Raw genomic sequence first — 175653 nt, 5'->3', positions numbered from 1 at the left:
CACCCCCCCCCACACCGCCCGCCGCCCAGCGGGCCGCCGTCCGTTGTGGGCTTCAGGTGATCAGGGATCAGCCTTCGGCGGGGACCTCGGTGTGGGTGCCGTGGTCGTCGCGACCCTCGGTGTCGACCTCGTCGGCCACGACCGGGGCGAGCGAGAGCTTGCCGCGGTCGTCCACCTTGGTGACCTCGACCAGGATCTTCTGGCCGACGCCCAGGACGTCCTCGACGTTCTCCACACGCTTGCCACCGGCGAGCTTGCGGACCTCGGAGACGTGCAGCAGACCGTCACGACCCGGCATCAGCGACACGAAGGCACCGAACGTCGCGATCTTGACGACCGTGCCGAGGAACTGGTCCCCGATCTCCGGGTTCGTCGGGTTCGCGATCGCGTTGACCTGCGCACGCGCGGCCTCGGCGGACGGACCGTCGACGGCACCGATGTAGACCGTGCCGTCGTCCTCGATCGAGATGTCGGCGCCCGTGGTGTCCTGGATGCCGTTGATCGTCTTGCCCTTCGGGCCGATCAGCTCGCCGATCTTGTCGACCGGGATGTTGACCGAGATCACGCGCGGGGCGGTGTCGGCCATCTCGTCGGGCCCGTCGATGGCCTCGTTGAGGACACCGAGGATGGCCGAACGGGCTTCTTTGGCCTGCTTCAGCGCGGCGTCGAGCACGGACGACGGGATGCCGTCGAGCTTGGTGTCGAGCTGGATCGCGGTGACGAACTCGGAGGTACCGGCGACCTTGAAGTCCATGTCACCGAGTGCGTCCTCGGCACCGAGGATGTCGGTCAGCGCCGCGTAGCGGGTCTGACCGTCGACGGTGTCGGAGACGAGGCCCATCGCGATGCCCGCGACCGGGGCCTTGAGGGGCACACCCGCGTTGAGGAGCGACAGGGTCGAGGCGCAGACGGAACCCATCGAGGTGGAACCGTTGGAGCTGAGCGCCTCGGAGACCTGACGGATGGCGTACGGGAACTCCTCGCGCGACGGCAGCACCGGCACGAGGGCGCGTTCGGCGAGGAAGCCGTGCCCGATCTCGCGACGCTTCGGCGAACCGACGCGACCGGTCTCACCGGTCGAGTACGGCGGGAAGTTGTAGTGGTGCAGGTAGCGCTTCTTCGTGATGGGCGACAGCGAGTCGATCTGCTGCTCCATCTTGAGCATGTTCAGCGTGGTGACGCCGAGGATCTGCGTCTCGCCGCGCTGGAACACCGCGGAACCGTGGACGCGCGGGATCACGGCGACCTCGGCGTCGAGCGGACGGATGTCGGCGAGGCCGCGACCGTCCATGCGGATCTGCTCGGTGAGGATGCGGCCGCGGACGACCTTCTTCGTGACCGACTTGTACGCGGCACCGACCTGGCTGTTGGCGACCTCGGGCAGCGTGCCCGCGGAGACCTGCTCGGCGATGGCGGCCTTGACGCGCGACTTGAGTGCGTCGTCGGCGTCCTGGCGCTCGGTCTTGGCGGCGATCTTGTAGACGTCACCGAGCTCGGAGAGCGCGAGGGACTCGACGGCCGCGTAGACCTCGTCGGCGTAGGGCGGGAAGACCGGGAAGTCCTGGATCTCCTTGGCCGACTGCGCGGCGAGCTTCGCCTGCGCCTCGACGAGGGCCTTGAGGAACGGCTTGGCCGCTTCGAGGCCCTGCGCGACGACGGACTCGTCGGGCTTGGTGGCGCCGCCCTGGATGAGGTCCCAGCTGTGCTCGGTGGCCTCGGCTTCGACCATCATGATCGCGACGTCTTCGTTGCCCGCTTCGTCGGTGACGACACGGCCCGCGACGGTGAGGTCGAAGACGGCCTCGGCCAGCTGCGACGCCTTCGGGAACGCGACCCACTGGTCGGTGCCGTTCGCGCCCGGGATGAGCGCGAGACGCACACCGGCGATCGGGCCGGAGAACGGCAGACCGGAGATCTGCGTGGACGCGGACGCGGCGTTGATGGCCAGCGCGTCGTAGAACTCGTCCGGGGCGATGCTCAGGACGGTGATGACGATCTGGACCTCGTTGCGGAGGCCGTCGACGAACGACGGGCGCAGCGGCCGGTCGATCAGGCGGCAGACGAGGATCGCCTCGGTGCTGGGGCGGCCTTCGCGGCGGAAGAACGAGCCGGGGATCTTGCCGGCGGCGTACGAGCGCTCTTCGACGTCGACCGTCAGCGGGAAGAAGTCGAAGCCCTCACGCGGGTGCTTGCCGGCGCTGGTGGCCGACAGCAGCATGGTCTCTTCGTCGAGGTACGCGGCGACGGCACCCTGTGCCTGCTGCGCGAGACGACCGGTCTCGAACCGGACCGTCCTGGTGCCGAAGCGACCGTTGTCGATGGTCGCTTCCGCGAACTTGATCTCGGGACCCTCCATAGAGGATGCCTCCTTGCGTTTTTCGTGCAGCAGACCAGGCCTCGGGCACACTCGTGCACGTGCGCTCCACGACGCGGAACGCATGTCTGGCCAGCAGTAGAAGCACACGGGACGACAACCGGCCCGGACGCCACCACCGATGACCAGCTTCGTGCCGGTCTGCGTGCGATGTCATGGTTCGTCTCGGGGAACGGTCCCCAGACCAGCCGACCTTAGCATTCCGTGGTGGACGAGCGGCGGTGCTCCAGGAGAACGGGCGTGTCCTCACCTAGCCTGCTGGCATGCCTCGGAATCCCACCCTCGTCCGTCGGCCGCAAGGGCGACACGTCCTCTTCGCCGTCACCGTGCTCGTCGGTGCCCTGGTCGTCCCGGTGGTCGGTGCTGCGCCGGCCTCCGCCACGGACTACCCGACGTGGCAGGACGTGCAGCGCGCGAAGGGGAACGAGCAGGCCAAGCAGACCGAGGTCACGAGGGTCCAGGCAGCCCTGAAGTCGGTGCAGGCCGATGCCGCCGCGAAGTCGCAGGTCGCCCTCGACCGCTCCGCGGAGGCGACGCAGGCCGAGGCGGACCTGGCCCAGGCCACCCAGACGGCCACGAGCCTCCAGGCCCACGCGGACCAGGCGGCGGAGACCGCGAAGCGTGCGCAGACCCGGGCCGGGCGGCTGGCCGCGGACCTGTACCGCGACGGCTCGACCGACCAGATGACGACGCGGATCGCGACCGCCGGCAACCCGGACGCGCTGCTGTACCAGCTCGGTGCGCTCGACCAGCTGTCCACGACGTGGGCCGGCGTGCTCGACGACGCCTCCGTGTCGGCGAAGACGGCGTCCTCGCTGCACGACCAGGCCGCCCGGGCCGAGGACGAGCGTGCCTCGCTCGCGGCCGCGGCCGAGGCGAAGGCGGCGACCGCGAAGGCCGCCCAGCAGCGTGCTGATTCCGCGGTCGCGTCGACCGAGTCGCACAGTGACGAGCTCTACCAGCAGCTCGCGACACTCCGGGACTCGACCGCCGAGACGCAGCGTCGCTACGAAGTCGGACAGGCGGTCGCCGCGCAGGCCGCGGCACAGGCGGCAGCGGCGCGGGCCGCCGCCCAGGCCGCGGCGGCAGCAGCGGCCGCACCCACCCCGTCGGGCGGGGCGTCATCGGGCAACGACTACCCCAGCACGGACGGCGTCGCGGTCGACCCGGCCGCCGCGCAGGCCTACGCCCGGAGCGTCCTCGGCAACTACGGCTGGGGCGGCGACCAGTTCGGCTGCCTGGTGTCCCTGTGGACGCAGGAGTCCGGCTGGCGCGCGAACGCCCTGAACGCGTCGAGTGGTGCCTACGGGATCCCGCAGGCACTGCCCGCGTCGAAGCTCGCCGCCGCCGGAGCGGACTGGCGGACGAACGCGCAGACCCAGGTGAACTGGGGTCTCGCCTACATCAAGAGCAGTTACGGGACGCCGTGCGGCGCTTGGAACCACGAGATGAGCGTCAACCCGCACTGGTACTGAGTGCCGGCAGGGGTGCGGCTAGCGCTGCGCCCCACCGAGGAGGGACGCGAAGTCCACGACCTCCGGCAGGGCGTCCGCCTGCTGCGGCTTCCGACGGGAGGCCCGCATCATCCACGCCAGGTCGGCTCCGGCCCGGCGGATGCGCGCGTCGAGCGTGCCCGCGTCGTCGCTCCCCCAGTCGTCGGTCGCGGCGAACACCCCGGTGGGGACGACCGCGGCGCGGAGGTAGGCGAAGACCGGACGGATGCCGTGCTCGAGGGCGAGCGAGTGGCGTGCGGTGCCACCGGTCGCCCCGAGCAGCACGGGCATGTCGGTGAGGACGTCCTTGTCGAGGACGTCGAGGAAGGACTTCGCCAGGCCGCTCATGCCGGCGGTGAAGACCGGGGTGACGAAGACGACGGCGTCCGCCTCGACGACCGTCGCCATCGCGGTGGTCAGGGCCGGGGCGGCGAAGCGCGTGAGCATGGCGTCGGTGATCTCGTGCGCCAGCGGGCGGAGGTCCACGTTCCGGAGTTCCACCCGGTCCCCGGCGACGGCGCTGTCGGCCGACAGGGCCTCGAGGGTCGAGGCGCCGAGGCGGTCGGCGAGCAGGCGGGTCGAGCTGGGCTCGGAGAGACCGGCGGAGACGACGGCGATGGTGGTCATGGAGACTCCCGACTTTCGATGCGTTTGCATGAACAGTATCAGGAACTCGGAACGACTCCCACGCATTCCCGCGACGGATGCACGCGGAACGGCAGAGGCCCGGGAACGACAGGAGCCCCGTCCCTCACCAGGAGGAACGGGGCTTCCGATCAGCAGGACTGCGCGGTGGCAGTGCTCCGGATCTGACTAGCGGCGCAGGCCGAGACGCTCGATGAGCGCGCGGTAGCGGGCGATGTCGACGTCGGAGAGGTACCCGAGGAGACGGCGGCGCTGACCGACCATGAGGAGCAGACCACGACGCGAGTGGTGGTCGTGCTTGTGCTCCTTGAGGTGCTCGTTCAGGTCGTTGATACGACGCGTCAGAACGGCGACCTGGACCTCGGGGGATCCGGTGTCGCCCGGGTGGGTCGCGTACTCTTCGATGATCTCCTGCTTGATCTTCGCGTCAAGTGCCATGGAGGATCCCCTTTCCTGCTCTGCGTGAGAGCTCTGTCCGTTGCGCGGTGCCCACACCTGATGTGTGAGCGCTCTTGATCCGCGGCCGTTCGACGGCAACCGAACGAGCATACCAGAGCAGGGACGCGCCGACGGGGCGCGGTCGCTCAGACCGTCCGTGCCCGCAGCGGCCGACGACGGCGTCGACGCTCGGGCAGCAGGCTCCGCACGAACCCGACGAGCGTCGCCCCGAGCAGGCCGCCCATGCCGTTCGACAGCACGTCGCGGGGGTCGGCCACCCGGGCCGGCAGGTACTCGGCCTGCGCGAACTCGATCCCGACCGACAGCCCGACCGCCACCAGGGCGCCGAGGATCCACCAGCGTCGGGGCAACCACAGCGCGGCGATCACCCCGACCGGGACGAACATCGCGACGTTCGCCAGGAACTCGGTGCGGTCGTACGTGAACCAGGCACCGTGCGGCAGGTGCTGCACCCAGGCGATGGCGTGCAGGACCAGCGCGTTCTCGGCCGACGTGAACACGTGCGGGGTCAGCGTCATCCGGTAGATCACCCAGGCGTAGCCGCCGGTCAGGGCCAGGAGGAGCAGTTTCCGCAACATCAGGTCAGTCTGGGGCACGCCTGCTGGGCAGCACCCTGGCATCGCATGACGATGGGATGGGAACATGACGGCAGCAGCGGACGCGGGTCGGGGGCGTCGCGCAACAGGGAGGAACGGCCGATGCCGAGACCGGAACGCGCCTCGTCCACGCGTCAGTGGGCGTGGATCGGGATCGTCGGCGCGCTCGTCGTGGCCGTCGTCGTGGCGGTGAGCGTGGTGCTGCCGCACGGCGCTGACCGCCCGGTCACCCACCGCAAGAGCGTCGCCCAAGCGTGGCCCGGCGGCCTCGCCCGCCAGCCGTCGACCGCGAACCAGGCACGCTGGCACGAGACGGCCGCGCGGGAGGCGGGCCGGGCCTCCACCGCGGACCGCCTCGCCGTGATCGCGGACCAGCCGGTCGCCACCTGGCTGACGAACCCGTCCGTGCCGGAGACGGTCGCGACCGTGCAGCGTGTCCTGGCGTCGGCGCGCGAGCAGCGCGCGACCCCGGTGTTCGTGCTCTACGCGATCCCCGACCGCGACTGCGGGCACTGGTCGCGCGGCGGCACCGCCGAGGACGCCTACCTGCCGTGGGTCCGCGCGATCGTCCGCGCCCTCGCCGGCTCGCACGCCGTCGTCCTGGTCGAGCCGGACTCGATCGCGCAGATCGCCGTGTGCGAGCGGCTGCGGGACACGCGCCTGCCGCTGCTCCGCAAAGCCGTGACGGCGCTCACCGGGCACGGGCTGACCGTGTACCTGGACGGCGGCAACGAGAACCGGGTGCCGGTCCGGACGATGGCCGACTGGCTGCGGCGCGCGGGCGTCGACCGGGTGCAGGGCTTCGCCACGAACGTGTCGAACTTCTACCGCGTCGACCAGGAGCGCGCCTACGCCGACGAACTCGCCGACGCGATCGGCGGCGACCCGCACTTCGTCATCGACGTCTCGCGGAACGGTCAGGGCTGGCGCGGGGACTGGTGCAACCCCGAGGGTGCCGGGCTCGGACAGCTCCCCCACGTCACCCTCGGCACGACCCGGCTCGACGCCTTGCTCTGGGTGAAGACGCCCGGCCTCAGCGACGGCAGCTGCAACGGCGGACCGGCCGCCGGGCAGTGGTGGGAGTCCTACGCGCTCGCCCTGGTCGAGAACCGCAAGCGCGACTGACGAGCGCCCCACGGCAGGGAGGCCCGACACCGGTCCGCCTGTCGGCCGCCGGCCGGACGGTCCGTGGGCGACGCTCGTGGCCGAGGTGCGGGACCAGGGCGAACCGGCCTGACGGGCGGGTGTCGGGCCTCCCGTCAGGCGACCGCGACGACCGTCAGGCGACCTCGATGACCGTCAGGCGACGGGTCGGGCGGGTCATCGCGACGTAGACCGCCGCAGCCGCGCGGGCCGCGTCGGACCCGACGCGATCCGGGTCGACGAGCAGCACGCCGTCGAACTCCAGGCCCTTCGCGTCGGCACCCGTCAGCACCGTGACCGAGCCCGGGCGCGGCGAACCGAGCCCGCGGACGTCGGCCTCGGTGCGGGCCAGGCGCTCGCGGACGGCCGTGACGTCGGCTTCCGGCACGATCACGCCGATCGTCCCCGCGCCGATCAGGTCCCGCTCGCTGTCGACCCGGCGGACGACGGTGTCAAACAGGTCCGCCCGGTCGACGCGCAGCCGCTCGACGGGGTCACCGTCACGGACCGCCTCGTTCGCGGTCACCGTGAGTCCGGCCGAGGCGGCGAACGCCCCGGCGGCCTCGACGATCGAGCGCGGCGTGCGGTAGTTGACGGTCAGCTCTTCCAGCCGGGAGTCCAGCGGCACCTGCGGCGCACGACCACGACGGCGTCGGGAGAGCGCCCCGCGGACGTCGTCCCAGGTGCGGGCGGCACCGGGCGAGGAGCCCTGCGCCATGTCGCCCACGATCGTGAAGGACCGCAGCGGGTTCCGGCGGGCGAGGATCCGCCACTGCATCGGCGAGAGCTCCTGCGCCTCGTCGACCACGATGTGCCCGTAGGTCCACTCGCGGTCCTCAGCGGCACGCTCGGCCGTGGAGCGGGGGTCGCCGCCCTCCGCGAAGGCACCGGCGACCTGTTCGGCGCTGACGATGCCCTCGACGCCCATGTTCTCGATGGCCTGGCGGGCGTTCTCGATGTCGCGGTTCCGGCTGGCCTTCGCCTGACGCTTCGCCGCACCTCCGGTCGGGTCGAACTCGCCGAGGAGCTCGGCCGCCTCGTCGAGGAGCGGCACGTCCTCCACCGTGAAGGCGGCACCGCGCTCGCGGCGGAGGAGTTCGCGGCGCTCGGGGCTCCAGTTCGGGGTCAGCGACGCCAGCCAGTTCGGGCGCGCGTAGAGGTCCTCGAGGAACTTCTCGGCCGGCAGCGGCAGCCACGCGGTGTTGAGCAGGACGCGGGCGTCGTACGAGCTGCGGATGTCCTCGCGCAGCACCTTCTCGTCCGCCTCGTCGACCGTGGTGCCACGCTGGCGCAGCTGGTCGGCGAGCAGACGGGTCATGGCGTCGAGCGCGTTCTTGTTGAACGACACCCGGGCGACGTTGTGCGGCTTGCCGCGGTCCTGGGCGCGACGCATCGCCTCGGCCACGAGCTGCGGCGGGACGACGAGCCGCTCGCCCTCGACGTCGAGCGTCACCGACTCGGTCGGGACGACCTGGCGTGAGCGGACCGCCCGGCGCAGGAGGTCGGCCATCTCGCCCGAGCCCTTGACCGCGGCGACGTCCCGGCGGTCGTGGACCGTGGTGTGCAGCCCCGGGTACAGCGAGCCGAGCGACGCCATCACGACGCCGGTCTCACCGAGGGACGGCAGCACCTGCTCGATGTAGGTCAGGAACGCCGGCGACGGGCCGACGACCAGGACGCCGGAGCCCCGGAGGCGCTCGCGGTACGAGTAGAGCAGGTACGCGGCGCGGTGCAGTGCGACGGCCGTCTTGCCGGTGCCCGGGCCGCCCTGCACGATGAGCACGCCCTCGAGCGGGGAGCGGATGATCCGGTCCTGCTCGCCCTGGATGGTGGCGACGATGTCCGTCATCCGGCCGGTGCGCTCGGCGGTGACCGCGGCGAGCAGGGCCCCTTCGCCCTGCAGGTGAGTGCGCTCGTCGTCGTAGAGCGTGGCGTCGAAGACCTCGTCCTCGACCCCCACGACCGTCCGGCCCTCGAGGGTCAGGTGTCGACGGGCACGCATGCCCATCGGGTGCGCCGCGGTCGCCTGGTAGAACGCGCTGGCACCGGGGACACGCCAGTCGAGCAGCAGCGGACGGTGGTCGGCGTCACGGAGGCCGACCCGACCGATGTACCGGAAGGCGTCCTCGTCGGCCGGCGGGTCCTGGACCTCGAGCCGGCCGAAGACCAGCCGGTCACCGACGCGTTCGAGCGTGGCGACGGTGTCCTCGTAGAGCCGCGCGAAGGCGTCGCGTTCACTGCGGCTCTGGTGGTTGCCGCCGACGGTCTGTCGACGGGTCTCGGCGAGTCGCTGGGCGGCCTCGGCCGTCAGTTCGTCGAGTCGGTGGAAGAGACCGTCGACGTAGCCGCGTTCACGGTCGATCTCGGTGGGTTCGGAAACACGCGCTTCGGACACTCGCAACCCTTCGGGACAGGGGGACCAATCGTATCCCCCTGCCCCGCTCGGGCTCGACGCGAACGCGCTCGGCTACATCTCTTCGTGCGTGTCCGGGTCGCCGTCCCAGAGCCGACCGCGCTCGAGCGCGGAGATGGCCTGGACCTCGTCGTCGCTCAGCGTGAAGCCGAACACGTCGAGGTTCTCGCGCTGGCGGTCCGCGTCGCCCGACTTCGGCACCGGGACGGCACCGAGCTGGACGTGCCAGCGGAGCACGACCTGGCCGGCCGACACCCCGTGCGCGGCGGCCGCGGCGGTGACGGGCTGCTCGGTGAGGAGCTCGGACTGCTTCGCGAGCGGGCTCCAGCTCTCGGTGACGATGCCGAGCCGCTGGTGCACGGCACGGAGCTCGGTCTGCGGGAAGTACGGGTGCAGTTCGACCTGGTTGACGGCCGGGGCGACCCCGGTGGCGTCGATGATCCGGTCGAGGTGCTCCGGCGTGAAGTTCGAGACACCGATCGAGCGGACCTTGCCGCTGTCGCGGAGGTCCACGAACGCCTTCCAGGTCTCGACGAACTTGCCGACCGACGGGTTCGGCCAGTGGATCAGGTACAGGTCCAGGTGGTCGAGCCCCAGGTTCGCCAGGGTCTCGTCCACCGAACGGTGCGCCTCGTCGTAGCCGTGGTGGCGTCCCGGCAGCTTCGACGTCACCACGAACTCGTCGCGCGGCACGTCGGCGCGGCGGACCGCTTCGCCGACCGCGTCCTCGTTGCCGTAGTTCAGTGCGGTGTCGAGCAGGCGGTACCCGCTCGTGATCGCCGCACCGACCGCCTGGATCCCCTCGTCCCCGTCGAGCGAGTACGTGCCGAGGCCGAGCGCCGGGATCCGGTGCCCGTCGTTCAGCTCGAGGGTCGGGACCGCCGGGACGCCCGCCATCAGCGGACGCCGAGCAGGTCGATGACGAAGATCAGGGTCTTGCCGGACAGGAAGTGTCCGCCGCCGGCCGGGCCGTAGGCGAGCTCCGGCGGGACGACGAGCTTGCGGCGCCCACCGACCTTCATGCCTGGGATGCCCTCCTGCCAGCCGCGGACGAGGGCCGCGAGGGGGAAGTCGATCGGTTCGCCACGGCCCCAGGAGCTGTCGAACTCCTCGCCGGACTCGTACTCGACGCCGGCGTAGTGGACCTTGACGGTCGAGCCGGACTCGGCGACGGCGCCGTCACCCTCGACGATGTCGGTGATGACGAGGTCGGTGGGGGCCGGGCCCTCGGGAGCGTCGAACTCGGGCTTGCTGTTCAGGTCAGTCATGTCCGTCAGTCAACCAGAGAACGAAACGGGGCCCCGCAGGCGGCCTCCAGGCCACAGAATGGTTCCACCGTGACACCAGATGCCCCCGCGAAGCCCCGCCGCTCCCTGTTCGCCGACCTGACCCCGCTCCGCCGGTCCCCGGCCTTCGCCCGACTCTGGATCGGCAGCTCGATCGCCGGCATCGGCACGATGATGACGAGCGTCACCGTCGGGCTCGAGGTGTACGAGATCACCCGCTCGACCTTCATGGTGTCCCTGGTCGGCGTGATCTCCCTGGTGCCGATGATCCTGGCCGGTCTGTACGGCGGGATGCTCGCCGACGCGTTCGACCGCCGCACCGTGGCCCTCGTGTCGGCAGTCCTGGCGTGGGTGTCGACCGCGATGATCGCCGCGCACGCCTGGCTCGGCCTCGACAGCGTCGCACTGCTCTACGTGCTGGTCACGGTGAACGCCGTCGCCGGCACCGTCATCGGGGCCTCCCGCGCCGCGATCGTGCCACGCCTGGTCGGCATCGAGCTGCTGCCCGCGGCGAGCGCCCTGAACAGCATCAGCGCCGGCTTCTCGGTGACGGTCGGCCCGGCGGTCGGTGGGGTGCTCGTCGCCGCGTTCGGCTTCGCGCCGACGTACACGGTCGACGTCGTCCTGTTCAGTGCGGCGTTCCTCGGGGTGATCACGCTGCCCCGGATGGCCCCGGAGCACGACGCCCTGCGCCCCGGACTGTCGTCGCTGATCGAGGGGGCGAGGTTCCTCCGGCGCTCCCGCAACATCACGATGACCTTCGTGCTCGACATCATCGCGATGACCTTCGGCCAGCCCCGCGTGCTGTTCCCGGCGATCGGCGCGCTGGTCGTCGGCGGTGGGTCGATCACCGTCGGGGCGCTCACCGCGGCGTACGCGATCGGTGCGCTGCTCTCCGGGATCTTCTCCGGGCCGCTCGGCCACGTGAGACGCCAGGGCGAGGCCGTCGGCTGGGCGATCACGGTCTACGGCGGGGCGATCGCGGCGTTCGGTGTCGTCGTCGCCTGCGCGCACCTCCTCGGCGGGCGGCCGTCCGAGACGTTCTCGACCGGGATCCTGCCGGCGCTGGCGCTCTGCGCGCTGTTCCTCGCGGTGGCCGGCGGTGCGGACAACGTGAGCAGCGTGTTCCGCGGGACGATCCTCCAGGCCGCCGCACCGGACGGCATGCGCGGTCGACTGCAGGGCATCTTCATCGTCGTCGTGACCGGCGGCCCGCGGGTCGGCGACCTGTACGCCGGGCTGGTCGTCGCGGCCGGGTTCGCGTACCCGCCGGTGATCGGCGGTGTCCTCATCATCGCGTTGGTCGCCCTGCTGCTCCGGCTGGTCCCCTCGTTCCGCCGGTACGACGCCCTGCACCCGAACGCGAACTGACGGAGCCGGTACGGTCGATCCCATGCCGGCGAGCCGCGAACGCGACCTGCGCCGCTCGGGTGCCCGGGCGGTGGTGCGTCGGACGTACCACTCGGTCATCCGGCACCGGGTCGTCGACTCGGCTGCGTCGCTGACGTTCTTCGCGCTGCTCACCGTGTTCCCGACGGCCCTGACCGTGGTGTCGCTGCTGGCCGTCGTCGACCAGGGCGGGGACAGCGTCGCGGACGTGATCGGGATCCTCGGCGTCATCGTGCGGCCCGAGACGGCCGAGCACCTCGAGACCCCGCTGCGGCAGCTGCTGACCCTCGACAACCCGTGGCTCGGCGCGACCGTCGGACTCGTCCTGACGCTGTGGTCGTTGTCCGGGTACGCGACCGCGTTCGGCCGGGCGATGAACACCGCCTACGAGGTCGAGGAGGGCCGGCGGATCTGGAAGTTCCGCAGCATGATGCTCCTCGTCACGCTGCTGATCATGGTCGGCGGCGCCGTCGCACTCGTCATCCTGCTCGGCACCCCGGTGATCTCCGCCGCGATCGTGCAGCAGGTCGGCTGGCCGTCCTGGATCGACGACGTCTGGAACGTCGCGAAGTGGCCGGTGCTCGCCGCGGACCTGGTGGTCATGGTCGCCGTGCTCTACACCGCCACCCCGAACGTCAGGACGCCGCAGCTGCGGTGGGTCTCCGCCGGCGCCGGCTTCGCGATCGGCACCTGGGCGATCGCCACGGTCGGCTTCGCGGTCTACGTCGAGACGATCGGCGGCGGCAACCGCGCCTACGGCTGGCTCGGCGGGGCGCTGCTGCTGCTCGTGTACCTGTACATCTCGAACTTCGTGCTCGTCGTCGGCGGGGAGCTCGACTCCGAGGTGATCCGGATGCGCCAGTTGCTCGCCGGCATCGAGGCCGACGAGACCATCCGGCTGCCGCTCCGCGACGTCACCCGGAACTTCACGCTGGCCCGCTGGCGGGACCAGGACATCGCGGCGGCGGCGCAGGTGCGGGCCGCGGCGGCGGAGCTCCCCGACGACGAGGCCTCACCTGAGGACGACGAGCTCCGGCGGGTGGCGGGGCAGGTGCGCGCGGGCGAGCGGCCGATGCCCTGAGCGGCACTGCGCTCGTTGCGTGAGCCGCGGACGGACGGGAGGCGCGTGGTGGGGCCGCCACGGGCCTCCCGTCCGTCAGGGGGTCAAGCTGGTTCGCCTGCGGGTCGGGTCAGGCCTGCGGCGGACGCGGGGCCGCGTCGCGGGCGTGCTGCTGGAGCATCGCCTCGGTGATCACCGGGATCGCCCCCGTGGCCATCTCGATGCCGGACAGGCGCGCCGGGCTGAGGACGCGGTGCACCTGGTGCTCGTCCATCAGGCCCGCCGCGATCACCAGCGTGGAGATCGGCGTCGACGTCGTCAACGCCGTGTGCGCGATCGACGCCGCCGCCGCGTAGCCGATGTACGGCGTCAGCGCGGTGACGACACCGACGTTCGTGTCGACCTGCGCGGCGAGCTTGGCCTCGTTCGCCTCGATGCCGACGACGCAGTGCTCGCGGAGGGTCGCGCAGCCGCGGGCCATCCACTGCAGCGACTGCAGGATCGAGTGCGCGATGATCGGCTCGAAGGCGTTGAGCTGCAGCTGCCCGCCCTCGGCCGCCATCGTCACCGTGGTGTCTGCGCCGGCGACGGCGAAGGCGATCTGGTTCACCACCTCCGGGATCACCGGGTTCACCTTGCCCGGCATGATCGAGGACCCGGCCTGCCGCGGCGGCAGCGTGATCTCACCGAGGCCCGCCTGCGGCCCCGACGCCAGCAGTCGCAGGTCGTTGCAGATCTTCGACAGCTTCATCGCACTGCGCTTCACCGTCCCGGACAGCGTCATGAACGAGCCGGCGTCACTCGTCGCCTCGATGAGGTCCGGCGCGGTGACGACGTCGACGCCGGACGCCTCGGCGAGTTGTCTGCGGACCTCGTCGCGGTAGAGCGGATCCGCGGTGATGCCGGTGCCGATCGCGGTCGCGCCGAGGTTCATCTCACCGAGCAGCGGCACCACGCGGCGGAGCTGGACGACGTCCTCCTGGATGGTGTGCGCGAAGCCCGTGAACTCCTGCCCGAGCGTCATCGGCACGGCGTCCTGCAGCTGCGTCCGACCCACCTTGAGGACGTCCGCGAAGGCGCGGCCCCGCTCGGCGAACGCGTCCGACAGCTGCTCCAACTGGTCGGCCAGACGGCGCACCCCGTAGATCATCGCGATCTTGATGCTCGTCGGGTACGTGTCGTTCGTCGACTGGCTGCGGTTCACGTGGTCGATGGGGTGCAGGTACGCGTAGTCGCCCCGCTCGCGGCCGAGGAGCTCAAGGGCCCGGTTCGCCAGGACCTCGTTCGTGTTCATGTTCGTGCTCGTGCCGGCGCCGCCCTGGACCACGTCGACGACGAACTGGTCGCGGAGGGCACCGTCACGCACCTCCTGCGCGGCACGGTCGATGGCGTCGGCGCGCTCGTCGTCGAGGACCCCGATCGCCCGGTTCGCCCGGGCTGCCGCCTGCTTCACGGTCACCAGGGCCGCGACGAGGTCCGGGTACACCGCGATCGGCACGGAGGCGATCGGGAAGTTCTCCATCGCCCGGAGGGTGTTGATGCCCCAGTACGAGTCGACGGGCACCTCCCTCGAGCCCAGGGAATCGGTCTCGGTGCGGGTGGCAGCGCTCGTCACGTGGTGTTCCTCTCCGTCGCGGGTCACGTGTCGAGGGTAGTCCGCGACCGTCCGGCCGGTGCGGGAGGTGCGGGTGCGGGTGGGCGCGGCGGGTGCGGCGGGCGCGGGTGGGTGCGGCGGGGGCGGGTGGGGCAGGGCACGTCGGCGGGGCGGGGCAGAGCGCGCCGGCGGGTGGGCGAGGCGGAGCGCGAGCGGGCGGGTGGGCGAGGCGGAGCGCGAGCGGGCGGAACACCAGGGGCACCTCGTCCTGCACCACGGGATTCCGCCCACTCACCACCCGCGGCACGGGAGGCACGGCACCCGGCCGGCACGGGCCTCCCGTCCGCCAGCCGCCGGCTTCTCTGGCGGCGAGCGGGCGGGAACGCTTGGTGCGCGTGCCGCCCGGCCTGGCGTTCCGCCCGTTCACGCCACAGGGCGGACGGGAGGCGCTGCACCAGCCCGCCCCGGCCCTCCCGGCCGCCAGCGGCCGGGTCCTCCCCGTCGGCGAGCGGGCACAAACGTGCCGCGCACGGCTGACGCGCCCTGGCATTCCGCCCGCTCACCTTCGGGGCGTCCGCGAGCGGGCGAGAACGGGTGGTGCGACGGCCGCGCACTCTGACGTTCCGCCCGCTCATGCCTACGGGCGGACGGGAGACACGGGGCCGGCCCGCCCCGCGCCTCCCCTGCCGCCGGCCGAAGGCGGGTCCGACGGCGAGCGGGCGAGAACGGGAGGTCCGCCCGCTGACCTGCCCAGGCATTCCGCCCGTTCGCCTCAGGGACGACCGCGAGCGGACGAGAACGCGCGGGTGGTCCGCGACCTCCCCCTGGCATTCCGCCCGCTCACGCACGAGGCGGACGGGAGGCACGGCACCAGCCAACCAAGCGCCTCCCGTCCGCCAAGCACGCCGATCCGACGGCGAGCGGGCGCAAACGCGCCGTGACCCGCTGACGCGCCCTGGCACTCCGCCCGTTCACCCCAGGGACGAGGGCGAGCGGGCGAGAACGCGCGGTCCGTCCGCCACGCACCCTGTCATTCCGCCCGCTCACGCCATCGAGGACGGACGGGAGGCGCGGGACCAGCCCGGCACGCGCCTCCCGGCCCGCAGACGGCGAGCGGGCGAGAACGCGTGGTGCGTCCGCCACGCACTGTGGCATTCCGCCCGCTCGCGGCGCCGAGGGCGGACGGGCGCACCCCACAACGCAGCAACGGCCGGCCCGGAGGCCGGCCGCTGCCGGAGGGGACGCGCCGCGCGTCAGTGGAAGGCGGGCACGATCAGGTAGATGCCGTACAGCACGGCCGCACCGCAGAGCACGAAGCAGACCACGGCGAGCGCCCGGAGCATCCGGACGGCGCCGGCTGCGGCGTTCGGGTCGGGGAAGCCGGCGGTGGCCGGGCCGATCGTGCCGTCGTCCTTCACGGTGTACTTGCCCGCACGGGTGTCGGCGGCGCTCCAGAACCGCAGCCCGACCGAGTACACGGAGACGACGAAGCAGGCCGAGACGACGGCGACGAGTGCCACGAGCAGGAACGCTCCCCAGTCGATGCCCATCAGCGACGGCCTCCCTTGCGTCCGGCCATGCGGCGGAGGGTCCGCTCACGGCTCAGTTCGGCGCGGCGGGCGGCGACGGCCTCGGCACGCTTCTTGCGCTGCAGGCCGCGCTGCTCCTTGCGGGTGAGCACGGCGTTCGCGGCGACGTCGATCTCGATGGCCGAGTCGTGCGGCTTGCGCAGCGACCAGAGGTACAGGCCGAGGACCACGATCCCACCGGCGACGGCGTCGATGACCAGGCCGATCACGCCGAAGCGGGCGATGCCGGAGGCGATCGCTCCGACCGCGGCGGCTGCCGGCAGGGTGATGAACCAGGCGATGACGATCTTGCCCGCGGTCGACCACTGGATCTTCGACCCGCGGCGGCCGAGGCCCGCGCCGATGATCGAGCCCGAAGACACCTGCGTGGTGGAGAGCGCGAAGCCGAGGTGGCTCGAGGCGAGGATCGTCGCGGCGGTCGAGGCCTCGGCCGCGAAGCCCTGCGTCGCCCGGATCTCGGTGATGCCGGAGCCGAGGGTGCGGATGATGCGCCAGCCACCGGTGTAGGTGCCGAGGGCGATCGCGAGCGCACACGCCACGACTACCCAGAACTGCACGCCCTGGTTCGCCGACTGGGCACCGGACGCGATGAGTGTGAGCGTGATGACGCCCATCGTCTTCTGCGCGTCGTTCGTGCCGTGCGCGAGCGACACCATCGACGAGGTGAAGATCTGGCCGACGCGGAAGCCGCCGCGCTCGTTCGGGAACACCGGGCGACGGGTGATCCGGTAGGCGATCCGCGTGGCGAGCAGCGACACCAGGGCCGCGATCACCGGCGACAGGAAGGCGGGGATGATCACCACCGTCAGCAGCGCCGCGTAGTTCACCGAGTCGAACCCGGCACCGACGATCGCGGCGCCGATGAGGCCACCGAAGAGCGCGTGCGAGGACGACGACGGCAGGCCGCGCAGCCACGTGATCATGTTCCAGACCACCGCGCCGATCAGCCCCGCGAAGATCATCTCCGGACTGATGGCGACGCCACCGGGTCCCTCGTTGATGAGCCCGTGCGAGATCGACGTCGCCACAGCTGTGCTGAGGAACGCCCCGACGAGGTTGAGCACCGCTGCGACGGAGACCGCCACCGTGGGCTTCATGGCGCCGGTCGCGATCGGGGTCGCCATTGCGTTGGCGGTGTCGTGAAAACCGTTTGTGAAGTCGAAGAAGAGGGCCAACGCAATGACCAGGACGACTATGAGCGTGATGTCCACCGCGGGCAAGTGTCCCAGGCGGAGGGGCATCGGGCAAGCCGAGCAGACACCTGTTGTTCATCTGCCCTTCACGTCTGCTCAGGTCCACACCCTCGGGATGGGAAGATGGCCCCGTGGACATCGCCGAGTTGCTCATCCTGCTGGTCGGATCGCTCGCCGTCACCGGGTTCGCCCGCGCATGGGGACTCCCCGCTCCGCTCCTCGTCACCGCGGTCGCCCTCGGCGTGTCGTTCATCCCCGGTCTGCCCCACATCGAGATCGACTCGGAGGTCATCCTCACGGTGGTCCTGCCGCCGCTGCTCTACTCGGCGGCGCTCGACGTGTCGTGGCAGAGCTTCCGCGGGTCGATCAAGCAGATCCGACGACTCGGCATCTTCCTCGTCATCATCACGGCACTCGCCGTTGGCCTGGCCGCCTACCTGATCATCCCCGACATGACGTGGCCGGCCGCGATCCTCCTGGGTGCGATCGTGGCGCCGCCGGACGCGGTGTCCGCGGCGGCGATCGGCCGCAAGCTCGGGCTGCCCCGCCGGGTGATGACGGTCCTGTCCGGCGAGAGCCTGATCAACGACGCCGCGTCCCTGACGCTGGTCCGGGTGTTCACGCTGATCATCGCCGGCGCATCGCTGACGATCTGGCAGGACCTCGGCATCTTCGGCCTGGCGATCGGCGTCGGCCTGGTCGTCGGCGGTGTCCTCGGCGTGGTCGTGCACTGGATCCGGATGCGGATCAACGACCCGGTGGTCGAGACGATCATGAGCATCCTGCTGCCGTTCGTGGCGTACATCCTGGCCGAGGAGCTCTCCGGCTCGGGCGTCATCGCGGTCGTCACGGCGGGGCTGTACATCGGCTACAACTCCCCCAAGGAGGGCTACGCGACCCGCCTGCAAGAGCGTCCGCTCTGGACGAGTGTCGACGTGATCCTCGAGGGCTTCGTCTTCGCGCTGATCGGGCTGCAGCTCAACACGGTCGTGCAGGACCTGGTCGAGAGCGAGCGGAGCCTCGGGCAGACGCTGACCGCCGCGGCCGTCGTCCTGGTGGTGGTGATCGTGGTCCGTCCGCTCTTCATCTTCGAGTCGTACGCACGCAACCGCCTGCACGGCCGGTTCATCCGTCCGTTGCGGATCCGCGCCTCCCGAGGGCACCGTTCCCTGCGCTGGATCCGTGGTACGGCCGAACCGAGGCTCAACTGGCGGGAACTGACGGTCATCTCGTGGACCGGCATGCGTGGTGTGGTGACGCTGGCCGCCGCGGTGTCGGTCGTCGCGAGCCCGACGAAGATCCCCGCCCAGGACACGATCTTCGTGATCGCGTTCATCGTCACGGTCGGCACCCTGCTGCTGCAGGGGCTGACGCTGCCGTTCGTGATCCGGGCGCTCAAGGTGCAGGACCCGGGCGAGGACGACAAGGACCGCCGCAGCGAGATGCTGCTCAACCAGCGCACCACCGTCGCCGCGATCGAACTGCTCGACAAGCGCCGTCCGGAGTGGGGCACGCGGTACGGCTCGGACGCCGTCGACTCGGTGGTCTCCCGCCTCAAGGCCCGGCTGGAGCGCCAGGCCGAGACGTTCCGGCAGGACGCCGAGGAAGAAGAGACGGACGACCGCAACACCGCGATGCGTCTCCGCGGTGCGCAGATCCAGGACATCCGCCGCGAGCTGCTCGACCGCCGGCGCGAGATCGTCCTCGAGGAGCGCGAGAAGGGCAACCTCGACGAAGAGGTCATGCGCCGCGTGCTCGTGACCCTCGATGCGGAAGAACTCGCGATGGACTCGGCGCAGGCCTCCCGCAGTCGTTCCTGACCGGTCCTCACTCCGGTACCCAGGCGTACCCTGGGATGCCAGACGACAGGACAGGAGCGCACCGCCGAGTGAGCACGCCGCGGAACGAAGCACGCAGGAACAACGACCTCCCGACGCGCAGCGCCGGCGACACGGCGCGGGTCGCGGACGACCGGTCACGCCCGGCACACCGACCCGGCCGGGAGGCACGCCCCACGCCGCCGCCGAAGCAACACATCGGCCGCTACCGCCGGTGGTACGCCACCCTGCACCCGTCGCTGCAGCTCATCGGGCTCCAGCTGTGGATGCCGCTGTTCTTCATCGTCGGTTTCTGCCTCTGCTACGTCTTCGCGTTCCACGCCCCGCACCCGCACGACGTGCCGATCGGCATCGTCGGCAGCGACCAGACCCTCGTCGGAGCCGTGCAGAAGGCGCTCCCGGGCGAGTACCTGTTCTCCTCCTACGACTCGCTCGCCAGCGCGAAGCGCGATGTCCTCGCCGGGACGATCGCCGTCGCGTACGACCCGTCAGCGAACGAGCTGTTCAAGGCCAGCGCGCACCAGTTCCAGGTCGCGAACCTGGTGCCCGCGACCCTGAGCGCCGTCCTGACCGGTGCCGGCCTGGCGGCTCCGCGGGTGACCGAGCTCGCGCCCCTGCCGGCGTACGACGAGTACGGCACGGTCGGGATGTACGTGATGCTCGCGTGGTGCATCGGCGGCTACATGGTCGCGATGTTCATCGGCATCATGGGCGGCCCGCTCCGCCACCGCACCCGGATGGCGGTCATCGTCACCGGCGGTCTGGTCATCTCGCTCATCACGAACACCCTCGCCGGCCCGGTCGTCGGTGCCATCCACGGCCACTTCGTCCCGCTCGTCCTCATCGCGTGGGGCTGGATCGTCGCGATCGGCCTGGCGGTCAACGGGCTCAGCTACTTCGTCGGCCGGTTCATCGCCGCTCCCGCCATGATCTGCTTCGTCTTCCTGTCGATGCCGTCCTCCGGTGGCGCCTACCCGAAGTGGTTCATGCCGGAGCCGTTCGCCTGGCTCAACAACGTCGTCGTCGGCTCGAGCATGGTCGACATGATCAAGCACCAGCTCTACGGAGTCGGCCCGGGCCCGGAGCGTGGGCTGATCACGATGGGCTGCTACGCCGCGGCCGGGCTCGTCCTGATGTTCCTCGGCAAGAAGTGGTGGGAGCGCCGTCGGATCCGCGCGATCGTCACCGGCCGGACCACGATGTTCCAGGACGCGAACACCGCGAACCGTGAGTTCCTCGGCCGCCAGCGTGACGCCGAACTCGAGCGGAACGGCCTCATCTCGACCGAGACCGGGACGCTGCAGGTCCTGCGCGACGACGACTGGGAGGACGAACGTGCCGCCGGGGACGTCTTCACCGGCGGCCGCGACGGACTCGAGAACGAGCCGCTGAACCCACGTCGGTGAGTGCCCGGCGGGGAGGGCCCGTCGATGAGCGCCGGGCCGACGGCTATCCTGGTCCGATCATGACCCGAACCGCCTGGCACCGCCTGCTCATGACGATCGTCGTCGTCTTCCTCGTCATCGCGGCGCTGTCCTACGTCACGAGCATCGTGCTCGCGCCGAGTGGTGGCCGCAGCGTCGCCGGGCTCTGGGACGGCTGGGCGATGTTCGCCCTCATCGCCGCGATCGCGTTCGGCGTCGTCGACTTCTTCGTCCGCCCGCTCGGTGGGCAGAGTGGGGACGCCGACGTCATGGCCGAGGCCGAAGCCGCCCGCACCGGCACCACCCCCACGCAGCGCGCACGCTGACGGGCGCTCTGCGGCCCGGCCGCGCCGGTGCAGCAGGTCCGGCAGGTCCGGCGCGTCTGCTCAGACCGGCTCGCCGATCCCCGTCCCGGTGAACCCGGCGACCGACGCGTTGTCCTCCGCGAACACCACCCGGGCGTCCACCTGGCCCCCGTCGAGGACCGCGGGCAACCAGTAGCGCGCGTCGTCCCACATCGCGTCGTAGGGGACGTCCCGGACCGGCACCCAGCGCGGCTCCAGCTCGTCGCCGCCCGACGGGTCGCCCTGCCAGCGGCGGCACACGAAGACGTCCGAGACCTGGGACCAGGACGGGCGGAACGGGAACCGGTAGTCCAACGTGCCACGGGCCTCCAGGTCGGCCGGGTCGACATGGAGGCCGACCTCCTCCGCCACCTCGCGCACGGCGGTCTCGACCGCCGTCTCGGTGCCCTCACGCTTGCCGCCGGGGCCGACCACACGACCGGTGCCGAGACCCCGTCGCTTCTCGCCGAGCAGCACCTCCGGCCCGTCCGGACCGTCCCGCAGGAGGTACACGACGACGACGGCCGGGTGCTGGGTCTTGCTCTCGTCGCGCTCCGTCATGTGGTCCAGTGTGGCCGATCCGATGACGTACGCTCGTTGCATGGCAGGCGTGCTGTGGGGGCGTCATGGCTGAGTCTCGCAGGACGGGGCGCAGCCTCGAGGTGCTGCGCGCGGAAGCCGCCGAGGAGATCTCGGTCATCGTCGAACACCGGTGTCGGCAGGGCGACGATCCCTGGGACTTCATGCACACGCTGCCGAGCGTCGACGAGCAGGTCGTCCTGATCCTCCGTGCTGAGGCGATGGAGGTCGACGTCCGCATCGGTCAGCGCAGCGCACAGTGGTCGTCGCACCCGGCATCGGGGCAGCGCACTGAGCACGGCGAGGAGTACCACCGCCTCCGGCGCATCGCGCTCCAGCACCCGGAACTCACCGAGGCCGTCTGGAAGCTGATGGACGCGCTGCCCGGTGCGCGCTGAGAACCGCGCTCGCTGACACCCGCGCTCGCTGACACCGGTGCTCGCTGACACCGGTCTGGGGTTGGATGGGGGCATGACCGACACCGTCCTCGCCGTCCTGAACCAGCCCTCCCGCGCCGCAGCGCCGCACGACCCGGAGGCCGACGCGTTCACCTGGGCGAAGCCGCTCGAGGAGCACATCCAGGTGATGGACCTCGGCCTCACCCGGGGCGACGGCGTGTTCGAGACGATCACGGTCATCGACGGCCGTCCGCAAGCCCTCGAGGCGCACCTCGCCCGCTTCGGCCGGTCCGCCGCGAAGCTCGACCTGCCCGAGCCGGACCTGGACGCCTGGCGTCAGGCGATCGAGGCCGCCTGCGCGCGGCTCGACCCGGTGCGCGAGGCCTCCGCCAAGACCGTCCTGACCCGCGGCGTCGAGGGCTTCGGCCGTCCGACCGGCTGGGTCTACGCCGCACCGTCCGCCGACCAGACCCGCGACCGCACCGAGGGCATCGGGGTCGTCACGCTGGACCGCGGCTACCGGCACGACGTCGAACGGACCTCGCCGTGGCTGCTGCAGGGAGCGAAGACGCTGTCCTACGCCATCAACATGGCGGCGCTCCGCGAGGCCGTCCGACGCGGTGCCGACGACGCGCTCTTCATCTCGACCGACGGCTACGTCCTCGAGGGCACCCGCGCCAACCTCATCATGTCCGTCGGCGGTCGCTTCGTCACCCCGCGCACCGACATCGGCATCCTCGACGGCACGACGCAGGCCGACGTCTTCCGCTTCGCCGAGCAGGAGGGCATCGAGACCGCCTACGAACTCGTCACCCTGGACGACCTGCGGGCCGCGGACGCGCTGTGGCTGGTGTCGAGCATCCGGCAGGCCGCGCCGATCCACACGGTGAACGGCGTGCCGCAGGAGATGGACCTCGGCATGACCGAGCGGATCAACGACTTCCTGCTGTCGCGCCAGGACTGAACAGGGCCTGGCCCGGCCCGCACCGGCCCGGCCCGCACCGGCCCGGCCCGCACCGGCCTGGCCTGGTCGAGCCCAGGGTCGGACGGGAGGCGCGGTGCGGGCCTGCGCCGCGCCTCCCGCCCGACGCCTGGTCACGTGTCGATCCGTGTCGTCACCAGCGCGGGGTCGTCACACCCTGTCCGTCGACGTACGCGTAGACCTGCTTGCCCTCGATCCACACCCGCTGCGCGCGGCTGGTGGCGTCGAGCGGGTCGCCGTCCCAGAGGACGAGGTCGGCGTCGAGTCCCTCGGCGATGCGGCCGACCCGGTCACCGAAGCCGAGGATGTCGGCCGGCGCGGAGGTGATCGCCTCGAGCGCGGTCTGTCGGGGCAGCCCGTCGCGGACCGCCATCGTCGCCTGGGTGACGAGCATGTTGATCGGGACGACGGGTGCGTCGGTGGTGATCGCGACCCGGACGCCGGCCGCAGCGATGGTCGTGAGGTTCGGGATGCCGCGATCGCGCAGCTCGACCTTGGAGCGACTGGTGAACAGCGGCCCGTAGATCACCGGGATGCCCTTCTCGGCGAGCAGGCCCGCGATCTTGTGTGCTTCGGTGCCGTGGTTGACGACCAGGCGGTAGCCGAACTCTTCTGCGAGACGGACCGCGGTGGCGATGTCGTCGTGCCGGTGGGTGTGCTGGTCCCAGGCGAGCTCGCCGTCGAGGACGCGGACCAGTGCTTCCTTCGTGAGGTCGCGGGTGAACGGTTCGTCCTTCGCGTGGGCGGCGTCGCGGGCCGCGCGGTAGTCCTGCGCGGCGACGAACGCTTCACGGATCACCTTGGCGACGCCGAGGCGGGTGGAGGGCGTCTGCCCCTTCTCGCCGTAGACGCGCTTCGGGTTCTCACCGAGGGCGCTCTTGATGCTCACGGCGTCCGAGATGAGCTGCTCGTCGATGGTCCGGCCGCCCCAGGTCTTGATCGCGACGGTCTGCCCGCCGATCGGGTTGCCGGAGCCGGGCTTCACGACGATGCTCGTGATGCCACCGGACAGGGCGTCACGGAAGCCCTCGTCGTCGATGTCGACCGCGTCGATGGCCCGGACGGCAGCCATGTTCGGGCCGGTCATCTCGTTCGTGTCGTTGCCCGCCGAACCGTTCGCCTCTTCGTGGATGCCGACGTGGCCGTGCGCCTCGACGAAGCCGGGCAGGAGCCAGGCGCCAGCGGCGTCGACCACGGGCAGGCCGTCGGGTGCCACGACGTCGGGTCCGACCGCCGTGATGCGGCCGTCCTGCACGACGACCGCGCCGCCGTCGAACGGTGCGCCGTCGACGGGGACGACGTGGGCACCGGTGATCACGAACGAGTTGTCAGTCATCCCACAACGCTACCGATGCCGTCGCCGCACGCCACGGGGTTCGTGTACGGAATACAGGTTCTTGGTGCTGCGCGCTCGGTGGTCGGTACTTTCTGTCGGACCCGACGAGCGGAGGCACGATGCACCTTGACGACACCCGGCCCGGCTGGCCTGCGCACCGGACGACGACCCGCCCGTGGCGGAGCAGCGGCCGGCCGCCACGAGCCGACCGGATGGTCCGCTCGGTCCGCTGCTCCCTGCCGCCGCGGATCGCGGACCGCACCTGGACCCCGTCCTCGGACACCGCCGGCCTGGTGTCGCGGGTCGCCGATCGGCTCGCCGACCTCGACCGGCGTCTGGGCGACCGCACCGCGACGTTCGACCTGCTGCTCGCCCGGACCGAGGCCGTCTCGTCCTCCCGGATCGAGGACGAGCACGCGACGCTCGACGACTACGCCCGCGCCCTCGTCGGCATCCGCGCGAACGGCAGCGCCACCGCGATGGTCGGCGCGACCGCGGCGCTGCGGGCGATGATCGACGACGCCGGGCAGGGCGGCATCACCGAACGCTCGGTGCTCGACGCGCACGCGGTGCTGATGCGGGACGACCCGGTCGACGGTCCGGAGGCCGGGCGCTGGCGGCAGGTGCAGAACTGGATCGGTGGCGGCGCGTCACCGCGGGACGCCGCCTACGTCCCGCCACCGGCCGACGACGTCCCCGACGCCATGGACGACCTGTTCGCGTTCCTGGATCGCGACGACCTCGACCCGGTCGTGCAGGCGGCGATCGCGCACGCCCAGTTCGAGTCGGTGCACCCGTTCACCGACGGCAACGGGCGGGTCGGCCGGGCGTTGGTCAACGCGGTGCTCCGCCGGCGCGGACTGACCTCCTCGCTCGTGGTCCCGGTCGCGGCGGCGCTCGTGGCGGACCGGGCCGGGTACTTCGCCGAACTCGTCCGCTACCGGGACGGGCACGTCGACGGCGTGGTGCGCCTGGTCGCCGCGGCGATCGGCACCGTGTGCGACGAGGTCGAGTACGCGGCCCTCCGGCTGGACGAGCTCGAGCGGGACCGTGCCGCAGTGCACCACTCGGGTCCCGGGTCCCGTGTGGCTCACGACTCGACGGTGCTGCGCGTCCTGCTCGCCGACCCGGTGCTGACCGAAGCGGCCATCACCGCCGCGCTGCCACCGGACCTGCCGTGGACGGACGCGGTCATCGACGAGCTGGTCGACGCGGGCGTCCTGCGCCCCGTGACCGAGCGGCGACGCGACCGGGCGTGGGTGGCGTCGGATGTGCTGGCGGAACTCGATGCGCTGGCGGAGCGCATCCGGGCGGCGGCGGTGCCGACACCGGGGCAGGCCGGACCGAGGCAGGCCGGACCGAGGCAGGTCGGACCGGCAGCCGCTGTCCCGGAGCCGGGTCGGGCCTCCATCCTGAGCGCATAGGGTGGGCCGGTGACCAGCGAGCACGACGTGACCACCCCGCCGACCGCCGCCAAGCGGCCTCGTACGCGGACCCACCACGGCATCGACTTCGTCGACGACTACGAGTGGCTGCGCGACAAGGAGTCCCCGGACACCATCGCGTACCTCGAAGCCGAGAACCGGTACACCGAGACGCAGACCGAGCACCTCGGCGCCCTCCGTGAGCGGCTCTTCGACGAGGTCAAGACCCGCGTGCAGGAGACCGACCTCTCGGTCCCCGTGCGCATGGGCCAGTGGTGGTACTTCACCCGGACCAGCGAGGGCAGCCAGTACGGCGTGCAGTGCCGCGCCCCGATCAGCGGGCCGGACGACTGGACCCCGCCGTCGCTCGAGGCGGACACTGCGGGATCGGCGAGCGCCGGCACCCTGCCCGGCGAAGAGGTCGTCCTGGACGGCAACGCCCTGGCCGAGGGGCACGACTTCTTCTCGCTCGGCACCTACGACATCAGCGACGACGGTCGTCGGCTGGTCTACGGCGTCGACGTCGAGGGCGACGAGCGCTACACCCTGGCCGTCCGTGACCTCGAGACCGGGCAGGACCTCGGCGACACGATCCCGAACACCGGGGCCGGCGCCACGTTCGACCCCTCGGGCCGCTACGTGTTCTACCCGACCGTCGACGACTCCTGGCGTCCGGACCGCATCTGGCGCCACACCGTCGGCACCTCGGCGGACGCCGACGTCGTGGTGTTCGAGGAGCCCGACGACCGCTACTGGGTCGGCGTGGGTGTGACCCGCTCGTCGCAGTACATCGTCATCGAGCTCGGGTCGAAGATCACCTCCGAGGCGCTCGTCCTCGACGCGTCCGACCCGACCGGTGAGTTCCGCGTCGTGTGGCCCCGTCGCGACGGCGTCGAGTACGAGATCGAACACGCCATCGTCGGCGGCAGCGACCGGCTGCTCGTCCTGCACAACGACGGCGCCGAGAACTTCGAGCTGGTGGACGTCCCCGCCGACGAGCCGACGTCCGAGTCCGACCGCCGTGTCGTCGTCGCGCACCACCCCGAACGACGCATCGAGTCGGTGGACGCCTTCGCCGGGCACCTGGCGCTCGAGTACCGGTCCGAGGCACTCCCCCGGATCGCGATCATCCCGATCGAGGGCGACGGCTACGGCGACGCCCACGAGGTCCCCTTCGACGAGGCACTGTTCTCGGCCGGCCTCGGCGGCAACCCCGAGTGGGACCAGCCGACGCTCCGGCTCGGCTACACGTCCTTCGTGACCCCGTCCGAGGTGAGCGACCTGGACCTGGCGACCGGTGCGGTCACGGTGCTCAAGCGGCAGCCGGTGCTGGGCGGCTACGACCCGGCCGACTACGTGCAGGAGCGCGACTGGGCGACGGCGTCCGACGGCACACGGATCCCGATCTCCCTCGTGTGGCGCCGTGACGCCGTCGACGCAGACGCCCCGGCCCCGCTGCACCTGTACGGGTACGGCTCGTACGAGCACTCGATCGACCCGGGCTTCAGCGTGATGCGTCTGTCGATGCTCGACCGCGGTGTCGTCTTCGCCGTCGCCCACGTCCGCGGTGGTGGCGAACTGGGCCGTCACTGGTACGAGGACGGCAAGACCCTGACGAAGAAGAACACCTTCACCGACTTCGTCGCGGTCGCCGAGCACCTCATCGACAGCGGTCGGACGACACCCGAGCGTCTCGTGGCCGAGGGTGGCAGCGCCGGCGGTCTGTTGATGGGCGCCGTCGCGAACCTGGCGCCCGAGCGATTCGCGGGCATCCTGGCCGCGGTGCCGTTCGTCGACGCGCTGACGAGCATCCTCGACCCGGACCTGCCGCTGACCGTCATCGAGTGGGACGAGTGGGGCGACCCGCTGCACGACCCCGAGGTCTACCGGTACATGAGCGAGTACACCCCGTACGAGAACGTCCGCGACGACGTGCAGTACCCGCGCATCCTCGCCGTGACCTCGATCAACGACACCCGCGTGCTGTACGTCGAGCCGGCGAAGTGGACCGCGAAGCTGCGGGAGGTCGGCGCCCCGGTGCTCCTGAAGACCGAGATGTCCGCCGGACACGGTGGCGTCAGCGGTCGGTACGACTCGTGGAAGGAGCGTGCGTCCGAGCTGGCGTGGCTGCTCGACGTGCTCGGCCTGGCCGACGTCTCCCCCGCGGCGGCGAGCGCGGACCCGATCGCGGCCGGCTGACAGGCAGCAGGCCTCACGACGACGGCGCGCACCCTGCTCGGGTGCGCGCCGTCGTCGTGTGCGGACGGACAGACCGTCACACGCGGTTGAGCGCGTGCACCGCCTCGTCGTAGGACTCCTCGGCCACGCGGACCCGGTCGCCGGCCAGGACGCCGTACCCGAACGTGCCCTCTCCGGCGCGCTCGGCGATGCCGGCCTGCACGCGGAGCTGCTCGAGCGCGTGCAGCGACCGGACCCGCTCGGTCAGCACGTCGGCCGCGGTGCCGATCCGCTTCCAGAGCGCGTGCGGGAACGCGTCGTCGCCGAGGACGTCCATCGCCATCCGGGCCCGGAGCGTGGCGTGCCAGGCGCGCTGGGTGGCCTCGCGGTCACCGGCCTCGTCGGCGGGGTCGTCTCCGACCGCTGCACGGACGAGGTCGCGGACGCGCGGCTTCTCGATCGCCGAGACGTCCTGGGCGACGCGCTTCGGGTCGCGGAGTGCCCACTCGGTCGGCTGAGGGCGTTCGACGGCGTCGTCGAGGGCGTCGAGCAGTTCGAGGAACGACTCCTCGTGCAGGGACAGCAGGACCTCGCGGGTGGCGTCATCGCGGCGCTGGCGCGTGGAGGCCAGGATCCGCTCGCGGGTGATCGAGTCGATGAGGGCTTCCTGCGCCGGGCTGGAGGCCCGCGGCAACCGGTCGACGAGGTACTCAGCCAGGGCGGCTCGTGCCGTGACGGCCGCGAGCGCATCGGCCGCAGCGGCGGCGCGGTCCATCTCGTCGCCGTCGGTGAACGCCGGCCGGTAGGAGCCGAGGACCGCGGCGATGCCGAGGGCGGTCTCAGCCACCTCGGACAGGTCGGTCGGAGCGCCGGACCGCAGTCCGGCCTCCAGGCGGAGCAGCGTGCCCCGCAGTTTCCGCAACCGCTTGGTGAGTGCGCGGGCCGCGGTGCCCTTGTGCGGCTTCTCCTCGGCCTGGAGGCGCGGTGCCGGTGCCCCCGCCAGCCCACGTGCCAGCTTGGACGCGACTGCGGCGGGGCCGGCGCCGACGGCGGCGAACCGACCGTCCAGGGCGGCGAAGAGCTCGTGCGCGATCTGCGGGTCGACGCCCTCGACGGCTTCGACCTCGACCTCCCGCCACGTGGTCGGGTGGGCCGGCGCGTCGTCGTCGAGGCGTTCGGCGACGACCTGGTCGTCGGCGAGTTCGCCGACCTGGTCACCGTCCTCGTCGAGCAGGCGGGTGACGGTGCGGGTGGTGGTGATCCGGACGACGGGGTGCAGTCCGCGGCCACGCCGTTCGGTGAAGAGTGCGGCGAGGACCTCGCTGGGCACGGTGTCCGGGTCCTCGGTGAGCGGGAAGTGCTCTTCGTGGCGGACGGTGTCGGACTCGGCGCGCTTGATGTGCCAGCCGGCGTCGTGTCCGCCGGTGCGCCGACGGACGGTGACGTGGGCGGCGACCAGGTCGTACCGCTGGGTGTCCCAGTAGGTGGCGTCGAGCTCGAACGGCTCCTGGGTGTCGGTCTGCATGATGCCGCCGGCGCCGACCAGGTCGGGCAGCGCCGCGTCGGCGGACAGGTCGTAGGTGCGCTCGATCTCGAGGTGCGTGTCGCTCACACGGTCTTGTCTACCAGGGTGGGGGCGTGGTCCTCGCCACGGGTGTGTCCGCGGAGGGCTGAGGTCGGCCAGGGCGGTCGGCGAGAGCCCGACCTCGGCGGCGTCGCGCAGGTCGGCGTGCCACTGTTCGCGGCGGACCGTCCGGTGTTCGGCAGGCGAGACGGCGACCGCGGTGTCGACGAGGACACGGCTGAGGGCGCTCACGAGGTCGCCGGCCGGGTGCTCGGACGGGTGGCGGGACGGGAGGCGCTGGCCTCGGCCGCGCGTCGGGCGGCGACCAGGTCGGTCGCGGCCTGCTGCCCGTCGGCGGTGAACTCGTAGAGGCGGCGACGCGGGCCGGGCCGATCGGCGTCGTCGTCCCAGTCCGAGGTGATCCACCCCTGCCGCTCGAGTCGTTCGAGGATCGGGTAGACGGTGCCGGACGGGCGACCGAGCTCCTTGATGAGCCGCAGTCCCCAGGCCGGCCCCTCGGCGGCGAGGAGGGCGGCGAGGACGTCGAGCGTGGGTGCGGTGACGCGGACCAACGGTTCCATGTCATGAACCTACCTATGTAGGACTAGCCGGTCAAGCGCCTCCCGGGATCCGGGGTTACCGTGAGCACATGAGCGAGACGATCACCCGTGACGCGTTCGTGCCCGAGGCCGGCGGCGTCACCATGTTCACGACCACCTGGTGCGGCTACTGCGCCCGGCTGAAGAACCAGATGACCAAGGCGGGCGTGCCCTTCCGCGAGGTCGACATCGAGACCACGCCCGGGACGGCCGAACTCGTCGCCGAGGTCAACGGCGGCAACCAGACCGTGCCGACGCTGGTCTTCCCGGACGGCAGCACGGCGACGAACCCGTCCCTGGCCGAGGTGCAGTCCCGCGTCTGATCCGCGGCAGCCCCGGCGTCAGCCGGACCCGCACGACAGGAACCCGCTCGAACCACGGTCTCCCGTGGTTCGAGCGGGTTCCTGTCGTGCGCAGCCGAACGGCGCCGGCCGGACGCCCGCGCCGAACGGCGCCAGCCCGCCGGCCGGCCGCTACCGCGACAGCGCGTCGAGCAGCAGCGCCGCCATCGCGTCGAGCTGGATGTCGCCGGAGTCGACGACCTCTTCATCCGAGCCGTCGAGCGCGCGCGCGGCCAGCCCGGCCTTCGAGTCGATGAGCTCCGCGATCTTGGTGTCGATCGTCTGCGCGGCGATGATCCGCCATGCGGTGACGGGCTCTTCCTGACCGATGCGGTGCACGCGGTCGATCGCCTGCGTCTGCTCGGCGCTCGTCCACGACAGTTCGGCGAGGACGACGTTGGAGGCGACCTGCAGGTTCAGGCCGACGCCGGCCGCGGTCAGCGAGCAGACGATGACGGCGACGTCCGGGTCGTTCACGAACGAGTCGATCTCGGCCGTGCGCTGCGCCAGGGTCTGGTCGCCACGGATCGTCGCGGTGCGCAGGTGCCGGCGGGCGAAGACCTCTTCCGCCTGGTCCATCACGTCGAGGTGCTTCGCGAAGAACACGACCTTGCCGACGTTCGAGGCGAGCTGCGCCGCGTAGTCCGCCGCGAGCTGCGCCTTGGCACGGCCGATGCGACGCACCATCGAGAACACGTTCTCGCCGGTGGACGAGGCGTCCTGGTCCTCGAGCTCCCAGCGGGCGACCTGGCGGACGAGCTTCTCGTCGATGCCCTCGACCGGCGCCTGGCCGGTGCGGGCGGCGAGCGCCTGGTGGTACCGCTTGACGAGCTTCGCGGTGAGCTCGCGCTCGGCGTCGCGGATGGAGCGGCCCTCGTCGCCGTCGAGCTCGACCGGGATGTCGGCGATCCGACGTGCCGGGATGTCCGCGGCCACGTCGACCTTGCGGCGTCGGACGATGCCGAGGTCGATCACGGCCTTCCGCGCCTCGCTGAAGAAGCCCTGGTCGGCCGGGGTCAGCCCGATCTCCTCGAGCTCGTTCATGAGCTGCGCGCGGGGCTTCTTGTCGTCGATCCAGCCGAGGAACTCCCAGATGGTGCGGAAGTCCTCGACCGAGTTGATGAGCGGCGTACCGGTCAGTGCCATGAGCAGCGGGTTCGCGGTGCGCTCGCGGATCTTCTCGGCGAGCTGCAGCACGAACTTCGACCGCTGCGAGTCCTTGTTCTTGATGAAGTGCGCCTCGTCGACGACCATGCCCTTGAACCCGAAGGACCCGAGCCAGCCGACGTGCCGGTCCAGGATCTCGTAGTTCACGATGATGATGTCGGCGAACCCGTCGAGGTCCTGGCCGTCGCCGTGGATGACCGTGGCGCGGTGGTTCGGGACCCAGCGCTCGGCCTCACGGGCCCAGTTCGTCTTGACGACGTTCGGCACGACGACGAGCAGCGGGAAGGCCTTGGCGGCGTCGGCGGCGATCAGCGACTGCGCGGTCTTGCCGAGGCCCGGCTCGTCGGCGAGCAGGAAGGTGCGGTGCCCCTGCGCCGCCGAGGTGACGAGTTCCGCCTGGTGCTTCATCAGCGAGGCACCGGCCGGGGTCTGCAGCGTCGTCGGCTCGGGCAGCGGCATCGAGGCCGCTCCCCCGCCGGCGCCGTACTCGAACGACTTGAAGAGCGGACCGAAGAGCTCCCAGTTCGCCAGGCGCCGCGGGTGCGCGACGGGCTGGTCGGCGAGCGCGAAGTCCGGCGGCAGGAACGGGTTGGCGAGCTGACGACGCACGACCGACTGCGGCACGACGGACCGCTCGGGGGCCTCGACCGCGGCGGTGGGCTCGGCCGCGATGACCAGGTCCTCCGGCTGCAGTTCGAGACCGGCGTCGATCATCATGTCGCGCTTCACGGTGCGGGTCGCCTCGGAGACCTGCGCCTCTTCGGTGAGGAGCTGGATGACGCTGGTGTCCCGCGCCGCGGTCTTCGCGAGGATCGTCGCGACACCGTCCAGGCGCTTCAGCTGCTCTGCACGCTGCGAGTCGGTGAGCGTGGCGTCCGCCTTGACGCGGGCACGCTCCTCGCGCATGAGCAGGGCGACCGCCTGGAACTTCGTGCGGTTCGTCGCCTTGAGGGGGCCGCGCTGTGCTGCGGCCTCGACCTCACGAACGGCGCGGGCGAGGACGGGGATGAGGCCGTCGTTGTCGAGCGGCCGGGTCCGGCGCGCAGCCGTCCGCGTGCCACCGGCAGCGCGACGGGTACCTGATCGAGCCAAGGCTCCTCCTGTTCCGCCCTCGTCGGGGCGAGCCACCCGGTACGGGCGGAAGTCGTGTGGTGCGGCTGCCGCGTGTCGTGGCCGTCGCACCGGTGTCCACCACGGGCCGCCGTGGCCCGCAGCACGCCGGATCGATCCGACAGGCCGCATCGCGGGCCCAGGTGCGGGCCGGTGGTCGATGTGACGGTCTGCGCGGGAGTCCGGCGGCGTCTCACGCACGCCCCCATCCCGGAGGAGGTCCCCCGGAGAACGTCCTGGAGGTCTGACCTGCCAGGCGACGCGGCTGCGGCCCGCACCGGCCAGCGACCAGTCGTCGCGGCAGGGATCGCCGCGACATGCGAGCACGCCGTGCGTGCGCGGTCAGTTTACTCCCCAGCCACCGACGGAGGCGACTCTCCACACCCCGCGCGTGGCGGGCCTCCCGGCCGGTTCACGACGCGACCGGGACGACGGCGGCGCGGACCGGGTCAGACGTGCGGTACGGACCGGGTCAGACGTGCGGTACGGACCAGGCCAGACGCGCGGTACGGACCGCGTCAGACGTGCGGTGCGGACCGCGGCCGGCCGGCAGCGGACGGGAGGCTCGGGGCCGGTTCCGCCAGGGCGGCTCGCGTTGCCGCGAGCAGCTGTTCCGCCGTCGCGATCCCGTTCGCCGACCCGGTGGTCGCCTGCCCACCCGCGTGCGCGAGGAGCTGCGCGCCGATCGCCGGACCGAGACGCTCGGCCTCCTGCGGGTTCCGGGCTGCCCAGTCGCGCGCGACCGCGTCCGCGAGGCGCTCGGCGGCGGCCCCGCGGTCGACGTCGCCACGGGAGCGGTGCCACAGCCCGGTCACGACGAGGTGCGCGACGACCGCACCGACGTCGCGGACCGGGTAGCCCCACCCGGCGGTGTCGATGTCGAGCAGACCCGAGATGCGCCACGGCTCGTCTTCGTCGACGAACACCTGCTCGAGGTGCAGGTCGCCGTGCACCACCTGCTTCTGTGCCGCGTTCCAGCCGATCGACCGACGTCCGATCGCGTCGTACAGGCGGTCGATCTCCTCGGCGTCGCCGGGCAGCGCGGTCGTCAGGGTCCGGCGGTGCCAGTCCGCGTGGTCCATCGCGTCGGCCCGAGCCTGCTGCGTCATCGGCACCGCGGCGATGCGACCGGTGAGTGCCGCCAGCGACGCCACGAAGCGCGGGTCGTCGGCGATCTCGGTGATCCGGCTGCCGGCCGGCACACCCCGGACGAGTTCGAGGACGAGCAGCCCGTCCCCACGACTCGACAGCACGCGGGGCACCGGCAGACCGGCCGCGGCGAACTGCTCGTGCGTCCGGACGATCGGGGCGACCCGGTGCGGGCGGACGATCTTGATGAAGAGGGTGCGCTCCGGCGCGTCGACACGGACCACGGCCCGCTTGCCGGGTCGGTACGCGGCCACCGTCAGGGTCGGGTCCGTCACCGGCATGCCGAGGGTGGTCAGCAGCTCCGCGACGGCGTCCCGGTACGTCACCTGCGGCAGGACCGGGAGGCCCGGGTCGTTCGGGTAGGCCCACACCGACACCGGCTCCCCCGACGCGGGATCGGTGACGATGGCGCTGTTCTGGTCGTGGGTGCCGCCCGTGTCGACGTACGTCAGGACCGTGGCGCGCTGGCCGTTCCGGTCGACGGTGTCCACCTCGTAGCCGTAGAGGTAGCCGTTGCCCGACGGTTCGACCGAGTGCGCGCGGGCAGCGACGACGCTCGTCCCCGACCCGGCGAAGGCCTCGGGGATGACGCGCTCATGGTTCGGCCACACGGCGACAGTCAACCGTGTGTGCGCGGATTCGTGGCGTAGTCGGTCGGCTCGGCGTGCGGGTCCTGGCTAGCGTGGAGGGGTGAACCCGGTCAGGCGCCTCCGCAGCTCCAGCCGCACCCCCTTCCTGCAGGTCGTGAAGACCGCGGTGGCGGTGGTCGCGGCGGTGCTGCTGTGCGAGCTGCTGATCCGGGGACCGTTCCCGACGTTCGCCGCGATCGCCGCCCTGCTCGTCGTGCAGCCGAGCATCAACCAGTCGTTCGTGAAGGGCCTGGAGCGCAGTGCCGGGGTCCTGCTCGGCGTGGTCCTGGCGACCGGGGTGCACCTGCTGCTCGGTGACGCGGTGTGGATCGTGCTGCTCGTCGTCGTCCTGGCGATCCTGCTCGCCTGGGCCCTGCGCCTCACGCCGACGTCGGCCACCCAGGTCGGCATCAGCGGGATGCTCGTGCTCACCGCCGGGGTCGTCACGCCGAACTACTCGGCCGACCGCATCCTCGAGACCGTGATCGGAGCGGTCGTCGCCCTCGTCGTGAACGCCGTCATCGTGCCGCCGGTGCTGCTCGAACCCGCACACCTGGCCGTCGCCCGCCTGGCCCGCGACACCGCGGCGGCGTTCGAGCGCATCGCCGTCGGACTCACCGAGGGGTGGGACCACGAGCAGTGGCACGCGGCGCTGCTGCAGGCCCGGGCGCTCCGGCAGCAGCACGCCCGGACGGAGGTAGCACTCACCTCCGCCCGGGACTCGCTCGCCATGAACCCCCGCGGCGGACGGCACCGGACGATCCTCGAGCGGGACGTCGCCGTCGCCGAACACCTGCGCGTCCTCGTCACCCGCGTCACCGGCATGACCCGCGCCGTCCGGGACAACACGGCGCCGGACCTCCGGGACGACCCGATGGTCGGCCGGATCGCCACCGAGGTCGCCCGGATAGGCTCGGACGTCCGCCGCCTCGGGGCCCAGGTCGAGTCCACACGGTTGACGCCGGGTGAGCTCGCCGAGGGTCCGGAGGAGACCGCGGTCGAGCACGCGCTGACGGCGCCGCTCGCGGTCGTCCGGCCGAACTCGCGGCACTGGGTGCTCATCGGGGCGCTGCTCGAGGACGTCCGACGCGTGCGCGAGGAACTGCTCGGCGAGGACGACTGAGCGGTCCGAGCCGCGGAACGGGCCAGCAGACCGGTTCGACGGTTCAGCGGACCGGTTCGTCCATGCCGCACGCTGCCTGGCGTGCCGTCTCGAGGACGTCCGCCCACACCCCGGCGGCCGGCCAGGACGGGTCGGAGCCGGCCACGTCGAGGTCGGCGAACCGGCGGATCTCGGCGACCACCGCCTCCCGGCCGGCGGCACGCGCAGCGCGCCCCGCTGCGTCCGGCACGGCGGTGTGCAGGTCGGCGACGACGCGGTCGCGATGTGGTCCGTCGAGCGAGCCGAGGCCGACGACGCCCTTCCAGGCGGAGTCGAGTTCGGCGCGCAAGCGGACGATCTCCGGATGGTCCGGGTCGTGCATGGTGCCCCCAAGTACAGGACGGTCTGTCGGGTACAGCGTCCGGGCCGGAGCATAGCAACGCGATGCGATCGGCCAGTACCGACGGGTCTCGACCTGTCCACAGGGCGCAGCCGGAGCCCGGATCTGCTGTGACGGTGTTCAGGCCTCGCGGGTACCGATCCGCCCGCCGGAGCCGGTTCGGTGCCACGATGGGTCGCAGGAGGTCCAGATGCGCTTGTTGGTGGTCGAGGACGATGACGAGATGCGCGCGCTCATGGAGCGCGGGCTCGCGGCAGAGGGGTACCGCGTCACCGCGGTCGAGAACGGCGTCGAGGCGCTGATCGCCCTCGGTGAGCAGGCGTACGACATCGCCGTGGTCGACGTGATGATGCCCGGCATGTCCGGGTTCGAACTCGCACGACGTGTCCGCGAGCGAGAGGACCCGGTCCGGATCCTGCTCGTCACCGCACGCGACGCCGTCGACGACCGGGTCTTCGGGCTCGACGCCGGCGCCGACGACTACCTCACCAAGCCGTTCGCCTTCGCCGAACTGACCGCCCGGCTCCGCGCCCTCGGTCGTCGCGAGCCGGTCGGTGCCCCCCGCACCATCGAGGTCGGCGACGTCTCCATCGACTCCGAAGCCCGCCGCGTGTCCATCAAGGGCCAGCGGGTCGCGATGAGCCCGACCGAGTTCGCGCTGCTCCGGCTGCTCGCCCGCTCGGTCGGCACCGTCGTGGACCGGCCGAAGATCCTCGAAGAGGTCTGGGACGGCTCGCAGCACGTCGACCCGAACGTTGTCGAGCAGTACATCTCGTACCTGCGCAAGAAGCTCGTCGCGCAGGAGGCCACCGTCGCCATCAGCACGGTCCGGGGTCGCGGCTACCGGCTCGACCTGATCGGCGCGTGACGACCGCGTGACGCGGTCGGACGCGGCAGCACCCGCGCGGCCGCCCCGGTGGACCGTGGGCGCGCTGTCGCTGCGCCTCCGCATCACCATCGGGTCGACGGTCATCGCCGCCGTCGTCATCGCGCTGCTCGTGCTCGTGATGCGGCTGCAGGTCGTCAGCGTCGTCGCGCGCGCCACCGAGACACTGCTCGACGCCGACACCGACCCGTACGTCGCAACGCTCGAGGTCGACAGCGACCCGAACCTCTCGCCGCCCGGCAACGCCCAGTTCGTCGCCGTGGTCTCGCCGACGGGTGACATCACCCTGTCGTCGATGCCCGGCCGTCTCGAACAGGCACTCGGCAGCCTGCGCACCACCCCCGCCGGCACCTCGGTCATCGACGTCGGCGATTCCGAGTACCGCGTCGTCATCGAACACCCCGTCAACCAGGCCGGCCGCTGGACCGTGGTCGCCGCCCGCAACTCCCAGGCCGAGGCCATCGTCGTCGACGACCTCACGACGACGCTGTCCGTCACCGGACTGGCGATCCTGGTGGCCTTCGGTGTCGCGTCCTGGGTGCTCGCGACCACCGCGCTGCGCCCCGTCACCCGGATGCGTCGCGAGGCCGAACGGCTCTCCGTCGCCCCGGAACGCGCCGAGCTGCCGGTCGGCCCCGCCCAGGACGAACTGGCGTCCCTCGCCACGACCCTGAACGCCTTCCTCGCCCGCACCCGCCAGGCCACCGAGCGGGAACGACAGATGGTGTCCGACGCCAGCCACGAGCTGCGCACCCCGCTCGCGATCCTCACCACCCAGCTCGACCTGGCCTCGCTCGACGGGGACGACGCCCAGGCCCTCGCCGCCCACATCGAGCGGGCGAAGAACAGCGTCGCCCGGCTCTCGAGGCTCGCCAACGACCTGCTCACCCTGTCCCGCATCGAGGAATCGGAACGCCGCTCGGCCGACGGCGCCACGGAGACGGCCACCGCGTGGTCGGACCTCGGCGACGAGGTGATGGCCGCCGTCGACCGCGTCCGGCTCATCGCGAGCGCCAAGGACGTCACCGTCGACTTCGAGCTCGACCCACCCGTCGCGGTCGGCGGTTCCGGGCCGGGCATCGGCGGCGGCACGGTGGAACCGCGGTACCGGCTCGACACCGGCGGGATGGCACAGCTCGTCACGAACACAGCCGGCAACGCCGTCGCCGCGCTCCCCCGCGGCGGCAGCGTCGTCGTCACCTGGCGGACCACCCCCGGCGAGGGCGTCCTGCAGATCACCGACGACGGCCCCGGTGTCCCCGAGTCGTTCGTCCCCGTCGCGTTCGACCGCTTCACCCGGCCGGACGAGGCCCGCACGTCCCGTCGCGACCCGGACGCAGCCCCCGGCATCCCGATGCCGGGGGGCTCCGGTCTGGGACTCGCGATCGTCCGGGCCGTCGCCGAACGGGCGGGAGGCTCGGCCACCCTCCGCAACGTCCCCGCCGGCGGCCTCGAGGTCACCATCCGTGTCCCGGAGGTGCGGACCGCACCGAGCCCGGCACGCTGACACGCGTCGGCGAACCGGGACGCTGGGCGGCTGGTCACTGGAAGGCTGGTCATTGGAAGTCCCTGGACCGGGTCCGGACCGCGAGGGGCAGGTGCTCGATCCGGTCCGCCACCAGGTTCACCACGCCGTCCGGTGAGCGTTCGAGGATCCCCCGCACGACGACCGCCGTCGACTCACGCGCCACTCGCCGGTACTTCCCCCAGACGCCGACGCTGCAGATGACGTTCACCAGTCCGGACTCGTCCTCGACGTTGAGGAAGGTGATCCCCGACGCCGTCGCTGGACGCTGCCGGTGTGTGACGATGCCGCCGACCTCGACCCGTCGGCCGGTCTCCGCCGTCCGGGTGTCCTCGACGCTGAGCACCCCGCGGTCCGACAGCCCCGGCCGGAGGTGTCCCATCGGGTGGTCGTCGGTCGACATGCCGGTCGACCACATGTCCGCGATGAGGACGTCCCCACTCGTCATCTGCCCGAACAACGGCGGCTGCACGACGACCTGGGTGTCCGGCAGCTGGTCGGCCCGCTCCGCCGCAGCCTGCGCCGCGGACCACATGCCGGCACGACGGTCGATGCCCAGGGACTCGAACGCGTCGGCGGCGGCGAGGGCCTCGAGCTGCGCCGTCGTCAGACCGACCCGACGTGCCAGGTCGGACATGTCGGTGAAGGGGCCGTTCGCCCGCCGTTCGGCCACGATGCGCTCGGCACTGCGTCGGCCGAGCGAGGCGACCTCGGCCAGCCCGAGCCGCACGGCGAACGCGCCGTCCCGACGGTGGGCGGCGGTGTCGTCCGCGGCGTCCCGGTCGAAGGGCAGCACCGGCGGCTGCTCCGACGCCAGGCACGCGTCCCCCAGCCCGCCAGCAGCATGACCGGCAGGGCCGCCGGGCCGGTCCTGGTCCTCGACGGGTTCGAGGCTGGCGTCGACCTCGGACCGCAGGATGTCCGGCCGCAGCACACTGACGCCGTGCCGCCGGGCATCGGCGACGAGGGTCTGGGGTGAGTAGAAGCCCATCGGCTGCGCCCGGAGCAGTGCCGCCAGGAAGGCTCCCGGGTAGTGCAGGCGCATCCACGCACTGGCGTAGACGATGAGCGCGAAGCTGATCGAGTGGCTCTCCGCGAAGCCGAAGTTCGCGAACGCCTGGATCTTGGCGTAGATGGTGTCGGCGTCCTCGCCGTGGATGCCGTTCTCCGCCATCCCCCGGTAGAGCTTGTCCCGCAGCCGGTCGATCTTCTCGAGGCCGCGCTTGGACCCCATCGCCCGGCGGAGCAGGTCGGCGTCGTCCCCGGAGCAGTTGCCGACCGCGATCGCCATCTGCATGAGCTGCTCCTGGAACAGCGGCACCCCGAGCGTCCGCTCCAGCACCGGTTCGAGTGCCGGGTGCAGGTACGTCACCGGTTCCTCGCCGGTCCGACGCCGGATGTACGGGTGGACCGCGCCGCCCTGGATCGGCCCGGGACGGACCAGGGCCACCTCGATGACCAGGTCGTAGAAGCGTCGGGGCAGCAGCCGTGGCAGCGTGCCCATCTGGGCGCGGGACTCCACCTGGAACACCCCGATGGTGTCCGCACGGCAGAGCTGGTCGTAGACGCCCTGCTCTTCCTTCGGGATGGAGTGCATGTCCCACCGCTCCCCGCAGTGGTCCGCCGCCAGGTCGAACGAGTACTGCAGTGCGGCGAGCATGCCGAGTCCGAGCATGTCGAACTTCACGAGCCCCATGTAGGCGCAGTCGTCCTTGTCCCACTGCAGCACGGTCCGGCCGTCCATCCGGGCGTGCTCGATCGGCACGACCTCGCCCACGGGCCGGTCGGTCAGGACCATGCCGCCCGAGTGGATGCCGAGGTGCCGCGGGAACCCGAGCACCTGTTGGGCCAGGTCGACCACGGGCTGCGGGATGTCGTGGTCCTGGCTCTCGGTGACCGAGCCCCACCGCTCGACCTGCTTCGACCAGGCGTCCTGCTGCCCGGGGCTGTGGCCGAGTGCCTTCGCCATGTCCCGCACGGCACCCTTCGGCCGGTAGGTGATGACGTTGGCCACCTGTGCGGCGTTGAACCGGCCGTACTTGTCGTAGACGTACTGGATCACCTCTTCACGCCGGTCGGAGTCGAAGTCCACGTCGATGTCGGGTTCCTCGTCGCGCATCGACGACAGGAACCGTTCGAACGGCAGGCCGTACCGGATCGAGTCGACGGCGGTGATCTCGAGCAGGAAGCAGACCGCCGAGTTCGCCGCCGACCCGCGCCCCTGGCAGAGGATCCCCCGGCTGCGGGCGAACTGCACCATGTCGCGGACGATGAGGAAGTACCCGGGGAAGCCCTTGTCCTCGATGACGGACAGTTCGCGTTCGATGCGCTCCCGTTTGTGCGCGTCGACCCCGTCGGCGTCACCCGGGTAGAACCGGCGGGCCCCACGCCAGGTGAGGTCGCGCAGCCAGCTCATCGGGGTGTGCCCGTCCGGCACGTCGAGGTCGGGCAGACCGGGCTTCGCCGTCCGCAGTGCGAACCCGAGCTCGTCGGCGAGTTCCACGCTCCGCTCGACCGCACCCGGCCACCGCGCGAACCGCCGCGCCATCTCGGCACCGGAGCGCAGGTGCGCGGTGTCGGCGGCGGGCAACCACCCGTCGATCTCGTCGAGACTGCGGCGAGCCCGGACCGCGGCGAGGGCGGTCGCGACCGGGAACCGGTCCGGGGTGGCGTAGTGGACGTTGCCGGTCGCCACGACGGGCAGCGCGTGCCGGTCGGCCAGGAGGGCGAGGACGTCGTTCCGGGCGCTGTCGAGCGGGTCGCCGTGGTCCGACAGCTCGACCACCACGTTGCCGGTGCCGAACCGGTCCAGCAGCGCGCGGAGGGCCTGCTCGGCCGCGCTCTCACCGCCGCGCTCGAGGGCCTGGCGGACGCTGCCCTTCCGACAGCCGGTGAGCACCCGCCACCGCCCGCCCGAGCGTTCCGCCAGGTCGTCGAGGTCGTACCGCGGCCGACCCTTCTCGGAGCCCGCGGCGAGGTGCGCCGCGGTCACCGCGCCGGCCATCCGGTGGTACCCGTCCTGCCCGTCGGCCAGCAGCAGCAGGTGCGAGCCCTCGGGGTCGGGGACGCCGTTCTGCGGCTCGGTGAGCCCGAGCGACAGTTCGGCGCCGTAGACGGTGGTGATGCTCGGGTACGTCTCGGCGACCTCGGCCATCCGGGCGGCCCCGTAGAAGCCGTCGTGGTCGGTGATCGCCAGTCCGTGCAGGCCCAGGCGTGCTGCCTCTTCCAGCAGGTGCTCCGGCGGGCTCGCGCCGTCCAGGAAGCTGAAGGTCGAGTGCGCGTGGAGTTCGGCGTACGGGACGGCCGGCGGTGCGTCCGGGGTCGCGAGGTCCGTCGGCCGGTACGGTGCGCGCTTCCGGGACCAGGCCGGGCTGTCACCGCCGTCGCCCTCGGGGGTCGTGCCGGGGCTGCGCTTGTCCGAGAGGGCGCGCTCGAACTGCGACCACGGGATCGGCGGGTTGTTGTACCCCATCAGGAACCGTCCTTCACGTCGCGATCGCCTCTGCCCACCAGCGGTGGTCGGCGAGGACCAGGTACCACGCCCGCCCGTCGTCGTCCACGAGCTGCAGCCGGTGCAGTCGTCGCCCGCCGGACTCCCACCAGCGCACGACGAGCGGCCAGGGACCGGCCCAGGCCGTGACGGCGGAGAACCGCCCCCCGCGGTCACCGTCGGAGCGGAACCGTTCGGGTTCGCCGGTCAGGGTGCCGCGGTCGTCGACGTCCACGGAGCCGCCGTCCGCCGCCACGACGTCCACCGGGCGGGGTCGTTCGAGGACCGTCGCCGGTGGCGGACCCGGCAGCTTGCCGGGCCACGGGCGGTCCCGCACCACGGCCAGCGCGCGCTCGCCACCGGCGGGGGCGTCGCCCCACGGCACGAGCACGATGCGTTCGGCCAGGGTGCGGCCACCGCCGATGCGGGGTGTGACGACCCCGTCGTGTCCGACCATGCCCTGCACGCGGGCCAGCCCGTGGTGGACCCGTTCGTCCGGCCCGGAGCCCCAGAGCCCGCGCTCGTGGTTCGCCAGGTCGTCCACCGCGACCGGTTCGAGCACGACCGTGGTCACCGGCGCCTCGAGCCCGGTGGGGTCGACCCCGCCCGCGAGCTGCCAGCGCACCCGGTCCACCACGTCGGCGGCGTCGAACCACCGCGGGTGCGCCCAGACCCGTTCGAGCAGGACGTCCCGCTCGTCGACGATGCCCACGCGGATGGTCGTCGCCACGAGCCCCGCCGCCCGGAGCTTCGCCGCGAACTCGTCGGCGGAACGGCGGAAGGCGAACGCGATCTGGTCGGCCCGGTCGAGGGGCGGCTCGAAGGACGCCTGGACCTCGAGGTCGGGCGGGACGTCCCGCGCGGAGACCTCGCGCGGATCACGGCCGCCGGCGAGCCGGTGCAGGAACGCCCCGGGCACGCCGAAGCGGTCGCGCACCTGTTCGTCGGTGAGGGCGGCGAAGTCGCCGAGCGTCGTCAGGCCGAGGCGCCCGAGCACCATCGCCAGGTCGGGGTCGCCGAGCACACCGAGCGGCAGCGGGGCGAGGAACGAACCCGATCCGCCGACCGGCACCATCCGGACGCGCTCCCCCGGGCGGGTCGGCCGTGCCCGGGCTGCCTGCTCCGCCGCGAACGGGGTGTCCGCCACACCGGCTCGCACACCGGGGGCCCCGTGGTCGGCGGCGATGCCGGCCAGGATGGTCGCCGCTGCCCGCTCACCACCGTGGTAGCGCGCCGGTCCGCGGGCACGGAGCGCGATCGTCCCGGGGCGCAGGACCTCGACCCCGGGTGCTGCGGCCTCGATCGCGCGGATGACCGGTTCGAAGGCCCGGTGGTCGAGGGCATCGTCGTAGGGCTGCGTGACGAGGTCGGTGCAGCGCGCCTGCGCTTCGCGGACCCGCAGACCACGCACCACCCCGACCTGGCGTGCCGAGGCGGAGCTCGCGAAGACCAGGCCCTTCGCGATCAGGGCGAACGGCTGCTCCGGCGGTGCACCGGCGGCCCGGGCAGCCGCGATGACTGGCCAGTCCGGGCACCAGAGCACGATCGTCCGGGTCGGCGGGGGTTCGGGGAGACCGGCACCGCGGCTGAGCGCATCGGCCCGGACGGCCCCCGAGCCGGGCAGCCCCACCCCGGGCAGCCCGGCTCGGGACCCTCCGGCACCCGGCAGCACGGCACCGCCACGCGGTCCGGCGGCCAACGCCCGGCGTCCGCGGGGGCTCACGAGGCCACCGCCACGGGACGCAGGACCCGTGCACCGGCCGAGGCCGCCACCGGGACCGCCGCGCGGACCGAACCGTCCGCCGCGGGCAGCAGCAGCTCCGTGCTCGTCGGCCGGACGGCTCCGGCACGACCGGATGCCGTGACGGTCACCCGCCGTTCGGTGAGGTAGCCGTGCCCCTGGCCGATGCCGCTCCAGTGCGACTCGGTGACGCGCAGCGTGACGTCCGCACCGGGCCAGGACCCGAGCGCGACGAGGGCGGCCCCGCGCTGTCGCAGTCGAGCGGAGAGCCGGGCGACGTCACCGGGCACCACCCGGCCGAGCGGCCGGGTGAGGACGATCTGGGCGACGTCGGCGAGGGCCGCGGTGACCGCCAGCCACTGGTCGCCCGGGTCCGGCACCAGGACGAGTCGGTCCAGGTCGATGCCGGCCGCCGCTGCGGCTTCGACACCGAAGGACGGCACCCCGACCACGGCGCACCAGGCCCCGGCCGCGGAGGCCGCCTGCAGCATGGTCTGGGCGAGCAGCACCGACTCCGGCACGGAGTACGTGCCCCCGGCACGGATGGCGCCGCCCGGCAGCAGCGGCGCGAGGGCGTCCGCCGTGGGCAGTCCCTCGGTGTCCACACGGGTCGCTTCCATGTCGGCGACCCGGGACCGCAGCGAGGTGATCCGGTCGAGCGCCGCCCGAGCTGCACTGACGTGGTCGGAAGCACGCACACCCGCAGCACCAGCACCAGCACCGTCTCGAGCAGCACCGTTCCGCCCGATGTGCTCCAGGTCCCCGCGTCCGCGGTCGCCTCGCTCATCGGGCGACCGGAGTGCCGCCGCCGTCTGCATGCCCTCATATTCGAACATGTGTTCGATCATGTCAACCAGCACCGACATCCGGTGGACAACCGGTCGAACACCCGTTCGACTGGTCAGGAGGGTCGGACTACCAGTGCGCCGCGGCCCCGACCCCGCCGAGCACCGACCGGGTCTTCGCCTCGACCTCGTCCGCTTCGTCCGCCGCGGTGGAGGACCACGTCACCGCACCACCGGCGCCGAGCGACCGACTCCGCACGCTGCCGTCGGGCCGGAGGACCGTCACCAGTGTCCGGATCGCCACCGACAGATCGACCGCCCCACTCGCCGAGAAGTACCCGACCACCCCCGAGTAGACCCCGCGTGGCGCGCCCTCCAGGCGGTCCGCGATCGCCGTCGCGCTGCGCTTCGGTGCGCCGGTCATCGACCCCGGCGGGAACGCGGCCCGCACCACCAGGGCGCGTCGGGCCCCCGCCGGCAGCACCCCGGCGACCGTCGACACCAGCTGGTGCACGCTGGCGTACGACTCGACCTCGCAGAGCCGCTCCACGTGCACCGTGCCCGGGCGCGCCGTCCGCAGCAGGTCGTTGCGCAGCAGGTCGACGATCATCACGTTCTCGGCGCGGTCCTTCGCGCTGCCGGCGAGCTCCGCGCGTGTCGCCGCGTCCGTCGCCGGGTCCGGGTGGCGGGGACGGGTGCCCTTGATCGGTTCGGCGAGCACGCCGCCGTCCGCGTCGATCCGCAGGAACCGTTCCGGTGAGCGGCTGGCGATCCGCAGGTCACCCCAGCGCAGGTACGCGCCGAACGGCACCGGGTCCCCGGCGCGCACGCGTCGGTACTCGGCCAGGTACCGGTCGTCGCCGTGGCTCGGCGGCGCAGACGGCCCGAGCGACCCAGACGACTCAGACGACCCCGACAGCAGAGCCGGCTCCGTGTCGGGCACCGCGAAGGCGGTCGTGAGGCACACCTGGAACGCGTTGCCCTCGCGGATCTCGTGTCGGCACGCGTCCACGGCGAGTTCGTAAGCGGCGCGGCGGACGCGCCCACGGGCCTCCCGGACGCGGCCGTCGGCCACCGGGACGACGCTGGCCGCTGGGACACGCCCGACCACGACCACGTCGTCGGTCGCGCCGCCGGCCGGGAGGCCCGGGGGCGCCGCCGGCACGTCGTCCCGCGTCGTCGACGCGCGCACCTCCGCGAGCCACGCGCGGTTCGCTCGCGAAGCCGTCGGCGCGTCGTCGTCCACCATCGCGACCGCCCAGGCGGGACCGTCCGCGTGGACGAGGACCGCCCGGTCGACGAACCGGAGGTCGGCGTCGGCGTGTCCGTCCGCGGTCCGGTCGGGTCCGTCGACCTCGCGGCCGAGTTCGTAACCGAGGAACCCCACCCAGCCGAGGGCGAACGCGCACCCCGGCACGGGCTCGTCGAGCGTCGGCATGGCGTGCAGCAGCTCGTCGAGGACGGCGAAGGCCGGGCGGTCCTCGGTCCGGCTCGGTCCGAACCACCGGACGGCCGGCTCGGACACCGTGACGTGGGCGATCCGGTCCTGGTGCCGGAGTCGCGCGGCGAAGGGGCCGTCCGACACCGCCAGGACCGACCAGGCCGCACGGCGTGACGCTGCCGGGGGTGCGCCGGCCGGCAGCGCCGAGTCGAGCCAGACGAGGTCCCCGGCGCTGCCCGCGGCCAGCTCCCCGAGGTCGGGGACGTCGGCGAGGCGCTGGACGACGATCCGCGGCGAGCCCACGGGACGGTCCGGCGTGGCGCTCAGACTGCCGAGATCGTCCATGTGGCGGCGTGTGCGGCGCCGGGCTCGAGCACGACGAGGCCGGCGTCGACGTCACCGGCGAAGGCGTCGGCGTTGAAGGCGTTCGGGGCACACGTCATCGGCTCGACGGCCAGTCCGGAGCGGTGGTACTCGGGGACGACGTGGTCGGCGGTGTGCACCTGGGCCCACCCGCAGTCGGTGCCGAAGGCCACCCGGACGCCGCGTCCGTCGGCCGCGGTCACGGTGATGGCGGCGGTGCCGTCGGCGTCGCGGTCGAAGCCGGTGAAGGCGTGGTCGATGAACCGGCTGCCGATGGCCGTCGGCTGGCGGAGGTCGAACTCGTCGTGCACGGGCACCAGCTCGGTCGGGATGAGCCGGTCCTCGGTGACCTCGAGCACCTCGGCTGCGGGGAGCGTCAGCGTCCAGTCGTCGACCGTGCCGGCGCCGGCGACCAGGTAGGGGTGCGGGCCGGTCCCCCACGGAGCACGGTCGTCCCCGGTGTTGGTGCCGGTGATGGTGGTGTGCAGGCCGTCGGCGTCCAGGCGGTACTCGACCCGGACCTCGACACGAGCGGGGTAACCCTCCTGCGGCTGCACGGTGGTCGCGAGGACGACCCGGTCGGCGTCATGTTCGAGCACGGCGAAGTCGGTCCAGGCCACGAGCCCGTGCAGGGCGTGCGACCGCTTCGGCTCGGTCAGCGCCAGCTCCTGCTCGACCCCGTCGAAGGTGTACCGGCCGTCGACGACGCGGTTCGGCCACGGTGCGAGGACGGCTCCGCGGAAGACCGGGCGGACCTCGTCGGCGTCGAACGTGGTGACGAGGTCTCGGCCGTCGTGCCGCAGTGCCCGCAGGGTGGCTCCGACGCTCGCGATGTCGGCGGTGTACCCGCCGGCGGCGATGGACGTCTGGGTTCCGGACCGGGGTGCAGCGCTGCTCATGCGCTCAGCGTATCGGCACCGCGGGGTCGCACCCCGAGCCGAGCACCGGCCGTGGAGCGACGGAAGCCCCGGCACTCGATGAGTGCCGGGGCTTCCTGGTCCTGGTGGATCTGAGGGGACTCGAACCCCTGACCCCCTGCATGCCATGCAGGTGCGCTACCAGCTGCGCCACAGACCCAGAACGGCTGACCAGAAGGCCAGTTCGTGTTCCTCCGGTTCCCCGGAGGCACCAGTACAGCGTACACCACGCGAACACCGGGTGACGAAATCGTCACCGCCACCCGGGCGCGTCGCGCTGGTGGCCGGTGTCAGGCCGACTGTTCGGCAGCCTGCGCCTGGTCGGCCGGCAGCTCGAGCGGGATGACCGGGCAGTCCGACCAGAGACGCTCGAGGGAGTAGTACTGACGCTCTTCCTCGTGGAAGACGTGCACGACGATGTCCCCGAAGTCGATGAGCGCCCAGCGGCCCTCGCTCCGGCCTTCACGACGCAGCGGCTTGGCGCCCGCCTGGAGCAGACGGTCTTCGATCTCGTCGGCGATGGCGAGCACGTTGCGCTCGTTCCGGCCGGTGGCGAGCAGGAAGACGTCGGTGAGCTGGAGCGGTCGGGTGACGTCGAGGGCGACGAGGTCCTCGGCCTGCTTGGAGTCCGCCGCTTGAGCGGCGATCTGCGTCAGTTCGAGTGCGCGAGCGGAGGCGGTCACGGATTCCTTCCGGTGGTCATCCCGACGCGGTCGCCTGGATGTTCATGATGGGTCACGATCATAGGCCAGACCGTGGCTGGTGTGGGGGCCAGACGGTCCGAGCTGGTCGTGGGTGTTCCGGGCTCGCTCAGGAGCCGAAGAAGTTCGTCGCGACGAGGGCGACGACGATGACACCGGCCGCGACCACGCCGACGGCACTCGCGGCGACGGCCAGCACGACCGGCGTCTTCGAGTCCTTCGGCTTGGCGGCTGCGAGCACGACCTGGCGCGTCGACGTGTGGCTCGACACGGCACGGCTCGCGCGGACCGGGCTGGCGTCCGTGTCGGGCTGCTCGTCGTGCTGCTCGAGGAGGCGGTCGACCTCGGCACCGTCGATCGGCCGGTGCGACCCGGTCGAGGACAGCGAGGAGGGCAGGTCGATCGACCCGGTGAGGATGACCTCGCCGGTGGCGTTCAACGCACCAGTGGGGTCGGCCAGCGCCGAGTTCGGCAGGATCAGCGCGTTCGTGTGCGACTCGGCGACGCGGCGGGTGCCGGTTTCCTCGTCGTGCACCTCGGCGTCGTTGGAGTCGTGCGCGAAGGTCGACCAGTGGCCGGCCGGCGGCTGGAAGGCCGTCGTCACGGGCTTCGGCTCGCGCGGGGCGTCGGCGGACGTCGGGCGTGGGGTCGACCCGGGCTGCGCAGCGGACGACGGTCGGGAGACGGGGGCGTCCGCCGGCACGACGACCGGCACCTCGTTCGTGTCGTCGTCGTCGAGGTCGAGCGGGAACACACCGGGGGCCGCTGCGGGCAGGTCGGTGGCGGGCGCGGCGACGTCGTCGGTCGCCGCCATGATCGCGTCGGGGTCGGCGTCGTGCGGCGCCCAGGTCGTCCGGTGCTGACGGGGCTCTTCGCCGTGCGCAGCGGCTTCCTCGAGGGGCTCGATGGCGTCCGGGGAGCCGTCGGCCTCGGTGGCCTGCTCGACGGCGGCGGGCTCGAGGTGCGAGATCTCGGGGTTCGGGTCCTGCCAGTTCGAGGACTCGTCGTCCTCGGCTGCCGGGGCGGCGTCGTCGTCGGACTCGACGTCCGCCGGCGCAGCATCCGAGGCAGTCGCAGCGACGGAGGGCTCGGCGTCGACCGGGTTCTCGTCGGCGTCGGCGTCCTCGTCGGATCCGACGAGCGAGCCGGAGTCGACGCGCGAGTCGGAGTCGACGCGCGAGTCGGCATCGGTGTCGGCGCCAGCCCGGTCCTCGTCGGCACGGCCCTCGTGGACCAGGTCGTCCGTCGGCCCGTCGACCGTCAGCGGCACGAGGGACGACTGCGCGCCGATGCCGGCGGCTGCCGCTTCGACCGGGGTCGACAGCGGCGGCACCCGCGCGTCGGGAGCGGGCCCGGCGGACGGGTCCGTCAGCGTGCCGAGGACGTCCTGCACGGTGCGGTCGGACGACTGCGGGGTCGGGTTCTGCAGCGGGACCGGACGGCCACCCTGCTGCTGTGCTTCACGCAGCAGCCGGAGCTGCCGACGGGACATCCCGCCCGTGCCGGGGACGATCTCGGTCGCGGAGGCCGGGGGAACGTCGGAGACGCCGGTCGCGGCGCCCGCGGATCGCGGTGCCGCCTGAGCGGCCGAGGCCGCACCGGGGGCGACGTGGGAGCCGGGGCGACGACGGGCCTCCGGCGTGGTGGAAGCGGCGGCGACGGTCGGCGGCGGCGTCGCGGGCTGGGCACCGCCAGAGGCGGCGCGCTCGCGCTCACGCATCTGACGCCGCGACAGCGGCGGCTGCGCGTCGGACGGACTCATGCAACGCTCCGATACAGATGGTGCTTCGAGATGTACTGGACGACACCGTCGGGCACGAGGTACCAGACGGGGGACCCGCTCCGTACCCGGTCACGGCAGTCGGTCGAGGAGATCGCCAGCGCGGGGACCTCGAGCACACTAACGTCCCGTTCTGGGAGTCCGGTGATGCTCAGCTGGTGGCCGGGCCGGGTCACGGCGACGAAGTGTGCGAGGTCCCAGAGGCCGTCGTGGTCCTTCCAGTCGACGATCTGCTGGACGGCGTCGGCTCCGGAGATGAAGACGAGCTGGGCGTCGGGCCGCTGCTCGTGGAGGTCCTGCAGGGTGTCCACCGTGTAGGTCGGTCCGGGCCGGTCGATGTCGACGCGGCTGACCGTGAACATCGGGTTCGCCGCGGTCGCGATCACGGTCATCAGGTACCGGTGTTCGGCATCCGTGACGCCGGACTTCATGTACGGCTGGCCGGTCGGGACGAAGACGACCTCGTCGAGGTCGAAGTGCTTGGCGACCTCGGACGCTGCCACGAGGTGACCGTGGTGGATCGGGTCGAACGTCCCGCCCATCACCCCGATGCGCGGCCGACCCGTGCTCTCGAGCATCGGGTGGCGGATCAGATCTTCGAGTGGCCGAACTCGTCCACACCGGTCTCGTGCTGCCGGGTGGCCTGGAACTTGTGCGAGTGGCGGTAGGCGACGTCGCGGAAGCTCCACGTGACGAAGCCGAGGAGGGTGAAGACGCAGGCCGCGACGATCGGGAAGACGATCGCGGGGACGCCGGCCGCGTGTTCTGCGGCCTCAGCAAGGAGTGACATCTGGCAGTGCTCCGATCGATCGAGGAAGACTCCGGACCATCCTAGCCGCGGATGTGTCCCTGCCCGCGCACGAGCCACTTGGTGCTCGTGAGTTCGGGCAGCCCCATCGGGCCCCGAGCGTGCAGCTTCTGCGTGGAGATGCCGACCTCGGCGCCGAACCCGAACTCCCCGCCGTCGGTGAACCGCGTCGACGCGTTCACCATCACCACGGCGGAGTCCACCCCGGCCAGGAAGTGCTCGGCCGTGTCGACGTCGTTCGTCACGATCGACTCGGTGTGGTGCGTCGACCACTGCGCGATGTGCGCCATCGCCACGTCGACGTCGGGGACGACGCGGATCGACAGGTCGAGGTCCATCGACTCGGTCGCCCAGTCGGCCTCGGTGGCCCGCAGCACCCCGGGCACGATCGTCCGGGTGGCGTCGTCGCCCCGCAGGGTCACCCCGGCGGCGCGGAGACGGTCGGCCAGCACCGGCAGGAGGCGCTCGGCCGCCCGCTCGTGCACCAGCAGCGTCTCGAGGGCGTTGCACACGCTCGGTCGCTGCACCTTGCTGTTGAGGACGATGTCGACGGACCGCTCGAGGGGTGCGGACTGGTCGAGGAAGACGTGCACGACGCCGGCACCGGTCTCGATGACGGGGACCTGCGACTCGGTGACGACGGTCCGGATGAGCGAGGCACTGCCCCGCGGGATGAGCACGTCGACCAGTCCGCGGGCACGCATGAGTTCGGTCGCCCCGGCGCGTCCGAGCGGGTCGATCGTCTGCACGAGCTCCCGCGGGAGCCCCACCGAGGCGATCGCGTCCTGGATCCGACGGACGAGCACGGCGTTGGTGCGCTGCGCTGCCGACCCGCCTCGGAGGACCACCGCGTTGCCGGACTTCAGCGCCAGGGCCGCGATGTCGACCGTGACGTTCGGGCGCGCCTCGTAGATGGCCCCGACGACGCCGAAGGGCACGCGGACCTGCGCGAGCTGCAGTCCGTTCGGCATCACCGAGCCACGGACGTGCTCCCCCACCGGGTCGGTCAGCCCCACCACGTGCTCGACCGCGTCCGCCAGTGCGTCCACCCGGTCGACGTCGAGCCGCAACCGGTCGATCAGACCCGAGCTGAGCCCGCTGTCCTCCCCCGCGACCAGGTCCTCGTGGTTCGCGGTGACGATCTCCGCCGTGCCGGCACGCAGTTCGAGCGCGATCGCCCGGAGGGCGGCGTCCTTGCCGGCCGTCGGCGTGGTCGCCAGCACCGTCGAGGCGGCCCGGGCGGCCGTCAGCGTGTCGACGAGGGGCGTGGCCGCGTGGGCCTGCGCGGGAGCGGTGAGCGACATGACCCGATCCTAGGTCAGCGGTCCGCGGTGACGAGTCGGACTGGAGGCGTGCCTCCCGTCCGCCCTGCAGCCAGCGTCAGGCGCGTGGTGCGGCCCGGAACCAGGTGCCGACGTGCTCGCCACCGAGCGCGCGCTCGACGAGCGCGGTGGCCGTGACGAGGACGGACGTGCCGGCCTCGGCCGCCAGGCGGGCCGCGGCGACCTTGGTGCCGGCTCCCCCGGTGCCCACCCCGGCTGCCCCGATCGACCCGAAGGTGACCCCGGCGAGCTCGTCGCCGAAGGGGACCTCGTCGATGCGGGTGGCGCCGGGCTGCTCCGGCGGCTTCGTGTACAGGGCCTCGACGTCGGAGAGCAGCACCAGTGCGTCTGCCTCGACCTGTCGGGCGACGAGCGCCGCGAGCCGGTCGTTGTCGCCGAACCGGATCTCGTGGGTGGCGACGGTGTCGTTCTCGTTCACGATCGGCAGCACCCGCAGTTCGAGCAGCCGGTTCATCGCCCGCCGGGCGTTCACCCGGTGCGTGGGGTTCTGCAGGTCGCCCGCGGTGAGCAGGACCTGCGCCGCGGTCACCCCGTGCCGGTCGAGTTCCTTCTGGTACCGGAAGACCAGCACCGCCTGCCCGGTCGCTGCTGCGGCCTGCTGCGTGGCGAGGTCCTCCGGACGCCCCTCGAGCCCCAGGAACGGGAACCCCGTGGCGATGGCGCCGGAGGAGACCAGGACGACCTCGGTGCCCCGGCGGTAGGCGCCGACCAGGGCGTCGACGAGCGGACCGATCTGCGAGGCGTTGTCACCGCTGACCGAGGACGAACCGACCTTCACGACGATCCGGCGGGCGCGCGGGATGTCCGCACGCTCCGCGACGATGCCCGGTCCGGGCACGGTGTCCGAGCTCGCCCCGGTGTTCGCTCCGGCCATGTGCTCAGTCGCGCTCGGACGTCGTCTGCTCGACCGACTCGGCCGCGGTGTCGTCGTCTGCCCACAGGCCGGCGATGCGCTCCTGCTCGAGCTCGGCACGGGCTGCGGCCTTGGCGTCCATCCGCTCGAAGTAGTCCGAACGACGCTCGTTGCGCGTGGGGCGGGCGTTGAGGTCGAGTCGGGAGTCCGTCCCGCGGGCGCTCGTGATGAGTTCCGCGGTGGAGGTCAGGGTCGGCTCCCAGTCGAAGATCATGCCGCCCTCGCCACCGATGACCACGGTGGACCCGGCGACGGCTCCGGCCTTGAACAGACCGTCCTCGACCCCGAGCTTGGCGAGCCGGTCGGCCAGGTAGCCGATCGCCTCTTCGTTGGTGAAGTCGGTCTGCTGCACCCAGCGCTCGGGCTTGCCGCCGCGGACGCGGTAGAAGCGGTGCTCCTCGCCGCCCTCGGCACGCACCGTGAAGGGCTTCTCGTCGACGGCCTTCGGACGGAGCACGATGCGCTCGACCGCGGGCTCGGCGGCGCGCTCGGTGCGGGCCTTCTCGACGACGTCGGCCAGGGCGAAGGTGAGCTCGCGCAGACCCTTGTGCGATGCGGTGGAGATCGGGAACACGCGGTAGCCGCGGGACTCGAACTCCGCCGTGACGAACGCGGCGAGCTCGGCGGCGTCCGGCACGTCGATCTTGTTGAGCGCGATGAGCTGCGGGCGCTCGAGCAGCGGGACCTGACCCTCGGGAACCGGGTACTGCTCGAGCTCGTGGAGGATCACGTCGAGGTCGCTGATCGGGTCGCGGCCGTTGTCGAGCGTGGCGCAGTCGATCACGTGCAGCAGGGCCTCGCAGCGCTCGACGTGGCGCAGGAACTCGAGGCCGAGGCCCTTGCCCTCGGACGCGCCCTCGATCAGACCCGGGACGTCGGCGACGGTGAAGCGCGTGCTGCCCGACTCGACGACACCGAGGTTCGGGGTCAGCGTGGTGAACGGGTAGTCGGCGATCTTCGGCTTGGCGGCCGAGATGGCGGCGATCAGCGAGGACTTGCCGGCACTCGGGTACCCGACCAGGGCGATGTCGGCGATGGTCTTCAGCTCGAGGCTGACGTCACCGCTCCAGCCGTGGGTGCCGAGCAGTGCGAAGCCCGGGGCCTTGCGCTTCGTGGTCGCGAGCGCGGCGTTGCCGAGACCGCCCTGGCCGCCGGGGCCGACGACGACGCGGATGCCGGGCTCGGTGAGGTCCGCGAGCACGTCGCCGTTCTCGTCGTACACGACCGTGCCGACGGGGACGGGCAGCTCGAGCGTGTCGCCACTGACCCCGCTGCGGTGGTCGCCCATGCCGGGCTGGCCGTTGCGGCTGGAGCGGTGCGGCGAGCGGTGGTAGCCGAGCAGCGTGGTGACCTGCGGGTCGGAGACGAGGACGATGTCGCCGCCGTCACCGCCGTTGCCGCCGTCGGGGCCCGCGAGGGGCTTGAACTTCTCGCGACGGACGGACACACAGCCGTTGCCGCCGTTGCCTGCTGAGAGGTGCAGCGTCACGCGGTCGACGAACGTCGCCATGGGTCACTCCTGTTGTTGTTCGGGGAAAAGCAAGGGAGGAGCAGGCACACGGCCTGCCCCTCCCGGTGAAGCTCGTCGTCAGCGACTACGCGTTGACGATGTTGATGACCTTGCGGCCACCCTTGGTGCCGAACTCGACCGCACCGGCCGAGAGGGCGAACAGCGTGTCGTCGCCACCGCGGCCGACGTTGGCGCCCGGGTGGAAGTGCGTGCCGCGCTGGCGGATGATGATCTCACCGGCGTTGACGACCTCGCCACCGAAGCGCTTCACGCCGAGGCGCTGAGCGTTCGAGTCGCGACCGTTGCGAGTGGAACTCGCACCCTTCTTGTGTGCCATGTCTGTCTCCCGCCTATGCGATCTTGGTGACCTTGACGCGCGTGAGGTCCGCGCGGAAGCCCTGGCGCTTCTTGTAACCGGTCTTGTTCTTGAACTTCTGGATGACGACCTTCGGGCCGCGGAGGTCGGCCAGGACCTCGGCGGTGACCGTCACGTTCGCGAGCTCGGCCGCGGCGGAGGTGATCTTGTCCCCGTCCACGAGGAGCACCGGCGCGAGGTCGATGTTGCCATTGTCGTCGGCCTTGATGCGGTCGATGGTGATGATCGAGCCGACCTCGACCTTCTCCTGACGGCCGCCGGCGCGCACTACTGCGTAAACCACGTGGAATCCTTACGTAACTCTGCTTGAGGGAAGTCTCGGGTGCCCACTTCTGCGCGAGCGTCCTGAGTGACCCCGGGACGATCGGCGACGCAGGCAGAACGGCCCGCTGACACCAGGGATCGAGAATACTCGATCCGACCAGGCGGGTCAAACGCCGACACGCGTACGATCGAGGGATGACCGTGCTGATCGATCCCCCGGCCTGGCCCGCGCACGACACGCTCTGGTCACACCTGGTCAGTGACTCATCCTACGACGAGCTGCACGCCTTCGCCGACCGGGCGGGCGTCCCACGGCGCGCGTTCGACCACGACCACTACGACGTGCCGCAGGACCGCTACGCCGAACTGGTGGCCTCCGGGGCCTCGGCCGTGACCGGGCGGGAACTGGTGCTGCGCCTGATCGCCAGCGGACTACGGGTCCCCCAGCGCGACAAGCGGAAGCCGTCCCGCACGGAGCACTGACCACCGACTCCGACCTGCCGGGCAAGTCGGGTTCCGCGGACTCCCCGGACCGGCGTGTCGCGGTGCGGCAGCGCGGGCGTCGCGGTGCGGCAGTGCAGGCGTCAGCGCGGGTGTCGCCCGAGCCACAGCCACGCGGCCGTCGCCGAGCCGACGAGCATCAGGGTCATCGGCAGCCCGAGCTGCAGCGGCGTGGTGACGGCCTCCACGAGCAGTCGACCGAGTCCGGAGCCCAGGCCCCGCTGCTGGACGGCGCCGTACGCCCCGGTGGTGACGCCGACCAGGGCCAGCGCCACCGTCCCCGCAGCGCCCGCCAGGACGGCGCGCAGGAGCACGACGGGCAGCGGCGCACGGGGCACCACCGGCACCAGGAACACCAGCACCAGGAAGGCCGCCAGCCAGAACGGGAACCGGGCGACGAAGACGTTCTGCACGAACGCCTCGACCAGGCTCGTGCCGCCGTGGCTCCGGAACGGCCCGACGATCGTGCTCGTGCCGACCAGGCCGATCAGTCCAGCCAGGAACTCGACCAGGACGACGCTGACCACCGCGAGGGCGGCACCCGTCGTCGCCAGCGTGGAGACCCCGGGCACCACGACGGTCACACGGACCGAGCGGGACCCGGACGGTCCCGGCGGGGGCACCGCGCGCGGCGGCACGGCACCCCAGCCGGATCCGGGCCGGTCGTGACCCGCAGCCGGGCCACGACCGGTCGGACGCTGCTCGTCCGTCACATCACTGCCCGAGGATGACGGTGCCGTCGCCCTCGGTGGCCGTCGGGTTCGCCGGGGCACTGATGCTGCCCGACGAGACGCGACGCGACCGCGCACGACCCTGACCGGGCTGCTTCGGCTCCGGCAGTGCCTGCAGCACCGAGTCCAGGAGCGACTCCGCAGCCTCCTCGCTCACCCGACGCGGTTCGCGCTTGGCGACCCCGACCGGGATGTCGAGGATGGCGACCGTGGTGTCGGCCGGCGTGACCGGGGCCGACGAGCTGACCCGACGGCGACCGGCGGGGCGCTCCTTGGGCGCGGCAGCCGGCTGCTCGGCGGCGGCAGCGGACCGCTGCGCCGACGAGGACTCCGCCGGTGCGGACTCGGATCGCGTGGACCGCGTGTGGACACCCGTCGTCGTCGCGGGGAGCACGACCTCCGGAGCGGGCGTCTCGAGCGGCGCGTGCTGCGCCTCCGGGGCGTCCGGGGCCTGCGGCGCCTGCTGGCTGTCGCCCGAGGCCTGCTGCGCATCGGCGGGCGCCTGCTGCGCATCCGTGCTCGCCTGCTGGGCATCACCGGCACGGCTGCCACGACGGCGGCGACGCTTCGAGCCGCCGGTCGACTCGCTCGGTGCCTCGGCCGCGGGGGCGACCGGCGACGTGGGCATGACCGGCGACGCGGCACCGGCGATGCCGGTGACCGGCACGTCGGACTCCTCGTGCGGGATCGTCGACGCGGCGATCCGGGACAGCGCGTGCTTCACGTCGTCCGTGATCTGGTGCGCCTGCGACGCCTTCGGCTCGGCCGCGGGGGCGGTGCCGTTCCCGTTGCCGTTGCCGTTCCCGCCACGGGGCTTGCGACGGCCCTTGGTCGGGCCCGGGTCGGCGTTGTTGTCGTTGACCTTGGCGTTGACCTCGTCGAGCGACTCGCGCAGGCCGACACCGATCTTCTTGCGGGTCATCTGGACGAGACCGAGCGAGGTGACCTCGGCCACCTGGTGCTTGGTCCGGTCGCGGCTCAGGCACTCCATGAGACGACGGAGCACGAGGTCCCGGTTCTCCTCGAGCACCATGTCGATGAAGTCGACGACGATGATGCCGCCGATGTCGCGCAGACGCAGCTGACGGACGAGCTCCTCGGCGGCCTCGAGGTTGTTCTTCGTGACCGTCTCCTCGAGGTTGCCCCCGGAGCCGACGAACTTGCCGGTGTTCACGTCGACGACCGTCATGGCCTCGGTGCGGTCGATCACGAGCGAACCACCGGAGGGCAGCCAGACCTTGCGGTCGAGCGCCTTCTCGATCTGCTCGTTGATCCGGTGCTCCTCGAACGAGTCCGGGCCCTGGTAGAGCTCGACGCGGTCCTTGAGGTCCGGCGCGACGGCCGACAGGTACTCGTCGATCGTCTCGCGGGCGGACTCGCCGTCGATGATGAGCTTGGTGAAGTCCTCGTTGAAGACGTCACGGACGATCTTCACGAGCAGGTCGGGCTCGGAGTGCAGCATGACCGGCGCCTGGCCGCTCTGGACCTTCTTCTCGATGGCCTCCCACTGGCTGGTGAGGCGCTGCACGTCGCGCGTCAGCTGGTCCTCGGTGGCGCCCTCGGCCGCGGTGCGCACGATGACGCCGGCGTGCTCGGGGAGGACCTCCTTGAGGATCTTCTTGAGACGGGCACGCTCGGTGTCCGGCAGCTTGCGGGAGATCCCGTTCATCGAGCCGTTCGGCACGTAGACCAGGTAGCGGCCCGGCAGGGACACCTGGCTGGTCAGGCGCGCACCCTTGTGGCCGACCGGGTCCTTCGTGACCTGCACGAGGACCTTGTCGCCCGGCTTGAGCGCGGCCTCGATGCGACGGCCGTGGCTGGTGTCGACGGAGTTCCAGTCGACCTCACCGGCGTAGAGGACGGCGTTCCGACCGCGGCCGATGTCGACGAAGGCGGCCTCCATCGACGGCAGGACGTTCTGCACCTTGCCGAGGTAGACGTTGCCGATCAGCGACACGTTCTGCGACTTGGTGACGTAGTGCTCGGCGAGGACGTTGTCCTCGAGCACGCCGATCTCGATGGTCGAGGAGCTCGACCGGACGATCATCTGGCGGTCGACGCTCTCGCGGCGTGCGAGGAACTCGTCCTCGGTCACGACCTGACGGCGGCGTCCGGCGTCACGGCCGTCACGGCGGCGCTGCTTCTTCGCCTCGAGCCGTGTGGAGCCCTTGATGCGCTGCGGCTCGGTGATCAGCTCGGGCTCGCGGCGGCGCGGTTCGGCCTGCTCGCGGTCACTGCTGCTCCCCCGGCGGCGGGTCCGGCGGCGGCTGCCACCCTGCTCCTCGCGGTCCTCGTCGTCCCAGCGGTCGGAACGATCGGAACGGTCGACCCGGTCGGTGCGCTCGTCGCGCGCCGGTCGGTCGTCGCGGTCGTCGCGCTCGTCGCGCTCGTACCGGTCCGAACGGTCGTACCGGTCGTTCCGGCCCGAGCGGGAGCCGCGTCCGGAACGCTCGGGGCGGTCGGAACGGTCGTACCGGTCGCCGCGGTCACGGTCGTGGACGCGCTCGGAACGGGCCGGCAGCTCCGGCAGCACCGGGGCGTGGAAGATCAGGCTGAGCGTGCTCGTCGCCTTCGGGACGAACGGCTCGGCAGGTGCCGGTGCGGTCGTGTCGTCGGGACGGGAGGCCCGTTCCGCGTCCGGCACGTCGGTTCCGTCCGTCGTCGTGGCCGCGTCGGTGCCCTCGGCGGCGTCGGTCGGTGCCGCCTCAGCCGACTGGGCGTCCTGCTCGGCGCCGTCGCTGACGACGGGGATGTCGCCCGTCAGCGTGCTGACGTCCTCCGGCGCGGTGCTCGCACCCGAGGTCGTGTCGACGACGACCTCGACGGCCGGGGCCGACTCGACCGGGGCCGCCTCGACCGGGGCCGCCTCGACGTCGGCCTCGGCCGTGTCGGTGACGTCCGCGGTGTCCGTCACGTCGGCCCCGTCGGAGGCGTCGAGCGCCTCGGCGACGTCGACCGCGGGTGCCGCTGCGGGCGCCTCGTCGACCTCGTCCGAGGCGACCGTCTCGACGGCGTCGGTCGACGTGTCGGACGGGTCACGGGCCTCCAGGCCGCCGGACCGGGCGCGACGGCCGCCGAACAGGCGGGTCCGGCGCTTCGGCGCGTCGTCGGTGTTCTGGTTCTGGTTCTCGTTCTGCTCCACCATGGACTGGTGCACTCCTCGACCCCGCACTCACCCGCGAGGGTGGCGGGAACTCTCTCGTATCGGTGCGGGCGGCGACTCCGCCCCCGCGCTCGCTGCTGTCAGTGACCGATCGGCGTCTCGTCCGCGCCCGGTCGTCGTGGGCACCCGGCTCACGGCGGCTCGGCGTCGGAGGTGACGCGTCGTCCGGTCACGGTGCTCTGTCACAGCACCATCACGTCCGGGCGGTGGCCCGGCAAGTTCTCGTCGTCACCCGGATCGGCCGGGTGACTCCCCCATCATCGCACGCGGTCAGGGAGAACGCCGGGAGGCCCGTGCGAAGATGACGCCGTGAGTTCGACGTCTGTTGCTCCCCGCCGTCCCGTCGCCGTCGCGATCCTGCTGATCGTGACGGGTGCCGTCGGGCTGTTCGCCGCCTTCAACCTGGTGGTGGACGAGTTCGCGAAGTACGAGAACCCACAGAAGGTACTGACGTGTGACGTCAGTCCGTTCCTCAACTGCTCGAACGTCATGACGACGTGGCAGGGGCACCTGTTCGGCTTCCCGAACCCGCTGCTCGGCATGATGGGCTTCGTCGCGCCGATCGCCGTCGGTGTCGCGCTGTTGGCGGGCTTCCGCGGGACGAAGTGGTTCTGGGTCCTCTTCAACGCCGGCCTGTTCCTGGCCTGGGTCTTCGTCACCTGGCTGTTCACGCAGACCGTCTGGTTCATCGGGTACCTCTGCCTCTGGTGCATGCTCGTCTGGGCCATGACGATCCCGCTGTTCTGGGTGTTCACGGTCTGGAACCTGGCGAAGGGCAACCTGCCGTTCGGCGCCGGCGCACGTCGGGTGGGCCGCGCGCTCCTGCCGTTCTGCTGGGCGATACCGCTGGCGAACATCCTGTTCATCATCGTGACGATCCTGGTCAAGTTCCCGCTGCTCCTCAGCACGCTCTAACCGTCTGCGCTCACGCGCGGACCGCGCACGCACCACGCACAGGCCGCGCCGGGCGCGCCTCCGCGGTGACGTGTCACCTGATTCCTGGGGTCTTCCCAGCGCAGGGACCCGGTCCCGACGGTCGGAGCCGTTACGCTCGTTCCCGATGAGCGACAACGAGAGCAAGAAGGCGCGCCGCAACGCCGCGCGCGAGCGTGCCCGCGAGGCCCGCCAGAAGGAGCAGGCCCGCCGCCGACGGAACAAGACGTTCCTGATCAGCGGCATCATCGTCGGCGCCCTTGCGGTCGTCGCGATCGTCGTGCTCGTGGTCGCGAACTCGATCCAGCCCGTCGGGCCCGGACCGAAGAACATGGCGAGCGACGGCATCCTGCTCACCGGCAAGAGCGGCAAGATCGTCCCCGTCGAGACGAAGGCGATCCCCGAGGGCGGCAAGCCGACGGCGACGAAGCAGGACGACTCGGTCGCGAACATCACCGTGTACGAGGACTACATGTGCCCGATCTGCAACCAGTTCGAGACGGGCAACATGACCCAGATCAAGCAGTGGGTCAAGGACGGCACCGCCACCCTCGAGGTGCACCCGTTCAACCTGCTCGACCGCTCCTCGCTCGGCTCGAAGTACTCGACCCGCTCGGCCGCCGCGGCCGCCTGCGTCGCGAACTACGACCCCGAGGCCTTCCTCGACGTCAACAGCGCCTTCTACGCGAACCAGCCGTCGGAGAACACCCGCGGTCTGACGAACGACGAGCTGGCCAAGATCGCGAAGAAGGCCGGCGCGACGAACGCGAAGGTGCAGTCCTGCATCACCGACCAGAAGTTCACCGCCTGGGTCGGTGACGCCACGAACCGCGTCCTGACCCAGCCGCTCGCCAACTCCGACCTGCCGAAGCTGACCGGTACGCCGACCGTCATCGTCAACGGCAAGCAGTACAACGGCACCGGCACCAACGCCTGGTCCGACGCGCAGTCGTTCGCCTCCTTCGTGGAGCAGAACGGCGGCAAGTAGCCACCGGACACGAGGAAGGCCCCCGCACTCTCGAGTGCGGGGGCCTTCCTCGTTGCGACTCGGCTCAGCCAGAGCAGCTCGGCTCAGCCAGATCGGCTGGCCTCAGCTCAGGCGAACCAGAGGCCGAGCTCGCGCGCGGCGGACTCGGTCGAGTCGGAGCCGTGCACCAGGTTCTGCTGGACCTTGAGGCCCCAGTCGCGGCCCAGGTCACCACGGATGGTGCCCGGCGCGGCGGAGGTCGGGTCGGTGGTGCCGGCGAGCGAACGGAACCCGGCGATGACGCCGTTGCCCGCGACGCGGACGGCGACGACCGGACCGGACTGCATGAACTCGACGAGCGGCTCGAAGAACGGCTTGCCCTGGTGCTCTTCGTAGTGGCTGTCGAGCAGGTCGCGCGGCGCGGTCAGCATCTTCAGGTCGACGATCTCGTAGCCCTTGGCCTCGATCCGGCGGAGGATCTCACCGGTGAGCTGGCGGGCGACGCCGTCGGGCTTGACGAGGACGAGGGTCTCTTCGAGTTCGGACACAGCGGGACTCCCTGCGGTTCGGGGGTGGTGGTGGGTCAGTCCTCGCCGAGTGCGGCTCGGCGGGCGGCGTTCTGGCGGTCGAGCTGACCGCCCTTGACGAAGCAGAACACCCACAGCGCCAGGAACACCACGCCCACCGCGACCATGAAGGGCTCGATGAACCCGGTGGCGAGGATGGCCGCCTGCAGCAGCCACCCGAACCATACACCGGCCCGGGAACCGGTCAGACGGGACGCGAGGGCCAGGATCACGATCGCCGCGATCCCGCCGCCGAAGGCCAGCCCGGCCGGCAGGGTGTGCTTGCCGAAGACGACGAGCATCGGGAAGAAGAACATGATCGCCTCGAGCACCAGGGTGATCGACAGCAGGCTCTCGCGCGCCCCACGGTCACGACGCGGACGTCGCATCCGGGGTGCCCGCGGCGGCCGGGAGGCCCGTCCTGCGTCCGTCACTTCGACCCGCCTTCCCGGTGCACGAGTTCCATCACGGCGCCGACCATGACGATCGAGCCGGCGACCAGGACCATCGCGTCCTCGGCGTCGGCGTCGTCGGCCAGGTCACGGGCCTCCTGGAGGGCGCCGGCGAGCGACGGCTCGACGACGACCCGGTCGTTGCCGACCTCGTCCACGACGACCCGGGCGAACTCGTCGGCGTCGAGCGCCCGCTCCCCCGGCGGCTGCGTCACGACGAACGTGGCGACGGTGTCCTTCAGGGCGCGGACGAACCCGCGGGCGTCCTTGTCGCGGAGGATCCCGACGACGCCGACGACGTGGTCGGACGGGAACGCCACCGGCAGCGCGTCGGCGAGGGCCTTCGCGCCGTGCGGGTTGTGCGCCGCGTCGACCACGACGGTCGGCCCGGTCGCGATCGGCTGCAGACGACCCGGGCTCGTTGCGTTCGCGAGCCCCTCGCTGAGGACGTCCTCGTCGAGGGCCTGGCTGCCGCGGCCGAGGAACGACTCGACGGCGGCGATGGCGACGGCCGCGTTGTGGGCCTGGTGTGCGCCGAACAGCGGCACGAACAGGTCGTCGTAGGTGCCGGCGATGCCCTGCACGCTGACGAGCTGTCCGCCGACGGCCGGGGTGTCGCTGGTGACCCGGAAGGCCGTCCCCTCGACCGCGAGGGTCGACTCGGTGAGTTCGGCGGCCCGCTCGAGTTCGGCGATGGCCTCGGGCGTCTGCGCACTCGACACCACGGACGAGGACGGCTTCACGATGCCCGACTTCGTCCGGGCGATCTCGGCGACGGTGTTGCCGAGCTGCTTCGCGTGGTCGATCGCGATCGGGGTGAAGACCTGCACCTGGCTCTGCACGACGTTGGTGGAGTCCCACTCGCCGCCCATGCCGACCTCGATCACGGCGACGTCGACGGGCGCCTCGGCGAAGCACGCGAGCGCCAGGACGGTCAGCGCTTCGAAGAACGTCAGCGGCAGCTCGCCCTTCGCGGTGAGCTCGGCGTCGGTCATCTCGAGGATCGGGGTGATGTCGTCCCAGTTCTCGACGAAGCGGCTCGACTCGATGGGCTCACCGTCGATGACGATGCGCTCCCGGATCGACACCAGGTGCGGGCTGGTCATCAGGCCGGTGCGCAGGCCGTGGGCGCGGACGATGCTCTCGGTCATCCGGGCGGTCGAGGTCTTGCCGTTCGTGCCGGTGATGTGGATGACCGGGTACGCCAGGTGCGGGTCGCCGAGCAGCTCGACGGCACGGCGGGTCGCGGTCAGGCGGTGCTCGGGCGACTGCTCGCCGATCCGGGCGTAGAGGGCGGCCTCGACGCGCTTGACCTCGTCGTCGTCACCGCCGTAGGGCAGGGCGTCGCCGGGGGCGGTGTCGCCGGCCGGCCCGACGGGGATCTCGACCCCGTCGGGCGCGGTGTCGTCCGTGTCGTCGTCGTGCGCGTCGTACTCGTTGCTGTCGCTCATGCGCGTGCCACCTCCACGGACACCTTCGCGTCGTCGCCGACCTCGGTCGCGGGGTCGTCCGCGCCGAAGTCGGTCGCGACGACGTCGATCGTCGTCGCCAGGGTCTCCCCGGCGATCAGCTGGTCGTGCTCGCGCACCGCGTCGGCGGCGGCGGTCGAGACCCGGAGCGTCAGTGCGATGCGGTCGCCGACGTCGAGTCCGGCGTCACGGCGGGCCTGCTGCACGGCGCGGACGACGTCGCGGGCCAGGCCCTCGGCCTCGAGCTCGGGCGTCGTGACGGTGTCGAGGACGACGAAGCCGCCGCCGTCCAGGAACGCCACGGCCGTCGCCGCGTCCGCGACCGTGAGGTCGAGGGTGTACTCGCCCTCGACCAGGTCGATGCCACCGACGGTGACGCCGGTCTCGGTCGCCACCCAGTCGCCCTTCTTGGCGGCCGGGATCACCTGCTGCACGGCCTTGCCGATGCGGGGGCCGGCGGCACGGGCGTTGACGGTGAGCTTCCGCTCGATGCCGTACTGCGCCAGCGACTCCTCGGCCTGCTCCTCGAGGACGACCCGCTTCACGTTGAGCTCGTCGCGGAGGATGTCCGCGAACGGCTCGACCGCGGCGGGGTCCGGCACGACGAGCGTCAGGGTCGCCAGCGGCAGGCGGACCCGCTTGCCGGTCGACTTGCGGAGTGCGAGTCCCTTCGAGGCGACGTCACGCACGCGGTCCATCGCCGCGACCAGGGCGTCGTCGGCCGGGAACTCGTCCGCCGACGGCCAGTCGGTCAGGTGCACACTGCGGTCGCCGGTCAGGCCCTTCCAGACCTCCTCCGTGACGAGCGGCGCCAGCGGCGCCGACACCCGGGCGAGTGTCTCGAGGACCGTGAACAGCGTGTCGAACGCGGCCGTCGCCTCTGCGGACGACTCGGCGCCCGCCCAGAACTTGTCGCGCGACCGGCGGACGTACCAGTTCGTGAGCACGTCGGCGAAGTCGCGGATCGCCTGGGCGGCCAGCGGGGTGTCGAGCGCGTCGAGGTGCGTCGTGACGTCCGCGACGAGGACCCGGGTCTTCGCGAGCAGGTACCGGTCGAGCACGTCGGTGCTCGCCGTGCTGCGGCTCGCCTGGTACCCCTCGGCGCCCGAGGCGTTCGCGTAGAGGGTGAAGAAGTAGTACGTCGACCACAGCGGCAGCAGGAACTCGCGGACGCCCTGGCGGATGCCCTCTTCCGTGACGACGAGGTTGCCGCCGCGGATCACCGACGACGACATCAGGAACCAGCGCATGGCGTCGGCTCCGTCGCGGTCGAAGACCTCGGACACGTCCGGGTAGTTCCGCAGGCTCTTCGACATCTTCTGACCGTCGGAGCCGAGCACGATGCCGTGGCTGATGACGTTCGTGAACGCCGGCCGATCGAACAGCGCGGTGGAGAGCACGTGCATGACGTAGAACCAGCCGCGGGTCTGCCCGATGTACTCGACGATGAAGTCGGCCGGGCTGTGGGCGTCGAACCACTCGGCGTTCTCGAACGGGTAGTGCACCTGGGCGTACGGCATCGACCCGGAGTCGAACCACACGTCGAACACGTCGGTGATCCGGCGCATCGTGGACTGCCCGGTGGGGTCGTCCGGGTTCGGGCGGGTCAGGTCGTCGATGAACGGGCGGTGCAGGTCGACCTGCCCCTCGGCGTTCAGCGGCAGGCGACCGAAGTCACGCTCGATCTCCGCGAGTGAGCCGTAGACGTCGGTACGGGGGTGCTCCGGGTCGTCCGACACCCAGACCGGGATCGGCGTGCCGAAGTAGCGGTTGCGGGACACCGACCAGTCGATGGCGTTGCCGACCCACTTGCCGAACTGGCCGTCCTTGACGTTGTCCGGCACCCAGTTGACGTCCTGGTTGAGCTCGCCCATGCGGTCGCGCAGCTCGGTCACGCGGACGAACCACGACGAGACGGCCTTGTAGATGAGGGGCTTACGGCAGCGCCAGCAGTGGGGGTAGCTGTGCTCGTAGGACGCCTGGCGGAGCAGACGTCCGGCGTCGCGCACGGCCTTCGTCAGCGGTTTGTTCGCGTCCGACCAGAGCATGCCGGCGACCTCGCCGAACTGGGACGTGAAGACGCCGCCGTCGTCGAGCGAGAGCACCACGGGGATGCCCGCGGCCGCGCAGACCTCTTGGTCGTCGGCACCGTAGGCCGGGGCCTGGTGCACGATGCCGGTGCCCTCGCCGGTCTCGACGTACTCGGCGACCAGGATCTTCCAGCCGTTCTCCATGCCCTCGGTCTCCGCCAAGAAGTCGAACAGGCGCTCGTAGGTGACGCCGTCGAGCTCCCGGCCCGCGACCGTGCGAGTGACGGCCTCGACGGCCTCCTCGGCCGACGCGTACCCGAGGTCCTTCGCGTGCGCGGCCACGGTGTCGGACGCGAGCAGGTACTGCGCCGAACCGGCGCTGCCACCGTCCGCCGCGCCTCCCGGCCCGGCCGGCACGACCGCGTAGGCGATCTCCGGACCGACCGCGAGCGCCGCGTTCGTCGGCAGGGTCCACGGCGTCGTCGTCCAGGCGAGGGCGCGCACGCCGGCCAGGCCGAGCTCGTCCGCCCGGGCGCCCGTCAGCGGGAACGCGACGGTGACGGACTGGTCCTGACGCGTCTTGTAGACGTCGTCGTCCATCCGCAGTTCGTGGTTCGACAGCGGCGTCTGGTCGTTCCAGCAGTACGGCAGGACCCGGAAGCCCTCGTACGCCAGGCCCTTGTCCCAGAGGGTCTTCCACGCCCAGAGGACGCTCTCCATGAAGGTGACGTCGAGGGTCTTGTAGTCGTCCTCGAAGTCGACCCAGCGCGCCTGGCGGGTGACGTACCGCTGCCAGTCGTCGGTGTACTGCAGGACGGACTTCTTGGCGGCGGCGTTGAACACGTCGATGCCCATGGCGTCGATCTCGTGCTTCTCGGTGATGCCGAGCTGCCGCATCGCCTCGAGTTCAGCGGGCAGGCCGTGCGTGTCCCACCCGAAGCGGCGGTGCACCTGCTTGCCGCGCATGGTCTGGTAGCGCGGGAAGACGTCCTTGGCGTAGCCGGTCAGCAGGTGCCCGTAGTGCGGCAGGCCGTTGGCGAACGGCGGGCCGTCGTAGAAGGTCCACTCGTCCGAGCCCTCGCGCTGCGCGATCGAGGCGCGGAAGGTGTCGTCGCCCTTCCAGAAGGCGAGGATGCCGTCCTCGACCGCGGGGAAGGACGGGGACGGGGAGACACCGTCCGCACCGTTCGACGGCTCGTTCGCGGGATCGCGGTTCAGGGGGTAACGCACCGGATGGCTCCTGGAGGTCGGTGGAACTGGACCACGAGGACGGAGCATGCGCTCCGCGGTACCACCTCGCTTGCCTCGGACCGGCGCGACCGCCTGTTCGTGACCACTCTGCGTCGGGGATGATGACGGTCCCGAACCCGTCCGGTTCTACTGACGACCCCCGTCGGGTGCCGCGTTCTTCCGGATGACTCCCCGGTGATGGCCGGATCGATGCCTGTGCACCCGACTCTACCGGACGAGAGCATGCTGGAGCGATGCCCTCGTCGACGTCATCCGAGGCTCCGGAGACCGCTCCGGACGCCTCGTCCTCCAGCTCGCAAGCGAAGCCGGAGTCCCTGCTCACCGTCCTCATCGCGTTCGGCGCGAACCTGCTCGTCGCCGTCGCGAAGTCCGTCGCCGCGATGCTCACCGGGTCCGCCTCGATGGTGGCCGAGGCCGCGCACTCGTGGGCGGACACCGGCAACGAGGTGTTCCTGCTCATCGCCGAACGCCGGGGTGCCCGGAAGCGCGACGCCCGGCATCCGCTCGGTTACGGCCGGGAGACCTACATCTGGTCGATGTTCGCCGCGTTCGGACTCTTCACCGCGGGTGCGATCGTGTCGATCTACCACGGCATCACCGAGCTCGGGGACACCGGACCGGCCGAGGACGTCATGCTCAACTACATCGTGCTGGGGGTGTCGTTCCTGCTCGAGGGCACGAGTTTCCTGCAGGCCTTCCGGCAGGCGCACGGTGCCGCGACGAAGCGCCGGGTGCCGGTCCTCCGCCACGTGCTGCAGTCGTCGAACCCGACGCTCCGAGCGGTGTTCGCCGAGGACGCCGCCGCGCTCGTCGGCCTGGTGATCGCGTTCCTCGGTGTCTTCCTGCACCAGGTCACGGGCCTCGCCGTGTTCGACGCCATCGGGTCGATCGCCGTCGGCCTGCTGCTCGGCGTCGTCGCGATCGTGTTGATCGACCGCAACCGCCGGTTCCTGCTCGGTGAGAGCACGTCGCCCGAGCTCGAGAACGCCGTGCTCGTCGAGCTGCTCACCCGCGACCAGGTCGAGAGCGTCAGCTACCTGCACCTGGAGTTCGTCGGCCCGTCGCGTGTCTACATGGTCGCCGCGGTCGACCTGGTCGGCAACGACACCGAGGAGCACGTCGCCGGCCGGCTCCGGAAGATCGAGCAGTCACTCGAGGACAGCCAGTACGTCGAGGAGGCCGTGCTCACGTTGTCCGTGCCGGGTGCGGCGGTCCTGGTGCCGACCGGGGACGAGATCCCCGAGGTCGTCAAGGACGGGACCGTCGAGGACGTCGCGGCCGGCGGCGCGGGGACCCTCCGCGCCTGACCGGGCCGCGGGTGCCGGTCAGCAGTCGGCTTCGGTGAACTCGAGGTCGACCGTCTTGTCGGAGCCCGGGAAGACGTAGGAGTACCGCATCGCGATGTCCTCCTCGAGGATGTCCCGCGTCGCCGTCGTCGAGCAGAGGTTCGACAGCACCGAGCTGCGGATCGCCCGTTCCGAGATCGCGGTCGGGTCGGCGGCGACGCTGTAGCGGTAGTGGATCGCGTCGTCCTCGGCGTCGACCCCGGTCCAGGTCGTGATCGCGTCGACCTGCTTCGGGAAGGTCGTCTGCTCGGTGATCTTCTTGACGCCCTCGTCGACGAGCTCCTGCTTCGACGGACCGCCGAACGAGGACAGACCCCAGCGCACCAGGGCACCGGCGACGAGGAACGCCACGATGCCGACGACGGCCACCAGGACCCGACGGCCGCGGGGCTGCTGCGGGCGACCACCGTACGCGGCGGCACCGCCCGGCTGCATCATCGGCGCGCCGCCGCCCCCCCAGGGCTGCTGACCCTGGGGGCCGGCCGCACCGGCGGGGTACTGCGGGGGCTGACCACCGTACTGGGGCGGCTGGCCACCGAACTGGGGCTGCTGGCCACCGAACTGCGGCGGCTGGCCACTGTCCTGCGGCGCCTGCTGGCCGCCGGGCTGCCCGGGGAACTGCGGTGCCTGGCCGGCCGGGTACTGCGGCTGCTGCGACGGGTACTCCGGTGCCGGCGCAGCGGCGTCCTGGGGTGCCTGTGCCGGGTACTCGGGTGCCGGTGCTGCGGCGTCCTGCGGCGCCTGGGCCGGGTACTCCGGGGCCTGGGCGGCATCACCCTCGCGGCGCTCCGGGTCCGGACCACCCGCTCCGGACGACGACGGCTGCTGCTGATCGGGTGTGTCGGGCACGGTTCCCCCTGGAGTCGGTGGCCGTCCCCCTCGGACGGCGCACCCAGAACCTACCAGCGGACCGGCTGCGGGTCAGCGCGCGTCGAGCCCCGCCACGACGGGCGTCAACGCGGCACCGACGTACTCGACGAGTGGACGACGACCGACGCCGTCCGTCACCCAGACCCCGAACGCCGCGGCCGCCGCCCCGAGCATCGCGCCGGCCACGGTCTGCGGCCAGAGCGACCCCGGGTGCTCCCCGGTCCGCCCGGCCACGAAGGACGCGACCGCCTGGTGCTGCGCGGTGACCCGGGTGGCGACGCTCGCGACGAGTTCGGCGCCGACGTCCATCACCTCGGCCTGGGCGATCGCCCACGGCACCCGGTCCGGGTCGTGGGCGCGGGCGGCGGCGAGCAGGGCGTCCTCGACCGCGCGGACGACACTCGACTCGGCAGAGGTCGCCAGGTGCTGCGGCAGGTCGGCCACCGCGGCGTCGAGGTCGAGCCACATCACGTCGGACTTCGCGGCGAAGTAGTTGAAGAAGGTGGCGCGGCTGACCCCGGCGCGGGCGGCGATGTGGTCCACCGTCGTCTTGGTGTAGCCCTGCTCGAGGAAGAGCTCGGCGGCGGCGTCGGCGAGCACCTCGGCACTCGATCGGCGCGGTCGACCGCCTCGGCGGGTGGGTTCGTCCATGCCCTCCAGTAAAGCGCTAGACTCGCTGAGCCATGATCTTGGACCCAGTACAGAAAATCCCGGCGCTGCGGCGCATCGTGACCGGCGTCGCCAGCGCGGCCACGATCCTCCTGGCCGTCGCGGCGTGCTCGGGCGGTGGCGCCCCCGGCGACAGCAGCACCCCGGTGCGTGGCGGCACCCTGACCTACGCGTCCGGCGACGCCGAGCCGACCTGCCTCGACCCGCACGTCGGCGGCAACTACCCGCAGGCGCTGCTCGCGACCCAGTACATCGAGGAACTGGTCGGCCTCGACGACGGCGAACCGACGCCGGAACTCGCCACGAAGTGGTCCACGAGCGACGACGGCAAGACCCTCACCTTCACGCTCCGTGACGACGTGACCTTCACCGACGGCACCCCCTTCGATGCCGCGGCGGTCGTGGCGAACATCGAGCACGTGCAGGACCCGGCGACCGCGTCCAGCACCGGCTACCTCGCCCTGCAGTCGATCGCGAAGGCCACGGCCACCGACGACCGGACCGTCACCCTGTCGCTGAGCCGCCCCGACGCCGCACTGCTCGAGTCGTTCTCGCAGCCCTGGGTCGGCATGGAGTCACCGAAGGCGCTGCAGCGCAAGCAGGCCACGAACTGCGAGTCCCCCGTCGGTACCGGCCCGTTCCGGGTCACCGACTGGAAGCACGGCGACCGCGTCACCCTGACGAAGAACGCCGACTACACGCCGCTCGGCGGCTCGACCACGAAGCCCCGCCTCGACGGGCTGACCTGGCGCTTCCTGCCGGACTCGACCTCCCGCTACGCGGCGCTGCAGTCCGGGCAGGTCGACGTCATCGACAACGCGCAGCCCGACCAGCTCGAGGCGGCGTCGTCGAAGGCCGCGATCCGTGACCTCGACGCGCCCCGCCCCGGTGCCTCGAACCGGCTCGAGCTGAACTCCGGTCACGGGGTCTTCCAGGACGAGTCCGTCCGCAAGGCCTTCATCGCCGCGGCCGAGATCGACCCGGGCCTCAAGTCGCTGTTCCTCGGCACCGCGAAGCGCTCGTACTCCGTGCTGTCGAGCGTCGAACCGACCTCGTACTCGGACAAGGCGCTCTTCGGGTACGACCCGTCGGAAGCCGAGCGCCTGCTCGACGCCGCCGGGTGGAAGGAGAACGGCGACGGCGTGCGCGAGAAGGACGGCAAGCCCCTCATCGTCACGTTCCCGGTCTCGACGAACCAGTCGGTCCCCGCCGAGCGCAGCCTGTTCCAGCAGATCCAGGCCTCCGAAGCGAAGGTCGGGATCTCGGTCAAGCTCGAGGAACTCGACCTGTCCAGCTGGTACGCCGCGCTGGCGAAGAACCAGTACGACGTCGTCAGCGCGCCGTACACGAAGGTCGGCCCGGACGTCCTCCGCATCCTCTACGACTCCGCGTCGATCACGCCGGCACCGTCGGGCTACTTCGCGAACCTCGCCCAGCTCGACGACCCGGCACTCGACCGGCTGCTCGAGCGGGCCGCACAGACCGCGGACTCCGCCGAGCGCGCCGACCTGGTGGAGCAGGCGCAGCAGACGATCCTCGAGAGCCGGACCGTCCTGCCGCTCTACGACCAGCAGAACCACTTCCTGTACCGCTCGGCCGTGCACGGCATCTCGACCACGTCGGTCTCGACGCCGTGGTTCGGGACCGCCTGGCTCGCCCGCTGACCCTCCGGTGGTGCACGGTCCGGTGACAGCCGGGAGGCCCGGTGCCCGCCCGCCCCGCAGCTCCCCCGCCGCCGGGTGGGCGCGTTGGGCGGTGCGCCGGCTCCTCGGCGGCGTCGGAGTCCTCTGGGCGGTGGCGACGATCGTGTTCGTCGCCATCCGCCTGATCCCCGGTGACCCAGCACTCGCGATCCTCGGCGGCCCGGGGTCGCAGGCCTCGGCCGAGGCAGTGGCGCAGGTCCGCCACGAGTACGGCTTGGACCGGCCGGTGCTGGTGCAGTACGCGGTGTTCCTCGGACGTCTGGCGACCGGGCAGCTCGGCGACTCGTACGCCTTCCGGACGCCGGTGTCGACGCTGTTGGCGCAGGAGCTGCCGGTGACGCTGACCCTGGCGGTCGCCGGGCTCGTCGTCGCCTGGCTGCTCGCGGTCGTCGCCGCGTGGTGGTCGACGCAGCGCGGTCGGATCGCGGCGCTGCTGACCACCGGGCTGTCGGTGACCGCCAGCGTGATGCCGCACTTCTGGCTCGGCAGCGTGCTCATCGTCGTCTTCGCCAGCAGCCTGGGATGGGTGCCCGCGGTCAGCGACGGGACCGTCCGCGGCTGGGTGCTGCCGGTGCTCGTCGTCGCGGTGCCGGTCGCCGGGTACCTGGCCGAGACGATCCGTGACGGCGTCGTGGACGCGCAGCGCTCGGCGTTCGCACTCGCGGCCCGGGGGCGGGGCGAGTCCCGCGCGGGGCTGTTCGGCCGCCACCTGCTCCGGCACGCGGCCCTGCCCGGCATCGCGCTGTCCGCCTGGGCCTTCGGGTCGCTGGTGTCCGGGGCCGTGGTCGTCGAGTCGGTGTTCGCGCTGCCCGGCATCGGGCGTGCACTCGTCACCGCCGTGACGCAGCGGGACATGCCCCTCGTCGCCGGGATCGCCCTCGTGTCGGCGGCCGCCTACGTGGTGGTGCTCGCGGTGGCGGACCTCGTCGAGCGGGCGGTCGACCCGCGCGGCAGCGACCGGGGCACCCGCCGCGGCGACCAGGCCCGCGGCACCGGACCGGACCGCGACGCCGGACCGGACCGCGGCACCGGACCGGACCGCGGCGGCGCGACGTCCGACGAGGCGGTGGCGCGGTGAGCGGGATCGTCGACCCGGGCCTCCCGGCCGGACGCAGCAGCAGCATCGACGGTGTGCCCGGCAGCACGCCGTCCCCGGGCCCCGGCGTCCGCGCCGGACGCCGGTCCGAGCGATTCCGTGGGGGGACGCTCGGCCCGGCAGGAACCGTCGCCGCGGTGGTGGTGGCGGTCGCCGTCGTGGCGGCGCTGTGGCCGGCGCTGCTCGGCGGCGCCGACCCGCTCGCGGTGCACCCGTCCGAGGCGCTCCTGCCGCCCGGCGCCGGCCACCTCTTCGGCACCGACGAGTCCGGCCGTGACGTCCTGGCGCGGGTGGTCGCGGGGACGCGGGCGTCGCTGCTGGTCGGCGTCGTCGCGACCCTGGTCGGCGGCGGGACCGGGGTGGTCCTCGGGGTCCTCGCCGGACTCGGCGGCCGGGTCGTCGACGCCGTGGTGGGCCGTGTGACCGAGGTCGCCTTCGCCCTGCCGCTGCTCCTGGTCGCACTCGTCGTCATCGCGGTGACCGGGCCCGGACCGGTGCCGGCGATGCTCGCGGTCGGGTTCGCCACGGCCCCCGGGTACGCCCGGATCGTCCGCGGACTGGTCCGGACCGCTCGTTCGTCGCAGGTCGTCGAGACCGCGGTCCTGCTCGGCCGCTCCCCCGCCGCCGTCGTGGTCCGGCACGTGCTGCCGGCGGCGCTCTGGCCGGTCGTCGCGGTCGGCACGCTCGGCATCGGTCAGGCCGTGGTGTGGGCGTCGGCGCTCAGCTACCTCGGCGTCGGGACACCGCCGCCGGCACCGGAGTGGGGCGCGATGCTCGCCGACGGCCGCACCTACCTGGCGACCGCGCCGTGGATGAGCACGTTCCCGGGCCTGGCGATCGTGGTCCTCGCGACCGCCGTCACGGTGCTCGGCCGGGCCCTCCGCCGTGCCGGAGCCGCGCGGTGAGCGGCCACGGCAACGCCCTCGAGGTCGCCGGGCTCTCGGTCACGATCGACGGCGTCCCCGTCGTCACCGACGTCACCCTCCGGGTCGCGCCGGGCGAGTGCGTCGCCCTCGTCGGCGCCTCCGGCTCCGGCAAGTCCGTCACGGTCCGGGCCGCGCTCGGTCTGTCCGCCACCGGTGCCGGGGTCACAGCCGACCGACTGACCGTCGGCGACCAGGACGTCCGCGGCCTGTCGGAACGCCGGTGGCGCGCGGTCCGCGGACGTCACGTCGGCTACGTCGGCCAGGAGGCCCTGGGCGCCCTGGACCCGCTGCGTCCGGTCGGGCGGGAGGTCGCCGACGCCCTCCGCCTGCACACCGACCTGTCGGCACGTGAGCGCGTCGAGGCGGTGCGCGCCGAACTGGAGGCCGTCGGACTCGACCCCGCACTCGCCACCGACGGCCGCACCGCGGGCACCCTGTCCGGCGGGATGCGACAGCGTGCCCTCATCGCCGCCGCGACGATCGGTCGCCCCGGGCTGCTCGTGGCGGACGAACCGACCACGGCCCTCGACGCCGGCATCGCCCTCCGCGTGATGGAGCAGCTGCGGGCGGCGCAACAGCGCGGCACCGGGCTGCTCGTCGTCACGCACGACCTCGGACTCGTCGCGGGGTGGGCGGACCGGGTCGCCGTGATGGACGTCGGCCGCATCGTCGAGGAGGGTCCGACCGCCTCCGTCCTGGAGGCCCCGGTCCACCCCGCCACGCAGGCTCTGGTGCGTGCAGCCCGGTCGACGCCCGTGGGCCGGTCGACGCCGGTGGCCGGTGCCGCCGGCGCTGCGGGCGCGTCGTCGGCGGCCGGTCGCTCGGCGCTGCCGGTGCTCGCCGCCACGGGACTCCAGCGGTCCTACCCGGGCGTCGCGGCCGTCGCCGACGTCTCGCTCCGGGTCGCGGCCGGCCGGGTCCTCGGGGTGGTCGGGGCATCGGGCTCCGGCAAGACCACGGTGGCGCGGATGCTCCTCGGACTCGAGACGCCCGACGCCGGCACGGTCACGGTCGACAGCGAGGCGTGGGCACCGCTCCCCGAGCGCGACCGTCGTGCACGCCGACACCGGATGGCCGCGGTCGTCCAGGACCCCGGCGCGACGTTCGACGAGCGGTGGGACGTCGATCGAGTCCTCGCCGACGCCCTGAGCGGCGGACGGGCACGCCGGGCGACCGGTGCCCTGGGTGACCGCGTCGACGCCGCACTGCGACAGGTCGACCTGGACCCGGGCCTCCGGACCCGCTCGCCCCGCACGCTGTCCGGCGGGCAGCGGCAGCGGCTCGCGATCGCCCGGGCCCTGGCCACCGAGCCCGAGGTCCTGGTGCTCGACGAACCGGTCACCGCGCTCGACGCGACCGTGCAGGACGCGGTGCTCGGCCTGCTCGAACGGCTGCGCGACGACACCGGTGTGGCGATGGTGTTCGTGTCGCACGACCTGCGGGCCGTCCGGCGCCTGGCGGACGAGGTCCTCGTCGTCCACGAGGGCTCCGTGGTCGAGCACGGCACGGCCGAGGCCGTCTTCGGCCACCCCGAGCACCCGGTGACGCAGCGGCTCGTGCGTGCCGCCGAGCGGCTGGCCGCCGGCCCGTCCGCCTGACGGCGCCGGCCGCTCGCCGCCCGGCCGCCGTCCGCGCCGCCGGCCGCCGTCCGGCCGCCGAGCCGAGGCTCGGCGCGGGGTGGGGTGCGCGGGGCAGGGCGAGCGGGACGGGGTGCCGGACCGGCCACCCACACGACGGAGGCCCGACCCGCGTGACGCGGGTCGGGCCTCCAGGGCGTGTGGTGCGGGTCAGGAACCGGCGGCTGCCTTGTCCTGGGCACCGTCGCCGACCGGACCGTCGGCGGTCACGATCGGGATCTGGCTGGTCGAGAACTCCTTCGCCCAGTCGGACTGCGCGAGCTCCGACGTCGGGTCGTTGTAGTCGTCGATGACCCCGGCGACCTCGTCCTCGGAACCGACCGTCGGCCCGGAGCCCATCAGCGGCGACGCGGCGGTCTCCTTCGTGAAGTACACCGCCACGAGCCCGATCACGGCGGCCAGCATCAGGTAGAACGCGGGGATGTCCTCGGCCCAGCCGTAGCCGGCGTCCTGCGCCCACTTGATGAGCCCGGCGGTGGCGAGCGGGGTGGTCCCCCCGAACAGCGACACCGACACGTTGAACGCGATGGCCAGGGCGCCGTAGCGGATGATCGTCGGGAACAGCGCCGGCAGTGTGGACGGCATCGTCGACGTGAAGGTCACCAGGACCACGCCGAGGATCAGCAGGCCGGAGAACACCCCGACCCCGGTGCCCGACTGGACGAGCTTGAGCGCCGGCCAGGACAGCACGATGAAGCCGATGCAGCCCGCGGCGAGCACCGGACGGCGGCCGAAGCGATCCGACAGCCGACCACCGAAGGTGATGACGACCATCATCAGCAGCATCACGACGACGATCAGGATGAGCCCGAACGTCGCGTTCTGTCCGAGGTTCTGCTCCAGGTAGGTCGGCATGTACGACAGCAGCATGTAGTCGGTCACGTTGAAGACCAGGACCAGCCCGATGCAGATGATCAGCGAGCGCCAGTTCTCGGCGAAGAGCTTGAGGAACGGCGTCTTCTGCGACTCGCGCTCGGCGGCCTGCTCCTGCTGCTTCTGGAAGGCCGGGGTCTCCTCGAGCTTCAGCCGCAGGTAGAGCCCGATCAGGCCGAGCGGACCGGCGATCATGAACGGGATGCGCCAGCCCCAGCTGAGCAGGGCGTCCTCGGACAGGCCGAACTGCAGGCCGGTGACGATCGATGCACCGAGCACGTACCCGGCGAGCGTGCCGAACTCGAGCCACGAGCCCATGAACCCGCGGCGCTTGTCCGGCGAGTACTCGGCGATGAAGGTCGCGGCGCCGCCGTACTCACCACCGGTCGAGAAGCCCTGCACGAAGCGGGCGACGAGCAGCAGGATCGGTGCCCAGACGCCGATCGTGTCGTACGACGGGATCAGGCCGATCATCAGCGTGCCGGCGGCCATCAGGATCATCGTCAGCGCGAGGACCTTCTGGCGGCCGATCTTGTCGCCGATCGGGCCGAAGACCGCACCACCGATGGGGCGGACGATGAACGCGGCGGCGAAGAACCCGAAGGTGGCGACGATGTTCGATGCCGGGTCGCCCGCCGGCAGGAACACCTGCGAGATCGTCACCGTCAGGTAGGCGAAGATGCCGAAGTCGAACCACTCCATCGCGTTGCCGAGGGCCGCTGCGGCGACGGCACGCTTGAGCATCGACTCCTCGACGACGGTGACGTCGTCCTCGGTCAGCTTCCGTCGAGCACGCTTCACGGCGCCCTTCGTCCGCAGCGGGCGATCGCCGTGCTGCTGCTGGGGTGTGTCGTTGGCTGGCAAGGTGTTCCTCCGGTGTGCTGTGGCGTCCTTCGGGCTCCCGGCGGGACGGCCGGGCATCCGGCGAGACAGCGACACTGGCGTCCTGCGAACCGCGCTCGCCGGACAAACCCCGGAAGCCTAGCAGGTGGGCTGTCCGACGCGGCCGACCGGTACGCTGAGGACTGCACCCGCACCACGCGGGGACACTCAGGCACCTCATCACGGACTCGGTGCCGCACATACGAACGGAAGGCGCAGCCATGACCAAGCCCATGCCCGACAAGCCATCGGTGGACGGACTCGAGCAGGTCTGGGGGCCGCAGTGGGAGCAGGACGGCACCTACCGCTTCGACCGTGACGCCGCCGGCGACCGGTCCGCCGTCTACTCGATCGACACCCCGCCGCCGACCGCCTCCGGCTCGCTGCACATCGGGCACGTGTTCTCGTACACGCACACCGACCTCAAGGCCCGGTTCGAGCGCATGCGGGGCAAGCACGTCTTCTACCCGATGGGCTGGGACGACAACGGTCTCCCCACCGAGCGTCGCGTGCAGAACTACTACGGCGTCCGCTGCGACCCGTCGCTCCCTTACGACCCCGAGTTCACTCCGCCGTTCGCCGGTGGTGACGGCAAGTCGAGCAAGGCCGCCGACCAGCTGCCGATCTCGCGCCGCAACTTCATCGAGCTGTGCGACGAGCTGACCGTGCAGGACGAGCAGCAGTTCGAGGAGCTCTTCCGCACCCTCGGACTGTCCGTCGACTGGACGCAGTCGTACCGCACGATCGACGCGACCTCCCGTGCCAGCGCCCAGCGTGCCTTCCTCCGCAACCTCGAGCGTGGCGAGGCCTACCAGGCCGACGCCCCGACGCTGTGGGACGTGACCTTCCGCACCGCGGTCGCGCAGGCCGAGCTCGAGGACAAGGAGATGCCCGGCGCCTACCACGGTCTCGCCTTCCACAAGAGCGACGGCAGCGGCGACGTCGTCATCCAGACCACCCGCCCGGAACTCCTGCCGGCCTGTGTCGCCCTCGTCGCACACCCCGACGACGAGCGGTTCCAGGACCTCTTCGGCACGACCGTGCGCTCCCCGCTCTTCGACGTCGAGGTCCCGGTGCTCGCACACCACCTGGCGCAGAAGGACAAGGGCGCCGGCATCGCGATGATCTGCACGTTCGGTGACACCACGGACGTCGTCTGGTGGCGCGAACTGCAGCTGCCGAACCGCTCGGTGATCGGCTTCGACGGCCGCATCCGGTCCGACGAGCCGGCCTGGATCGAGTCCGCCGAGGGTCGTGCGCTCTACGCCGAGATGGCCGGCAAGACCGTGTTCTCCGCCAAGAAGGTCGTCGTGGACGCCCTGACCGAGTCCGGCGAGCTGGTCGGCGACGTGAAGACCATCAACCACCCGGTGAAGTTCTTCGAGAAGGGCGACAAGCCCCTCGAGATCGTCTCCACCCGCCAGTGGTACATCGTCAACGGCGCCCGTGACGAGCAGCTCAAGCAGACGCTGCTCGAGCGCGGCGACCAGATCGCCTTCCACCCGGACTTCATGAAGGTCCGCTACGAGAACTGGGTCGGTGGCCTGTCCGGCGACTGGCTGATCTCGCGCCAGCGCTTCTTCGGTGTGCCGATCCCGGTCTGGTACCCCCTCGACGCGGACGGCAACCCGGTGTTCGACCAGCCGATCGTCCCGACCGAGGCGCAGCTGCCCGTCGACCCGTCGTCCGACCCGGCCCCCGGGTTCGACGAGTCGCAGCGTGGTGTCGCCGGTGGGTTCCAGGGCGAGCTCGACGTGATGGACACCTGGGCGACCTCGTCCCTCACCCCGCAGCTCGCCGGCAAGTGGGAGACCGACCCGGCCCTCTACGACCTGGTGTACCCGTACGACGTCCGCCCGCAGGCGCAGGACATCATCCGGACCTGGCTGTTCACGACCGTCCTCCGCAGCCAGCTCGAGGCCGACGTGGTGCCCTGGAAGAACGCCTCGATCTCCGGCTTCATCGTCGACCCCGACCGCAAGAAGATGTCGAAGTCGAAGGGCAACGTCGTCACGCCGCTGTCCGTGCTCGAGGCACACGGCGCCGACGCCGTCCGCTACTGGGCGGCCTCGTCGAAGCTCGGCACCGACGCGGCCTTCGACCCGCAGAACCCGAAGCAGATCAAGGTCGGCCGCCGTCTGGCGATCAAGGTCCTCAACGCGGCGAAGTTCGTCTACGGCTTCGAGCTGCCCACCGGCGCCCACCAGGTGACCGAGGCGCTCGACATCGACATGCTCGCCGCGCTCGGCACCGTCGTCGACCAGGCCACCGCCGCGTTCGACGCGTACGACCACGCCCGGGCCCTCGAGGTCACCGAACGGTTCTTCTGGACCTTCTGCGACGACTACCTCGAGCTCGTCAAGGAGCGTGCGTACGGCACCGCCCCGGACGCCGGCCACGAGACGCAGGCCAGTGCAGTCCTCGCGCTCCGCGGTGCGATCGACGTCCTGCTCCGCCTGCTGGCACCGTTCCTCCCGTACGCGACGGAGGAAGTGTGGGCCTGGACCCACGACACCAGCGTGCACCGGGCCTCCTGGCCGGTCCGTGCCGACCTGCCGGTCGACCAGGCCGAGACCGGGCTGCTCGCAGCCGTCGGCCAGGCGCTGATCGGCATCCGCGGGGCGAAGACCGCGGCCAAGGCGTCCCAGAAGACGCCGGTGACCCGCGCCGTCGTGCAGGCACCCGCTGCCGTCCGCGAGCTCGTCGAGCGCGCGGCCGCGGACCTGGCGGCCGTCGGCCGGATCCAGGACCTGGCCTTCGTCGACGGTGACGAGTTCGCCGTCGTCGAGATCGAGCTGGCGGAACAGCCGCCGGCCTGATCCTGACGGACCGGACACCGGACGCCCCGTTACCGTGGAGACACGGGCGGGGCGTCCGTCGTCGTGGCGGACTCCGCCGTCGACACGGCTCCGCCGACACGGACTGGAGGCACGGATGCAGTTGGGAACGCGATGGAACGTGGGCGCGGAACCGCCCGCGCGACTGCCCGAGACGATGGTCGTCGCCGTGCGCGGTGTCGAGGACGACCTGGCGGCGCAGTCGGTCGACGCATCGACCTGGCGGTGGACGCTGACGTTCCTGGAGGGCAAGCCGATGGTCGAGCTGGACGACGGGACGTCGATCCACCTGGACCCGCTCGGGCACGCGCAGGTGACCGACCCGGACGACGCGGGGTCCGAGGACTGAGTCGTCGGACTGCGCAGACGCCGGACGGCCGGGGTGACGTGATGGTCACCCCGGCCGTCCGGCGTCCGTCCTGCGCGGTCAGCGCTGCGCGGTCAGCGCTTCGGCACCGACTCGACCGGCACCGGGACGAGCGCACCGCCCTCGATCCGGTACGCCTGCCGCGTGGCGGTGTCCCGCCCGAGGGCGGTGTCCGCACTCCAGCGGAGCAGACGGTTCCCCGGTTCGAGGTGGTCGAGCACCAGGAACTGCCCGTCGTGGACCGCGACCTCGCCGAAGCGCGCCGCGAAGGCACCCGCGGTCTCGACACCCCGGAGCCAGCCGTCGGTGACGGTGGTGCCGTCGGCCTCGACCACGCGGGCACCGGCGTACCGGGTGGAGAAGTTCCCGTGGGCGGTCGTGCCACCGCCGGCCTTGTGCAGCCAGAGGGTGCCGCTCGCCGGGTCGAGGACGAGCTCGGCGATCACGGTGTCACCGAGACCGCGGTACTGCACCATGGTGCCGCGCCGGACGTCGACCGGGACGCGGACGACGTCGGGGGTACCGTCCGCGGCGAGGAACTCGACGTGGGCCGACCCGGCGCCCGTCCCGACGGCCAGGGTCTGCAGCCGGGTCCGTCCGACCGTGACGTCGGGGTCGGGGGTGGTCGTGAGTTCGAGCGCTCCGCCCGCGGTCCGCTGCCCGTAGGTCGCGGTCCCCGTCACCTGCACCGCGCCCGTCGGGACGGTGTGCCGGACGACGTGGTCCAGACGGTCGGTCCGGCGGTCGTGGTTGGTGGTGAGGTCGAATGCCGGGTCGGGGCGCTCGGCCATCGCGGCGCGCGTCTGGTCGGTGAGTCCCAGCCCCCAGGCGTCGAAGAAGGCGGTGAGGTCCCGGTCGGTGACCTCGGAGGCGACCAGGGCGAACTGCTGCTTGCGCGCCGCGGTGTCCGAGGTGCTCGGCACCGTCGCACCGAGCGCCCGGTCGACGCGGAACTGCTGGGCGATCCGGCCGTACACGTCGTCCCCGAAGGCCCGGCGGAGCTGGTCGAACATCAGCACGCGCAGCCAGATGTCCTGACGGTCGAAGTGCCGCTCGGCCTGGGGCAGTGCGAAGAACGTGGCCGCCTTCTTCCGGGTGGCCGCGTCGTCGAGCCGGTTCACACCCGGGGTCAGGTGCTCCTGGTTCGCCAGGGCGGAGACGTTGACGGACACCTCGCCCAGGCCGGCCCAGTTCATCCAGTCGGGCTGGTACGTGTGCCCGACCTCGTGCCAGAACGCCCACTGGTCGGCGGGCGCCTTCGACAGCAGGTCCCGCATCGCGCCGGTGTCGTTCTGGAAGCGGATCCAGTCGTGGGACGCGCTCGCGTAGCCACCCCCGGTGTCGGGGTTGGTGACGAGGACCCGCTGCGGTGCCCGGTGTGCTGCCCCGGTCGCGGCCCGGTCGAGCCCGAACACGGCGTCGGTCTTCGCGACGAAGCGTTCCATCATCCGGATGCGGGGGCCGACCTGGATGCCCCGGTCGAGCAGCCAACGCTGGGCGATCGGCTTCTGCACCTGCACGAGGACGTCGTCGCCGATGAGCTCGACGATCGGCGCGGTCGATGACGCCATCCGCTCGGCGAACTGCGCCTCGGTCGTCTCGCCCTCGACGAAGGTCGCCATCGGGGCTCCGCCGTCCACGCGCACGGTCGTGGTCCGGGAGCCCTCGGCAGCGGTGTCGAGGAGGTGGACCGGCCCGCTCTTCGGCACGGTCAGGCGGTTCACGCCCGGCTGCAGCGGGACCGTCTGCACGCCGACGTCCTTCCCGCCGTTGATGCCCGCGTACACGCCGTACAGACCGAAGCGTGCGGAGAGCCCGGAGACGCCCGCCGGGACCGTGATCGTGACGGTGTCGCCGGCGGTGACGGAACGACCGGTGGGCTCGTGTGCCGAGTGACGGTACGAGCGTCCCTCGGCACGACGTGCGGCCTCGGCGTCCCCGAGGGCCCGGACCGGGACCACCGAGTGGGACGGCGCGACGACGAGGTGCTGGGGCGGTGTCGGCGCCTCGGGGGTCGTGACCGTGGTGATGGCTGCCGGACCGGTGTTGCCGGCGGCGTCGACCGCGCTGATGGTGAACCGCACGGCGGTGCCGGCGGGCAGGTCGGCGATGCGGGCCTCCCGGGCGTCCGCCGGCAGGTGCGTCGGGGCGGCACCCGCACGGGTGAGGACGTACCCGTCGACGCCGCGGTCGTCGGTGGCCGCGGCCCAGCGGAGGCGAGCGGTGTGCGCGTCGACGGGGTCGCCGGCGAAGTCGGGCACGGTGCTCGGCGCGACGGTGTCCTCGGCGGGGACCTCCGGACCGCTGCCGTCGCCGTCGTCGCTGCCGTCGTCCGGGGTGCAGCCGGCCACGTCGGTGCCGTCGATGCTGCACGCCTGCACCGCCGGGACGACCGAGCCGTCGCCGGTCATGCCGAAGGACAGGTTCGCGGTGGCGCCGGGCGCGAGCTCCTGGCCGCGCTTCGCCGTGATGGTGACCTCGTCGCCGTGCTGCTCGGTGTCCGCCATCCAGCTCACCCAGCTGTCGAAGGCACCACCGGTGACCCGGAACCGGAGTTGCCAGCCGGCCGGTGTCTCACCGGTGTTCCGGACGACGAACTGTCCGCCGGCGTACCACGCGGTCGCGTCCGACAGCTCGAGCGAGGCGGAGACCGAGCCCGAGCCGGAGCCGGCGGTCGTGGGCGCTGCCCGGTCCAGCGCGACGGCCGGGTCGGCGAACAGGACGGACCCGGCGAGCAGGCAGGCCAGTGCGGGCAGCGCGCGCGGACGGGGTCGGCGGTGGGGACGGGACGACATCGGCAGGACTCCTCGGTGTGACGGGACGGTCCTCCCATGGTCCGGGCGTCCCCGGCACGAGCCACGTCTCCGAATGGTGACGGCCGGGCTCAGACGAGACCGGCGCGATGTGCGGCGATGGCGAGCTGCGTGCGGTTCTGCAGGCCGAGCTTGTCGAGGACGCGGGAGACGTAGGTCTTCGCCGACGTCGCGGTGACGCCGAGCCGCCCGGCGATCTGGGCGTTCGTCAGCCCCTCACCCACGGCGACGACGAGCTCGCGTTCCCGGTCGGTGAGGTCGCCCAGGTCGTCGAACGGCAGCGGCTGCTCCTCGTGGTCGCGGGCCACGGCACGACGGACGACGGCGTCGGCGACCGCGGGTGCCAGCACACACCGGCCCGCGGCGACGTCCGCGATCGCGGCGGGCAGTTCGTGCGGGCGTGTGCCCTTGAGCAGGAACCCGGAGGCGCCGGCCGCGAGGGCGCGGAGCACGTCGTCGCCGTCGTCGAACGCGGTCAGGACGAGGACGGCCGGAGCTGCCGGACACTCGCGCAACCGCCGGGTCGTCTCGATGCCGTCGATGCCGGGCATCCGCAGGTCGACCACGGCCACGTCGCACCGGAGGCGGCGGGCTGCGGCCACGGCACGCTCGCCGTCGCTGCACTGCGCCACCACGACGAGCCCGGGCTCGGACTCGATGACGATCCGGAGGCTCGACCGGATGTCGTCGTCGTCGTCCACCAGCAGCACGCGGGTCATCGGGGCAGCTCGAGGTCGAGACGGAAGCGGCCGTCCGGCGTCCGGGTGTGTCGGAGGAGACCGCCGACCTCGGCCGCACGTTCGGCGGCGACCGCCAGCCCGTGGCCCCCGGTCCGGCGGGCGTCGGGGAGCCCGCCGCCCGCTGCGACGCCGGCCGCATCGGAGCGCGACGGGACGGCGTTCCGGAAGGTCACCTCCAGGCGGTCCGGCAGCAGGGCTGCGGTGACCTCGACCACGCTGGCCGGAGCGTGCTTCCGTGCGTTGTGCAGTGCCTCGGCGACGACGGCGTCGAGGACCGCGGTGCACCGGGTGTCGAGCCCCGCGGTCCGGGCGAGCGGTCCGGCGGCGGGTCCCCGGCGGACGACCTCCTGACCGTCCTCGAGCGCCGCGTCGAAGGACTCCTGCCAGGACGGTGTCGCGAGGGTGGCGGCATCAGGCGCCACAGGCTGGCGGGTGCCTGACTGCGCCTCGGTGCTCCGGAGCAGACCGACGACGAAGTGCAGGTCCTCGAGCAGACCGGCGCCGCTGTCGGCGATGCGGGTGGCGAGACGACGGGTCGCTTCGTCGTCGCTCTGGGCAGCGAGCGCCGTGGCGTGGAGCGTCATCCGGCTCACCCCCTGTCCCACGACGTCGTGCAGGTCGCGGCTGAGGCGGAGCCGCTCCTGCGCGACGACGTCGGCCGCCCGCGCGGCTGCGGCGGCGGCCTGCAGCCGGAGCCGTTCCTCCCGGGCGCGGACCACCCGACGCGCCTCACCGACGGCGCCACCCACCAGGGCGGGGAGCACGACGGCGACGAGGGGCGCGGACTCGGCGGGGACCGCGACGTGGCCGGCCCGGAACATGCACGGGTCCGGCACCAGCCCGAGGGGGTGCAGGACGGTGAAGACGCCGAGGACGACCCACCAGCCGCGTCCCCGGCGCGCGGCGACCACGGCGCTCATGACGACGACGAACGAGCACGAGCCCGTCATCGCCCAGACGATCGGGGCCACTGCCGTCGGCAGCAGCGGCCAGCGGTGCACGGCGTACAGCGACAGCCCGCCGATGACGAACACGAGCACCTGCAGGAGGTCCGGCGCAGCCCGGGCCGCGAGGGCGTCGTACCAGACGCTGTAGCCGGTGACGGCCACCGGCAGGACGACGGCGCCGATGCGCGCGATCCGACGGAGGCGGTCCGACGGCGTCTCGACGAGTCGTTCGAGCGGGCGGAGCGGACGATCGATCGTCGCATGAGTCGACATGTTGGATATCACGTATCGAGTGTAGACCAAGCGGCAGCGATGGTTTCCTGTCGACTTCCGGAGACGCCCCGCCGGCCCGGGCACGCTGCACGATGGTCGACGTCCGCACCGGCGGACACCATCCGCTCCGGCGGACGTTCCCCTCCGAAAGGCATCCTGATGTCCCTCCGCTCCTCCACCCTCGCCACCGCCGCGATGACCGCCGCGATGATCGGGTGCACGCTGCTCGCCCCGTCCGTCGCCTCGGCCGCACCGACCCAGGAGGCCGCGACCGGCACCGCAGGCCAGCTCCAGATGTGGGACGGCAGCCAGCACTACAGCAGCGGTCAGTTCGTCATCACGAACCCGACCGCGGGTGCGTCGGACTGGGAGCTGACGTTCTCGGTGCCGAACGGGTCGTTCGAGAACCACTCCGACTGGAACGTGGACGCACAGGTCGACGGCGACCGCGTGACGCTCACGCCGAAGAACGGCGCACTGGCAGCGGGCATGAGCGAGTACGTCTCGTTCGGCATCGCCGGTGACGGGTCGAGCGCCCTCAGCGTCCAGGGCTGCGACCTCGGTGGCGCCGCGGTCGGCGGCTGCTCGGCGGCTGAGGACCAGGGTCAGGCACCGACCACGCCGGGCGACGTCCGCGTCACCGACGTCGCGCACGACCGGGTGACCGTCAACTGGACCCCGAGCACCGACGACGGCCCCGGCATCCTGTACACCGTGACGCTCCTGCGCGACGGCGACGTGATCCGCGAGTACCCCGTACCCGGCGCCCACCGCACGAGCCAGGTCGTCGACCGCCTCGACCCGGACCGCGACTACGAGGTCGTCGTCACCGCTCGGGACTCGGACGACAACGTCAGCGCCGCCGAAGCCGTCTCGTTCACCACGGCCGCCGACCCGTCGGTCGCCGGGCCCGCCACCCCGGCGGACGTCCACGTGAACACCGAGCAGTCCGACAGCGTCATCGTCAACTGGAACTCGCCGGTCACGCCCGAGCTGCTCGGCCACCAGGTCCTGCTCTTCCAGGACGGCGAACTCATCCGCGCACACGTGATCGCGAACCCGCGCCAGGCGTCGGTCATCGTCGACCGCCTCACCGCAGGTACCGACTACGAGGTCGCGGTCCTGGCGTACGACCGGTCGGGTCACGAGACGACCTCCGACCGGGTCGCGTTCACCACCGCGCGCTGACCGCGCGAGCCGGGCGCGCTGACCGCGCGAGCCGGGCGCGCTGACCGCGCGAGCCAGGCAACCTGGCGGGGCCGACCCGGGCCTCCCGTCCGGACGCCCACGAACGGAACCGGCCTGGCGCCGCGGGACCACCGCGGCACCAGGCCGGCCCCGCTCTCACGCGCTAGAATGGAGAACGTTCGTTCCCGGCATGCCACCGATGCCGTGGACACCGAGTGGACGGAGCACCGACATGGCGACGAGCACGGTCGAACCCGAGACGGCAGCACGGATCGTCGAGACCGCGGACACGCTCTTCTACACGCGCGGCATCCAGGCGGTCGGCATGGACGAGATCCGTTCCACCGCCGGCGTCTCGCTGAAGAAGCTCTACGCCGCGTTCCCCGGCAAGGAGCAGCTCATCGCCGCCGTCCTCGCCGGCCGTCACGACTTCTGGGAGCAGGGCATCCGGGCCGCGGTCGACGCCGCCGACGGCCCTCGTGCGCAACTGCTCGCCGTCTACGACTTCCTCGAGTCCTGGTTCGGGGACGAGACCTTCCGCGGCTGCGGCTTCATCAACGCGTTCGGGGAACTCGGTGCGACCTCCCCCGCCATCGCCGAGATCGCCCGCGAGCACAAGGACTCGTTCCAGCGCTTCGTCGCCGGGATCACCTCGCAGGCCGTCCCGGACGCCGAACGCGCCGAGGAGCTCGCAGCACAGCTCGCGCTGCTGGCCGAAGGGGCCCAGACCACCGCGGCCATCGCGGGGACGACCGAGGCGGCCGTGCACGCCCGCCGAGCGGCTGCGGTGCTGATCGACGCCGCGACGCGCTGACGACACCGGGACCGGGCCTGCTGCCCGGCACCCGCCACCCGGCCACCCGCCCGCATCGCTAGGTTGGGGCGATGGCCACTCCGTTCGATGGACCGAGCACCCTCCCCTACGCCCTCCCCCCGTTCGACGACGTCCGGACCGAGCACTACCGGCCCGCCTTCGACGCGGGCATGACCGAACACCGCGCCGAGGTCGAGGCGATCGCCACCGACCCGGAGCCGCCGACCTTCGAGAACACCCTGGTCGCGCTCGAACGTGCCGGGCAGCTGCTCCAGCGGGTCGAGATGGTCTTCTCCACCGTCACCTCGGCCGACTCCACCGACGAGCTGCGCGACCTCGAGGCCGAGCTGTCCCCGCTCCTCGCCGCCCACCGCGACGCGATCGTCCTGGACGGGCGCCTGTACGCACGGGTCCGTGCCGTGCACGACGCCCTCGATGCGACCGCCGGCCGCTCGGAGGAGGACCGCCGCCTGGCCGAACGGACGCTGACCGAGATGACCCTCGCCGGCGCCGGACTCGACGACGCGGGCAAGGAACGCCTGACCGCGATCAACCAGGAGCTGTCGACCCTGACGACGACCTTCGAGCGCAACCTGCTCGAGGACACCAACGACGCCGCCGTGCACGTCACCGACGAGTCCGAACTCGCCGGCCTCGACGACGGCGCGAAGTCCGCCGCCGCTGGTGCCGCCGCCGACCGTGGTCTCGACGGCTGGCTCGTCACCCTGCCGCTCTACACGGGGCACCCGTGGCTGGCGACGCTCACCGACCGGGGCCTCCGGCAGCGGATCATGGAGGCGTCGCTCTCCCGCGGCCGTCGCGGCAACGCCTTCGACAACCGGGACGTCCTGCTGCGCATCGTCCGCCTCCGCGCCGAGCGAGCCGAACTGCTGGGCTTCCGCGACCACGCATCGGTGGTCACCGCGGACGAGACGGCCGGCACCCCGGAAGCCGTGGCGGGCCTCCTGTCCTCCCTGGTCACCGCAGCCGTCGCGAACGCCCGCGACGAACGCGAGGCACGCTCCCGCACCGTCGGCCACGACGTCGAGTCGTGGGACTGGGCGTACGCCACCGAGGTCCTCCGCGGTTCGCAGTTCGCCGCGGACAGCAGCGCACTCCGCCCGTACCTGGAGGCCGACCGGGTCCTACGCGACGGCGTCTTCCACGCGGCGGGCACCCTCTACGGCCTGCGGTTCACCGAGCGCCCGGACCTGCACGGCTACAACGACGAGGTCCGCGTCTTCGAGGTCGTCGACGAGCAGGACGCCCCGGTCGGGCTCTACCTGCTCGACCTGTACACGCGCGACGGCAAGCGCGGTGGCGCGTGGATGAACCCCGTCGTCGAGCAGTCGCACCTGCTCGGCACACTGCCCGTCGTCGTGAACAACCTCAACGTCCCGAAGCCCGCGGCCGGCTCGCCCACCCTGCTGACGCAGGACGAGGTCGAGACCCTGTTCCACGAGTTCGGCCACGCCCTGCACGGGCTGATCGCCCGGACGACGTACCCGCGGTTCTCCGGCACGAACGTCGAGCGCGACTTCGTCGAGTTCCCGTCGCAGGTGAACGAGATGTGGGTCACGTGGCCGTCGGTCCTGGCGAACTACGCCAAGCACCACGAGACCGGTGCGTCGATGCCGCCCGAGCTCGTCCTGGGGCTCAGCGACTCCGAGGGGTTCAACGAGGGGTTCGGCACGACCGAGTACCTCGCCGCCGCGCTGCTCGACCAGGCCTGGCACCGACTGACCGCCGCCGAGGCCGCTGCGGTCACCGACGTCGAGGCGTTCGAACGGGAGGCCCTGGTCGCCGCCGGCATCGACGCCCCGGCCGTCCCGCCCCGCTACTCGTCGACGTACTTCGCGCACACGTTCTCCGGCGGGTACGACGCCGGCTACTACGGGTACATCTGGAGCGAGGTGCTGGACGCCGACACCGTGGAGTGGTTCCGCGAGCACGGTGGGTTGTCCCGCGAGGCCGGTGGACGCTTCGCGCGGCTGGTGCTCGGCGTCGGCGGCGCGAAGGACCCGCTCGAGGCCTACCGCGAGTTCCGCGGCCGCGATGCCGAGGTCGGACCGCTGCTGCGGCGACGCGGCCTCGAGTAGCGGCGCGGCCGGCCGGTCCAGTCCGCGAAACACCGGTGTTCGTCGGTTGCGCCGCGGAAAGACGCGGCGTGACGCACGAACACCGGTGTTCCGCGAGCTCCGCGGACGGACGGGAGGCGCGGTGCCGGCCCGCCCGGTGCGTCCGGCTAGGCGGACTTCTCGACGCGCTTCGGTGCGGACCGCGGCACGATCGTCGGCGCCGCGTTCTCGAGCACCGACGCCCGGGTGACGACCACACGGGCCACGTCGTCGTCCGAGGGGACGTCGAACATGATCGGCCCGAGGACCTCTTCCATGATCGCGCGGAGGCCGCGGGCACCGGTCTGGCGGAGCACCGCCAGGTCAGCGATCGCCTCGAGCGCCGCCTGGTCGAACTCGAGCTCGACGCCGTCGATCTGGAACATCCGCTGGTACTGGCGCACCAGGGCGTTCTTCGGCTCGGTGAGGATCTGCATGAGCGCCGCCTGGTCGAGCTTCGACACCGTGGTGACGACGGGCAGGCGACCGATGAACTCGGGGATCAGGCCGAACTTGTGCAGGTCTTCCGGCAGGACCTCGGAGTAGAGGTCCTGGTGGTCGGTCGGGCTGTGCAGCTGGGCACCGAAGCCGATGCCGTGCTTGCCGACGCGCGACGACACGATCTCTTCCAGCCCGGCGAACGCCCCGGCGACGATGAACAGCACGTTCGTCGTGTCGATCTGGATGAACTCCTGGTGCGGGTGCTTCCGACCGCCCTGCGGCGGCACCGAGGCGACCGTGCCCTCGAGGATCTTGAGCAGCGCCTGCTGCACGCCTTCGCCGGAGACGTCGCGGGTGATCGAGGGGTTCTCGGCCTTCCGCGCGATCTTGTCGACCTCGTCGATGTAGATGATGCCGGTCTCGGCGCGCTTGACGTCGTAGTCGGCCGCCTGGATCAGCTTGAGCAGGATGTTCTCGACGTCTTCGCCGACGTACCCGGCCTCGGTCAGGGCGGTGGCGTCCGCGACGGCGAACGGCACGTTCAGCCGCTTGGCCAGGGTCTGCGCCAGGTACGTCTTGCCACAGCCGGTCGGGCCGATGAGCAGGATGTTCGACTTGGCGATCTCGACGTCGTCGCGGTCCTCGGCGGCGGTGATCTGCCCCTGCGCCCGGATCCGCTTGTAGTGGTTGTAGACGGCGACCGCGAGTGCGCGCTTCGCCGGGTCCTGGCCGATGACGTACTCCTGCAGGAAGTCGAAGATCTCGCGCGGCTTCGGCAGGTCGAACTCCCCACTGCCGGTGTCCTCGCCCGCTTCGGCGAGGCGCTCTTCGATGATCTCGTTGCAGAGCTCGACGCACTCGTCGCAGATGTAGACGCCGGGTCCGGCGATCAGCTGCTGTACCTGCTTCTGGCTCTTCCCACAGAAGGAGCACTTCAGGAGGTCGGCGCTCTCTCCGATGCGTGCCATGCTCTCGGCCTTCCCTGGTCGACGTGCACCGCCAGTGCGGTCCACGAGGTCGTCGTGGGACCGAGCCTAACCGCAACCGGGGACACAGTCGGGGACCCCCGGCCGCGTTCGCCCAGGGCGTGGTCGGCCTGGTAGCGTGAGCAGCGTTTCTCTACAAGTTGTAGAGAACGGCTCCTGGAGGAACCATGCAGAAGCGCCTCGCCACCGGCGGTGTCGTGACCCTCGGCGTCGCCGCCGCCATCGTCCTCGGCACCGCGGCCTCGGCCAGCGCCCACGTCGAGGCCGAAGCGTCATCGACCGCCGTCAACTCGTACACCACTGTCACGTTCTCCGTGCCGCACGGCTGCGACGGCTCCCCCACCACGAAGCTGCAGTTCCACGTGCCTGAGTCCGTGATCGAGGTCACGCCGACCGTGAACCCGAACTGGACCATCACGAAGGCCACCGAGCCCTACACGGCCCCGAGCTCCGCAGCCGGTTCCGACGAGGACGAGGCCGAAGCCGCCGCCGAGCGCGTCACCAGCGTCACCTACACGGCGAAGACCCCGCTGCCCGCCGACGAGCGCGACACCTTCTCGCTCTCGTTCTCCCTGCCCGACGGCAAGGCCGGCGACACCGTGTCGATGCCCGTCACGCAGACCTGCGAGAAGGGCTCCACCGAGTGGGACCAGGCCACCAAGGCCGGACAGGCCGAGCCGGAGCACCCCGCGCCGACCATCACGCTGACCGCCGCCACCGCAGGCGACGACGAGCACGGCACCACCGCGTCGACCGAGTCCGACGAGGCGACCGCGACCACGGCCTCCAGCTCGTCCACCTCCGTCCCGGCGGACCCGGACCTGGTCGGCCGCTTCCTCGGCCTCGGCGGTCTGCTCCTGGGCGCCGTCGCGCTGGTCGTCTCGGTCGCCGCCACGCGCCGACGCGGCAGCAGCAAGTGACGACGGGCGAGCGGCCGGGCACGCGTCCGGCGGTGCGCGGCCGGGTCCGGGCCGGGAGGCTCGGTGCCGGGACGCTCGCCGCCCTCACGCTCGTGGGTGGTGCGGTGTTCGGCCTCGCGGCCCCGGCCAGCGCGCACAACTACGTCATCGCCGCCACCCCGGCGTCGAACAGCACGCTGACCGAACTGCCGAAGACGTTCGCGATCACCACGAACGACCGCCTGCTCGACATCGGCGACACGGACTCGGGGTTCGCGTTCCGCATCGTGGGTCCGGACGGCCGGTACTTCGAGAACGGCTGCGTCGACGTCGAGGGCCCGACGATGTCCACCGCGGCCGCGCTCGGCAAGTCGGGCAAGTACCAGGCCGAGTGGCAGATCATCTCGGCGGACGGGCACACCGTCTCGGACTCGTACGACTTCACGTGGAAGGCCCCGGCGGGCTTCTCCCCCGCCACCGGCACCACGAAGCCGCCGACCTGCGCCACCGCGGGCAACGGCTCGACCGCCGCGGCGAGCACGACGGGCACGGAGTCCGGCACCTCGGCGTCGACGACCTCCGACGCACTGTGGATCGGTGCCGGCGGGCTCGTCGTCGTGGCCGCGGTCGTCGCCGTCCTGTTGCTCGTGCGTCGTCGCCCGGCGCCCGCCGCTGACGCCGACGAGGACTGACCGGCGCGCCGACCGGCACGCCGACACGCCCGCCGCCGTCGTCCCGACCGGTCGGGACACCCCGCTCACCTCCGCCGAGCGGTCACGACTCGTCGGACTGGCCTCGCCAGAACGACCGTTCGTGACCACTCGGCGAGACGCATGCGGGCGTGGCGGATCAGCTCGCCCCGGGGACGACGACCGACCCCGGGCACGACAACGGCCCCGCACCGAAGAGGTGCGGGGCCGTCGTCGTACCGAGCGCTACTTGACGAGCGCGGGGAGGTTCTTGCGGCTGGTGAGGACCTGGTCGATCAGGCCGTACTCCACGGCTTCCTGCGCGGACATGATCTTGTCGCGCTCGATGTCGTGGTTGATCTCGGCCGGCGTCTTGTTCGAGTGCTTCGACAGCGTCTCCTCGAGCCAGGTGCGCATACGGAGGATCTCCGCCGCCTGGATCTCGATGTCGGACGCCTGGCCACCACCCTGCTGGACAGCGGGCTGGTGGATGAGCACACGGGCGTTCGGGAGCGCCAGGCGCTTGCCCGGCGTGCCGCCGGCCAGGAGCACTGACGCGGCCGAGGCCGCCTGACCGAGGCAGACCGTCTGGATCTGCGGACGGATGTACTGCATCGTGTCGTAGATCGCCGTCATCGCGGTGAACGAGCCACCGGGCGAGTTGATGTACATCACGATGTCGCGGTCGGGGTCCATCGACTCGAGCACGAGCAGCTGGGCCATGACGTCGTCCGCGGACGCGTCGTCGACCTGCACGCCGAGGAACACGATGCGGTCCTCGAAGAGCTTCGCGTACGGGTCCTGACGCTTGTAGCCGTAGGCCGTGCGCTCTTCGAAGCTCGGGAGGATGTACCGATCAGAGGGGGCCGGGACGTTCTGCGCGCCACCGAGCATGGGGAGATGCATTCTCGTTTCCTTTTCTTCGGTGGTGATCAGGACTGGGCGTCGGGCTCGGCCGCAGGGGTCTGCGTCTCGCCGTCGTTGACGGTTCCGCCACCACCGACGACCTCGGCGGACGAGGCGCGGAGGTGGTCGACGAAGCCGTACTCCAGGGCTTCCTGTGCCGAGAACCAGTTGTCGCGGTCGTTGTCCTTGAGGACCTGCTCGATGGACTTGCCGGTCTGCTCGGCAGTCAGCTCCGCCATGCGCTGCTTCATGTCGAGGATGACCTTCGCCTGCGTCTGGATGTCCGCGGCGGTGCCGCCGAACCCACCGGACGGCTGGTGCAGGAGCACGCGCGCGTTCGGCGTGATGTAGCGCTTGCCGGGCGTGCCGGACGAGAGCAGGAACTGCCCCATCGAGGCGGCGAGGCCGATGCCCACCGTGACGATGTCGTTCGGCACGAACTGCATCGTGTCGTAGATCGCCATGCCGGCGGTGATCGAGCCACCGGGCGAGTTGATGTAGAGGTAGATGTCCTTCTCAGGGTCCTCGGCGGCGAGCAGCAGCAGCTTGGCTGCGATCTCGTTCGAGTTGTCGTCGCGGACCTCGGAGCCGAGCCACACGATCCGGTCTCTCAGAAGGCGGTCAAAAACACTGGGGTTCAGTGTTGCTTCGGCCATGGAAAAGCTCCCGTTCAGTTGTCGCTTGTTGTCGAACTTATCGGTTGCAACGCACGTGGTCGCGTGTGTTCGCTGTCGGCGGTCAGCAGGTCAGGGAACGCGGTCGGGACGTGCGGGTGAACGAACGGGAGGCACGGTGCCAGCTGGCACCGTGCCTCCCGTTCGTGCGGATGGTCGCGACTACTTCGCGTCGGCCTCGGCCGACCCGTCGTCGGTGTCGGTCGACTCGTCGTCGGCGACGTCGGCGACACCCGCGGTGAACGCGGAGAGGTCGACCGGGTTGCCGGCGGTGTCCTTCACGGTGACCTTCGACAGGACCGTGGCGACGGCCTTCGAGCGAGCCACCTCGCCGACCATGCCGGGGATCTGGCCGTTCTGGTCGATGACCTTGATGAACTCGGCCGGCTCCATGCCGTACTGCGCAGCGGCCTGGATCAGGTACTGCGTGAGCTCTTCCTGCGAGACCTGGATCTGCTCCTTCTCGGCGATGGAGTCGAGGAGGATCTGCGAGCGGAAGGCCTTCTCGCTGGACTCGGCGACCTCCTTGCGGTGCTCGTCGTCCTCCAGACGGTTTTCCTGCTCGAGGTGACGGTGGACCTCGTCCTCGATGAGCTTCTCGGAGATCGGGATCTCCACCGACTCGAGGAGCTGCTCGACGAGCTTGTCGCGAGCGGCAGCGCCCTGGCCGAAGGTCTTCGACTTGGCGATCTGCTCCTTGAGGTCCGCCTTGAGCTCGTCGAGCGTGTCGAACTGGCTCGCGATCTGGGCGAACTCGTCGTCGGCCTCGGGGAGCTCGCGCTCCTTGACGGCGGTGACGGTCACGGCGATCTGGGCGGTCTCGCCCTCGCGGTCGCCACCGACGAGCTTCGACTCGAAGGTGGTGGACTCGCCGGCGGTGAGGGACTCGAGCGCCTCGTCGATGCCCTCGAGCAGGTCGCCCGAACCGATCTCGTAGGAGACGCCGGTGGCCGAGTCGACCTCGTCGTCACCGATGGTGGCGGTCAGGTCGAGCTGGGCGAAGTCGCCCGAGGTGGCCGGACGGTCCACGGTGACGAGGGTGCCGAAGCGCGTGCGGAGGTTCTGCAGCTCTTCGTCGATCTCGTCGTCGGAGACCTCGACCGCGTCGACCGTGAGCTCGAAGGAGCTGTAGTCGGGCAGGTCGAACTCCGGACGGACGTCGACCTCGAAGGTGAGGACGAGGTCGCCGGAGAAGTCCTTGACGTTCGGGAGCTCGGCGACGTCGGCCTCGGCACGGCCGAGGATGCGCAGCTCCTGCTCGTCCACCGCCTGGCGGTAGAAGGTGTCGATGGCGTCGCCGACGGCGTGGTTCAGGACCTCGCCACGACCGACGCGCTGGTCGACGATCGCCGGCGGGACCTTGCCCTTGCGGAAGCCGGGGATGTTGATCTGCTCTGCGATGTGCTTGTACGCGTGGTCGATGCTCGGCTTGAGATCGTCCGGCGTCACGTTCACGGTGAGCTTGACGCGGGTGTCGCTCACCTTGTCGACGGTGCTGGTGGCCAAGGGATGTTCTCCTGTTGGTTGACGTTCGATGTGACCTGGTCGGGGCGACAGGATTTGAACCTGCGACCTCCCGCTCCCAAAGCGGGCGCTCTACCAAGCTGAGCTACGCCCCGGTACGAGGGCCAGGATCGTCGCGTGCGCCGTTCAGCGCGCGGGCAGGACGAGTCCAGCCCAGCGACCTCGACGAGTCTAGCGGGCTCCAGGTGCACGATCCCCGGTAGGACTCCCGGTTGTGGGAAGTCAGTCGTCAGCGGCTCGCCGCAGACCCCGTCGCCACTGCACCCCGACGACGACCTGGACCGCCAGGGCAGCCACCCCGAGGAGCAGCCCGGCGACGATGCGCCACACGTGCAGCAGGGCGTGCCAGGGCTGGGTCTGCGGGTCGCCGAACAGGTCCGGGCGCAGCGAGAGCACCACCGCTGCCAGGGCCACCAGCACGTAGGACAGCACCCGGGAGCGCTTGATCGTGCGCTGCGACGACTCGTCCGGCGGCGGCAGGATCATGGGGGTGTCGATCGTCCGGTATGGTGGTGGGGCTGCGACACGTGCGCAGGCGCGGGGATGTAGCTCAATGGTAGAGCCCCAGTCTTCCAAACTGGCTACGCGGGTTCGATTCCCGTCATCCCCTCCAAATCCGGGCTAGCACTGTGCATCCGGGCTGGCACTGCGCCGATCCGCGATTCCCGTCATCCCCTCCAAATCCGGGCTAGCACTGCGCATCCGGACTGGCACTGCGCCGATCCGCGATTCCCGTCATCCCCTCCAAATCCGGGCTAGCACTGCGCATCCGGGCTGGCACTGCGCCGATCCGCGATTCCCGTCATCCCCTCCACTTCCCTCTTCCAGCGCCGACCGGCGCCGTTCTCGTACGCCGTCTGAACGGCGCTACTCGGCGCCGGTCTCCCGCTCCGCCTGGCCGGCGCTGCTCGGGCGCGCCCTGGTCCCGCTCGCCCGAGTCCTCCGTGACGACGACAGTCGCGTCCCGAGCACATGCGCACAGCCTCGGCGGTGCTTGACATCAGCCGGGCGCGGTCCGTAGGGTCATGGAATCGATTCCATGGAATCGATTCCACGACTCGCCCAACGGAGTGCTCACCGATGAACACCGTCACCATCAAGGACGTCGCCGCCCGCGCCGGCGTCTCCGCAGCGACGGCGTCCCGCGTGCTCTCCGGCAACGCCGCCACCAGCGAAGAGTCCCGCCGAGCAGTCGAGCAGGCCGCGAAGGACCTCGACTTCCGGCCGAACCTGCAGGCCCGCGCACTGCGCTCGACCCGGTCGGACACGATCGGCCTGCTGGTCTCCGACGTCCGCAACCCCTTCTTCGCCGACCTCGCCCACACCATCGAGCAGGCGGCACTGGCCGAGGGCTACGTCACGCTCCTCGGCAACGCGAACGAGCGCGCCGACCAGCAGAACCGGTACCTCGACACGCTCATCGCCCGTCGGGTGGACGGCGTCATCGTCGCGCCCCAGGGCAACGACACCGGCACCGTGCAACAGCTCGTCGACCGTCAGGTCCCGACCGTCTTCGTGGACCGCGTGATCCCCGGCCTCGACGTGCCGAGCGTGACGACGGACAGCAGCACCGGCATCCGCCAGACCGTCGAGCACCTCGCCGCCCTCGGCCACACCCGCATCGGGTACATCGCCGGCCCGCAGAGCGTCTCGACCGGCCGGGAGCGCTTCACCGCCTACCAGGACGCCGTCGCCGCAGCCGGGCTGAGCGAGGACCCCGACCTCATCGTCTTCGGCGACTTCCAGGCCGCGTCGGGCTCGGCCGGGGTCACCACCCTGCTGCAGCTCGCCGACCCGCCGACCGCGATCTTCGCCGCGGACAGCCTGATGGCGGTCGGGGCGATCGCGATCCTGAACCGCCTCGGGCTCCGACTGGGGCGGGACATCGCCCTGGTCGCCTTCGACGACATCGAGTGGTTCTCGCTGCTGGAGCCCGCGCTCTCCGTCGTCGCCCACAGCGTGGAGGACATGGGCCGCGTCGCCGTGGACCTCCTCCGCGACGTCATCGACGGTGGCCGTCCCGAGTCCGTCCGTCTGCCGAGCGAACTGATCGTCCGCGCTTCCTCGGCCACCCCCATCCGCCCCGTCCGGCCGGCCGCATCGTCGCGCCCCGCCGCAGAGCAGCACCCGGAGAACTGACATGGCCCAGACACCGCTCCTGACCCTCGACCGCGTCAGCAAGTCGTTCGGTCCGGTCCAGGTCATCACCGACGTCACGGTCGACGTCCACGCCGGGAAGGTCCAGGTCCTCCTGGGCGAGAACGGTGCCGGCAAGTCGACCCTCATCAAGATGATGTCGGGGATCCACCAGCCCGACGGCGGACGGATCCTGGTCGACGGAGCCGAGGTGAGCCTCCCGACCGTCACGGCCGCGGAGCGGCTCGGCATCGCGACGATCCACCAGGAACTCAACCTGGTCGGCTCGCTCAGCGTCGCCGAGAACGTGATGATGGGCCGGATCCCGACCCGCTTCGGGCTGGTCGACCGGAAGACGCTGCGTCGTCAGGCCGAGGCCGCGCTCGCCGTGATCGGACTCGACGTCGACGTCGACACGCCCGTCGGCGAGCTCGGCATCGCCCGGCAGCAGCTGGTCGAGATCGCGAAGGCGCTCAGCGTGGAGGCGCGGATCCTGATCCTGGACGAGCCCACGGCAGCACTCACCCGCCACGAGACCGAGGCACTCTTCCGGGTCGTCGCCGACCTCCGCGCCCGGGGCGTGGGGATGCTGTTCATCAGCCACCACCTCGACGAGATCGCCGAGATCGGCGACACGGTCGCCGTGCTCCGCGACGGACACTTCGTCGCCGAGGTCCCGGCGTCGACCCCGGAGGACGAGCTCGTCCGTCTGATGGTCGGCCGGAGCATCGAGGAGCAGTACCCGACCGGCAGTGCCGTCGTGGACCGCGCCGACCCGGTCCTGCGCGTCGAGCACCTCACGGCGGCCGGTCGGTTCCAGGACGTCTCCTTCGACGTGCACGCCGGCGAGATCGTCGGCATCTCCGGACTCGTCGGCGCCGGTCGGACCGAACTGGTCCGGGCGATCGCCGGGGCGGACGGCTACGACAGCGGAACGGTCACGGTCCGCGGGCGGAAGCTCGGCAAGGGCAGCGTCGCCGGGGCGATCCGCGCCGGCATCGGTCACGTGCCGGAGGACCGCAAGGGCCAGGGCCTGGTGCTCGGTGCCTCGGTCAACGACAACCTCGGCTACGCCACGCTCGCGTCCAGCGCCCGGGGCGGACTCGCCGACTTCGCCGGACAGAAGCAGCGTGCCGAACAGGTCGCGGCCCGACTCCGGATCCGGATGCACGACATCGAGCAGCCGATCGGATCGCTCTCCGGCGGCAACCAGCAGAAGGCCGTCTTCGGGCGGTGGATCCTGGCCGGCTCGAGCGTGCTCCTGCTCGACGAACCCACCCGCGGCGTCGACGTCGGAGCGAAGGTCGAGATCTACGAACTCGTCAACGCCATCACCGCGGCCGGAGGCGCCGTCGTGATGGTGTCGAGCGAGCTGCCCGAGGTGCTCGGCATGAGCGACCGGATCCTCGTGATGCGGGACGGCCGGATCGCCGGCGAACTCGACGGCGCCGATGCCACCGAGGACGCCGTGATGACCCTGGCGGCCCGCGACGTCCCGGACACCGAGGCCGACGCCGCCTGAGCCGTCGGTCGTCCGAGCGACTCCTCCCCGCACGGCCCGACACGGCCGCGCGCCCTCCCCGCGTACAGCGCAGTACCCACCAGAAAGCACAAGCCGCATGTCATCGACCACTGTGAAGGCCCCGAACCGGTCCTCCTCGTTCACGAAGTTCCTGGCGAACAACGGCGCCCTCGTCGGCCTCGTCGTGCTCTGCATCGCCCTCTTCATCGCGACGCCGGACTTCCTGACCGGCCGCAACATCCTCAACATCGGCATCCAGGTGTCGACCGTGGCCGTGCTCGCGTTCGGTGTCACGTTCGTCATCGTCGCGGGAGGCATCGACCTGTCCGTCGGCTCCGTCGCGGCGCTGTCGGCGATGGTCTCGGCCTGGTTCTTCGCGACCGCGGGGCTGCCCGGCTGGCTCGCCCTGGTCGGCGGTCTCGTCGCGGGGCTCGTCACCGGCGTCGTGAACGGTCTGGCGAGCGCCTACGGCAAGCTGCCGTCGTTCATCGCGACCCTCGCGATGCTCAGCGTCGCTCGTGGTCTGACGCTCGTGCTCTCCGACGGCAAGCCGGTGCCGACCTCGCCCCAGGTGTCCTTCCTCGGCGGGGACATCGGCCCCGTGCCGGTGCCGATCATCGTCCTCGTGGTCGCCGCCCTGATCGCGTCGTTCATCCTCAACGGCACCGTGATCGGTCGGAGCATCTACGCCGTCGGCGGCAACGCGGAGGCGGCACGGTTGTCGGGCCTCCCGGTCAAGCGCATCGTCGTGGTCGTCTTCGGCCTGTCCGGGCTGTTCGCCGCACTCGCCGGTCTGCTGCTGGCGGGTCGCCTCGACTCCGCGCAGCCGCAGGCTGCCAGCGGCTACGAGCTCGACGCGATCGCGTCAGTCGTCATCGGAGGCGCCTCACTCGCCGGTGGTGTCGGCCGGATCTCGGGCACCTTCATCGGCGCGCTCGTCCTCGTCGTGATCCGCAACGGGCTGAACCTGCTCAACGTCAGCTCGTTCTGGCAGCAGGTCGTCATCGGCCTGGTGATCGCCGTCGCCGTCGGCTTCGACGTGCTCCGCCGCAAGACGCGCAGCAGCTGACGCGCGTCCCCCCACAGCTTCCTCACTCCCCCCCCTCCCCACTCCCTCTCCCTCTCCCCCAAAGGAATCAACGATGAAGTTCTCCTCCTTCCAGAAGGTCGCCACCGTCGGCGTCGTCGCCGGCCTGGTCGTCCTCGGCACCGCCGGGTGCAACCGCACGAGCAGCACCGGCGCCTCGGGTGGCGGCGACATGAAGATCACGCTCGCCCTCTCCACGCTCAACAACCCGTTCTTCGTCGAGGTGCGTGACGGCGCGAAGGCCGAGGCGAAGAAGCAGGGCGTCACCCTCGACGTCGTCGACGCCCAGAACGACTCCGCCCAGCAGGCCAACCAGTTGCAGACCGCCTCGAGTGGCAGCACGAAGGCCGTCATCGTCAACCCGGTCGACTCCGACGCCGCCGGCCCGAGCGTCACCGCCCTGAACAAGGCGAAGATCCCGGTCGTCGCCGTCGACCGCACCGTCAACGACGCCTCGGTCGACTCGTTCATCGCGAGCGACAACGTCGCCGGTGGCAAGCAGGCCGCCGACGACCTGGCGAAGGCGATCGGCGAGAAGGGCGAGATCCTCGTCCTGCAGGGTCAGGCCGGCACCTCCGCCAGCCGTGACCGCGGCAAGGGCTTCGCCGAGGGCATCAAGGCCTACCCGGGCATCACGGTGGTCGGCAAGCAGACCGCGAACTTCGACCGCGCCACCGCACTCGACGTCACCACCAACCTGCTGCAGGCCCACCCCGACGTCGTCGGCGTCTTCGCCGAGAACGACGAGATGGCCCTCGGCGCGATCAAGGCCCTCGGTGCGAAGGCCGGCACGAGCGTCAAGGTCGCCGGCTTCGACGGCGAGGCCGACGGCCTGAAGGCGATCGAGGACGGCACGCTGAGCAGCTCGGTGGCCCAGCAGCCCGCCAAGCTCGGCGCGCTGGCGGTCGACCAGGCCGTCAAGGCCGTCTCCGGCAAGGCCGACAAGACCGTCCAGGTGCCCGTCGTGTCGGTGACCAAGAGCAACGTCGGAGACTTCACCAAGTGAGCCGTCCCACCGGAACCGTGGTCGTCGTGGGTTCGCTCAACGTCGACCAGGTCGTGACCGTCGATCGCCACCCAGCACCGGGTGAGACGCTCGTCGCGACCTCCTTCGCCCTGCTGCCCGGCGGCAAGGGCGCGAACCAGGCGGTCGCGGCCGCCCGCCGAGGTGCACCGACCGTGATGGTGGGGAGCGTCGGACGCGACGGTGCGGCGCAGGTGGCCACGAGCCTCCTGGCCGACAGCGGCGTCGACGTGACGCACGTCAGCGCGGTCGACGTCCCCACCGGGCTCGCGACCGTGACGGTCGACCGCACCGGCGAGAACACGATCGTCGTGGTCCCCGGGGCCAACGCGTCCACCGGTGCGGAGGCCGTGCTCGCGGCCTCGGACACCGTCGCGTCGGCCGCCGTGGTCGTCCTGCAGGGCGAGGTCCCTGCAGACGGCATCGCGGCCGCCGCCACGGCGGCGACCGGGCGGGTCCTGCTCAACCTGGCCCCCGTCGTGCCGGTCGGACGACAGGTCGTGCTCGCGGCCGACCCGCTCGTCGTCAACGAGCACGAGGCAGCCCTCGTCCTCGCGCAGCTCGTCCCCGACACCGTGGTGCCGTCCGACGAGGCAGCGCTGGTCGGAGCGCTGCGGTCGCTCGGCATCCGTTCGGTGGTCGTGACGCTCGGTGCACGCGGTGCGCTGGTGTCCGACGGTGAGCACGACGCCGGCGACCGGCCCGTCGTGGTCGCCGTGCCGTCGCCCCGGGTGACGGCGGTGGACTCCTCGGGCGCCGGCGACGCCTTCGTGGGCGCGCTGGCGGCCGGGCTGGCCGCGGGCGAGCCCCTGCTCGAGTCGGCTCGACAGGCCGTCCGCGTCGGTGCATTCGCCGTGCAGGGCGTCGGCACGCAGCCGTCCTACCCGACGCTCGACGACGAGCTGCCGCGGGTCGAGACCGAGGACGCGGAGGTCCGCGCGTGAAGAAGAGCGGGATCCTCAACGCCGAGCTGAACGCCGGACTGAGCCGACTCGGGCACGGGGATCTGGTCGTCGTCGCGGACTGCGGACTGCCGATCCCGCCCGGGGTGCCGGTCGTCGACCTCGCCCTCGTGCACGGCGTCCCGCGGTTCGTCGACGTCCTCGACGCACTGCTCGGCGACGCCGTGTTCCAGGAGTGCATCGCGGCGTCCGAAGCCGCAGGCACCGAGGCCGACACCTGGCTGGGCGACCGGTTCCCGGACCGCCGTTGGGTGTCGCACGAGGCGCTGAAGGCGATGTCCGCCGAGGCACGGCTGTTCGTCCGCACCGGCGAGGCCACGGCGTTCGCGAACGCGGTGCTGGTCTGCGGCGTCCCGTTCTGACCGTTCCCGCGGCGCTGCCGGGCTGACGTCAGCCGGTCTCGACCGGCCGGACGGCGTCAGCCCAGCAGTGCGCGCAGTGCCGCGACGTGTCCGCGGTAGGCGGTTCGTCCCTCCGGGGTGAGTGCCAACCACGTCTTGACGCGCCCCTTGCCGGTCGGCTTGCGCACCGTCAGGTACCCGGCGTCCTGCAGCACCTTGACGTGCTTGCTCGTCACCGAGTCGCTCGCGCCGAGCACGTCGCGCACGACCGAGAACTCGGCCTGGTCGAGCGGCTCGAGGAACGCGCAGATCTGCAGGCGGTTCGGCGCGTGGACGACCTCGTCGAACGCCCCGCCCCCGCCGCTCCCCCGGCCCGTCGTCCGCGTGGTGGTCACGAGACCCGGACCCGGCCGCGACGCAGCTCGGACCGGAGCCGACGGTCGAACCGGCTGCCGGCCACGACCATCGCCAGGGCGACGACCACGGCCAGGACCCACACCGGCCACCGGAGGCCGGTGGACTCGTGCAGGACGAAGGCGGCGAGCACGGCGACCATGTCGAAGACCCCCACGGCCACAGCCCACCACGTCGCGGACCCGGCGCGGAGCCCGGAGACCCACACACCGGTGAGTCGTCGGTAGGCCGAGACGAGCGTGATGATCCCGGCGAAGAAGACGAGGAGCACGACCACGCGGACGAGGGCGTCGCCGAGCACGTAGCCGACCAGGTACCCGCCGCCGAGCAGGCCGAGGACGGGGTGGTACCACCACGGTGTCACCAGACGATCGGCGACGGAGGCCCGGGTCGCGTCGACCGCGGCGAGCGCCTGTCGGGCGTCGGTCGGGTTCTCGTGGTCGACGTGCGGCGAGTCATTTTCCATATCGGCAAGTCAATCACTTGCCGTTGCGGAAAGTCAATGGCCGGACGACACCGGAGGGTCGTCGCGCAGCCGCTGGAACATGCGGTGGTCCTGCCACCGGCCCGCGATCTCCAGGTACCGCGGAGCAAGCCCGTACTGGAGGAAGCCGTTCCGGGCCAGGACCCGCTGGGACGCGGTGTTGTGGACGAGGGTCTCCGCCTGGACCCGGTGCAGGCCGAGGTCATCGAACGCGTGCCCGAGCGCGGCGGCGACCGCCCGGGTGGCGAGACCGCGGCCGGTGCGGTCCTCTGACAGCCAGTACCCCATCGCGCACGACCGGAACGGACCGCGCACGATGCCGCTGAGCGTCAGACGTCCGGCTACCTCACCGGCGGCGTCGAGGACCACGAACGGTACGCTCTCGCCGCGACGGTCGCGCTCCAGGGCCAGGTCGATGTCCCGCCGTTGCCCCTCGAGGGTCTCGTGGTCGTCGGCGCGGATCGGACTCCACGGGGCGAGGAACGCCCGGTTGCGGACGAGCAGGTCGGCGAGCGCCGCGCTGTCGTCCGGTTCGACCAGACGGATCACGGTCATCGCGGGCGCCCGTCGAGCACCCGGACGAGTTCGAGCGTGTCGCCCGCCGTGAACCCGATGGGCCGTGTCCGCCCGGTGGGGACGAACCCGTGCCGCGTGTAGAAGCGTCGCGCTGGCTCGGCGTGCTCGTCCACGTACAACCGGAGGCGCGTGGCACCTCGTCCGTGCGCCCACCGGAGGATGCCGTCCAGCAGTGCGTCGGCCACCCCGTTCTCGCGCCCGCGGCGGTCCGGGGACACGAAGACGCCGGTGAGGACGGGGTCGGCCCCGTCGTCGTCGTGGCTCTGCGCGCTCATCATGCCGATCCACCGGCCGGTGTCGGTCTCGACGGCAGCGAGGCTGGTCGCGTCCTCGGCCTGGCCACGCCGGGCTCGGAGCCGCCAGTCGTCCTCCGTCATCGCGAGCGTCGTCTCGAGGGTCGCCCCGTAGGAGATCGGGTTGTCGGTCGCGTTCTCGATCCGCAGGCCACGCACCAGCGGCCAGTCGTCCTCGACGGTTCGGCGGACGGAGAACGAGACGGCCATGACAGCGACCGTACCGGGCTGTGCGCTCACGGCCGGGGTGCGAAGATCGGCGTGTGCAGAACGGACGAGTCCCCACGGGCCTCCGGGCGGTCGTCTTCGACGTGGGCGAGACGCTCGTGGACGAGTCCCGGATCTGGTGGCGCACCGCCGAGCTCGCGGGCGTCCCACCCTTCACGCTGATGGCGCTCCTCGGCGCGCTGATCGAACGGGGCGAGGACCACCGCGAGCTGTGGCGGATCCTCGGGGTCCCGCACCCGCCCGTTGCGCCGCCGATCGAGGCGGTCGACCTGTACCCGGATGCGGTCGCGACGCTGGAGGCGGTCCGAGCCCACGGCCTCCTGGTCGGCATCGCGGGGAACCAGCCGGCCGGGGTCGAGCAGCAGCTGCGCGCGGCCGGTTGCGCGCCGGACTTCATCGCGTCGTCGACGTCCTGGGGCGTGGCGAAGCCGTCGCCGGAGTTCTTCGACCGGGTCGTGGCCGCGTCCGGCTACCGGGCCGACGAGGTCCTGTACGTCGGCGACCGCCTGGACAACGACGTGACGCCGGCGCGGGCGGCCGGGATGCGGACCGCGTTCCTCCGTCGCGGACCGTGGGGGCACGTGCACGCCGAGCGAGCCGAGGCCGGCCGGGCCGACCTGCGCCTGGACTCCCTGGACGACCTGGTCCGCGCGCTCCCCTGACGACGTCTCGGCTCTAGGCTCGAGACCATGGGGACCCTCCGACCGATCGACCTGTCCACCTGGCCTCGGCGTGAGCACTTCGCGCACTACCGCGACCGCGTCCTCTGCACGTACGCGGTGACGGTCGACGTCGACGTGAGCGAGCTGCGGTCGGCCCTCAGCGGAACCGCGGTGAAGAGCTCGATCGCTGTCATCTGGGCCCTGTCGACGATCGTGAACCGGCACCAGGAGTTCCGGATGGCGCTCGATGCGACCGGCGCTCCCGCGGTCTGGGACGTCGTGCACCCGGCCTTCACGGTGTTCAACCCCGAGCGAGAGACGTTCGCGAGCGTCTGGACACCGCACCGTGACGACTTCGCGAGCTTCCACGACGAGGCGGCGGAGGTCGTCGACCGCCACCGCACGGCGACGACGCTCTTCCCGCAGGCCGACACCCCGGCGAACACCTTCGACGTGTCGAGCATCCCGTGGGCGTCGTTCACCGGGTTCACGCTGCAGATCGGAGACGGGTGGGACCACCTGCTCCCGATCATCACGCTCGGTCGCTACCGCCAGTCAGCGGACCGGACACTGATGCCCGTCGCGGTCCAGGTGCACCACGCGGCGGCGGACGGGTTCCACACGGCACGACTCGTGAACGAGCTGCAGGAGTTGCTGGCGTCTCCGGAGTGGGCACTGGCGGTCGTGCGCTGACGAGTTTGTAACGCCGGAGCCGTGACCGGACACTCCTCAACGTGCAGGACGAACAGGACGACAGCGCGACGTGGGCACGAGCCCTCCGCGACGACGGAGCAGCGTTCGCCCTGCTGTTCGACCGGCACCGACCGCGGGTCCACCGACGCGCGCTGAGCCTCACCGGGAACACCCACGATGCCGAGGACGTGACGGCAGCGGCGTTCTACGAACTCTGGCGACGACGCCGCAGCGTGACACTCGTCGCTGGCTCGGTCGCGCCGTGGCTGCTGGTCACGACGGTCAACCTCACGCGCAACCACCGCCGGGCTGCCGCCCGCTACCGCCGGCTCCTCGACGACCTCCCCCGGAGCGATGCCGTCACGCCCGCCACGGACGCCGAAGGACTGGAGGCCCGGGACCGTCTCCGAGACACGATCCGCCGACTCTCCCCCGTCGACGCGGCGCTGCTGGTGCTGACCGGCGTCGAGGAGATGCCGATCTGGCAGGCCGCCCAGGCGGTCGGCCTCACGCCCCCGGCGGCACGGGTCCGCCTGCACCGGTTGCGCAAGCGCCTCCAGCACGATCTCCACGACCTCCGCCCCAGCGTCCGCAACGCCCCGGAAGGCACCTCCTGATGAGCACCGACATGCACCCCGACACCGCTGCGGCGATCCGTTCCGAACTCTCGGCGATCGGCACACGGCAGAGCACCCTGCAGCGCCGGCAACGACGTGCGCGGATCGCCGTCTCGATCACCGCCGTCGCCGCGGTCGCCGCGACGACCAGTGCGGCTGCGCTCGTCGTCGCCGGACTGCCCGGGACGACGACGACGGCAGCCGTCGGGCGGACGACCACCGTGACGCACACCGGGCCCGCCCGGATCGACATCGGCGACGCCCCGGAAGGCGCGGGAGCCGTGATCGTCGACGTCACCTGCCGCAACGACGTCGGCATGGTCACCGTCCCCACCGTCGGTCAGGGGGCGTCCGGGGTGCACTGCCGGATGCGACGGACGATGCACGTCGTCGACGGCCGACTGCCCGAGCAGGGGACGACGACTTTCAGCGTCGAGGCGTCTGCCGACACGCGGTGGACGGCGACGCTGCAGTACGCCACCGCGGTCACGTCGGCATGGGGCGTGAACGGCCGGGGCCAGACCTACGGCGTCCCGAACGCGTCGGGGCAGCCGGACCTGGTGCCGGCGACGGCGGACAACGGCCGGAAGGGGTGGATCCGATCGACCGATGTCGACGGTGGGGACGTGGTCGAGTCCGACGGCACCACCGTCATCGGGCACACGACGGTGGGCGTCGCCGAGGAGGTCCCCCTCGACCAGGGCATCATCGACGACCTCGGCTCGGTGCGGACCGCTCCGCCGACGCCGACGCCGTCCGGGGGCCACTGACCGGGCGACCGGGCATCCACCGATCAGTGGGTCGGCCGTCCGCCGGACCGGGGACCATCAGCGGTTCCACCGACGCGCACCGACGCTGACCGAGCCCACGATGGTCCGGTGTCCCGTCGGCGCGCGCTGACCCCGCGCCATTCGGTGCGGCCACCGCACGGGCTGTGGCCACGTTCATGGAGTCGACCCGCGGCTCCGCCATACGATCGTCTGTCGAACGCCGTCCTGCCCGACGACGGCCGGGGTGGTCGACGCGATCGGCCGCTCTCCTGCACCCGCCCCCGAACCGACCGAGGACCATGTCGTCGTACCTGCTCTGCGCCCCACCCGTCTACGGTCACCTGGCACCGCTCGTCGCCGTCGGACGAGGTCTCGTCGTCCGCGGACACGAGGTCACGATGCTGACGGGCGCGAAGTACCGCGACCTCGTCACGGCGGCGGGGATCCGGCACGTGCCGCTGCCCGCGAGCGTCGACTTCGACGACGGACACCTGGAGGAGGTGCTCGCCGACGCCAGCAGTTCCCGTGGCATCGCCCGTGTCCGCGAGGGCATGCTCGCCGTCTTCGTCCGGGTCATCCCGGGCCAGTACCGGGCGATGCGTGCGTTGCTGGACCGCGGCGGGTTCGATGCGGTCCTCGGCGAGGCGGCCTTCACCGGCCTCGCGCCCTACCTCGCACTGCCGCCGGAGGACCGCCTGCCCGTCCTCGGCGTGGGGACGACACCGGTGACGATGGGGAGCGTCGACACGGCTCCGTTCGGCGCCGGGCTGCAGCCCGGACGGGGACCGATCGGCGCCCTGCGCAACCGGCTGCTCACCGCTGCGCTGCGACCGGCGCTCACCCAGCCGCTCCGTCGCGCGGCCGACACGATGCTGGCGCAGGTGGGCGCGCCGCCGTCCCCGATCGACACCTTCGACTTCGCCTACCGGTGCTTCGACCAGCTGTTCCAGCTGGGTGTGGCAGAACTCGAGTACCCCCGGCGCGAGCTGCCCACCTCGGTGCACTTCGTCGGACCGTTGCGTTCGACCGACGACCCGCGTCACGCCGAGGACCTGCCGGACTGGTGGTCGGACCTCCGCCTCGGCCGCCCCGTCGTGCACGTGACGCAGGGCACGATCGACAACGTCGACTTCGGTCGACTGGTGGTCCCCACCCTGCGCGCCCTCGCCGCGGAACACGTGCTGGTCGTCGTGAGCACCGGCGGACGGCCGGTCGACGAGGTGGAACGTGCGTTCGGCGGCGCGTTGCCCGGGAACGCACGGGTGGCGACCCACCTGCCCTACGACCGCCTGCTGCCGCTGTGCGACGTCGTGGTGACGAACGGCGGGTTCGGCGGGGTGCAGCGAGCCCTGGCCCACGGTGTCCCCCTCGTGGTCGCGGGCTCGACCGAGGACAAGCCCGAGGTCGCCGCCCGGGTCGCCTGGGCTGGCTGCGGGCGCGATCTGCGGACCGGCACGCCTCGGGACCAGGCCGTCGGCCGTGCGGTCACCGAGGTGCTGACGTCACCGACGTTCGCGGCGCGGAGCCGGGAGCTCGCGGCGGCCATCGCCCGACTGCCCGATCCGGTGGACGTCATCGAGGCCGCCCTCACCGCGGCGGTCGCGGGGCGGTGAACTCGGCCCACTCCTTCGGGCAGTGCTCTGCGAACCACGCCTCGACCTGGTCGGTGCCCGGGTGCCCGCGGGTGGCGCGGACGAGCCGCTTCCGGCCCCGCTGGCCCCGCGCGATGACGGTGTGGAACGTGCGGCCGTTGTTCGACTGCACCTCGAGCTGGAACCGGCCGATGTCCTCCGGGCGGACGGTCTTCGGCTTCCGGAACCCGGAGACGACATCGAGGTGTCGTTCGTACCCCTCGATGCGCGAGCGCCGGGTCGCTGCGGCCGCGAGGAGCATGAGCACGCCGGGGCCACAGAAGAAGAAGACCGAGAAGCCCGCCATGGTGGCGGCGTCCGGTTCGCCGGAGAGGCCGTCCCGCAGCGCCGTGACCGCCCCGACGAGGACGATGCCCGCCCCGAAGACCGCGATCCCGATCCAGAGCCACGACGGCCGGTGCGCGGTGAACAGCGGCTGTGCGCGCTCGACGGCCGACTTCCGCCCGCCCCAGGTGTTGATCGTGTCGCTCATGGTCCCCCCGCGAGCAGCCTAGCGAGCCGCCGCACCGCCGCCGTCGACGACCGCCCGGCCGTTCCCGCCGACGGCCCGTCCGCCCCCGCCCGACGCCCGTGCCCGCAGCCCCTGGTCGAGGAAGTCGATCATCCACGTGAAGCTCTCGTCGACGTCGGTGCCGAGCTGGAACCCCCCGGGCACCTCGAGCGTGGCGAACCCGTGCAGCATGCTGCGGAGCATCCGGAGCGCGTGCACCTCGTCGGCCGGGTCCAGTCCGTAGTCCCGTAGGACGGTGACGAACGCCGACAGCGACTGGTCGAGGGCCGTGGCGAGTGGGTCGTCGGCGTCCGCCGGCCGTCTGCCGGTGGTGGCCGCGTAGCGGCCGGGGTGCTGTTGCACGTACCGGCGGACGGTGCGCGCGGCGGCGACCAGGGCCTCCCGTCCGGTGTGTCCGCGCGTCGCGTCGGCCAGTTCGTCGGTCAGCTCGGCGGCGGCGAGCGCGGCGATCCGCCGGGTCAGGTCCGGGAGGCCCGCCACGTGCTTGTAGAGCGACGGCGGCTTCACGCCGAGCCGGTCCGCGACGGTGCTCATGCTCAGCTGCGCGAGGCCGTTCTCGTCGGCCAGGCCGGCGGCGGCCGCGGTGACGACCGCTGCGTCGAGTCCGGCCCTAGGCACGGTCGCCGCCGGTGGTGGTCGCGGTCAGGGTGCGGCCGAGGAAGGGCAGCACGAGCGCCAGGACCTCGGCGGGCGTCTCGGTGTGCGGGTAGTGGCCGGCGCCGTCGATGACGGCGAGGTCGCCGAGTCCGGTCGGCAGGTCGGCGAGGATGCGGCGGCCCTCGGCGGCGGGGTCGGCCCAGTCCGGGTCAGCGCCGCCCTGGACGACGAGGACGGGGCAGCGGACGTCCGCCAGTCGGGCTCCGGCGTCGGCGGGGGTCGTCTTGGTCATGGCCTGGAGGGCCGCCATCCGTCCGGGACGTCGCAGTGCGTCCTCGATGCGGCCGCGTTCCACGGCCCAGTCGCTGGGCTTGGTGGGGACGGCGAGGTCGAGGTAGGCGAGCCACCCGGGCAGGCTGCCGGCGGCCATGACGCGGAGGAGCTGGACCGTGCCGGAGCGGTGGTGGTTCCGGTTGCGGAGGAACCCGCGGAGGTCGAAGGACTGCGCCCGGGTGAAGGGGGCGAGTTCGACGACGCCAGTGATGACGTCCGGTGCGTCGGCGGCGGCGATGGTGGCGGCACCGCCGCTGATGGACTGGCCGACGACGACGGCCGGACCGCCGAGGTGTCGGACGACGGCGACGAGGTCCCCGGCGATGTCGGTGCGGGAGTACCCGGCCCATCCGGTGCTCGAGTCGCCGCAGCCGCGGATGTCGACGTTCGCGACGCGGTACCCGGCGGCGACGAGTCCCGGCACCATGAACCGGTACGAGTGTCGGCTGTCCCCCATGCCGTGGGCGAGGACGACGAGGGGTCCGGTGCCGCTGACGTCGACGGCGATGGTGCCGCCGTCGCGTTCGATGTGTTCGAGCATGGTTGCCTCCTGGCTACGAGTGTTAGCCAAAAGCTAACACCCATAGCCGGAAGCGTCAACACCCGGTCAGGAACCGCCGCCGTCCGCCGCGATGAGCTGCAGCTGCGTCAGCGCGATCGGCGTCAGCGCCTCGAACGTCAGCATCCCGCCGTCCACCCCGCCGGCGAACGGGAACACCCGCGTCTGGCCGTCCCGGTCGAACACCTCGTCCCGACCGTCGAGCACGTGCACCGCCGCACCGTCGGCGTCCCGCAGCACGATCCGCCACGACCCGGTCCCCGCGGCGGCGACGGTCACCGTGACGAGCGAGGCCGCCGACACCGTGACCGGCACGACGACCGACTCCCCGGCCCCGAGCGACACGACGCTCAGGCCGGTGTCGTCGGTGAGGGGCGACACCCCGACCGGCAGCACGTCGTCCGGTGTGTCCCGGTACCCGTGCAGTGCGGAGGCCGACGTGGGGCGGGTGTCCGCCGCCCAGCCCTGGGGCGTCTCGGCGAGCGCCACGTCGATGTGCGACGCGCCGACCACGACCGCGTGCGGGATGCTCACCGACTCCCAGGGCTCCCCGTCGACCGTGACCGACGCGATGTACGCCCCGCTGCCGGTGGTCTCGATGACGGTGGACGCGCCTCCCGCCCGGTGCAGCACCGTCCGGCGGACCGACGGCGGCACGATCACGTAGGTGCCGGTCGACGGTGCCAGCGGGTAGAGCCCGATCGTGGCGAAGACGTACCACGCGCTCATCTCGCCGTTGTCCTCGTCGCCCGGGTACCCCTGGCCGAGGTCGGAGCCGACGAACAGCCGCTCGAGGCACTCGCGGACGACACGGTGGGCGTCGTCGTGGCGGCCGGTGGACATCGGGAAGAACGGGATGTGGTGCGCCGGCTGGTTGGACAGGCCGAGCATCCCCATCCGGATGTCGCGGGCCTCGGTCATCTCGTGGATCGCGAAGCCGTAGGAGCCGGAGCGGTCGGTGCCGCCGGTCTCGCGTCGCGCCCAGAAGCGGGCGAACGCATCGTCGAAGGCGGCCGGTCCGCCGTGCAGGTCGACGACCCCGGCGACGTCGTGCGGGGCGGTGAACATCGTGCCCCACGCGTTCGTCTCAGTGTAGTCGCTGCCCCACACGTCGGGGTCGAAGCCCCCGTCGGGACCGGCGCCACGCCAGCCGCCGTCGGGTGTGCGGCCGATGAAGAACCCGCGCTCGCGGTCGAAGACGTTCCGGTACTGCAGTGACCGCCGCGCGAACCACTCGTGTTCCGCCCGGTACCGGGCAGCGCCGCTGTCGTCGCCGGCCGCGACCGCCCGGTCCGCCATCGCGTTCGCCAGCACCGCGACGCCCCAGTCGTTGATGGCCGCGTCGAGCGTCCACGACATGCCCTCGCCGGTCGCCGTGTCGACGTACCCGCGGAACAGGCCCGGGAGGCTCCCCTTCCGCCCGACCCGCCGGTCCCGTGCCGGGACGGTCGCGTTGCGCACCGCGGACCGGTACGCCTGCGCGACGTCGAACCCGTCGACGCCCTTCACGACGAGGTCGGCGAAGACCGTGTCGCTCGTGGTGCCGGTCATCACGTCCTCGGCGCCGGGGGCACTCCAGCGCGGGGTCCAGCCGCCGTCGGTGAAGTGTCCGACGACGCCCTCGGCCAGGTCGGCCGCGGTGTCCGGGGTGAGGAGCGCGAGGAGCGGCCAGGCGGTCCGGTAGGTGTCCCAGAACCCGTTCGTGGTGGTGAGCGGTCCGTCGACGACCTCGGGGCCGGGCTCGTCGCGGATCGGCTCGGACAGGACGTCGCCGTACGGGGACCGGTGTCGGGGGCGTCCGGCGGGGTCGCTCTCGCGGACGAGGGCGGTCTCCCCCGCCCGGGTCGGGTAGAGGAACGCCCGGTACAGCCCGGAGTACAGCGACACGAGCTGGTCCGGGGTGGCGCCCTCGACCTGCAGCGTGTCGAGTTCGGCGGTCCAGCGGTCCTCGGCGTGGCGGCGCATCGTGTCGAAGTCCCCCGCGGCGCGGAGGTTCGCGGCCGCGTCCTCGGCGGAGACGGTCGAGATGCCGAGCAGGACGTCGGTGTCGCCGGACACCTCGACCCGACCGCGGAGCAGTCCGTCGACGAACGTGGTGTGGTCGGCGACGGCGTTGGCGATCCGGAGGTGCACGTGGTGTGGCGGCGTCTCGGCCCGGTCGTCGAGCAGGGCGTCGACGACCGCTGTGCCGTCCTCGAGCCGGACGGTGCACGAACGGAGCACGCCGTGGTGGTCGAGGACGATGCTCCGGACGCCGGTGAAGCGCCACGCCAGGGCGAACTCCCCGGCGGTCATCTCGGCGGTGACGTCCTGGTCGAGGGTGACCCGGTAGCGGTGCGGGCCGTCGAGCTCGTCGACGTGGTCGAACCCGAGCGCGCGGGCGGTGCGGTCGACGTCGGGGTCGGTCAGCGGGGACGGCATCACCTGGAACACCCCGCGGTCGGCCATCCACGGCGACGGCAGGTGACTCGTCGCGAAGGCCTGGATCGTCGGCCGGTTGTCGCTCGGTCGGTTGTGCTCCTGGTAGGCGTACGGCCACCGGCTGTCGGCGGCGTTCGTCATCGGCAGGCCGAACACCCCACCGTGTGGCAGGCCGACGAGCGGGGCGTTGTTGCCGCGCGAGAACGTGCCGGACGAGTGCGTGCCGCGGGTGGTGCGGACGTGGTCGAGGGGGCGGGCGTCGGCGGGCGGGGCGCCGGTCGCGGGGCCGGCGGGCTCGATGCGGACGTCGTCGAGCCAGCCGCGGACCGGGCGGTCCGCGGCAGCGGCGCCGTCGTCCGTACCGGTGGCGACCGCGCCGGCGGAGATCCAGCCGGTGGAAGCCGCGCCGGTGGCGGGGGCGGGCTGGTCTGCGCGGCCGAGGCGGGCCTCCAGGCGGTCCACCACCCGGCCGACGTGCGCCGACAGTTCGACGGTCCGCCGGTTCCACTGGTCGACCCACTGCTTGCGGGCGTCGTCCTGTGCTTCGGGGGTGACCGCGTCGCCGTACTGGTCGACGGCGCGAGCCTGGTCGACGGCGCCCGTCTGGTCGAAGGGGTGCGCGCCCGACGCTCCGTCGCTCAGCCGGGTGCCGTCGGTGAAGACGATGTCGAGTGCGAACGCCGTGGCGGCCCAGAACCCGTCCAGGTCCCGTTCGGCCGGTTCGGTCTGCCCCGCGGGCAGGGACCGTTCCGGGAACCAGACCCAGGTCAGGACGTCGGTGGGCCCGACCTCGTGACCGTCGAGCCCGGGGACGACCACGACGGTCGTCCCGGGGCCGGTCCGTTCGACCGGCGTCGCCTCGTGCGAGACGAACCCGACCCCGTTCCGGGCCGCGACGGCGGTCGACGGGCCAGCGGTCGTCGGGCCGGCAGCCGAGCCGCCACGGCGTTCGTCACTCATGGACCCGTCGTCTCCTACTTGTAGACGGCCGACTGGCCGTAGAGCACCTTCGTGAACCCGGACACGTACGGGCTGACGTCGCCGTCCGGCAGGTTGTACGTCATGAAGACGCCGTACCCGTCGGCCTTGCTGCGCTGCGCCAGGCTCACTGCGGTCGCTGCCGGGGTGTTCTGGATGTCGATCGCGGCGGCGGACAGCTTCGACTTCCCGACCCCCGGGATCGTCGGCGCCGTGTAGGTGCCGTAGTAGGGGTTCCAGGCGTAGTCGAGCTTCTTGCCGATGGACGGGTTCGCGGTCTTCAGGGCGTCGGACGACGGGCCGATGTCGTAGAACGAGATGATCTTGCCCGGCATGTCCGCTCGGAGCGCCGAGATCAACCACCCGATCGACTGTTCGTTCGGCTGCGGGGTGCCGTCCACGCCGTAGTCCGAGTACTCGTCGTCCAGGTCGACGCCGTCCAGGCCGTACTGCTTCACGGTGGCGGCGACCTGCGCGGCGAAGTCCCGCGCCTCGGCCTTCGAGGTGAAGTTCGCGAGCCCGGTGCCCTGGTGGTTCCCGAGCACGGAGAGCGTCACCTTGATGCCCTTGGCCTGCAGCGGACGGATCTGCGTCGCCGCCTGGTCGAGGGTGCGCTGCACGTTCTCGTTGGCGTACAGGACCGCGTCGCCGTCGGCGTCGCGGTTGATGTTCGCGGCGAAGATGATCGCCACGTCGAACGCGTTCGCGCCGTTCTCGAGCGTGTACCGGCCGACGTTCCGCAGTTCGTCGTTGTTCACCTCGACGTACGCGATGCTCGTCGGCCCGGTCTTCGTCGGGGCGCCGTGGCCCGGCCGCCCGTGCCCCTGCCCCTGGCCCCCGTGGCCCTGGCCGTGCCCGTGCGATGCCGCGGCCGGCCCGCCCGGTGCTGCCGATGCGGCGGCGGGCACCATCGGTGCCGCCACCATGGCGACCAGCGCCGCCACGATCCCGATCTTCATGGACTTCTGCATGTCACTCCTCTTCGAGTGGTGTCCGCGGCGACGAGGTGCCGCCGCGGGTCCACGACCGACCGGCCGTGGACCCGCCGCCGGGACACCCGAAGTCCCGACGGCGGGGGTCTCAGCGGGCGCCGGTCAGCGGCCGCTCCGCGGGAAGCGGAAGGTGCGGACCTCGAAGGCGTCGACCGCGAAGGCGGCCACACCGTCGGTGACCGCCGCGACGCCGGGCAGTGCCGGGTCGGCCTCTTCGAGCAGCGTGACCTCGACCGGCTCCCCGAAGGGCCCGTCGACGCCCAGTCCGCCGATGCCCCGTCGTCCGGCCGGCTCGTACACGCGGACGACCAGGTCGCCGGAGCGGTCGTCGGCGAGCTTCACGGCCGACACCACCACGTCGCCGGAGGCCTGGACGAGCGGCCCGAAGCCGTGGTCGCCGGTGACGGTCCGGGCGGCGCTGTTCATCGCCGTGCCGGCCGCGGTCGCCCCGATCACGTCGGTGCCGATGACCAGGCCGTACCGGTGGGTCTGGACGCCCTGGTCGGTCTCCGGGTCCGGGAACCGCGGCGCCCGGAGCAGCGAGAGCCGCAGGGTGGTCGTGACGTGCCCGTCGACCGAGTCGCGGGTGACGTCGAACCCGTGGATCGAGTCGTTCACGAGCGCGACGCCGAACCCGGGCTCCTCGGCGAGCACGTAGCGGTGCATCGACGTCTCGAACTTCGCCGCCTCCCACGAGGTGTTCGTGTGGGTCACCCGCTTCTGCGCGCCGAACTGGGTCTCCGCGATGGTGTGCTCGGCGCGGACGTCGAGCGGGAACGCCACCTTGAGGAACTTCTCGGTCTCGTGCCAGTCCGTGACCTGCGCGAACTCCAGGGTGCGGGCCTCCGGTGCGAGGGTGATCTCCTGCGTCACGGTCGACTCGCTGAACGCCCGCGAGACGGTGACGCGGGCGGTGCCGTCCGCGTCGACCGAGCCGCGCACGGCGGTGACGTCGACCAGGTCGTCGACCCGGTTCCGGTAGTACCGGTCGACGTCCCATGCGTCCCACATGTTCGGGAAGTCCTGGTGCAGCTGCAGCAGGTTCGCGACCTGCCCGGGGGCGATCGCGTCGCGTCCGGTGGTCAGGTCGACGGCACTCGTGACGAGTCCACGGCCGTCGACGACGACGCGGACCAGCTCGTTGGTGAGCACGAACCCGCCGTCGGCCTCGGTGAGCGACACCGCGGTCGTCGCCGGGACGTCGGTCGCGACGACCGCGCTGAGCGCTCCGGTACCGGCCTGGAGGACCGGGGCCGGGTTGACGACGACCGTCCGGTCCCCGTTCCCGGCGAGGGCCGACAGGGCGGCGGCGATGAGGGCCTCCAGACGGTCCGCGACCTCGGCGTACCGCTCGACCGCCTCGCGGTGCACCCACGCGATCGAGGTGCCCGGCAGGATGTCGTGGAACTGCTGGAGCAGGACCTGCTGCCACAGTGCGTCGAGTTCGTCGTACGGGTACGCGAAGTCGGTGCGGGCGGCGGCCGTCGCGCACCACAACTCCGCCTCGACGAGCAGGTGCTCGCTGCGGCGGTTGCCCTGCTTGGTCTGGTGCTGGCTGGTGAGCGTCGCGCGGTGCAGCTCGAGGTAGAGCTCGCCGACCCACACCGGCGGGTTCTCGAGCTCGGACTTCGCACGGTCGAAGAACGCGTCGGGGTGCTCCCAGGTGACGCGGGCGCTGCCCTCGAGGTCGGCCAGCCGTGCGGCGGTGCCGGTCATCTCGCGCGTGGTGCCACCGCCGCCGTCACCCCAGCCGACCGGGGCGATCGAGCCGGAGGCCAGGCGGTTCTCGCGGAACTGGCGCGAGGCCTTCGCCACCTCGGAGCCGGACAGGCGCGAGTTGTACGTGTCCATCGACGGGAAGTGCGAGAACACCCGCGACCCGTCGATGCCCTCCCAGAGGAACGTGTGGTGCGGGAACTTGTTGACCTGGTTCCACGAGATCTTCTGCGTGAAGAACCACTCGAAGCCCGCGCGGCGCATCAGCTGCGGCAACGCCGGCGAGTACCCGAAGCTGTCGGGCAGCCAGACGCCCTTCGGCCGGATGCCGAACTCGCGCTCGAAGAACCGCTGGCCCTGCGAGAACTGCCGGACGATGCTCTCGCCGGTCGGCATCACCGTGTCGGACTCGACCCACATCCCACCGAGCGGCAGGAACCGGCCGGCGGCGACGGCCTCCTTGACCTTCGCGTAGACCTCGGGACGGTGCTCCTTGATCCACGCGTACTGCTGCGCACTGGACATGCCGTAGAGGAAGTCGTCGGTCTGTCCGATCAGCTCCGTCATGCTCGACGTGGTGCGGGCGACCTTCCGGATCGTCTCGCGCACGGGCCAGAGCCAGGCGGAGTCGATGTGGGCGTGGCCGACGGCGGAGATCCGGTGCGCGGAGGCCTCGGCGGGGGCGGCGAGCACCTCGGCGAGCGCGGCGCGGGCGTCGGGTGCCGTCTCCGTGATGTGCTGCAGGTCGAGGGCGTCCAGGGCGTCGTCGAGCGCCTGCAGGATCCGCATCCGGCGTGGTCCCTGCGGCAGTTCCTCCTGCAGTTCGAGCAGGACGTCGATGTCGAGCGCGAGTTCGTGCACCTCGGACGCGAACACGGCCAGGTCCATCCGACGCGACGTGTACAGCCGCTTCCGGGACGAGGTCCGGATGTCGCCCTCCTGCGTGACGAGGAAGGGGTGGTAGTCGAGCAAGACGGGGTTGGACGCTGCCTCGACGAAGAACTCGACGGTCTCGCCACCGACGGCCTCTTCGGCGAGGAGCACCCACTGGTTGCGGGGGTTGATCGACTTCACCGGGGTGCCGTCGGACAGGTACACGAGTCCTTCGCACTGGAAGCCCGGCATGTTCTTGTCGAACCCGAGGTCGACGATCGCCTCGACGCGCTGCCCGGCCCACTCGGTGGGAACCGTGCCGCTCAGCCGGAACCAGGTGGTGCCCCACGCGGCGCCCCAGGGGGTGCCCACCTCGTACGGCTCGAAGGTGAGCGCGAGCCCCTCGGCGGGGGCGATCGGCTCGCCGGGCAGCTCGTGCCAGGCGGTGTCGAGCGGGACGGCGGTGGCGTGCACCTCGGGCAGGATGCGCTCGTCGAGCACGCGGCGGGCGCGGCCGATGGTGAGCGGGATGTCGTCGTGCATGGGTCCTTCCGGGGACGGCGGTGGTCGTGCGGTTCGGTCAGGGCATGGTCGCGGGGTGCGCGACCGACAGCGTGGTCGTCGTGGTGTCGGCGGGGACGTCGACGCAGGTGCGGATGCCGCGCGCGGCCAGCAGCGCGGTGTCGCCGAGGCGGGAGCGCAGGACCACCTGCGGGCCGCGTCCGTCCTGCTCGGCGAGGCTGAGCCAGGCGGCAGCGAACCGGCCGCCTGGGGCCGAGTCGGCGCGGGTGCCGGAGCGGGGCGCTCCGTCGGGTGCGACGTCGTCGAGCACGAGTGCGGTCGACGGCGGGGTGGGTGCCTCGGAGCGACCGTCGCCGAACGCCAGCGCCATCTCGCGGAACCGCTCCCCCGTCGGCTTCACCCGGCCGTCGTTCGTCAGGAGCCCGAGGTCGTACTCGAGCTCCGGGAAGTCCGCGAGCGACCGGGACACGTCGTGCGAGCACCACCACGTGATGCCGGCGAGGTGCTGCACGTCGAGGGCGTGCCGGATCGTCTGCTCGGTGAAGTCCGGGGCGTCGGCCACGTCCACCACGTTGGTCGGTGCGCCGACCTCCTGCAACCAGTTCGGCCGGTCAGCGCGCTCGTTCCACGCGGCGGCGAGCTGGAGCAGGTACTCGCCGTGTCGGACGGATCCGGCACCCATGGCTCCGTGCAGGCGGGCGGCGCCGTTGAACACCCACGAGTGCGTGACGGTGGCGTCGCCGTGCTCGGCGGCGTGCTCCGGACCGAAGGGTTGGGCGTCGTCGTACCATGCGGCGTCGTACTGGGCCAGGGTGACCAGCGGTCGCCGGGGCGGCGGGGCGGACGTGCCACGGGCCTCCCGGCCGGTGCCGGACGCAGCGGCGCCGGTGCTGCTGCCCAGCCCCGCGCGTGCCGCGTCGACCATCGCCGCGGCCCACGCGTGCCCCTGGGCCGCCGTCGTCGGGAACGGTGCCGGGTGCGGGGCGTGCGCGAACTGGTTCACCTCGTTGCCGATGGTGACCCCGAGCAGGTTCGGCCGGTCGGCCACCGCGTCGGCGAGCGCCCGGACGTAGTCGGCGGTCGACGCGACGACGTCGGGGTCGGTGAACATGTTCCGGCGGTGCCAGCTGTCCAGCCACGACGGCACGAAGTCGAAGCTCGACAGGTGCCCCTGCAGCGCGTCGACGTTGACGTCGAGCCCGAACGAGCCGGCGATGTCCACGACGGTGGCGATGTCCTGCAGCGCCGCGGGCCGGATCAGCGTCCGGTTCGGCTGCACGACCGGCCAGAGCGGGAAGATCCGCACGTGGTCGGCGCCGAGGCCGGCGATGGCCTCGAGGTCCCGCGCGGTGTCCGAGGGTGAGAAGTCCAGCCACGAGTGGAACCACCCGTTCGACGGGGTGTGGTTGACGCCGAAGCGCATCAGCCCTTCACCCCGCCCTCTTCCACGCCCTTGAAGAAGAAGCGCTGCAGGAGCGCGAAGATCACCGCGATCGGGATGAAGGCGATCATCGTGCCGGCGGCGATCATCCGCTGGTCGGTGGCGAACGTGCCCTGCAGGTACTGCAGGCCGACGGTCAGGGTGAGCTTGTCCGGCGACTGCAGGACGATGAGCGGCCAGAGGAAGTCGTCCCAGGCGCCGATGAACGAGAAGATCGCGATGACGGCGATGGTCCCCTGCACGGCCGGGAACGAGATGTACCGGAGCCGCTGCAGGGCGTTCGCGCCGTCCATCACGGCGGCCTGGTCGATCTCCTCGGGCACCTGCCGGAACGCGTTGAACATGAGCAGCACGTTGAGCGCCGCGATCATGCCGGGCAGCGCGACCCCGACCAGGGAGTCGGCGAGGCCGAGGTCCTTGACGGTGACGAACTGGGAGATGATCGTCGCCTCGCCCGGCAGCACCAGGGTGGCGAGGAACAGGCCGAGGACGAGCTTGCGGAACCGCCACTGCAGCCGTGCCAGGGCGAAACCGGCGAGGGTCGCGAAGACGATGTTCCCGAGCACGTCGATCGCGGCGACGATGAGCGAGTTGCCGATGTACCCGAAGACCGGGATCGCGTCGGCCACCCGCAGGTAGTTGCCGATCGTCGGCTGCGAGGGGATGAACGACGGGTTCGCGGTGTAGATGTCCTCGCCGGTGCCCTTCAGCGACGTCGAGAGCTGCCAGACGAACGGGCCGATCGTGATGAACAGCACGACGACGAGCAGGACGTAGCGGACCACCTTCTCGCGGGTGGACATCACGCCCCACACGGCGCGGCGGCGCCGCTTGCCGGGCGGCCTGGAGGCTCCCCTCCCGCCCGTCGCGCCGGCCACGTCGGGCGTCGGTGCGGCCAGGCCGGCGTTGCCGCCGATGACGGGTTCGCTGGTGTCGGTCGTGTTCGTCACTTGTCCGCCTTGCTGTTCATCCGGGCGAGGGCGAGCATCGGGATGAGCGTCACGGCGAAGAGCAGGAGGCTCAGGGCGGACGCGTAGCCGAGGTTGCCGGTGAAGCCGCGGGCGTACTGCTGGATGAGCATGACGAGGGAGTTGTCCTGGCCGCCGGGGCCACCCGTCCCGTTCGTCAGGATGTAGAGCTCGCTGAACACCCGGAGCGCGGAGACGCAGACCAGGATGCCGACGAGGGTCATCGTGCCGCGGACACCGGGCATGGTGACCGACCAGAAGCGGCGGACCGAGCCGGCACCGTCGAGGGCGGCGGCCTCGTGCAGGTCCTTGCCGACGTTCCCGAGGGCCGCCAGGAAGATGATCATGTAGTAGCCGAGGCCCTTCCACACGGTCAGGCTGATGGCGCTGAACAGCAGCAGCCACCGGTCGGTGAGGAACGGGATCGCCCCCTGCACGATGCCGAGCGACTGGGCCATCTCGTTGACGACGCCGCGGTCGTCGAGGATCCAGTTCCAGATCAGCCCGACGACGACCGCGCTCGCGATCACCGGCGTGTAGTACGCGGTGCGGAAGAACGCGATGCCGGGCATCTTGTGCTGGACGAGCACCGCCATCAGGAGCGGGAGGACCGTCAGCAGCGGCAGGCACACCGCCATGTAGATGACGCTGTTGAGCAGCGCCTCCCACACCTGCGGGTCCGCGAGCAGGGTCCGGAAGTTCGCCGTCCCGACCCAGGCGCTGACCCCGCCGAGCGGGCTGGCGTTCGTGAACGACAGCCGCACGGTGTTGATCGACGGCCAGAGACTGAACGCGAGCAGCCAGACCAGTGCGGGCAGCACCAGCAGCCAGGGCGTGAACCAGCGGTTCGCACGCATGACGATCCTCCCTCTTCCTTGACGTGACGGGGCTGGATCAGCCGTTGGCGAGCAGGGTGTTCATCTTGTCCTGGGCGGTCTGCAGCGCCTTCTCGGGGCTCACGCCGCCCTTCATCGCCAGCGCGATCTGCTGGTCGAGGAAGTCCGTCATGGCCGAGTTGGCCTCGACCGGGTTGAGGTTCTTCGCGGTCTTCAGCGCCTCGTTGGCGAGGACGCGGGCCTTGGCCTGCACGGTGCCGTCGTCCTTCGAGAAGAACGGGTCGGACTGCGAGGACTTCGTCGAGGGGAAGATGTTCACCAGGTGTGCGAACGCCTCCTGGTTCTCCGCGTTCGTCATGAACGCGGCGAGCGCTTCGGCGGTGGCGATGTGCTTGCTCTTCGCCGAGACGCTGAGGCCCTGCACGTACAGCGGCGGGTTGTCCAGTGCCGGCGAGACGATGATGTTGCCCTTGAGCGACGGGTTGTTCTTCTCGAAGTCGCTGATCGCGGTCGCGCCACCGGTGGTCCAGGCGACCTTGCCCTGCGTGAAGAGGGTGGAGTTGCCGAGGTAGTCGGTGTTGAGGACCGACGACGGCATCAGGCCCTCCTTGTAGGCCTTCGCGTACTTCGTGATGAGGTCGGCGGCCTTCGACGAGTTCGCGAACGTGAACTTCGTGCCGTCGGCGTTGAGGATCTTGACGCCGGCGAGCGAGAAGTCGCTCAGGCCGGGCTTGCGGCTCATCAGGTAGTCGTCCGGGCACTTCTGGTGCATGGTCTCGGCCTGCGAGAACAGCTCGTCGGTGGTCTTCGGCGGGTTGGCCGGGTCGAGACCGCACTTGGTGAACATCGTCTTGTTCCAGTAGTCGATGTCGGTGTTGAGGTACCAGGGGTACCCGAAGGTGCCCTCGACGCCCTTGTAGTTGTAGGCCGCGAGCGCGCCCTTGACGTAGGTGCTCGAGAGCGTGCTGTCGTCCTTCGCGACGTCCTGCAGGAACCCGCGCTTGGCGAGGGGCAGGGCGATGTCCGGCGGCAGGTTGATGACGTCCGGCAGCGAGTTCGACGAGGCCTGGCTGAGGACCTTGTCCGCGTAGCCGTCACCGGGCTGGTCGACGAGCTTGACCTTCGCGTCCGGGTACTTCTTCTCGAAGGCCTTCACGACGCCGTTGAGGTAGTCCGTGTAGGTCGGCGTGAGGGCCCAGGTCTGCAGGGTGATCGACCCGCTGACCTTCCCGTCACCGCCGCCGGTGCTGGCGGTGCCGCCACTCGAGCAGCCGGTGAGGACGAGGGCGGTCGCTGCGGCGCCTGCCAGGATCGCGGCCACTCGGCCCGACGTGGTGCGGTGGGTGCTTCTCATCGTTGCTGACTCCTTCGTCGAGCTGCTGAACCGGTTCAGCGATGTGCGCCGAACCCCTGCGTGACGGCGACGATGCCTGACTAAAGCGCTATAGTCAACCCCGTGGCCACAGGACGTCGAACGACGATCGCGGACATCGCAGCCCGGGCTGGCGTGTCCATCAGCGCCGTGTCGTTCGCACTGAACGGGCGCCCGGGCGTCTCCGAGGCGACACGGGAACGGGTGCGCCAGGTGGCCCGGGACCTCGACTGGCAGCCGCACACCGCCGCGCGGGCCCTGGGCGGCGCGAAGGCCGGGTCGATCGGCTTCGTCCTCAACCGGCCGGCCCGCACCCTGGGCACCGAGTCGTTCTTCGGCGACCTGATCTCCGGCATCCAGCTCGGTCTGACCGGCACCCACATCGGCATGACGCTGCTCGTCGCCCGTGACGCCGAGGAAGAGCTCGAGACCTACCGCGACTGGTGGCGCGGACACCGTGTCGACGGCGTGATCGTGATCGACCCGCGACGGGACGACGACCGGCTGCGCCTGCTCGCCGAACTCGGCATGCCGTCGGTCGTCGTCGGCTCCCACCCCTCGCCCGCCGGGACCGCGCCGAGCGTCTGGATCGACGACTCCGACGCCACCGACACGGTCCTGCGCTACCTGCGTGCCCTCGGACACCGGCGGATCGCGCACGTCTCCGGGCCACCCGAGTTCGAGCACACCGCACTGCGGATCGACCGGGTGCGGGCGTTCGCCGGCGCGGGCGACGACCCCGACGACCGGACCGAGTCCGTGCCGACCGACTACTCCGCCGAAGCCGGCGCCGCAGCCACCCGCCGTCTGCTCTCGGCAGCGACCCGACCGACCGCGATCGTCTTCGACAACGACGTCCTCGCCGTCGCCGGGCTCGGCGTCGCCAGCGAGATGGGCGTGCGGGTGCCGCAGGACGTCTCGATCGTGTCGTTCGACGACTCGGCGATGATCCGGCTCGTCCGGCCCGCGATCACCTCGCTGACGCGTGACACCGTCGAGCTCGGACAGCGGGCCGCCGTCCTGCTCCGGGAGCAGATCGAGTCCGACGCTCCCCTGCCGTCACGCCCGGGCCCCGAACTGACCCTGAGCGTCCGCGAGTCCACCGCCCGCATCACCCCCTGATCTGGTCGCCGGGTCGTCCCGGACACGCCGGAGCGCACGCGGGACTTGATGCCGCGTTCGAACACATGTTCGAATACGACGGTGGGACGGCGTCGCGAGAACCGGTGGCAGCCCCCGGAACACCCGGAGGTGGAACGCCCGAGCGCCTTCACCCTGTCGGAGGAGGCCCGGGGCGGCGACGTCTGCCACGCGGTCACCCCGATCCCGGTCTGGGCGTGGGTGCAGTTCCCGACCTTCCACGTCCGCGTGAAGGCCTTCGCCCGCAGCTGGACCCGCGACGCCGTCCTGGTCGAGTGGGCGCAGTTCGGGCAGCAGGCCGACGCTTGGATCTGGCGCTCGGCCGTCAAGCACCGGACCCTGCGCCCGGTCGATCCCCGGACCGGGCACGCGCCCACGAACGGCAGCCGGTCCGACCCACGCCCCGCGCGATCGCGTTCTCCGGAGTCCGCATGACGCACTGCGTTGACTTCCCGTCCGCCGACGAGGATCGTTCGTGACACGCCGGTTCGTGGAACTACTCGATCATCGAGACATCCGGCCGGACCGCAGGAAGGAGGCGCCGTGAAGAAGACCGACGTGCCCTCCTGGGTCGCCCACGTGCTCACCCCGCCCGAGGTCATCGCCGCCTACGTCGACCGCCGGGTCAACGACCCCTCGCTGCTGTCCGGCGTGCAGGCGGAGCCCACGTACGCGGACTTCCTCCGCGCCGAGTAGGCGCCGAGTCACCGGCACCGCGACGCCCGGTCAGGTCGACGCGATGCCCCGTCAGACCGCCGCGACGCCTCGTCGTGCCGTCAGCGTGACCCCGGCGCTCGCCGCGGTGACACAGACCAGGGCGACGACCTCGAGCACCGACAGGGCCTCCCGGAGGACCACCAGGCCGGCGAGCGCCGCGATCGCCGGGCCGAGGCTCTGCAGCACGCCGAACACCCGCGTCGGCATCCGGCGGAGCGCGGACATCTCGAGGGCGTAGGGCAGCACGCTCGACAGCAGTCCGACGACGGCGAACACGACGAGCAGCGTCGGGTCACCGGCGACCCCGGCGACGGCTGGCCGCAGTCCGAACGGCAGCGCCACCACCATCGCGACGAGCATCGACACCGCCAGCCCGTCGATGCCGGGGATCGCCGCGCCGACCCGGCGGTTCATCACGATGTAGGCAGCCCAGCACCCGGCGGCGAGGACGGCGGCCAGGACTCCCCCGACGTCACCGATCGCGGACGGTCCGACGCCGAGCAGCACCACGCCGGCGAGCGCCAGTGCGGCCCAGACCGCGTCACGCCAGCGCCGGGTGTGGGCGAGGGACAGGGCCAGCGGGCCGAGGAACTCGATCGTCACGGCGACACCGATCGGGATCGTCGCGAAGGCCACGTAGATGAAGAGGTTCATGCCGCCGAGGGCAAGACCGAGCAGGACCGCAGCGAGCCACTGGGCTCGCGTCCAGTGTCGGACGCGCGGGCGGACGACGAGCGCCAGGACGACCGCACCGATGACGAGCCGGAGTGTGGCGGCCCCGACCGAGCCGACCTCGTCGAAGCGGGTCTTCGCGACCGCGGCGCCGATCTGCACGGACAGCATCGCGGTGAGGGCCAGCAGCGGTGCCGGGACCCGGTTCATCCGAGGTAGGCCAGGACCGCCAGGACACGGCGGTGGTCCTCGCCGGTGTCCTCGAGCGCGAGCTTGCCGAAGATGCTCGTGACGTGCTTCTCGACCGCACCGGTGCCGATCACGAGCGCGCGGGCGATGGCGGCGTTGGTACGGCCCTCCGCCATCAGGCCGAGGACCTCGCGCTCGCGGGGTGTCAGCGCCGCCAGGGGATCACGGCGGCGACTCATCAACTGGGTGACGACCTCGGGGTCCAGCACCGTGCCTCCCGAGGCGACCCGGCGGACCGCGTCGTCGATCTCGTCGAGCCGGGTGACGCGGTCCTTCAGCAGGTAGCCGATGCCGGCGCTGCCGGCGGCCAGGACGTCCTCGGCGTAGGCGGCTTCGACGTACTGCGAGAGCAGCAGGATGCCGGTCCGGGGTGCGATGCGCCGGGCCTCGACGGCGGCGCGGACGCCTTCGTCGGTGAAGGTCGGCGGCATCCGGACGTCCATCACGACGACGTCCGGTGTCAGCGTGGGCAGGGCCGCGAGGAACGAGGCCGGGTCGCCGAACTGGCCGACGACGTCGATGCCGGCTTCGTCGAGCACGCGGGCCAGGCCTTCGCGCAGCAGGACGGCGTCGTCGACGACGACGGCCCGGATGCGTGCTGCATCCGGGCCGTCGGTCATGCGGTCAGCCTAGCGGCGACGTGGTCCGCTCACGTGCGCGGGGTGGGCACGCCGTTCAGGGCGCCGAGCGGGATCCGCGCGGTCGCCTCGGTCGGTCCGCCGAGCGGGCTGGACACGGTCAGCTCGCCGTCCAGGGCCCGCATCCGGCCCATCAAGCCCTCGATGCCGTGCCCTTCGCGTGCAGTCGCCCCGCCGCGGCCGTCGTCCGTGACGCTGACCGTCAGGAACCAGGTGCCGGCGGTGTCGACGAGCAGCCCGAGGTACACCCCGGCCACCGAGGCACCGGCGTGCTTCGCGGTGTTCGTCAGCAGCTCGCTCACCGTGAAGTACACGTTCCGCTGGATCTCGGTCGCGAGCTCCAGCCCGTCGGGCAGGCGGATGTCGAGTCCGACCGGGATCGGCGAGCGGGAGCACAGCGCCTCGAGTGCGGCGATCAGCCCACGGTCGAGCAGGATCGGCGGCGCGAACCCGCGGGACAGCGCCCGGAGTTCGTCGAGCGCGTCCTGGGCGTGGCCCGAGGCCTCGCCGATCAGTCGCTTGGCCCGCTCCGGGTCCTTCTCGAACGACCGCTCGGCGGCGGCCAGGTCCATCCGCAGACGGACGAGTCGCTGCTGCGGCCCGTCGTGCAGGTCGCGTTCGATCTGCCGGAGCGCCTGCCCCTCGGCGGTCACCGCACCGGCGCGGGAGGCCTGGAGGCCCGCCACCCGCTCCTCGAGCACCTCGGCCCGGAAGCCACCGAGCAGACCGTGGTCGATCCAGTAGTGCGCGAGCACCGAGCCGCGCAGCCAGAGCGGGAAGAGGACGACGCTCGCCGCCATCGACAGCAGGGCGAGGAAGAGCACGCCCGCACCGGAGCCGATGTCGTTCGGGTCGAGCAGGTAGCGACCGCCGATGACGTAGGCCAGGACGACGGCGACCGGCCAGAGGAACCCGACGGCCAGCAGCAGCCCCGCACCGACGGTCACGACGGCGGCGAGCGGGTAGACGACGACCGCGTGCAGCAGGTACAGCCAGTAGTGCGGGTTCGCGACGGCCGAACCCGTGCGCGTCCACCAGTTCTGCTGCCACTTCGGCGTCCAGTCCACCGGGCGGATCGGCCGCGGGTCGGCCCAGCTCATCCGGAGCTTCTCGAACTGGCCGAGCCACCGGGCGACGAACAGCGCCACGAAGAACAGCAGCAGGGTGAACGGGTTGAACACGTCGCGGGAGCCGAGGCCGCCGATGCCCAGGATCGCGGGGAACGCGAAGTACAGGGTGCAGAGGAGCACCGCGGTGAGGGCCATGTAGCCGAAGTCCCGCGGCGACCGACGCCAGGCCTCTCGGTAGAAGGCACCGGCGCTCGCCCGGCCACCACTGCCACCGTTGCCTCCGCTGCCGGAGCGGATCGGGGCGTCCGGACCGCGACCGTCGGGCGGCGACCCGGTCGGCGTCGACGGCGGGGCCAGCGTCACGGGCGGGGTCGCGTCCCAGCCGCCGGGAGGCCCGCCAGGACCAGGTGCAGGGGCGGAGGGCATCGGGATGGTCGCTTCCGGTGTCGTGGTGTCGAGCGGGACGGTCTCGGCATGGTCGGGCGAGGGCACGGCGTCGTCCAGGGGGACGGTGCGAGCCAGGTCGAGCCGGTCGGTGTCGGTCATGCATCGAGCCTCGCCCAGGAGCGGGCCCGGTCCCATCCTGCCGCCTCCCGGACCCGGGGTGGGGTTGTCCCCACCCCCGTTGTCCCCACCCCCGTTCTTCACAGCCCTCCGCCATCCTCTGGTCGCAGCAGACGGTGATGTGTAGAGTTCCGACACCGGACCGCACGCACCGCACCGCACCGGGGACAGCACGACGCAGGACAGTTCGAGGGCAGGACAGTTCGAGGGGGAACCATGCACGACACCACACGCGACCGACTGACGGCACTCGCCGCGGTCGTCGCCGCACTCGTCCCGGCGCTCGCCGTCGTGTCCGACTGGCTGCAGTTCGCCCTCGACCTGCAGGAGGACCAGTACGTGGTCGGCTTCCGGACCGTGCTGGCCGTCGGCATCGTCGCCGCCGCCCTGGTGGCGGTCCGGGCCCTCCGCGGTCAGGACCGCGTCCTGCTCGGGTTCGCCCTCGCCGTGCTCACCTGGTCGCTCGCCGGGTTCGTGCCCAGCAGCGCGTGGCCCGTGGGCACCGTGCTGTTCATCGCGGCTCGGGCGCTGCTCTTCGTCTTCGGGGTCCTGCTCGTGCTGCGCACCAGGGCCGACACCGCAGCCGGAGCTGGCACCAGCACCACCAGCACGGGTCCGGCTGGCGGGCGGGTGCACCGCGTGGCTGCCGGGGCCGTGCTCGTCGGTGCCGGCGTGTGGCTCGCGTGGACGGTCGTCGAACCGGTCCTCTTCACGCTCTGGATCCCGCCGCAGGACGCGCTCACCGGGCTGTTCGCGATCCCGCAGGCCGGCCAGTTCGTGGCCTTCGTCGGCGCCGTGCTGGTGTTCGTGCCGCCGCTGGTCCGCCCGGTCCGCGACGGTGCCCGACGGCTGTGGGAGACGGCCGACGTCCGCTGACGCCGACCGCCCCGCCCACTCCGGCAGACCGGTGGACCCGGGGCTCAGACGAGCGCCGCGGCGACCTCGGGTGACTCCGCCGGCACCGACCACGGGCGCTGCGTCATGCCGCTGTCGCCCCGGACCGACACGATCGCGCCGGAGTCGTCACGGGTGAACACGATGTCCTCGTCGATCGACCCGAACCGGTTCCCCGACGCCATCCGCAGCGTGTCGGCGTCGACGACGTCCAGGCGCACCGGCGACTCGGTCGGCACGGGCTGCGTCGGGTCGATCGCCAGCAGCCGGTCCCCGACGCGGGCGATGTCGGTGATGCCCTCGAACGTGGTGAAGCGTCCGGTGTAGCGGTCGGTGTCGACGTCGGCCGGCACGGGTGCGCCGGGGGCGTGCTCGTCCGCGGCGGCGTCGAGCAGGTGCACGATGCCGTACGCCAGCATCGTCGCCGGACCCGTGGCGCTGCTCGTCAGCACCGACACGACCAGCGAGGACGCGGGGTCGAAGACGGACTGCGTGATCTGCCCGGGGAACCCGCCGGAGTGGCCACGGACCTCCCGGCCGTTGATCCGGTCGACGACGAAGCCGGCACCGTAGCCGCGCGCGGCGGGGTCACTGTCCAGGGCGCTCCACGCCTTCCGCTGGGCCAGGCGCTTGGCGTGGTCGGAGAGCAGCGAGCCGCGACCGGGGACGTGTGCGGAGAAGTACCGGACCAGGTCCGAGGCGGTGCCGTGGAACCCGGTGGCCGCGGCGAGCGCCCCGGTCGTCACGTGCGGGACACGCTGCCGGGTGCGGGCGGTGTGCAGGCCGGTGTAGCCGACGACGTACTCGTCCTCGCGCGCCGGGTCGAACTCGGCGCCGGTGCCGGTCAGGCCGAGCGGCTCGGTGATCGCCGTACGGACGTGGTCGGCGTAGCTGGTTCCGGTGACCGCCTCGATGACCAGGCCGAGCAGGCCGTAGCCCAGGTTCGAGTAGTTGAACGCCGAGCCGACGGGCACCTTCGCGCCACCCGCGACGACGAGGGCGATCAGTTCGTCGGCGTCCGGGAACGGGTTTGCCAGCGCCCAGTGGTCGCCGTCGGCCCCGTCGCGGACGACGCCGGCGCCCATCTCCATGAGTTCACGGACCGTGGCGTCGGCGATCGGCGAAGCGGCCTCGACCAGGGCGGGAACGAACGTGCCGACGGTGTCGTCGAGGCGCAGGGCACCCTGGTCGGCGAGCTGGAGCAGCGCGGTCGCGGTGAACGTCTTCGAGTGCGAGGCGATCCGGAACAGGTCGGCGTTCGTCAGCCGACGGCCGGCCTCGACGTCCGCGTACCCGAACGCGTCGGCGAAGAGCTCCTGGCCCTCGAACCCGACGGCGACCTGCACGCCCGGCAACCGCAGCTGCCACACCTTGTAGGCGATCCACTCGCGGACGTAGGGCAGGACGGATTCGTAGGCAGCGCGCTTCTCCATGCCGGACAGCCTGGCATGTGCCACGCTCGTCGCATGCGGCACACACCCTCCTTCCTGATGACCGAGGTCGACGAGGTCCGACGGCTCATCGACGGGAACCCCTGGGCGACGATCGTGTCGCACACGGCCGCGGGGCTGGTGGCGTCGCACTACCCGTTCCTGCTCGAACCGAGCGCCGACGACGAACTCGTCCTGGTGTCCCACGTCGGCCGTCCGGACGAGGTCGCGCACGAGCTCGGGCAGCACGAGGTCCTGGTCGTCGTGCAGGGCCCGCACGGCTACGTCTCCCCCGCCTGGTACCCGCCGGAGCAGTTCGTGCCGACCTGGAACCACACCACCGCGCACCTGTGGGGCACGCCGGAGATCCTGTCCGACGACGAGAACTTCCGGGTCCTCGGTGACCTGGTCGACCACTTCGAGCGGGCGATGCCGTCCCCGGTGTCGCTCGACGTCGACGAGGACACCGCCCGCCGCATCGCCCGCGGCACCGTCGGCATCCGGCTGCGGGTCACCCGGTTCGACGCGCGTGCGAAGCTCAGCCAGAACAAGGCACCCGAGGTCGTCGACCGGGTGATCGCGGGCCTCCGTGCCGACGGCCCGTACGCGGCGCCGGCACTGGCGGACGAGATGGAGCGGGTGCGGACAGGCTCTGCGGACGTGCGCGCCGACGGGCGGGAGGCGCGGTGACCGTCGTCCTGCTCCGCACCGTCCGGCGGGTGGGGACGTCCGGCGCCCCGGCCGACGTGCTCGTCGTCGACGGGCGGATCGCCGCGATCGGGCCCGCCGGGACGGTCGACGTGCCGCGCGCCGCCGACGTCCCGCCCGGCACGGTGCTCGACGTCGAGGTCGTCGAGGCCGACGGCGCCTGGCTCGGCCCCGGCCTCCGCGACCACCACGTGCACTTCGACCAGTGGGCGCTCATGCGGCAGCGTGTCGACGTCCAGGACTGCACCTCCGCCGAGGAGACCGCGGACCGCCTCGCCGACGCGGCCCGGACCGCGCTGCCGGACCACGTCCTCGTCGGTCACGGCTACCGGGACGGGCTCTGGCCCGCACCCGCACGACGCGAGTTGCTCGACCGAGCCGCCGCGGGCCTCCCGGTCGTCGTCGTGGCCGCGGACCTGCACGCCGTCTGGTGCAACACGCGTGCCCTCGCGCACTTCGCCGGTCTGCTCGGCCGTGCCCTGCCCGCCGCGGCGGACGGCGTCCTCCGCGAACAGGACGCGTTCGACGTCACCGGCGCACTGTCCCGCGTCCCCGACGAGCTGCTCGACGCCGCCGTCGAGGAAGCGGTCGACGCCGCCGCCCAGCGCGGGGTGACCGGGGTCGTCGACCTCGAGATGGTCTTCGGACTCGACCGGTGGGCGCGCCGGATCGCGGCCGGCACGGACGGCATCCGCGTCGCCTCCGGGGTCTACCCGGGCGAGCTGGACGACGTGGTGGCCCGCGGCCTCCGCACCGGCGACGTCGTCCCGGGCACCCGGGAACTGCTCACGATGGGGCCGTTCAAGGTGATCACCGACGGGTCACTCGGCACCCGGACCGCCGCCACCTCGGACGGCGCGGGGCTCCTCACCTGGACCCCCGAGGACCTGGTCCCCGTCCTCCGGCGTGCCGTCGCCGCCGGACTGGTCCCCGCCGTGCACGCCATCGGCGACCGCGCCGTCACGCTCGCCCTCGACGCGTTCGAGACCGTCGGCACCCGCGGCACGATCGAGCACGCCCAACTGCTGCAGCCCGAGGACGTCCCCCGGTTCGCGCAGCTCGGGGTCGTCGCCTCGGTGCAGCCCGAGCACGCGATGGACGACCGCGACATCGCCGACCACCACTGGGCGGGCCGAACCGACCGGGCGTTCCCGTTCGCCTCCCTCGAGCGCGCCGGAGCCCGGATGCAGCTCGGCTCGGACGCCCCCGTCGCGCCGCTCGACCCGTGGGTGGCGCTCGCCGCCGCCGTCGGGCGGGACCGCGACGGCCGCAGCCCGTGGCACCCGGAGCAGCGGATGTCGGCGCTCGCCGCGTGGCGGGGCAGCACCGACGGACGCGTCGGCGTCGCCGTCGGTGACGTCGCCGACCTGGTCCTCGTGCCAGCCGACCCGCTCACGGCGACGTCGGCCGCGCTCCGCACGATGCCGGTCCTGGCCACGGCCGTCGCCGGCCGTTGGACCCACCGCGCCCTGTAGGTCCGCGAAGGCTACTTCTGGTCCTTCGGGCACCAGTAGAGCTTGCGGCCGGCCATGTCGGCGATCCGGATCTCGGTGCCGCAGACCCGGCAGGGCTCCCCCTGGCGGTGGTACACCCAGTGGCGGTCCTTGCGGGAGCGCAGCGCCTTCTTGTGGTCGGCGTCGGACAGGCCGTCCATCGTCAGCATCAGGCCGTCGCGGACGCCGTCGTGCAGCAGCTTCGACCAGTCCGCCCAGAGCGCCTTCGCCTGCTTGACGGTGATCTCCTTCCCCGCCTTGTACGGGTCGAGCCGCTGCCGGAACAGCAGCTCGGCTCGGTAGATGTTGCCGATGCCGCTGACCACGGACTGGTCCATCAGCAGCTGCCCGATCGCCACGTTGCGCTTCCGGACGTTCTCGACGAAGACCTTCTCGGCCTCGGGGCCGTCGTCGTTCATCGGGTCCGGACCGAGCTTGTCGAGCGCACGCTGCACCCCGGCCGGGTCCTCGACGACACAGGCGGTCGGCCCGCGGAGGTCGGCGACGGTGTCCTCGGTGAGCAGCCGCACACGCACCTGGCCGACCGGGTCCGGCGGGAATGCCTCGATCGGGTCTTCGTTCTTCTCCTGCTCGGCCATCCGGTAGCGGGCGAGCCGCGGGGCACCGATCGAGGACAGCGACTCCTCGCGGTCGTCGTCGTCCGACAGCGCCTCAGCCGTGGAGATCACGCCGGCGAAGTCCCATGCGCCGTACAGGCCCAGGTGCACCCGGAGGAACAGGTCGTCCTCGAACTCCAGGAACATCTGCTTGCCGACGGCCCGGGAGGCGATCAGCTCCTTGCCGTCCAGCTGCGCGGCACCCGCGGCGAAGCGGCCCTGGGGGCTGGACACCTCGCAGCGCTTGCCGACGAAGTGGCGGGTGAACTGGTTGGCGATCCTGTGGACGGAGTGACCCTCGGGCATGGATCCAGTTCTACCCGGTGCCGCTGACGGATCGTGTCCCCCGACCGGCTCCTACGCGTCGACCTGCTTGCCGGCGATCGTGCCGGTCTGCTCGTACTCGGCGAGCTGCGCGATGCGGCGGGCGTGCCGTTCCTCGCCCGAGAACGGCTCGGCGATGAACAGGTCGACGAAGCGGATGGCCTCTTCCTCGGTGTGCTGGCGCGCCCCGATCGAGATGACGTTCGCGTCGTTGTGCTGGCGGGCGAGGACCGCGGTCGACTCGTTCCACACCAGTGCGGCCCGGATGCCCTCGACCTTGTTCGCGGCGATCTGCTCGCCGTTGCCCGACCCACCGAAGACGACGCCGAGCGCCTGGACGCCGGCACGCTGGTCCTGCACCACGGCGTGCGCGGCGTTGATGCAGAACGAGGGGTAGTCGTCGAGCGGCTCGTACGCGGTCGGACCGTGGTCGACGACCTCGTGGCCCGCTCCGGTCAGGTGCGTGGCGAGGGTCTTGGTGAACTCGAGGCCGGCGTGGTCCGTTCCGAGGTGGATGCGCATGGACCGATCCTATTCCCGCGTCCGTAGCGGCCGGACCGGTCCGACGACCCGGCCGACGGGCGCACGGGAGGCGCGGTGCCGGGCCCGGGGCGGGCCTCCCGTCAGCGCTGCCGCACCACGACGACGACGTACCGGCACGGCTCGTCACCGGCGTTGCGGTACACGACGTCGGCGGGCTCGCCGAGCTCGATCCGGTCGCCCGCACCGAGCCGCGTCGTGGCCTCGCCGACCTGCAGTTCGAGGGTGCCGTCGACGACCCAGATGCAGTGCCGCAGGAAGGCGTAGGCACTGGCGGGGTAGGCGACCTCGCGGCCGGCGGGCAGACGGACCTCGGTGACGTCGGCGGGGAAGTCCGCGCTCGACAGGGGACGGCGGCGGTACCCGGTCTCCGGGTCGGTCCACGAGTCGGCCGAGGCGGCGCGCTGGATCCCACGGGCCTCGTCCGGATCACTGGCGCGGGGCACCTCGTGCTCGAGGGCGTCGTCGAGGAGCTGCGAGACCGTGAGGCCGAACGCTCCGGACAGGCGGCCGAGGATCGTCGCGGTCGGACTCGAGATGCCTCGTTCGACGCGGTTGATCATGGCGCGGGACACGCCGGACTCCTCGGCGAGCTCGGTGAGGCTCCAGCGGCGCTCGGTGCGGAGGCGCTGCAGGCGCTCCCCCAGGCGGCGCTGGTCGGCGTCGTCGGGGTGTTCCGGACCGCCGCGTTCCGCATCAGGGTGATCCGCGTCGGGGGTTGCGCCCGTGCCCTCCGGCTCGTCTACGATGTGAGACATGGCGACAGCATATGCGACGGATGCCGTCCGCGTCCGCGACTGCACCCCGGCCGACCTCGACGTCGTGCACGCACTCCACGTCGACGCGGTCCTGCACTCGACCGCGATCTGGCAGGAGGTCCCGCATCCCCGCGCCTGGTTCGACACCTGGCTCGCCGAGCGGCAGGGCGACGGCTGGCCGGTCCTGGTCGCCGAGGTGAACGGGGTCGTCGCGGGCTACGCCACCTACTCCCAGTGGCGGCCGCAGCAGGGCTACCGGCTGACCGTCGAACACAGCGTCTACGTCGTCGAGTCGTTCCGCGGACGGGGCATCGCCTCGACGCTGATGGCAGCGCTCGTCGCCCGGGCCACCGCCGAGGGTCGGCACGTGATGATCGCCGGCATCTGCAGCGCCAACACCGGGTCGATCGCACTGCACGAACGGCTCGGCTTCACCACCGTCGCCGTCGTGCCCGAGGTCGGGCGCAAGGCCGACCGGTGGCTCGACCTCACGCTGATGCGGTTGCCGCTCGGCTGAGCCGGGCCGGCCCGCCGGGCCCCGCCCGCCCCCGCCCGGCCCGCCCGGCCCGCCCGGCCGGGGCCGAGCCTCGGCTCAGCGGACACTCTGCGGCGTCGTGGAGGCGCGCGGTGTCCGCGGAGCCGAGACTCGGCGAGCGCAGGCTGCGTGGCGGGGCCGGGCCGCGCCTCCCGTCAGTCGACCGTGTCGAAGACCGGGCCGGTCGTGCGCGAGCGCTTGAGCTCGAAGAAGCCCGGGTAGCGGGCCGCGGCGACGACGCCGTCCCAGAGGTCGAGCGCCTGCTGACCCTTCGGCGCCGGGGAGATGACCGGGCCGAAGAAGGCGACGCCGTCGACGGCGATGACGGGCGTGCCGACGTCCTGGCCGACCCGCTCGATGCCGTCGCGGTGGCTCTCGCGCATCGCAGCGTCGGTCTCGTCGGTCCACGCGGCATCGGCGAGGTCGGCCTCCAGGCCGAGCTGCTCGAGCACGGCCGGCACGACCTGCTCGGGGTCCTTCTGCTGGCGGTGGTGGATCTGCTCGCCGAGGGCGTCGTAGAGACGCTTCACGACGTCCTGGCCGTGGCGGGCCTTCGCGGCCGTCACCAGACGCGAGTACACCTTGTTGCGCTCCATCGCCTCGCGGTACTCGGCGGGCATGTCCTCGTTGTGCTCGTTGAGGACGAAGAGGCTCATCACGTTCCAGGTGACGTCGAGGTCGCGGTGCTGCTCGACCTCACCCACCCAGCGGCTCGTCATCCACGCCCAGGGGCAGGTCGGGTCGAACCAGAACTCCACAGCAGTCCGGGTCGCATGAGGGTTCTCCACAGTCGTGTCAGTCACGGATCGCAGCGTACGCCCGCTCGCTAGGCTGGTCACGAGCCGTCCCGCCGACGCACGACGCCGAGCGGGACCCACCGACACGCGGACATCGATCGTCCGCGTCCGCAGCGAAGATGGAGCGTCCGTGCCCGGAGAGAACCTCACCAGAACCGAAGCCCAGGAACGTGCCGGCATCGTCAGCGTCCAGACGTACGACGTCGAACTCGACCTGACCCGCGGCGCCGACAGCTTCGGCAGCACCACCCGCGTGCGCTTCACCGCGACGCCCGGCGCCAGCACGTTCATCGACGCCATCACGAAGACCGTGCACTCGGTCACCCTGAACGGCACGGCGCTCGACGTCGACGCCGTGAACGACGGCGTCCGCATCCAGCTCGCCGACCTGCAGGAGCAGAACGAGCTCGTCGTGGTCGCCGACGCGCTGTACACGAACACCGGCGAAGGCCTGCACCGCTTCGTGGACCCCGTCGACGACGAGGTCTACCTCTACTCGCAGTTCGAGGTCCCGGACAGCCGCCGCATGTTCGCGGTGTTCGAGCAGCCCGACCTCAAGGCCGAGTTCCGCTTCACCGTGACCGCACCGGCGCGCTGGCAGGTCGTCTCGAACGCCCCCACGCCCGAGCCGCACGTCGACGGCGACCACGCCACGTGGACGTTCCCGCCGACCGCGAAGATCTCGAGCTACATCACCGCGCTGGTCGCCGGCCCGTACGAGGTCGTGCGCAGCGAGCTCACCAGCCGTGACGGCCGCACCATCCCGCTCGGGGTGTTCGCCCGGAAGTCGCTGGCCGAGTACCTCGACCCGGAGTACGTCTTCGACATCACCCGCAAGGGCTTCGCATACTTCGAGGAGAAGTTCGACGTCGCGTACCCGTTCGAGAAGTACGACCAGCTCTTCGTGCCGGAGTTCAACGCCGGCGCCATGGAGAACGCGGGCGCGGTGACCTTCACCGAGACCTACGTGTTCCGCTCGAAGGTCACGGACGCCATCAAGGAGCGCCGGGTCGTCACGATCCTGCACGAGCTCGCGCACATGTGGTTCGGCGACCTCGTCACCATGAAGTGGTGGAACGACCTGTGGCTCAACGAGTCCTTCGCCGAGTGGGCGTCGACGATCGCCACGGCCGAGGCCACCGAGTGGACCGAGGCCTGGACGACGTTCCAGGCGATGGAGAAGTCCTGGGCCTACCGGCAGGACCAGCTCCCCTCGACGCACCCGATCGTCGCGACGATCAACGACCTCGAAGACGTCCAGGTCAACTTCGACGGCATCACCTACGCGAAGGGCGGCTCGGTCCTCAAGCAGCTCGTCGCCTGGGTCGGCATCGACGCGTTCTTCGCGGGCGTCTCGGCGTACTTCAAGAAGCACCACCACTCCAACACGGAGCTGGCCGACCTGCTCGTCGAGCTCGAGTCCACCAGCGGCCGTGACCTGTCCGAGTGGTCGAAGCTCTGGCTCGAGACCGCCGGCGTGAACACCCTGCGCCCGGAGATCGAGACCGACGCCGACGGTGTCATCACGTCCTTCGCCGTGCTGCAGGAAGCCCCGGCCGACCACCCGACGCTGCGCCCGCACCGCCTGGCCATCGGCGTGTACTCGTTCACGAACGACGCCTCGGCCCCGTTCGGCGCCGACACCGCGTCGTCCGGCGGCAAGCTCGAGCGGGCACACCGCGTCGAGATCGACGTCGACGGTCCCCGCACCGACGTGCCCGAGCTCGTCGGCGTGCACCGCGGCGACCTCGTGCTGCTCAACGACGACGACCTGGCCTACGCCAAGATCCGCCTCGACGAGCAGTCCCGCCGCACCGCGATCGAGCACCTCGCCGCGATCGCGAACCCGCTCGCCCGCTCGATCGTCTGGGGTGCCGTCTGGGATGCCACGCGCGACGCCGAGTCCCCCGCCAGCGACTACGTGTCCCTGGCGCTCGGCAACATCGCGACCGAGACCGAGTCCACGACGATCCGGACCACGCTGTCGCAGCTCCTGCTGACCGCGCGGAACTACGTCGCACCGGCGAAGTCCGACAGCACCGTCCGCACCGTCGGCGACACTCTCTGGCAGCTCGCGTCGTCGGCCGAGTCCGGCTCCGACGCGCAGTTCCAGTTCGTGAAGTTCTTCGCGCAGATCCCCTCGACACCGGAGCACGTGGCGACACTGCAGGGCCTGCGCGACGGTTCGGTGACGCTGCAGGGGCTCGAGGTCGACACCGACCTCCGCTGGGAGCTGCTGGAGGGCCTCGTGCTCGCCGGCGCCGCGGGCAACGACGAGATCGACACCGAGCTCGCCGCCGACCGCACGGCCTCCGGCGAGCAGGCCGCCGCGCGTGCCCGGGCGACGATCCCGACCGCCGAGGGCAAGCTGGCGGCGTTCTCGTCCCTCGTGGACAGCGACGACGCACCGAACGCGATCGTCCGCCAGACCACGATCGGGTTCCAGCACGTGAACTCCCCGGTCGTGCTCGAGGGCCTCGTGTCGCGGTACTTCGACGTGATCACCCGCATCTGGGACGAGCGCAGCTACCACATCGCCGACACCGTCGTCACAGGGCTCTACCCCGCGCCGCTGGCGTCGACCGAGCTGCGCGACGCGGCCGTGGCGTGGCTCGAGGCACACCCGGAGACGCCGGCCCTGCGCCGCATCGTCACCGAGAACCTCGCGGGCACCGAGCGTGCCCTCCGGGTCCAGGCGGCGGACGTCTGAGCCTGATGTGACCGGCGGCGAGGCCTCGGCGTTCCTCCAGGGACGCCGAGGCCTCGCCGCTTAGCATCGACCGGATCATGCTCTTGGCTGCAGACTCCCCCGACGTCTCGAAGTGGGCGTCGAACACGTTCACCCAGTTCGTCGACACCTGGCACGTCCCGATCACCATCGTCATCGTCCTGCTCGCGGCGGTGATCCTCCGACTCATCCTGCGCCGGACCATCAAGCAGGTCGTCGACCGCATCGTCAACGGCGTCAAGAAGCGGCAGGGTGCGGCGGACATGCAGGCGCTCGTCGCCTCGCCGTTGCAGACCGCCCGGGTCGTCCAGCGCACCCGCACCCTCGGCAGCGTGCTCGAGAACCTGGCGACGGTCGTCGTCGCGGTCATCGCGTTCGCCATCGTCATCTCGACGGTGTTCCCCACCGCCGCCGTCGGCATCGTCGGTGGTGCCTCGGTCGTGGCCGCCGGCCTGGCGGTCGGTGCGCAGAGCATCGTCCGCGACATCCTGTCCGGCATCTTCATGATCCTCGAGGACCAGGCCGGCGTCGGCGACGTCGTCGACACCGGGCAGGCCACCGGCATCGTCGAGAACGTCGGCCTCCGTGTCATGCAGATCCGCGACGTCAACGGGATCCTCTGGTTCGTGCCGAACGGCCAGATCCTCCGTGTCGGCAACCTCTCCCAGGGCTGGTCGCGCGTCCTGGTCGACATCACCGTCCCCTACGACACGGACATCGACGCCGTGCAGGACGCCCTGCTCCACGCGGCCGTCACCATGTCGCAGGAGCCCCGGTGGCGCCAGCGGATCGTCGAGAAGCCCGAGATCTGGGGACTGCAGTCGATCACCGACACCGGCATGGTGTTCCGTCTCGTCGTGAAGACCCGCGCCTCCGAACTCGACGTCGTCGGCCGTGAACTCCGGATCCGGCTGAAGCACAGCGTCGACGAACTCGGCGTGACCCTGCCCGCGATGTCGATGATCATGCCCGCCGGGTGGGAGAACGCCACGTCGGTGAACGGCCTGCGTCCGGTGCGGACCGCGCCCGTCCCGGCGCCCACCAGGTCACGCAGCCAACGGCGGAACGTCTTCGGGCGTCCCATCCGCACCGGGGACAAACCCAGCACCGACCACGAGGACTCACCATGACCGGACCGTCACTGCCCATCGGCCCGCCGGCCGGCGAGCCCGGGACCGGTGGGTCTGGCCTCGGTGGCGTTGCCGGTGCCGGTGGCGTCGGCGGCGTGCCCGCGCAGCCCGTCACGCTCCGCGTCGGCCTCGGTGGTGCGGCGGCGAGCGGCTCGCTCTTCGACCGCATCGGCGGCGCCCCGACCTTCGACCGCCTGGTGCGCCGCTTCTACGAGGGTGTGCAGCAGGACGAGGTCATCTGGCCGATGTACCCGGCCGAGGACCTCGACGGCGCGATCTGGCGCCTGTCGCAGTTCCTGCAGCAGTACTGGGGCGGACCGTCGACGTACAGCGAGCAGCGCGGGCACCCCCGGTTGCGGATGCGGCACAACCCGTTCCGCATCACGCCCGAGGCCCGCGAGCACTGGTTGCAGCACATGCACGACGCGGTCGAGTCGCTCGGCCTCGCCCCGCTCGACGAGGCTGAGCTCTGGGGCTACCTGGACCGTGCAGCCCACGCGATGACGAACTCGTTCGACTGACCTCGGCGCTGGCCTGGCTCGTCGGCGTGGTGCGTCGGACTGCCCAGTCGGCGCGGTGCGACGGCCTGACCGGTCCGCTTCGGTAGTCGCGTGGTGGTGCGCCAGCCTGGTTCCTCTGCGCGGTGACGGTGGCGCGGTCCACGATCGGGCCGCCCGCCGATCGGGCGGGTCCTGACGTTCCGTGAGACGGACGGGAGGCCCGTGGCGAATCTGCCACGGGCCTCCCGTCCGTCTCCTCGTCACATCCACACTGGGCGCGGTGACCGGGTGTCGTCGGGTCAGTCGGCGCGGTAGCCGTTCCGGAGTTCCTCGACGAGGGTCGGCCGGGACGGCTGCCAACCGAGGCTGCGGGCGTACGCGCCGGTCGCCGCCTGGTCGAGCAGCAGGGCGTCCGCGAAGTCGGTGCCCAGTCGTGCGCGCGACTCGTCGGCGGACTCGGAGACCACGGACGCAGCGGAGCCGTTGTGTCCGTCGCTGCCGGGGTGTCGCTCGACGCCAGCCTGTCCCTCGACGCCGGCCTGGGCGAGTTCGCGGACCGTGGGGTTGTGACCGGACGCCGCGACGAGGTACCCGTCCTGGTCGGCGCGCTCGACGGCGAGGACGTAGAGCTCGGCCAGGTCGTCCACGTGCACCGTCGTCCAGCGCTGCGTGCCGTCACCCACCAGACGGACCGGGGTCGGGGCGTCGCTCGCCGGAACGAACATCGTCGGGATGCCGGCACCGTGGCCGTACACGATGCCCGGCGCGACGACGGTCGTGCGCACGGCGCTCGTCCGGACGCGGGCCTCGTTCGCTGCCCGCCACGCGGTGAGGGCCGGCGGCGCCACGGGCGACGCCTCGGTGATGTCGCCGGACGCCCCGAAGGTGAAGATGCCGCCGGTGTGGACGAACGGCTTCGCAGTGCCCTCGAGTGCCGTCAGGACGGTCGTGATGAATTCGGAGTCGACGTCCTCGGCCGAGGCGGTGTGCACGACGGCGTCGGCCTGCTCCGCCAGACGGGCGACGAGCGCGAGGTCGGTGAGGTCTCCGACGACCGCGGTGGCGCCGACTTCCTCTGCTCGGGCGGCCTTCTCGTCCGAGCGGAGGACGGCCGTGACGGTGTGGTCATGGGCGATGAGTGCGCGGAGGACGGCGGAGCCGATGTACCCGGACGCACCGGTGAGGAAGACGAGCATGCCCCGCAGCCAACCACCGTCATCTGCTGGCGCGCTGGTTGCTCCGGCGACGAAGAGGGTCTAGGAGCTCAGGGTCCAGGCGCGACGCTTCACGAGCACGTGCCCGCGGGAGGTGGTGAGGCGACTCCACGGACCGGTCTCGAACAGCCGCACCGGCTCCGTGCCGAGGAACCCGAGGCTCTCCGCAGCGAACCCCGCGCCGGCGGGCAGGTGTTCGACACCGTCGATCGGCCGACCCCACACCTCGGAGCGGACACGCCGGACGATGGACTCGCCGGAGCTCGCCGGTACCGCGGCAGCGACCTCGTCGATGCCCTGCCGCGCTGCACGGTGCAGGAGTTCCGCGGACACGTCGGGCAGCGGCGCCCATCCCCCGCGGGGCGGCGAGATCGCTGCCCAGGTGACGGTGTGGACCTCGAGCGGCAGCTCGACCTCGATCGGCGTGGCCCGCGTCGGGTCGGCACTCTCGACGTCGGCAGCGTCCTGCGCCTCGGCGAGCAGGCGCAGGCGCTCCTGGAACGACCGCAGCGGCACGACGACGTCGATGTGCTCCGGCTGCGTCAACGCGAACGTCCGGAGCCCGAGCACGGTCGGCAACTCGTCGAGCAGTCCGAGCGGGTACAGGATCGCCGTGTAGACGGCCAGGACGCCGGAGTCGGCGATCAGACGGACCGACCCGTCCTCGATCCGAGCGGCCCGCCCGAGGTAGGTGCGGAGATCGCCGAGCGACGCGGCGTCAGGGAGGGTGAACGAGCTGCTCATGTCGCGTCTGATCCTAGCCGGGGGCGGTTCCGCGCTCGCTGGCCACGGCGTCCCCGTCCGCTCCCCCGACCTCGACGGCCGTGACGACGCCACCTGCCCGTTCGTAGACTGACGGCGTGAACCGCGAACCCGACTTCCTCTCCACGCTGCGACTCGAGGACACGGGAGCGAGTACCCGGGAGACCATCCTCACCGGAGCGAGCCACTGGTCCCCGGGCGGCCGCGTGTTCGGGGGGCAGGTCCTCGCGCAGTGCATCGTCGCCGCGCAGACCACCATCGAGGGACGCGCCATCCACTCCGTCCACGGGTACTTCCTCCGACCCGGCGCGATCGACGTCCCGATCACGTTCGGCGTCGAGCGGATCCACGACGGCCGGTCCTTCGCCACCCGCCGAGCGCAGGCGTACCAGAACGGCGTCCCGATCTTCTCGATGATCGCGTCCTTCCAGACGCCGGACGTCGGCGCCGAACACCAGGACCCGTTCCCCACTGACGTCCCGGACCCGGAGTCGCTGCCGTCGGCCGCGTCCGTGCTCGCGTCCATCGACCACCCGACCGCGCAGGCCTGGGCGGAACGGTCGATCGACATGCGGCACGTCGAGGGCTCGGTCTACGTCGACGTGCAGGGCGCGCGGGTCGCGCACCAGGCGGTGTGGTTCCGCGTCGAACGCGACCTGCCGGACGACCCGGCCCTGCACCGCGCAGTCCTCGCCTACGCGAGCGACCTGTCGCTCCTCGAGCCGATCATGCGTCGGCACGGGATGGCCTGGGGCACCCCGGGCGTGAAGCTCGCGAGCCTCGACCACGCGATGTGGTGGCACCGCGACGGTCGAGCCGACGAGTGGGTGCTGTACGCGCAGGAGTCGCCGAGCGCGCAGGGCGGCCGAGGCTTGGCGCTGGGCAGGATGTTCTCCCGCGACGGGCGGCTGCTGGCCACGGTCGCGCAGGAGGGCATGATGCGCGTCCCCGCGGACGACTGACCGAGACCGGCCGGGCGACTCACCGAACCTGGCGGACGACTGACCGAAGCTCGGCGGACCGCGGTCGATCAGGCCAGATGGCAGGTGCGGTCGGCGCGGGACCGGACCTGTCCGTACAAGGCCGGCCTGGACCGGTCACGGCCGCGAGAACGACACCGGCGGCTCGACGTACTGCTGGCAGGCGGCACGCTCGATGTCGGTGAGGCGCCGCGGCCGGTTGGTCTCCGCATCCACCAGGACCAGCGTCGTGGTGGCGCGCGTGTAGAGCTCGGCCGGCTCGTGGCCGACCGGCGACCAGACCTCGTACGAGATGTCGAGGCTGGCGCCACCCATCCGCCCGATCCACAGCTGGATGTCGAGCGGTCGACGGAAGTACGGCGTCGAGGCGAGGTACTCGAGGCGCTGGGCCGCGATCACCGTCATGGTCCCCGATCCGGGCCGGCCGTCGATCACCGGCTCCGGCGCGGACCCCGACTCGTCGACCTCGTCGGGGTCCGGCGCCCAGAACGCCAGCACACGTGCTTCTTCGAGCAGCCGGAGCATCGCCGAGTTGTTGACGTGCCCGTAGGCATCGATGTCACTCCAGCGGATGCGGATCGGAGCGTGCAGGCGTGCCACCGGGACTAGTCCCGGGTGAGCTTGCGGTACGTCGCGCGGCCGGGCTTCGCAGCGTCGGCCCCGAGGCGCTCGATCTTGTTCTCTTCGTAGGCCTCGAAGTTGCCCTCGAACCAGTACCATTTCGGCGTGCCGTCCTCGTTCAGGCCTTCCCAGGCGAGGATGTGCGTCGCGATGCGGTCGAGGAACCACCGGTCGTGGGTGATGACCACGGCGCAACCGGGGTACTCGAGCAGCGCGTTCTCCAGGCTGCCCAGCGTCTCGACGTCCAGGTCGTTCGTCGGTTCGTCGAGGAGCAGCAGGTTGCCGCCCTGCTTGAGCGTCAACGCCAGGTTCAGGCGGTTGCGCTCACCACCGGAGAGGATGCCGGCGCGCTTCTGCTGGTCAGGGCCCTTGAACCCGAACTGCGAGACGTACGCGCGGGACGGGATCTCGGTCTTGCCGACCTGGATGTAGTCGAGCCCGTCGGACACGACCTCCCACAGGTTCTTGTTCGGGTCGATGCCGCCACGGCTCTGGTCGACGTACGAGATGTCGACCGTGTCGCCGATCTTCAGCGTGCCGCCGTCGAGGGGCTCGAGGCCGACGATCGTCTTGAAGAGGGTGGTCTTGCCGACGCCGTTCGGGCCGATCACGCCGACGATGCCGTTGCGCGGGAGCGTGAACGACAGGTCGCCGATGATGACGCGCTCACCGAACTGCTTGTGCAGCTTCTCGGCGTCGATGACCTGCGAGCCCAGACGCGGGCCGACGGGGATGACGATCTCCTCGAAGTCGAGCTTGCGCGTGCGCTCGGCTTCGGTGACCATCTCCTCGTAACGAGCGAGACGGGCCTTGGACTTGGCCTGACGGCCCTTCGTGTTGCTGCGCACCCAGTCGAGCTCGGAGGTCAGGCGCTTGGCGAGCTTCGCGTCCTTCTTGCCCTGGACCTCGAGACGAGCGCGCTTCTTCTCGAGGTAGGTCGAGTAGTTGCCCTCGTACGGGTAGAGACGACCACGGTCGACCTCGGCGATCCACTGGGCGACGTGGTCCAGGAAGTACCGGTCGTGGGTCACGGCGAGGACAGCACCGTGGTACTGCTGCAGGTGCTGCTCGAGCCACTGCACGCTCTCGGCGTCCAGGTGGTTGGTGGGCTCGTCGAGCAGCAGCAGGTCGGGCTTCTGCAGCAGGAGCTTGCAGAGTGCGACGCGGCGCTTCTCACCACCGGACAGGTGCGTGACGAGCTCGTCGCTCGGCGGGCACTGGAGCGCGGCCATGGCCTGCTCGAGCTGCGAGTCGAGGTCCCACGCGTCGGCCGCGTCGATCTCTTCCTGCAGGGTGCCCATCTCGGCGAGCAGCGCGTCGAAGTCGGCGTCCGGCTCGGCCATCAGCGCGGAGATCTCGTTGAAGCGTGCGAGCTTCCCGTGGATCTCGCCGACGCCTTCCTGGACGTTCTCGAGGACCGTCTTCGTCTCGTCGAGCTCGGGCTCCTGCATGAGGATGCCGACGGTGAAGCCCGGGGTCAGCTTCGCCTCGCCGTTCGAGGGCTGGTCGAGCCCCGCCATGATCTTCAGGATCGTCGACTTGCCGGCACCGTTCGGCCCGACGACGCCGATCTTGGCGCCGGGCAGGAACGACATCGTGACGTCGTCGAGGATCAGCTTGTCACCGACCGCCTTGCGGGCGCGGACCATCTGGTAGATGTACTCAGCCATATCGCTCCAAGTGTAGTGACGACACCGGGTCCCCGTGGGCGCGGTGTCGAGATCAGGCCGCGTCGAGCCCCAGCGGGTGCTCCGGCGGCTCGTCGGCATCGGGATGCAGCAGTGCGGCGACGGTGTCGTCGGTGCCCTGGTGGTCGTCGGGGTGGGTGTCGTCCGGTGCTGCGTCCACCGGCGGATGCGCGGCGTCCGGGGTGTCGTCGTGGACCTCGCCGGTCTCGTGGTCGACCCGCGGTGACGTCCCGGGAGCAGCGGTCGCCTCGGTCACGTGCCGCGGGAGCCGCATCCAGTTGCTGATCCCCCACGCCAGGTCGTGGCCGATGCCCTCGGCGTCGATCTCGACGCTCGTCCCACCGCGGCCGTCACGCTCCCAGTTCCGGATGCGGAGGCGCCCGGTGACGACCACCCGGTCCCCCTTGCTCAGGGACCGGTTGACGTTGGCGGCGAGGGACCGGAAGGCGGTGACGGTGTACCAGTTGGTCGGACCGTTGCCCCAGGTCGACGTCTGGCGGTCCCAGCGGCGGGACGGCGAGGCGAGCCGGAGACTCGTGATGGCGATGCCCGTCTCGGTGACGAGGTGGCGGGGCTCGGTGGCGACGATGCCGCAGACCGTGATCGTGTCGTTCATGCGTCGATCGTCGGCCAGCGCAGACGCCTGCGGGCCGCCGTCGACGACGATGTGGAGAAGAGGCCCCGATCACGCTCCCTGTGCAGGAAGGTGATCGGAGCCTCCAGTCCGGATCAGTGTGCGCGGAACTCGGGCCGGTCCGCGAGCGGACCCATCGCCTTGTGCACCGCGCCCTTGGCGGACTGGAGCGACGGGTAAGTCCCGCCCGGGCCACGTCGCCCGTACAGCTCCACACGGAACCCGTCGGCATCGTGGTGGATGGTGCCCACCGCGCCTGCCGGTCCGACGGCGACCCAGGTCCCCGTCGTCGCGTCCGCGTTCTGCAGCGTGTCGTTCGTCATCGTGCGACCACCTCCTCGTGGCCCCGACGCCCCGTCGTGTCAGGACGCCAGGATGTACCGACTGTATGCCTTGCGCACCTTGTTGACCTTCGGGAGCGCGACCGCCAGGCAGTAGCCCTGCCCCGGGTTCTTCGCGAAGAAGTCCTGGTGGTGCTCCTCGGCACGGTGGAACTCGCCGAGCGGTTCGAGCGTGGTCACGATCCCGCCGTCCCAGACGTCGGACGCACGCGCGATCGCCTGCTCGAACAGTGCGCGCTGCTCGTCGTCCGCCGGGAACATCGCCGAGCGGTACTGGGTCCCGACGTCGGCACCCTGACGGTTCAGCTGGCGCGGGTCGTGGAGGGTGAAGAACACGTCGAGGACGACCTGCGCCGGCAGGACGGACTCGTCGAACGTGACGGCGACGGCCTCGGCGTGGCCGGTCGTCCCGGTGCACACCTGCTCGTACGTCGGGTGCGGGTCGCGCCCGCCGACGTAGCCGGACACGACGTCCTGCACGCCCTGCAGCGTGCGGTACACCGCGTCCAGACACCAGAAACACCCACCTGCGAGCACGAACGTGGTCATGGTCAGGACCTGCCTTCCGGGGCTCGGGAGAGCCGTTGCGAGAACTGTCCTCCACAACGCCGGGAGGCCCGTGCGTCTTCCCCAGGTCGGGACGCGGCCCGACGACATGTCGGTGGTCGAACGTACCTTCGAGACACACCCCACGACCAGGAGGCCCCCATGCAGACGACGACGGACGCCCGGCTCAGCATCCACTCGCCTCGACCGGTGGCCCGGTCCCGCGGGGACCTCCTCATTCTCGACGTGCGCGACGACCTGAGCCGCGTCACACGCGCCAACGGCGAGATCGTCGGGTACGTGGACCGCGTCGACGTTGCCGGGGACACCGCGTACCGAGCCCGTCGGTACGTCGCTGCCGAACGCCGCTTCGTCGAGCTCCCCAACGTCTGGGACGCCGACGACGCCGTCGACACCCTCCGCTGGTGATGATGTTCCACATCGGAATCAGATGCGATGGATGTGCGGTTCCTCCGCCTGTCATCCCCAGACCCTGACCGATCCCGACGTATGGTGCGCGCATGCAGTGGTGGAACGACCTGAACGACTGGACCTCGTCCGATGCGGGCTGGCGCGTGTTGTCGGGGGCGATCATCCCCTTCGTCGCGATCGTCGTCGCGGGCATCGTCGCAGCCCTGATCGGCCGCGCGGCGACGAAGCGCGTCGTCGCGCTCCAGGAGCGCGAGGCGAAGAACGCCGCCGTCGCCGGACTCGTGTCCGCCGCGCGGAAGGCCGCCAACTGGGGCTCCCTCGGGCACGACGAACGCTCGTACGCCGACCACCTCGCCGAGGACGCGGACATCCGCCTCCGCCTGCTGCCCGTCGCCGGTGCACCGATCGCGGCGAACTGGGCACAGCACGAGATCGCGGACATCAAGAAGAACTCCTCGACCTTCAGCTTCCAGGCGGAGCAGTCGCTGAGCGAGTTCCGTGACCGCATCCTCGAGTGGCAGGCTCGGCCGGCTCGGGCACGCAAGCTCTTCAAGAGCGATCTCGAGCGCTGGAAGTTCGACTCCCCGGACCCCGACGCCGAGCTCATCAAGCGCCAGCAGGACTGGAACGCGGACAAGGTCGACTCGTCCCGCAGCCCCGAACCGGCGCCCACCCCGACCACGACGTCGCTCCGCCCTGCGCAGCCGACGGTCGCGCCCACCGTGGACACCAGCGCTCGGGCCACTCCGGCCGCCGGAGCCGGTTCCGCGGCCGCCGCTCCCACGCAGGCGTACCCGGACACGAACGCCGCACCGGCCGGTCGCCCCGCCGGTCCCTCGTACGGCTCGGACGCCACCGTGCCGATCTCGGACAGTACGGTGCCGATCTCGGACAACGCGACGCGGCCGTACTCCGACGGTGAGACCACCCCGATCCGACCGGCGCTCGGCTCCCCCGCGTTCGGATCGCCGAACCGCGGTTGGTCCGCCTCCCGCAGCTCCGGTGCCGACACGGACAACGCCGATGCGGTGGACGACGTCCCGGTCGGCTCGGGTCGCCCGAGCTCTGCTGACCGCGCGCCGATCGTCCGCGACGAGCGGAACGGTCGGAACGACCTCCCGGCGTCCTGGACAGCGCGCGGCGCCTCCCGCGACGACGACAGCCGCGACGACCGCGGCAACGACCGCGGCGACGCTCGCGGCAACGACCGTGGCGACGCTCGCGTCGACGTCGATGCTGCCGGCGGCACCAACACGATGTCGATCCCGACCCGGATCGCCGACGCCCCCGCCGAACCCGCCGATGCGAACGAGACGTCCGAGTCCCCGTACTCGAACCCGGTCAGCGCGAGCGAGCTCCGCCGCCGGTCCGACGACGACGAGTGAGCTGACACCAGCAACACCACGAAGGCCGCCACCCGATACCGGGTGGCGGCCTTCGTCGTCGGTGCCCCCGGCAGGAATCGAACCCGCGGCACGGTGGGTAGAAACCACCTGCTCTATCCACTGAGCTACGGGGGCGGACGCCGACGATCTTATTCGGTACGCGTGCGCAGCCGCCCGACGAACCGCTCGATCTCCCGCTGCGATCGCAGGTGGACGACACGGAGGTGCGGGGTGTCGGCAGCCAGCACCGGTACCCGCTGCCGCATCTCGTTCCGCTTCGCGATGCCCCAGCGCAGGATGTGTTCGCTGCGGGTGAAGAACGTCCACAGCGGCGGTTCGACGTTGCCGTTCCACAAGACCGTGCGGTGCAGGCGCCGTCGGATCGTCCGTCGCAAGAGGCGGACGAACGCGACCGGCTTCGGCAGGTCGAGCCAGACGAGGGTGTCCGCGCGCTCGACCAAGAGCTGCCGCACCTGTCGGTACTGCCACTCGGAGACCCAGGTCGGAGCGGAGGTCACCTCGTCCACCCGAGCTTCGAAGTCCGGGAGCGCCGTCCACCCGGGCCCGTGGTACATGCCGTCGAGTTCCGTGTGGGGAGCGCCGATCGCCCGCGCGATGCGCTGCGCCGTCGTCGTCTTGCCGACGCCGGCAGTCCCCGCGACGAGGACCCGTCGAGGCGGAGGATCGAGGACGTCGTCGGCGCCGAGCATCCCCCGACCCTAGGACAGGTGTGCCCGCCCGTACCAGCCCGCCCGGCGCGAGCGGCGCGCCCGTCGTGAGCGGGTGCCCGGCGTGAGCGGGCGGAACACCAGGGACGGGCCCCGCCGCACCCGGGTACTCCGCCCGCTCACGCACCACGCGCCTCCCGGCCAGCCGCACGCCCGCCCGCGTCCCCTTCCGGAACGGTTCGCCGCCCGTCTCCCTGCCGTTCCTCTCAGCGTCACCGCCGCTCCCTACGTTTCCCCCATGAGCCCCGAGCCCCGTGTCATCGCGGTGATCCCAGCACGAGCGGGCTCGAAGGGGATCCCGGGCAAGAACCTCCGCCAGGTCGCCGGCCGCTCGCTGGTCGCACGGGCGGTCACGGCAGCCCTCGCCGCCGAGACGGTGGACGAGGTCGTCGTCAGCACGGACGGCGACGCGATCGCCGCCGAGGCCGTCGCAGCCGGGGCACGGGTCGTCCGGCGTCCGGCAGGCCTCGCGGGTGACGAGGCCTCGTCGGAGTCCGCGCTCCTGCACGCACTCGACACGGTCGCGCCCCGGAACCCGGACGGGGCTGCGCGCCGCGGCCCCGAGGTCCTCCTCTTCCTCCAGGCGACCTCGCCGTTCATCGATCCCGCCGACCTCGACCGGGCCGCGAACCGTGTCCTCGAGGGTGCGGCCGACTCCGTGCTCGCCGCCGCCCCCTCGCACGCCTTCCTCTGGCGCCTCGCCGAGGACGGCTCAGCCGTCGCGGTCAACCACGACGCCGCCACGCGCCCTCGCCGCCAGGACCGGGCACCGGAGTTCCGCGAGACCGGTGCCTTCTACGCGGTCCGCGTCGCCGCCTTCCGGGAGGCCCGCCACCGCTTCGTGGGGCGTGTCGAGCTGGCAGTCGTCCCGGCCTCGACCGCCATCGACATCGACGAGCCGCACGACCTGGCCCTCGCGTCGGCGCTGGCGCCCCTCCTCGAGGCCGAGGCCGCCCCCGCAGACCAGCTCGCGGTCGCATCCTCGGGCGCGCCCACCCCGCGAGCGGGCGGAACACCAACCCCACTCGCAAGCGCACCCAGCGCTTCCGCCCACTCACGCACCCCCACCCCGCGAGCGGGCGGAACACCAGCCCCACCCGCCACCGCACCCAGCGCTTCCGCCCGCTCGCGCACGAGCACCCCCGCACCCCGCCCCACCGACCCTCACCCCGCGCGGACCTCCGCGGCGGAGAACGGAGCACCATGAGCGTCCGCATCGGCCTCTCCACCATCGGCGCGGGCAACCCCGCCTACCTCATCGGCGAGATCGGCCTGAACCACAACGGCGACGTCGAGATCGCCAAGCAGCTCATCGACGTCGCCGCCGACGCCGGCATGCAGGCCGTCAAGTTCCAGAAGCGGACGCCGGAGATCTCGACGCCCGAGCACATGAAGGCGATGCCGCGCAGCACCCCGTGGGGCGACATGACCTACCTGGACTACCGCTACCGCGTCGAGTTCGACCGTGACCAGTACATCGAGATCGGCGACCACGCGACCCTCCGTGGCCTGGACTGGTTCGCGTCGCCGTGGGACGAGCCGTCGGTCGCCTTCCTCGAGGACCTCAACGTCGTCGCCTACAAGATCGCCTCGGCGTCGGTGACGGACCTCGGCATGCTCGCCGCCGTCGCCACGACCGGCAAGCCCGTGATCCTGTCGACCGGCATGTCGACGATGGAGCAGATCGACCGCGCCGTCTCGACCCTCGGCACCGAGCGGCTCGTGCTCCTGCACGCCACCTCGACGTACCCGCTCCCCCCGGAGGAGGCGAACCTCCGCATGATCGAGACCCTCGCCACCCGCTACGCCTACGCGGGCGTGCCGGTCGGCTACTCCGGTCACGAGCCGGGCCTGCAGATCTCCCTGGCGGCCGTCGCACTCGGCGCCACGGCCGTCGAGCGGCACATCACGCTCGACCGCACGATGTGGGGGTCGGACCACGCGGCGTCGCTCGAGCCGCACGGTCTCCGCACGCTGGTGCGCGACATCCGCATCATCGAGACGGCGATGGGCGACGGCGTCAAGCGCATCTTCCCCGGCGAGCAGGCGCCCCTCGCCAAGCTCCGTCGGGTGGGTGCGTGAGCGCTGCGGCGAACGACGACACGGGGACTGCCGGCCGGGAGGCACGCCACCCCGCCGGCACGCCGCCTCGCCGCCGACGGGTGGTCGGCCTGGTCGACACGGACTCGTTCGCGAAGTGGGGCGCCCACCTCCTCTCGGCGGCACCGGCGCACTGGTCACTGGAACTGCTGACGGTGGCGACGCCACGGTCCGCGAGTCCGGCCCAGCTGCGGGCGGCGTTCCGTGACGTCGATGCCCGTCTGGGACCGATCGACCTCGCACCTCCCGAGCCGCTGAGCGTGGACGACGTGGTGGCGCGCCTCCAGGCCGACCCGCCGGACGCGGTCCTGGTGTCCTGCATCGGCCCCGTTGCGGAGGTGCTCATGGACCAGGTCCTGCGCTCGGTCCCGCGGCGGCCGGTCTTGGTGAGCGGGCTGCCGGGCATCTCGTTCCCGGCGAAGTGTAAGGGCGTGTTCCTGCGGGCGCGCGCCGACCTGTTCGTGCTGCACAGCCACCGCGAGGTCCGGGAGTACCGGAGCCTGGCGACCGCCGGCGGTGTCGAGCCGTCGTTCGCCCTCGCGACGCTGCCGTTCGCCCGGTCGACGGGAGCCCCGCGCGCCGGGGTGGTGCGCGACTCCGTGGTGTTCGCCGCACAGCCGAGCGTGCCCGCGGAGGAGGACGACCGCCGTCGCGTCGCCGGCTGGCTCGCCGACACCGCCCGGGCCCACCCGGAGTGGCGCGTCGTGGTGAAGACCCGCGCGGCCGCCGGCGAGCAGCAGACGCACCGCGAGACCTTCCCGTACGCCGATCTGCTGCCGGCCGATGCGCCGTCGAACCTCGTGGTCGAGGCCGGTCCGATGTCGGTGCACCTCGACCGGGCCGTGGCGCTCGTGACGATCAGCTCGACGGCGGTCCTCGAAGCCGCTGCCCGGGGTGTGCCCGCGTTGACGCTGACGGACTTCGGCACCTCACGGTCGCTCATCAACGAGGTGTTCGTCGACAGCGGGCTCGAGGGCACGGCCGACGACCTGGTGCAGGGCCGGTTCGGGACGGTGCGTGCGGAGTGGATGGCGGACAACTACTTCCACCACGCTGCCGACGACGACTGGGCGGACCGTGCCGAGGAGCTCATGCGCCTCCGGGACGCCGGACGGCTGGTCGACCGTCCCGCTGCCCGGCGCAGTCGGGGTGGTGCGCTGCGGCGGGCGTGGGAGCGGCGGAACGCACTCGGCGACCACGACCGGTCGGTGATCGGCCGGGTGGCGGCGCTCATCGGGACGCCGATCCGTGCGGTCAAGCGATCCGTACGACAGCTCCGACGCGTGATGCGGCCGACCTCGACGCCGATCGTCGCTCCGGTGTCAGTCGAGCGCCTTCGCCACCGCGACGAGGAACTGGTCACGGGTCGGGACGCCCGCTGAGCGGAACACCTCGGTGCCGTCGTCGCGACGGACGAGGACGGTCGGGGTCGACCGGATGCCGAGCTCCTCGACGCGCTCGGGGTCGTTCGCGATGTCCCGTTCGGTGACGACGAGGCCCGGCACGAGACGCGCGGCGTCGCCGACGACCCGACGGGCAGCGGCACACGGCGCGCAGAACGCGGACGTCCAGAGATCGACCTGCATGGTGTGGTGCAACGACGGCTGCGACCGGGACACTCCCGATCGGACGACCTTGCCGTTCGGCCGACAGCGCCTGAAGGGCAGTGCCCCCGGTCGTCCGAGACGACCGGGGGCACTGTCAGTGGCTGCTACTCGCGGTCGAACTCGCCGGAGCGGTCGCCGCGGTCCTGCAGGTCGTCGACCGGGTCGGACTGGTCGGGCGCGAAGGTGTAGTCGACCGAGATCTGGTCGAGGACCTGGCGGGAGCCGGTGGCCTTGTAGGTGAAGGCGGTCTGCAGGCCCTCGACGTCCGCGAACACCGTCACCTCGTCGTCCAGCGCGTCGCTCGTGGCGGTGCGGGTGTCCGTGGTCCCGTCGAAGGGGCCCTCGTGGAAGATGGCGGTGAACTCGTCGCCCTCGTGGATGGTGATGTCGGTCATGTCTCCCTTCTACCAGGGCGGGGGGCACCGCCGTCCAGCGCATCGTGACCGGAGGGCGGAGGTCCGTGTCCTGGCGGAGGTGTGCCGGGCCTCCTTGCCGGATCCATAGCAACGCTATATAGTTCCACCATGGAACAAGCGCGGGAACAGACCATCGAGACGCTCCTCGTCTCCGTCAACCGGCTCATCCGCTCCGCGCTCCAGGCCACCGGCCACACCACGTCCACCGCTGTCTGGCGGACCCTCGGCATCCTCGAGGCCGATGACACACTCCGGCTCGGCGAACTCGCCCGGGCCTCGCGGGTGTCGCAGCCGACCATGACCCGCCTGGTCGCCGGCATGACGGCCGACGGACTCGTCTCGCGCACCGTCGACCCCGACGACTCGCGTGGGCAGCGCATCGAGATCACCGACACCGGACGCGAACGACTCGTCGCGTGGCGAGCCGCACTCACCAGCACCGTCGGGCCCCTCTTCGAGGACCTCACCGACGACGACTGGGACATCCTGCACGACGCATCGGCCCTCATCGCAGCGAGGACCAGAACGGAGACCACCGCGTGAACGCGCACGCACCCGCCGGACAGTCCGGCTCGATCCTGAAGCAGTCGTCGGCGGTGTGGGCGATCGCCTTCGCCTGCGTCGTCGCCTTCATGGGCATCGGCCTCGTCGACCCGATCCTCCCCGCGATCGCCGAGTCGCTGCAGGCCACACCCGCGCAGACGGAACTGCTCTTCACGAGCTACCTCGCCGTCACCGGTGTCGCGATGTTCTTCACCAGCTGGGTGTCCAGCCGGATCGGCGCGAAGAAGACCCTGATGATCGGGCTCGCCCTGATCGTGCTGTTCTCGGTGCTCGCCGCCGTGTCGAACGACGTCTGGACGATCATCGGCTTCCGCGCCGGCTGGGGTCTCGGCAACGCCCTCTTCATCTCGACCGCACTCGCCACCATCGTCGGCGCAGCATCGGGTGGGACCGCGTCGGCGATCATCCTGTACGAGGCCGCGCTCGGCCTCGGCATCGCGGTCGGCCCCCTCGTCGGCGGCCTGCTCGGCTCCGTCAGCTGGCGTGGCCCGTTCTTCGGCGTCACCACCCTGATGGCCGTCGCGTTCATCGCGATCGTGGTGCTGCTGAAGACCGGCACGCTCGAGAAGCCCACGCCGACCACGCTATCCGCACCGTTCCGCGCGCTGGGTCGACCGGCCCTGGCCGCCCTCGCCGCGACCGCACTGTTCTACAACATCGGGTTCTTCGTGCTCCTCGCCTACACGCCGTTCCCGCTCGGGTTCGGAGCGCTCGGCATCGGCTTCACGTTCTTCGGCTGGGGTGTCGGCCTCGCGATCACCTCGGTGTGGGTCGCGCCGATGCTCACCGCACGGATGCGACGGACCAGCGTCCTCAAGCTCGCGCTGCCCCTGCTCGCACTCGACCTGTTCGCCGCGGCCGTCGTCGTGCGGTCCCAGGCCGGACTGATCGTCTGCGTCGTCATCGGCGGACTCGTGCTCGGTGTCCTCAACACGGTGCTCACCGAGTGCGTCATGGAGGCGACCGACCTCCCGCGCTCCGTCGCCTCCAGCGCCTACTCGGCCGTCCGCTTCATCGGTGGCGCCATCGCCCCGCCGGTCGCGACGCTCCTCGCCGACGCGTACGCGCCGAGCGCCGCGTACGTCTTCGCGGGCATCTCCGTGGCCGTCGCGTTCCTGGTCGTCGTGCTCACCACGAAGGTGCTCCGGCGCGTCGACGACGGGGTCGAGCCGGAGCGCGTCGAGGCCGAGGCGATCACCGCCGGCGAGATGGCGTAGCTCCTCCGGTCGCCGATGGCCGGGCCCGCGGTGCGGGCCCGGCCATCGGCGCATCCGGGGCGCGTTCGGGCAGGGCGCGTTCGGTGGGCGCGTTCGGGGCGGTGCGCGTTCGGTGGGCGCGTTCGGGGCGGGGCGGGGCGAGCGGGCGAGATGCCAGGGTGCGGCGCAGACGACCGCCGGGATTCTGCCCGCTCGCGCACGCCGGCCGAGCGGGAGGCACGCGACCGGCCCGGCCGACGGGTTGCGGGCCTCCCTGGCGCAGTCCGTCACGCACCCCGCTCGCGGATTCCGGCGAGCGGGCGAGATACCAGGGCGCCGCGCGCTCGACTGCCGCGGTTCCGCCCGCTCGCGCACACTGGCCGAGCGGGAGGCCCGCGACCAGCCCGGCGGACCGGTTGCGGGCCTCCCGGGCGCAGCGCACCAGCAGCGAACGGGCGGAACACCAGGGCGCGCCCCGACTGCTCGCCGCGATTCCGCCCGCTCGCGCGCAGGGCGGGCGGGAGGTCCCTGGGCCGCCGCGCGGTCCGGGCACGACCCTCGTGAACGCATCGCTGACGCATCCACGGTCCGGGACCGTCGAGCGGGCGGAATGCCAGAGCGGGCCAGGCCGGGCGCCGGGTGTTCCGCCCGCTCGCGCGCCGAGACGGACGGACGGGAGGCCCGTCAGCCGCCCGCAGGACCGGCTGCGGGCCTCCCGTCCGGGCTCTCGAACCTCCCCCACCGCGAGCGGGTGGAAGACCAGCGGCGACGGGCGGCTCGCCCTGGTGTTCTGCCCGCTCGCGCGCCGACGGCATCGAGGCCGGGTTCCCGGCTGCCAGCCCCAGGGCACCAGCGCTGCCGATCCACAGGAGCCGCGGGGTGTCGGTGCGCGGAAGTAGGATCGCCGTATGTCTGCCGCGAACGACCGCCTCGTCTGGATCGACTGTGAGATGACGGGGCTCGATGTTGACCTCGACGAACTCGTCGAGGTCGCGGTGGTCATCACCGACTTCGACCTCAACCCGGTCCACCCCGGGTTCGACATCGTGATCAAGCCGGACCAGTCGGCGCTCGACAACATGAACGACTTCGTGACCAAGATGCACACGACGTCGGGCCTCATCGACGAGATCCCGAACGGCGTGAGTCTGGCCGACGCCGAGTACCAGGTCCTCGAGTACATCCTCGCGCACGTCCCCGCCGAGGGCACCGCTCCCCTGGCCGGCAACACGATCGGTACCGACCGCGCCTTCCTGGCGAAGTACATGCCGCGCATCGACAACCACCTGCACTACCGCAGCGTCGACGTCTCGAGCATCAAGGAACTCTGCCGCCGCTGGTTCCCGCGCGTGTACTTCAACTCCCCCGAGAAGCACGGCGGCCACCGCGCGCTCGCCGACATCCTCGAGTCGATCCGCGAGCTCGAGTACTACCGCCGCGCCGGGTTCACCCCGGAGCCCGGGCCCGCCAGTGACGACGTCAAGGCGGTCGCCGCCGAGGTCGTGGCGAAGTGGGAGTCCCGCCTGGCGCCGCAGTCCAGCCCGGAACCGGTGTCCGCTGCGACCGCTCAAACCACCGCGCCCGTCGCCGAGTAGCGATGGTGGTCCGGGCCGGCGTCCGGATGTACTACAATCGAGTGGTTGCTCCGGCTCGCCGGACTGACACATGGTGGGTATAGCTCAGCTGGTAGAGCGCCTGGTTGTGGTCCAGGAGGTCGCGGGTTCAAGCCCCGTTACTCACCCCATCCACGAAGGCCCCCGTCCGATGGACGGGGGCCTTCGTCGTGCACGGAGACACGGCCCGATGCATCCGCGCGGAGCGACCGCAGAGAGCCGCTGCCAGCGGAGATGCCATCTGCCCACCAGGACACGTCCGGTCAGCTGTGCCACGATCCTCCCGTGATGGAGATGTCGACCGAGGACTTCGAGCAGCTCGTGACCGACGAACTCGACCTCCTGCCGGACGACATGGTCGACGGGCTCGACAACGTCGTGTTCGTGGTCGAGGACGAGCCCGAGGACGGCTCGGACCTGTTCGGCATCTACGACGGCGTCGCCCAGACCGAGCGTGGCCAGTACGGCTTCGGGGAACTACCGGATCGGATCGTCGTCTTCCGGAAACAGCATCTGCTCGAATGCGACACGCTGGAGGAGCTGAAGGACGAGGTGCACACGACCCTCGTGCACGAGATCGGGCACTTCTACGGCATCGACGACGAACGGCTGCACGAGCTCGGCTGGGCGTAGTCCTCCTCCGAGCGCAGCACCTCGTCGGCGAGGGTCTGCGGCGCTTCGGCGGCGATGAACGCCTCCTCCTGCCGGGCCCACCGCTCCCACTGCCGCGCGAACGCCTCGCCGTCGCGGTCGAGTGCGCGACGACGCCGTTCCCCCTCGTCCGCGGTGAGCCACACCCGGAAGGTCGCCAGCGGTGCCGACGCACGGGACAACGCGCCGCAGCCCTCGATCACGAGCGGAGCAGAGGCATCCACTGGCACCCAGTCGGCGGGCTCGGACCTTGCCCAGTCCCAGCGCCGGTAGCCGGCGGGGACCCCGAGCACGTCCCGCACCACGGCGTCGGCGGCTTCCTGGAGGCCGTCCCACCCCGGGTAGATGTCGTCCAGATGCACCAGGGTCGCGTCGAGTTCCGCCGCGAGTGCGTTCCCGAGCGTCGTCTTGCCGGTCCCGGAACGACCGTCAACGAGGATGATGAGACGGCCGTTCCGAGCGGTTCGAGACGCAGACCGCACGCGGGCGGCAAGTGGGCGGGCGGAAGCGATGCGCGCCTTCAGACCGTCACCGGTGGTCTCGGACCTGGCCGATGCGTCCGTCTCAGGCACGCCAGGTCCCCGAGGCGACGGCGGCGAGGACCCCCGCCGCGCCGATGCCGAGCAGGATGCCGCACATCGCCCACTCCGGTCCGGCGAACCGGACGCGACGCGCCCACGTGCGCCGGCCGGGCGCGCCGAAGCCGCGGGACTCCATCGCGACGGCGAGGGTGGTCGCTCGACGCAGCGCGATGACGAGCAGGCCGAAGGCCATCGACAGGCCGCGACGGAGGCGCCCGCTGTCCGCCACGCCTCGGGCGCGCCGTGCCATCGCGAGCTGACGCCAGTCGTCGCCGAGCAGGGTCATCATGCGGATCGCGGCGAGGGCGCCGAGGACGAAACGCGCCGGCAGTCGCAGGATCTGCGCGAGCCCGTCCGCCAGGTCCGTGACGTCCGATCGGATGAACAGGACGATGCCCGGGATGCCGACGGCGAGCACGCGCAGCATCGTCGCGAGTGCCAGCTGCAACGATCCGTCGGTCACGTGCGCGAAGGCGAAGTCGAACCAGACACGCCCGGACGGCTGCCCGTACAGGGCGATGCTCACCCCGGTCAGCGGGACGACGACGAGGACCGGCGACGTCCGGAGGAGCAGCGTCCGGACAGGGATCCGGAGCACCGGCAACAGCGCGAGTTCCAGCAGCAGTGCCGTCGCGGCCGACACCAGGTCGAGACTGAGGACCAGGACGACGCCGAGGACGATCACTCCGAGCAACGACGCCACCGGCTGCACACTCCCCGCGCCACGCCCGGGCTGGACGGGAGGCTCGGTTCCGGTCCGTCCGCTCGCTGCGGTGACCGGGGCGGTCACCGTGACTCCCCGGTGGACCGGACGCCGGGCACGGCCGGTGTCAGTCCGTCCGCGTGGAGGACGACCTCGTCGGCGTCGAGCGCTCGGACGAGATCGCGGTCGTGCGTCACCACGACGACGGCTGTCCCAGCGTCGGCCAATGCCCCGAGCTGCTCGACGACGGCACTCCAGGTGGCCCGGTCCTGCGCCGAAGTGGGTTCGTCGAGGACGAGGACGGGCGGGCGTGTCGCGATGACCGCTGCGATCGCGAGCCGCCGCTGCTCGCCGCCGGAGAGCGTGAACGGGTTGGCGTCCACGAGGTGGTCGAGCCGGAAGGTGTCGAGCAGTTCCGTGACCCGTTCGTCGATCGCGGCGGCGGGCATCCCGAGCGCGGCGGGCCCGGCGGCCAGTTCCTCGCGGACCGAAGCGGCGATGAACTGGTGTTCGGGGTCCTGGAAGACGGTGCCGATGCGGGCGGCGAGCTCCCGACTGGACCAGGAGTGCGGAGCGGGATCGGTCGGAGCTGCGCCCTTCATTCCGAGGAGGTCCGAGCTGGCTTCGAGCGTTCCGCTGGCGGGACGGAGGAGTCCCGCCAGGGTGAGGCCGAGCGTGCTCTTGCCCACGCCGTTCGGCCCGGTGACGGCGAGCACCTCGCCGCTCCGGACCTCGAGGTCGATGTCGTGTCCGATGTGTTGCATCTGGTCGCCGCCGCGCCGTTTCGCGGTTCGGCCGGCGCTCCGGCTTGCGTTGCGGCCGGGGCTCCGGCTCGTCGCGAGGCCCATCGCCCGGAGCAGCAGCGTCCCACCGGCGGCGAGTGGGGCCTGCCGTTCGCCCTCACCGGCACCGAGCGGGCGAGATGCCGGGGTCGCGCGGGCGGGCGGTCCTGGTGTTCCGCCCGCTCGCGACCGGCGAGCATCGTCGGGGTCGACGCCGGCGCCGACTGGGCGGAACTCCCCCGCGCCCGTTGTCTGCAGCCCTGGTGTTCCGCCCGCTCGCGCAGCGCCGGGCAGGGCCCGACCACGGGGGTCAGCGTCGGGCAGGGCAGCGCCACGGAGTGCAGCGGCGCGGAGGCCGTCGCCGCCCGCGCTCCGAGCCGAACCACGGGTGGGCTCGGATCCCGGGACCCACACGCCGCCACGTTCGAGCGCGTCGGCGTGCTCGGCGAGCACGACGTCGGGCGACCCGTCCGCGACGACTCCGCCACCTTGCTCGAGGAGCACCAGCCGGTCGACCAGGTCGAGCCAGGTGCCGATGCGGTGCTCGACGACCAGGAGCGTGGCCCCCGTGTCGTCGAGGAGGGCTCGGACGGCGTCGTGCACCTGCACGACACCGTTCGGGTCGAGGTTCGCGCACGGCTCGTCGAGCACCAGCGCACCCGGCCGCATCGCGAGGACCCCCGCGAGCGCCAACCGCTGCCGCTGACCGCCGGACAGCCTCGTGGTGGAGCGGTCGAGCGGCAGATCGAGTCCGACGACGTCGAGCGCGTGCCGCACCCGGAGCCAGATGTCACTGCGCTCGACACCCATGTTCTCGCACCCGAACGCCACGTCGTCGCCGATCCGGGACATCACGGTGTGAGCCTCGGGGTCCTGCATGACGAGGCCGACCCGCCCGCGGACGGCCACGGGTGCGACGCCGTCGACGAGGACCGTTCCCTCGACTGCTGCTGCCGTGTCGTCCGCGTCGTCCGGATCATCTGCGAGCACACCTGCCGCGGCGCGGAGGAGCGTCGACTTCCCGGCACCGGACGGCCCGACGACGGCGACGCGCTCACCAGGTTCGATGACGAGCTCGACGCCGCGGACAGCCCAGGTGCGCCGCTCCGGGTATCGCCAGCCCCAGCCGGAGAAGGAGATCCGAGCGGGGACGGTCGTCACGCTGCGGAGGCTCGAGGTCGCCGCCCGTGCTCCCGTCCGGCCGCGAAGGACGACAGCACGCCGGTGCGGGCGAGGGCGCGGACGAGCAGCCAAGACCCCAGACCCGAGATGACGACGCCCGAGATGATCGCGCAGATGACGTACGTCACCTGGAACGCGGCCGTCGCACCGGCGTAGTAACGGAATGCGTCGTTCAGCCCGAGTGCGAGCCCGGTCGCAGCTCCGGCGAGCATGACCACCGGCAGCTTCCACACACGGTAGAGGAACAGTGCGAGGACGATCTCGGCGCCGATGCCCTGCACCAGACCGGAGACCAGGGTCCCCCATCCCCACTGCGTGCCGAGCATCGCTTCGACGGAGGCCGCGACGATCTCACCGAAGAGTGCTGCGCCGGGCTTCCGCACGACGATGGCGACGAGGGGCCCTGCGAGGAGCCAGACGCCGCCGACCAGGGCTTGCGACCCCGGGAGCACCAGACCGAGCCCGGCTCCGATCGGCTCGTAGGCGACGTCCCAGAGCTTGAAGACAACGCCGACAGCCACCGCGAGGACCGCGGCGACGACGATGTCGACGACCCGCCAGCGCAGCGAGCGCTTCACGACCGGACGTTCAGTGGACGTTGTGGTGGGTGCACCAGTGGACATCGCGATGACTCCTCCCTGCGCCGGCATGATCCGGATCAGGTTCGACGGTCGGAGCGCGGTTCGCTCCCTCTCAGCCCGCTCTGGCGGACTCCCGTGTGTGTCCCAGCAGTGTACCCACCGGACAGGAGGCCCGTGGTCACGTGACCACGGGCCTCCTGTCCGTCAGGCGGTCACTTCTTGAGCGCGCGGATGAGCTTGACGAGCACCTTGCCGGCGACCCAGATCACCGGGATGCTGACGGTCAGGAGCGAGATGACGTTCGGCTCGAACGCGAGGTCCTGGTCGGGACGGCGCACGTAGGCGCCGACCGGGAGCGAGACGGCCCCACCGCCGCCACCGCCAGCACCGTCTTCGTCGGAGTCGGAGCCCCCACCGAAGCCGTACCAGTTGACGGAGATGGGGATCAGCGTGCTGTCGCCGACCTCCACCGGGTCGCCGTAGTTCGAGGCGACGCCGACGGGCCGCACCTTGTCTGCGATCTGCGTGACGATGTTGGTCATGGCGGCGACGCTACTCCGCCAGCACTGGCTGACGGACGGGCGGGGACGAACTGTGGAGGGACCCGCTCGTCGTCCAGCCTGTGGAGGGAGGAGCCGACCTGTCCGACGAGGGGCTGTGGAGAGTGGGAACGCTCCACAGTGCGCCCCTGAACGGCGGACATCACAGGGGTGCGCCGATACGTTGGCCCAGTTCATCTCTCCTGGAGGCACGTTTGCACACCTGGCCCGGCAACCCCTACCCGCTCGGCGCGACCTACGACGGCAGCGGCACGAACTTCGCCGTGTTCAGCGAGGTCGCCGAAGGGGTCGAGCTCTGCCTGTTCGATGCCGACGGGACCGAAGAGCGCGTCCGCCTCGTCGAGGTCGACGCGCACGTCTGGCACGCCTACCTCCCGACCGTCGGCCCCGGGCAGGAGTACGGCTTCCGCGTCCACGCGCCGTACGACCCGGCGAACGGCGTCCGGTCGAACCCGGCGAAGCTCCTGCTCGACCCGTACGCCAAGGCGACCAGCGGCGACATCGACTGGGACCAGTCGCTGTTCTCCTACACGTTCGGCGACCCGGACTCCACGAACGACGAGGACTCGGCCGCACACATGGTGAAGGGCGTGGTGATCAACCCGTTCTTCGACTGGCAGGGTGATCGGGCTCCCCGGATCCCCTACGGCGAGACCGTCATCTACGAGGCACACGTCAAGGGCCTCACCGAGACACATCCGGACGTGCCGGAGGACCAGCGCGGCACCTACGCCGGCGTCTCGCACCCGGCGGTCATCGAGCACCTCCAGCGTCTGGGCGTGACGACGCTCGAGCTGATGCCGGTGCACCAGTTCGTGAACGACTCGACGCTGCAGGACAAGGGGCTGTCGAACTACTGGGGCTACAACACCATCGGGTTCTTCGCGCCGCACTCGCACTACTCGTCCTCGGGCGACGGCGGGCAGCAGGTGCAGGAGTTCAAGACGATGGTGCGGGAGCTGCACCGCGCCGGCATCGAGGTCGTCATCGACGTCGTCTACAACCACACCGCCGAGGGCAACCACCTCGGTCCCACGCTGTCCTTCCGCGGCCTCGACAACGCCGCGTACTACCGGCTGATGGACGACGACAAGCGCTACTACATGGACGTGACGGGGACCGGCAACTCGCTCAACGTCGGGCACCCGCACTCGCTGCAGCTCATCATGGACTCGCTCCGCTACTGGGTGACCGAGATGCACGTCGACGGCTTCCGCTTCGACCTGGCCGCCGCCCTCGCCCGGGAGTTCTACGAGGTCGACCGGCTCTCCGCCTTCTTCGAACTGGTCCAGCAGGACCCGATCGTGTCGCAGGTGAAGCTCATCGCCGAGCCGTGGGACGTCGGCCCCGGCGGCTACCAGGTCGGCAACTTCCCGCCGCAGTGGTCCGAGTGGAACGGCAAGTACCGCGACACCGTCCGCGACTTCTGGCGGGGCGAGCCCTCGACCCTCGGGGAGTTCGCGTCACGCATCTCGGGGTCCGCCGACCTGTACGAGCACGACGGCCGCACCCCCAAGGCGAGCATCAACTTCATCACCGCCCACGACGGCTTCACGCTGTACGACCTGGTCGCCTACAACGAGAAGCACAACGACGCCAACGGCGAGGACAACAACGACGGCGAGAGTCACAACCGCTCGTGGAACTCGGGTGCCGAAGGCCCCACCGACGACGCCGAGGTCAACGCCCTCCGGCTGCAGCGCCGCCGGAACTTCATCGCCACGCTGCTGCTCAGCCAGGGCGTGCCGATGATCGCCCACGGTGACGAACTCGGTCGCACGCAGCAGGGCAACAACAACGTCTACGCGCAGGACTCCGAGCTGAGCTGGATCGACTGGGCGACCGCCGACGACGAACTCATCCAGTTCACCGCCGACGTCGTGAAGCTCCGCCACGACCACCCGACGTTCCGACGGACCCGGTACTTCAACGGACGCCCGGTCCGCCGCGGCGAGGGCGAGCCGCTGCCCGACGTCGTGTGGCTGACGCCGGCCGGTGACGCGATGCAGCCCGAAGAGTGGGACTCCGGCTTCGGCAAGAGCGTCGGCATGTACCTGAACGGCGAGGGCATCCGCGGACGCGACGCCCGCGGCGAGCGCGTCACCGACGTGGCCTTCCTGACGTACTTCAACGCCCACGACGGCGTCGTGACGTTCACGCTGCCGCCCGAGGAGTACTCCCCCGGGTGGACGGTCCGCATCGACACGGCTGAACCCGGAGCGCGCGAGGAGGTCCTCGAAGCCGGGGACGCCCTCGACGTCCCGGCCCGCTCGATGATCGTCCTCCGGGCAGAGCCCGAGCACGAGATCCAGCGGACGCCCGTCGACACCACGGCGCACACCGCCGCCGACCCGTCCTCCGACGCGGCCGAGCAGTCCGACCCGGACCACCCGGCGGCGACTCCGGCGAACCCCGCCGCCTCGGCGACCCCGAGCGCGGCCGGGACCCCCGGAGCCTCCGGTGTCCCGAGCTCGACGGGCATCCCGGACACGACGAGCCCCGCCAGCACCACCGGTCCCGACAGCGCCACCGCGACGACCGGAACCACCGCACCCGAGACGTCCGACCTCGGGACGCCCGACTCTGACACCCCTGGGAGTGCCGCATGACCCGCCGGAACCCGACCTCGACGTACCGTCTGCAGGTCACTGCCGATTTCGACCTGAGCGCCGCACAGGACGTCGTCGACTACGTCCGTGACCTCGGAGCCGACTGGCTGTACCTGTCGCCCGTGCTGCAGGCGGAGCCCGGCTCCGGTCACGGGTACGACGTCGTCGACCACACCCACGTCGACACCGAGCGTGGCGGTGACGACGCACTCCGAGCCCTCGCCGAGGCAGCACACGCGGCCGGGCTCGGTGTCCTCGTTGACGTCGTCCCGAACCACGTGGGAGTCGCGACCCCGTCGGTGAACCCGTGGTGGTGGTCGCTCCTCGAGCAGGGCCAGGAGTCGCCCGTGGCCTGGGCGTTCGACATCGACTGGGCCGCGGGCGACGGCCGCGTGCGCATCCCGGTGCTCGACGACCGGTTGCTCGACGCCGTCACCCTCGACGCCGGCACTCCGGACGGCAAGCCCCCGCGCCTGCTCGTCGGTGAGACGGAGTACCCGACCGCGCCCGGCACCGTGCACGACGGCGAGGACGTCGAGACGGTGCATGCCCGACAGCACTACGAGTTCGTGCACTGGAAGCGTGCCGACTCGGAGCTGAACTACCGCCGCTTCTTCGCGGTGAACACCCTCGCCGCGATCCGCGTCGAGGAGCCCGAGGTGTTCGCCGCCTCGCACAGCGTCATCGGTTCCTGGTTCCGCGACGGTCTCGTCGACGGCCTGCGCATCGACCACCCGGACGGTCTCTACGACCCGGCCGGCTACCTCGACGACCTCGCCGACCTGACCGGCGGCGCCTACACCCTGGTCGAGAAGATCCTCGAGCCCGGTGAGCTGCTGCCGTCGTCCTGGCCGGTGGACGGCACCACCGGGTACGACGCGCTCGGGTTCATCGACCGGGTGTTCGTCGACCCCGCCGGCGAAGGACCCCTCACCGCCCTGGAAGACCGGCTCCGCGGCGGACACGTCGCCTGGCAGGACCTCACCCACGGGACCCGTCGTGGCATCGCCGACGGCATCCTGAACAGTGAAGTCCGACGGCTGGCGCGCCTCCTGGTCGTCGATCCGACCGTCCAGGCCGACGGCGCCCCGGTGTCCGAGGACCGGATCGTCGACGCCGTCGCGGAGATCGTGGCGAGCTTCGAGGTGTACCGGACCTACCTGCCGGAGGGCATCCACCACCTCGTCGAGGCACTCGAGGTCGCGGCGGAGTCCCGCCCCGACCTGGCCGACGTCATCGACCGCATCGCGCCGGCGCTCTCCGACGCGGACGACGCGGCTGCCATCCGCCTGCAGCAGACCAGCGGCATGGTGATGGCGAAGGGGGTCGAGGACACCGCGTTCTACCGGACCTCCCGTCTGTCGTCGCTGAGCGAGGTCGGCGGCGACCCGAGCGTGTTCTCGGTCACCCTCGACGAGTTCCACGCCGCCCAGCGCGAGCGACTCGCCAGCTGGCCGCACGCCATGACGACGCTGACGACGCACGACACGAAGCGCAGCGAGGACACCCGTGCCCGCATCGCCGTCCTCGCCGAACTCGGCGAGGAGTGGACGGCGGCCTTCGACCGGCTGAACGCACTGGCCCCGCTGGCAGACGGCGTCTTCGCGAACCTGCTCTGGCAGGCGATCGTCGGAGCGCGTCCCGCCTCCCGCGAGCGCCTGCACGCCTACGCCGAGAAGGCCTCACGTGAAGCCGGTGACAGCACGACGTGGACCGAGCCGAACGAGGCTTTCGAGCAGCAGATGCACGCCCTCGTCGACGCCGCGTTCGACGACCCCGCCGTGGTCGCCGAACTCGATGCGCTGGACGAGCGGATCGACGCTGCCGGTTGGTCCAACGGCCTCGGTGCGAAGATCCTGCAGCTCACCGCTCCCGGGGTCCCGGACGTCTACCAGGGCACCGAGGCGTGGGACCGTTCACTCGTCGACCCGGACAACCGTCGACCCGTGGACTACACCGAACGCCGACACGTCCTCGCCTCGCTCGACGGCGCCGACGACGACGGCCCGGACACCCTGCCCGGCATCGACCTCGGTGCCGCCGCGAAGACACTCGTCACGAGCCGCGCGCTCCGCCTCCGTCGGGACCACCCGGAGCTGTTCACGCGGTACGTCCCGCTCGACGCGACCGGTCCGGCCGCGGACCACGTGGTCGCCTTCGACCGCGGCGGATCCGTGACGGTCGCCACGCGGCTGCCCGTCGGCCTCGACGCGGTCGGCGGCTGGGCGGACACGCTCCTGCACGTCGTTCCGGTGGAGCGCGTGGACCTGCTGACCGGGAGGCGCTTCCCGGCTGACCGGGACCTCCTGCTCGACGAGGTCCTCACCGACTTCCCCGTTGCACTGCTCGTTCCGGCCGACGTCGTCGACGGAGCCGGACACGACGCGGCGGAGGGCACGGCATCGGGCACCAGCACCACGAGCAGCACGAGCAGCACCAGCACCAGCACCAGCACCAGCACTGATGACACCGAGACCGACGCGCAGGCCGAGGTCGAGATCCTGGAGGGTCACGCATGACCAGTCCCGACCGCTACGGCGTCTGGGCCCCCGAACCCGAGAACGTCCGACTCGTCGTCGACGGCACCGAGCACCCGCTCACGCGCGGGGAGGACGGCTGGTGGACGACGGACGACGTCCTGCCCGTCGTCGGAGCGCGCTACGGCTTCCGCATCGACGGGGACGACGCCGTCCGACCCGACCCGCGCAGCCGCTTCCAGCCCGAGGGCGTGCACGGCCCGTCCGAGGTCGTGGACCCGGAGCGCTTCCGCTGGACCGACGATGCCTGGACCGGTCGTCCGGCCCGCGGCGGTGTCATCTACGAGATGCACATCGGCACGTACACCCCCGAGGGCACCTTGGATGCCGCGGCCGCCAAGCTCGAGCACCTGGTCGAGCTCGGTGTCGAGTTCGTCGAACTCCTGCCCGTCAACGGCGTCAACGGCGAGTGGAACTGGGGCTACGACGGTGTCGCGTGGTACGCGGTGCACGCGCCCTACGGTGGCCCCGATGCCTACGACCGCTTCGTCGACCGCGCGCACGCGCTCGGCCTCGGTGTCATCCAGGACGTCGTCTACAACCACCTCGGTCCGAGCGGCAACTACCTGCCGCTCTACGGGCCGTACCTGGTGCAGGGTCTGGCCAACACGTGGGGCGACTCGGTCAACGTCGAAGAGCCCGAGGTCCGCCGCTACGTCCTGGACAACGTCCGGATGTGGTTCCGGGACCACCACGTCGACGGGCTGCGACTCGACGCCGTGCACGCCATCCGCGACACGACCCGCCCGCACATCCTGGCGGAGATGGCCAGCGAGACCGACGCGTTCTCGTCCTTCACCGGCAAGCCGCTGTCCCTGATCGCCGAGTCCGACCTCAACGACCCGGTCATGTTCCGGCCGCGTGAAGCCGCCGGCTACGGGCTGGCCGGTCAGTGGTCGGACGACTTCCACCACGCCGTGCACGTCGCGGTCACGGGCGAGACGAACGGCTACTACGCCGACTTCGCACCGCTGACCGCACTGGCCAAGGTCCTCGACCAGGGCTTCTTCCACGACGGCACCTGGTCGTCGTTCCGTGGCAAGCGTCACGGCCGTCCGATCGACCGCGGCACCTCGCCGACGACCGCCCTCGTGGTGGCGAACCAGAACCATGACCAGATCGGCAACCGCGCCGCCGGCGACCGCCTGGCGGCGACGGTGTCCGACGAGGGCCTGGTCATCGCCGCGGCGCTCACCCTGCTCGGCCCGTTCACGCCGATGCTCTTCATGGGCGAGGAGTTCGCCGCCACGACCCCGTGGCAGTTCTTCACCTCGCACCCGGAGCCGGAGCTCGGCAAGGTCACCGCCGAGGGTCGGATCAAGGAGTTCGCCGAACACGGCTGGGACGAGTCGACCGTGCCGGACCCGCAGGACCCGACGACGTTCACGAACTCGAAGCTCGACTGGTCCGACGTCGACTCCGAGCGTGGCGCGCGGATCATCAACGCGTACCGGGTGCTCGTCGCCCTCCGGCGGACCGACGAGGCCTTCGTCGACCACCGGTACGAGGCGAACGCGGTCCGTTTCAGCGAGGACGAGCGATGGCTCGTGCTGACCCGCGGGCTGCTCGGCCCGACGGCAGCACCGGTGCACGTCGTCGTGAACCTGTCCGACGACCCGGCGGAGGTCCCGCTCGTCGGCGCCACCGGCGAGGTGCTGTTCAGCTTCGGTGATGCCGACTTCGACACCGACGGCGTCCGCTTCGCCGGCCGCGGGCTCGTGGTGGTGCGCTGACCTGCGCAACCGCCTGACGGACGGGAGGCCCGGTACCAGCTGGTACCGGGCCTCCCGTCCGTCAGGCGCTGCGTTCCGCTCAGGCGGGACGCTTGGCCGGCGACACGTTCTTCGACGCGTCGCGCTCCGGGATGTCCCCGAGCGCCTCGTCGATGCGCGCCATCGTGTCGGCGTCGAGCGTGACGCCCGCTGCCTTCACGTTGTCGGTGACCTGCGACGGACGCGAGGCGCCGACGATGGCCGACGCGACGTTCTCGTTCTGCAGGGTCCAGGCGATGGCGAGCTGCGCGAGCGTGAGCCCGGACTCGTCGGCCACCGGCTGGAGACGCTGGACGGCCTCGAGGACCTCGTCGCGCATGAACCGCTTGATCATGTCCGCGCCGCCCTTCTCGTCCGTGGCGCGCGACCCCTCGGGGAGCGGCTGACCCGGCTTGTACTTGCCGGTGAGGACGCCCTGGGCGATCGGCGACCAGACGATCTGCGACAGGCCGAGCTGCTTCGAGGCGGGGACGACCTCGCCCTCGATGACGCGCCACAGCATCGAGTACTGCGGCTGGTTCGAGATGAGCTGGAAGCCGAGCTCCTTCGCGAGGGCGGCGCCGGCACGGATCTGCTCGGCGGACCACTCGCTGACGCCGATGTAGAGCGCCTTGCCCTGGCGGACGACGTCCGCGAAGGCCTGCATGGTCTCTTCGAGCGGCGTCTCGTAGTCGAAGCGGTGTGCCTGGTAGAGGTCGACGTAGTCGGTCTGCAGACGCTCGAGCGAGCCGTTGATCGACTCCATGATGTGCTTGCGGCTGAGGCCGACGTCGTTGTGCCCCATCGGGCCGGTCGGCCAGTAGACCTTCGTGAAGACCTCGAGGGACTGACGGCGCTCGCCCTTGAGTGCTTCGCCGAGGACCGTCTCGGCTGCCGTGTTCGCGTAGGTGTCCGCGGTGTCGAACGTCGTGATGCCGGCGTCGAGCGCTGCCCGCACGCACTGGGTGGCGACGTCGTTCTCGACCTGCGAGCCGTGCGTCAGCCAGTTGCCGTAGGTGATCTCCGAGATCTTGAGACCGGAGTTGCCGAGGTACCTGAATTCCATGGTGTCGACGCTACTGGAGTGAGCGCGCACGCGGGAGGCCGTGGCAGTACCTGTGGACAGCCGGCCGCGGAGCCGGCGTTGTGTGGTTCGGGGCGGGGCCGCTCGGGCCGGCCGGTGAAGGGGCGAGCCCTGTCGGCAAAGGGGCGAGCCTGGTCGGCGAAGGGGCGAGATGCCAGGGCATGTGCCCGGGACGCCCGCTCACCCGTCCCGCCCCCATCGGTCCCACTCGTCCCCTTCGCCCCCGTCCCTCCCGTCACTCCCGTCCTCCTGTCCTCCTGTCCCCGTCGAGCGGGCGGAATACCAGAGCGGACCCGCCGCAGCGAGGACGTTCTCGCCCACTCGCAGCGTCGCCCGCGTGCGCCCACTCGCCGCGTCGCCCGCGTGCGCCCACTCGCCGCGTTGCCCGTGTGCGCCCACTCGCCGGGCGCGGGCTCGACCAGGTCGCGATCGGGCGAGGCCGCACGCTCCCTCTGGGCGCCCCTCCGGCGAGTGGGCGGAAAGCGGACTCGATCAGGCCTGCTCGCCCACGATTGCGCCCACTCGCGTTCCTCGGCCTTTCCTGCACATCTCGCCGCCCTCCACAAGGATCCACACTGGAGGCCCGCCCCGCCCCCGCCGTGCTGGTGCGGTTCCAGCATGGACGGCATGTCTCCGAAGACCCCGCTTCCCCCGGCTCTGCGCCGGACGCCGTTCCGTGTGCGCCGCGCGCTCCACATGGGTGTGCCGCGCGGCCGACTCGACGCCCGGGACCTCCGCCGGCCCTTCCACGGCATCAGATGCGCGACCCAGCCCCGGACACCGGACGAACTCGCCCGGGCACTCGCACCGAGGCTGCGCGGCGATCAGGTCTTCAGCCACACCACTGCCGCCATGCTGCTCGGCGTCCCCTTGCCTCGACGACTCGAGCGCGACCCACGCCTCCACGTGACGACGATCGGGACGGACCAGGCGCTCCGGGTCCGCGGGTCGGTCGGTCATCGTGCACGGGCCGGATCCATCCGCGTCGTGCACAGCCGGGGTGTACGGCTCACGCACCCTGCCGACACCTTCACAGCTCTTGCCTCGTCGCTCTCGCTGGACGAACTCATCGTCGCCGGAGACGCCCTCGTGGGGTGGCTCGGATGGGTGACGCACGCCGAGCTCGTGGCAGCGGTCCGCCGACGTCGAGGGTGCCGCGGCGTCGTCAAGCTCCGGGCGGCGATCGCTGAGATCCGGACCGGCGCCCGCTCCCCCGGTGAGACACGGACGCGCCTCGTGCTGACCCGGGCGGGGCTTCCACAACCTGCGTTGAATCACGACGTCGTCGTGGACGGGCAGTGGGTGGCATGCGTCGACCTCGCGTACCCGGATGCTCGCGTCGCGATCGAGTACGAGGGCGATCTGCACCGGTCCGACCCTGTGACGTTCCGCAAGGACCAGACTCGGGGTGAACTGCTCAAGGACGGCGACTGGTGGCTGGTCCGAGTGACCGCGGACGACGTCGGGCCTGCGGTCGACCGTTTCGTCGGCAGGATCCACCGACTCCTCACAGTGGGGAGAGCGGGTCCACATCGTCCATGAGCGACGCTTCAGTGAACAATGGTTGACGCTTCAACCAAAGCGATGCAGAATGGGCTACGATCAGGTTCGATGCAGGCGCATGCAATGCCGCGCCCGCCCCATGACTCATCGCTCGAAGAAGGACACACCATGGCTCTCAACGCCTCCGCCATCCCCGGCTACGTCACCGGCACCTGGAAGCTCGACCCGACCCACTCCGAGGTCAGCTTCTCGGTCCGCCACCTCGCGATCAGCAAGGTCAAGGGCAAGTTCGAGCAGTTCGACGCGACCCTCGTGACCGCCGAGAACCCCCTCGACACCAAGCTCGAGGCATCCATCGACGTCTCCAGCATCAACACGAACCAGGCGCAGCGCGACCAGCACCTCGCCACCGGTGACTTCTTCCTCACCGAAGAGCACCCGCACATGGTCTTCCGTTCGACCGGCATCCGCGAGGACGGCGACGACATGCTCATCGACGGCGAGCTCTCGCTGCGCGGCGTCACCAAGCCCGTCACCCTGAAGACCGAGTTCGGTGGCGTCACCACCGACGGCTACGGCCAGACCAAGCTCGGCGCCGAGGCCACCACCAAGATCGACCGCACCGAGTTCGGCGTGAACTGGAACGCGGCTCTCGAGGCCGGCGGCTTCACCCTCGGCAACGACGTCACGATCAACCTCGACGTCCAGTTCGTCCTCCAGGCGGCCTGACCTCTCCCCCACACGAAGCCCCGGCGCCCTCGGCGTCGGGGCTTCGTGCTGTCCGGGCAACGCTGACCCGACGACGGCCAGTGACCCGCCGCTCAGACTCTGAGCGGCGCTCGCCGTCCGCCGACCGCCGACCGCCTCCAGCCGAGCGCGTGAGCCGTACCCGCAAGCCGCCGCGTGCGCTCCCTTCCGAGCCGAGCGGGCGGAACACCAGGGCGATCACACCCGTCTCCGCGGAATGTCGCCCACTCGCCCACCGCCGACCCGGCGACCAGCCACGCACCGGCCCCCGGGCCACCAGCCACCGCCAGCCACCGCTACGCGGCGCCCCGTCCAGACGAGCGGGCGGAACACCAGGGCGATCACACGCGTCTCCGCGGTATGTCGCCCACTCGCCCACGACACCGGGCCCACGCGCTCAGCGACCGCAGCACTTCGGAACTGGACCTCAGCGCGGTCCGTCACCAGCGCCTCCCGTCACGCCGAGCGGTACCGTGAGGAACGCTCCGACGCACTCGAGGGAATCCGCCCCCTGGCCGTGGAGTTGCACGCATCACCGCTGCACACGAGCACGCTCGGCACTGAGGTCGAGACGTCGCTCGCCGACGAACAGGAGCACCCCGATGTCCACCGACTGGATCACGTTGCAGACTCTCGCCGTGGCCGAGTTCGGCCGCCGTGTCGCCGCGGTGACCGACTGGGACGCGCCGACCCCGGACTCCGAATGGACGACGCGCGACCTCGTCGCACACGTGGTCGACGAGCAGCGATGGATCCCGAAGCTCCTCACCGGTTGCGACCACGAACAGGCCGCAGCCGATCTCGAACCGATCGGTGACGACCTCCTCGCCGAGTGGCAACGGCTCTCCAGCGCCGCCATCGAAGCATGGCAGCGCACTCCGAAGGACACGCCGGTGCACCTGTCGACGGACGTGGTGCAGGCCGGCGAGTACCTCGCGGAGCAGACCAGCGACATCACGATCCACACGTGGGATCTGGCCCGCGCGACCGGCAGCGACGAACACCTGCCGGACGAGCTCGTCGATGCAGTGTGGACGCACTTCGAGCCGCAGATCCAGTCCCTCGCGGCGACCGGGTTGTACGCGGCTCCAGTGCAGGTGGACGACGATGCTCCCCTGCAGGTCCGTCTGCTCGCGGTGACCGGGCGAGATGCCCGGGTCTCAGCCTGACGCACCCCGCAGGAAGACCCGCTGACGCACCAGTCAGCAAGGCCCGCACCCCGCACCATCCGCCACGGAAGGACCCCGCATGTCCGACACCCCCACCGTCCCGACAGTCCGCCTCGGCAACACCGGCCTCGAGATCTCGAGCGTCATCCTCGGCATGATGTCCTACGGCGACCCGGCGATGGGCTCGCACGCCTGGAGCGTCGGCATCGACGAGGCGCGCCCCTTCGTCCGCCGGGCGTTCGACGCCGGCATCACCACCTTCGACACCGCGAACGTCTACTCGGCGGGCAGCAGTGAGGAGATCACGGGCGAACTCCTCAAGGAACTCGCTCCGCGCGAGGAGGTCCAGGTCTTCACGAAGGTCTTCAACCGCATGCGACCTGGCCGGAACGGCGCCGGGTTGTCCCGCGCGGCGATCATGCACGAGATCGACGCCTCCCTGACTCGCCTCGGTACCGACTACGTCGACCTCTACCAGATCCACCGTTTCGATCCGCTCACCCCGGTCGAGGAGACGATGGAGGCCCTGCACGACGTCGTCAAGTCCGGCAAGGCCCGCTACATCGGCGCGAGCAGCATGTGGGCGTGGCAGTTCGCGGAGATGCAGCACGTCGCGGAGCGGCACGGCTGGACGAAGTTCGTCGCGATGCAGGACCAGTACAACCTCCTCGAACGGGAGGAAGAGCGCGAGATGCACCCCTTCTGCGCCCACACCGGCGTCGGCGTGATCCCGTGGAGCCCGCTCGCCCGCGGCAAGGTCACACGCCCGTGGGATGCGCAGGGCTCCGGCTCCCGTTCCGACACGGACGAGTTCGGCAAGACGCTGTACCGCCAGGACGAGGATGCGAACCGCGCGATCGTCGAGGCGGTCGGGCAGATCGCGGAGGCGCGCGGCGCGAGCATGGCGCAGATCGCCCTCGCCTGGGTCGCTGGCAAGCCCGCTGTCTCCGCGCCGATCATCGGCGCGACGAAGGAGCACCACATCGACGACGCGGTCGCTGCGACGGCGATCGAGCTGACGTCCGACGAGGTCGCGCGACTCGAGCAGGCGTACACCCCGCGGGTGCCGTCCGGCTTCTGACGCACCATCCGGACGGGAGGCGCGGTGCCAGCTGGCTCCGCGCCTCCCGTCCGTCATGTCCCCCGCTGGCTCCCCGCTGGCTCCCCGCAGCGAGCCGCGAGTGCCACGCTCGGCGAGCGGGCGGAATCCCCCGGTCCCTCGGCGCAGACGGCCACGCATTCGCCCGCTCGCCGACGAGAGCTGCGCGGCAAGCGTCGACCGGCCACCGTCCCTCGCACCGCGGCCCCACTGAAGGCGAGCGGGCGGAACACCAGGCTGAGCGTGCCGGGACTCGCTCGTTTCCGCCCGCTCGCTGACGAGGGCTTCGGCGGGGTCCTCGAACGATCGCGTTGCTGACCGGTCAGGGGTCCAGCGGGCGGAACACCGCGGTGCCCGGGCGTGGGACCGGTCAGATCCGCCCGCTCGACGCAGCGGGGATGCCGGAGCGGAGTCGGACGGGTCGGGACTGGGTTGCGGCGTGAGCGGGCGGAATGCCCGGGGCGACGACGGAGACCGGGGATGAATTCGCCCGCTCGCGCTCGGCGATGCGAAATGACGGCGGCCGGTCGAGCGCCAGGGCAGCGCAGCGCAGCGCCTGCGCCTGCGCCAGCGCCAGCGCAGCGCCAGCGCAGCAGCCGCACGCGCGCGCGTCGCGCGTCGGACAGCGCACGCCGACGCAGCACCCACCTCAGACCGCGCCGAGACCCCGCTCCACAGCGCCCGCAGCGCCCGCAGCGCCCGCGCCGTCGTCCGCTCCGACCGCACCCGCCGCGCGCGCCTCGGCGGCCTCGCGCTCGAGCCGCTCGATCCGCCGCAACGCCGCACGCTCGCTGCCCGACTGACTGCCGAGCACGCCGGTGATGCCGTCGAGGACCAACCCGGTCGCGCGGTCCACGGGCAGCTCGATCGGGCCGAGCATCGGCGCTCGGATGCCGAGCAGCGCCCGGTGCCTCGAGTCGAGGGTCGACACCGCACCCTGGTAGAGCGCGCGGTACCCGGGCCGGAGCATCGCGGCGAGGGGCGGGTTCTTGATGAAGCGCAGGACCTCCCGGGTCCGGGGCGTCACCGCGAGTTCGCCGCGATCGAGGTAGCCGTCCATCTGCGCGCGGAGTTCGGCCTCGGTCTCCGGGGCGTCGTGCACGTGCATCAGGCGGCCGGCGATCGCCCACTCGCGGACGTAGGCGTCGGCGCCGCCGGGGATCGGCTCCCCCCAGCGCTGGGCGGTGCGGAGGAACGCGTCCGTGAACGCGAGGTGCACCCAGCGCGCCAGGTCGGGGTCGTTCGCGGTGTAGGGCCGTCCGATGCCGTGGCCGTCGACGTA

The 175653-nt window shown here is 71.6% G+C and carries 155 protein-coding genes, 5 tRNA genes and 1 riboswitch (1 of these 161 only partly in view); of the genes, 70 read left to right on the top strand and 90 right to left on the bottom strand.

The genetic code is table 11. The annotated features are described in order from the left end of the window. Positions 1 to 67: 67 nt before the first annotated feature. Entirely contained in the window at positions 68 to 2356 is a 2289-nt protein-coding gene (locus tag SOM35_RS02145) for a polyribonucleotide nucleotidyltransferase (RefSeq protein ID WP_111075509.1), read from the bottom strand. Positions 2357 to 2637: 281 nt separating this feature from the next. On the opposite strand from SOM35_RS02145, the gene SOM35_RS02140 reads away from it, so the two are divergent. Next, positions 2638 to 3849, top strand: coding sequence for a coiled-coil domain-containing protein (locus tag SOM35_RS02140; RefSeq protein WP_320514220.1), 1212 nt, complete (start codon positions 2638 to 2640; stop codon positions 3847 to 3849). A gap of 18 nt (positions 3850 to 3867) precedes the next feature. Here SOM35_RS02140 and SOM35_RS02135 read toward each other — a convergent pair whose 3' ends face one another. The 3 genes from SOM35_RS02135 to SOM35_RS02125 form a co-directional block, all read right to left on the bottom strand. Next, positions 3868 to 4494 (bottom strand): CE1759 family FMN reductase, encoded by a 627-nt coding sequence (locus SOM35_RS02135; RefSeq protein WP_320514219.1) that lies wholly within the window; start codon positions 4492 to 4494, stop codon positions 3868 to 3870. Between the two features lie 186 nt (positions 4495 to 4680). Then, positions 4681 to 4950: a 30S ribosomal protein S15 gene (gene rpsO / locus SOM35_RS02130; protein WP_110823867.1), complete on the bottom strand. Its 270-nt coding sequence runs from the start codon at positions 4948 to 4950 to the stop codon at positions 4681 to 4683. A 146-nt stretch (positions 4951 to 5096) separates the two neighbouring features. After that, the gene (locus SOM35_RS02125; RefSeq protein ID WP_290156606.1) at positions 5097 to 5549 is read right to left on the bottom strand and encodes a VanZ family protein; all 453 of its coding nucleotides are present in this window, start codon (positions 5547 to 5549) and stop codon (positions 5097 to 5099) included. 120 nt (positions 5550 to 5669) lie between these two features. Between SOM35_RS02125 and SOM35_RS02120 the strand changes: the two genes are divergently transcribed. Next, the gene (locus tag SOM35_RS02120) at positions 5670 to 6692 is read left to right on the top strand and encodes a glycoside hydrolase family 6 protein (RefSeq protein ID WP_320514218.1); all 1023 of its coding nucleotides are present in this window, start codon (positions 5670 to 5672) and stop codon (positions 6690 to 6692) included. A gap of 154 nt (positions 6693 to 6846) precedes the next feature. Here SOM35_RS02120 and SOM35_RS02115 read toward each other — a convergent pair whose 3' ends face one another. The 3 genes from SOM35_RS02115 to SOM35_RS02105 form a co-directional block, all read right to left on the bottom strand. After that, on the bottom strand, positions 6847 to 9105 hold the full coding sequence (locus SOM35_RS02115; protein ID WP_111075514.1) for a HelD family protein: 2259 nt from the start codon (positions 9103 to 9105) through the stop codon (positions 6847 to 6849). 72 nt (positions 9106 to 9177) lie between these two features. Further along, positions 9178 to 10020 (bottom strand): aldo/keto reductase, encoded by an 843-nt coding sequence (locus SOM35_RS02110; RefSeq protein WP_301222380.1) that lies wholly within the window; start codon positions 10018 to 10020, stop codon positions 9178 to 9180. Next, the gene (locus SOM35_RS02105) at positions 10020 to 10391 is read right to left on the bottom strand and encodes an FKBP-type peptidyl-prolyl cis-trans isomerase (protein WP_111045050.1); all 372 of its coding nucleotides are present in this window, start codon (positions 10389 to 10391) and stop codon (positions 10020 to 10022) included. The genes SOM35_RS02110 and SOM35_RS02105 overlap by 1 nt, the downstream gene beginning before the upstream one ends. A gap of 69 nt (positions 10392 to 10460) precedes the next feature. Here SOM35_RS02105 and SOM35_RS02100 point away from each other — a divergent pair, with 69 nt between their 5' ends. Both SOM35_RS02100 and SOM35_RS02095 read left to right on the top strand, forming a co-directional pair. Then, complete coding sequence (locus SOM35_RS02100) at positions 10461 to 11780, top strand: MFS transporter (protein ID WP_320514217.1); 1320 nt, start codon at positions 10461 to 10463, stop codon at positions 11778 to 11780. Positions 11781 to 11802: 22 nt separating this feature from the next. Then, positions 11803 to 12879, top strand: coding sequence for a YihY/virulence factor BrkB family protein (locus SOM35_RS02095; protein ID WP_320514216.1), 1077 nt, complete (start codon positions 11803 to 11805; stop codon positions 12877 to 12879). Between the two features lie 109 nt (positions 12880 to 12988). Here SOM35_RS02095 and SOM35_RS02090 read toward each other — a convergent pair whose 3' ends face one another. From SOM35_RS02090 to SOM35_RS02080, 3 genes are all read right to left on the bottom strand, one after another. Next, positions 12989 to 14500, bottom strand: a complete 1512-nt coding sequence (locus SOM35_RS02090) for an aspartate ammonia-lyase (protein WP_253462260.1) — start codon at positions 14498 to 14500, stop codon at positions 12989 to 12991. 1205 nt (positions 14501 to 15705) lie between these two features. Beyond that, positions 15706 to 16002 carry a hypothetical protein gene (locus SOM35_RS02085; protein ID WP_111076238.1) on the bottom strand — a complete coding sequence of 99 codons (297 nt, stop codon included), beginning with the start codon at positions 16000 to 16002 and terminating at the stop codon, positions 15706 to 15708. After that, positions 16002 to 17252 carry an inorganic phosphate transporter gene (locus tag SOM35_RS02080; protein ID WP_111076237.1) on the bottom strand — a complete coding sequence of 417 codons (1251 nt, stop codon included), beginning with the start codon at positions 17250 to 17252 and terminating at the stop codon, positions 16002 to 16004. The genes SOM35_RS02085 and SOM35_RS02080 overlap by 1 nt, the downstream gene beginning before the upstream one ends. Positions 17253 to 17365: 113 nt before the next feature. Between SOM35_RS02080 and SOM35_RS02075 the strand changes: the two genes are divergently transcribed. The 3 genes from SOM35_RS02075 (at position 17366) to SOM35_RS02065 (ending at position 20822) form a co-directional block, all read left to right on the top strand. After that, positions 17366 to 19054 carry a cation:proton antiporter gene (locus tag SOM35_RS02075; protein WP_221850557.1) on the top strand — a complete coding sequence of 563 codons (1689 nt, stop codon included), beginning with the start codon at positions 17366 to 17368 and terminating at the stop codon, positions 19052 to 19054. A 68-nt stretch (positions 19055 to 19122) separates the two neighbouring features. Then, positions 19123 to 20478 (top strand): ABC transporter permease, encoded by a 1356-nt coding sequence (locus tag SOM35_RS02070; RefSeq protein WP_320514215.1) that lies wholly within the window; start codon positions 19123 to 19125, stop codon positions 20476 to 20478. Between the two features lie 59 nt (positions 20479 to 20537). Beyond that, the gene (locus tag SOM35_RS02065; protein WP_111076234.1) at positions 20538 to 20822 is read left to right on the top strand and encodes a hypothetical protein; all 285 of its coding nucleotides are present in this window, start codon (positions 20538 to 20540) and stop codon (positions 20820 to 20822) included. A 60-nt stretch (positions 20823 to 20882) separates the two neighbouring features. Here the strand turns inward: SOM35_RS02065 and SOM35_RS02060 are convergent, their stop codons facing one another. Then, positions 20883 to 21401 (bottom strand): 8-oxo-dGTP diphosphatase, encoded by a 519-nt coding sequence (locus SOM35_RS02060; RefSeq protein WP_320514214.1) that lies wholly within the window; start codon positions 21399 to 21401, stop codon positions 20883 to 20885. 65 nt (positions 21402 to 21466) lie between these two features. Here SOM35_RS02060 and SOM35_RS02055 point away from each other — a divergent pair, with 65 nt between their 5' ends. After that, a complete protein-coding gene (locus SOM35_RS02055) occupies positions 21467 to 21817 on the top strand; it encodes a tryptophan synthase subunit alpha (RefSeq protein WP_111076232.1) in 351 nt (116 codons plus the stop codon). Positions 21818 to 21890: 73 nt separating this feature from the next. Further along, the gene (locus SOM35_RS02050) at positions 21891 to 22781 is read left to right on the top strand and encodes an aminodeoxychorismate lyase (RefSeq protein WP_320514213.1); all 891 of its coding nucleotides are present in this window, start codon (positions 21891 to 21893) and stop codon (positions 22779 to 22781) included. Positions 22782 to 22932: 151 nt separating this feature from the next. Here the strand turns inward: SOM35_RS02050 and SOM35_RS02045 are convergent, their stop codons facing one another. Beyond that, on the bottom strand, positions 22933 to 24135 hold the full coding sequence (locus SOM35_RS02045) for an amidohydrolase (RefSeq protein ID WP_320514212.1): 1203 nt from the start codon (positions 24133 to 24135) through the stop codon (positions 22933 to 22935). 212 nt (positions 24136 to 24347) lie between these two features. On the opposite strand from SOM35_RS02045, the gene SOM35_RS02040 reads away from it, so the two are divergent. Then, entirely contained in the window at positions 24348 to 25559 is a 1212-nt protein-coding gene (locus SOM35_RS02040) for a Fic family protein (RefSeq protein ID WP_320514211.1), read from the top strand. A 9-nt stretch (positions 25560 to 25568) separates the two neighbouring features. Then, positions 25569 to 27758, top strand: coding sequence for a S9 family peptidase (locus SOM35_RS02035; RefSeq protein WP_320514210.1), 2190 nt, complete (start codon positions 25569 to 25571; stop codon positions 27756 to 27758). Positions 27759 to 27834: 76 nt separating this feature from the next. Here the strand turns inward: SOM35_RS02035 and SOM35_RS02030 are convergent, their stop codons facing one another. After that, positions 27835 to 29349, bottom strand: coding sequence for a CYTH domain-containing protein (locus tag SOM35_RS02030; protein ID WP_320514209.1), 1515 nt, complete (start codon positions 29347 to 29349; stop codon positions 27835 to 27837). 200 nt (positions 29350 to 29549) lie between these two features. After that, entirely contained in the window at positions 29550 to 29882 is a 333-nt protein-coding gene (locus SOM35_RS02025) for a PadR family transcriptional regulator (RefSeq protein ID WP_301222367.1), read from the bottom strand. A 68-nt stretch (positions 29883 to 29950) separates the two neighbouring features. On the opposite strand from SOM35_RS02025, the gene SOM35_RS02020 reads away from it, so the two are divergent. Next, positions 29951 to 30223, top strand: a complete 273-nt coding sequence (locus tag SOM35_RS02020) for a mycoredoxin (RefSeq protein WP_111076225.1) — start codon at positions 29951 to 29953, stop codon at positions 30221 to 30223. 150 nt (positions 30224 to 30373) lie between these two features. On the opposite strand, the gene SOM35_RS02015 is transcribed toward SOM35_RS02020, so the two are convergent. Both SOM35_RS02015 and SOM35_RS02010 read right to left on the bottom strand, forming a co-directional pair. Beyond that, complete coding sequence (locus SOM35_RS02015; RefSeq protein WP_320514208.1) at positions 30374 to 32500, bottom strand: DEAD/DEAH box helicase; 2127 nt, start codon at positions 32498 to 32500, stop codon at positions 30374 to 30376. Between the two features lie 536 nt (positions 32501 to 33036). After that, entirely contained in the window at positions 33037 to 34278 is a 1242-nt protein-coding gene (locus SOM35_RS02010) for an aminoglycoside phosphotransferase family protein (protein ID WP_320514207.1), read from the bottom strand. A gap of 79 nt (positions 34279 to 34357) precedes the next feature. Between SOM35_RS02010 and SOM35_RS02005 the strand changes: the two genes are divergently transcribed. Beyond that, on the top strand, positions 34358 to 35419 hold the full coding sequence (locus SOM35_RS02005) for an FUSC family protein (protein WP_320514206.1): 1062 nt from the start codon (positions 34358 to 34360) through the stop codon (positions 35417 to 35419). Between the two features lie 43 nt (positions 35420 to 35462). Here the strand turns inward: SOM35_RS02005 and SOM35_RS02000 are convergent, their stop codons facing one another. Continuing rightward, positions 35463 to 35780 carry a hypothetical protein gene (locus SOM35_RS02000; RefSeq protein ID WP_221850545.1) on the bottom strand — a complete coding sequence of 106 codons (318 nt, stop codon included), beginning with the start codon at positions 35778 to 35780 and terminating at the stop codon, positions 35463 to 35465. A gap of 208 nt (positions 35781 to 35988) precedes the next feature. Between SOM35_RS02000 and SOM35_RS01995 the strand changes: the two genes are divergently transcribed. Both SOM35_RS01995 and SOM35_RS01990 read left to right on the top strand, forming a co-directional pair. Next, a complete protein-coding gene (locus SOM35_RS01995; RefSeq protein ID WP_110903965.1) occupies positions 35989 to 36666 on the top strand; it encodes a response regulator transcription factor in 678 nt (225 codons plus the stop codon). 7 nt (positions 36667 to 36673) lie between these two features. After that, positions 36674 to 38191, top strand: coding sequence for a sensor histidine kinase (locus SOM35_RS01990; protein WP_320514205.1), 1518 nt, complete (start codon positions 36674 to 36676; stop codon positions 38189 to 38191). A gap of 49 nt (positions 38192 to 38240) precedes the next feature. Here SOM35_RS01990 and SOM35_RS01985 read toward each other — a convergent pair whose 3' ends face one another. The 15 genes from SOM35_RS01985 to rplU form a co-directional block, all read right to left on the bottom strand. Continuing rightward, on the bottom strand, positions 38241 to 41681 hold the full coding sequence (locus SOM35_RS01985; RefSeq protein ID WP_320514204.1) for an error-prone DNA polymerase: 3441 nt from the start codon (positions 41679 to 41681) through the stop codon (positions 38241 to 38243). Between the two features lie 13 nt (positions 41682 to 41694). Then, positions 41695 to 43329 (bottom strand): DNA polymerase Y family protein, encoded by a 1635-nt coding sequence (locus SOM35_RS01980; RefSeq protein ID WP_253467853.1) that lies wholly within the window; start codon positions 43327 to 43329, stop codon positions 41695 to 41697. Positions 43330 to 43418: 89 nt separating this feature from the next. Next, positions 43419 to 44060: a hypothetical protein gene (locus tag SOM35_RS01975; RefSeq protein ID WP_258376796.1), complete on the bottom strand. Its 642-nt coding sequence runs from the start codon at positions 44058 to 44060 to the stop codon at positions 43419 to 43421. Positions 44061 to 44355: 295 nt separating this feature from the next. Next, positions 44356 to 46011, bottom strand: coding sequence for an anthranilate synthase component I family protein (locus tag SOM35_RS01970; protein WP_320514203.1), 1656 nt, complete (start codon positions 46009 to 46011; stop codon positions 44356 to 44358). Beyond that, entirely contained in the window at positions 45990 to 46928 is a 939-nt protein-coding gene (locus SOM35_RS01965; RefSeq protein ID WP_320514202.1) for an aldose 1-epimerase family protein, read from the bottom strand. Before SOM35_RS01965 ends, SOM35_RS01970 begins: the two co-directional genes overlap by 22 nt. Before the next feature lie 102 nt (positions 46929 to 47030). Then, positions 47031 to 47106: transfer RNA gene (locus SOM35_RS01960), tRNA-Ala, on the bottom strand. Positions 47107 to 47236: 130 nt separating this feature from the next. After that, positions 47237 to 47629, bottom strand: coding sequence for a ribosome silencing factor (gene rsfS / locus SOM35_RS01955; protein WP_221850540.1), 393 nt, complete (start codon positions 47627 to 47629; stop codon positions 47237 to 47239). Positions 47630 to 47756: 127 nt separating this feature from the next. Next, complete coding sequence (locus tag SOM35_RS01950) at positions 47757 to 49409, bottom strand: hypothetical protein (protein WP_320514201.1); 1653 nt, start codon at positions 49407 to 49409, stop codon at positions 47757 to 47759. Then, entirely contained in the window at positions 49406 to 50005 is a 600-nt protein-coding gene (gene nadD, locus SOM35_RS01945) for a nicotinate-nucleotide adenylyltransferase (protein WP_111076213.1), read from the bottom strand. The genes SOM35_RS01950 and nadD overlap by 4 nt, the downstream gene beginning before the upstream one ends. 11 nt (positions 50006 to 50016) lie before the next feature. Continuing rightward, positions 50017 to 50217, bottom strand: coding sequence for a hypothetical protein (locus tag SOM35_RS01940; RefSeq protein WP_110903974.1), 201 nt, complete (start codon positions 50215 to 50217; stop codon positions 50017 to 50019). Positions 50218 to 50258: 41 nt separating this feature from the next. Further along, a complete protein-coding gene (locus SOM35_RS01935; RefSeq protein WP_320514200.1) occupies positions 50259 to 51539 on the bottom strand; it encodes a glutamate-5-semialdehyde dehydrogenase in 1281 nt (426 codons plus the stop codon). 76 nt (positions 51540 to 51615) lie between these two features. Further along, a complete protein-coding gene (proB, locus tag SOM35_RS01930) occupies positions 51616 to 52452 on the bottom strand; it encodes a glutamate 5-kinase (RefSeq protein ID WP_320514199.1) in 837 nt (278 codons plus the stop codon). 4 nt (positions 52453 to 52456) lie between these two features. Then, positions 52457 to 54001 carry a GTPase ObgE gene (obgE, locus tag SOM35_RS01925; RefSeq protein ID WP_221850536.1) on the bottom strand — a complete coding sequence of 515 codons (1545 nt, stop codon included), beginning with the start codon at positions 53999 to 54001 and terminating at the stop codon, positions 52457 to 52459. An 85-nt stretch (positions 54002 to 54086) separates the two neighbouring features. Further along, positions 54087 to 54338 (bottom strand): 50S ribosomal protein L27, encoded by a 252-nt coding sequence (gene rpmA / locus SOM35_RS01920; RefSeq protein ID WP_110903977.1) that lies wholly within the window; start codon positions 54336 to 54338, stop codon positions 54087 to 54089. Between the two features lie 13 nt (positions 54339 to 54351). Next, entirely contained in the window at positions 54352 to 54660 is a 309-nt protein-coding gene (rplU, locus tag SOM35_RS01915) for a 50S ribosomal protein L21 (RefSeq protein WP_111052511.1), read from the bottom strand. Between the two features lie 176 nt (positions 54661 to 54836). Here rplU and SOM35_RS01910 point away from each other — a divergent pair, with 176 nt between their 5' ends. After that, entirely contained in the window at positions 54837 to 55124 is a 288-nt protein-coding gene (locus SOM35_RS01910; RefSeq protein WP_221850535.1) for a DUF4031 domain-containing protein, read from the top strand. 101 nt (positions 55125 to 55225) lie between these two features. On the opposite strand, the gene SOM35_RS01905 is transcribed toward SOM35_RS01910, so the two are convergent. Continuing rightward, entirely contained in the window at positions 55226 to 55726 is a 501-nt protein-coding gene (locus SOM35_RS01905) for a hypothetical protein (RefSeq protein ID WP_320514198.1), read from the bottom strand. Positions 55727 to 55856: 130 nt separating this feature from the next. Then, positions 55857 to 59018: an Rne/Rng family ribonuclease gene (locus SOM35_RS01900; RefSeq protein ID WP_320514197.1), complete on the bottom strand. Its 3162-nt coding sequence runs from the start codon at positions 59016 to 59018 to the stop codon at positions 55857 to 55859. Positions 59019 to 59345: 327 nt separating this feature from the next. Between SOM35_RS01900 and SOM35_RS01895 the strand changes: the two genes are divergently transcribed. Next, on the top strand, positions 59346 to 59951 hold the full coding sequence (locus tag SOM35_RS01895) for a vitamin K epoxide reductase family protein (protein WP_221850532.1): 606 nt from the start codon (positions 59346 to 59348) through the stop codon (positions 59949 to 59951). A gap of 145 nt (positions 59952 to 60096) precedes the next feature. After that, the gene (locus SOM35_RS01890; protein WP_320514196.1) at positions 60097 to 60957 is read left to right on the top strand and encodes a DsbA family protein; all 861 of its coding nucleotides are present in this window, start codon (positions 60097 to 60099) and stop codon (positions 60955 to 60957) included. 107 nt (positions 60958 to 61064) lie between these two features. Here SOM35_RS01890 and ndk read toward each other — a convergent pair whose 3' ends face one another. The 4 genes from ndk to ileS are packed head-to-tail and all read right to left on the bottom strand — an operon-like array spanning position 61065 to position 66683. Further along, positions 61065 to 61484, bottom strand: a complete 420-nt coding sequence (ndk, locus tag SOM35_RS01885; protein ID WP_111076204.1) for a nucleoside-diphosphate kinase — start codon at positions 61482 to 61484, stop codon at positions 61065 to 61067. 35 nt (positions 61485 to 61519) lie between these two features. Then, positions 61520 to 61936, bottom strand: coding sequence for a DUF4233 domain-containing protein (locus SOM35_RS01880; protein ID WP_146248243.1), 417 nt, complete (start codon positions 61934 to 61936; stop codon positions 61520 to 61522). Next, positions 61933 to 63405: a bifunctional folylpolyglutamate synthase/dihydrofolate synthase gene (locus SOM35_RS01875; RefSeq protein ID WP_320514195.1), complete on the bottom strand. Its 1473-nt coding sequence runs from the start codon at positions 63403 to 63405 to the stop codon at positions 61933 to 61935. Before SOM35_RS01875 ends, SOM35_RS01880 begins: the two co-directional genes overlap by 4 nt. Then, on the bottom strand, positions 63402 to 66683 hold the full coding sequence (gene ileS, locus SOM35_RS01870) for an isoleucine--tRNA ligase (protein ID WP_320514194.1): 3282 nt from the start codon (positions 66681 to 66683) through the stop codon (positions 63402 to 63404). The genes SOM35_RS01875 and ileS overlap by 4 nt, the downstream gene beginning before the upstream one ends. A gap of 254 nt (positions 66684 to 66937) precedes the next feature. On the opposite strand from ileS, the gene SOM35_RS01865 reads away from it, so the two are divergent. Beyond that, entirely contained in the window at positions 66938 to 68011 is a 1074-nt protein-coding gene (locus SOM35_RS01865) for a cation diffusion facilitator family transporter (protein WP_320514193.1), read from the top strand. 18 nt (positions 68012 to 68029) lie between these two features. On the opposite strand, the gene SOM35_RS01860 is transcribed toward SOM35_RS01865, so the two are convergent. After that, on the bottom strand, positions 68030 to 68899 hold the full coding sequence (locus SOM35_RS01860) for a hypothetical protein (protein ID WP_320514192.1): 870 nt from the start codon (positions 68897 to 68899) through the stop codon (positions 68030 to 68032). Between the two features lie 72 nt (positions 68900 to 68971). Next, a complete protein-coding gene (locus SOM35_RS01855) occupies positions 68972 to 69571 on the bottom strand; it encodes a TetR/AcrR family transcriptional regulator (protein WP_181439361.1) in 600 nt (199 codons plus the stop codon). 32 nt (positions 69572 to 69603) lie between these two features. Here SOM35_RS01855 and SOM35_RS01850 point away from each other — a divergent pair, with 32 nt between their 5' ends. The 4 genes from SOM35_RS01850 to SOM35_RS01835 all read left to right on the top strand — a co-directional run bounded on the left by SOM35_RS01850 (position 69604) and on the right by SOM35_RS01835 (position 74912). Beyond that, positions 69604 to 71253: an ABC transporter substrate-binding protein gene (locus SOM35_RS01850; RefSeq protein ID WP_320514191.1), complete on the top strand. Its 1650-nt coding sequence runs from the start codon at positions 69604 to 69606 to the stop codon at positions 71251 to 71253. 91 nt (positions 71254 to 71344) lie between these two features. Continuing rightward, positions 71345 to 72370, top strand: coding sequence for an ABC transporter permease (locus SOM35_RS01845; protein ID WP_320514190.1), 1026 nt, complete (start codon positions 71345 to 71347; stop codon positions 72368 to 72370). Then, positions 72367 to 73293, top strand: coding sequence for an ABC transporter permease (locus tag SOM35_RS01840; protein WP_320514189.1), 927 nt, complete (start codon positions 72367 to 72369; stop codon positions 73291 to 73293). The genes SOM35_RS01845 and SOM35_RS01840 overlap by 4 nt, the downstream gene beginning before the upstream one ends. Further along, positions 73290 to 74912 (top strand): ABC transporter ATP-binding protein, encoded by a 1623-nt coding sequence (locus SOM35_RS01835; RefSeq protein ID WP_320514188.1) that lies wholly within the window; start codon positions 73290 to 73292, stop codon positions 74910 to 74912. The genes SOM35_RS01840 and SOM35_RS01835 overlap by 4 nt, the downstream gene beginning before the upstream one ends. A 189-nt stretch (positions 74913 to 75101) precedes the next feature. Here SOM35_RS01835 and proP read toward each other — a convergent pair whose 3' ends face one another. After that, on the bottom strand, positions 75102 to 76688 hold the full coding sequence (gene proP, locus SOM35_RS01830; RefSeq protein WP_258376777.1) for a glycine betaine/L-proline transporter ProP: 1587 nt from the start codon (positions 76686 to 76688) through the stop codon (positions 75102 to 75104). 239 nt (positions 76689 to 76927) lie between these two features. Between proP and valS the strand changes: the two genes are divergently transcribed. Then, positions 76928 to 79525 carry a valine--tRNA ligase gene (gene valS / locus SOM35_RS01825; RefSeq protein WP_320514187.1) on the top strand — a complete coding sequence of 866 codons (2598 nt, stop codon included), beginning with the start codon at positions 76928 to 76930 and terminating at the stop codon, positions 79523 to 79525. 139 nt (positions 79526 to 79664) lie between these two features. Next, complete coding sequence (locus SOM35_RS01820) at positions 79665 to 79892, top strand: hypothetical protein (RefSeq protein ID WP_284158330.1); 228 nt, start codon at positions 79665 to 79667, stop codon at positions 79890 to 79892. A 92-nt stretch (positions 79893 to 79984) separates the two neighbouring features. Here SOM35_RS01820 and SOM35_RS01815 read toward each other — a convergent pair whose 3' ends face one another. The 3 genes from SOM35_RS01815 to SOM35_RS01805 all read right to left on the bottom strand — a co-directional run bounded on the left by SOM35_RS01815 (position 79985) and on the right by SOM35_RS01805 (position 84695). Beyond that, positions 79985 to 82705 (bottom strand): M60 family metallopeptidase, encoded by a 2721-nt coding sequence (locus SOM35_RS01815; protein ID WP_320514186.1) that lies wholly within the window; start codon positions 82703 to 82705, stop codon positions 79985 to 79987. An 89-nt stretch (positions 82706 to 82794) separates the two neighbouring features. Next, positions 82795 to 83442 (bottom strand): response regulator transcription factor, encoded by a 648-nt coding sequence (locus tag SOM35_RS01810; RefSeq protein WP_320514185.1) that lies wholly within the window; start codon positions 83440 to 83442, stop codon positions 82795 to 82797. Next, on the bottom strand, positions 83439 to 84695 hold the full coding sequence (locus tag SOM35_RS01805) for a sensor histidine kinase (RefSeq protein WP_320514184.1): 1257 nt from the start codon (positions 84693 to 84695) through the stop codon (positions 83439 to 83441). The genes SOM35_RS01810 and SOM35_RS01805 overlap by 4 nt, the downstream gene beginning before the upstream one ends. A gap of 147 nt (positions 84696 to 84842) precedes the next feature. Between SOM35_RS01805 and SOM35_RS01800 the strand changes: the two genes are divergently transcribed. The 3 genes from SOM35_RS01800 (at position 84843) to SOM35_RS01790 (ending at position 88784) form a co-directional block, all read left to right on the top strand. Further along, a complete protein-coding gene (locus SOM35_RS01800; RefSeq protein ID WP_320514183.1) occupies positions 84843 to 85871 on the top strand; it encodes a fibronectin type III domain-containing protein in 1029 nt (342 codons plus the stop codon). A 232-nt stretch (positions 85872 to 86103) separates the two neighbouring features. Next, complete coding sequence (locus SOM35_RS01795) at positions 86104 to 86685, top strand: TetR/AcrR family transcriptional regulator (RefSeq protein ID WP_320514182.1); 582 nt, start codon at positions 86104 to 86106, stop codon at positions 86683 to 86685. A 71-nt stretch (positions 86686 to 86756) separates the two neighbouring features. Next, complete coding sequence (locus SOM35_RS01790) at positions 86757 to 88784, top strand: M3 family metallopeptidase (RefSeq protein WP_320514181.1); 2028 nt, start codon at positions 86757 to 86759, stop codon at positions 88782 to 88784. Between the two features lie 146 nt (positions 88785 to 88930). On the opposite strand, the gene clpX is transcribed toward SOM35_RS01790, so the two are convergent. Then, positions 88931 to 90211: an ATP-dependent Clp protease ATP-binding subunit ClpX gene (clpX, locus tag SOM35_RS01785; protein ID WP_320514180.1), complete on the bottom strand. Its 1281-nt coding sequence runs from the start codon at positions 90209 to 90211 to the stop codon at positions 88931 to 88933. A gap of 185 nt (positions 90212 to 90396) precedes the next feature. On the opposite strand from clpX, the gene SOM35_RS01780 reads away from it, so the two are divergent. Continuing rightward, positions 90397 to 91149, top strand: a complete 753-nt coding sequence (locus SOM35_RS01780) for a YcnI family copper-binding membrane protein (protein ID WP_320514179.1) — start codon at positions 90397 to 90399, stop codon at positions 91147 to 91149. Continuing rightward, positions 91146 to 91820 carry a copper resistance CopC family protein gene (locus tag SOM35_RS01775; RefSeq protein WP_320514178.1) on the top strand — a complete coding sequence of 225 codons (675 nt, stop codon included), beginning with the start codon at positions 91146 to 91148 and terminating at the stop codon, positions 91818 to 91820. The genes SOM35_RS01780 and SOM35_RS01775 overlap by 4 nt, the downstream gene beginning before the upstream one ends. A gap of 243 nt (positions 91821 to 92063) precedes the next feature. On the opposite strand, the gene SOM35_RS01770 is transcribed toward SOM35_RS01775, so the two are convergent. The 5 genes from SOM35_RS01770 to SOM35_RS01750 all read right to left on the bottom strand — a co-directional run bounded on the left by SOM35_RS01770 (position 92064) and on the right by SOM35_RS01750 (position 95407). Beyond that, on the bottom strand, positions 92064 to 92723 hold the full coding sequence (locus SOM35_RS01770) for an ATP-dependent Clp protease proteolytic subunit (RefSeq protein WP_111075987.1): 660 nt from the start codon (positions 92721 to 92723) through the stop codon (positions 92064 to 92066). A 26-nt stretch (positions 92724 to 92749) separates the two neighbouring features. Beyond that, positions 92750 to 93379, bottom strand: a complete 630-nt coding sequence (locus SOM35_RS01765) for an ATP-dependent Clp protease proteolytic subunit (RefSeq protein ID WP_111075986.1) — start codon at positions 93377 to 93379, stop codon at positions 92750 to 92752. A gap of 180 nt (positions 93380 to 93559) precedes the next feature. Continuing rightward, positions 93560 to 94903, bottom strand: coding sequence for a trigger factor (gene tig, locus SOM35_RS01760; RefSeq protein ID WP_320514168.1), 1344 nt, complete (start codon positions 94901 to 94903; stop codon positions 93560 to 93562). A gap of 36 nt (positions 94904 to 94939) precedes the next feature. Beyond that, positions 94940 to 95016: transfer RNA gene (locus tag SOM35_RS01755), tRNA-Pro, on the bottom strand. Positions 95017 to 95143: 127 nt separating this feature from the next. Continuing rightward, positions 95144 to 95407, bottom strand: coding sequence for a hypothetical protein (locus SOM35_RS01750; RefSeq protein ID WP_111075984.1), 264 nt, complete (start codon positions 95405 to 95407; stop codon positions 95144 to 95146). Between the two features lie 53 nt (positions 95408 to 95460). Between SOM35_RS01750 and SOM35_RS01745 the strand changes: the two genes are divergently transcribed. The 7 genes from SOM35_RS01745 (at position 95461) to rbsD (ending at position 102014) form a co-directional block, all read left to right on the top strand. Then, a tRNA-Gly gene (locus SOM35_RS01745) sits at positions 95461 to 95534 on the top strand. A 467-nt stretch (positions 95535 to 96001) separates the two neighbouring features. After that, positions 96002 to 97060: a LacI family DNA-binding transcriptional regulator gene (locus SOM35_RS01740; protein ID WP_221850679.1), complete on the top strand. Its 1059-nt coding sequence runs from the start codon at positions 96002 to 96004 to the stop codon at positions 97058 to 97060. A gap of 1 nt (position 97061) precedes the next feature. Continuing rightward, positions 97062 to 98579: a sugar ABC transporter ATP-binding protein gene (locus SOM35_RS01735; protein ID WP_320514166.1), complete on the top strand. Its 1518-nt coding sequence runs from the start codon at positions 97062 to 97064 to the stop codon at positions 98577 to 98579. Positions 98580 to 98676: 97 nt separating this feature from the next. Next, complete coding sequence (locus tag SOM35_RS01730; protein WP_320514165.1) at positions 98677 to 99648, top strand: ABC transporter permease; 972 nt, start codon at positions 98677 to 98679, stop codon at positions 99646 to 99648. 73 nt (positions 99649 to 99721) lie between these two features. Further along, on the top strand, positions 99722 to 100672 hold the full coding sequence (locus SOM35_RS01725) for a substrate-binding domain-containing protein (RefSeq protein ID WP_320514164.1): 951 nt from the start codon (positions 99722 to 99724) through the stop codon (positions 100670 to 100672). Then, positions 100669 to 101634 (top strand): ribokinase, encoded by a 966-nt coding sequence (locus tag SOM35_RS01720; protein ID WP_320514163.1) that lies wholly within the window; start codon positions 100669 to 100671, stop codon positions 101632 to 101634. The genes SOM35_RS01725 and SOM35_RS01720 overlap by 4 nt, the downstream gene beginning before the upstream one ends. Beyond that, positions 101631 to 102014, top strand: coding sequence for a D-ribose pyranase (gene rbsD, locus SOM35_RS01715; protein WP_320514162.1), 384 nt, complete (start codon positions 101631 to 101633; stop codon positions 102012 to 102014). The genes SOM35_RS01720 and rbsD overlap by 4 nt, the downstream gene beginning before the upstream one ends. Positions 102015 to 102070: 56 nt before the next feature. On the opposite strand, the gene SOM35_RS01710 is transcribed toward rbsD, so the two are convergent. The 4 genes from SOM35_RS01710 to SOM35_RS01695 are packed head-to-tail and all read right to left on the bottom strand — an operon-like array spanning position 102071 to position 103970. Next, entirely contained in the window at positions 102071 to 102388 is a 318-nt protein-coding gene (locus SOM35_RS01710) for a transcriptional regulator (RefSeq protein WP_320514161.1), read from the bottom strand. Further along, on the bottom strand, positions 102385 to 102873 hold the full coding sequence (locus SOM35_RS01705; RefSeq protein ID WP_320514160.1) for a hypothetical protein: 489 nt from the start codon (positions 102871 to 102873) through the stop codon (positions 102385 to 102387). The genes SOM35_RS01710 and SOM35_RS01705 overlap by 4 nt, the downstream gene beginning before the upstream one ends. Positions 102874 to 102906: 33 nt before the next feature. Further along, entirely contained in the window at positions 102907 to 103446 is a 540-nt protein-coding gene (locus tag SOM35_RS01700) for a GNAT family N-acetyltransferase (RefSeq protein WP_320514158.1), read from the bottom strand. Beyond that, the gene (locus SOM35_RS01695; protein ID WP_320514157.1) at positions 103443 to 103970 is read right to left on the bottom strand and encodes a GNAT family N-acetyltransferase; all 528 of its coding nucleotides are present in this window, start codon (positions 103968 to 103970) and stop codon (positions 103443 to 103445) included. The genes SOM35_RS01700 and SOM35_RS01695 overlap by 4 nt, the downstream gene beginning before the upstream one ends. Positions 103971 to 104023: 53 nt before the next feature. Between SOM35_RS01695 and SOM35_RS01690 the strand changes: the two genes are divergently transcribed. From SOM35_RS01690 to SOM35_RS01670, 5 genes are all read left to right on the top strand, one after another. Next, positions 104024 to 104650, top strand: coding sequence for an HAD family hydrolase (locus tag SOM35_RS01690; protein WP_320514156.1), 627 nt, complete (start codon positions 104024 to 104026; stop codon positions 104648 to 104650). 27 nt (positions 104651 to 104677) lie between these two features. Then, a complete protein-coding gene (locus tag SOM35_RS01685) occupies positions 104678 to 105343 on the top strand; it encodes a CatA-like O-acetyltransferase (RefSeq protein ID WP_320514155.1) in 666 nt (221 codons plus the stop codon). A gap of 41 nt (positions 105344 to 105384) precedes the next feature. Further along, entirely contained in the window at positions 105385 to 105960 is a 576-nt protein-coding gene (locus SOM35_RS01680; RefSeq protein WP_320514153.1) for an RNA polymerase sigma factor, read from the top strand. Further along, positions 105960 to 106730, top strand: a complete 771-nt coding sequence (locus tag SOM35_RS01675; RefSeq protein WP_320514151.1) for a hypothetical protein — start codon at positions 105960 to 105962, stop codon at positions 106728 to 106730. The genes SOM35_RS01680 and SOM35_RS01675 overlap by 1 nt, the downstream gene beginning before the upstream one ends. Positions 106731 to 107029: 299 nt before the next feature. Next, positions 107030 to 108343: a nucleotide disphospho-sugar-binding domain-containing protein gene (locus SOM35_RS01670; RefSeq protein WP_320514150.1), complete on the top strand. Its 1314-nt coding sequence runs from the start codon at positions 107030 to 107032 to the stop codon at positions 108341 to 108343. Here the strand turns inward: SOM35_RS01670 and SOM35_RS01665 are convergent. The 10 genes from SOM35_RS01665 to SOM35_RS01620 all read right to left on the bottom strand — a co-directional run bounded on the left by SOM35_RS01665 (position 108318) and on the right by SOM35_RS01620 (position 122483). Beyond that, on the bottom strand, positions 108318 to 108854 hold the full coding sequence (locus tag SOM35_RS01665) for a hypothetical protein (RefSeq protein ID WP_320514148.1): 537 nt from the start codon (positions 108852 to 108854) through the stop codon (positions 108318 to 108320). The two genes, SOM35_RS01670 and SOM35_RS01665, sit on opposite strands and share 26 nt — an antisense overlap. Before the next feature lie 18 nt (positions 108855 to 108872). Continuing rightward, on the bottom strand, positions 108873 to 109511 hold the full coding sequence (locus SOM35_RS01660) for a TetR-like C-terminal domain-containing protein (RefSeq protein ID WP_320514146.1): 639 nt from the start codon (positions 109509 to 109511) through the stop codon (positions 108873 to 108875). Continuing rightward, positions 109504 to 110364, bottom strand: coding sequence for an alpha/beta fold hydrolase (locus tag SOM35_RS01655; RefSeq protein ID WP_320514144.1), 861 nt, complete (start codon positions 110362 to 110364; stop codon positions 109504 to 109506). Before SOM35_RS01655 ends, SOM35_RS01660 begins: the two co-directional genes overlap by 8 nt. A 66-nt stretch (positions 110365 to 110430) precedes the next feature. Further along, entirely contained in the window at positions 110431 to 113763 is a 3333-nt protein-coding gene (locus tag SOM35_RS01650; RefSeq protein ID WP_320514142.1) for a GH92 family glycosyl hydrolase, read from the bottom strand. A 14-nt stretch (positions 113764 to 113777) separates the two neighbouring features. Next, positions 113778 to 114752 (bottom strand): endo-beta-N-acetylglucosaminidase H, encoded by a 975-nt coding sequence (locus SOM35_RS01645; protein ID WP_320514141.1) that lies wholly within the window; start codon positions 114750 to 114752, stop codon positions 113778 to 113780. A gap of 123 nt (positions 114753 to 114875) precedes the next feature. Further along, positions 114876 to 117905, bottom strand: a complete 3030-nt coding sequence (locus tag SOM35_RS01640) for an alpha-mannosidase (protein ID WP_320514139.1) — start codon at positions 117903 to 117905, stop codon at positions 114876 to 114878. 37 nt (positions 117906 to 117942) lie between these two features. Continuing rightward, on the bottom strand, positions 117943 to 119307 hold the full coding sequence (locus tag SOM35_RS01635) for a glycoside hydrolase 5 family protein (protein WP_320514138.1): 1365 nt from the start codon (positions 119305 to 119307) through the stop codon (positions 117943 to 117945). After that, positions 119307 to 120275, bottom strand: coding sequence for a carbohydrate ABC transporter permease (locus SOM35_RS01630; RefSeq protein ID WP_220039238.1), 969 nt, complete (start codon positions 120273 to 120275; stop codon positions 119307 to 119309). Before SOM35_RS01630 ends, SOM35_RS01635 begins: the two co-directional genes overlap by 1 nt. Next, the gene (locus SOM35_RS01625) at positions 120272 to 121150 is read right to left on the bottom strand and encodes a carbohydrate ABC transporter permease (protein ID WP_110904020.1); all 879 of its coding nucleotides are present in this window, start codon (positions 121148 to 121150) and stop codon (positions 120272 to 120274) included. Before SOM35_RS01625 ends, SOM35_RS01630 begins: the two co-directional genes overlap by 4 nt. Positions 121151 to 121187: 37 nt before the next feature. After that, a complete protein-coding gene (locus tag SOM35_RS01620; RefSeq protein WP_320514135.1) occupies positions 121188 to 122483 on the bottom strand; it encodes an ABC transporter substrate-binding protein in 1296 nt (431 codons plus the stop codon). A 102-nt stretch (positions 122484 to 122585) separates the two neighbouring features. Here SOM35_RS01620 and SOM35_RS01615 point away from each other — a divergent pair, with 102 nt between their 5' ends. The 3 genes from SOM35_RS01615 to SOM35_RS01605 all read left to right on the top strand — a co-directional run bounded on the left by SOM35_RS01615 (position 122586) and on the right by SOM35_RS01605 (position 124337). Beyond that, a complete protein-coding gene (locus SOM35_RS01615) occupies positions 122586 to 123623 on the top strand; it encodes a LacI family DNA-binding transcriptional regulator (protein WP_320514133.1) in 1038 nt (345 codons plus the stop codon). Between the two features lie 81 nt (positions 123624 to 123704). Next, positions 123705 to 124076 (top strand): hypothetical protein, encoded by a 372-nt coding sequence (locus SOM35_RS01610; RefSeq protein ID WP_221850626.1) that lies wholly within the window; start codon positions 123705 to 123707, stop codon positions 124074 to 124076. Positions 124077 to 124184: 108 nt separating this feature from the next. After that, the gene (locus tag SOM35_RS01605; protein WP_181439339.1) at positions 124185 to 124337 is read left to right on the top strand and encodes a hypothetical protein; all 153 of its coding nucleotides are present in this window, start codon (positions 124185 to 124187) and stop codon (positions 124335 to 124337) included. Between the two features lie 51 nt (positions 124338 to 124388). Here SOM35_RS01605 and SOM35_RS01600 read toward each other — a convergent pair whose 3' ends face one another. From SOM35_RS01600 to SOM35_RS01590, 3 genes are read right to left on the bottom strand one after another with little or no spacing between them, the layout of a single operon-like run. Beyond that, entirely contained in the window at positions 124389 to 125240 is an 852-nt protein-coding gene (locus tag SOM35_RS01600; protein WP_320514132.1) for an EamA family transporter, read from the bottom strand. Then, a complete protein-coding gene (locus tag SOM35_RS01595; RefSeq protein ID WP_320514131.1) occupies positions 125237 to 125899 on the bottom strand; it encodes a response regulator transcription factor in 663 nt (220 codons plus the stop codon). The genes SOM35_RS01600 and SOM35_RS01595 overlap by 4 nt, the downstream gene beginning before the upstream one ends. Before the next feature lie 29 nt (positions 125900 to 125928). Continuing rightward, positions 125929 to 127533: a sensor histidine kinase gene (locus SOM35_RS01590; RefSeq protein ID WP_320514130.1), complete on the bottom strand. Its 1605-nt coding sequence runs from the start codon at positions 127531 to 127533 to the stop codon at positions 125929 to 125931. A 234-nt stretch (positions 127534 to 127767) separates the two neighbouring features. Here SOM35_RS01590 and SOM35_RS01585 point away from each other — a divergent pair, with 234 nt between their 5' ends. After that, positions 127768 to 128427: a hypothetical protein gene (locus SOM35_RS01585; protein ID WP_320514129.1), complete on the top strand. Its 660-nt coding sequence runs from the start codon at positions 127768 to 127770 to the stop codon at positions 128425 to 128427. 44 nt (positions 128428 to 128471) lie between these two features. Here SOM35_RS01585 and SOM35_RS01580 read toward each other — a convergent pair whose 3' ends face one another. Then, positions 128472 to 129878 carry a serine hydrolase domain-containing protein gene (locus tag SOM35_RS01580; RefSeq protein WP_320514127.1) on the bottom strand — a complete coding sequence of 469 codons (1407 nt, stop codon included), beginning with the start codon at positions 129876 to 129878 and terminating at the stop codon, positions 128472 to 128474. A 33-nt stretch (positions 129879 to 129911) separates the two neighbouring features. Here SOM35_RS01580 and SOM35_RS01575 point away from each other — a divergent pair, with 33 nt between their 5' ends. Then, entirely contained in the window at positions 129912 to 130565 is a 654-nt protein-coding gene (locus tag SOM35_RS01575) for an FMN-binding negative transcriptional regulator (protein WP_320514126.1), read from the top strand. Then, positions 130562 to 132058: an amidohydrolase gene (locus SOM35_RS01570; RefSeq protein WP_320514125.1), complete on the top strand. Its 1497-nt coding sequence runs from the start codon at positions 130562 to 130564 to the stop codon at positions 132056 to 132058. The genes SOM35_RS01575 and SOM35_RS01570 overlap by 4 nt, the downstream gene beginning before the upstream one ends. 11 nt (positions 132059 to 132069) lie before the next feature. Here SOM35_RS01570 and SOM35_RS01565 read toward each other — a convergent pair whose 3' ends face one another. The 3 genes from SOM35_RS01565 to SOM35_RS01555 all read right to left on the bottom strand — a co-directional run bounded on the left by SOM35_RS01565 (position 132070) and on the right by SOM35_RS01555 (position 134315). Continuing rightward, a complete protein-coding gene (locus tag SOM35_RS01565) occupies positions 132070 to 132999 on the bottom strand; it encodes an Fpg/Nei family DNA glycosylase (protein ID WP_320514124.1) in 930 nt (309 codons plus the stop codon). A gap of 51 nt (positions 133000 to 133050) precedes the next feature. Then, complete coding sequence (locus SOM35_RS01560) at positions 133051 to 133539, bottom strand: ribose-5-phosphate isomerase (protein WP_221850617.1); 489 nt, start codon at positions 133537 to 133539, stop codon at positions 133051 to 133053. A 101-nt stretch (positions 133540 to 133640) separates the two neighbouring features. Beyond that, the gene (locus SOM35_RS01555; RefSeq protein ID WP_253462005.1) at positions 133641 to 134315 is read right to left on the bottom strand and encodes a helix-turn-helix domain-containing protein; all 675 of its coding nucleotides are present in this window, start codon (positions 134313 to 134315) and stop codon (positions 133641 to 133643) included. On the opposite strand from SOM35_RS01555, the gene SOM35_RS01550 reads away from it, so the two are divergent. Continuing rightward, a complete protein-coding gene (locus SOM35_RS01550) occupies positions 134314 to 134832 on the top strand; it encodes a GNAT family N-acetyltransferase (protein WP_320514121.1) in 519 nt (172 codons plus the stop codon). The two genes, SOM35_RS01555 and SOM35_RS01550, sit on opposite strands and share 2 nt — an antisense overlap. Positions 134833 to 135005: 173 nt before the next feature. Here the strand turns inward: SOM35_RS01550 and SOM35_RS01545 are convergent, their stop codons facing one another. Continuing rightward, on the bottom strand, positions 135006 to 135569 hold the full coding sequence (locus SOM35_RS01545; RefSeq protein WP_414648545.1) for a mycothiol-dependent nitroreductase Rv2466c family protein: 564 nt from the start codon (positions 135567 to 135569) through the stop codon (positions 135006 to 135008). 208 nt (positions 135570 to 135777) lie between these two features. Here SOM35_RS01545 and pepN point away from each other — a divergent pair, with 208 nt between their 5' ends. The 3 genes from pepN (at position 135778) to SOM35_RS01530 (ending at position 140026) form a co-directional block, all read left to right on the top strand. After that, on the top strand, positions 135778 to 138357 hold the full coding sequence (gene pepN / locus SOM35_RS01540; RefSeq protein ID WP_221850614.1) for an aminopeptidase N: 2580 nt from the start codon (positions 135778 to 135780) through the stop codon (positions 138355 to 138357). Positions 138358 to 138434: 77 nt separating this feature from the next. Continuing rightward, entirely contained in the window at positions 138435 to 139505 is a 1071-nt protein-coding gene (locus SOM35_RS01535; RefSeq protein ID WP_320514119.1) for a mechanosensitive ion channel family protein, read from the top strand. Next, positions 139502 to 140026 (top strand): globin, encoded by a 525-nt coding sequence (locus tag SOM35_RS01530; RefSeq protein WP_320514118.1) that lies wholly within the window; start codon positions 139502 to 139504, stop codon positions 140024 to 140026. Before SOM35_RS01535 ends, SOM35_RS01530 begins: the two co-directional genes overlap by 4 nt. A 278-nt stretch (positions 140027 to 140304) precedes the next feature. Here SOM35_RS01530 and SOM35_RS01525 read toward each other — a convergent pair whose 3' ends face one another. Both SOM35_RS01525 and SOM35_RS01520 read right to left on the bottom strand, forming a co-directional pair. Continuing rightward, positions 140305 to 141201 (bottom strand): NAD-dependent epimerase/dehydratase family protein, encoded by an 897-nt coding sequence (locus tag SOM35_RS01525; RefSeq protein ID WP_320514116.1) that lies wholly within the window; start codon positions 141199 to 141201, stop codon positions 140305 to 140307. Positions 141202 to 141261: 60 nt separating this feature from the next. Next, the gene (locus SOM35_RS01520) at positions 141262 to 141963 is read right to left on the bottom strand and encodes a DUF8185 domain-containing protein (protein ID WP_111075947.1); all 702 of its coding nucleotides are present in this window, start codon (positions 141961 to 141963) and stop codon (positions 141262 to 141264) included. Between the two features lie 116 nt (positions 141964 to 142079). Between SOM35_RS01520 and SOM35_RS01515 the strand changes: the two genes are divergently transcribed. After that, positions 142080 to 142943 (top strand): acyl-CoA thioesterase, encoded by an 864-nt coding sequence (locus tag SOM35_RS01515; protein WP_320514115.1) that lies wholly within the window; start codon positions 142080 to 142082, stop codon positions 142941 to 142943. Between the two features lie 135 nt (positions 142944 to 143078). Here SOM35_RS01515 and SOM35_RS01510 read toward each other — a convergent pair whose 3' ends face one another. The 5 genes from SOM35_RS01510 to msrA form a co-directional block, all read right to left on the bottom strand. Beyond that, complete coding sequence (locus tag SOM35_RS01510) at positions 143079 to 143561, bottom strand: acyl-CoA thioesterase (RefSeq protein ID WP_320514113.1); 483 nt, start codon at positions 143559 to 143561, stop codon at positions 143079 to 143081. Positions 143562 to 143566: 5 nt separating this feature from the next. After that, the gene (gene ettA / locus SOM35_RS01505) at positions 143567 to 145252 is read right to left on the bottom strand and encodes an energy-dependent translational throttle protein EttA (RefSeq protein ID WP_320514112.1); all 1686 of its coding nucleotides are present in this window, start codon (positions 145250 to 145252) and stop codon (positions 143567 to 143569) included. A gap of 52 nt (positions 145253 to 145304) precedes the next feature. Next, positions 145305 to 145886, bottom strand: a complete 582-nt coding sequence (locus SOM35_RS01500; protein WP_111075943.1) for a single-stranded DNA-binding protein — start codon at positions 145884 to 145886, stop codon at positions 145305 to 145307. Positions 145887 to 145999: 113 nt separating this feature from the next. Then, complete coding sequence (locus SOM35_RS01495) at positions 146000 to 146227, bottom strand: methyltransferase (protein ID WP_111075942.1); 228 nt, start codon at positions 146225 to 146227, stop codon at positions 146000 to 146002. Between the two features lie 39 nt (positions 146228 to 146266). Then, positions 146267 to 146794: a peptide-methionine (S)-S-oxide reductase MsrA gene (msrA, locus tag SOM35_RS01490; RefSeq protein ID WP_111075941.1), complete on the bottom strand. Its 528-nt coding sequence runs from the start codon at positions 146792 to 146794 to the stop codon at positions 146267 to 146269. A gap of 159 nt (positions 146795 to 146953) precedes the next feature. Between msrA and SOM35_RS01485 the strand changes: the two genes are divergently transcribed. Together SOM35_RS01485 and SOM35_RS01480 are read left to right on the top strand one after the other, a co-directional pair. Then, positions 146954 to 147220 carry a hypothetical protein gene (locus SOM35_RS01485; RefSeq protein WP_320514110.1) on the top strand — a complete coding sequence of 89 codons (267 nt, stop codon included), beginning with the start codon at positions 146954 to 146956 and terminating at the stop codon, positions 147218 to 147220. 92 nt (positions 147221 to 147312) lie between these two features. Next, entirely contained in the window at positions 147313 to 148608 is a 1296-nt protein-coding gene (locus SOM35_RS01480; protein WP_320514109.1) for a hypothetical protein, read from the top strand. A 62-nt stretch (positions 148609 to 148670) separates the two neighbouring features. On the opposite strand, the gene SOM35_RS01475 is transcribed toward SOM35_RS01480, so the two are convergent. Next, positions 148671 to 148743: transfer RNA gene (locus SOM35_RS01475), tRNA-Arg, on the bottom strand. A 14-nt stretch (positions 148744 to 148757) separates the two neighbouring features. Then, positions 148758 to 149318, bottom strand: a complete 561-nt coding sequence (locus tag SOM35_RS01470; RefSeq protein WP_111075938.1) for a P-loop NTPase family protein — start codon at positions 149316 to 149318, stop codon at positions 148758 to 148760. Between the two features lie 256 nt (positions 149319 to 149574). Here SOM35_RS01470 and SOM35_RS01465 point away from each other — a divergent pair, with 256 nt between their 5' ends. Genes SOM35_RS01465 through SOM35_RS01455 form a run of 3 tightly spaced genes read left to right on the top strand, consistent with a single transcriptional unit; the run spans position 149575 to position 152818 of the window. Next, positions 149575 to 150543, top strand: a complete 969-nt coding sequence (locus SOM35_RS01465) for an acylneuraminate cytidylyltransferase family protein (protein WP_320514108.1) — start codon at positions 149575 to 149577, stop codon at positions 150541 to 150543. Then, positions 150540 to 151418, top strand: coding sequence for an N-acetylneuraminate synthase family protein (locus SOM35_RS01460; protein WP_320514107.1), 879 nt, complete (start codon positions 150540 to 150542; stop codon positions 151416 to 151418). The genes SOM35_RS01465 and SOM35_RS01460 overlap by 4 nt, the downstream gene beginning before the upstream one ends. Then, entirely contained in the window at positions 151415 to 152818 is a 1404-nt protein-coding gene (locus tag SOM35_RS01455; RefSeq protein WP_320514106.1) for a DUF6716 putative glycosyltransferase, read from the top strand. Before SOM35_RS01460 ends, SOM35_RS01455 begins: the two co-directional genes overlap by 4 nt. Here the strand turns inward: SOM35_RS01455 and SOM35_RS01450 are convergent. Next, complete coding sequence (locus SOM35_RS01450) at positions 152759 to 153022, bottom strand: YbbN family protein (RefSeq protein ID WP_111075935.1); 264 nt, start codon at positions 153020 to 153022, stop codon at positions 152759 to 152761. The two genes, SOM35_RS01455 and SOM35_RS01450, sit on opposite strands and share 60 nt — an antisense overlap. Positions 153023 to 153147: 125 nt before the next feature. Further along, positions 153148 to 153438, bottom strand: coding sequence for a hypothetical protein (locus tag SOM35_RS01445; protein WP_111075934.1), 291 nt, complete (start codon positions 153436 to 153438; stop codon positions 153148 to 153150). A gap of 129 nt (positions 153439 to 153567) precedes the next feature. Between SOM35_RS01445 and SOM35_RS01440 the strand changes: the two genes are divergently transcribed. The 5 genes from SOM35_RS01440 to SOM35_RS01420 all read left to right on the top strand — a co-directional run bounded on the left by SOM35_RS01440 (position 153568) and on the right by SOM35_RS01420 (position 157465). Then, the gene (locus tag SOM35_RS01440) at positions 153568 to 154002 is read left to right on the top strand and encodes a MarR family winged helix-turn-helix transcriptional regulator (RefSeq protein WP_320514105.1); all 435 of its coding nucleotides are present in this window, start codon (positions 153568 to 153570) and stop codon (positions 154000 to 154002) included. Further along, on the top strand, positions 153999 to 155240 hold the full coding sequence (locus SOM35_RS01435; protein WP_320514104.1) for an MFS transporter: 1242 nt from the start codon (positions 153999 to 154001) through the stop codon (positions 155238 to 155240). The genes SOM35_RS01440 and SOM35_RS01435 overlap by 4 nt, the downstream gene beginning before the upstream one ends. An 887-nt stretch (positions 155241 to 156127) precedes the next feature. Next, the gene (gene orn / locus SOM35_RS01430) at positions 156128 to 156814 is read left to right on the top strand and encodes an oligoribonuclease (protein WP_320514102.1); all 687 of its coding nucleotides are present in this window, start codon (positions 156128 to 156130) and stop codon (positions 156812 to 156814) included. Between the two features lie 73 nt (positions 156815 to 156887). Next, positions 156888 to 156963 (top strand) — tRNA-His (locus SOM35_RS01425). Between the two features lie 157 nt (positions 156964 to 157120). Continuing rightward, the gene (locus SOM35_RS01420; RefSeq protein ID WP_111075930.1) at positions 157121 to 157465 is read left to right on the top strand and encodes a metallopeptidase family protein; all 345 of its coding nucleotides are present in this window, start codon (positions 157121 to 157123) and stop codon (positions 157463 to 157465) included. On the opposite strand, the gene SOM35_RS01415 is transcribed toward SOM35_RS01420, so the two are convergent. The 5 genes from SOM35_RS01415 to SOM35_RS01395 all read right to left on the bottom strand — a co-directional run bounded on the left by SOM35_RS01415 (position 157420) and on the right by SOM35_RS01395 (position 161854). Continuing rightward, entirely contained in the window at positions 157420 to 158055 is a 636-nt protein-coding gene (locus SOM35_RS01415; RefSeq protein ID WP_320514100.1) for a nucleoside/nucleotide kinase family protein, read from the bottom strand. The genes SOM35_RS01420 and SOM35_RS01415 overlap by 46 nt on opposite strands. After that, positions 158048 to 158767 (bottom strand): energy-coupling factor transporter transmembrane component T family protein, encoded by a 720-nt coding sequence (locus SOM35_RS01410; protein WP_320514098.1) that lies wholly within the window; start codon positions 158765 to 158767, stop codon positions 158048 to 158050. Before SOM35_RS01410 ends, SOM35_RS01415 begins: the two co-directional genes overlap by 8 nt. Before the next feature lie 83 nt (positions 158768 to 158850). Continuing rightward, the gene (locus SOM35_RS01405; RefSeq protein ID WP_320514097.1) at positions 158851 to 160710 is read right to left on the bottom strand and encodes an ABC transporter ATP-binding protein; all 1860 of its coding nucleotides are present in this window, start codon (positions 160708 to 160710) and stop codon (positions 158851 to 158853) included. Continuing rightward, positions 160707 to 161354, bottom strand: coding sequence for an ECF transporter S component (locus tag SOM35_RS01400; protein ID WP_111075998.1), 648 nt, complete (start codon positions 161352 to 161354; stop codon positions 160707 to 160709). Before SOM35_RS01400 ends, SOM35_RS01405 begins: the two co-directional genes overlap by 4 nt. Beyond that, positions 161349 to 161459: riboswitch (TPP riboswitch) on the bottom strand. (Overlaps the previous gene by 6 nt.) Before the next feature lie 65 nt (positions 161460 to 161524). Beyond that, complete coding sequence (locus SOM35_RS01395; protein WP_320514092.1) at positions 161525 to 161854, bottom strand: hypothetical protein; 330 nt, start codon at positions 161852 to 161854, stop codon at positions 161525 to 161527. A 212-nt stretch (positions 161855 to 162066) separates the two neighbouring features. Here SOM35_RS01395 and glgX point away from each other — a divergent pair, with 212 nt between their 5' ends. The 3 genes from glgX to treZ are packed head-to-tail and all read left to right on the top strand — an operon-like array spanning position 162067 to position 168751. Continuing rightward, positions 162067 to 164481, top strand: coding sequence for a glycogen debranching protein GlgX (glgX, locus tag SOM35_RS01390; RefSeq protein ID WP_320514090.1), 2415 nt, complete (start codon positions 162067 to 162069; stop codon positions 164479 to 164481). Continuing rightward, positions 164478 to 167000, top strand: coding sequence for a malto-oligosyltrehalose synthase (treY, locus tag SOM35_RS01385; RefSeq protein WP_320514088.1), 2523 nt, complete (start codon positions 164478 to 164480; stop codon positions 166998 to 167000). Before glgX ends, treY begins: the two co-directional genes overlap by 4 nt. Further along, positions 166997 to 168751: a malto-oligosyltrehalose trehalohydrolase gene (treZ, locus tag SOM35_RS01380; protein WP_320514087.1), complete on the top strand. Its 1755-nt coding sequence runs from the start codon at positions 166997 to 166999 to the stop codon at positions 168749 to 168751. Before treY ends, treZ begins: the two co-directional genes overlap by 4 nt. A gap of 79 nt (positions 168752 to 168830) precedes the next feature. On the opposite strand, the gene SOM35_RS01375 is transcribed toward treZ, so the two are convergent. Next, a complete protein-coding gene (locus SOM35_RS01375; protein WP_253461898.1) occupies positions 168831 to 169835 on the bottom strand; it encodes an aldo/keto reductase family protein in 1005 nt (334 codons plus the stop codon). 645 nt (positions 169836 to 170480) lie between these two features. Here SOM35_RS01375 and SOM35_RS01370 point away from each other — a divergent pair. From SOM35_RS01370 to SOM35_RS01355, 4 genes are all read left to right on the top strand, one after another. After that, complete coding sequence (locus SOM35_RS01370; protein ID WP_320514085.1) at positions 170481 to 171395, top strand: hypothetical protein; 915 nt, start codon at positions 170481 to 170483, stop codon at positions 171393 to 171395. A gap of 129 nt (positions 171396 to 171524) precedes the next feature. Continuing rightward, complete coding sequence (locus tag SOM35_RS01365; RefSeq protein ID WP_111076481.1) at positions 171525 to 172085, top strand: YceI family protein; 561 nt, start codon at positions 171525 to 171527, stop codon at positions 172083 to 172085. Between the two features lie 656 nt (positions 172086 to 172741). Next, a complete protein-coding gene (locus SOM35_RS01360) occupies positions 172742 to 173272 on the top strand; it encodes a TIGR03086 family metal-binding protein (protein WP_320514082.1) in 531 nt (176 codons plus the stop codon). Between the two features lie 79 nt (positions 173273 to 173351). Then, the gene (locus tag SOM35_RS01355) at positions 173352 to 174353 is read left to right on the top strand and encodes an aldo/keto reductase (RefSeq protein ID WP_320514081.1); all 1002 of its coding nucleotides are present in this window, start codon (positions 173352 to 173354) and stop codon (positions 174351 to 174353) included. Between the two features lie 667 nt (positions 174354 to 175020). On the opposite strand, the gene SOM35_RS01350 is transcribed toward SOM35_RS01355, so the two are convergent. Then, positions 175021 to 175653, bottom strand: the 3' portion of a protein-coding gene (locus SOM35_RS01350) for an oxygenase MpaB family protein (protein WP_320514080.1). It continues 372 nt past the right edge of the window; only the last 633 of its 1005 coding nucleotides appear in the window; its start codon lies off the right edge, out of view; it ends in the stop codon at positions 175021 to 175023.

Source organism: Curtobacterium sp. CFBP9011, assembly GCF_034045095.1.
GTDB lineage: Bacteria > Actinomycetota > Actinomycetes > Actinomycetales > Microbacteriaceae > Curtobacterium.
Note: the sequence above shows the minus strand (reverse complement) of the source record. Positions and strands in the feature narration are given on the sequence as shown.

What these genes read in the sequence shown, in the direction of transcription:
- SOM35_RS01500 (WP_111075943.1), bottom strand. Translation starts at nt 145,886, where the DNA reads ATGAACGACACGATCACGGTCTGCGGCATCGTCGCCACCGAGCCCCGC.
- SOM35_RS02085 (WP_111076238.1), bottom strand. Translation starts at nt 16,002, where the DNA reads ATGGGCATCGACTGGGGAGCGTTCCTGCTCGTGGCACTCGTCGCCGTC.
- SOM35_RS01700 (WP_320514158.1), bottom strand. Translation starts at nt 103,446, where the DNA reads ATGACCGTGATCCGTCTGGTCGAACCGGACGACAGCGCGGCGCTCGCC.
- SOM35_RS01875 (WP_320514195.1), bottom strand. Translation starts at nt 63,405, where the DNA reads ATGAGCGACAGCAACGAGTACGACGCGCACGACGACGACACGGACGAC.
- SOM35_RS01890 (WP_320514196.1), top strand. Translation starts at nt 60,097, where the DNA reads ATGAGCGACAACGAGAGCAAGAAGGCGCGCCGCAACGCCGCGCGCGAG.
- orn (WP_320514102.1), top strand. Translation starts at nt 156,128, where the DNA reads ATGTCTGCCGCGAACGACCGCCTCGTCTGGATCGACTGTGAGATGACG.
- SOM35_RS01470 (WP_111075938.1), bottom strand. Translation starts at nt 149,318, where the DNA reads ATGCTCGGCGCCGACGACGTCCTCGATCCTCCGCCTCGACGGGTCCTC.
- proB (WP_320514199.1), bottom strand. Translation starts at nt 52,452, where the DNA reads ATGGCCGGAGCGAACACCGGGGCGAGCTCGGACACCGTGCCCGGACCG.
- SOM35_RS01795 (WP_320514182.1), top strand. Translation starts at nt 86,104, where the DNA reads ATGGCGACGAGCACGGTCGAACCCGAGACGGCAGCACGGATCGTCGAG.
- rpmA (WP_110903977.1), bottom strand. Translation starts at nt 54,338, where the DNA reads ATGGCACACAAGAAGGGTGCGAGTTCCACTCGCAACGGTCGCGACTCG.
- SOM35_RS01565 (WP_320514124.1), bottom strand. Translation starts at nt 132,999, where the DNA reads ATGCCCGAGGGTCACTCCGTCCACAGGATCGCCAACCAGTTCACCCGC.
- SOM35_RS02095 (WP_320514216.1), top strand. Translation starts at nt 11,803, where the DNA reads ATGCCGGCGAGCCGCGAACGCGACCTGCGCCGCTCGGGTGCCCGGGCG.
- SOM35_RS01525 (WP_320514116.1), bottom strand. Translation starts at nt 141,201, where the DNA reads ATGCTCGTCTTCCTCACCGGTGCGTCCGGGTACATCGGCTCCGCCGTC.
- SOM35_RS01585 (WP_320514129.1), top strand. Translation starts at nt 127,768, where the DNA reads ATGCACGACACCACACGCGACCGACTGACGGCACTCGCCGCGGTCGTC.
- SOM35_RS02055 (WP_111076232.1), top strand. Translation starts at nt 21,467, where the DNA reads ATGGCTGAGTCTCGCAGGACGGGGCGCAGCCTCGAGGTGCTGCGCGCG.
- SOM35_RS01625 (WP_110904020.1), bottom strand. Translation starts at nt 121,150, where the DNA reads ATGCGTGCGAACCGCTGGTTCACGCCCTGGCTGCTGGTGCTGCCCGCA.
- SOM35_RS01645 (WP_320514141.1), bottom strand. Translation starts at nt 114,752, where the DNA reads ATGCAGAAGTCCATGAAGATCGGGATCGTGGCGGCGCTGGTCGCCATG.
- SOM35_RS01685 (WP_320514155.1), top strand. Translation starts at nt 104,678, where the DNA reads ATGGGGACCCTCCGACCGATCGACCTGTCCACCTGGCCTCGGCGTGAG.
- SOM35_RS01535 (WP_320514119.1), top strand. Translation starts at nt 138,435, where the DNA reads ATGCTCTTGGCTGCAGACTCCCCCGACGTCTCGAAGTGGGCGTCGAAC.
- SOM35_RS02060 (WP_320514214.1), bottom strand. Translation starts at nt 21,401, where the DNA reads ATGACGGAGCGCGACGAGAGCAAGACCCAGCACCCGGCCGTCGTCGTC.
- SOM35_RS01780 (WP_320514179.1), top strand. Translation starts at nt 90,397, where the DNA reads ATGCAGAAGCGCCTCGCCACCGGCGGTGTCGTGACCCTCGGCGTCGCC.
- SOM35_RS01970 (WP_320514203.1), bottom strand. Translation starts at nt 46,011, where the DNA reads ATGGACGATCTCGGCAGTCTGAGCGCCACGCCGGACCGTCCCGTGGGC.
- rpsO (WP_110823867.1), bottom strand. Translation starts at nt 4,950, where the DNA reads ATGGCACTTGACGCGAAGATCAAGCAGGAGATCATCGAAGAGTACGCG.
- SOM35_RS02145 (WP_111075509.1), bottom strand. Translation starts at nt 2,356, where the DNA reads ATGGAGGGTCCCGAGATCAAGTTCGCGGAAGCGACCATCGACAACGGT.
- SOM35_RS01985 (WP_320514204.1), bottom strand. Translation starts at nt 41,681, where the DNA reads ATGGGGTACAACAACCCGCCGATCCCGTGGTCGCAGTTCGAGCGCGCC.
- SOM35_RS01665 (WP_320514148.1), bottom strand. Translation starts at nt 108,854, where the DNA reads ATGAGCGACACGATCAACACCTGGGGCGGGCGGAAGTCGGCCGTCGAG.
- SOM35_RS01375 (WP_253461898.1), bottom strand. Translation starts at nt 169,835, where the DNA reads ATGGAATTCAGGTACCTCGGCAACTCCGGTCTCAAGATCTCGGAGATC.
- SOM35_RS01815 (WP_320514186.1), bottom strand. Translation starts at nt 82,705, where the DNA reads ATGTCGTCCCGTCCCCACCGCCGACCCCGTCCGCGCGCGCTGCCCGCA.
- SOM35_RS01520 (WP_111075947.1), bottom strand. Translation starts at nt 141,963, where the DNA reads ATGAGCAGCTCGTTCACCCTCCCTGACGCCGCGTCGCTCGGCGATCTC.
- SOM35_RS02040 (WP_320514211.1), top strand. Translation starts at nt 24,348, where the DNA reads ATGGTCCGCTCGGTCCGCTGCTCCCTGCCGCCGCGGATCGCGGACCGC.
- SOM35_RS01580 (WP_320514127.1), bottom strand. Translation starts at nt 129,878, where the DNA reads ATGGAGAAGCGCGCTGCCTACGAATCCGTCCTGCCCTACGTCCGCGAG.
- SOM35_RS01965 (WP_320514202.1), bottom strand. Translation starts at nt 46,928, where the DNA reads ATGAGCAGCGCTGCACCCCGGTCCGGAACCCAGACGTCCATCGCCGCC.
- SOM35_RS02045 (WP_320514212.1), bottom strand. Translation starts at nt 24,135, where the DNA reads ATGACTGACAACTCGTTCGTGATCACCGGTGCCCACGTCGTCCCCGTC.
- msrA (WP_111075941.1), bottom strand. Translation starts at nt 146,794, where the DNA reads ATGACCACGTTCGTGCTCGCAGGTGGGTGTTTCTGGTGTCTGGACGCG.
- SOM35_RS01750 (WP_111075984.1), bottom strand. Translation starts at nt 95,407, where the DNA reads ATGATCCTGCCGCCGCCGGACGAGTCGTCGCAGCGCACGATCAAGCGC.
- SOM35_RS01545 (WP_414648545.1), bottom strand. Translation starts at nt 135,569, where the DNA reads ATGACGAGCCGCTGGGTGGGTGAGGTCGAGCAGCACCGCGACCTCGAC.
- SOM35_RS02000 (WP_221850545.1), bottom strand. Translation starts at nt 35,780, where the DNA reads ATGCACGACCCGGACCATCCGGAGATCGTCCGCTTGCGCGCCGAACTC.
- SOM35_RS01400 (WP_111075998.1), bottom strand. Translation starts at nt 161,354, where the DNA reads ATGTCCACTGGTGCACCCACCACAACGTCCACTGAACGTCCGGTCGTG.
- SOM35_RS02065 (WP_111076234.1), top strand. Translation starts at nt 20,538, where the DNA reads ATGACCCGAACCGCCTGGCACCGCCTGCTCATGACGATCGTCGTCGTC.
- treY (WP_320514088.1), top strand. Translation starts at nt 164,478, where the DNA reads ATGACCCGCCGGAACCCGACCTCGACGTACCGTCTGCAGGTCACTGCC.
- SOM35_RS02110 (WP_301222380.1), bottom strand. Translation starts at nt 10,020, where the DNA reads ATGGCGGGCGTCCCGGCGGTCCCGACCCTCGAGCTGAACGACGGGCAC.
- SOM35_RS01550 (WP_320514121.1), top strand. Translation starts at nt 134,314, where the DNA reads ATGGCGACAGCATATGCGACGGATGCCGTCCGCGTCCGCGACTGCACC.
- SOM35_RS01590 (WP_320514130.1), bottom strand. Translation starts at nt 127,533, where the DNA reads ATGACCGACACCGACCGGCTCGACCTGGCTCGCACCGTCCCCCTGGAC.
- SOM35_RS01765 (WP_111075986.1), bottom strand. Translation starts at nt 93,379, where the DNA reads ATGGCCGAAGCAACACTGAACCCCAGTGTTTTTGACCGCCTTCTGAGA.
- SOM35_RS01440 (WP_320514105.1), top strand. Translation starts at nt 153,568, where the DNA reads ATGGAACAAGCGCGGGAACAGACCATCGAGACGCTCCTCGTCTCCGTC.
- SOM35_RS01790 (WP_320514181.1), top strand. Translation starts at nt 86,757, where the DNA reads ATGGCCACTCCGTTCGATGGACCGAGCACCCTCCCCTACGCCCTCCCC.
- SOM35_RS01900 (WP_320514197.1), bottom strand. Translation starts at nt 59,018, where the DNA reads ATGGTGGAGCAGAACGAGAACCAGAACCAGAACACCGACGACGCGCCG.
- SOM35_RS01650 (WP_320514142.1), bottom strand. Translation starts at nt 113,763, where the DNA reads ATGAGTGACGAACGCCGTGGCGGCTCGGCTGCCGGCCCGACGACCGCT.
- SOM35_RS01935 (WP_320514200.1), bottom strand. Translation starts at nt 51,539, where the DNA reads ATGTCGCTCACCGCTCCCGCGCAGGCCCACGCGGCCACGCCCCTCGTC.
- SOM35_RS01460 (WP_320514107.1), top strand. Translation starts at nt 150,540, where the DNA reads ATGAGCGTCCGCATCGGCCTCTCCACCATCGGCGCGGGCAACCCCGCC.
- SOM35_RS01865 (WP_320514193.1), top strand. Translation starts at nt 66,938, where the DNA reads ATGCCCTCGTCGACGTCATCCGAGGCTCCGGAGACCGCTCCGGACGCC.
- SOM35_RS01910 (WP_221850535.1), top strand. Translation starts at nt 54,837, where the DNA reads ATGACCGTGCTGATCGATCCCCCGGCCTGGCCCGCGCACGACACGCTC.
- SOM35_RS01705 (WP_320514160.1), bottom strand. Translation starts at nt 102,873, where the DNA reads ATGGAAAATGACTCGCCGCACGTCGACCACGAGAACCCGACCGACGCC.
- SOM35_RS01950 (WP_320514201.1), bottom strand. Translation starts at nt 49,409, where the DNA reads ATGAGTCCGTCCGACGCGCAGCCGCCGCTGTCGCGGCGTCAGATGCGT.
- SOM35_RS01465 (WP_320514108.1), top strand. Translation starts at nt 149,575, where the DNA reads ATGAGCCCCGAGCCCCGTGTCATCGCGGTGATCCCAGCACGAGCGGGC.
- SOM35_RS01635 (WP_320514138.1), bottom strand. Translation starts at nt 119,307, where the DNA reads ATGCGCTTCGGCGTCAACCACACCCCGTCGAACGGGTGGTTCCACTCG.
- SOM35_RS01940 (WP_110903974.1), bottom strand. Translation starts at nt 50,217, where the DNA reads ATGTCACTCCTTGCTGAGGCCGCAGAACACGCGGCCGGCGTCCCCGCG.
- treZ (WP_320514087.1), top strand. Translation starts at nt 166,997, where the DNA reads ATGACCAGTCCCGACCGCTACGGCGTCTGGGCCCCCGAACCCGAGAAC.
- SOM35_RS01560 (WP_221850617.1), bottom strand. Translation starts at nt 133,539, where the DNA reads ATGCGCATCCACCTCGGAACGGACCACGCCGGCCTCGAGTTCACCAAG.
- SOM35_RS01600 (WP_320514132.1), bottom strand. Translation starts at nt 125,240, where the DNA reads ATGAACCGGGTCCCGGCACCGCTGCTGGCCCTCACCGCGATGCTGTCC.
- SOM35_RS01655 (WP_320514144.1), bottom strand. Translation starts at nt 110,364, where the DNA reads ATGCTCGAACACATCGAACGCGACGGCGGCACCATCGCCGTCGACGTC.
- SOM35_RS02140 (WP_320514220.1), top strand. Translation starts at nt 2,638, where the DNA reads ATGCCTCGGAATCCCACCCTCGTCCGTCGGCCGCAAGGGCGACACGTC.
- SOM35_RS01445 (WP_111075934.1), bottom strand. Translation starts at nt 153,438, where the DNA reads ATGACCGACATCACCATCCACGAGGGCGACGAGTTCACCGCCATCTTC.
- SOM35_RS02020 (WP_111076225.1), top strand. Translation starts at nt 29,951, where the DNA reads ATGAGCGAGACGATCACCCGTGACGCGTTCGTGCCCGAGGCCGGCGGC.
- SOM35_RS01675 (WP_320514151.1), top strand. Translation starts at nt 105,960, where the DNA reads ATGAGCACCGACATGCACCCCGACACCGCTGCGGCGATCCGTTCCGAA.
- ettA (WP_320514112.1), bottom strand. Translation starts at nt 145,252, where the DNA reads ATGGCTGAGTACATCTACCAGATGGTCCGCGCCCGCAAGGCGGTCGGT.
- SOM35_RS01995 (WP_110903965.1), top strand. Translation starts at nt 35,989, where the DNA reads ATGCGCTTGTTGGTGGTCGAGGACGATGACGAGATGCGCGCGCTCATG.
- SOM35_RS02025 (WP_301222367.1), bottom strand. Translation starts at nt 29,882, where the DNA reads ATGGAACCGTTGGTCCGCGTCACCGCACCCACGCTCGACGTCCTCGCC.
- SOM35_RS01595 (WP_320514131.1), bottom strand. Translation starts at nt 125,899, where the DNA reads ATGACCGACGGCCCGGATGCAGCACGCATCCGGGCCGTCGTCGTCGAC.
- SOM35_RS01495 (WP_111075942.1), bottom strand. Translation starts at nt 146,227, where the DNA reads ATGACGAACGACACGCTGCAGAACGCGGACGCGACGACGGGGACCTGG.
- SOM35_RS01395 (WP_320514092.1), bottom strand. Translation starts at nt 161,854, where the DNA reads ATGACCAACATCGTCACGCAGATCGCAGACAAGGTGCGGCCCGTCGGC.
- SOM35_RS02125 (WP_290156606.1), bottom strand. Translation starts at nt 5,549, where the DNA reads ATGTTGCGGAAACTGCTCCTCCTGGCCCTGACCGGCGGCTACGCCTGG.
- SOM35_RS01530 (WP_320514118.1), top strand. Translation starts at nt 139,502, where the DNA reads ATGACCGGACCGTCACTGCCCATCGGCCCGCCGGCCGGCGAGCCCGGG.
- SOM35_RS01725 (WP_320514164.1), top strand. Translation starts at nt 99,722, where the DNA reads ATGAAGTTCTCCTCCTTCCAGAAGGTCGCCACCGTCGGCGTCGTCGCC.
- valS (WP_320514187.1), top strand. Translation starts at nt 76,928, where the DNA reads ATGACCAAGCCCATGCCCGACAAGCCATCGGTGGACGGACTCGAGCAG.
- SOM35_RS02120 (WP_320514218.1), top strand. Translation starts at nt 5,670, where the DNA reads ATGCCGAGACCGGAACGCGCCTCGTCCACGCGTCAGTGGGCGTGGATC.
- SOM35_RS01365 (WP_111076481.1), top strand. Translation starts at nt 171,525, where the DNA reads ATGGCTCTCAACGCCTCCGCCATCCCCGGCTACGTCACCGGCACCTGG.
- SOM35_RS02050 (WP_320514213.1), top strand. Translation starts at nt 21,891, where the DNA reads ATGACCGACACCGTCCTCGCCGTCCTGAACCAGCCCTCCCGCGCCGCA.
- SOM35_RS01670 (WP_320514150.1), top strand. Translation starts at nt 107,030, where the DNA reads ATGTCGTCGTACCTGCTCTGCGCCCCACCCGTCTACGGTCACCTGGCA.
- SOM35_RS01370 (WP_320514085.1), top strand. Translation starts at nt 170,481, where the DNA reads ATGTCTCCGAAGACCCCGCTTCCCCCGGCTCTGCGCCGGACGCCGTTC.
- SOM35_RS01355 (WP_320514081.1), top strand. Translation starts at nt 173,352, where the DNA reads ATGTCCGACACCCCCACCGTCCCGACAGTCCGCCTCGGCAACACCGGC.
- SOM35_RS01810 (WP_320514185.1), bottom strand. Translation starts at nt 83,442, where the DNA reads ATGACCCGCGTGCTGCTGGTGGACGACGACGACGACATCCGGTCGAGC.
- SOM35_RS02105 (WP_111045050.1), bottom strand. Translation starts at nt 10,391, where the DNA reads ATGACTGACCTGAACAGCAAGCCCGAGTTCGACGCTCCCGAGGGCCCG.
- nadD (WP_111076213.1), bottom strand. Translation starts at nt 50,005, where the DNA reads ATGCTCGAGAGCACGGGTCGGCCGCGCATCGGGGTGATGGGCGGGACG.
- SOM35_RS02135 (WP_320514219.1), bottom strand. Translation starts at nt 4,494, where the DNA reads ATGACCACCATCGCCGTCGTCTCCGCCGGTCTCTCCGAGCCCAGCTCG.
- SOM35_RS01620 (WP_320514135.1), bottom strand. Translation starts at nt 122,483, where the DNA reads ATGAGAAGCACCCACCGCACCACGTCGGGCCGAGTGGCCGCGATCCTG.
- SOM35_RS01850 (WP_320514191.1), top strand. Translation starts at nt 69,604, where the DNA reads ATGATCTTGGACCCAGTACAGAAAATCCCGGCGCTGCGGCGCATCGTG.
- SOM35_RS01735 (WP_320514166.1), top strand. Translation starts at nt 97,062, where the DNA reads ATGGCCCAGACACCGCTCCTGACCCTCGACCGCGTCAGCAAGTCGTTC.
- SOM35_RS01800 (WP_320514183.1), top strand. Translation starts at nt 84,843, where the DNA reads ATGTCCCTCCGCTCCTCCACCCTCGCCACCGCCGCGATGACCGCCGCG.
- SOM35_RS01730 (WP_320514165.1), top strand. Translation starts at nt 98,677, where the DNA reads ATGTCATCGACCACTGTGAAGGCCCCGAACCGGTCCTCCTCGTTCACG.
- SOM35_RS01420 (WP_111075930.1), top strand. Translation starts at nt 157,121, where the DNA reads ATGGAGATGTCGACCGAGGACTTCGAGCAGCTCGTGACCGACGAACTC.
- SOM35_RS01480 (WP_320514109.1), top strand. Translation starts at nt 147,313, where the DNA reads ATGCAGTGGTGGAACGACCTGAACGACTGGACCTCGTCCGATGCGGGC.
- SOM35_RS01555 (WP_253462005.1), bottom strand. Translation starts at nt 134,315, where the DNA reads ATGTCTCACATCGTAGACGAGCCGGAGGGCACGGGCGCAACCCCCGAC.
- SOM35_RS01575 (WP_320514126.1), top strand. Translation starts at nt 129,912, where the DNA reads ATGCGGCACACACCCTCCTTCCTGATGACCGAGGTCGACGAGGTCCGA.
- SOM35_RS01855 (WP_181439361.1), bottom strand. Translation starts at nt 69,571, where the DNA reads ATGGACGAACCCACCCGCCGAGGCGGTCGACCGCGCCGATCGAGTGCC.
- clpX (WP_320514180.1), bottom strand. Translation starts at nt 90,211, where the DNA reads ATGGCACGCATCGGAGAGAGCGCCGACCTCCTGAAGTGCTCCTTCTGT.
- SOM35_RS01740 (WP_221850679.1), top strand. Translation starts at nt 96,002, where the DNA reads ATGAACACCGTCACCATCAAGGACGTCGCCGCCCGCGCCGGCGTCTCC.
- SOM35_RS01485 (WP_320514110.1), top strand. Translation starts at nt 146,954, where the DNA reads ATGCAGACGACGACGGACGCCCGGCTCAGCATCCACTCGCCTCGACCG.
- SOM35_RS01640 (WP_320514139.1), bottom strand. Translation starts at nt 117,905, where the DNA reads ATGCACGACGACATCCCGCTCACCATCGGCCGCGCCCGCCGCGTGCTC.
- SOM35_RS01975 (WP_258376796.1), bottom strand. Translation starts at nt 44,060, where the DNA reads ATGGAAGCGACCCGTGTGGACACCGAGGGACTGCCCACGGCGGACGCC.
- SOM35_RS01695 (WP_320514157.1), bottom strand. Translation starts at nt 103,970, where the DNA reads ATGGCCGTCTCGTTCTCCGTCCGCCGAACCGTCGAGGACGACTGGCCG.
- obgE (WP_221850536.1), bottom strand. Translation starts at nt 54,001, where the DNA reads ATGGCGACGTTCGTCGACCGCGTGACGCTGCACCTCTCAGCAGGCAAC.
- SOM35_RS01770 (WP_111075987.1), bottom strand. Translation starts at nt 92,723, where the DNA reads ATGCATCTCCCCATGCTCGGTGGCGCGCAGAACGTCCCGGCCCCCTCT.
- SOM35_RS01450 (WP_111075935.1), bottom strand. Translation starts at nt 153,022, where the DNA reads ATGCAGGTCGATCTCTGGACGTCCGCGTTCTGCGCGCCGTGTGCCGCT.